The organism is Corallincola holothuriorum, from assembly GCF_003336225.1.
Taxonomy (GTDB): Bacteria; Pseudomonadota; Gammaproteobacteria; order Enterobacterales; family Neiellaceae; genus Corallincola; species Corallincola holothuriorum.
In genome coordinates, this window is sequence record NZ_QPID01000001.1 from 516,389 (window position 1) to 681,548 (window position 165,160).

Sequence of the window (165,160 nt, forward strand, 5' to 3'; positions counted from 1 at the left end):
CGTTTACTTGGCAGGCCAGTATTCTCCCTACTCCTTAAATTCGTCATGCTGTATTACGTGGCAACGAGCAGCGAAGTAAGATTTGTATGCAAAAAGTACTGGTCGCACGTTCTTAGGTTTAGCAGAACAGGCACATCCAGTAAGCCTGGTTGGCGGCAAACCTATAAACACTTACTAAGCTTTGGCGAAGCGATGCTCGATAAGCTAGCCGTTTGGGCTGGTGATATCACCATCGATGATTTAGACATTACTGGTGAAAACGCGCTAAGGAACGCTTTAAAGCATGGTAAAGGCGCGATACTGTTTGTCAGCCATTTTGGTAATATTGAGGTTTGCCGAGCGCTCGGGAGAAAGGTTCCGGAAATCACAAAAATTAATGCTCTGGTGTTCAATACCCATGCGCAAAAATTTAATAAAGTATTGAAGCACATTAACGCTGAAGCTGACTTCAATTTGATCCACCTAGATGAAATAGGTATTGATACATCAATCCAGCTGAAAGATATGGTCGACAACGGCGAGATTATCGTTATTGCAGCAGATCGAACCCCCGTAGGAGCGCGAAATCGTATCACTCAAGCTGAATTTCTTGGTCAAAAAGCCTCTTTTTCACAAGGACCGTTTATTTTAGCCAGTATATTGCAATGCCCTACATTCACCATGTTTTGTGCGCGTAATGGTAAGCGCTTTGAGGTTGGATTTAAGCCGTTTTCAGATCAAATAATGCTACCAAGGAAAACGCGCGATGAGGCACTGGGTCGATATGTCACACAATATAGTGAAGCCCTTGAAAGCTGGGTAGTACGATACCCTGAGCAATGGTTTAATTTTTTTGATTTCTGGCAAGCACCAGAAACTTCTGAGAAGAGAAGCAAATAGAGTGAACGCAGTAAAAAATACAGTCTGTTTTGGCGCAGAATCAGTATCCATTGAGGATGTTGTCGCCATTAGTTGCCAACGTAGCAAAGTATCTTTCACTGATTCCCCCTCCTTCTGGAGACGCGTGGACGCCGGAGTTGAGTTTCTTGAGCGTCTATTAACGGAAGATGGAGCAATCTATGGTGTAACAACGGGCTATGGCGATTCATGTACGGTCGCAGTACCGCCTCACTTAGTCCCTGAGTTACCGCTGCATTTAACACGCTTCCATGGTTGCGGCTTAGGTGACCATTTCTCGAAACAAGAGACCAGAGCTATTTTGGCCAGCAGGCTAGCATCTCTTGCTCAAGGCTACTCAGGCGTTAGTCGTGACCTTCTGGAATTGTTACGCGAGTTCATAAATCGGGATTTATTGCCCTTGATACCACAAGAGGGATCCGTCGGTGCCAGTGGTGATTTAACACCGTTATCTTATGTAGCTGCAGCACTCATTGGTGAAAGAGATGCATACTTTGGAGACGATGTATTGCCAGTTAAAGACGTGATGGCAAGACTAAACCTCGCCCCTATTAAATTGCGTCCCAAAGAGGGACTTGCCGTAATGAATGGCACAGCTGTCATGACAGGTATTGCATGTATTGCCCACCACCGAGCAACATATTTGGCAAAGTTATGTACCAGGATCACATCTATGGCCGTGGTCGGCCTCCAAGGCAATGAGTTTCATTTTGATGAAGTTCTGTTTTCGGTCAAACCACACCCAGGTCAACAACAGATCGCATCTTGGCTGCGCTCAGACCTCACCCATGAAGAGATGCCTCGCAATTCTTCTCGACTGCAGGATCGATACTCTCTACGCTGTGCACCTCACGTTATAGGCGTGCTGCAGGACGCCCTGCCCTTTACGCGCCAACTCATAGAAAATGAGTTAAACAGCGCAAACGATAACCCCATCATTGATGGAGAAGGGGAGCATGTCATGCATGGGGGACACTTCTATGGAGGCCATATCGCATTCGCCATGGATTCAATGAAAAATGCAGTAGCGAATTTGGCTGATCTGATGGACCGTCAAATGGCCTTGATGATGGACACACGGTTTAATCATGGCTTACCCGCAAACTTATCTGGTGCCACAAGCGAAAGAAGCATGATCAACCATGGTTTCAAAGCTGTCCAAATTGGAACATCCGCTTGGACAGCAGAAGCACTAAAACTCACTATGCCAGCGAGTGTTTTTAGTCGGTCAACTGAGTGCCATAATCAAGACAAAGTCAGTATGGGCACGATCGCCGCTCGAGATTGTCTACGGGTATTGCAACTCACCGAACAAGTCGCCGCGGCGGTTCTTCTTGCAGCGAAGCAATCACTAGAGCTTCGAATTCGAAATGGCGAATTGGGCAGCCAGCAACTAACACCTAACGTTCGAGCAATGAAAGATGATTTGGATCGCTTATGCCCTGTGATCGATGAAGATCGGCCTCTCGAAGAAACGCTTCGAACTACTGTAGCCCTGATCCAAGAACAGAAGTGGCCACTCTATGGCTAAATCAAAATCACTTTTAACGTCACATACTATCGAAGTGGAAGTGCCCTTTTTTGACACTGATCCAATGGGGATCACATGGCATGGAAACTACGTAAAATACTTTGAACTTGTTCGTTGTGCGTTATTGGAAAAAATTGGCTACGGCTATCGAGATATGGCCAACTCAGGCTTTTCATGGCCTATCGTCGACATGCGAGTAAAGTACGTTAAGAGCTCGACTTTTTTTCAAAAGATTAACGTGCAAGCAACTATAGTCGAGTATGAAAACAGATTAAAAATTGAGTATCGCATCACAGATAAAGAGACGGCTGTTACGATTACCAAGGGCTTTACAATACAGGTAGCCGTCGATATCGAGTCGGGAGAAATGTGTTTCTGTTCACCCTCAATACTTATTGAGAAGTTGCAACCATGATAAAAGTCCTCTTTTTAATCAGTTTAGTGTATTTGAGTCTCTCAGTTACTCATGCCAATGAACTATTCTCTCCAGAGAATGCTGTTGAAGAGACATCAACGCTGCCAAATTTCGGCAATGCAGACCTTGTCATCAGTGCTGAATATACTCAAGTTAGACATATTGCTAGCATGGATGCAGCTATTCGTAGTCATGGGGACTTCATCCTTGCACCAGAACTAGGCCTGCTTTGGGCCCAAAAAAAGCCTTTCATTTCTCGTTTGTGGATGGATCAAGAGAAAATGATTCAACAAATTGCAGATGCATCACCGATCGAGATAAATGCCACTCAAAATCCTCTGCCGTTTTCGATTGGCCGTATATTTTTTGCCATTTTCCGGGGTGATCACAGTGGGCTAAATGACAGTTTTTCCGCCTACTTGATGCATTCAGATAAAGACTGGCAACTTGGCTTAATACCCCGCGATCCACTTATATCGAAGGCATTAAGGCAGATAATAGTCACAGGCAACAAAGAGATCCGAAGCATTGATATCACGGATATAAAAGGCAATCGGCAAGAACTAATATTTGACAACCTTAACTCATCATTACAATTAACCCCTCAGCAGAAACAAAGATTGATTCATTAATGAAGGCAAAAAGACTCTTTTTTTCTATTTGGCTAACGATACTTTTTACACTGGCCGTCCTATCGTTTGTCATTTTTAAGCAAGGTTTTCAAGTTAATACAAACCTAATGGCACTGTTTCCTGAAGCGGAACAATCCCCGATAGAAAGCCACGCATCAAAGCGATTAGCCTTAACCCAGGGTCGACGAATTGCTTTACTTATTTCGCACGCAGCCCCTGAAAAACTGAAAATACTGGCCCCACTCATTGAGTCAGAGCTACTGGAATCTCAGCTATTTGATATCAAAGAACAACTCAGTGAACAATCACAACTGGCCGACCTCTATCGGAACTACCATCATCAGCTGTTTTCTGACACGACCAGAAGACAATTAGAAGTAGATGCCGACACGCTGCTCACATCTGGTTTGGTGGCTTTCTATAATCCTTTTGTCGGCATATCTCCTCAAGAATACTTGAATGATCCAGCATTAACGCTCCGGAATTTCATGATGTCACGCGCCCAAAGTGACAAACTCATTCTCGAGAATGGACGCTTATGGCATAAAAGCGACGATGCCAACTGGTTGTTTCTTCCACTAATGCTCAAAGCGGATCCATATAATTTTCGTGTACAAGAAAAACTGCTAACTACAATTAACAACGTAAAGCTGCGACACCCAGAGCTCACTATCAATTATACTGGCACAGCCTTTTATGCCGCGTACGGTGCTGACTCCGCCCGCAGTGAAATAAGCACAATCGGCGTCGGTTCTATTCTTGGTATATTACTATTAATGGTATGGGTGTTTAGATCATTAACACCACTAATCCTAGCAGGAGTGGCTATTAGTGTAGGTATCGTTGCGGCTGCACTTTTAACACATATCGTTTTTGGCTCTATACATATTTTCACTTTGGTATTTGGTGCCTGCCTTATTGGAGTATCAATTGATTATGCCTTCCATTATTTCTCACACCAAAGCCAAGCCAACAAAGACAACCGTGGTCTAGATACTGTAAGCAAGATTTTCCCAGGTATCAGCCTCGGCTTAGTATCTAGCGCAACGGCCTATGCAGCTTTATCGCTTGCGCCATTCCCAGGTCTTCGCCAAGTCGCGCTTTTTTCTGCTACCGGTCTTTGCTCGGCCTACCTCACGGTCATTTTGGCGTTTCCAACGTTCATGTCTTCAAGACGTAAGCCTGCCAATAAAGTGCCTTGGGCTAACAAAGCCCTCATCGAGTTTTGGCAGCAGTTAAACATGTCCAAGCGGGGTATCATCGCGGCAGTTGTCATGCTTACTTGCATTCCAGCACTTATTTTGCAAAAAAATGATGACAATATTCGTAATTTACAAAGCTTAGATCCCACCCTGCAATCCATGGAACAGCAATTCAAGCAGCTGTTAGGGGGGGCAAACTCGCCACGTTTTCTATTATCAACAAGTGATGATGCGGAATCGCTTTTGCAGATGGATGAAGAGGTCGTCGAACTTATTCAACAATCTTCAAATGACAGCAAGGTTATTGGGCTGTCTCGATTTGTTCCGAGTGCTCGACAGCAGGAATTAGATTACAACCTGTATCTAAGGCAAGTCGTACCAAAAACCTACACGGCATTGGTCACTGCCGGCTTTCCAGAAGAGACTGCGCACAAGCAAGTCAATCGGCTAAAGGGCGCCTCGTTTAACGCGTTAACATTAACGGAATGGTTAGATAGCCCGGCATCTGCGCCGTGGCGCTTTTTATGGATTGATGATGCGGCAAATAAGAAAAACGCTGCGATCACCTTAATTCAAAGCACACTATCCACTCACAAGCTTCAACAAATCTTACCTCACGACGTTCGCGTGATTGACCCTGCAGAACAGTACTCCAAGCTATTCGGACGCTACAGACAACAGATCAGTTGGCTACTCCTACTAGCATACGTAGTCATTTTTGCTCTGCTAAATTTCCGTTATTCATGGCGTCGTGCTGTTGCTGTTATTTCAGTACCAGCCGGAGGGTGTTTACTAACACTTGGAGCACTGTCCTTGGCTAGCGTCCCACTAAACTTATTTCATGCACTAGCGCTTATCCTCGTCACCGGAATAAGCATCGATTATTCAATCTTCTTCGCCGAAACCCAGAAAAATCCAGAAACCACACTTCTCTCAATTGCGCTGGCATCAACTACAACAATGCTTAGCTTCGGGCTGCTAGGGCTGAGTGCTACGCCAGCGGTCAGCGCGGTTGGGATAACCGTTAGTCTAGGAATTATATTTGCCTACCTTTTGAGTCCCCTTGCCTTCCAGCACGATACGGATCAAAAAGGGGGATATTCTTGATAGTCCTGAGCAGTTGAAACCCGTAAAATTCGCGTTTGTCGAACGGAATAGTCAGCCCGGAGTCCACTTGCGTTTTGTTTTTTGCACTATCGTCAGCCTCACTATCTTCATATTAGCTAGCTGTGCTCACCCACAAAAAGGCGAATTACTTCCTAAGCCCATATCCAACGCACTTTATGATGTTAGACCGGCATTACTCGGCGACACCGAACCTTATCCTGACAGCCTTTCTCAACTCGTTACGTTTCATTATGATACGAGGACAGAAGCGCTACCCTTTGTGATTAGCTTATCATCGGACGAGATATTAATGAGTGCCATCGCTAGTTGGGGCTCACCGTTGTTCGTTTTACGATATGACGGGCACGATATTACGTTTTTGCAAGCTCCGATTGTTGATATTGCACTAAAACCTGAATATATACTTGGTGATTTCTTTTTAACCTACTGGCCAACCAACTCGTTGGCCAACGCCTTAAAACCATTAGGGTTTACGATTGCAGATAACGGTTTAACTCGCCAAGTATGGCAGGATGGATTGTTAGTTATGACGATTCAGTACCAACACAATAGCCGCTGGCGATCTGCCGTTGAACTAGTGCATCATCAACTAAACTATCAGCTTAATATTCAACCGCTATCTGAGAGTGACGAACATGGGCAGTAAATTGTATATCAATGGATTTGGTATCTCTTGTCCCTTAGGTGACCATAGATTCGGTGTCACGCAAAAATTAATTTCAGGCGACACGAATGCACTACAACCATCTGGAGCGCTCAACAGTGGTCGCAGTACCTACATTGCCAGAGTGCAGTATCCTCTTCCAAAATTGCCACTATCGTTAACTGATTACAATTGTCGTAACACCCAATTGTTGATGCACAGCTATCTTCAAGTTCAAGAAACGATAGACGAAATGAAGAGCCTCTTTGGTAAAGCGCGTATAGGGGTAGTTTTAGGCTCAAGTACAGCAGGTATCGCCGAAGGTGAACGCCTAATCGATAGTCTTTCGAATGATCATCCTTTTCCAAAAGAGTATCGCTACCTACAGCAAGAGTTAGGCAGCGTCTCTGATTTTCTATCTAAATTGGCTGATGTTGATGGGCCTGTATATACGGTTTCTACCGCTTGCTCTTCATCGGGTAAAGTATTTGCTTCAGCCTCCCGGCTAATAAGCTCCGGTGTATGTGATGCGGTAATTGTCGGCGGAGCAGATAGCTTGTGCGGATTGACTCTAAACGGATTCGATGCGTTGGAGTCTTTGTCGCCTGACAGATGCCAGCCATTTAGTCTGAACAGACAGGGAATCAACATCGGAGAAGGCTCTGCATTATTCGTTGTCTCAAGTGAGCCAGCTGACATAGCGATTTTAGGCGTCGGAGAATCATCTGATGGCTACCATATTTCAGCACCGGAGCCCTCAGGGAAAGGCGCAGAGCGCGCAATTAGAGCAGCGCTTAATGACGCAGAGTTATCCCCAAATGATATCGGCTATTTGAACCTCCATGGTACGGCAACGCCGAAAAACGACGAAATGGAAAGCGAAGTTGTTCACCGCATATTTGGCAACAAGATCCCTTGTAGCTCAACCAAAGCGATGATTGGTCATACGCTAGGGGCTGCAGGTGCTATCGAACTCGCCTTTTGCTGCCTGCTTCTTAAACTTACCGGTAAACAGGCTGGCTTGCTTCCACCACACATTTGGGATGGCATAAAGGATCCCGATTTAAAAGGTATTCACTTAGCGACACCTGACGACAGCTTGAGAGCCCCTATTTGTATGAGTAATAATTTTGCTTTTGGCGGAAGTAACGTCAGTATTATTGTCGGAAAGGTAAAGTAATATGGACGTAAAAAAATACCCTATTGAAGAGATTGTTCCCCATTCATACCCAATGATTTTAATCGACGAACTCCTCTCTATTACCGAAAAATCAGCTATCGCCAGGGTGGATATTAAACCTGACTGCATTCTCCTGGATCCCAATGGTGAATGCTCTGCTGCGACGGGAATTGAGTGGATGGCACAAACAATTGCCGCGCATGCAGGATATTTTGCACGCCAGCAACAAAAAACGGTTGAAATAGGGTTTTTATTAGGTACTCGTCGTTATCGCAGCACGAGAAGCACTTTTTTTTCTGGTGACCAGTACATAGTGAAAGTAGAGCAACTCTACTTAGAAGATGGCATGGCTTCATTCGCATGTGAAATCATCGACAATGAGGATGTTATCGTCACCGCCACAATTAACACCTACCAGCCTGACCATAGCAAGGTAGCAGACGTAATTGGAGAACCAAGTGAGTAGAAGAGTTCTAGTAACAGGTGCCAGTAAAGGTATCGGGCAAGCCATTGCGAAGAAGCTAGCCAACGATGGCTTCCATATTGTTGTTCATTATGGCAGTGACCGTAATGGTGCGCAGCTGACTCTGGATGATATCCATCAAGCTGGTGGTAGCGGCGAGCTTATTCAGTTCATGCTTACCGATAGAGAGAATATCTCCGACAAACTCGAACAGCAAATCAATGATTACGGCGCATATTATGGCGTCGTATGTAATGCAGGTGTGCTAGACGATGCTGCATTTCCAGCGATGGATGGCGAGATGTGGGACCGTGTTATTCACACCAATTTAGATGGATTTTATAATGTCTTACACCCATGCATAATGCCTATGGTGCGCGCAAAAAGTGGCGGCCGCATTATCACGTTATCATCAGTGTCCGGCGTTGTGGGTAATCGTGGGCAGGTTAATTACAGCGCATCGAAAGCCGGAATAATAGGGGCAACAAAATCACTTGCCTTAGAATTAGCTAGCAGGAAGATAACCGTGAACTGTGTCGCTCCGGGGCTTATTGAGACGGGCATGGTTGACGAAGAGGTTGTAGAGCAAGCGATGGCCATGATACCAGCAAAACGTATGGGGCAACCTGACGAAGTAGCAGCGACTGTCGCCTTTTTAATGTCTGATAGCGCGGCCTATATCACCCGACAAGTAATTTCCGTGAATGGGGGGTTGGCTTAATGAGCCAATTAAAACGCGTGGTTGTCACCGGCATGGCTGGCATCTCGCCAATGGGTACCGACTGGGTTTCCACCTTAGCGAGCCTCAAAGCCAAACAAAACTTTGTCGAATATATTCGCGAATGGGATAAATTTTCCGGTCTCAACACCCGCTTAGGAGCGCCGGTTAAAGGCTTTCAAGTTCCGACTTCTTTCCCTAGAAAGAAAGTGCGAAGCATGGGGCGAGTTTCTAGGTTAGCAACCGTTGCAACGCAAGCTGCACTAGCAGATGCAGATCTAATTGATCACCCGGTTTTAACGAATGGTGCCACTGGAATATCTTATGGCTCGTCGGTGGGAAGTACCGAGCCATTTGCTGCGTTTGGCAAAATGCTTAACGATGGGGATTGCTCCGGTATCAACGCAACGTCCTATATCAAAATGATGGCGCACACCACGGCTGTCAACCTGAGCCTCTTTTTTGAATTAAAAGGAAGAGTTCATACTACGAGCAGTGCCTGCACATCAGGTAGCCAAGGCATAGGGTACGCTTATGAAGCAATTAAGCACGGCTACCAAACCGTTATGGTTGCAGGTGGTGCAGAAGAGTTATGTCCTACTGAGGCGGTAGTATTCGACACTCTTTACGCAACCAGTCTACTGAACGACACACCAACCCGTAGCCCTCGCCCTTTTGACCAAGAAAGAGACGGCTTAGTCATTGGTGAAGGCGCTGGAACCCTCATTTTGGAGGAGTTGGAGCATGCCCAGCAACGAGGCGCTACGATTTACGCTGAGCTGATTGGATTCGGTACTAACTGTGACGCGATGCATGTCACCCAGCCAACGGCCGAGACAATGCAAGTGGCAATGGAACTTGCACTTAATGATGCCGGCGTTAGTCGAGACGACGTAGGTTATGTGTGTGCCCATGGCACTGCAACCGAACGAGGTGACATCGCAGAATCACAAGCTACCGCATCCACATTTGGGAGACCGATAGCGATAAGTTCGTTAAAGAGCTACATAGGTCATACGCTTGGCGCGTGCGGTGCACTGGAAGCATGGATGTCAATAGAGATGATGCGCACAGGCTGGTTCGCTCCCACCATTAACTTAGACAGAGTTGACGAACGTTGTGGTGAACTTGACTATGTGACAGGCAATGGAAGATGTATCGACACGGACCTAATCATGACGAATAATTTTGCTTTTGGCGGAATTAATACGTCTCTTATTTTTCAGCGCTGGCCAGAGTAGACACTAATAAAGTGGCTATCAAAGCCCCCCAGCCAGTTACGGTCAAATGTGCAATAAGCAGATTACTACCTGCCTCTGGCAATCACTACCAGCAATTGAGCTATGCAGAGCAAGCTATGTTAGCGTCTATTTCCAGTGAACTTAGGCGCCAACAATATGCTACAGGGCGACTGCTAGTAAAACACATTCTGTCGCAAGCTCTCAATTGCCAAACTGCTGACATTGATATTTGGGTCGATCACAACGGGAAGCCATACAGTTCTTGCCCCAACGCTCCTGAATTTAGCATTTCCCACACAAAAGACTACGTTGTTGTCGCTGAAGCCTCTGTGCCTGTTGGCGTAGATTATGAACACCGCAAGCATACACGGAACTTCTTAGGGATCTCTGAGCACTATTTTTCCGAAAACGAGTGCAAATGGATTAGAAATCCGTACTCAACCGCACAACAAGAGGAACGGTTTTATCATTTATGGGTGCTTAAGGAGGCACATGCGAAAGCCACAGGGCGCGGGTTAAGCGACTCTTTGGCATTAGACTACTTAGCTACAAAACCTGAAGGAAGCAAGCTGACGTTAGGGCCAAACATACAGCTCTACCATAGTAAGCATGGTCGAGACTTTCACCTAGGGCTCGCAGCGATAACGCAAAGTCCTCTCCAGATAGAAATTACCAACGTCGCCCCAGAGACAATAAAATAGGCACGTCGAGCCCATCATTTGGACTAAATAAATTAGCGTTAGAGAAGTGTTTGTACGACACGCTTACTAGCCAAGATTCATCCGCACCAAAATACACCCCCGCGCCTACCTGCGCTTGAAATGCAAAACGCTTCCCCTGCTCCCTCTCACCAAGCTTTCTGCTAGAGAGATAGGTCGGACCAAGCGCGCGAACAAAAAAGTATGGCTGATTTTCACCCCATTTATCAGTGTATAAATTTAACTGCGGGAAAAACGAGATGGCATATATCTCTTCATTAACATCCTCATCCGTACCCAAATAAGTGATGCCCGTGCCTAAGAATAAAGTCTGACGGCTGCTACGTTCATATTGCCAAAAGATCAAGTCTGCACCGACCGTATAATTTGTTTGACTCCCACCGGGCTGCGGCCCACCACCGGCATTCAATAGAAGCTGTGTTTTTGCTTCGCAAAAGCTGACTGAGAATAAAAACATCGAGATTAAGAGAAGTGGGTAAATAGCGATCTTCACAACTTAAAACACCTTTATAAACAACACGTAGTAATATTATTTTTGACAGACCTACTTAGCCCAACCCCTGTCCGCTGATGACTTAGAGTGGTTACAACGATACCAACGACTATACTTGGATTAAATTAAGTAGTTGATCTATTTCCATACAGCCCGCGTAAGAAGCGTCATGAAGCTAAAGGTTGGAAAAAAAGATGATCAGCAAGTTACTAGTTATGTTCTCAGTATGCTTCTTAACGGCATGCAGTAGCAACTGGGCTTTTTATGCCCCAAAAGCTGAGTCAACGAGAGCAGAGTCACAATACCATTTTCCTTATCAAAATATTCAAGTCACTAGTCAGTCAGGCAACAAACTTGATGCACAACTTCACAAAACATCAGTAAGATCCCCTCTCGGCTTAGTCATGCACTTTCATGGCAACCGAGGCAATATATCAGAGACTTTCGACAAGGTTGAATGGCTGTTAGACGAAGGATATGACGTTTTGGTTTTCGACTACTCCGGCTATGGGCGTAGTGAGGGAGCAGCTGATCCCAAAGTAACTTATTTGGATGCCAGATCGATGCTAAAGATCTTTAGTGAGCTGTCTCGGCCCCATGATGACTACAAGAAGATCGTTTGGGGGACATCCCTAGGAGGCGTAATACTGATCAGCGGTCTATCTGAGCCTGGCTCACGTTTGGATATTGACCTGATGATCGTCGATTCAAGTTTTTATCGCTATTCAGACACAGCGAGCCACATTGCCAGTCGCTACCCGTTAGGTAAACTCGTATCTTGGATCCCTGCCTTAATTTTTGATGATCATTATGCGCCCGAAGGGCGTCTATCTCAGCTACCCAATGTGCCGCTTCTCTTTACTCATTGTGAAACCGACACTCTCATACCCATAGAGTTCACGGAACAGCTTTATGAAGAAGCCGTTGGAGCTAAAGGATTATGGAGGTTACCAAACTGCAAGCACGCACGCAGCTTTGCAAACGAGAACAGGCAAAATCAAAAGATACTGCTTCAAGTGCTAGAGCAACCCGGCTTAGTAGCACCAGAATTCACATACTATGCAGCGCGAACTGCACTTTACAATTCGGTTTTAGCCGGACGCTAACAACTGTGAAGAAGCTTATTTCTGGATAAGCAGCAACTCACTAATCGTTTTCTTTTCCATCGAAAAGTGACCGTGTGCATTACCTTTGTATGTCGGCGAAGTTACTCGACTTAAAGACATAATCAACAAAGAGGGTTCTTCAACTGAAATGGCGTTGCGGGTGCCAACCACAGAGACACCCGCCACATCTACCCGGCTATCACTAACTTGAAATCCAATGGGGGCGGTAATTTGGCCATTCGTTATTTCAAGAACTGACTGAGTAATCGTAGCTCCAGTTCCATTTGACATAATGATCAAATTTTTTGCTTTAACTTTAGACTGCTTCAGAGTTAACGATTGCGCCTTAACGCTCTCTAAACGGATATTGGAACAATTATCAAAAGTAATATGTCGATAAACACCACGATAACTAACACCCGACTTACCCTTGCACAATAAGTCAACATCGCTGTTGGCTAAATCGACTGGCTCAGCGCTTAGTTCAGTTTCAGGTGGATAGGACAGCTCTTTGAGAATCAGTTCATTTATTACTTGAGCATGAGATTTCATCGGTACATGCTGAGCGTCATTCAACACGTATAGTCGGCTGGCAGGTATTAAGTACTCTAGCACTTCCCCCGTTCGCAATGGAGCAACACCATCCTGACGCCCCCATATTATGGTTGCCGGTACGGCTATTTTCCGAACCACATCACTAAAATCATCGTTCACTAATGCCAACGCAGCATTAATATTTGGCGTATCCGACAACAGCAAAGACCAAGCGGTATCTGATGCATTAAGAGGGGCTGTTGGATCTGGCCCTCCGGCAATAGACTCTAGCCAGGCGTCACTCACATTCTGGACATCACTGATCACCCTTCGCAACTCATCAGATAATAAGCTGTTGTTGAGAGGTAATGTGGCCAAACTCTTGATAAAGGCCGTACGCTCAAGGATTCCTGCCGCATTAATAATCACGAGTTGTTTTACATCAACAGGAAAGTCAGAGGCATAACGCAACGCAATAGCTCCTCCCATCGAATGACCAATGACGACGCTCGCGCCATGAGCATAAGTCTCGTTCACCCAATGCAGAGTCTTCGCATAGAGACTGGGTGACATTTTTCCTTTCTGTATTCGAGAGAATCCAAAGCCGGGCAGATCAATCGCAATAACATGATAGTGTTTAGCTAACACAGGTATCTGAGCTAACCAGTCCTGGCTGGCCAATGAACCTAAGCCATGTACTAGAATGATAGTTTGGTCATTAGTCTGACCCGCTTCAATTTTTAGAATATGGCTATTAAAGGCGGGCTCCAACACATATTCTGCATGCCAAGCGGACGCAAAGTCTGGTAGCGAGCTTGGCGCAGGTAAAGGCTCATCTAACGCGAGGTACTCATCAACCTTGCCTTTAACGTCTTCCAAGGCTGCTTTCAATTTGTCGTTGAAACCACCCGCGATGGCAACATTGATGCTAAAAAGTATCACCAATGCTACCCATGATGCCTTCTTGCATACGCCGATATAACTTTGTTCCATTTTACTTAAATTCACTTTAATCCTAACAGCGCTAGCATCACGACTATAAAGAAAATAGGTCTATATACCGAAAGGTATAGAGACGATTAGCTTGGTAGCATTGCTCCCAATGATTTGCCACCTAGCAGGTGCATATGAATGTGATAAACCTCCTGACCACCATGGTGATTGCAGTTAACTATTAATCGATAGCCATCATCGGCGATCCCTTGCGCTTTCGCTAATTTTGCAGCCACAGTGAATAAGCGTCCCAAAGCGAGTTCATCTTGTTCTGTGACATCGTTGATTGTCGGGATAAGTTTATTTGGGATAATCAGAATATGTTGAGGCGCCTTAGGGGATATATCTCTAAAAGCAGTCACCAATTCATCTTGATAAAGCAACTCTGTAGGGATCTCTTGGCGTATTATTTTACTAAAGATAGTTTCTTCGGCCATGACTAACTTCCAATGTAGATAAGTAAGCTCTTTTTTTAGCGCATTCCTCACGGTTTATCGAGTACTAGCGTGCGACAATTTGCAGTGGCTTACTAACCTTAACTTTTCCGGTTCAATTTTCATACAAATGATCGAATACACTCTCTGCCCGTCCGATCCTCACGCCCACCTTTTTGATGTGGCCATAAAATTCACCCCTAACACTGGTGATCCTCATCGCCTTTGGCTGCCGAATTGGATCCCCGGCAGTTACATGATTAGGGATTTTGCCCGCCACGTTGTCGAAATTACGGCTGACCAAAAAGGGTGTGTTTTACCAATTAGCAAGCTCGACAAACATAGCTGGCAAGTTACACCTCTTAATGGTGAACCAATAGAGGTCAGGTACCGAGTATTTGCATTTGATAGCTCAGTACGTGCCGCTTTCCTGGATCAATTACGTGGTTTTTTTAATGGCACGAGCGTATTTCTTGCCGTCGAAGGACGGGAGGATGAGCCAGTTCAGGTAAATTTGGAGCCTCCCACAGATCCACAGTGGGCGCACTGGCGTGTAGCGACCTCTTTGCAGGAAGCTGGCGCAGAACGCTACGGTTTTGGCCTTTATAATGCAGAAAATTATGACGAACTGATCGACCACCCAGTCGAGTTTGGCGACTTTTCACTTGCCACGTTCAGCGTGTTCGGCGTGCAACACGACATTGTTATCGCTGGTCAGCATAATGCTTGTTTAGAAAGGCTTTGCCGAGACCTAAGAGAGATATGTCACCACCATATAAATTTCTTTGGTAAGCCAGCACCAATGGAACGTTACCTGTTTTTGATCAATGCCGTCGGTAAAGGATATGGAGGCCTGGAGCATCGCAACTCAACAGCCCTACTCTGCAGCCGCTATGACCTACCCGAAACAGGTAGCGACAAGAAAGATAAAGCTTATCGCACATTTTTGGCTCTTTGCAGCCATGAGTATTTTCACAGCTGGAATGTCAAAAGGATCAAGCCAGATACCTTTGTGCCTTATCAGCTCACGCGAGAGACACATACAGAGCAACTTTGGCTGTATGAGGGGGTTACCTCCTACTACGACGAGCTAAGCCTGGTTAGGTGCGGATTAATCAGTCATGATGACTATTTGGAGATGCTTGCCGAAACAATCACCAGGGTACAACGAGGGTTAGGCAGGAAACGCCAAACCGTCGCAGAATCAAGCTTCGATGCGTGGACCCGTTTTTACCTGCAAGACGCTAACGCAGCCAATGCGATTGTCAGTTATTACACCAAAGGGAGCTTAATTGCCTTAGCATTAGATCTGTCATTAAGGCGAATTACGCAACACCAATGCTCCCTAGACCTCGTTATGCAGACCTTATGGCAAGAGTTTGGCCGGACGGGGCAACCAACACGTAACCATACCGTAATCGATATTATCGAGCGCCTTACCGGGCTGGACTACGAGCCGTTTTTCGATAAGTACCTATACAACACTGATGAGATCCCTCTCGAAGAATTGTTAACAGAAGTAGGCATAGGGCTCAAGCTAAGGGTAACTGCGTCGATACAAGATAAAGGGGGCAAGCAAACCACAGAGCACTCCCTCTTTTGGCAATTTGGCGCAACCATTAGTAGTGATATTGCAGGCGTAAAAATAGTTTCAGTCCATAATGGAAGTGCAGCAGAAGATGCTGGATTATCTCCAGGCGACTTGCTAGTCGCTTTTGATGGCGTGCGCGTTAGTGCAGAAAATTTTAATGAGCGATTTCAGCGACACACGAAACAGTGTCAACGTGGTGACCAAATAACGATGCATGTATTTAGAGACGATAGGATGTTAGTGATGGCCCTCCCGCTCCGTGCGCCAATGCCGGATACCGCTGTGTTGAGCATCACAAATCATCAACGTGCAATTGACTGGCTAGACGGTTGCGCATTTAACTAATTGAGAGAATATGTTTAAGGCTGAATCAATGAGCAATAATAAACGTCCCAAAGGCAATCTTCTGGCCATGTTTCAAAACATCTCTGTCGTACTGAGGGTAAGCCTTGGCTTCGCCATTTTAGTAGTGCTGATGTTAATAATCAGTGGTGTATCGCTGTTAGGGATGACCGGGTTAAACTCGCAACTGCTCAAAGTGACCAATGAAGCAGTACCTCTGGTTGAAGAAGCAAATAAGGCGAGCATCGCACTGCTTACAGCTAACCGCCACTTTAAAGACTTTATCACTTCAAAAGATTCGGCGGCGATGGACGCTGCCGAACTCGCCTTTTCCACCAGTGAAACTCAGTTCAAAGAACAACTAGCCGGGTTAACCTCGTTAACTAAAAATCAAAACGACATTAATAACCTATTAGAGCAACTTGGTAGTCTTGATGAGTCGTTCTTTGGCGAAGCAAAGGCGGCGATGGCAAGCTATCGTTCGATTCAGGCCAGTAAAAAAGATGTAAGCAGCCAAGTGGCTGATTTTTATATTATGTTGCCGCAGTTAAAAAAGTTTATTGCTGATAAAGTGCATAAATTACAGGATGACTATATTCGCAACTTAGCTGACGAATACTATGTCGCGTTAAATGGCCTAGAAGGCCCAACCGTAAAAGCACTAAGTTCAGATCAACTGAGCGATATCGACAGTACGATCTCCCAGAATGAAAAACGCCGGGGAAATTACGAGTCTAAATTAGTTGATCTTGAAGATGAGATCCCAGATCTACGAAACGATGTAGGTTTTATGCTTGACCGTCTTGATAAAGCACTGACTGCGCCAGATGGTGCCTTGGCTAATCATCGACAACTCATTTTCCTTACCGACGATGTATTTAACAAAGCCAGCGTAGCAGCACAATCGATTGCCGATGCGGTGTCGGTGTTCGATCAGGTAACCTCTGCTGCTACCACCTTTGTAAACACCGCTTCCGATGATGCTAGCTCTGCGCTAAATAAGGGACTAAGCCTTGTTGCCATCCTCGGTCTGTTATCTATCCTTATCGCCGCGGTGATTGGTTGGAGCACAGCAATAGGTATCCGCCGCCCGCTGAAGAATATCCTCGATGTGCTGTCTGCCATTGTAGATGGCGACATGACCCACACAGTGACAGTGAAAGGCGAGAACGAATTTGGCCAATTAGGCAGTTGGGTGAACAAGCTCAATCAACAAATGCGCGATATTCTGGGCCAGCTAACCACCGCTTCCCATCACCTATCTCAGGTCGCAGTTTCAAATCAACAAACCAGCACGCATTCGCGGGATGAGCTGGACCGCCAGCGACATGAAACGGCGAGTGTGGCGACAGCGATGACGGAGATGTCCGCTTCGGTAAAAGAGGTCACCTACTCCGCTAATATTACGCTAGAAAAAGTCCTTGAAGTTGAGTCAGCTGCCAACACCGGACGCGAAGTGATGAGTCATAACATCACCACGACCCATCAACTCTCTGAAAAGCTTAAGCAGTCTAATGAAGTGATTGGCCAGGTTGACGGCTACAGCAATAATATCGGTGGGATCTTGGTGGTTATTCGAGGAATAGCGGACCAGACCAACTTACTCGCGTTGAATGCTGCTATCGAAGCAGCACGGGCTGGAGAGCAAGGCAGAGGCTTTGCGGTCGTCGCCGACGAAGTAAGAAACCTTGCACAAAAAACGGGGGAATCGATCACTGAGATTCAAAGTATGATTGAAAGCCTGCAGTCCAGTGCCAAACAAGCCGTTGAGGTTGTTTCTGAGTGCTTTAATGAGATGGAAGCCAGTGTCATGCAAGCCTCAGATGCCAATAGCTCAATGGAAGAGATACAAGGAATTATCGCGCAGATAAGCGATATGAGTAGTCAAATTGCTGCAGCAGCAGAGGAGCAGCAATGCACTGCAGACGAGATCACCCGCAACATAAATCATATCTCTGATATCTCTGATGAGAACTACGAAGGAATTGAAGCGATCGCCAAAGGTAGCGCTGAACTTGAACGCTTAGCAAAAGAGCAAGATCAACTGGTCGACCGATTCAAACTATAACGTAAAGCAAATCATTAGAAGCCACACTCTCGTGTGGCTTTTTTGCATTTGCAGTCAGCTAAAATCCCACCACAGCTAAATAAATGACAAACAATTAATATGTCTGTTTTTTATACACTTAGCATCACGTTTAATCCAGATCACAACTCTTTATTAGAATGTGCGTATCCTCCCAAGCTAAACAATCGAAAGGGTTTTCCGTTTTACAAGAGTGCAAAGATTACCCAAAATATAGTCACTTGTTAGCGAGAACACAGAGTATGAAAATGACGAAAGGCGTTAAAAGTTTTGTTAAGTCACTGGCGTGTGCAACCCTGCTTTGGTTGTTCTTCAGCTGGCTTACTGGCTCACCTACACTTTCTATCGTTACTGCCGCCCTAGTATTATCTGCCGGCGTACTTGCGTTGATAGAAGAGCTTGTTCACACGAAGAAAAGTGATCATTTGGTGTTATAGACATCAGCTTATAGCCTGCTTCTCTTGCCTTGTGGCAGGCACTCACTTTATTTTTCAAAGTCCCTAATAGAAACTCAATCTAGCTTCCCAAGCTATCAGTTGACGCAACACCTCTCTTGCAGTGTTTCCTTTATCGATAAACATAAAAAAGGCCACCAATTAGGCAGCCTATTGGCAATCTGTTAACGAACAGACGCTTACTTGTCGAGCAAAATACGCAACATGCGACGTAACGGTTCGGCAGCGCCCCATAACAGCTGATCACCGACAGTAAAGGCTGATATGTATTCAGGCCCCATAGAGAGCTTTCTAATACGCCCAATAGGAACACTCAACGTGCCTGTCACCTTGGTCGGTGTCAGCTCTTCAACCGTGATTTCACGATCGTTAGGGATCACCTTAACCCAGTCATTGTGAGAAGCGAGTATTGATTCAATTTCACTGACAGGTAGGTCTTTATTTAGCTTAATAGTCAGCGCCTGACTATGACAACGCATCGCGCCAATACGAACACAAAGGCCATCGATAGGTACGGGCGACTCACTACGGCCTATGATCTTATTAGCTTCAACTTCAGCCTTCCACTCTTCGCGGCTCTGACCGCTAGGCATTGGCGTATCAATCCAAGGGATCAGAGATCCCGCTAGCGGCACACCAAATTGATCGGTAGGGAATTCACCGTTACGCATTCTATCTGCAACTTTACGGTCAATATCCAAAATGGCCGATGCCGGGTCATCCAGCTCAGCTTTCACTTCATCACGCAAATCGCCCATTTGACTGATCAATTCACGCATGTTGCGTGCACCGGCACCCGATGCCGCTTGATATGTCATTGGGCTAACCCAGTCTACTAGGCCTTTTTCAACCAAACCGCCAATCGCCATCAATAGCAAGGATACGGTACAGTTCCCACCGACGAAGGTTTTCACCCCAGCGTCAAGGCCTTGTGAAATAACGTCAGCATTGACCGGATCAAGAACAATAATGGCGTCATCGTCCATACGTAGGCTTGATGCCGCATCAATCCAATAACCTTGCCAGCCAGCTTCACGTAATGGTTCAAACACAGCCTTGGTATAATCACCACCCTGACAGGTAATAATCACATCCATCGCTTTAAGCGCATCAATGTCGTAAGCATCTTTCAACGGTGTCACCGGTTTACCAATATCCGGGCCGGGCTGTCCCGCCTGAGATGTGGTGAAGAAAGTGGTATCGACCAATGAAAAATCGTTCTCTTCTTGCATACGCTGCATCAACACAGAGCCAACCATGCCGCGCCAGCCTACTAAACCTACGTTCATCATGCTGCTTTCGCTATCCTCTGATTACAGGCCAAACCATAAGTCACGGTTTAGCACAAGGGGGTTCAAACCAAACTGAACAGGCTTTATGGCAAGTCAAAGTGCCACTCTGGCAAGCCTACTGAACAGAGCAGCCCACAATACCGATTTTTGAGCTAAAAAGGAATCCTCACAGCGGGGGAAATAACTCCCCCCAACACGCTTATATGCTTGCAAACACTATGACTGTGCCGCGTCTTTAACCGCGCGCTTTACAAATCCCTCTAAACCTTCCAGCTTTACTTCATATACTAAAGCAAGTAATTCGCCTAGCTCTCCTTTCGGAAAGCCCTGCTTTGCCAACCAAACCATGTAAGGCTCGGGTATGTCGATCAATGGCCTACCCGCATACTTACCGAATGGCATCGACATCTCTGTTAGCTTTCTTAGCACACTGGCATCCAACGTTTAGCCCTCGTCCGACGGATCTGACAGTAGTTTGCTGCTAGGCCCACCATATTGTTCAAACCACCACAAGATATGAGCAACTTTACTCATGAGATTTGATGGCCGCGCTGCAATCCCATGACCTGCACCAGGGATCCTAACCATTGCGGTATCGACCCCAGCAAGCTTTAACGCTTGATAGTATTGCTCTGTTTCAGAAATTGGTGTGCGGTAATCAGATTCCCCGGTCAACAGCATGGTGGGTGTTTTAACGTTTCCAACATAGCTGATCGGCGAACGCTTCATATAAGCCTCCATATCGTCCCAAGGTAACGAATCAAACCAGTATTGGGTAAAAAATGGATAGGCGTCTGCCGTTAAACTAAAGCTATACCAGTTGATCACAGGCTTAGCTACTACAGCGGCTTTGAAGCGATCGGTATGACCAACGATCCACGCGGTCAGCGTTCCACCACCACTACCGCCAGTCACATAGAGTTGCTCAGGGTCAACAAAACCTTTGGCAATAACGGCATCAACACCAGAGATCAGATCATCGTAATCCTCAGATGGATAATTGTGATGGATATAATTCGCAAAGACTTCACCGTAACTGTCGCTACCACGCGGGTTAACATACAAAACCACGTAACCAGCCGCGGCAAACAGCTGGATTTCCGCAGCAAAGCGGGCGCCATAATTCGCCACCGGTCCACCATGGATCTCGAGCATCAAAGGATATTTCTTAGTGGCATCGAAGTTTGGTGGGTATGCGATCCAACCTTGTATCTCCAAGCCATCAGCGGACGACGGGTAGCGGATCTCTTCAATCGTCGCTAACTGCTTGCGGGATAATAGTGTCTTGTTTAAATGGGTAATCCTTTTGGCTTTACCCCCACGGTAGTTCACAATAGCAATTTCGGCAGGGGAAAGCCCGTCAGTCGTCGTAAACGCAATTTGGCGACCTTTTACAGTGAACTGGCCACCAGCATAAGGTCGGCCTAAAGAAAGCCCTCCGACATCGCTAACCACCTGCTTAAAGCGGCCGTTGCGATCAGTACGGCCTATGTAGGTGTTGCCTTGGTCATCATATTGAAAATAGATATGCTTGCCATTGTCAGACCACACAGGTGCCGCCACACTTCTATCCAGCTCTGCAGTTAAAACGCGCGAATTCCCTGTCGCTAAATTTAACAAGTAAAGTTGGCGATTCTGGTAGATCACTTTCCTGTCATCGAAGCCGACATAAGCGATGTACTTACCGTCAGGAGACAACGCTGGATGCGCATCTGGACCTACCCGGTCGGTTAAAGGCTTCACCTTGCCATTGTTCAAAGACAGTGCAAACAGTTCACTGTTTAATGGTGCCTTTTCAGCATCTGGAACAGCAGAGAAATAGATGGTTTTAACATCCGGGGAAAATGCTAGTGGACCATCATGATCGTACTGTGCCTGAGTTAATTGGATCGCCGAGCCGCCGTCGGCGGACATCATGAAGATTTGTTGGTTACCAGCCGGTAGGTACCCTGCCCCATCAAATCGGTAAAACGTCGAGGAGACCACTTTGGCTGGTGGCGCCCAATCAGCAGTCCTAGGCTTGCCAGGCAATGCCACTAACGGTTTTTCTTGGCGCGGAACAAACGCAGTGAATAGTAACGAAGCACCGTCCGGCGACCAGGTGAGATTAGTAGGACCCTCAGGTAACTGGCTTAGCACAGCGATCTGTCCGGTGTCTTGCCAGCGCATATAAAGCTGAGTAGAGCCACCGCGGTTAGAGATAAATGCTAGACGTTTGCCGTCTGGTGATAGTCTCGGGGACCGATCATTGAACAACCCTGTCGTTAACGGCCTGAGTTCACCACTAGCGATATTCGCCACCCACAAATTACTGCGTTTCCTGTCTTTTTCAATATCCATAAAGTTGCGAACAAAAATAACTTGTTCACCACTACGACTGAGTTGTGGATCGGAGGCATATTCTAGGGCAAACACATCCTCCAATTGCAACGTTTCAAGAGGCGCAGCGAATAACAAATGACTTTGTGCTAACAGACAAAACGATACCAATGCAGCAAAGCAGCGCATAATGGTCTCCCTGGAATATGGAATTATTTTGATTATGAGCCAAACACACTAACGGACGGAGCTGCGCCGTTCAATAAAGCGATAGGAATTGAAATAGTTAGTAACATTTGTTTCGATGATAGGAGAGTGAGATCACCAACAATAAACGGCTTATAAAGGAGCCCGAGTGATCAATGAAAGCTGCTCGTTCACCTCATACAGATGAGACTCGAACTCTGTCACTCCCAACGCCTCTAATCGCTTCCTGTGAGCTAGCAGGAAATCTTCTGCATCAGCCTCATTTGCGAAAAGGTAGATCCCACCAGCAAGTCGTGTATCGCGATTTTCGGTCCAAATCTTCCATTTCAAACCAGGCGCTTGCGCTATTTCCTCGGCCAAACCGCGACACGCATCTTCAAGCTGCTGATGCCATGGGCCGCGACTATGAAAGTGGATTTCGAGAATAACGTCTGTCATGAGTTAGCCAAACAAAAGATACCTATGCTGAGTTTAGCTAATAGCAAGGTTTCTGGTATGCGCAATATCAAGCCGATATAACTGACCGTCTGATCAGGCGGAACTACTCAATACCTAAATACTTATGGGTCTGTATCGACAAGCGCCAATTTCTAGCGATACATGTTCTCACGGCAAGTTCAGTGGCGCGAGGTTTTTGGCTTATCGGCTGTAGGCAGATTGTTTTTCCTGACAGTTGACCCGACGCTGATATGGGCGCCAACAATGCATCAAGTTCATCAATATGTGATTGCTTCGCCACTGGGTGTTTAATCTCGTTCGCCCTGAGTAGTGCGGATGCTAAAACATCATATCCGCCTTTCATCGCCACTTTAGGCGAAACCGTTACCCAGGTTTTGTCATCTACCAAAACTTCAAATGTCCCTGAAGTCTCTATTTGGCAATGATAGCCGCGCGAAAAAAGTGTGGAAGTTAAGTCACTTAAGTTGTATACACAAGGCTCTCCACCAGTAATAACAACATGCTTAGCGGTATACCCCTGTTCAGCAAACAAATTCAGCAACTGCTTACTGGTCATTTCACTCCAACACTCAGTTTCACCCTGCTCTGCTAACAGATCAACAACATCAATTTTGGCGTCATCATCTAACGGCCAGGTATGCTTAGTGTCACACCATGAGCAGCCGACGGGACAGCCCTGCAAGCGCACAAAGATTGCCGGAACGCCGGTATACACCCCTTCGCCTTGAATGGTTTCAAACACTTCATTGACTGGATAGGCGATTTGCTTCATTGAATACCTGTTGTATGTGAGATAGATCGCGTAAAATGCCGGCGATTTATACGTTAAGCGCGAGCATTAAACAACCATCATGAACGAAAAAGTCGTCGTAATATACTCAGGTGGCATGGACTCTTATACCGTGCTGAATAAAGCGATTAAGCAAGGCTATGATGTCTATGCCTTGAGCTTTGACTACGGCCAACGCCATGTCAAAGAGCTCGAGGTCGCAGCCAGCGTCTGTAAAGAGTTAGCTATTCACCATAAAGTAGTTGATATCAGTGCCATCAATAGCCTGATTGGCGGATCTTCACTGACCGATGACATTGCAGTTGCCGAAGGCCATTACGAAGAAGAAAGCATGAAGTCAACGGTGGTACCCAACCGCAATATGATCCTGCTGTCACTTGCTGTTGGTTATGCCGTTTCATTAAAAGCGGGCAAGGTCTTTTATGGCGCCCACTCCGGCGATCATGCTATTTACCCCGACTGTCGGCCAGAATTCGTGCTGAAAATGAATGAGGTGGCAAAAATTGCCAACTATGAAGTTGTCGAAATATGCAGCCCTTATCTAAACGATAGTAAAATAGATATCCTCACCGATGGCCTGAAAATGGGGCTGGATTATAGTAAAACGTGGACATGTTATAACGGCAGAGAAAGAGCCTGTGGCAAATGCGGTGCATGTGTCGAACGACTCGAAGCATTTGAAAAAAATGCGTTGAAGGATCCGCTCTCTTACGAAGCCTAGTAACAAGGAAAAGCGCCCAACGGCGCTTTTCCCCAGCTAGGAACGCTCACTTATTCAATATCTAATTCAGTGGCGTCGTGTTTCTTAAGCAGCGGCAAAACACTCTCAAATTGCTCTGCGTACTTGTCACACAATTCACCATTGGGGTTTTCTTTCTTCAACACCTCAAACTCTGCAGCTGCTGTCGCTTTAACCTGCTCCCAGTCAACCTGAAGATCACCTGAAAAGCCGTTGGCATAAAGATAAAGCTTGGAGATCTCCTGCACTTTTTCTTTTTCTATTGTGACGCCACAGCTGTCATTCATATACATTAACTTACTAATCCCTTCAGCCAACATATCTTGCGCAAGCTCTTCCGCCGCAAACGTCGGCGCAGCACAGAAAAGCAACACGCCCATAAATGCAGTTCTCTTTAACATCTAATTATACCTCTGGCATCTCTTGTTATTGATGGGATTAAACCTGATGGCATAAACGAAGCCAACCAAGGTCAATATGAATAATTAAAATTATTACCAAACCTGCAAATGCGCCTGCTGCCGCAAACACGGCTACAACTATCTATACAGTTTGAGCTATCTCGCCATGTATCCTAAGTAACTTCAGCACCACCCAAGACACAGACTTATGCACGTTAAGATAGCGCGCCAATGGCTCTTCTACCATAGCTCGTTTTGCTTAATTCAGCTTTCCAGCAGCACTAACATCTATCTGAAACTCTTGATCATTGCGCCATGGATTAACTATATGACTACGAAGTAACAAAATAATTCGCTCATAGAAATAACAACTCAAAAAATATAGTTGTTAAGCAGCCTAGCCTTCAAACTTAGCTTCGTATGTTGCAAGCGTCGACACAGCGTGTATCTGGCGTACTTACGTCTTAAACGTCAACGCGGCAATGCACCGGCGAGCAAGGTCGCCCCCCCATGTTGGATCACGCATTGCAGTCGCTCACTCGACATCGGCGATCATTGTTAGCAGAATAGCCTTTTACTTGGCTTTCGTAATCCAACTACAGGCCACCCTATTCATTAGGAGACATAAGTGGTTACTAAGAAATGATACCAGCGCCAATCAGATCTGTGTGCCATTGGCCCAAAAGGCATTTGCCTATATCGCTAATTATAGGGTTATGTTTTATCAGCCAATTCACATGGCTGATCTTCCCTGAGCTTAAGGAATTACTAGCCTTTAACCATCAAGCAGTTGAGCGAGGAGGTTGGTATCGCCTCATTTCAGGCGCCATGATCCACACCAATGGGTATCACCTATTGATGAATGTTGCGGGGCTGGTCGCGATTACCCTGCTTTTTGGCAAAACCGTTAGCAGTGTTCGTGGGTTCGTGGCTTGGCTATCTATTACCGTGCTCAGTGGGTTAGCCATTTATCTTCTGGTCCCGGAAGTTAAATGGTTTGTTGGCTTATCAGGCAGCTTACATGGCCTGCTAGCGTGGGCTGCACTAACCCAGTTACCCAAGCACCTCTATTCAAATATCGCTTTGTTGATTGGATTAACGATTAAGGTAGTGTTTGAGCAGGTAACCGGTGGTGATACTGGCACCAGTGAACTGATTGGTGCCAGAGTTTTAATCGAGGGGCACCTCATGGGGGCGCTGAGCGGTGTGGTGGTGGCATTAATAACTCAAATACTTATTCGACTGAAAAAGTAATCAGAGCATTATTGGCTGCCGATTAAATTTACTGGCTTTAGCTCGCCTCGATAGCCATTGGCCGAACAATAGAGCAAGACCTACTGTTTAACTAGGCAATGAAGCATTGATTTGTTGCAATGTCAGCAGCGGATCCGCAGATTGGGTGATCGGTCGACCAATGACTAAGTAATCGGAACCAGCAACAATGGCCTGTTCAGGCGTCATAATCCTCTGCTGATCACCAGCATCCGCGCCTGCAGGACGTATCCCCGGCGTCACCAATTGAAACCCCTGACCCAATGCAGCTTTTAAAGAGGTCGCTTCTTGCGCAGAACAAACCACACCATCTAAGCCTGCGTCTTTGGTTAAATGAGCGAGATTCATAACGTGTTCTGCTGGGCTAATCGTAATACCAATGCCGCGGAGATCATCAGCGCTCATGCTGGTCAATACAGTTACAGCGATCAGCTTTGGACGTTCACTGCCGAAGCTGGTTAACGCTTCAGCAGCCTTAACCATCATCTGCCGCCCACCACTGGCATGAACATTAACCATCCACACGCCTAACTCTGCTGAAGCGGCAACAGCACGAGCAACAGTATTTGGTATGTCATGAAACTTAAGATCAAGAAACACATCAAAGCCACGGCTTTGTAACGCCTTTACGTATTCAGGCCCATACAAGGTGAACATCTCTTTGCCTACTTTCAAGCGGCATAGAGATGGATCAATTCGGTCAACAAAAGCAAGTGCGGCGTCTTGAGTTGGATAATCAAGGGCGACGATGACTTTTGGATCTTGCATGGGGGCTCCTATCTACTTGAGTTACTCGCCATCCAAACCGCGGATAGGCTTAATACGGCCCCAGCTTTTACATGATGGGCACTGCCAAAGCAAGCTCCCGCTGGAAAAACCACAATTACAACAGCGATATTTTGGTTTTATACGGATCTGCGTAGATACCAGCTCTTGCAACGACTTCAGGCTTGAACGTGCCTTTGATGATTCGGCTGAGTTGATATGATAGTGCATCAGATGACAAAAGCCTTTCATGGTCGGATGACGCACCAACTCTTGCCTAACTAATGCTTCTGCCGCATCATCACCATCGGTTATAGCAACCCGCTGCGCAAGCTTAATCAGAATGGATACGCCGGCGCCAAGCTGTAACAGGTCACGGAGGAAATGTTCAAACCCTTTAGGGTCTCTATGCCCTTGATATAGGTCTTCCACCGCAGCAACGATTTCACTGCAGAAATCAACGTCCTGATTAGGGATCTCTTGGTAGCATTTCAGAGCCCCTTTACGGTCGCCCTTTTCAATAAGTACTGATGCTTTAAGTAGGTAAGCTCGAATACAGGCATTATCAGCTTTAAGCGCTTGGTTAATAAGCTTGAGTCCATCATTGTCCCCACGCGCTAATAAGGGTTCCGCCAACTCGCAATAGTAATGTGCCAATGATGTGGCAATTTTTGCTTTTTGTTGCAGCTTATATGATTCAACCACTGCAACGGCCTTTTCCCAGTCCTTGGTATATTCATAGATATGCAGAAGTTGTTCAGCAGACTTGAGTTGGTAGCCTTCATGCTCGAGTAGCTCAATAAAAATCGTTTCAGCTCGATCGAAAAGACCCGCAACCAGATAATCATGGCCAAGTTCAAACATCGCAAAATCGCGTTGCTCTATGGGTAAGCTGGGGCGTGCAATAAGGTTTTGATGAAGACGAATAGCGCGGTCGACCTCACCACGCTTTCGAAACAGGCTTGCTAACGCCAGGTGTGTATCAATGGTTTCACTATCCACCTTAATCATGTCAATAAAGAGGTCAACGGCTTTATCTGATTGATCTGAGAATAGGTAATTTAGACCGGCAACATATTTTTCAGACAGCTTTAAGCTAGTGTCCTTTAACTCCTGGTCTCCGCTTCGTCGGCCCATATACCAACCGTAAGCGACTGCGATAGGCAGCAGAAGAAAAAGCAACTCGCTCATTAGATCGATTCGCCTTTGGAGTGAATCGAATTCTCCAGTTTCTTCTTCAATTTATCTCTTTCACTACTAACGAAGCGCAACTTGATCCGAGTGCGGAGATTGAAAAGAAACAGCGTAAATGCGCCGATACAAAACCCAAGCACTAAAAAGACACCTAACAGCGTCGCTAATTGATACTCACCCATCGCGATGAGGTAATTGAACTCAACTAATTGACCGTTCCTGGCGCCGATTAAGACACAGAGGACAAATATAAGTGCCCATAATAGTAGGTAGATGACAAGTTTCACGAATGGGCCTCCAAGCGCAATTCCAAAACCTAACGCACGCCCGGTATTATGACATAAAAAAACGGCATACCTAAGCATACCGTTTTTTTATCATTGACTATCAGCCGCTTACAAATGCGTCATTCACTCGGTCACGAAGTTCTTTACCCGGCTTAAAATGTGGGACAGACTTTCCTGACAGTGTTACCGAATCTCCGGTTTTAGGGTTACGCCCCACCCGCGGAGCACGGTAGTGCAGTGAGAAACTGCCAAAACCACGAATTTCGATCCGCTCACCTTCTTCAAGGGTTGCAGCCATCTGTTCGAGTATCTCTTTAATCGCCGACTCAACCTCTTTGGCAGACAAGTGCGTCTGCGTGGTGGCAAGTCGCTCAATCAGATCTGACTTTGTCATAACAATCATCACCGTTTGACTTAAGGGCCGATAAGCTATTCGGCAGTTAAAAAAAAAGGGCCGCATAAGCGGCCCTTTTTTCAAAAGGATGGCTTATGCATCGCCTTTCGCATTCTTGAAAGCTTCTGCCATGGCACTGCTGAAACCAGCAGTTTCAGTAGGCTGAGCATTCAAGTCTTCAATCGCAGTCTTTTCGTCTGCTTCATCTTTCGCACGGATAGACAAGCTAACTACACGGTTCTTACGATCGATACCCATGAACTTGGCTTCAACATCATCGCCAACGCTCAATACGGTAGAAGCGTCTTCAACGCGGTCACGAGAGATATCTGAAGCGCGGATATAACCTTCTACGCTAGAGGACAACTCAACAGTCGCGCCTTTGGCGTCAACTGCAGTAACCTTACCATTAACGATAGCACCTTTCTTGTTATCATTCAGATAATTATTGAAAGGATCTTCGTTCAACTGCTTCACGCCCAAGCTGATACGCTCACGCTCAGGATCGACCTGCAGAACAACGGCGTTAACTTCGTCGCCCTTCTTGAACTCACGTACTGCGTCTTCGCCTTGACCATTCCAGCTGATGTCTGACAAGTGAACCAGACCATCAATGCCGCCGTCCAAGCCGATAAAGATACCGAAGTCAGTGATTGACTTGATCTTACCGCTAACTTCATCGCCTTTAGCATGGTTGCTAGCGAACTCTTCCCATGGGTTAGCTTTACACTGCTTAAGACCCAGAGAGATACGACGACGATCTTCATCGATATCAAGAACCATAACGTCAACAGCATCACCCAGGTTAACAACCTTGCTTGGGTGGATGTTTTTGTTAGTCCAATCCATTTCAGAAACGTGTACCAGACCTTCAACACCTTCTTCGATCTCTACGAAACAACCGTAGTCAGTCAGGTTGGTCACAACACCGCTTACGCGAGTGCCTTCAGGGTAACGACCAGCGATAGCTACCCATGGATCTTCACCCAGCTGTTTCAGACCAAGTGATACGCGAGTGCGCTCACGGTCGAACTTAAGGATTTTAACTAGGATCTCATCACCAACATTTACGATTTCACTTGGGTGCTTAACGCGCTTCCAAGCCATGTCAGTGATATGCAACAGGCCGTCAACGCCACCTAAGTCTACGAATGCACCGTAGTCAGTCAGGTTCTTAACGATACCTTTAACTTCCAGGCCTTCCTGCAGAGACTCAAGCAGCTGATCACGTTCAACGCTGTTCTCAGTTTCAATAACTGCACGACGAGAAACAACAACGTTGTTACGCTTTTGATCTAGCTTGATTACTTTGAATTCGAGTTCTTTACCTTCCAAGTGCGCAGTGTCGCGTACTGGACGAACGTCAACCAAAGAACCTGGCAAGAACGCACGGATACCATTAAGGTCAACAGTGAAGCCACCCTTCACTTTACCCGTCATGATACCGATTACAGTTTCTGCTTCTTCGAAGGCGCGTTCCAGAACGATCCACGCTTCATGACGCTTAGCTTTCTCGCGAGACAGAATAGTCTCACCGAAGCCGTCTTCAACAGCGTCTAGTGCAACATCAACCTGGTCACCCACTTGAACTTCAACAACGCCTTCAGCGTTTTTGAACTGTTCAGCAGGAATAACTGCTTCTGACTTAAGACCTGCGTCAACCAACACAGCTTCTTTAGTAACAGAGATTACAGTACCTTTAACGATGGCACCCGGGCGGGTTTCGATTGTCTGTAAGCTTTCTTCGAATAATTGAGCAAAAGATTCAGTCATGTTTGATTTTAAACCATACTCATCCACGCAGCTTCCTTCTGTGCGGGGTAGTTAACGTTATTCGTTACCATCCTTAGCAACGAAGAACCGCAACTTTCACCTAGTTAGGCGGAAGCTGTCGGCGATAATTTTCCATATATGTAATCAAATGCGGTTGCTTCAACCTCATCGATTGACATTTTACTGCTGTCGATGACCAATGCGTCTTCCGCTGGAACCAACGGAGCTACGCTCCGATTAGTGTCGCGTTCATCACGAGCTTGGACATCGGCTAAAATTTGCGCGAGGTTAGCATCATGGCCAGCGCTTTGCAACTGCAGATAACGGCGGTTAGCCCGGTCCTCGGCGCTTGCGGTTAAGAATAGCTTCACTGGGGCGTCCTGAAAAACCACCGTTCCCATATCACGGCCATCAGCCACTAGACCGGGTAGCGCCTTAAACCCCCTTTGTCGTCGAAGTAATGCCTCACGCACCCGAGGGAATGCAGCGATCTTTGATGCAACAGCACCGCACTCTTCGGTACGGATGCTTTTACTGACCTCTTCGCCTTCCAGAATTACTTGGATTTTCTTGGTGTTCTCGTCTGACACAAACTGCACATCTAAATGCGCGGCCAAAGGCACCAGTGCATCTTCATTCTCGATATCCACACCATGGTGCAAGGAAGCTAATGCCAACACACGATAAATAGCGCCACTATCAAGCAGATGCCAGCCCAGTTGCTGCGCCAATCGCTGAGCGAGTGTCCCTTTCCCTGAACCGCTGGGACCATCAATAGTGATCACTGGTGCGCCTGAAGGCATAAAAACTCCGGTATTCTAATAAAAATCAGTACATTAGGGTGAGCAGATGACGTGTTTACAGCTCTCCCCCTATAAAGCGCGCCTATTATAGTGAGAAAGTATTAAAGGTAAAATGCAGTTCAACGATAAAAACCGTCGGACGAAAGCGTCACATCACATTGCTAGGAATAAAAAAGGGACCGCAACGGGTCCCTTCTTAATCTTCAGTCCTATTATAGCTCGCTTAACGATGCCAAACGCTCAAAATAGTCAGGAAAAGTTTTCGATGTGCACTTAGGGTCATTAATAGTCACGGGAGTATCACTTAATGCGACTAACGAAAAACACATCGCCATACGGTGATCATTATAAGTATCGATCGCCGCATGAGATAGCTTGGCTGGTGGTTGGATCACAATGTAATCTTCTCCCTCTTCCACTTCAGCCCCCACTTTACGCAGCTCTGTCGCCATCGCGGATAAACGGTCAGTTTCCTTAACGCGCCAGTTATATACGTTACGAATTGCCGTTGTGCCCTCAGCAAACAAAGCCGCTGTAGCAATAGTCATTGCCGCATCTGGAATATGGTTCATATCCATATCCACCGCCTTTAGTTCGCCCACACGAGAAATGATATATTCATCACCCCACTCTATTTGGGCGCCCATAGCTTCAAGCACATCAGCAAAATGGATATCGCCTTGAATGCTGTTACGACCAATGCCAGTCACTTTAATCTCGCCGCCCTTAATGGCAGCTGCAGCCAAGAAATAGGACGCAGACGACGCATCGCCCTCAACCATAAAGCGGCCTGGTGCTTTGTAGGTTTGATTACCCTTGATGATGAACTTCTGATAATCGATATTTTCTACACTGACTCCGAATTGCTCCATGATATGTAGCGTAATATCGATGTAAGGTTTGGATACCAGTTCACCACTAATCACAATTTCAGTGTCGCCACCAGCCATTGGTGCGGCCATCAGGAAAGCGGTCAAAAACTGACTGGACACGCTGCCATCAATAGATACTGTGCCACCAGACAACCCGGTTCCATAAATCTTCAGAGGTGGATAATCAGCATTTTTTAAGTATTCAACATTAGCGCCTGCTTGCACCAAAGCATCGACTAAAGCACCGATTGGGCGCTCTTCCATACGCGGTTCGCCGGTCAGCACGAACTCGCCTGCACCCAAACAGAGAGCCGCGCATAATGGCCGCATCGCAGTACCCGCATTGCCTAAAAACAGCTCTAAAGACTCAGACGCGTTAAACGCACGGCCAAGCCCTTGCACTGTGCATTCGGTCTTATCATCGGAAAGCTGATAGCTGACGCCCAAGGCTTTCAATGCATTAAGCATATGGCGAATATCATCGCTATCGAGCAAATTGGTTAATATCGTCTCGCCTTCAGCTAACGCTGCTAGCAGTAGCGCACGATTTGAAACGCTTTTTGAGCCGGGTAAATTGACGGTGCCATTAACCCGCTGAATAGGTTGAAGTGTCAGTTGTTCCATTGAGTTCATCTATATCAAAGCTTACAAAGAAAGCACTGATGTCAGTGCGTCGATAAAACGGTTATTTTCTTCTGAAGTGCCGATACTTACGCGGAGATGATTTGGTAAGCCATACCCACCAATTGGACGCACTATCACCCCTTGATGCAGCAATGCATCATAGACATCAGAGCCATTTCTACCGGTATCAAAAGTAACAAAATTGCCCCATGATGGGATAAAATTTATCTGCTGCTGACGAAAAAAATCAGTCAGTTGAGTCATCCCTTGGCGGTTAACAGAAACAGACTCGTGTAGAAACTCGTTATCATCTAGCGCTATTTCTGCGGCTTTCAATGCCAGTGAATTAACATTAAACGGCTGACGTAGTCGATTTAACAGGCCAGCCATATCTGCACAACTGACACTGTAACCAACACGCAGACCAGCTAATCCATATGCCTTTGAAAAGGTACGCGTAACCACAAGGTTGGGGTAATCATTTAACCATTCAACACTGTTAGCACGATCACTGGCATCAACATACTCATCGTAGGCTTCGTCCAACACCACAATGACATCTTTTGGTACAGCGGCAATGAATGCTTTCAGGCTCTCTTTCGTGAGGAAAGTACCTGTCGGATTATTAGGGTTAGCGATAAAGATCATTTTGGTCTTGTCGCTAATCGCCGCTGCCATTGCATCTAGATCGTGTCCATATGCTTTAGCCGGCACAACACAGGGTTTAGCCCCTATTGCTTGCGTCACTAGGGGATATACAACAAAAGCGTGTTCTGCAAACATCACTTCATGTTCGGCGGATACAAAGGTACGTGCGATCAGCTCCAGCACATCATTAGAACCATTGCCCAGGGTAATCTGTGCCGATTCTACGCCGAGACGACTCGCCAGCTTCTCTTTCAGATAAAAGCCATTGGCATCAGGGTATCTGCTCAGCTCAGTAAACTCACTAACCAGCGCCTGTTTCACCTTGTCACTGATCCCCAAAGGGTTCTCGTTTGACGCAAGCTTCACTACATTTGAGATACCGAGCTCTCGTTCCAACTCGCTAACTGGCTTACCCGCCTGATAAGGATGTAATCCACGGATCCCAGCATTTGCTAAGGCAATCAAATCACAGCTCACGCCACGCTTCCTTTTTATCAGAGATAGAAACCTATCTATTAACCGAATTTTTTCTCAAAATCCGCCATGAAGTCGACTAATGCCTGAACGCCACTTAACGGCATCGCGTTATAGATACTGGCACGCATACCACCGACAATACGATGACCCTTAAGCGCTTTTAACCCAGCCGCATCAGAGAGTTCGAGAAACTTACTATCCAGATTATCATCGGCTAACTGAAATGGAACATTCATTTTGCTGCGGCAGTTGTCATCGACATTATTTCGGTAAAAATCACTGCCATCGATAAACCGGTACAGGGTATCAGCCTTGGCCCGATTGACCTTGGCCATTTCTGTTAAACCGCCATTGGACTTAAGCCATTTAAACACTAAGCCTGCAAGATACCAGGCGTAGGTAGGTGGTGTGTTATACATAGAATCATGTTTAACGGCCAAGCCATAATCAAGGATCGATGGTGTTTCCTGCCGTGCATTGCCAATAAGATCCTCACGAACAATTACGACGGACAATCCACTAGGCCCGATGTTTTTCTGTGCACCGGCATAAATCACCCCAAAACGACTAACGTCTAGCGGTTGGGAGAGGATGGTTGACGACATATCCGCCACTACCGGCACATGGCCAGCATCAGGAATATAAGAAAACTCCACCCCTTCAATGGTTTCATTGGGACAATAATGGAAATAAGCGGCGTCTGGGTTGATATTCAATGCCGACTGTGGGGGCAGCGCAACCTTGCCATCAATAAGGTTCGGCTCACCGGCGACCTTACAGTGAAGGTACTTTTCCCCTTCCGCCAACGCGCCTCGAGACCACTGCCCCGAAAGCAGGTAGTCCGCTGAATCAGCCGAACGACTTAGGTTAAGTGGTATGCCAGCAAATTGACCTCGCCCACCACCATGCAAGAACAGCACTTTGTAATTTGACGGTATCGCCATCAAATCTCTGAGGTCCTGCTCGGCCTCTGCCGCCATCTGCATATAAGGCTTTGAGCGGTGACTCATTTCCATGACAGAGACACCTTGCCCCTGCCAATCAAGCATCTCTGCTTGGGCCTGCTTCATAACAGAGGCCGGCAACATTGCCGGCCCCGCGCAGAAATTAAACACTGCTTGTGTCATAGGTATTTCTTTACCTGATTACTCGTCGGTGTTGGTTTCTGATGCATCAGATTCAGCTGACACTGCGTCACCGTCACCATCTTCAATCAATTCACCATCAATGAGTTCGTCAGTTTCAACTTCATCAATCCGCTGCAAACCAACAACATGTTCATTTTCCGATGTTCGGATCAGGCGAACACCTTGAGTATTTCGGCCAACACTGCTCACTTCTGATACTCGGGTACGAACAAGGGTACCAGCATCGGTGATCAACATGATCTCTTCGTTTTCATCGACCTGTACAGCGCCAACGACAGAGCCATTACGATCACTGACTTTGATTGAAACAACCCCTTGCGTACCACGTCCTTTGGTCGGGTACTCCAGCTCAGAGGTACGCTTACCAAAGCCATTTTCTGTCACCGTAAGGATCTGCCCTTCCCCACGAGGGATAATCAGCGAGATAACCTTTTGACCAGGCTTCAACGTGATCCCTTTGACCCCGGCGGCTGTTCTGCCCATGGCACGAACATGCTCTTCGTCAAATCGAACCACCTTACCGCCATCAGTAAACAGCATGACTTCATTGCTACCATCTGTAATGTCGACCCCCACCAAGGTGTTGCCTTCATCCAGATTAATGGCTCGAATACCGCTGGCCAATGGACGGGAGAATGCCGTAAGCGGCGTTTTCTTCACTCGGCCCGATGCTGTTGCGAAGAAGATATTGAGCCCCTCTTCGTACTCTTTCACCGGCAGGATTGCAGTAATCCGCTCGTCTTCGTCCAGCGGAAGTAGGTTCACGATCGGACGACCACGCGCCGTACGGCTAGCCAATGGCAGCTGATACACCTTCAACCAGTACACTTTACCGGCGCTGGAGAAACACAAAATGGTATCGTGGGTATTGGCAACCAATAAACGTTCAATGAAGTCTTCTTCCTTCATTTTGGTCGCGGCTTTACCCTTACCGCCACGGCGCTGGGCTTCGTAGTCAGATAGAATTTGATACTTCACGTAACCCTGATGTGACAGTGTCACCACCACATCCTCTTGCGTGATCAAATCTTCAAGGTTGATCTCAGCAGATGCGGCCGTGATCTCAGTCCGACGCTCATCACCGAACTCGTCCTTGATCGCTTCCAATTCCTCACGGATCACTTCCATCAAACGTGCTGGATTAGCAAGGATATATAGAAGTTCAGCGATTAACTCGAGCAGCTCTTTATATTCATCAAGAATTTTTTCGTGCTCAAGACCGGTTAACTTGTGCAAACGCAAGTCAAGGATCGCTTGTGCTTGTTGCTCTGTAAGGAAATATTTACCTTCACGGATGCCAAACTCAGGCTCTAGCCATTCTGGACGAGCAGCATCAACACCTGCGCGTTCCAGCATCTGGGCAACATCACCTAACGCCCAACCCTGTGCGATCAAGCCAGCTTTTGCTTCCGCTGGATTTGCAGAGTTTTTGATCAACTCAATAACGGGATCGACGTTTGACAGCGCGATGGCCAAACCTTCGAGAATGTGTGCTCGTTCACGGGCTTTACGTAGTTCAAAAACGGTACGACGAGTCACTACTTCACGGCGGTGATTAATGAACGCTGACAACATATCAACCAGCGTCATCAAACGTGGCTGGCCATGGTCGAGGGCAACCATGTTGATACCAAACACGTTCTGCAATTGAGTCTGCGCATAAAGGTTGTTAATCACAACCTCACTCACTTCACCCTTACGCAGTTCAATCACGATACGCATGCCGTCTTTATCCGACTCATCACGCAGCGCGGTAATGCCTTCGATCTTTTTATCTTTCACCAGCTCAGCGATCTTCTCGATCAGCCTTGCTTTGTTCACCATATAGGGGATTTCAGTGACGATAATGGACTCTTTGCCATTCTTTTCGTCTGTCTCTATATCGTGTTTTGCTCGCAAATAGATCTTACCGCGGCCCGTGCGATAAGCTTCTTCGATGCCTCTCCGGCCGTTAATCTGAGCTGCGGTAGGGAAATCAGGACCAGGAATATACTCCAGCAGCTCATCAACCGTAATTTCCGGCTTATCGATCATTGCCAAGCAACCGTCGATCACTTCATTCAGGTTATGAGGTGGAATATTGGTAGCCATACCAACAGCGATACCAGAGCTACCATTAACCAATAGGTTTGGCACCCGTGTCGGCATAACCGCAGGGATCTGCTCTGTACCATCATAGTTAGGTACGTAGTCAACGGTTTCCTTTTCAAGATCGGCCAACAAAGAGTGGGCGATCTTTGACATACGGACTTCGGTATAACGCATGGCTGCGGCAGAGTCGCCGTCAATAGAGCCAAAGTTACCCTGGCCATCAACCAATGTGTAACGAAGAGAGAATGGCTGTGCCATTCGAACAATGGTGTCATACACCGCCGAATCGCCGTGGGGGTGATATTTACCGATGACGTCACCAACGACACGGGCTGATTTTTTATACGGCTTGTTAAAATCGTTCTTTAGTTCATTCATCGCGAATAAAACACGACGGTGAACCGGTTTCAAGCCATCCCTGACATCAGGTAGTGCGCGCCCCACGATAACGCTCATCGCATAATCAAGGTACGAGCTTTTCAGCTCCTCCTCGATGTTAATCGGGGTGATCTCTTTTGCGAGTTCGCTCATAAAAGGTCTAGTTCCCTACACGGATACTGAAGTTTCTAGTTATGGTATTTTGCCGCGGCATGCTAGCACGTTTTAATGGCCTCGTCAGCGCTCACGAATGACGCTGGCGCACACTTTTAACCTGCGTATAATCGGCAGTCACGAAATTGCCGAGGATTTGCACAATAAATGACAACCACAATGAATGTCGATCCGAAAGAAATTGCGAAATTTGAAGCTCTTGCACATAAGTGGTGGGACGAGCAAGGCGAGTTCAAACCATTACATCGAATGAATCCTGTACGGCTAAAATTTGTCGCCGACAGTGTCGGTGGCTTATTCGGCAAACGTATTCTCGATGTCGGTTGTGGCGGCGGTATTCTCGCAGAGAGTATGGCTCGCAGTGGCGCCGACGTTACCGGCATCGACATGGGTGAAGCTCCTCTTTCTGTTGCCCGCCTGCATGCATTGGAAACAGGTACAGCCCTGAACTATCAGCAGCAAACCGCCGAACAGCACGCAGAGCAACACCAAAACACCTATGACGTTGTGACCTGCATGGAGATGCTGGAACACGTTCCTGACCCAGCAGCAACGATCGCCGCCTGTGCTAGCATGGTAAAACCTGGCGGTCAGATATTTTTTTCAACACTCAACAAAACAGCAAAAGCCTGGTTGTTAGCCATTGTCGGCGCAGAGTATGTGCTGAAATTGCTACCCAAAGGTACCCACGAATTCGATAAATTCATTCGCCCAGCCGATCTCGTCAGCTATGCCGAGCATGCAGGGTTATCTCCAAAACAGATGACTGGGATCCACTACAACCCACTTCTGCAAACGTTTAAATTAAAGCCAAACGTGGACGTTAATTACATGCTGTATTGTACTCGCGAGGAATGAATCAGATGAATGTCGAAGGCGTATTATTTGATCTTGACGGCACCTTGCTAGATACAGCACCGGATCTTGGCGCAGCGTTAAATCATTTACTGGTTAAAGAGAATCTATCCACGCTGCCACTCGAACTTATCCGCCCTGTCGCCTCTCACGGCGCAAAAGGGCTCATTGACCTCGGTTTTGGAAAAAACATAGACGCCACTTTTTTCGCCGAATTAAGGCAAAGCTTATTGGATTACTACAGCGCAAATATCTGCGAGCACACTAATCTGTTTGATGGCGTTGCAGAGATCTTGGCAGAGCTCGACGCCAAGCATATTCCGTGGGGGGTGGTAACGAATAAGCCTGGTTGGTTAACCGATCCGCTTTTAGCTGATTTTAGCGAATTCTCATCCGCTCGTTGTATTATCAGTGGTGATACATTGCCAGTCAGAAAGCCCGACCCTGCGCCCTTATTTCACGCTGCAGAGTTGCTCGGTGTCGCCGCGAATAGCTGTATCTATGTTGGGGATGCAGAACGAGATATTGAAGCTGGAAGGCGCGCAGGGATGACAACAATGCTCGCCGCTTACGGCTATATTGCTGAACATGACACACCTGAAACTTGGCAAGCAGATATTAGTGTGTCCCACCCTGATGAGCTAAGCCTCTGGCTGCTCGAAAACCTGCAAGGTATTTAAGTAACACGCTCATGGTTAAACAAAGCATTCTCATCGTCGGTGCTGGCATTGCCGGTCTATCGCTCTACCGCGCGCTACGCCAACGCGGCCTAGATGCCACATTAGTTGAGAGATCGGCAAGCTTGTCGGCGAGCGGCGCAGGGATCTGTCTACCTGCAAATGCCATGGCTGGACTTCAATCTATTGGCTTAAAGCACAAAGTGTTAGATGCCGCTCATCAAGTCACTGAGATTGAATATGCCAAAGCCAATGGGCGTACATTAACGAAAGGCAGCCTGACCAGCTCACCTTTTGATGAACAGCCTTTCGTTGCCCTGCGACGGGATGCGCTTGTCGATATTCTTGCAGACGGCATAGAGCCCATCAGATTCAACTGCGCGCCACAACGATTAGAGCATACCCAAGAAGGAACACTCGTCGAATTCAGTGATGGATACAGCCAATTTTTCGACCTTATCATTGGTGCCGACGGGATCCACTCGAAGGTTAGAACGCTTGCCTTCGGCGAGGAGCCAATCGCAGATCTGGGGGTGAGTTGTTGGCGCTTTATTACTGAACTCAAAGACGTTCCACAACACCCTCGATACCTGATAGGCAAAGACGATGCCTTCATGTTCTATCCACTTGGGAACAACAAATTCTATTGCTACGCTCAAAGCCAGGACAAAAAAAAACGACTGTTAACTGCGCCGAAGATCGAGTTGCTGAAAAGATTCAAACGCTACGAGCCCTGTGTCATTGACGCTCTAACCCAAGCAATTGATAGTGACGCCCTTATCAGTGGTCGATTAGAGAGCACTACCGGGACGCAATTTTATCACGGCAACATTGTACTCGTTGGGGACGCCCTACACGGTTGTCCACCGAGTCTGCAACAAGGCGTCGGGTTAACACTTGAAGACACCATTATTTTGGCACGACTATTAAGTCGGTATCCGTATATACAAGCCCTTCCTCGTTACCAGCAACACAGAGAAAAACGAGTACAATGGGTAGTCAACGAATCGAATAGGATCATAAAGCTAGCAAATAAGGGGCGTTTTTTTCCTGGCAGGTTAATACGCAATATGATGCTCAGAAGCAAAGGCCCTGCAAACATGATTGGGTGGCAACGTTTGCTACAAGACGATCCTCTAACCAAAGTGCTCTAGAATTCCTCTTACCTTTACAAATCAGCATCTTAAGCTAGAGTAAAAACGGACAAAGGAGAGTCATCATGCCATCCTCAGCATTTAAATTTAGCAAAATGAGCATTCCCATTCCTAAGTTCAGCTTTCATATTCTGCTGACCAGCTTGATATTATTGATCATCATACCGCCCCACCTCACAGATATCGTTGGGAAGGTATTAACCATGGTGCTCTTTAATCTGGTTATGCTTGCCTCCTTGTACGTCGTTGCACAACAGAAGCGCACTTTTTATATCGGAATATTGTTGGCCATCCCTACCGTTTTAGTCGGCTGGGGTGACTTCTACTCAAGCGCTCATCTTGCTAATTACTTAAGGGCCTTAACCCTTATCGCTTTCTTCGGTTTTGTCAGTTTCCACCTTTTCAAATACCTAATTAAGCAGTTACACCCAAATACAGAGATGATTATTGCTGCCATCTCACTCTACTTTATCATCGCCCTGCTTTGGGCAATGATTTACGTCTCTCTTGAGATCCACTACCCGGGTTCATTCAACTTAAAAGCAGGGATTGACGGCGGTGATTTAACCGGTTTGATTAACGAATTGACCTACTTCAGTTTCGTTACTATTTCGACCCTAGGCTACGGCGATATTAGCCCACAAACCACTTTCACTCAGGGCTGGGTGGTGCTTGAGGCTATCGTCGGTCAGTTCTATATCGCCATCGTACTGGCACGACTCCTCGGGCTTTTCGTGGCAGAAGAAACAGCAAAAGAAGCGGAAAAAAATCACGTTAAAGAGATGCTTAAGAAGGCACAATCAACACATAAGGATGACGGTACGCATCATTAATTTGCGGTGCACTCATCAACCGGGAACCTTGCAACACCATCATCAACAGCCGTTAGCAAGTCATGCAACCCAGACGATAATTGCGGCAACGACTCCAATGCAGGGAATAGCCGCTTATCTTCCCAAATCCCCCCGGATAGTGTTACTTTCGAATCACGAACTAATGAAGATCTTAAGGCACCATGAAGCAGGTCGAAAAATCTCACAAACTCAATGACGTATGCTACGAAATTCGAGGCCCAGTATTGCAAGAGGCAAAACGCCTTGAAGAAGATGGTCATCGCGTATTGAAGCTCAATATAGGTAATCCTGGACCTTGGGGCTTCGAAGCGCCAGAAGAGCTACTGATCGACGTCATTCATAACCTGCCTACCTCACAAGGCTATTGCGATTCCAAAGGTCTTTTTTCTGCGCGAAAAGCTGTCATGCAGCAATATCAACGACGTCAGGTATTTGGTCTCGATATTGAAGATATCTACATCGGCAATGGTGTCAGTGAACTCATATTGATGGCGATGCAGGCTCTCCTTAATAACCACGAGGAGATGCTGATCCCTGCGCCAGATTATCCCTTATGGACAGCAGCCGTCACCCTAGCCGGCGGCCAGCCAGTTCACTACGTCTGCGATGAAGCTGCCGACTGGCAGCCTGACATTGATGATATTCGTAGTAAAATCACCCCAAATACCCGTGGCATTGTCGTTATTAACCCTAATAACCCAACAGGGGCTGTTTACAGCAAAGAGATTTTACTGGAAATAGTGGAGCTAGCCCGTCAACACGACCTAATTATTTACGCTGACGAGATCTACGACAAGATCCTCTACGATGGTGCTGAGCATATTACCCTCGCCTCATTGGCCGATGATGTATTGATGGTGTCATTTAATGGTTTGTCCAAGAGCTATCGAGCTGCAGGATTTCGTGCTGGATGGATGGCCGTTACAGGGCCAAAGATCCGTGCCCAAGGCTATATCGAAGGGCTGACCATGCTGGCATCCATGCGCCTTTGTGCCAACGTACCCTGTCAGCACGCAATACAGGCCGCATTAGGGGGATACCAGAGTATTAATGAACTGATCCTCCCTGGTGGCAGACTATTAGCTCAGAGAGACATCGCTTACGAGATGCTGAATCAAATTCCAGGGGTCAGCTGCACTAAGCCAAAAGGCGCGCTATACGTCTTTCCAAAGCTCGATCCCAAACGTTACCCGATCCACAATGATGAAAGATTTGTCCTAGACCTCCTCCGCCAGGAAAAACTCCTGATTGTCCAAGGCAGCGCATTTAATCTTCCGACAACAGATCATTTTCGCCTAGTCACCTTGCCACGAGAAGATCAGCTAAAAGACGCGATTAACCGTATCGCGCACTTTCTGGAGAGCTACAAACCGTCATGAGTGATAACAGCCACTTCTTCGCGCATATGGCGAGGCTAAAACTGATCCAACGCTGGCCGTTAATGCGCAATACTCAAATAGAAAATGTACAAGAACATAGTCTGCAAGTGGCAATGATCTCCCATGCCCTGGCAGTGATTAGAAATCGATTTTTTGACGGTTCGCTGAACGCTGCTGAAATTGCACTGCAAGCGCTCTATCATGACGCTAGCGAAGTTATTACCGGCGACCTTCCTACCCCCATCAAGTATCACAACCCTGAGATCGCCAAAGAGTACAAAAAGATAGAAACGGCCGCTGAACAACGTTTACTAGAGATGCTCCCCAACGAACTATGCGCCGACTTTGAAGGGTTACTCATTGGGGCTAAGCAGTTACCAGAACACAAATTAATTATCAAAGCCGCTGATACACTTTGCGCTTACTTGAAATGTCTTGAAGAGCAAAACGCAGGCAATAGTGAATTCAATCAAGCGAAACAGCGATTGGAACAGCAGCTGGCGCAGTTTGCACTGCCCGAGGTGGACTACTTTATTCGTCACTTTGTAGCGAGCTTTAACTTAACCCTCGATGAGATCAGTTAGCAGGAGCGAAAACGATGGAAAGTCTTGTTTGGCAGCAGCGCCGGCTCGAAGAAACAAAGACAAGGCGTAATGATCATCGCTCTGCTTACCAACGAGATCGCGCTAGGATCCTGCATTCGGCAGCATTCCGGCGACTCCAAGCCAAAACCCAAGTGCTTGGCGCAGGGATGAATGACTTCTACCGCACTAGGCTAACCCATTCATTAGAAGCGGCACAAATCGGCACAGGCATTCGTGCCCAATTAGCATTAAAGCATCCTCAGCATCATCAACTACTCGATAGCGACGCGTTGATCGAAGCGATCTGCCTCGCCCATGACATTGGTCATCCTCCCTTTGGTCATGGCGGTGAAATAGCCCTGAACTACATGACAGCTGAACATGGCGGGTTTGAAGGGAATGCACAAACATTCCGCATTTTGGCGAGGTTAGAGCCCTATACGAAAAGCCATGGTATGAACCTTTCAAGGCGCACACTTCTCGGCGTACTTAAATACCCGCAAACACTTAATAATCTTTGCCATCAGCGCTATCCAGCTAAGTCCGACAATCACAGAAAAGTAGTGGCTAGCACATGGCACCCACCTAAAGGCATATTTGACTGTGACCAACCACTACTGGATTGGGTACTCGCTCCCTTTTCCAACAGTGACAAAGAGTTGTTTATGCGCTTTGAGTCGAGCGCAGGACATGCAAAAACAGCGTTCAAATCATTAGACTGCTCCTTGATGGAGCTAGCAGACGACATCGCCTACGGCATACATGACATGGAGGATGCCGTTGTCATGGGTATTGTTACGCGCGATGAATGGCAACAACATGTCATAAAACCGCTTCTCGAACTACATGAACCTTGGTTTACAGAAAATATTGACCGTATAACCAACCAACTGTTTAGTCGATACCAATACGATCGAAAAGACGCCATTGGCGCTTTAGTTAACACCCTTATCTCATCGGTAGAGCTATCGCACGACGAACGCTTTGAGTCCCCTTTGCTTGCATCTAACGCAAAACTCAGCCCACTAATGCACCAAGCTCTGGCTGTATTTAAGCGATTTGTATTTAATTTTGTCATTCGTAAGCCGGAACTACAGCTACTTGAATTTAAAGGACAACAAGTTGTGATGGCGCTTTTTGAGGCATTCGAAACCGATCCTACTCGCCTACTGCCTGACGATGTTAATAACCGCTGGCAGCACGCACGAGAACAAGAAGGTATCACCTCTGGTTACCGCGTGATTTCCGATTACATATCGGGCATGACCGACGCATTTGCCAACCGCCTTTATCAAACACTGTTCCTACCAAATACCAGCACACTCAACAGCCGGCATGATTTTTAATAGATATCAGCGCGTTACAAAAAACTCACAGCAACAAAGCTAGATCGGCATGTGAATTTTTAATAAAATTACACCTCACCGAAACACTCGGCGCCACCAGCGCGCCGCACATCACAAAGGCGCGCCAAAATGAGACTTAAAACTTTCATTTATGTAATTAAATTACAATTGATCCATATCAAGCATACCTAGATAGAGGCATCTATACTCTCAGCCACGCAAAAAAATTTATTAAACAGGCTTACCGAACAGCAGCAAAAGCTGGACTATACTCTACATCTCGTTAAGCTACGGCTTTTGTAAGTAAACTGTTGGTCTGTTTAATAAATTTCACATCTCACCAGGAGACACAGTCGATGCCTGTCACCAATATGGAAGAGTTAAACGCTCTTGTTGAACGCGTCAAAACGGCACAACGTACATTTGCAACATACAGTCAGGAGCAGGTTGATCAAATCTTCCGCGCTGCTTCTCTAGCTGCTTCTACTGCTCGTATCGAGCTGGCCAAAATGGCTGCAGAAGAATCAGGCATGGGTATCATGGAAGACAAAGTGATCAAGAACCACTTTGCTTCAGAATTCATCTACAACAAGTATAAAGATGACAAAACCTGTGGCGTAATCGAAAGCAACGAAGAAGGCGGTACTATTACTATCGCTGAGCCAGTAGGTATCGTTTGTGCAATCGTTCCGACCACTAACCCAACCTCTACTGCCATCTTTAAAGCATTAATCTCGCTTAAGACTCGCAACGGTTGTATTTTTTCTCCGCACCCACGAGCTAAGAACGCTACAAACTACGCAGCGAAACTGGTTCTGGATGCCGCAGTAGCTGCAGGCGCACCTAAAGACATCATCGGTTGGATCGATCAACCGTCAGTTGAACTGTCTAACGCCCTAATGACTCACAAAGACATCAACTTGATCCTCGCTACTGGTGGTCCAGGTATGGTGAAAGCAGCTTACTCTTCTGGTAAGCCAGCGATCGGCGTAGGCGCAGGTAACACACCTGTTGTTATTGACGAAACTGCAGATGTTAAGCGTGCTGTTTCTTCCATCCTTATGTCTAAGACATTCGATAACGGTGTTATCTGTGCGTCTGAGCAAGCAGCCATCATCGTTGAGTCTAAGTACGACGAAGTGATCGCTCGTTTCGCTAAATATGGCGCCGCTGTATTGAACAAGTCTGATGCAGACAAAGTACGTAAGGTATTGATGATCGATGGCGCGTTGAACGCCAAGATTGTTGGTCAACCAGCATATAAGATCGCTGAATTAGCAGGCGTGACTGTACCTGTAGCGACCAAAATCCTTATCGGTGAAGGTCTTGAAGCGTCATACGATGACGAGTTTTCTCACGAGAAACTCTCTCCAACGCTGGGTGTTTACAAAGCGAAAGACTTTGAAGACGCTGTTCGTCAAGCTGGTATCATTTTGGATATCGGTGGTGTCGGCCACACTTCTGTGCTCTATACCGACCAAGACGCCAATGCTGATCGTATCGCTTACTTCGGCGACAAGATGAAGACTGCTCGTATTCTTATTAATACGCCTTCTTCACACGGCGGTATCGGTGACCTTTACAACTTCGAACTTGCACCATCACTGACCTTGGGTTGTGGTTCTTGGGGTGGCAACGCAATCTCTGAAAACGTAGGTCCTAAGCACCTAATTAACAAGAAAATTGTTGCTAAGCGAGCTGAGAACATGTTGTGGCACAAACTACCTAAATCAATCTACTTCCGTCGTGGCTCTCTGCCTATTGCAATGGACGACCTGGAAGGTAAGAAACGCGCACTTATCGTTACTGACCGTTTCTTATTTAACAACGGCTACATTGATGACCTTCGCGCTATTCTTAAAGATAAAGGCATGGAAGTTGAAATCTTCCACGAAGTAGAAGCCGATCCTACTCTGACTATCGTGCAGAAAGGTGCAGAGGCATGCCACAGCTACCAACCTGATGTTATCTTGGCTGTTGGCGGTGGTTCACCAATGGATGCAGCGAAGATCATGTGGGTTATGTACGAGCACCCAGAAACAGACTTCGCAGACCTGTCTATGCGCTTTATGGACATCCGTAAGCGTATCTACAAGTTCCCTAAAATGGGTTCTAAAGCTGAACTGGTTTGTATCACTACCACTTCAGGTACTGGCTCTGAAGTAACACCTTTCGCAGTTGTTACAGACGACAAGACTGGCCAAAAATACCCACTGGCTGACTACGAATTGACACCTAACATGGCTGTTGTAGACGCCAACTTAGTTATGGACATGCCGAAGTCTTTATGTGCCTTTGGTGGTTACGATGCTGTGACTCACGCTATGGAAGCTTATGTTTCTGTTCTGGCAAACGAGTACTCAGATGGCCAAGCGCTGCAAGCACTTAAGCTGCTGAAGCAGTTCCTGCCAAGTTCATATCAAAATGGCAAGGCTGATCCAGTTGCTCGTGAAAAAGTTCACAACGCAGCCACAATCGCTGGTGTTGCTTTTGCGAATGCTTTCTTGGGTGTTTGTCACTCAATGGCTCACAAACTGGGCGCAGAGTTCCATGTACCTCACGGTCTGGCGAACGCACTGTTATTGGCTAACACTATCCGTTTCAATGCCACTAACACACCAACTAAGCAGACTGCATTCTCACAGTATGACCGTCCAAAAGCCCGTGCTCGCTACGCCGAAGTAGCTGATCACCTGGGTCTGGGTGGTAAAAACACTGAAGAGAAAATTAACAACCTGTTGACTTGGTTGGAAGAGCTGAAAGTTGAATTAAATATCCCACTGTCAATTAAAGACGCGGGTGTTGACGAAGCAGCATTTATGGCGAAAGTTGACCAATTGGCTGTTGACGCGTTTGATGACCAGTGTACTGGTGCCAACCCTCGCTACCCACTGATCAGTGAACTGAAGCAGGTATTGATCGACTCCTACTACGGTCGTCCATACCAAGAAGGCGATGATAGCGCTGATGCCCTGAACAAGGCCGTTAAAGCTAAGAAGTCACCTGCTAAGAAGAAGTAATTTCTAACTTAGTATGAAAAAGCCCGCTTAATAGCGGGCTTTTTTATGCATGAAACTCACGGAGACAACTGTCACCGCTACGTTTCGTGATTTATAGCGCTGTTTGTGAGCTGCTATGCAGCTTATTCAGTAGTTCAATCATCGGCTCGCTCGAAGAATATTCAGGCTTTGGGCAGACGTCAGCCCGTTTCCAATGAGGCAGAATATCGAGAATATCCGCAGGTAAAGAGTTATCGTCCTCTTTCTTAGCCACTAACGCCGTCGGCGCGAGCGCAGCGAGTAGCCTTACGTCAGTGATCGAACCACCTTCAGCAAATAGTTGACTCTGATTTGTCGCACGCAGCATCGTTTCAGCATCGCTGAATAACGGCGCACTCTCTGGTAACGAAAACTCTTTCCTTAATTGCGTCTCATCTGGCGCGGGTTTGATACGGTCAAAACAAGCAAACTGAAACTGCGGCTGATCAAGCACATCATCCGACAACATACTTAGCAGATAAGCGAACTTAGCAGAATCGCCGCTACTAACCGCTTTGTTTAGCGATTGGCCGAGCTGAAGCTCATTAACGATGATTGACGAATTGACCTGTTCGGACTGCACAATTCTTTTCCAGTATGAAACCTAACTTCATATCGGCTTCATTATTAGATTCTTTAACTGTTTCTCTTCCAGTTGTTGATCAACGCCACTCAACGCATTGACATCGCTATGCTATATTCCAGCGAAGGGACTAATCCGCAGCTGTAAAGGAAGTGAACTTGAGCCTGACCCACTCTCACGTGCTTGTAGTTGATGACCAACGTTCATTTCAGGTAATGCTTAAAGGCATGCTGAATAATATCGGCTTTAACAACATCGAAATGTGTGAAACCGGTGAGCAAGCCTGTAAGTACTGTGATGACCGCCCTTTTCAACTGCTCTTAGTCGACTATAACCTGGGCGTAAACAAAAAAAATGGTCGCCAACTTTTGGAAGAGCTACGCGGTAAAGGGCTGATTACAACAGAGGCTATCTTTATCATTGTGACGGGTGAAAATAGTCGAGCCATGGTTTTGGGGGCGTTAGAAAACCAACCTGACGACTACATAATGAAGCCATTTTCCCAACGTCAGCTAAGTTCACGTATCGAGAGAGCGCATCAAAAACGGCAAGCGATGCAAAGTGTATTGCAGCCGTTGAACGATAAAAACTACCCAGAAGCAATTGCAGCTTGTCATACGTTGATCGCCGCAGGCAGCAAATACAGCAACCATTGCAAAAATTTATTGGCTGAACTCTATTGCAAGGTGGGGCAGTATGAGAAATCAGAACAATTTCTAAAAGCACTGTTAGCCGAGCGAGATATCACGTGGGCAAAAGTAGCATTAGCCAAAGCGCACATGGGTCTGAAACGTTATGATGTCGCCATCCAAACACTGGAAGAGTTGCTAATCCAGCACCCATTACTATTAGATGCTCATGATCTTAAAGCACAATGCCAATATATGCTCGATCAACCAGAACAAGCGCTACAGTCTTTACAAGATGCAGCTGAGATATCTCCCCATTCGATTGAAAGGCAGCAACACATAGCTCGGTTATCCCGAGAAGTTGAACTCTCAGAGCTAACACAAAATACCTATCAAACAATCTATGAACTGAGTAAACGTTCATTACATCACAACGTCGAACACCTACTCAATTATGTACGGAGTACGTTTGAAGCAGCAGAGAGCGCAGAGGAAGCGACCCGGCGTCACAAGTACCAACATGAAGCCATGAATGCGCTATTCCGTGCTAGACACGATAATCTCTACGGGAATTTTGATTTTGCTACTTTTGAAGGGCTCTGCCAAGCCAAGCTTGAAGCTGCGAAAGGTGAATTAATCAAAGCAAAGAAAAGCTATTACAACGCTTTGAAAGGGCTTGTCGAGCAAGGGAAGGACAATCTACCCATAGAGTTTTCCGGTGAAGGGCTGATAACACTATGCCAGATTGGCGAGTTTGAAGAGATGCAACACCTCGCAGAGCGAATGCAAAAAAGTAGCAACTTAGGCACCTATGCTCGCGACGCACTGCAAAGCTATCAAGCGGACGACGCACAACATGAGAGGGTTGCACAATTCCGCCAATGTCACCAAGACGGCAGCAGATATTACGAGCAGGGCAACTACGACGCAGCCGTACGCGCATTTCGCACGGCGCTTAGTCTTGCGCCAACCAATACCGGTGCGGCACTAAATATGATCCAATCACTATTGCAACTTTGTAAAGCCGAGAAAAAGCCACACGAGCTGCTACGCGAATGCAAAGAGTTTTTCCGCTTGCTCGACGGCGTCTCCCTCCCCTCGCGCCACAAAATACGCTATCAAGACCTAAAGCAAAGCTACAACAAGCTTCAACAAAAATAGTAATTTTCTTTTTCAATTATCTATTTGACCGTTTACACTTCATCAAAATAGATAATTGAACTTTCCTATGCATCCAATAGTCAAAACCCTTTCGGCCAGCACTTTCGCTTTATCGACAGTATTCATTTTGAGCGCCTGCACAACTCAAAATGGTTGTGAAAACATTGAAGAAGTTCTTGCGCAAGAGAAAATGTGTAAAGACTTACAAAAACAGATAAGCAGCACATCAAGCCTACAGGTACGTGGCGCCCTAAAAGACCAGTATCAACAAGAGTGTGTCGATTTCCGCTATTATCGAGACAACTTCGAAGGTGGCAACATCTGCACATTAGAGGATAAAGAAGCTGTCGGCAAAGAAAGCGACTAAGCCTCCTAGCAACTCCTCTTCACCAATCTATAATTAGGTCAACGAGTTATCATTCTTTGACCTAATGCCTAGTATAACCAAACATAAATGCGGATTTGTTGGCGCGGGATCCCGCCAGTGTAGCCAAGAAGCGTTAGCTCACGGCTACTGCTTTTGGCACGATCCCAATAGCGACAAATCTGGCATAGATATAAAAACGCCACTCGAAAAATACGTGCGTAATGGTGAAGTATCCCAAGGACTTCAACTCAAACGCGCTAGGCTTGAACAACTTGATTTGGTTAACCGGGGCGCCAGCTCAGGGTTTGACCTGCGAGGAAGCGACCTATATCGCGCGTCACTGCGTGGTGCACATCTTTTTTCCATTGATTTATCCAACTCGTCACTGATGAAAGCTGATCTTAGCGGCGCCAACCTTCATTGTGCCAATCTGAAGCAATGCAATCTATTGGGCACAAAACTTAAAGGTACGCGATTAGACAACGTTAACATCGGCAAGCAGCTATTGCAGGAGAAAAGAGGACATAAGCTGTGGAAGGCTGGCCATAAGCAAGAAGCGTTTGATAATTTTCAGCAAGCCGAGGAGGTATACCGAGATCTACACAAGGCAGCTGATAGCCAAGGCCTATTTGAGATGGCTGGCTATTGCCTACACAAAGAGCTGACCATGCGCCGCTACCAGATGCCGAAGCCCTCCCTTAAGCGGGCGATATCTAAAGGAATAGATCTCTTTTGTGGTTACGGCGAGCGGCCATTTAATGTTGTCTTATTTGCCATGCTTTTTATTCTCGTTTGCGCCGTGGCTTACTTCCTGCTGGGGATCACACATCAAGGACAACTACTGATGTTCACGCCTGAAACGTTAGGTATGGAGGACGTTAACAGTGCGCTTGCCTGTCTCTACTTCAGTGTCGTCACATTCACGACATTAGGTTATGGTGACATAGCCCCTGTTGGACTATCGCGTTTCATTGCCGCTTTTGAAGCATTTACCGGCAGCTTTACTATTGCTCTTTTTGTTGTCGTGTTCGTAAAAAAGATGACTCGTTGAAGCGTGCTGGAAATCGCTGCTATTTGCCCCTAGACTGGTCATACCAGAAGAATACTAGTGGTACTTATGAATAATCTGCTCAATGACTTCCCGGTTGTAATTGAACAAGCAGTTGCTTGGGGTGAAATGGATGCACTGAATCACGTCAATAACAGTGTCTACTTCAAGTATTTCGAAAACGCCCGGATCGCCTACTTCGGCAAAATTAAAGTGATGCAACAAATGCAGACACTCGCGTTAGCCCCTGTACTGGCATCAACGCAATGTCGATTTAAAATGCCACTAACCTACCCGGACTCTATCTCAATAGGCGCACGGATCAGCGAACTCAATAACGACAGGTTCATGATGGAGTACCGAGTGGTCAGTCATAAAAATCAACGCACTGCCGCCGAGGGTACAGCACTTGTCGTTGCTTATAACACTAAAGCACAGCGTAAAGACAACCTCCCCTCATCAGTCGTCGAAGTGATTAGATCAGTCGAAAGAATTAACCTTGTAGACAACACGTCACTCTAATTTACTCAGGTAGTTAGAAAAGACATATAAGAAAGAGAACTCACCATGAACCCTAACAGCTTTCAGCCACCAAGACGCACCTTAATGGGCCCTGGCCCATCGGATATATCAGACCGAGTATTGAGCGCCCTGTCCCGTCCAACCATAGGCCATTTGGACCCTCTATTTATCGGCATGATGGATGAAGTTAAAGCGCTACTTCAATATGCGTTCCAAACAAAGAACGAGATGACCCTGGCCATTTCAGCACCGGGCTCTGCAGGTATGGAAGCTTGTTTTGTGAATCTTTTGCAACCTGGTGACAAAGTTATCGTTTGCCGCAACGGCGTATTCGGCAGCAGGATGGTTGAAAACGTCCAACGCTGCGGCGGCATCGCAGTGACAGTCGATGATCCATGGGGGCGTGCAATCACCCCTGAAAAGCTTGAAGAGGCATTGCTAAAGCACCCTGACAGCAAATTTGTTGCATTCGTTCATGCAGAAACGTCAACTGGGGCTAAATCAGATGCGAAAACGCTATGTGCTATCGCCAAAGCTCATAATTGCTTAACAATTGTTGATGCTGTTACATCGCTCGGCGGTATCGAATTAAAAGTCGACGAATGGGGTATCGACGCTATCTATTCAGGCAGTCAGAAGTGTCTTTCTTGCGTACCAGGCCTCTCCCCTGTCAGCTTCAGCCCTGCCGCGGTCGAACATATAAAGCAGCGCACCCACAAGGTTCAGAGCTGGTTTTTAGATCAGTCTCTGGTTATGGATTACTGGGCAGGTGAAGGAAAACGGTCGTACCATCATACTGCGCCCGTCAATGCGCTTTATGGGCTCCATGAGGCACTTGTACTATTGCATAACGAAGGGTTAGAAAAAGCGTGGGCCAGACACCAGCATATGCACCAACAATTGCACGAGGGGTTAGCGTTGCTCGACATCGATTTTATCGTTCCCAAGGAAGAGCGACTGCCACAACTCAATGCCGTGCATATCCCAAATAATGTCAACGATGCAGAGGTTAGAAATAGACTACTGGCGGAATACAACCTTGAGATTGGTGCTGGGCTCGGAGAATTAGCAGGAAAAGCATGGCGTATCGGATTAATGGGTTATGGTGCGCGGCGAGAAAACATCACATTACTACTTGGCGCGCTTAGAGAAATTCTATGACGCTACAGAAACAAACAAGCGCCTCTATGGCGCTTGTTATTAAACAATTATCGACGACGAGAAGGCCAAGGAAAACGCCAACTGTCCCAAAGGATCCCTTGAGGACCAGATTGGTTCGCGTACTGATAAAGGTACTGTGTTGTTAATACTTGTTCAGGTTCTAAATTCAATTTTTCACGGATCTTACTGCGCACCCGTTGGTAGCTGAGAGATAGCCTTTGACTGCGCGCCCATGCATTAAAATCACTTTCGGATAAGAAAATAGCATAAGCTTGTTCTGCTGCACGCTCGCCAAGTAAACCACAACGATCTAATCCAATATTTACTTCATCAATCGTATAGCTGTTTCTGTCACCATAACAAGCGCGAAGATATGGGGAAACAAGAGTGATAACTTTTATGAGTTGTTTCCGGGTCGAGAACAAACTAAAAAAGGACATAAATCAGTTATCTCCGTGACTGAGGAGGCCGCATCATACCAAAAACGTGACACAGTTCAAATATTTTGCGTTCTTAGTTTTGACCTATTCGCTTTTTAGAGTGCGGTGTTGCCATTTACCTGCAAGGGTTTAGCATGCAAGAAAAGCGCAGATAATAAGATGCGGCCGGAGACTCGATCTTAAATGGTAACAATAAAGCTACTTCCGAGTGACGTTAAGCAGCGAGCTTTGACCGAACGCTTTTTGCTATCAGCATCAGCCTACATACTTTGTGTATCACTCGCGTGGATGTCTTCCGCTTTTGGCTTGGCTGAAATTAACTCCTCCATTCTTATATGGTCTACGGCCATCATCTCCGCTTACATCATCACGCTGTTTGTAGTCTATCGTTCAGGTCTCAACACCTTGATCGAAGATTCCGTCTTAACCCGCTTACAAATGCTTGCAGCAATCGGCTGGAGTAGCTTTTTTATTAGCCAAACCCAAGAGTTACGCGGCGCATTCCTGATGGTGTATCTGTTTATTACCATGTTTAGTTTTTTCACCCTAAACAGAGCACAAACCATCATCATGTCGTTTTTTATCTCCGCCTCATACGGTTGGGTGATCCTATACGATTGGGTAACGCAAACACCAAATTTTAACCCTCATGCCAATTTGTTGCAGTGGACAATATTGACTGCCGTATTGATATGGCTTTGTGCCATCGCCGGGTATATGACTCACGTCAGAGATAAGGTTCGTCGCTCTTCGCTACAAATTAAACAGCAAAACAGTCAGATACAGGAAACCAACGAAGAGTTAGCCTTAGCCCTATCACGCGTAGAAGAGCTAGCGAGCACCGATGAACTAACCGGATTGGGTAATCGTAGGTATTTACGAAAGGAAGCTACCAAGCTGGCTTCGGAACAATACCAGGAGAACAAGGCATTCGCCGTTTGTTTGTTGGATGTCGACCATTTTAAGCGGATTAACGATACCTACGGCCATCAAAAGGGCGACGAGTTGTTACGAGAGATCGCTGAAGTCATGAGAAATCAGCTGTCAGAAGCGGCAACTCTCGCTCGTTTTGGGGGCGAAGAGTTTGTACTTCTGTTGCCGGAAGCAACAATGGAATCTACTAAAGCCGTTTGTGAAAAGCTACTTAAGCAGATAACGTCACACCATTTTGTCGCTATAAATGGCTCGCAAAAGATAAGCTTATCGATCGGAGCAACACTCTTTTGTAGTGGCGACAATATGGATAAAGCACTCCGCCGCGCAGACCAATCTATGTACCAAGCCAAGGCCAACGGTCGCAACCAGTGCGCATACGATTTCTCATTAGACGCAAGTATTGTAAATATATCCAATTAGTAAGTTAGAATTTTAATGCCCGTTGTCATTCATTTAGAAAGTAAGAGATAACATGAAAATCGTCAGTTTTAATATCAATGGCCTTAGAGCACGCCTTCATCAATTGGAAGCGCTAATAGACAAACATCAACCGGATGTCATTGGGCTACAAGAGACCAAAGTGCATGACGAAGTATTTCCATTAGCAGCTGTAGAAGCTCTCGGTTACCACGTAGAGTTTTATGGCCAGAAAGCCCATTACGGCGTCGCCATGTTAAGTAAACAAAAGCCTATTTCCGTCGAAAAAGGATTTCCTAATGACAGTGAAGATGCGCAAAAACGGATGATTAAAGCGACATTTGAACTCGAAGACGGTTCGCTACTGCATGTTATGAACGGCTACTTCCCCCAAGGCGAAAGTCGCGATCACCCAGTAAAGTTCCCATATAAAGAGAAGTTCTATCAAGATCTACAAACCTATTTAGAAGACACCCACACTCCCGATGACAAACTGATTGTCATGGGTGATATCAACATCTCCCCCACCGATTTAGACATAGGCATCGGGGATAACAATGCGAAGCGCTGGTTAAAAACGGGGAAATGCAGTTTCCTACCGGAAGAACGAGAATGGTTAGCAAAACTGCAAGGTTGGGGATTTACCGATACTTTTAGATACCTAAGCCCTGAAACCACAGAGAAATACAGCTGGTTTGACTATCGCTCCCGCGGTTTCGACGACAATAGAGGGCTACGTATCGACGTTATACTAGCGACAGCGCCGTTGGTTGATTGCCTAGTCGAATCTGATATCGATTATCAACTCAGGGGAATTGAAAAGCCGTCCGATCACGCGCCGATTTGGAGTTCATTCAAATTTTAACGGAACGATTAGCGACGATCGATGCAACACTTATAAGTTATCCAGCCCGTAACAAGACTGGATAACTACTCGGGAACATTTTTCATCATCTTGTAAGTAAAGCGATGAAGTTACATTTGCTTCAGTCTAACTATGGCCGAACAGGGAACCTCAGGTTAAGATAGTGGTCTTAATCAGCTGTAAAACAAGATTACAACCAAAGGTTGCGGCGGTGGCCTCAGCCAACAGGGAAATAAGGAAAAGCTATGAGCGTGGTTTCAACAGCGTCACAAGGCGTTATTCAGGAACAGAACAAAGTATTAAAAAATACCTTTTTCATGGTGGGATTACAGTTCGCTACTGCAGCCGCCGTAGGTGTAGCTGCCACCCTACTCGCTTTGCCACCTGTGCATTGGATCATCTTCCTGGCCGGGTTTTATGGCCTTTCATTCATGGTTGAGAAAAACCGTTACAACATGACCGGTTTCTTCTGCGCACTCGCTGCTGCAGGCTTGTTGGGATACGCCAGTGGTCCAATCATCAGTATGTATTTAGCAGTGAAGCCTGACGCCGTATTTATGGCGTTAGCGATGACCGGCCTATCTATGTTTGGTTTATCTCTCTACGCCACCACGACGAAGAAAGACCTTAACCTGCTCGGCGGCGCAATGAGTATCGCATTTTGGGTATTATTGGGCGGTGTCGTCTTAAATATCTTTATGGGTAGCAGCTTAATCAGCCTGATGATTTCCGGCGGTATCGCCATATTCTCTGGTCTAGCCATCATGATGACAATCCAAGCTATCATCCGCGGTGGTGAAACAAGCTATGTATCAGCCTCACTGACAATCTTTGTCGGTATCTACAACATATTCATGTTCTTCTTGCGTTTCTTTGGATCTGACGATTAAGCGAGAGAATGACTTAAATAAAAGCCCGGCCAAATGGCCGGGCTTTTTGCTATTGAAGGCGATGTTCTAATTCAGATTAACGACGGCATCACCATCTAAAGACTCAAGCTTTGCCGCTATAGTGTTCGGTTCGACATCCTGCGGCAATCTGAGCTTCATTTGTGCGGTAAATATATTAGAGCCCAGCTCCACCACACCTACGCGGTGGCTTTCCATATGTTCAACCTTCACTCCCTCTTCGGTCAGTAAATGAGTAATTTCACTCACCAATCCAGGGCGATCACTGGAGTCGTAACTCACATTGACCGTAGCGCCAACTTCAGCGTCCTTAATCGGGCTGAAAAGCACATTAAACCCTTCAAGTGCAGCAAACTCCCCTTTCATCTGCGTTTCATTCTCTGCAGGGATATCTATTTTAATTAATCCCGCAAACTGTCCGCCTAGATGATTAGTTTTGCTATCTAACCAGCGCCCCCCCAAACTATGCGTCTTCTCCGCCATGAGTTTCAACATACCCTGATGCTCAGGACCAACAATGCTAACCATGAACTGCACACTCATGAGATTACCCTCCGTTTAGGGGTTGATGTGTAGCGCACCTAAACCTAATAAAATAGCAGAGCCTACATACGCAACAGGAAAAATACTTACGTCATAAGTGTAACACTTGATCGAACATTTCACTGGTTAGCTACGGCTTAAAATCAAACAGTTAGTTTCTGAATCTGCGTACGATCATGAATAGTTACAGTTTGCGGCACTAAATATAAAAAAAGCCGCTTATCACAGATAAGCGGCTTCGAAACTATTGTATATTAACTAGTTACAGCTATAGCAATGCTGGTATACCAAACTTACCTTCCAGCATACCAACAGCCAACATCGCTGCGGCACAAACAATCAATACCACGGTAGGAATGACAAGACGATCCAACTTGCTCAGTCTCTTCGGACGCTCTTTATCACCAATCAAGCCGTTATTATCAAGCAGCATGGTCAGTGCCCAAGCTAAAACTGGATTAGTAACCATCGCAGCAAAAATACAGATCCCAGCGGACTGAGAGTCTTTCGCATCTTTAATCATCTGCATGCCAGCTTCCAACAGAGGCAAGGCAACACCAACTAACAAAGCGATACGCATCACTGGTGGCCAAACTGCAGCATCCATCGGGTAGCCCACGATAGCAATAACCATAACCAGAGCACCAAGAAGAATCGCACCGCCAGGGATTGGGCGCTTAGCAATTGCAGCAGGGATCATATAAGTACCCCAACTAGACGTGATATTACCGCCACCAACCGCTGTACCGACCATTTGACGAACTGAACACATGGTCATGGTGTCATCTACATCCATCAATACTTTTTCGGTCTTCTTCGGATAGTTCAGTTCTTGGAAAATACGATGCCCAAGGAAGTCTGGTGACCACATAGCAACGGCCAAGATAGCGAACGGCAATGATGCAATAAAGTGCTGCATATTGGGCAAGCCCAACATCCACCCCTCTTCAGTAGAACCCCACCAATACACAGGGTTGAGGTTGGGTAAACCAGGTTGCGTAGTGAAGTTAAGGTCAAAACTGGCGCCTGATAGCATCGCTACGACAAAACCAGTGACAGCACACAACGGAATAGCGAGCCAGCGCTTACCTAATTTAGCGAGAACCGCATAAACAACGACAGTAATAGCCAAAACAATTAAGGCAATATATCCCATATCACCAGCAGCAACGCCTTCAGCTTCATTACTCAAGCCATTCGCCCAAGCAATCAGAGAATCTATTTGGCTGATGGAGCCAGTAAAGCCGAGGAACACCAACAAGCCACCGGCGACACCTTCACTGGTTAAATTAACTAATCGGGAGCCCCCCTTTACCGCACTCAAAATCAAGCCGAATACGCCAATTAAGATAGCCAGTGCTAATGGATGTGCACCGGCCATAGCAATCATAAAGATCATTGGGATCATGGGGCCATGATTACCCGCTAAGTTTGCTCTGGGATTGATGAAACCCGACGCCAGAATACAAAACAAGAAAGCAGGGATAATCATCTCTACACGTGCCACTTCAATGGCAAACTCAACCCCAAGGTCAATATGTTCCCATTTATCAGAGAGACCCGCGGCCCAAGCCATCATCACTGCTGAATACATTGCAATAATGCCGATAGTACCAGCGATCGCAGGTACTAAATCTTCCAGTTCAAATCGGAAGTCACGTCCAGGTAAATTCAGACCATAGCGTCGAGGCTTCATGATCTGAAGTTCATGGTCTAAATAGTCGGCACGAGTATCAAACTCCCGACTAGGGCGATGCAGTTCGCGATAGCTGCGCTCTTCTGTGGTGTCAGCGTTAGCCGGATTCACCGGATCAATATCTTGGTGGTTACCCATAGCGACGTTGGCTTCCTCTAAATGATTAAAAACAAAACAGTGTCAGTGCTCGATGGACGAATCTAAATAAGATAGCCGAATGGCCAGAAATAGCAGTGTCGCCAGCAAGCATACAGATCATGGGAAGGAGTGTAGTTTTTTTTCAACTTTTTTAGTTGATGTTGATCATAATTAGATAACTGTCTGTAACAAATAAATAAGCAGAATCAACCTTCTGAATTAGCGCTGCAATGTGGCTAGAAGCCGGCGCCCTGACAGGCTTAAACCCTATAAACACTGGGGTTTTAGATGATTCCCTACCTGACCAGTAATCAGCAAAACAAGTACAAACAGATAACATATTAATTTAATGTTATATTTTCAATTGGTTAACAAACACCCTGACAATTTCTGTAATAAAATTACAAAAAATAAAAATAACTGATCCAGATCAATTATTACGGTCTACCTACTGGTAAGATGACAGCGTGAATTTTGGTTTATCCACCCATTTCTTTGATACTGAAGTAAGTGGTATGTAATTGCCTTACAACGTATGAAATATGCATTTCATCGGTGACGAAACGACATTGCACCAATGGTTACAATGTGTCGCCTAGAGCGCAAAAAAATCATATAAACTGAGGCAAACAAGCTATCCTTTTAGCAGGTGCGCAAGCCCGAGCAGACATTGGCACCAGCTTCAAATGTAGTCTTAATTTATGTCACGTGTGACAAGGGGAAACGTAATGCCAGAGTCAAAATCAGTTAACGCCTGGGACGGTTTTACAGCAGGTGATTGGCAAACAGAAGTTAACGTTCGCGACTTCATCCAAAAGAACTACACGCCATATGAAGGTGATGAGAGCTTCCTTGCCGGTGCCACCGAAGCCACAACTCAGTTGTGGAATACCGTCATGGAAGGTATCAAGCAAGAAAACACAACCCACGCACCTGTCGATTTCGATACCGACAACCCAGCGACCATTACTTCTCACGACGCCGGGTATATCCATAAAGACTTAGAAACCATCGTTGGTTTGCAGACTGATAAGCCGCTGAAGCGTGCGATCATCTGTAACGGTGGTATTCGCATGGTTGAGACATCTTGCAAAGTCTACGGCCGCGAACTCGACCCTATGGTCAACAAAGTTTTCAGTGAATATCGTAAAACCCACAACCAGGGTGTATTCGATGTTTACACAGCAGATATCCGTAACTGTCGTAAATCAGGTGTTATCACCGGCTTACCTGACGCCTATGGTCGTGGCCGTATTATTGGTGACTACCGTCGCGTTGCCCTCTATGGCATCGACGCGCTGATGAAAGACAAGGTTAAGCAACATATCAGCCTTGAAGAAGATATGTACTCTGCGCCAGACGGCGCAAACCTTGAAAAATCGATTCGTCTGCGCGAAGAGATTAGCGAACAACATCGTGCTTTAGGCCAGATGAAAGAGATGGCCGCTAAGTACGGTTGTGATATCAGCAAGCCTGCACAAACAGCACAGGAAGCGATCCAATGGACATACTTCGGCTACCTCGCCGCAGTTAAGAGCCAAAACGGCGCCGCAATGAGCTTAGGCCGAGTCTCTACGTTCCTCGATATCTACATTGAACGTGACATCGCGGCTGGTAAGCTTACTGAAGAACAAGCTCAGGAAATGATTGACCATTTCGTAATGAAACTGCGTATGGTTCGTTTCCTTCGTACCCCTGAGTACGACGATCTGTTCTCTGGTGATCCTATCTGGGCAACGGAATCAATTGGTGGTATGGGCCTTGACGGTCGTCCCTTGGTTGCTAAAACCAGCTTCCGCTTCTTAAATACGCTATACACCATGGGCCCAAGCCCAGAGCCAAACACCACTGTACTTTGGTCAGAGCAATTACCAGAAAACTTTAAAAAGTACTGTGCAAAAGTATCTATCGACACCTCATCTATTCAGTACGAAAACGATGACTTGATGCGTACAGACTTTGATTATGATGACTATGCGATCGCATGCTGTGTAAGCCCAATGCGTATCGGTAAAGATATGCAGTTCTTTGGTGCCCGAGCCAACTTGGCCAAAACCTTACTGTACGCAATCAACGGTGGTATGGACGAGAAACTGAAGATCCAGATTGGTCCTAAAGAAGCACCAATTACAGATGAGTTCCTCGACTACGACGTTGTGATGGAGCGCCTGGATCACTTCATGGATTGGTTGGCCAAGCAATATGTTGGTGCGTTGAACTGCATCCACTACATGCACGACAAGTACAGTTATGAAGCCGCACTGATGGCACTGCATGATCGTGACGTTCGTCGTACAATGGCATGTGGTATCGCAGGCCTTTCGATCACAGCTGATTCCCTTGCTGCAATCAAGTACGCAAAAGTTAAGCCTGTACGTGACGAAGATGGTATCGCCACAGATTTCGAAACTGTTGGTGATTTCCCTAAATTTGGTAACAACGACACTCGTGTAGACGAAATTGCTTGTGATTTGGTCGAGCGCTTCATGAAGAAAATTCAGAAGTTGTCCACTTATCGCGATGCTGTACCTACTCAGTCAGTTCTCACCATTACTTCTAACGTTGTTTATGGTAAGAAAACGGGTAACACGCCAGATGGCCGCGCTGCCGGTGCTCCTTTTGCTCCGGGTGCTAACCCAATGCATGGTCGCGACGAAAAAGGTGCCGTGGCATCACTGACATCAGTTGCTAAACTGCCATTTGCTTATGCAAAAGATGGTATCAGCTACACTTTCTCTATCGTGCCTAACGCGTTGGGTAAAGATGATGACACCCGTAAGCAGAACTTAGCAGGTTTGATGGATGGTTACTTCCACCATGAATCAGCTATCGAAGGTGGTCAGCACCTGAACGTTAATGTCATGAACCGCGAAATGTTACTTGATGCGATGGAAAACCCTGAGAAGTATCCTCAGTTAACTATCCGTGTCTCTGGTTATGCAGTACGTTTCAACTCTCTGACCAAAGAGCAGCAGCAAGACGTTATTACCCGGACATTCACCGCAACGCTGTAAGTTGCTAGAAATTAGGGTATAAAAGTAAGGCCTTGCGTATTCGGTACTCAAGGCCTTTTTTTATGGAGATATCATGGCAGCAATAAAAGGTAGAGTTCACTCCACTGAATCCTGCGGCACCGTGGACGGCCCTGGCATTCGTTACATCGTATTTATGCAAGGCTGTTTGATGCGCTGTAAGTATTGCCATAACCGCGATACATGGGATCTAGACGGTGGACGAGAAGTCACCGTTGAAGAGTTGATGTCAGAGATGCAGAGTTATCGTCACTTTATGAATGCCAGTGGTGGTGGCGTAACGGCATCGGGAGGCGAGGCAATTTTACAGGCAGCCTTCGTTAAAGAGCTATTCAAAGCCTGCCAAGCCGAGGGGATCCACACCTGTCTCGACACCAATGGCTTCGTTCGTGTCTATAACGACGATATTCATGAGCTAATCGACGTCTCTGATTTGGTTATGTTGGACATTAAGCAGATTGATGATGCCAAGCATATTGACCTAACAAAAGTGAGCAACAAAAGAACACTGCAATTTGCTCAATACTTGGCAGACAAGAACCAACCTGTTTGGCTACGTTATGTGGTCGTCGGTGGTTATACAGACGATATTGAGTCAGCACATGCCCTTGGTAATTTTATCAAGGAGATGAAAAATATTGAAAAAGTAGAACTACTTCCCTATCACGAGTTGGGCAAACACAAGTGGGAAGCCATGGGTGAAAAATATGACCTTGACGGTGTCAAACCACCAAGTAAAGAAACAATGGAAGCAATAAAAGATGTGATCGCTAGCTATGGCCATCACGTGATGTATTAGTTATTACTGATATTACTTAGCCTTGCGAATTAAAAGATCTCGGCGGTAGGAGTTAGTTACTGCCGCCCCCTTTCACAGCAGGCTCGATCTCCTTTTTATCATCATAATGGTCAACTCTATTTAGAGAGCGATTATGGCGCGCTCTCGTCGGTATAACGTCGATATCAGGCCAACACAGTTTTATTCATGTTCATGGCACTATGAATGAAGGAGCAATAAGCTTTATAACCGCCTGTAAGACAGTCAAATAAAACTCGTTGAATGGAACACGATTCTGAACTGAAACGTGTGATGGCCTTGGCTAGAAAATACGCTGCAGCCTTGAAGATTCTAACTGCTTGAACGCCTGGTTTAGCAAAGCGCCCATATCCAAAAACTGCGGTTGTGATTTTACTGGAGATATCTGACATCCTTCAGCATTCATCCGAGCGTGGATATCTCGATACCATCCACTTAATGAGGGCGGTAAAGGTTGAGTAGCGCGATGCCCAAGCCAGAGTAAGCCTTGAAACGGAATCGACATAAGCAGTAGGCTCACAGCAATCATCTGAGCAAAAAACAAACCATCAACCAACAGATATTGCAAAGCAGGTAACATCACCGCAAAGCCGGGCAGCCAACGAGTCGCCCAGCGAGTAAACTGTATTACCCGAATCTCAGGGAAATGACGATACAGTTCAGGTCGGATAGGCCAAATGTTCATGTAGCGTTGCCCTTGCTGCAGTAACTCTGTTAGTTGCGACACCACGTACCCCTGCTTAAAACTTGATTCACATCTATGAGTGTACCTCATGTGACAACATTTTCGCCAAAACTATCCCATAACCCAGGTCCGGCGTTGCCGATTGATCATATAGTGCTAAAAATTGACCTAAGTTAAGGCGAGCACAGGGATTTTTTGTAATTTTATTACATTAGATATATATTTGCTCGCGCCTACACTCCATCATCAGCAGAGCGCACCGAACAATGCTTTTTGTTCTATTCTTATGTGACTTTAACTGATGAACGGGTGTTTCATCCCCCAAACAACTTGACTCAGGCTAAACGACTATTATGAGTGCCAACTTAGTTCTTGTTCTTAATTGCGGTAGTTCGTCTCTCAAGTTCGCCATTATTGATGCAGATAACGGCGACGAAATTCTTTCCGGCTTAGCCGAATGCCTCCACCTTCCCGAATCTCGCATTAAGTGGAAACTCAAAGGTGAGAAGGATGAAGCAAAATTAGGTGCTGGCTCAGCCCACAGAGAAGCGCTTGATTTCATAGTTGCATTAATTAATAAGCAACCTGGTCTAGCTGAATCGCTCGTAGCAATCGGTCATCGCGTGGTTCATGGCGGCGAACGTTTCACCAGTTCAATCGTTATTGATGACACTGTTATAGAGGGAATCGAAGCCTGTGCCACACTTGCTCCTCTGCACAACCCGGCGCACCTAATCGGTATTCGTGCAGCTCAAGCTGCGTTTCCTGCGCTTAAGCAAGTAGCCGTATTCGATACTGCATTCCATCAAACCATGCCTGAGCAGGCTTACCTTTACGCCCTACCCTATAAAATGTACCGTCAACACAGTATTCGACGTTACGGCATGCATGGCACCAGCCATTATTTCGTCAGCCAAGAAGCCGCTAAGATGCTTGGCAAACCGATAGCTGAAACGAATGTTATTGTTGCTCACCTAGGTAATGGTGGTTCTGTTTGTGCGGTAAAAGGTGGCAAAAGTGTAGACACCAGCATGGGTTTGACACCTCTTGAAGGGCTTGTCATGGGTACCCGTTCAGGCGATATTGATCCGGCTATCATTTTCCATTTGGTTGACAACGTTGGCTACACCCTCACAGAAGTAAACAACATGCTGCACAAGCAAAGCGGTTTGTTAGGATTAACCGAAGTCACCAGCGACTGTCGTTATGTTGAAGATGGCCTTGAGAGCGGCAAGCCGGAAGCGATCCGTGCTCATGAGGTATTTATTTATCGATTAGCTAAATACATCGCCAGTTATGCAGCTGCGCTGCCTAGCATTGATGCTGTCGTATTTACTGGTGGTATCGGCGAAAACGCAGCAGCGATCAGAAAAGATACCTTAGAGCTGCTACCTGTGTTTGGCTTTGAAGTTGATGACGACGCAAACATGAATTGCCGCTTTGGCAAAGCAGGTGAAATCACCTCTGCTGAGAGTCGTGTTAAAGCATTGGTTATTCCAACCAACGAAGAGCTTGTCATCGCCAGAGATAGTGTTCGTTTGGCTAAGTAGTACTAAGCGGCCCGAGTCATTTACTCGGGCTTATCTTACTCAAGTACAAAAGGAAGTTCATAGTGTCACGCACTATAATGCTTATTCCCATCGGTGGCGGCGTCGGTCTCACAACCATCAGCTTAGGTATGGTTCGCGCATTAGAACGCCAAGGTGCCCGTGTCGGTTTTTACAAGCCAGTTGCACAGCTCAGGCTTGGTGATAAAGGCCCTGAACGTTCAACCGCGATTATTAATAATGCGACCAGCCTGACACCAGCTGAGCCATTGCGCATGCACTACGCAGAATCATTGATCAGTAGTGACCAACGCGATGTCTTACTCGAAGAGGTCGTCGCCCGCTATCAACAGTTCTGCGGCAATGACGATACCGTGGTGGTCGAAGGTTTAGTGCCCACTCGCCGCTCACCCTGGGCAAATCGCGCAAATATCGATATCGCCAAAGCGCTGGACGCAGAAGTTGTATTCGTTGCGACCCCAGGAGTTGATGATGCAGGGCAGCTGCGAGAGCGCGTAGAAATCGCCCACAACAATATGGGCGGAGACAAGAACACCCAACTATTGGGAGTTATCGTCAACAAGGTCGGCGCACCAGTGGACGATCAAGGACGTACCCGCCCTGACCTTAGTGAAATATTTGAAGGTAGCGAAGCCCATAGTAATGCATCCGTCGATGCTATTATCAAAGCGTTTAAGCATTCCAAAGTTTCACTATTAGGCTGTATTCCATGGACATACGATCTAATTGCACCACGAGTTAAAGACCTCGCTGACCACCTGAACGCCGAAGTCATTAACGAAGGGGAATTAGCCGGTCGCCGCCTGCGTAGCGTGACATTTTGTGCCCGCAGCGTGCCCAATATGATCAGCCACTTTAAACCTGGTAGCTTGCTCGTGACATCAGCGGATCGCCCAGATGTCATCGTCTCAGCTTGCCTAGCTGCAATGAATGGCGTCGAGATTGGTGCATTATTGCTCACTGGCGGCTTCCAGCCTGATGCAAGCTTAATGGAGCTGTGTAAACCCGCGATGGTTGGTGGACTGCCTGTTATCTTGGTGGATACCAACACGTGGCAAACATCACTCAACCTGCAAGCATTTAATCTTGAAGTGCCAACTGACGACCCCCAACGGATCGAACAGGTGCAGGATTACACAGCCAGCCACATTGACGAAGGCTGGATCCACCAGATAGTGGCAGGTACAGATCGTAAGCGGAAACTCTCACCTCCGGCATTCCGTTATAAGCTGACAGAGTTAGCGCGCCAGGCGAATAAACGGATCGTGCTGCCAGAAGGCACAGAGCCACGAACCATTAAAGCAGCAGCTATGTGCGCAGAACGCGGTATCGCACGTTGCGTCCTCTTGGGTAATCCCGATGAAGTCGCTCGTATCGCTAGTCAACAAGGGGTAACCCTTGGTGAAGGCGTAGAGATTATCGACCCGCTCGCAGTACGTGAAAAATACATCGCACCGATGGTTGAAATGCGCAAGCATAAAGGGCTGACCGAAGTCGTTGCCGATGAGCAACTCGAAGATGAAGTCGTGCTAGGCACGATGATGCTAGCGCAAAATGAAGTCGACGGCTTGGTTTCTGGTGCTGTTCACACCACAGCACACACCATCAGGCCACCACTGCAACTTATCAAAACGGCGCCAGGTTGCAGTTTGGTATCATCGATCTTCTTTATGTTGTTACCTGACCAAGTTCTGGTTTACGGCGATTGCGCGATTAACCCAGATCCTACTGCAGAACAATTGGCTGATATCGCTATCCAATCTGCAGACTCAGCAACAGCATTTGGCATTGAACCCAAAGTTGCCATGATCAGCTACAGCACGGGTACTAGCGGCACAGGTACAGATGTAGACAAGGTTCGCTTGGCAACCGAAATTGCCAAACAGAAGCGTCCAGAACTGATTATTGATGGCCCACTGCAGTACGATGCTGCTGTCATGGAAAATGTAGCGAAGAAGAAAGCGCCTAACAGCCCAGTGGCTGGTCAAGCGACTGTCTTCATCTTTCCAGATCTGAATACTGGCAACACAACCTATAAAGCCGTTCAACGTTCAGCAGACTTAATCAGTATTGGCCCCATGCTGCAAGGCATGCGCAAGCCCGTTAATGATTTATCTCGCGGTGCGTTAGTGGAAGATATTGTCTATACAATCGCTTTAACAGCGATCCAATCCAGACAGTTGGATAACGTAAGCTAAAGTCGCCAATTCAGACCATAAAAGTAAAAAAAAAGGAGCTTAGCTCCTTTTTTTTTACTTGACATTTATTCGCGGGGATATTGAGAATTTGATTGTTCACTCTTCGATCAATAATTTTTATTGCATAAAAACAACAAGATAACGCCAACCACTTAATTCATCAACAAAGTTATCCACAAAATCTGTGGATAGTAATACACACCATAAAACGTCTAACTAAGAAATTTGGTTAGTTGCAACTGTTTTCTTAATAGAGATTACATAAAAGTAAGACTATTAGGAGCCATTAAGCGCAAAACCTTTAATAACAATGTTGTTGTAACTGACTACACCTAATACCCGCCCTTCATCGATCACCGGAGCACGATGGATCCCAAAGCTATCGAACAAGCGAGCACAATACCTGACATCCATGCCTGAGCTAACAGACACTACAGGCTTAGCCATGATCTCATACAGATTGACCCTCGCAGGCGATTTGTCTTTCGCAATAACCTGCTTTGCAATATCGGAAAGCAGTACCATGCCAAATTCGTCATGTTCATCTCGTTTATCAATAATTAGTGCTTCAAGCCCCTTATCACCGATTAACTGCAGCGCTGCTTCGACCGTGATCAAGCCATCCACTAATTCAAATTTGTCGACCATTACTTGTTTCACCGGTACTCGCCGAATAGTCATAGTGTTTCCTCCACCTGTTTCTTAAGTGCAGCAACCTGATGGGCAACGCCAACGGCATCTTCTACGTCTAACTGGATTGCGATCCCTGCCCCTTTAGTTGCGTCAAATCGTCCTAGTTCAGAGATCTTTTCTAATACTTTTCTGGAAAGATGCTCTTCAACGAGAAAGAGTAAAACATCGCGCTGGGTTTCAAGATCAAGCCCAAAAAATGTCTTATGCTTGCTTAACCCTTCGCCTCTCGCATTATTTATCACCGTCGCGCCCGTCGCCCCCGCGACCCTTGCAGCTTCCATGATAGATTCAGTTAACCCGTCTTCGACAAAAGCAATGATCAGTTTGAAATGCATGTTAATTTTGCTCCTGTTTTTTTGGCGAACCTTTGCGGTGTTCCTGCCATTCAGAAAGCTGCGCATACGCCATTACAGTAATAATGGGAAATAGGCTGGCAAAAGCGATCAGACCAAAGCCATCGACCAACGGATTACGTCCTGGTACTGTTTCAGCCAATCCCAACCCTAACGCGGCCACTAGCGGTACAGTTACGGTTGAAGTAGTGACGCCACCGGAATCGTAAGCCAATGGAATAATCAACTTAGGCGCCACGAAGGTCTGGATCACTACCACGACGTACCCTGCCAAAATATAGAAGTGCAGAGGGTCGCCCACCACAATGCGGTAACTTCCCAAGCTAATGCCGATAGCCACCCCTAACGCAACGGCAACCCTTAACCCCCAAACACCAATCGCGCCGCCAGAAACCTCGTGGGCTTTAATCGCCACCGCGATTAAGCTAGGCTCGGCAATTGTCGTGCTAAAGCCAATTGCCGCAGCGAAGATATAGATCCAGTAGTAATCCTTCCAATCAACGTGAAGGTCTAACTCGTGGGCGTGAGTGTAGATAAACTCTGGACGCGTTAACTGCTTTGCCATTAACTCGCCAAGCGGAAATAGCGCTTTTTCTAACCCAACCAAAAACAAGCTTAAGCCAATAATCACGTAGACAAAGCCGAGCATCACACGCTTAGTTCGTGGGATGGGCCGTCGTAACAGCACCAATTGAAAAACCAAGATGATGGTAATGATAGGCAACACATCAAGCATCGTATTAGCCGTGCTATAGAGTAGTTCTAGTAACAAGCCACTCATATCAACATCCCGTATATCATGACAAATATCATCGGTGTCAGCGACGCGAACGCAATCAAACCAAAACCATCCAGCATGGGATTACGCCCTTTAATCACACTGGATAGCCCGACACCTAATGCGGTCACCAAAGGGACAGTAATCGTTGATGTGGTGACGCCGCCAGAGTCATAGGCGATCCCAATAATCTCTCTCGGCGCAAAAACCGTCGTGATCAGCACCAAGATATAACCACCGGTGATCATCAAATGGATCGGCCACCCCCTAAGGATCCGCAATACACCTATCACAATCGCGACGCCTACAGACAAAGCAACCGTGAGCCTAAGGCCATCGGCATAAGACTCCATCGCTTCCTCGGTGCGAGCAATCATGTCACCTTCAGCCGCAACCTCCGCCGCTTCATCGGCCACGGCAATCAGGGCGGGTTCAGCAACGGTGGTACCAAAACCTAAACAAAACGCGAATGCTAAGAGCAACCAGACATTACCCTTCTGCGCAAAGGCATGGGCGAGATTTTCCCCCAGGGGGAAAAGACCAATTTCCAAGCCACGAATAAAGAACGCCAGTCCAGCCACAACTAGCAGCAAACCTATAAGAATTTCGGAGAAATTAGGTAACGGTTGTTGCAGCACAACCAATTGGAAAAAAGCGACAACGATGACAATTGGAAGCAGATCGCGAACCCGCCCCATCAAGGAAGAAAGTAGATTACTTAGCAGTTCCTTCAAAAGCCACCTAGAGAATCAGATAAACTTGTTGAATTAATAATGGGTTAGTTATCTGCTTAACGAAATACGATTATTCAGTTATGTGATGCATAGCGTAATCATTGGTATGTTTTGACCTATGAAAATGATTTATGCACTATAGACTGTGAAAAAAATTAAATGTGATGAAAATGAAAGCACGTCGTATTAACGCTCTTATCTCTTTGCTGTGTGCCTTTTTACTGCTAACTGGCTGTGAAGAGAAAGTCAGTACGCCTGAACAGGCGGCTATTGATTTCTTTGCTGCTATCTACATTCGCGCTGACGTAAACGAGGCTACCAAATACTGCATGCCGGAGTTGGCCGAGCTGTTAGTTCATTATCGCTCAGCACATTCCGTCAAACGCCATGTGGTTGGGCTGTCAATGAATGACGTTGAACTAACACTTAGCGACACGGATGCCGATTTTTTCCGTAAAGTAGCTACCCAAGCACAAGTAACCGTGCACTTTAAAGGAAAAATAGACGGTGGTGTTCGAGAGGATGAGCGCACGGTTATTGTTGTTAAGAAAGGTCTTGAATGGTACGTAGAATCAATCAAGCCAGATATATTCATGACCAATGGCTAACGTAATCAACGCTAGCCATTGCTGACTCAGGCACTATTCTGCCAACGCTAACCCTTCCCGCCGCGGGTCCGCCGCTGCGTCAATAAAGGTGTCACCTACCTCAATAGCATGGATACCACTATTAAGATCAATCAGTCTCACTCTATGTCCTCTCACCTCTAATGCTTTTTTTAGTAGAGCAATTTCAGTACCCTTTTCCAGCGCAGTGTAATCGTTTCTGTTAGTGACGCGAGGGAAGTCAATCGCTTGCTGTAAAGCCATGTCCCAATCGATACGCGCCAATAGGCTCCAGGCAACGTAGTCAATAATCCGACTTCCGCCCGGTGAGCCGATAACCAACCAGAGGCGGCCATCCGGTCTAAACACCATCGTCGGTGCCATTGAGCTTCTTGGCCTTTTACCTGGTTCAATACGATTAGCCACCGGCAATGCGCCACGTGTAGGTTGCAGCGAAAAGTCGGTTAACTGGTTATTAAGTAAAAAGCCTGCGACCATCAGTGAAGAGCCAAAACCCATTTCAATACTCGTCGTCATCGATACTGCATTACCACGCTTATCAACGATAGAAAGGTGACTAGTGCTCTCAAATTCGGGACTTGCATCCAAAGCTCTCAGGTAGTCGACCGGCTGCCCGGCTTCAACCACCCCGTCATCGCGGCCTGTAATTAGGCCTTGGCGCAATTCGATATACCTATCATCCAGCATCTCTGAAACCGGTACCGCAACGAAATCGCTATCAGCCATATAAATATTGCGATCTGCAAATGCTAACTTAGATGCTTGGGTAAACAGATGAACAGCATCTGCAGAAGTCGGCTTTAGGGCCTGTAAATCGCTTCCTTCTAACAGTTTAAGTAACTGTAGAACCGCCACGCCACCGGAGCTCGGTGGTGCCATGCCGCAAACTTTATAGCCTCGATACAGACCACAGATAGGTGTTCGTTCCAGCGCGGTATAATGATTTAAATCCTTTTCGCTCAGTAATCCAGGGTTAACCTTGGCATTGTTAACCACATAGGCGATGCGGCGAGCCAGCTCACCTTGGTAAAATGCTTTCGGCCCAAACTCGGCAATCGCCGTCAACGTATCTGCCAGTGGCTGATTAACCAATAAGCTACCCTCAGCTATCGGTTTACCATCAGGGAAAAAATAGGCCTTGTTCGATTCAAACAATCCCATGCCAGGATTAATATTGGCAGCCACCAACTTAGCCAATCTGGGAGAGACAATGAAGCCCTCTTTTGCGAGCTTGATTGCGGGCTCGAACAACACTTTCCATGGCAACACGCCATGCTTGTCATGAGCCATTTTCAACATGGCGACCACACCAGGGACACCAACCGAGCGCCCGCCCACCAAGGCATCTTTCCACGCCATTGGCTTACCATCTGGCAGTAGAAACATATCGGGCGTCGCTGCTTGCGGGGCGCTTTCCCGACCATCGAGGCTGGTCAACGCACCTTCTTTAGCATCGTAGTGCAGCATGAATGCGCCACCACCAATGCCGGATGATTGCGGCTCAACCAGGGTCAATACCATCTGCGCCGCAATAGCTGCATCCACGGCACTGCCGCCCGCTTTTAGCATAGCCATCGCAGCTTCACTGGCGTGCTTATTCGCCGTGGCAACCGCAATGCTACTGCCGCGCGCTGTTGTTTTCGCACTTAATCCTAACGCTTTTTCCGGCTCTAGCTGCTCCTGTGACTCCAGCGGGGTGGCCAATAATCCCAACGGAAAAAGAAGCACGACCAACAGCCACCAGCGATTTATCCCACCCACGTTATCTCTCCCTATGATGCACAGCGCCTGAACAGTTAAGACTAAAAAATACTACAATCACTCAGTTTAACAGACTCACTTCTCAGATCCGTGGCGCTTTCAACATGTTAGAAATAAATAGATACTATTTTGTTAATAAACACTTTAATTTTCACTAACTTGCTGGCATTCAAGGCTTGTATGCTGTTATAAAGATCAATAACAGTTGGATTGGCTAGATGGGCAAAATTAAACCCACGCCCCCTAAGTAAGGAGTTAACAAATGAGTGGCAATATGATGATTGTTGTTTTAGTGGCGATTGTGTTCGCTTACTTGGCCTTAACACAGTTCAGCGCCAGAGGCCGCCGTCATAATGCATTAAAGCAGCGGGTGGATATGCTTGAGACCGAACTGGCAATCTATAAGCAATATGTGAATAAAGAAACACTTGAAGCAATAAACCAGCGCCTACAAGTCGTTGAAAAAATTGTCACTGACGAAAGCTATGATTTAAAGAAAGAGATAAACGATCTTTGATAGCTAACAGGAGAGCCTGTTAGCTATCTGTTATTAGCTACCATACCTGTAATGTAAAACCTTGAGCGCCTTTTCAGGAAAACGATCAGCAAAGGCTGCGGGGTTTGGCAAACGCTGCACAAAACTTAATTCAGGCGCCCCTTCTTCAACCATCGCGGTTAGATATTCACTGTCTTTTTCTGGCGCATTTAAACAAAGTAATATATCTGCTCCCTCTTCTGCCAAAGAACTGAGCCGCCTAATCACTTTCGGATAATGTTTATCCAGGGTGAAACTGCTGCCTTGGAAAGAGGGTGGATCAACGATAATCAAACCATAGGGTCCGAAACGTTTTAGCTTTCCCCAACTATTAAAAAGGTCGTGTCCGAGGAACCTTGCTCCATGTAGATCATTTTTTACATGATTTTGCTTGCCGACACTCAGTGCACCTTTGCTCATATCCAAGTTCACCACACTGTCTGCACCACCCGCTAGTGCAGCAACAGAAAAGCCACAGGTATAACTGAATAGATTGAGAACAGAACGCGCTTTGGCATGTTCCAACACCCACTTCCGCCCTTCCGCCATATCTAAAAATAAGCCATGATTTTGATGGTTAAGCAGATTGACCTTGTATTGCAGGTCATGTTCGGTGACCCATAAAGGCTGTGAAACCTCACCATGTAGGCACTCTACTGGCGCACCTTTTAAATAGCGACGTTGGCAAAGGACAGCTTGGATAGGCATCTGCCATTGCCGAAACTGATCCACTACCGCATCAACAAGCGTATTCACATCATCGTCACTCACTTCACTATAAAAAGTGAACAACAGATGGCTTGCATACCAATCGATAGCAATCGACTCTGCACCACCAGTTAGCTGGCCTCGACCATGTAATAATCGTTCAGCATTTTTCACAGATTTAGGCTTTAAAAGTGAAGATAGGATATTTTTTGTACAATTCATGCTATTCTTGTCACCAATTCGTCATCAAAATGTTGTAAACTTACAGAATTAGATGACATTGCATCGCATTCATGGGTTTTAAGGAGGTCAAGATGTTGACCTTAGTATTGAGCGCTATTTTTATTGCTACTATTCACGGCTATCAAAGGCTAAAAAGCGTAGACCGAACCTTTGCAGACCGTCTAATTAAGTCGATGATCCTATGTGTTATAGCCACCGCACTGGCGATGTTTAGCGACACAATGACCACAGAAACAATGGCTAGCAAAAGCTTACAGGCAGGCGCTCGTATGGCTGCTGTCGGTATTGCCATGGCGGCTGTCAGCCGTGCTTTGCTAGTCATACTGCAATTTGCCAATCATCGTCGCGAAAGTGGCTCTTACGAGATCACCTCTTCATCCAATGATAATTCGGAGGATGACCTACTGCCCTGCCGAGGATAGTGTATAGTTTATCGGGTTTCGTTTGTGACACAATCCGTTATCACTTTGCACAGCATAGGTGACCTCATTGAACATATTGATCACTGGCGGCACAGGCTTCATTGGCAGCGCACTCACCAAACACCTTAAAAACCAGCATAAGGTGACAGTGTTAAGCCGCCACCCCTCATCAGCACAAAAACAGCTTGGCTTCGACGTCAAGATCATCTCCTGCCTTAACGACCTTAATGATCTTGACCCATTTGATGCAGTGATCAACCTTGCCGGCGAACCAATAGCCAACAAGCGCTGGAGTAAACGTCAGAAGTCTAGAATTACTGGCAGTCGTTGGCACATTACCAGTACGCTCGTGCAGCTCATGCACACTAGCAACAACCCACCATCCATTTTCCTGAGCGGCTCCGCGATAGGGATCTATGGGCGTCAAGGCAACGAGACTATTGATGAATCGTTTACAGATCATCATGACGAATTTTCCCACCAGATCTGCCAACGGTGGGAAGAGTTAGCGGAAGGTAAGCCAGACAATGTCCGCCTCTGTATAATGCGAACGGGGATCGTACTTGGCACCAAAGGCGGGGCCCTGAAACGTATGCTACCGCCATTTCGATTTGGGCTCGGCGGGCCGCTTGCCAGCGGCGAACAGTACATGTCATGGATCCACATTAACGACATGGTTAAAGCCATAATATTCTTACTTGATCACCCAACAGCAAACGGCGTTTTTAATCTAACCGCCCCCTCTCCCTGCACTAACCAGGAGTTTACCGATGCGCTAGGTAAACAGCTGGAACGTCCAGCGGAATTCAGATTACCGCGCTTTCTACTGCGCCTACTGTTTGGCGAAATGGCCGATTTATTGATTTACGGCCAACGGGTCGTACCATCACGACTACACGAGCATGGCTTTCATTTCTGTCATAGCCGATTAGATGAGGCATTGGCGAGCCTACTGGCTCGCCCTAAAACAAAGTAGTGTTGTCAGTGCGTTGCCACGCGCGACTTTGACGCCCGTAGCAACCTACTGGTTAGCCAAAACGCCAGTGGTAATGTCGCCAACATGCCGACAACAGGTCCCAGCAACCACAACTGCCCATGCCAGCGGGGAGATTGTTCGAATATCCATAAGGCCTGAGCACCTAACAGCGCTTCTGCGATCACCGACGCAATCACACCAGCCAATATACCAACCAAAACAAACTCCGCCATCAACAGACGTTTTAAGGCACTATCACTGGCACCAAGTATACGATAAATATGCAGTTCACGGTGGCGGCGGACAAAACTCCCCATCACCAACGAAGCCGTCACCAGTAACGCTGTTATTAACACCAACACCACTAGCACGGTCACCACTTGCACGATCTGCACTAGATAGCCGGCAAACTTCGCTAATATTTGCTCAATATCAATCAAGCTCACAGCGGGATATTGCCGCATATTGGTATACAACCAATCCCTACTCTCATACGGCAAGTAGAAGCTGGTAATATAAGTATGTGCATAAGCATCCAAACTACTTTTTGGAAAGATCACAAAAAAGTTCGGACGCATCGATTTCCAGTCTAATGAACGTATGCTAGTGATCGGTAGAGAAATCTCGCCACCGGTAACAACAAAAGTAAGCCGATCACCCAATTCAAGTTCGAGCCGCTTGGCCATACCCTCTTCAACAGATAAACCTTCGCCGTTGACGGTTTTCTGCCAGTCACCCGCTTCAATTACATTATCTTCAGGTAACGTATCAGTCCAAGTCAGGTTCAACTCTCTATTGATCCCTCGACGTCGTCCTTGCTGCTCTTCTATGGCGGCTTTGCCATCACGATCATCGACCACCTTTTCACCATTAATGCTAGTTAAGCGGCCACGAATAATGGGATAAAAACCGCTTAAGCGTCCTTCCTGGTTGGTGATCTGCTGCGCCAGCACAGTGCGCTCATCTGGGTTTACATTGACCAAAAAGAAATTAGCCGTTTGCTCGGGTACCAGGCGTTGCCATTCATCAATAAGATCTGAACGCACAAATACCATCGCCAAAGTCAGTGCAATGGCAAGAGTTAAGCCGACCATTTGGATCGTCACACGAACCCGTTGCCGCACCAATAGCAGCATTGCCAAGTGCAATGTTTTCATCTGCGCCGGTACACGAATTCGTTCGACCAATAGCAGAACACCACTGCTCAACAGCGTTAAAACGATGATTAACCCAAGCATAAGTAGCAGATTTAACCAACCACTCACTAATCCGGTTAACAGCACAAAACCGACCCCGAGTAACACACCGCCTTTCACAGCTGGCGCCTTGGGGGCGCGCTCCGCAGATTCCAGTAATTGACGTGGTCCAACACGGAACAGGTAAGCCAGCAAAGGTGCCAACAAGCAGACGCAAGCCACAACCCCACTGAGCGCAGCCAGCAAGTATGGCCGCACGCCGATTGATTGTTCGGCTAGCAGCGGCGCAAAAGAGGCCATCTGCTGAGCCGCCATATAATCAAGACCACTACCAACCAATAACCCAAACGCAACCCCTGCAAATACAGTGATACCTAAGTGCAGGCCAAACTGCGCCAATAACAAACGTTGAGAGGCACCCAATATCCGCAGTACACCGATCCGCCGAGTTAATGGGCCTGCATAGGACTGTAACGAAGACCACATCGCGATCAGGGTCAGCGCTAATGCTGACACCATGGCCAAAAATAGCACCTGTTGTGCACGTTGATAGGCATCCCCCAAATTAGATTCGCTATCAACTAACGAGGTCAGGGTGTGGCGCTCTTTTTTGTTCTGCTTGAGCCAATGGTACCAGTCATCAACGAGCTGTGAATCGCCACTAAAGAGATAACGGTAATTAACGCGGCTACCCGGCCTTATAACACCGCTTCTTGCAACATCGTCGAGGTGGATTAAGCTCGGAGGCGACGAGCTAAACACCCCAAAAGCAACATCCGGTTGCTCCAGCAAGTAGTGGCTGAAAGTCAATTCAGTATCGCCAACTTCAACACTCTCCCCCACAGCAACTGACAGCTGTAGCGCCAGCGTTTCACTCAACCAAACCGAGCCAGGCTCAGGGCCATGTTTCACCCAATAACCTTCACTGCCAAAAGCATCGCTGATACGCAGTTCACCACGCAGAGGATAACCTTCAGCAACCGCTTTCACTGATGACAACTGCAAGCGGTCTCCAGCAAACATCATGGTAGAAAAACGCAACATCTGGGTACTGTTCAGCCCCCTTAAGTGGGCGTCATCTAACCATGACTGGTCAACCGGTTGCGGTGCAGATAGGACAATATCGGCGGCTAAGAAACCAGAAGTGGAACGTTGTAAAAACACCTCGATACGCTGGCTGAGAGCCAAAAACCAGAACAGGATTGCCACAGCCGCGGCCAGGGATATCCACCAAAGATAGAGCGACGCACCTCTGCGCTCCCCTTTAAGCATGTTTAAGCTGTTTGCCAGCAAACTCATTGCTTCACGACCTCCAATTGGCCATTGGTGAGCCTAAGTACCCGTTGACACTTTGCTGCTAACGCCTCATCGTGGGTCACAAGCAAAAGTGTGGTTCCTTGCGCTTCATTTAGCTCAAACAGCAGCTCACTAATGTGCTCACCGTTAGCACGATCCAGATTACCTGTCGGTTCATCTGCAAGCAGAATGTTAGGTTGATGGACAAATGCGCGAGCGATCGCCAGACGCTGTTGCTCACCGCCCGACATCTGTTGTGGATAGTGGCGCGCCCTTTGCGCAAGGCCAACCTTTTCCAGCATCCCTTCAGCCTGACCTTTGGCGAGTATTTTTCCACACAGCTGCGAGGGCACCGTCAGGTTCTCAACCGCCGTTAACTCGGGGATAAGCAAAAATGATTGGAAAACAAAACCAATATGCTCAGCACGCATTGCTGCTAATGCTGATTCGGAGATATTAGTGATGCTCTGCCCCGCCACCGACACTCCTCCTGCCGAAACGCGCTCGAGCCCGGCGGCTAAAGAGAGTAATGAACTCTTACCCGCGCCAGACGGCCCGATAATGGCGACCGTTTCACCCTGCTTGACTTGTAACGACACACCATCGAGGATGGAGAGGCTGCCTTCAGGGCCGTCAACTGTATAACTGACTTGTTGGAATTCAATCATGTTTAACGCTGTTTCGTCTCGCATTAGCGCTTTTTTCCTCATACTTATTTTTGCGTTGCCTGCCTATACGTATGCCCAAGAGAAATCGACCATTATTGTTCTGGGTGACAGTCTCAGCGCGGCCTATGGCATGTCGATTGAACAGGGTTGGGTGCACTTATTGAGTGACCGGTTAATTGCCGAAGGTAACAAAACTAGCGTGGTCAACGCCAGCATCACCGGCGATACCAGCGACGGTGGATTACGCCGGCTGCCAGATCTCCTTACCAAGCACCAGCCAGATGTTGTCATCATAGAGCTAGGCGGAAACGATGGCTTACGTGGGTTTGATCTGCAACATACAGAACAACAGCTAGCACAATTGATTACCGCATCGAAAGCCGCAGGGGCAACCCCGCTGTTAGTTGAGATCCTACTACCACCAAACTATGGAAAGCGCTACACAGCGGCGTTTCAAGCGATCTACCATCGCTTGGCCGAAACACATCAAATTACACTTGTTCCCAGCTTTTTACCTGCTGTCGCAGAAAACCCCGCGCTGATGCAAGCCGATGGTATTCATCCGGCAGCAGACGCGCAACCAATCATTGCCACCCACATGCTACCGTTTATCAAGCAGGTGATCGCCAAGTAGAAATGACGAATTCAAGGAGGATCTGTTTATGTCTGGTTACAAAAAAACACTCTCCCCGTATCAAAAGCAAAAATACAAAATGGCTTTAATAGGCGCAGTTGTCGCCTTTCTCGCATTTATTATCGCGCTTCAGGGAATTGCCACGCTAGGTGCTGGCTTCGTTTCGCTGTATGGCATATTGATGTGTCTCTACAATCTTTTACTCGGAAAATTCAACTACGACGAGGTCGATTCAGACATCGACAATCGCCACGAAAGTGCCGCAAAGACTGTAACTAATGCATCTAAACAAGATAGACAACGCTAACCCCGCGAGCAGATCGCACTCGTTAACAACCTATATTTCAGGCAAAAAAAAAGGAGCCAATGGCTCCTTTTTTATTGCTGCAACGAAATGCAGAACTAACTAGGTCAGCGGATCCTACTTAATCGCAGCACGTGCCGCTTTTACATGATCGGCGATCATAAACGCCAACTCTAACGCCTGATCAGCATTCAAACGCGGATCGCAGTAGGTGTGATAACGCTCAGCCAAGTCATGGTCGGTTATCTGGAATGCACCGCCGGTACACTCTGTCACGTTACGGCCGGTCATTTCGAAATGAACACCGCCCGCCACCGAGCCTTCAGCACCATGGATCTCGAAGAAGCTTTGCACCTCTTTCAACACATCCTCAACCCGACGCGTCTTATATCCGGTAGACGATTTAATGGTGTTGCCATGCATAGGATCACAGCTCCACACCACGTTCTTCCCTTCCCGTTGCACGGCACGAATTAACTCCGGCAAATGAGCACCAACGTTGTCCGCACCCATGCGTACGATAAGGTTCAAGCGCCCCTCTTCGTTATTCGGGTTAATAATATCGATGTTGCGCAATAGATCTTCGATCTTAGTGCTGGGTCCAGCTTTTAGACCGATCGGGTTATTAATACCGCGACAAAACTCCAAATGAGCCCCATCAGGCTGACGGGTACGATCGCCAACCCAGAGCATATGTGCTGCACAGTCGTACCATTCACCGGTCAAATGATCTTTACGGGTCAATGCCTGCTCATAAGGCAACAACAGCGCCTCATGAGAGGTATATAGAGTGGTCTCATGCAACTGCGGCGTGGTATTGCCATTGATGCCACAGGCAGCCATAAACTCGAGGGATTCGTCAATGCGATCTGCCAGATGCTTGTAGCGGTCTCCCAGCGGGCTCTTTTCGATAAAGTCGAGATTCCAGCGCTGTACCTGATGCAGATCTGCCAAGCCCCCTTGGGCAAAAGCACGTAACAGATTCAAAGTTGAAGTCGATTGCTGGTACGCCTTCAACATACGCTCAGGATCGGGCACCCGTGATGCGCTAGTGAACGCAATATCATTGATGATATCGCCACGATAGGACGGTAATGTCACACCATCAATGGTTTCACTGTCCGCTGAACGCGGCTTAGCAAACTGTCCAGCGATCCGTCCGATCTTAACTACGGGGCTTTTCGCACTGAATGTCAGCACCACAGCCATTTGCAGTAACACTTTAAACGTATCGCGAATATGACTGGTTCTAAACTCAGCAAAACTTTCAGCGCAATCGCCACCCTGCAGTAAAAAGGCCTCACCACGGCCAACACGGGCTAGGTCTGCTTTTAAAGCGCGCGCTTCACCGGCAAACACCAACGGTGGTTGGTCAGCCAATTCCTTCTCAACACGTGCCAACGCTTCAGTATCTGGATACTGAGGCAACTGCTGCACTGGCTTATCGCGCCAGCTGCTAGGGGTCCACTGAGTCATCTCTTTGTCCGCTTACATTATTTGAGGCACGCATTATAGAGACTGTTGCCCCTGCAGAACAGCAGAACCACTAAGGAAAGTCTGGATTTAGGCTGTTTCACCATTAGCTCTCTTAAACTGTTTAGTCCAAATGTAAGGATTGGTTATTTTTTAATCGCTATTGCATAATTTTGTGATCCATGTATCATGCCGCCTCCTTACCAAGAGTGGTTAATTCTGTTCTTTGGTGTGTTTGAGGTCGTAGCGCCTGTTTTCGCCGCGTGAGTTCATGGCGAAACTACAATTCTTCAGGGCTGTCACCTCGTATTAGTGATTCGCATGCGCCGTGCTCGATGATGTTTCGAGATGAACGCCGCGCCGCTTGCCCAATATGAAGAATGTGAAATGTCAGAAGTTGAAACTCTTGACAGCGGCTTCGCTGTACTCAATCTCCCAGAAAACTTGTCTAGTGCGTTAGACAGCCTTGGATTCAAAACACCTACTCCGATCCAGCTAGAAGCTATCCCGCACCTCCTCGAAGGTCGCGATCTGCTGGGCGAAGCACAAACCGGTACCGGTAAAACCGCTGCGTTCGGCTTACCCGCACTTGCTTTAATCGACCCTAGCGTACGTAAAACCCAATTAATGGTCTTAGCACCAACTCGCGAACTGGCTATTCAGGTAGCGGAAGCGATTGAAAGCTTCGCCAAACATATGCGTGGCCTTCGTGTTGCGACTGTTTATGGTGGCCAATCATACGGTCCTCAGTTAGCTGAACTGGAACGTGGCCCACAGGTTATCGTTGCTACCCCTGGTCGTTTGATGGATCACATCCGTCGCGGTCGTATCAAATTTGATGATCTGAAAACACTGGTTCTCGACGAAGCTGATGAGATGCTCAACATGGGCTTCCTGGAAGACGTAGAGTGGATCATGAGCCACGTGCCAGAAACTACGCAGATGGCGTTGTTCTCTGCCACCATGCCCCCAGCGATCCGCAAGATCACTGAACGCTTCCTGAAAAATCCAGCCCACGTCAAAATTGCCGTGAGCGAAACCAAGAAAGCGAACATTCGCCAGCGCGCCTGGGAAGTTCGTGGTATCAACAAACTGACCGCACTAGAGCGTTTAGTTGAAACAGTCGAATACGACGCCATGTTGGTGTTCGTTCGTACTCGTAACGATACCGTAGAGTTGGCTGAGCGTTTGGAATCACAAGGTTTCAAAGCATCTGCACTTAATGGTGATATGAACCAGCAGATGCGTGAGCGTACAGTTAACCAACTGAAAGAAGGCAAGATCAATATCTTGGTAGCAACTGACGTTGTTGCACGCGGCCTTGATGTTCCCCGTATCTCACACGTATTGAACTTCGATCTGCCTGACGATCACGAATCTTATGTTCACCGTATCGGTCGTACTGGCCGTGCTGGTCGCAGTGGCGAAGCCTTATTGTTTGTTCGCCCTCGCGAGCGTTACCTGCTGCGCCACTATATGCGTGCAACCGGTGGTGACATCGAAAGCATGGAGCTGCCAAGCCCTGTAGAACTAGGCGCACATCGCCAAGAGAAGTGTCGCGAAGAGCTGACCAAGCTAGTCGACAATCCAAACCTGGAAGCGATGCGCGAAATGATCAACGCCATGGCCGAGCAATCTGAAACTTCTGTTTTAGATCTTGCCGCAGCGTTGCTCTACAAGTATCAGCAGAAGCGTCCACTGCAACCTAAGCCTGATCCAGAGCGCCCGCAACGTGATACTCGTGGTCGTAATGATCGCTTTGACCGTAACGACCGTGGTGGTCAGCGGAATGGCCGTGGCCGTAACGAACGCGGTGGCCAGCGCTTTGATCGCAATGACCGCGGTGGTGATCGTCCACCTCGCGCTCGTCAAGGCCAAGGTCGTCGTAACGACATCGATTGGAAAACCTATCGCTTAGCCGTTGGTCGTGACCATGGTGTACAGGTGAAAGATATCGTCGGCGCTATTGCCAACGAAGCTTCTATCGACAGTGGTAACATTGGCGCTATCCGTTTGTTTGATGGACACAGCACTGTACAGCTGCCAAGTGGCATGCCAGCGGAAGTGTTCAGTCAATTGTCTAATGCACGGGTACGCAATAAGCCGATGGGGATTAGCGCTGACACAGGTGGCGCACCACGTCCGCGTCCACGCAATCAAGAGTCTCGCGCTGACGCATAACCGCTAGCCCGTTGATCTGATTTAACGCCGCAGCTCGCTTTTCGCGTCTGCGGCGTTTTACTGTCTGGAGTTCCACTTACGCCATGGTTGCTTTTACAGGTGAAATAGCTGCATTAACCGCCGCCCTATTCTGGGCGATCGCAACCTGGATCTACAGCCACTGCAGTCAGCGTTTTGGCGCCATGCCCCTCAACGTTATCAAGGGTGTCATCGCGTCGCTTCTGCTACTCATTGCTCTCCTGCTCAGTGATGCCTCTGTCGGCATACCAAGTGGCAGCGCATGGGGTTGGCTCATCATCAGTGGCGTGATAGGTATTGCGATTGGTGATACAGCCTACTTCGCAGCGCTACGGCGCATGGGCCCCAGGAAAGTTTTGCTCATGGAATCGCTGGCGCCTCCCCTCACCGGCGTATTAGCGCTGTTGGTCCTCAACGAAGCAATCACCGTGACCGCTGCTTTGGGTATGCTAGTCACACTCACGGGGGTCATCTATGTGCTGAGGCAGCAAAGTCACGATGACAATGAACCATCGATATGCAAAAAAGGCCTTTTTTACGGCGCATTGGCGGCTGTTTGTCAGGCGGTGGGGGTGTTACTTTCACACTATGCCTTGGTTGATGCTGATGTCGCGCCACTGTGGGGGGCACTGATAAGACTAGTTGCCGGTACCTTAGTGATCGCTCTATTGCTAGGCTTACGCCAAGAGATCCATAAGCAATTGATAAAACCCCTGTTAGCGATGGATATGCGAAACGGCGCGATACTGACCGTCGCCATCGTCGTTGGCACGTTTTTGGCCATTTGGTTGCAGCAGGTATCGCTGAAGTATGCCAATGCCGCTGTCGCACAAACGCTGATGGCGACCAGTCCATTATTCGCCCTGCCTATCGCCTGGTTAAGAGGAAATCCGCCCACCTTTAAAATTTGGCTAGGTACCTTATCTGCTGTCGCAGGGATCGCCATGATCATGTTTGGCTAAGCACTTGTCGCCATACGGGACGTCATGCTCTTTTCAACGGCGCGCTGTGCTCTCCGCTATTGTTCGCATCTGCCACCAGTTTTGAATAGATAGCAATATATTCCTCTGCCACCCGCTGCCAATCAAATCTTGTGCTCATTGCATTACGTCGTAACAGTTGCAAGAGAAACGGATCATCATGGTAGTGTTTAATGGCCTGTTTAACCGTAGCCAAAAAACTCTTCAGTGTAGGCTCGAAGAACTGATAGCCATTGGCCTTGCTGCGATTGGCTGTTAGCGCATCAAGCCCGGTGACACTGTCCTTTAACCCTCCAACCCCATGCACAATTGGTACAGTCCCGTAACGCATCGCGTAGAGCTGGCTTAAGCCACACGGCTCAAACAAAGAGGGCATCAACATATAGTCGCTAGCAGCCAATGTATTGTGGGTACCTTCGCGGCTGAAATCAGCAAGGTATCGAAAACTATGAGGATAGTGTGCAGCCAGCTTCTCTAGCTCTTTAACAAAGCCCTCCTCACCATGTCCCATCACTACGCAGCGCATCGCATCAGCTTGTAACAACTGCCGCAATAACGGCAGCAGCAAGGAAAAACCTTTTTGCTGTGCAATGCGGCCGATGAAGCAAAACAGCGGCTTGTCTTCAAGACTTTCCAATCCCAGCTGCGTCAACCGTTGCTGTTTGCACTTCTGCTTTCCTGCCGGCTGATCAGCGGAATAATTGAACGGCAGACAACTGTCACTGGCCGGATCCCATTCCACCAGGTCAACACCATTAAGCACCCCGGTAAAGTCGGCTCGGCGGTAATTAAATACGCCAGCCATACCATGACTCGTTGCATTGGCTAACAGCTCATCTCGATAACTCGGTGATACCGTAACAATGCGATCTGCCATCACAACACCTGCTTTTAATGGATTAAGGCACCCCATATCCTCAAACAGTTGCGGCACCATGAACTTAGGATGTATTCCCAATTGTTCATGCCAGTCATAATCGGCACGCCCCTGGTAGGCGCCGTTGTGAATAGTCAGCACGGTGCGTGTTGCAGAAAAGAATGTTGATGCGGCAAAGTGCTCACGTCGATAGAACGGCACCAATGCCCCCTGCCAGTCACTACTATGGATCACATCTGGTTGCCACTTTAATGCCAACGACAAATCAAAAGCGGCGTGAGACAGCAGAGCATAGCGTAAAGGGTTGTCTTGATACGCGGCGTGTCCATCATCATAAATGCCATCACGACCATACAGAGCTTGATACTCGAGCAAATACAGCGTGACCCCTTTCAACGTGACACAGTGGATCACCGCGTGAAAGGTTTGCCAGCAACTCAAAGGAATTGCGATGGGAAAACTGTGGCTAATGGTCACTTCATCCTGTATTCGCCCGTAAAATGGCATCAATACACGAATATCTTGCCCTTGCCGCTTAAGCTGTTCAGCGAATGCGGTGCAAAAGTCCGATAAGCCACCGACTTTAACCAAGCCCTCATATTCAGAGGTAACCAATAATATCTTCACTTTGCCTCCCTTGTTCGCACATGGCTGTACCCACGACAAAGGCGTCGAGTAAATACTCTAACCTTAAGCGTAAGCCAATACGGGGAATTTTCCAGCACAGTTAATAATTTACGGATCTATACTCAGTGAAATACTAATAAGGAATATGCTGTGATCAGAAGATTGCTAACCACAATTTTACTGTTAGGTTCCGTTTTTTTACTGACGGCTATGGGAAGCGTCTTAGCAGATCCACTCATTGACGAGATTGAGTTTACAGAGGAAGAACAGGCGTGGCTGGACAGTAAAACAGCACTGCACCTGCACACCATCCGTGGTGACTACTCGCCAGTAATTTACGTAGAGGGCGGGCAATTCAAAGGCTTCATAGTTGAACTAATTAACATCGTCTCCAATAACATCGGTTTACCGATCCATTACAGCTTTAGCAAAAGCACTGAACAAGCAATATTCCTATTTGATTCTGGCCAAACAGATGCCCTGCTACCCGTTGTTACAACCAACCTCAGAGAACACTATGCCTTGTTCACCGTTCCTATTTTAGAGGAGGAGCTAGTGATCATGGTGCCAGAAGGGATGCCCGCTGGTATCGATGTACTCTCTATACCCAACGTTAGACTCGGTGTTGTCGGCGATACAACCTACCAAGCTGAGGTGGCTAGATTCGCGGCAAACAGTGCTAACCTTTCCAGTTACAATCGTCACGAAGATCTGATAACAGCACTGCAGTTAGGGGCCATAGACGCTGTTATCGCAGCCCAATCTGTCCTGCAGTACCAAATTAAGACTCGAAATATAAAGGGCTATCACCTCGTCCCCTTTACTAACGAGAAACACCGCTATCATTCTGCTATTGCCATTCATAAGCGCAACCCGCTGTTACAATCCATACTAAACAAAGGGATCAGACAAATTCCCAAAGAGGTCATTGATGCCCTCGAAGATAAGTGGTTTCTCAATAGCAGTGACGCATTGGCAGCACCCATATCTGACATTGATCTCCAGTTCTTAGCGCAACTTAAGGAGGTGGATTATTGCATCGACCCACAATGGAAACCGCTAGAGTGGCTAGAAAATGGCAAACACGTGGGGCTAAGTGCAGATCTGCTATCAGAGATCCAAAGCCGCTTACCTATCCAGTTTAAGCTACACAAAACTGAGCATTGGCAGGACTCGCTAGAAGCGTTGAAGCGTGGACAATGCCAAATGCTTATTATGGCGTCGGCGACGCTCACTAGATTAAAAGAGATGAGTTTTAGCCGCAGCTACCTAAACACGCCGATAGTCATTGTCACTAAAGAGAAAGAACCCTATATCGCTGATGCTGCAACCATAGGCAGCAAGAGGTTTGGTTATATACAGGGCTATGCCTACGAAGAGCTGGTTAAGATACGGTACCCTAACTTAGAGCTAAAACCGTACGAGTCGTTCAACGACGCTCATAAAGCCCTGCAGCGTAATGAGATTGATGGCTATATCGAGAACTATATTGTGAGCTCATATCACCTCAGTTCTGGTGACTACCCGGGCTATAGAATTGGTGGCCGTCTATCCCTCGACATGAGCCTCGGCATCGCGGTCACGAAAGAGCTTACCCCGCTGTCCAAGATAATTAACAACATCTTCAATCAGATCCCAGCACAAGAGAGAGAAGCCATTGTTAGCAAATGGACCACGGTCGAAGTAATAAAAACAATTAACAAATCCGCAGCGATCAAAGTGATTTCAATTGCTCTGGTTATTATCGCCATCATTATTTTCTCTAACTACAAGCTGCGCCGCTTCAACCAAAAGCTGCATAAAGCACACCTTGCATTGCAGCAAGCCAATGAAGAGCTGGCACAAATGGCTGTGACAGATCCCCTCACCCGTATCGGCAACCGCGCCTATCTAGACGATATCATCGCCAAAGAAATTGAACGCAACCTGCGTTACAGCCACTCACTTTCGGTTTTGCTGATTGATGTCGACCACTTTAAAAAGATCAACGATAAGTTTGGTCATCAGGTGGGCGATGAGGTACTCAAGGAGGTATCACAACGATTGGCATCAAACATACGCCAGTCTGATAGCTTAGGGCGCTGGGGTGGTGAAGAGTTTCTTATCATCTGTCCAGAAACCGATCTGGATAATGCTGCCATTTTAGCGGAGAAGCTAAGGGAGATAATCAACGAAAAAGAGATGCCCGAAGCGGGCATTCAAAGCATCAGTATTGGTGTCGCTGAGTTAGCCCATGACAGAAAGCCAGAGCCAATGATAGCCAGAGCCGATCAAGCCCTCTACCAGGCTAAGAATAAAGGCAGAAATAGAACCGCAATCTTCCGCCAACAAGCTGATTAACCAAACACCACCAATTGTTGCAGGTCGGCGATTAAACTGCCGACTTCACCCTTAGCGGTACAACGTTGATCAGGCAGATCAATACGCTGCCTCAACGCAATAAGAGAATCCACTAAAGAGATTCGGCTTCTATCAACCGAGCTATCCCAATGATGTTCATCAACTACAAATGCCGCTTCACTCAAGGCATCAAGTGCTGCGCGCCAATCTTCGCTGGTAGACCTCGCCTCATGGCGGTGCTTTTCCAGCACTTTTCTTACCACTAACTGTAACTGTTCGGTCGAGCAAACAATCCGATCCGTCTGGTTATATACATCCATACCTACTCCTAAAACGATTCCGTTTCAGGGTAAGAATAGCTAAATCTTCGCAGAACAGATCGGCAAACAACTGCGCAATGACACTTACGACGGAATGAAAATGAAAATAGATAATCACAGCAATAAGTTGGCAGGAGGAAAAAAAATAAAAATATTTTTCAGCTGAAAATGGCGACCATCCATGGCCAGCGTGACGTCCTTATTGCCCGCAAGGGCGACGCTCTGAGAGAGCGTCAAGTCACATAAAAGAGTCCAGAGTAAGCTATTTTTCTTGCTGTAGCGGGTACTGATACTAGGTTTAAATTCGTAGTCGAAACGAGAGGTCGCTCATGAAATCTGCTCAGTCAATTAAAGCACAAGTAAAATTCCTCGACGTTGCTGACCTAGATCAAATATCGCAACCATACCCAGATATTTTGTCGGAAATTTGACCACTACGATGTTTACTCACGCAAAACCTTTCTTTCTGGTCAGACCAGATCATAATTATGCCAGTGACAACAAATTGGAAGAGGTTGAACTATGAATTACTTCGTGACCGGCGGTACAGGATTTATCGGACGCTATCTAATTGAGAAACTACTCGCTCGTGGCGGGACGGTTTATGCATTGGTTCGTAGCGATAAAGCAGAACAAAAATTACTCGACCTGTTTGCCGATCACCAACACCAGATCAAGCCCGTGCGGGGTGACATCATTCTGCCAGGGCTGGGACTCTCCGACGAAGCCAAGACAAACTTAGTCGGCAAGATTGATCACCTATTTCACTTGGCAGCGATCTACAACCTCGACGCCGATGCCGAGCTACAACAGCTGGCAAATGTCCATGGCACACTGCACACCCTGCAATGCGCAGAAGCCCTCAAGGTCGGTTGCTTTCACCATATAAGCTCTATCGCAGTAGCAGGGTTATATCCAGGTTGGTTCCGTGAAGATATGTTTGGACAAGCTGAACACTTAGATCACCCCTATCTGCAATCCAAACATGATGCAGAAAAATTGGTACGGGACAATCAGGCGGTACCATGGCGTATCTACCGACCCGGTATGGTTATTGGGCATTCAAAGACCGGACAAGCGGATAAAGCCGATGGCCCCTACTACTTTTTTAAAACGTTACAAAAACTGCGCCGCACACTGCCACCCTGGCTACCAACCATAGGTGTTGAAGGAGGTTATCTCAATATCGTACCGGTCGATTTTGTGGTTGCGGCTATGGACCATATTGCCCATCAACCAGAGCAAGATCAGACCTGCTTCCATCTCACCGATCCTAATCCCAACACCGCAGGTGAAATGCTCAACATCTTCGCCGATGCAGGCCACGCGCCACGTATGGCAATGCGAATTGACACCCGGTTGTTTAATTTCATTCCTCGGCAGGTCAAATCGGGCATCCTTAAAATGCCGCCCATTAAACGACTTATGGGTGCAGTCGTAAAAGATCTCGGCATCCCCAGCAGCGCGCTCAACTTCGTCAACTATCCAACACGATTCGACTGCCAAAACACGCTAGATGCCTTAAAGGGAAGTGATATCACTTGCCCACAGTTAGCAGACTACGCCCCCGCTATCTGGGACTACTGGGAGCGAAACCTCGATCCTGAATTGTCATTGGATAAAACCTTAGCAGGGGTACTTAAGGGCAAAACTGTACTGATCACAGGTGCTACCTCAGGCATTGGCGAAGCCACCGCGAAGATGTTGGCAGGTACAGGTGCCAAACTCGTATTGGTTGCGCGAACCCTAGCCGAACTCAAACGGGTACAAGAGGAATTAGAACAACAGGGCGGTGAAATCCATATCCATAGTTGTGACCTGTCAGACCTTGACGCCATCGAGCTAATGTTGGAACGGATCAATGACCAGCACCTGCACATTGATCTGTTAATCAATAATGCAGGGCGTTCAATTCGCCGTTCAGTAGAGCACTCTTTTGATCGGTTTCATGATTATCAACGCACCATGCAACTTAACTATTTTGGCTGCCTAAAACTGACCATGGGGTTACTGCCCGGTATGTTAGCCAATGGCGGCGGACATGTGATTAATCTCTCCTCAATCGGTGTACTAACGAACGCGCCACGGTTTTCAGCCTATGTGGCTTCGAAATCGGCCATGGAATCTTTTACCCGCTGTGCAGCATCGGAGTTTTCCGACCGCAATGTACAGTTCACCACCATCAATATGCCGTTGGTGGCGACACCAATGATCGCCCCGACCGAGATCTACCAACAGATGCCCACCCTAACGCCAGAACAAGCAGCAGAAATGATCGCTAAGGCAATCATAGAAAAACCGAAAAGAGTGGCAACCCGACTCGGTATTTTTGGTGCCTTAATCCATGCTGTCTTTCCCAAATTGGGCGAAATCATTATGAACACAGGCTTCCGTATGTTTCCTGATTCGCCAAGGGCAACCGAAGAAGTTGAACATAAAGAGAAAGAAAAGCCCTCTCAGGAAATGATCGCCTTCGCTGCACTGTTGCGCGGTATACACCTCTAAGGATAAGGAGCAATAGGAATGAAATGCACAGCCAGTCACCAATATAGCCACAGCCTTGATCAGGTTTATCTGTTTTTTCGCGATGCAGAAACAATCAGCGAAAAATATGCAGCACTAAAAGCGATAAATATAAGCATCATCCGCAACGAAGATACCGATGATGGCTTTATCAGTGAAACAGAGCGTGAACTGCCTGCCGATGTGCCCGCGCTGCTGGCAAGCATTCTGGGAGACTACAATAAGCTAATTCAAAAGGAGCATTGGTATAGCAAAGATGATGGCAGTCTCGGCTGCGACATGACCATAGATCTCGTTGGTGTCCCGGTTAAAATTGAAGGCCACATGCACCTGCATGAGAACGAAACTGGCGCAATAAATGATGTCACCATCGAAATCAGTTCCTCTTTACCCTTAATCGGTAGCAGCCTCGCGCGGTATGTAGCAGGCGACTGCAAAAAGAGCATGGAGCAGGAATATCAATATATTCAGGGGCAGCTACAAGCAGCAGAAGTGGCCGAATAGATATTGCATGACAGAAAAAACGGGGCAAGCCCCGTTTATTTATGGATTAAGCGATAGCAGTGTTAAGCCGCCAGCTCGCTCTTCAGGCGCGTAACCACACGGCAATAACGGTCCATGGCAGCATCCTTATCCAGGCCTTTTATATGCTCCCGCGCTTCGTGCTTGGCACAGGCGCGGAAATCAAAAAAAGCGGGCCTGGGTCCGTTAACATCGCCCTCAGTGGCTTGCTTGAACAACGCATAAAGCTCGAGCAAGTCTTCATCTACGGGGCGATGAGGCAAGAGCCGGACATCGTTTTGAGCTTGTTCAAACAGATCAAACAGGTTTGAATCAGCCATTTTTTTCTCCCTTACTTTGATGAGACATTAGGTTAATAGTCATACAAAAGCAGGAGAAAAGATCCGTGGCGAGATCAATAAAGGTGTTTTTTTAACCAGTCACAATGGAGCTAAACAGGGTGAAAAATGCGTAATCGTGAGCGAGTCCTCAATCTTAGCTTAACGCTGTTTAATCAACAGGGCATCGCCCATGTGTCGACCTTACAAATCACTACCGAACTAGATATCAGTCCGGGTAACCTGTATTACCATTTCCGCAATAAAGAGGACATAGCTAAAGCATTGGTTCAAGAGTTTGACCAAGCTATTTGTCGAATGCGAACTGAATTCTCAAATCAAGTGACCACACTCGAAGACTATCCACCATTTCTGCTTAGCCTCATGGCCCTATTGGCACAGTACAGGTTTGTTCTTCGCGATCTCGAAACCCTGGTACTGGGAGAGCCTGACCTTAAACGCAACTTCAGCCACCTATACAACTCACTTAAGACGCTGAATAAACGAATGTTTGATCACCTTGATCACTTAGACGCCTTGAACATTGAAAAAGAAGACCAGAAGTTTCTCGCTGACAATAGCCTGATGATAGCTATTGGATGGGTGAATCAGTTAAGCATGGTTAGCAACGAACAGGAACACGCAATGATACTGCGCCAAGGCGTAAGCCGTTTGGTCGCGCTGGTTCAGCCGCATCTAAATACCACCGCCTAGCTCTTTCTTCTTATAGGTATTTGCTTGAAGACGGGCGCAGAAATAAGCTCAAGAGAGCAAGAAGACACCAATGATAGCTTGGCTTCACGAGCCGATCAGGCGCTCTACTTTGCTAAAGAAAATAGTCGAGATCAGGTACGGGTTTTCTCTGTTAGTGGCGAGCACCAACCAAGTAGTGTTTTCATTAATGGTAATAAATGAACTTTCCCTTTTACAACGATCAATTATCCCACATTCGCCTCTGCCTGCGGCAATGGCTCAGCCAACCGTTCGATCTTATCCACGACAAATTGGCCACACTGCTGTATCGCCTGCTGCGCTTCAGGCAACTGATGAAAAATAGGAAACACGTGAGGCATGCCTTCCCAAATGCTCAAATTAACTTCCCCCCCGGCAGCCTTTACCTTCTCTGCTAAACGAACCGAATCATCGAGCAACACCTCTTCCGATCCCACATGGATCATCATCGGCGGTAAACCGGAAAGATCGCCATACAGCGGCGACACTAAAGGATCACACGGGCAGTGAGTATTGAGATAACTGTTACGCATCAACAACAGCGTAGGCAAAGCAAAGAAAGGATCGACATTACGTTTCGCGAACGAAGACTCACCTGTCATCGCCAGATCCACTGATGGTGAAAACAACACGGCCGCCGCAGGCAGAGGTTGCCTATCCTGCTTCAATTTCATTAAGCAGCTTAATACCAAATTACCGCCAGCAGAATCTCCCGCCATAATGATCGACGCAGCAGGCACACCATGCGCCAGTAACCAGCGATAACCTGCCAGGCAGGCTTCTTGGGCGCAGGGGAACGGATGCTCAGGTGCCAATGGATAGTCCACCATCATACCGCGCAGACCCGTCTGTTCGCTCAAGCGTGCCAGTACAGCATTGTGCACCAATGGACTTTTAAAACAGAAGCCACCACCGTGAAAGAACAGGATCACACCATCTCGGCGACAATCAGGCATCTCAATCCATTCGCACTTCAATGAACCTGCTTTAAACGGAATGGTAAACATATCGGAGGGGTGATTGATAAAAGAACCTAGCCGATCCATACCATCAATCACTTTACGCATATCAAATACATTGTCACAACGTTCCAGGCGGTTTCGCATCACCCGAAACAGGAGTTGATTAAATGCTTTGCTTTGCCAACTGGCCATTATCACCCTATAAACCGATTATTGGTCTGAACTGCGCTATTCCGTCTCTTGTAACAGGAATAACTGATCGGTGACGAGATCCACCGCGGTGTTAAGGACATCTTGCTCTAATCCAGCCAAGGCGTCTGTGAGGTAGTCGGATATCTGCTCAAAATTCGGTAGCGAGGTATTGCAACCCACTAAGCCGAAATGTACCCAACCGTCATAACTATACAGCGTGATATTCAGCGACTGACCCGGCAATAACAGTGACAAAGGGTATACCTCCGTCATCTGCGCGCCCATGTAATAACGCGGTGCATTGGGGCCCGGTACATTGGAGATAATCAGGTTACTTGCCGGAGGAACGACGCCGTTAATATTAAGCTTACCGCCTAATAATGCCGCCGCGTTTACCAAGATGGAATAGTTCACATATGCCTTCGGCGATAGATCCAACGCTTCTTGCTTTACCCCTTGGGAAGAGTGCTGAATAGCAGCTAGACGTGCCAGTGGCGTATCTTCAGGCTGTCCCATCTCCACTAAACCGATCGACATCTTGTTACATGCGGAACTCAGATCCCCTTTGGCACGCAGATTAATCGGCATCAACGCCACCAATGGTTTCTCCGGCTGCATCTGTTGAATGTGCAAATAACGCTGCAATGCGATATCGCAAACTGCCAACGCCACATCATTCATCGACGCACCCGTCAAACGACTCACCTGCCTGAAGCTGGCCATGGGAAAACGACCAACACAGATAGAACGTCCCTGCCCCGGCTTACGATTGAACGCCGTCTTTGGCGCCGTAAAAGGGGTAGTTAATGCAGATGATTTGAGGTTAAGCGCGCTCATCGCCAAGGTACTGCCAATACGGAACAAGCCAGGCAAGGTAAACGCCTGCTTGGAAAGCTTGTAGACAGCATCCAGCCAAGCCTCAACCATACCGGTTTCATCTTCATCACAGTGCCGTTCAGGCACCATGGCGTTTTCCCAAAACGCGGTAAACTCTTCGTCTGGAGTTTCACTACAGGCGTTGATGAAAATACCACTGGCACGCATACCATCAGCCAATGCGTGATGCACTTTCAATGACAGAGCAACCTGACCATCGTCGAGACCATCAATGACCGTGAGTTCCCACAATGGACGACTACGATCCAAGCAACGGGCATGATTGCGTGAAACCAGTGCATTCAATTGCGCCCGATCACCAGGCTCTGCCAGCGTTTCTAATCGCACATGATCAGATAAACAAACATGATCACACACCTGCCACTGCGGCAAGTTGCTGTACTTCATCTGCAATCGCCAGTTAAACGGCGCTGCAATATGCTGTTTGGTCAACAATTTTGAATAGAGGCGGCGGGCAAAACTACTCCTTTCACCCTGTTGATCTGCTGGGGGCTTTAGTAACACCAAGCCGGTCACATGCATCGGTGTATCGCTGGACTCAAACCAAACGAATGCCGTATCCATGAGAGAAAGTCCCGGCATGTAACCTCCTTAGATTAGAAATCAGGGTGTGAACCTAAGCTCACACCCCGGTCAGAGTCAGGCCATTACAGATAACCTTCCGACTATTTCTTGGACAGTGATTCAACTGCGTCAGCCAACTTGTCGAGCTTTTCGTTCATATCTTCAAGCTGCTTACGGTCGATACCGCTTAACTTCAAGAATAGGTCATTCACCCGAGTTTCCAGCTTGTCAGACGCTTTTTCTTTTTTATCTTCCAACTTCTGGCGGGTGGCGTATTCCACTTCCTGCCCACGAGTCACCAACTCTTCGAAAAGCTCGGTTGTCTTGCCGTTCAGGCCTTGTGCTTCCTCCAAACTTTTACTGTAAACCCCTAAGCCAGCCAACCAGATGTTACGGGCAAGCTGCTCACCATTCTCCATCACGCGTTTTGCGGTTTCTTTTACATTATTGGCGCTCATAATGTCGCCCTCCTCTTATCTGGTAGCTGGGCGCGGCCTTCGCTCCCCGCTACGTTAGGAATATCGCTCTAAGCGGTTTCGGTCTCTGTCGGCTTTTTCGCCGCAGGTCTCGCAACTGCCGGTTTCGCTGCAGGTTTAGGCACAGCTTTCAGTGGCGCTTTAACCTCTGCTACTTTTCCTGCTGCTTTCGGCGCTGGCTTTTTAGCCGCTGGGCGTACCGTTTTCTTTGCCGCTGTCGCAGGTGCTTTTGCCGCTGGCTTGGCTGCCGGTTTTGCCGCGGGTTTGGCTGCTGGTTTCTTTGCAACAGCACGTTTCACGGGTGCTTTTTTGGCGACAGGCTTCTTATCTTTTGCCAATAACGCATCAACCTGCTTGGTCAAATCGTCTAGCTTTTTGTCCATCGCTTTCAGCTGCATGACATCTAAGCCGGAGGCTTTCTGCATCAGATGATTAACCCGTTGCTCAATCGCACCAGACGTTTCACTGGCCGCATCTGCCACCTTCTCTTTCGTGCTTTGCTCTACCTCTTTGCCCCGCGCTATTAACTCTTCAAACAGCGACTGGCTCTTGGCCGATAAACCACTTACCTCTTCAGCACTCTTAGCATATGCACCAAGTCCTGCTAACCAGATGTTATGCACCATGGTCTCGCGTATTGAACCAATTTTTTTCACCGCTGCACTGGCTTTTCCAATTAGGTTACTCATATTTCCTCCCTGCCTGTTTTGACTGTGCATGGGCTGATTGGACTGCGACACAGGTTTTTCAGGCGCTTTTTTAACCTACTTTGAAGGTACGCCAGAGAATTAGAGTGCTCTCTCTAAAGTCAGCGTGAGAATTGATCTGGATCAATTGGGGAGATAATAAAAGCTGGTCAGAAACCAGACAGCGCACTTTCAGCCGAAAGGCAGCTTGGCACTCAACGAGGGTGTATTACTTATTTAAGTAATAGCGTTTTGCTTTAACTTGAAAGCAGCTTAAGGCTCAACCAGTGATGTGCTTAAAGAATAAGCCACACCGGCCATGTTAATTAGCTGTGGCTCTTGCACCACAGTGACATCCAGTTCGTTATTAGCAAACTCTGCGGTAATAATTTCACCATCACAAATCAATCGACCATGTTCCACCATATCGCCACGGGACCAGATCACTTCAGGAAAGCGAAACTGCAGTTGCCAACGCTTGGCTACACTGCCCTCTGGTGTGAGTCCACCCTCCAACTCTTCAACGGAAACATAGTCCAGCTCCAATCCCGCTTGGCATATCTCGGCAGCACGCAAAGGCATTGTCAGTAGAACAAAGCTAAGCACACTCGCGAATAACAACTTCACTCCTATCATATACCCTCCACCACAAACATAAGCCTCAGTCAGTGCGAGTCAAACAACCAACAACACTTGCCAGACAAAACAGGCATGATGACCAGAAAGAGGTCACCATGCCGATATCGCAGTGCTGCTTAATCCATCATCGCCTTAAGCTGATTAAAGAATTCAGCATCTGGCGCCTCTTCCTCTATCGCCACCGGCTCAACAAAAGCCCGCGCACCGGCAACGCCGCCGTCACCCTTATAGAAGTAAAACTTAATGCTGCCCCAATCATCGTGATCTCTAACCACAGTGTAGGCGCCGTCCTTGTTCACATCCAAACCATATTCAATATCATTAGGATAGCCGTTACAGTTGTAATCAATTGCGCCCGAGTTAGGATGACCAAAACCTACCGCATCATGCAGCGGTGCATCACCGGTCTCATCCATATCGATACTCAGTCCATGACTATAACTGATACGGAAGTGACGATAATCATCGGTCGGCGCATTGCTTAGATAAGGCACGCAAACGCTGCCATGCAGTCGGCGCATTAAGCGGTCACCCTCGTCCAGGCCGATTGTCGGCAAGCCATCCAATTGGTGCATGTAGTTCATTGTGCTTAGGTAATTTGGTTTGTAATTAACGTTGTCATTACCACCATGAAGCAGCCCCAAGTTATGACCAAATTCATGCATCACAGTGCCAGCCTGATAGTTAATCAACAAGTTGGTGTTACGTGTGGTTTTACGATTAAGTCCCCACTGGCCTAAGGAAACAATCGCTTCTTTTCCATTCACCCAAGCAACACCTGAACTACCCGCTGAACCAGTCAAGTTACGTGAACTGCCAAACACCAAGTAGTACCAAGGGGCGTTAAAGCGACGGGCATAGCTCATATGGTCGATCTTGAGATTATATAAACCCGCAATGTCTGGATTTGAGCTGTATTGCAGTTGAATGGTTTTAGTGAACGGCAACGCGTTACCGCCCCCCAAATCGAAATCGTCAGGGCTAATACCCGCATCAGCATGGTAGAGAGAGCCAGTATCAAAATGGATCGCGATCCCTTCAGCAGCGAAAGACGCTTTCACTTTCTCTAAAGCTTCACGTTGCGGAATAACACCGAGATCTGTCGTTTCCATCCAATCGATCTCAACAAACAGATCAGGCGTACCTACACGAGCACCCAGTTGATAGTAGTACTCTTCAAAGTAAGGAATACCATCCAGCTCGGCACAATCGGGGAGCCCATCTTTGTCTGTGTCACCCAAAAAGTTGATATCGCTTCGGCAAGCGTCCGGTGCCGCATCTGGGCTGCTAACAAGTACCGTGACGTTATCAGTGGCAATTAAACCACCGTCGTCCGTGACCGTTAATGTGACAACATAGTCACCTGCTGTGCCGTAGACCAAGCTAGGCGCAACACCAGACAGACCATTTGACCATTGGTAGCTAACGATCTCGCCGTCAGGGTCTTGAGACAGTGAGCCGTCAAAATAGGCTACTTCACCTACTGAAATAGTAATATCCGCGCCAGCTTCCGCGATGGGAGCTTGGTTGTCGATACCAGTTTTTTCTACACGATAGCTAAAGTTACTGTCGTTAAAAGTGATCAGGTATTCCCCTGGTCCCTGTGTAATAAAGATGTCCTCACCCGCTTGCTCAGCCCAACCGTCGGCTTCGTTGTCACCATAGTTGAGGCTCCAATCACCGAGCTGGTCGAATTTAAAACGCTGTTCACTGCCAGCTGCAAAGGTGGCTGTTGCCTGCCAAGTGTTATCCTCCACCAACGCCATCTCACCGGTCGCCCAACCATTGTGGGTACCGCGCAAATAAAGGTGGGTAAAGTTCTGTTGTACGCTGTCGTCCTTCACTGTCACAACCACTGTGTCAGTAGCCGTTGCACCATCGTCATCGGTGACCGTCAGCGTGACTTGGTAACTGCCGGCATTTGGATAGGTCAGCGTAGGATTGACACCTTGCAGCCCGTTCGACCAAGCGTAAGCAACAATATCGCCATCACTATCACGGGATCCTGCCGCACTGAAATAGGCCGTTTCACCAACCAGTAAAGTAATATCATCCCCGGCATCAGCTACCGGAGGCAGGTTACTCTCACCCGCTTTACTAACAGAATAGGTTAACGTGGCATCATTAAACGTGATGAAATAATCGCCAGCGCCCTGATTAATCAGAATGTCGCCACCTGCGATCTCTGCGATACCATCAGCATTGCTATCACCATAGTTCTCAGACCAATCGCCGAAACGATCAAACTTAAATCTATCGTCAGCGTCGCCAGAAAAAGTAACTGTGGCTTCCCAGCTGTGGTTTGCCACCGCAACCATGGCAGTTGTAGACCAGTCATTATGGGTACCGCGTAAAGACAATGCCTCGAAGTTATGCTCTGCATCAGCTGCAGTGACATTAACCAACACGGAGTCCGTGGCTGAGGCACCGTCGTTGTCAGTCACAGTGAGAACAACGGTATACAGTCCCGCCTGCTCATAAGTCAGTGACGGTGCGACGCCAGATAAACCGTTTGACCATGTATAACTAACAATTTGGCCATCACTATCATAAGACGATCCGGCGTTGAAAAAGGCTGTGTCACCGACATTCAGGCTAATGTCCTCACCGGCATCAGCCACTGGGAGCAGGTTCTCTCCACCCTGTTTTGTCACGCTGTATTGCAGCGTTTCGTCGTTTAAGGTGATCTGGTAGATCCCCTCGCCTTGCGTCACAGCAATGTCACCGCCAGACGCATCAGCGTAACCATCCGCTTGATCATCGCCAAAGTTGGTTGACCAATCGCCATACACATCAAACTTAAAGCGCTCAGTATCAGTGGCAGCAAACTGGGCATTCACTTGCCAAGTATGATCCGCAACCAATGACATCGATGTCACTGACCAGCCATTGGAAGTACCACGTAAATTTAATTGCGGGTACGTCTGCTCAAATGCATTCGCAAATGACGGTAACCCCATAAAGGTAATCAAGATAAATAATGAAACGCCTATCCTCGACATTGAAACCACTCCTTACAACACCACGATTTAAATAGCCACGAAGAACAATGGAGATCACAACACAGATAAATTATGTGAGCGATATCACGCACAGGCTAGCGCTATGTAAATGAGTTGTAAATGGAATGTTTCAATGATTTTTCTTGAGAAAGAGGGATCGCCTCAAAATAGGCATTAAGAAAAATTGATAATAGTAAGGTAATTAGCCGCTTAGCGATCCATTAGCAAATGTTTGGGTTGAGGTCTGAACAGTCAAATCGCCACCGCACGAACTCGCCTTCCGCAGCGCAAACAGGGGCGGTAAAGAGAATGACCCGTAACAAGCTGTCACCCTTTCCGTCACAAAAGGGCGATACAAAAAGTTGATGAGGGGAACTGCACTTAGGAAAACAGCATTTAGAAAATCAGCTCAACAGCCTATCCAATTGCTCGTTAATCGATGTCTCGATGCTGTCTTTAAACAGCGATAGCATAAAGCCCAGTTTGATAGAGATCTCTAACTGATGCTCCGTTGGACGCAAATGGCCATCGGCGCCGCCATCATGGGTAAAAATCAGCAACTCTTCCTGCCATTGCCACTCTATGCCGTATTTTTCGGCCAGTTTGTCAGCAACCTTTTCACTCAATTCTCTGACTTTATCGTGTCCTAAATCATGCGCTCGAACGAGCAAAATAGCAGCCATCAGTATCCCTTTCTCTAAGCTGGATTAAAGTCAGATTTAACCACAGCACTTCTTAAATTTTTTACCACTACCGCAAAGGCACGGATCATTTCGTCCCATGTTTACCACGGCGGCGGGGGCAAAGTCACCCTGGGTATAAACCCAGCGCTGCTCAAGGCGGGTAAATTGCGAATGCTCCTCGTGAACATACACCTTTCCCTGCTGCATAAACCAGGCTTTGAACCTCACCCAGCCATCATTATCCAAAGCCCCACCCTGACTCGCCAACACTTGCAGTCGTAACCATTGGGTTTCTCGTGCCGATGCGACAAAATCAGCGGCAGTGTCAGTGCCTCGAAAATCAGGGTGATGCGTAGCGTAGAGGTAGTTACCATCATGCTTAACAAAGGCACAAAAGCGGGAGCGCATTAACGCTTCACAAGTCGGCGCCAATGCCTGACCACAATGATAAACCCCACAACACTCGCTATAAGCGTTGCTGGAGCCACAAGGGCAGCTCACACTGGTGTTATCCATCAACCATCACCTCCGTTAGCACTCCTCTGCGCCACCGTTAGCGCTTAGAACTCGCAGCGGCGCTTGTTTGCGCTTTCTGCGCCAACTTCTGCGCCTGCTTGCGTTGTTTGCGCTGCGCAATCGCCTCAGCCGCATCGGCGCCTATATGCGCTTCGCCACGGTGCTTTGCCAACTCAACCTGCTTTTGCCGTTCAGCAAAGCGCGCACGCTGTTCATCGGTCACTTTGTCATAACAATGTGGGCAACTGATCCCCAGCGCAAATTTCTCACTCTGCTTATCCTGCTCAGTGATCGGCAAGCGGCAGGCATTACACTGGTCGTAATTACCCTTCTCCATTTGATGATTCACAGTGACCCGCTCATCAAAGACAAAGCACTCGCCTTGCCATAACGTATTTTCCTCAGGCACCTCTTCCAGGTATTTCAGAATGCCGCCCTTCAGATGGTAAACCTCATCGAAACCTTGCTCTTTTAGGTAAGCGGTCGATTTTTCACAACGGATCCCACCCGTACAAAACATGGCGACTTTCTTGTGCTGCTTTTTATCTAAATTCTTCGCAACATAGTCAGGAAACTCGCGGAAGCTTTCAGTTTGCGGGTTCACCGCCCCATGGAATGTGCCGACCTGGATTTCGTAATCATTACGGGTATCCACCAGCACCACGTCAGGATCGCTGATCAACTCGTTCCAATCTTTGGGTTCGACATAGGTGCCCACCACTTGCTGAGGATCTATCCCCTCAACCCCCATGGTGACGATCTCTTTCTTCAACTTGACCTTAGTGCGGTGGAAAGGAGCTTGGTCAGTGAAAGACTCTTTGTGCTCAATATTCGCCAGACGGGGATCCTGGCTGAGCCACTGCAACAAACCATCCACACCTTTGCGGCTGCCCGCGACAGTGCCGTTAATGCCTTCGGCCGCAAGCAGCAAGGTACCGCGGATCTGGTGTTGATTCATCGCATCGAGTAACGGTTGACGGAGTTGTTCAAAATCGGGCAGAGATACAAATTTATACAGTGCACAGACAACAATATCAGACAAAACAGCGTCCCTTATATTCAGTAAAACAGCGAGCTGGAGCGTAATTCCAGAGCAAAAAGCTCAAGTATTATAAAGGAAGGTTTTTCGGATGTCTCTCAGCTTAATGAGCGCCGCCAAAGCGCTCTGTTACAGCGGTGCTAGAACAGGTGTTGCGTGGGTGCCAATATGGAAGCAATGCACTATTCCAAAATAGCCTGCACCCGCCCTACTTCACCGGAATCTAACCTGACCTTGATACCATGGGGATGGCTGGGAGACTTGGTCAGTAACGATTGAATCACCCCTTCGGTTAACTGGCCGCTACGTTGATCTTGCTTCTGCACTATGGCCACGGGTAACCCGGGGTGCAACTCGCTTCTATTAGGTACAGCCATCAATCTACCCTCTTAATTTAACGCGTGCTGACAATTCGCAACGTGCCATCATCACATCGCCTCTGCTTGCCAAGCATATTCCATATAGTCCGCTGTCGCCTTCGCGGCAAGCGGGCCAAACAATCTAGCCACCATGTGCAGGCTCATATCAATTCCGGCAGAAATGCCCGCAGAAGTAATGAGCTGACCGTTATCGACAAAGCGGGACTGATGACAGATCTTGGCGTCAGGTGCTAAGCCTTGTAACAGCTCAAAACAGTGGTGGTGGGTTGTTACTTTGCACTGCGATAACAACCCGGCCTTGGCCAACAACAAAGCGCCACTGCACACTGACATCGTATGCGTTGCCGCCGCAGCACGTTCCGCGATCCACTGGATCGTTTTGGTTTGCTCTATAACGGTTCGAGTACCCGCCCCCCCAGGGACAAGCAGCAGATCTGCTGCACTTATCTCATCAATAGCGGCGTCAACATTGATCGACAAACCATTTTTGGCCACCACAGCCATACCATCGACCGACACCAATTGTATCTCAAGTAAGCTGTTTTGATTCAGTTCGTTGGCGACCCCAAACACTTCAAATGGGCCAGCAAAATCCAGTACTTCCACATCATCAAACATCAATACCACTAATCGCATTTTCGTCATACCTGACAACCTGCCTCTACGACTAAAACTAGATAATCAACAACCAATCTCTATAGGTACAGCGGTGCCATACGCCGCCAGTAATACGCTCGGTGGGCACGCTCATCCCACGTTAACAGCTGGTGGGCGATACCCTTGCCCCATAATATATGGCTCAAATGCTCGTTGTTTGCTTTAAACGGATCATCCCTACCAATCACCAGCACTATCTCCATCGCCCGTAACTGCTGTAAACGCCAATCACAATGTAAATTGGGCAGAAAATGGGTGGGCGTGTGATAGTAGATATCATCATTGTAGTAGCCGCTGAACAAGTCGCTAAAGTACTCAACGTTCAGCGTCAAATCATAACGACCAGAGAAGGCAACGAGCTTTTTAAACAGGTGTGGATGACGAAATGCGATATTAGCAGCGTGAAACGCGCCTAAGCTGCAGCCGTGGGAAATAACACATTCATGCTGATTCTTGTCCTGCATAAATGGCATCACTTCATTGAGAATATACTCCTCGTACGCTTTCTGCCGTTCGATACGCCCATGGGGGTGAGCCCACCAACAGTAGAGACTTTCGGCATCAACGCTATCAACACAGTACAGTTGTAAATGCCCCTGTTCGATCTTATCCCGCAGCGATGCCACTACGCGCATATCTTCATATTCATGAAAACGCCCGCCACGAGTCGGAAATATCAACACTTTGGCACCAGCATGGCCGAACACGAGTAACTCCATGTCCCGCCCTAACCGATCACTCCACCACTTGTGATACTCCCGGTTCATAGTCCCATCCCTGTGTCCTCACTTGTTTGATATTGGCTTACATATCGTTTGGGTTGTAACCCTCACCCTTTAGTACTGACGGTTCCTCTGCAGTAAATATCAGCAGCACGTGTACAAGCGGAACATAGCTAACACCTTAAACCGCCAACGCCATGCTTTGTTCAACCGCGAAAACCATACTTTGAACAACCGCGAAAGCAACATTCTTACTCCTTCTCCCTTGGGGAGAAGGCTGGGATGAGGGGTCTTTGCTTTATGCACTCAAACTACCCCCCTCACCCTAGCCCCCTCCCCTTGGAGAGGGGATCAAGCAACCGCGTTACTTCCAAGACATACGCGAAGAAGCAAATCTCAACGCCACACTTTGTTCAACGGCGAAAACCATACTTTGAACAACCGCGAAAGCAACATTCTTACTCCTTCTCCCCTAAAAAGCGAAAGCAAGAACCAGTCGAGAAGGCTGGGATGAGGGGTCTTTGCTTTATGCACTCAAACTAAACACCCCTCACCCTAGCCCTCTCCCCTAGGAGAGGGGATCAAGCAACCGCGTTACTTCCAAGACATACGCCAAGAAACAAACCTCAAAGAAGCAAGATCCAGCCCTATAGTGGCTTAAAAAACTGGTTCAACTGGTCCATCAACTCATTGTTCTGTTGCGCTTGTCGCGGATACTCATGATGCCCAGCATCGAGCACCAGCAACTCTTTCTTTTGAGGCACCGCGTTGTACACAGCAAACTGCCCTGGTGGTGCAACCGCGGGGTCAAATCGGGCACAGGCAAAATGTGTAGGTACCTGAATTCTCGCAGCCGCAGTAGCGGCATCGTAGTAACCCAGTGTACGCATGGTTGTTTCAGGATGATGACGATAGAAGCGCCTAACCGCCTGACCACTGCCGCGGGTTTTTAACGACACCCGTAGCGGTTGATGGCCAAAGGTCGGCACATTGAAGTGGGCACGCCGGATCCTGGAGTCATAGGCAGTCGCCATTGCGCCAAGCCCGCCGCCAAAACTTATTCCCAAATAGCCAATATGCCCAGCCAAGTTAGGAAACAGCCGCAGTAGCGAGGAGACCCCCAGCCAAATATCATCAACACAGCCACCAATTACATAGCGCTGCGGATCATCAATATCGTGTAATACATGAAACTGAGGATTGGTGGACAATGGTTCACGGTGACTTAGCGACAACCCTCGAAAACAGGGAAACAACAATGCCGAATCGGTAAAAGGCAGATTGAAGTCGGGCGCATCTCGGCCGCCATAGCCATGGCCAATCACAAAGCCCCGTTTAACCACTCCACTTTTCGGTAGCAGTAACCAACCGCGAATAGGGAATTCATCTGTCGACTGATAAGTAACATCAAACACACGCCAACCTAACCAATCGCGATTGAGATCGGCAATCACTGGCAGTGGCTGGCAAGCCAACGCACGTTGATAGCGTTTATGCCAAAAATGGTCAAAGTCCGACGGTTCATCGGGGCGGCCAACGGCCATTAGCTGTTCGAGGGAATAGCCATAAGAGGGGTCAAAGTGATAAGGGTGATCTGTGATGAGATTGCCGTCTACTGCAGCAAAACCTTCTACTTCACCACTTTTAGATTCAAGATCGACTGCCACTTCATCGTCACCACTAATGGCTCACCTCCATAACGCTGGCCTGAATGGTCAACAGCGCTGCCATACTAGCAAGTGGCATATCTCCCTATTGCCACAACCTATTCACCAATCTTCGAAGCGGGTTAAATGCCCGCCCCCAATATCACACTGTTGTCATAGTTAGGCGACAGGGTGACCCGATTACGACCATGTTTCTTAGATAAATATAACGCTTTGTCGGCATCAACGATCAACGCACGACTGTCATAGCCAACAACGGAAGACGCTGACACGCCAAAACTGGCAGTGATTTGAAACTTAGCGCCAGCAGGTGTGCTATCTATCCGTTCGATAGCGAGTCGGCACTGCTCGGCGACGCGGGTGGCATTCGCCATATCGCAATCAGGCAGCAGAATACCAAACTCTTCTCCGCCTAAGCGGCCAACTAAATCAGCACGCCGTCCGCTACTGCTACAAACCTCACCCACGGCTTTCAATACCCAGTCACCCGCCGGATGGCCGTAACTGTCGTTAATTCGTTTAAAATGGTCCAAGTCGAATAAGACAAAACTAACACTTTGCTGCGCTGGTTGAGCACTTACCAACGCCTTTTCAAAACATTCAGAAAAATAGCGACGGGAAAGCACGCCAGTTAACGCATCCACTTCTACCTGTTTTTTTAAGCGCAACTGATGCAATTTGGTCTTATAAACCCAAAGGATCAGCATACAAACTACAATTAACGCCATCGATAAATACAAACGATTATTTTCAGCTTCGACTTTGGCAACTTGAGACTCGAGATCGGCAAGGGAAAGTTTTTTGTTTAGAGACTCAATTTGTCTAGCTGATTCTTCAGCTTTTAGTTGTGCAGAATAATAAGCGACAGCACTTGTAAGCTTGTTCCTCTGCGACGATTTCATTAGCTCGTTATATTCATCCATATACTTATAAGCCAAATCATATTTCTCGGCAATAAAGTAAGCTTTAGAAAGAATGAGGAGAGATAATACTTTTGATTCAATATGGCTTTGATCAACGTCATACCCAAGTGATAGTTCAGCATAACGAATAGCATGCTCGTGACTATTATTATCTAGCCAAACCTCCGCTAACGTTGAGTACCATTGCGCGACAAGGTTGTCATATTTGGTTGATATAACATCCTCAAGTTCTGAGACCATCATTTTCAATGCATTAATGTTTCTATCATTTAGAATTTCATGTTTCGCAAAATATATTTTAGCTATATATCCAAGAATAGCTTCTCCAGATGCTTTACATTCGTCTGCCTTCTTAACTATTTTTTTATAATCCGCATCTAAACCGCCTTGGTAATAATACAACTCAGAAAGCATAGCATTTCTTACACATTCATTTCTTTCTTGAGCGAGTTGCTCAGGGATGTTCTTCACTAATTCACTTGCTTCGCCAGGCAACCCTGATTTTAGCAGTGTATAGGCTACCAGTAGAGCGGCTGTTTCCTTTAAATCACTATCTACAGCTGCATATTTTTCATCATTAAAATTTGTTGCATAAATAAATGCTTGCTCCGTTTCTCCTTTAAGTAAGTTTAAGTTAACCAAAGAAATCAACGAATTGAATGACATGTCTAATTCCACATCATTTTCTATTACTTTATGGTAATACTCTATGGCTTCTTCGGTGCTTCCTGTTCTGGACAAGTAAAATGCCCACAAATAATCCAATTTATTCCGTGACTGCCAATCTAAAGACTCTTCTTTTTCTTTAAGTACCTTAATGATCTTTCTGAACTCTGAAAAATCCCTAGTCCTCAGTTGATATGCTTTTTCAAGCATAAATGATTCACTTTCATTCGCCTTTAAGGGGAAATTTAGGAGCGTTAGCGTCAATAGCAACGCTAACACTCCGATTTGGCTTACTGAAATTAACTTCAAAATCTAAGCAACTTTAGTTGTATCTTCTTTTTCAGGTGTAGGCTCTTCTTCATCTTCCTCACCAGGTTTCTCTGGAAACAAAATGCAATAAACATCTCCATTACCCAAATCAGCAAGACGTTTAGGTTCGCGACTCAAAATAGCAGCCTGCTCTTCCAGACTCAGCTCATAAGACTGCATCGCTTCAACCAGCTCTTGTTCTGTCATTGCTCGTAACTTCGCGCTGGAACCAAACTCAACCGCAAACTTGATTAAATTGCTCATAACACTTCCTTTTATGTGTTGGCCTAGGCCACCTTTAATTTCGAGGGGAGTAAATCATCCCTCACTGTTAAACCTGTATTAAGCTGTTCCAGCGATAGCCTTGATTCGTTCTATCATTTTATGATTACGCTTTAGTTTCTCACTGGGCGGTATCACTAATGTCGTGTGCATCGCCATTTCAGCACTTGCTAACTCACCAAGATGAACTCTATCTGCCCTTGGATCTGCAAATGGCAGGGTCGCCGCTTCGTACAACAGGACTTGATGATCAGCAGGATAGATTTCCATCAGCAGCTCAGCCAATAATGCAATATATCGGGAATCAGGTTCAAAACGTGTCATCGCCAAATCACCGGCCATCGCTGGCTGCCAAATAACCAAGTAAGCCGAGGAATCAACTTGGCGCTGATGATACATAAATTGACTGGCTGCAAAATGTTGGCAACCAACCTCTCCGGGATCGATACCCAAATCAGTATACAAACAATCCTCAGCGGAAATGCCCGGCTCAAATACCACATTAAGGTTGTCGGCTTTAGCTGCTCTTACTAACTCGTGGGGTGCCCAAGCAAACACACCTGGATGACCGTAAAAAGCAGCGCAAACGCGCTTGCCGAGTCGTACAGCTTCAAGCACGGTATTGACCATCAATTGATAAGTCTCTTCCCGTGACCGCCCCTCACCATAATGCTGCTGCAAGCTAACAAAATTACTGTTCAGTGAACTGAGCCAGGTCTCTGTCGCGCTATGAGAAACAGAGGCAAAAACGATGTCAGCTTCCTCAACATAGCTTTTCGCGATGGGTGTGATGTGTGCCCCAAGCATCATGCCTGTGCCTACGACCGAAAGCTGGCCAGGTTTACCTTTGTGCATTGCATTCATCTTTTAATGTTGTAGAGGTAACAGCCCAAAATTCGAAGTCATCTGTCGTCTTTCTATTCTCAGAAATCTTATGAAACCCAAGCCTTGTCACCAGTGTTTTGGCTGGCCAATTCTCAACTGCAATACGCGCGGTAACGCTCGCCAGACCAAAAGATGTAAATGCATAACGAGCAATACGGTTCATCGCGATATCGGATATCCGAGGGGATCGAACGAATGGCTTCAACATGATGCCAATTTCAGCACTATCGGTGTCTTCAAACATCAAACCAATCAAACCGCATGAACCACTGCCATCGACGCTAATAGTCCAATAAGCGCACCGTGGCTGCTTGACGTTTTGCTGTTGCAAGACATAGGAAAACAACGCTTCAGTAGTTTGCTGTTTGAGTGGTGCGGCAATAAAACGCATGGTTGCAGGGGTTTGATAAAGCTTTGAGAATAATGAAAAATCAGACTTTTTTATAGGAATAAGGCGAACACCGTTCTCCGCACTACGAAGATCAGGTTGTTGGTGAAAATCCTTTTTATGACCGTCCAATTGTCTAATGGCGCATCTCTGCATTAAGCCAAATTGATCTCAATCAAAACATATTATGTTGTTCTATCATTGTTTTTTTTATTAAACAATGCATTAACAGGCAAACAGTGAAGGATTCACACAATATGTTTGATCACTTCCGCTTCGCCGTTCTAATCACCCCTAACTCATGCTCACTCCGATCAAACACGCAGAAGTAATTACTCAGCAACGGCAACCCCAGAATCGACTGGTTTGCCCAGCCATCGAGCTGACTAATCACAGTAAACATCGCCTCGCCCTCACCGGGCGCGTTGATCTGCCAATAGTGGGTGGCGGGACAGGTTAAGGTGACGTCGCCATACTCCCCTTCCATAACAAAATGCAGATCAGGCCAATGAGGCAGATGCAATTTGCTCATCGGTAACCCGGTCAACTGCCGCGCGGCTTTTTGCCCCGCTGCGACCAGATCCAACAATCCGGGCTCTAGCTTGCTCAGGCAATCAGTGAAGTATTGGTACATGGGATCGGTCAGCACCATGAAGCTGGAGCCGCAATCGAAGATACTGTTGCTCTGATAGCTCTTCTCGTATTTGGGTTGGATCCGCTCTACGTCCATCGCTGCGAACCCGTCTACCTGAAACTTCTTAATGCGGGTGTTGTAGTAAACATCATGCACCACAGACACAGCTTCCAACTCGCCGTGATACAGGTGGGTGTGTTCCTCACCGCCACCCAAAATAAGAAAACCTGTATTTAGCGGATCGTGTAGTAGTTCACTTTCTGCTTCGTCGGCTTCCGTCATGTGGTAAAACGCCCGCTGGGTATACAGTGCAAACTTGTTGCTGCAACGGCCATCCTCTTCCATCGCGGTAAAATAGGGGGTGATATGCACGGTTGGATATTGCTTAAACAGTTTTTGAAAACTCTTAAGCTCGTTGTGATCGGCAACCGCATTAAACGGCCATGGATAGGTATGGGCGATATCACTGCCCTGCTGTTGCAAGTAGTCAGACATGTCGTGAACCGTGTCTAGCGGCGCGTAGGCCAATCCCCAGATGCCATCCGCTTCGAAAAAATTACGTTGTGGCTCTTCAACAATCAGCGCCAGCGCCACATCATCCAACACCACTTGTTCATCATCGTGGCCGATACCAATCTGTGAATGCACCACGGGTCCCGCCCAACCACCTGCGCCATAGGCGATCGCCTGCGCCAGCGGCGTGGGTTTGAGGTGGGCGTCCTGATCGGGCAACACTTTGTCTGCCCGCACCGCTAAGGCGGAACTGCCCGTGTCGAGCAACACATTCACCAGGCGCTTCTCACTTCCCACATATATTGGCGCGGTGTAGCCGCCTTCGGCGTACGCCATGGTGATGGGAATAACGATCGCTTCATGAAAGCTTGTTTCGGCCTTGGCTTTACGCGGCTCAGCCTGCGAATGCACGAGAGTCTGCTTGTCTTGGCTGTTTTGCGTCATGGTGTACCGCTCCGTCTTTGCATTATCCGTTTATCGCTATGACTTCGATCATGGCTTGCTTTTTACTGTCATCAACGCGATACCCAGCAGCACGAGACTACCGGCCGTTATCAAACCCTGAGTGATCGGCTCTTGCAACCAGAGCGCTGCGCCAATAGCAGCCAATATCGGCACCAGCAATTGGCTAACGGCGGCATAACTGGCCTGTAGATAGCGTAACGCCTGATACCAAAGCGCGTAGCCCACACCAGATGCCAGAGCACCAGAAGCAACGGCAAGATACAAACCCCGGTGGTCGAGATTGATATGTATTGTGATCTCGTCTAACCAGAGCGAGGCAAACAACACAAAAATCAATGCAACTAATACGATCCAAAGTAGAGAGGCTGCAAAATGATCCCGGCTCTCTTTTAACGGATCTAAGCTGCCGCGCCCCGCCAAGGTGTAGAACCCCCAAGCGATCCCCGCTACTACCATGAGGCCAACCCCGATAAAGCTGATGTTGCTAGCATCACTCTGTTTGGTTACTGCTGGTAGCACCAGCCAAACAAACCCTGTCAACGCAAATAGGAAACCTAGCCATTGTCTTTTGCTTAACGACTCGCGTTGCACTAGCGCTGCTGTCATCAATGTAAATTGCACTGTGGCAAACAATATCAGTGCGCCAAGGGCTGCGCCCAGCTCAACATAAGCCAGGGAAAAACCTAAGGCATATAATGCAAGCCACAAAGCGGCACCGCGGCGCAACCAAGACCTGTTAACAGAAAGCGCTTTGCTGTCTTTGCTGGGGCATGCCGAGACCAGCGATACACGACGCTCAATCAGCCATCGCCGCAGTAGAGTGAGTACCGCCAACATCACTGCGCCAGAGAATAATCGCACCAGCGTAAAACTATACGGATCCATCGCTTGCGCTGTTTCAGCTGCGGGAGCCAATGCCTGCCGACACAACAAAGAGTTGGCTGCAAACGCCAGCAAAGCGAGGGATGTCAGCGCAACGGTACGAAGCTCGATGAGTAAGGAGTGTGATTCAACAGGCGTTTTGGCTTCCATCAACAACTCATAAGTTAACCTTGGTTGCTAAAGCTAATGAACAACAGCCTAAAAAGCTAGTTTTGGTCATAGTGATCGCTGTCAAAAAACTTGTCAGTCATCACTCGAAATTTGTAGTAATTAATCAAAAGCTAACTAACTGATTTAAAAGTAACCAAGAAAAAGCGGTAACTAAATGTTAACATTCACCGCTGTTACTTGTAACATTGCAGTAATAAATTGATGTGCATCATAGTTACAAACGCCTATACTGTCTGTTGGACGACTACAGATTCCACATGGAAGAAATTGGTAGAGCAAGGTATACACGCCCTTCCATTTCATCCTTACATTAACAAGTCAGTGACTTTTTAATGGTGTACCAGCGAGGTAAATAGTGCTCGCACAGTACAAGGGATGACAATAGAAAATGATGTTGCCTGGCTGGTAGTCGGTCGATAACTGTAAAAAGAATGTCCTTGTGGCGCGTGAAAGGACACATTGAAGAAAGTGGTACGTTACACCGGTAGTAGTTAGCAGTTGGCGGCGGACGTTTCAAGGAGCTCAAAATGAACCTCAGTTACAGAGATATCTTCTTGGTACTATTTGGTGCCGGGTTTACAGCATTTGTGAACTCAGTTTCCAGTAACCAAGACGCTTCTCAAGCAATTCCGGTGTCTCAAATGGCAGCAGTGGACGCAGTCATTGTGGAAGAAGCAGAACCTAAGTTAGCAACCTCCAAGCTAACCATCGAAATACCTTCCAGCAAAGCTGGCGAAAAAACCTTCTTAGAAGCATTTGATAGCGAGTCGAAACTCACTAACGCTGAGCGTTGGCATATGGTGGCAACCTATTTTTCCGAAGAGGAAGGTGCCAACAAGCCTAATTTCGATCTCAGTCAGCCTGCCCTTGCGGCGACTTACCTTAACCAACTAATCACCGACAGTGGGATCAGTTTCGACAACAAGCTGGCGATCGCTGACGCTTTGCAGAAATTGCAAGACGCGCCAAATCAGCCTGGAGTTGTTGCCTATTTCCACGACCAGTTGGATGAGATTGACGAGCCAGCACAACAAGTGCGTACACTTAAAGTGATGCACGAAGCCACCGAAGAGTACATGCTCGATGAAGTGGTGTTGCTGTTGGATAGCGACGCCAGTGAAGTTCGTTTAGCGGCACTTGAGGTCTTGGTGCATGCTCCGCACAGTGATGCGCTTGAGCAACGGTTGAATCGACTATACGAAAGTGATCAATCTGACGAAGTTAGCAAGCGAGCGTTGACCGCACTAACCAAGTTCAGAGAACAACCATAATCGTTTCTCGCTAACAAACCGGGCCTCTCGCCCGGTTTTTTGTTTTTATGCCAACCCTCTAAAAATTCGACATTTATCTGTCATAGTTTCGATTTCTGACTTACCTTTAACGAATAAGTAATAGACGTTAGAGTGCCCCCGCCATGGAAGAAAATATTGCTGATGTGCAGAAGTACTACGACCTGATCGCTGATTTCTTGGTGGAGTACAGTTTCCAACTGTTAGGTGCCATCGTAGTTCTGCTGATCGGTCTCTGGATCGCTAAGAAAGTAGGCATTTGGATCAATAACCTATGCTTGCGCCACCACGTTGATGTGACCCTGGCAAACTTTCTCGCCAATATGGTGAAGATCGCCATCATCGTGATGGTGGTCATTATGACCCTCAATCAACTTGGCATTGCCATCACACCATTTGTCGCAGCGATAGGTGCCGCATCATTAGGTGCTGGTTTGGCTTTCCAAGGCATGCTCTCTAACTATGCGGCAGGCTTAACCATCATTCTTACCCGGCTGTTTACTATCGGTAATACCATCCGAGTGCAAGGCGTTCACGGCGTGGTTAAGGAGATAAACCTTGCCACCACCTTGTTAGAAAACGAAGACGGCGAACTGATCCTGATCCCTAACAAACACATTGTCGGCGAAATAGTCCATAACTCTGCTGCGGCTCGAGTGATCGAAGCTGAAGTTGGGGTTGCCTACGATACGGATATCGACAAGGCATTAGCCGTGATCCAAGAAGCGATAGCGCAAACAGATGATAGTCAGGACAAAGCCAACAATAACGACAGTGAAGCCACAGAGAGCGACACTTTAACGCCGAATATCGGTATCGACCGCTTTGATGACAGCGCCATTGTTATCGGCTATCGGGTCTGGGTACCCAGTCTCAGCTTTTTTGAGCGCAAATACGCGCTGAATAAAGCAGTCATTGACGCTTTACGTCGCGAAAACATCCAGATCCCATTTCCACAAAGAGTTGTCCATCAGTACAAGGATCCCGCGAGCTAATCCTGCTGTACTGCCGCAGATCAAAAAAGCCGACTTAACGTCGGCTTTTTCAGGCAATAAGTATTGCTTAGTGATTACAGCTTGGACCGTGCACGTGACCATGCTCCAGTTCATCATCTTTCGGCTCACGCACAGCGGCAACACTGCCCGTAAACGTGAGTGTCTTGCCTGCTAATGGGTGGTTGCCATCAACAGTCACTGTGTCATCACTGACGTTTGTGACAACAACGCGCACCGGACCTTGATTGGTTTCAGCGGTGAAAGCCATACCAACGACGATCTCTTCAGTCTGTTGGAATGCTTCTTTAGGTACTTCCTGAACCATTTCGGCATGGATCTCACCATAACCATCTTTTGGTTCAACAACCACTTCAAATTCAGTACCCGCTTCCATGCCTGTCAGCGCATTTTCTAACCCTGGGATAAGATTGCCGTGGCCATGTAAATACTCAAGCGGCGTACCTTCGGCAGAAGCATCTAGTACTTCACCACTGGCGTCTTTAACTTGATAATTAATCGATACGACTTTGTTCTCTGCAACTGTCATTTAAATTCCTGTGCTTATCAGTGCATGGTTCATGAGCTTAAACCCATGGTAAATAGATAGTGAGGCTAGGCCTAACAGCTATCCGCTCTACGGTCTTTCAAATCAGCCCGCTAACACCGTTAAGCATCAGCATTTTGCTTATCCCATTTAGTTATGGGCAGCAGGCAGTAATTTCAAGTGATAAATGGTCTGTTGCGGCAAAAAGGGGGATGGGTTGCCCTCAACCCAATCCTGATGACCAGCCTGATAGAACTCAGAGAACGGATGTCCGCTCTGCCCAGTTGGCATATGAAATATGCCATCAGCTTCCCTACCCGGCGCTACCACCATACGTTGTGACGCGCCAAACGCTCGTCCCTGTATCCGAACTACGTTTTTCCGGTCTCCAGCAATTGCTTGTTGCGGCATATCAAGAAAATAACCAAGCCCCGGTACCGCTCTGCTTAACGGGTGTTGCAGATGCAGCTGATGAGCTAGCCCCCACGTTGCTTCGTCAGCCGGCAATCCATTAAGTGTAAGTTCACTAAATGCGGTGCGAGCGCTGTTTAGCAGCAGCGCTTCCCAACTCACAAACGCCGGATTAAGCAAGTGATCGGGCTGCTCACTGATCAGCAGCCATAAAGGGTTATCAATAAAGTTGTCGATACGTTTTACGCTAAACCCTTGGTAGTCCTTCAATGTCAGAGCTTGATAAACCGGCCCTAGGCTGTTTTCAAGCACCGCTTGGCGATAAGCACTCACCAAACGATAACTGACAGACGACACTTCGGCATGCCCATCCCACTCATCTAAAATGGCTAACAGTTCTGCGGCAAACACGGGCTCAGGTTGAATATCAACCACATCCCGCAAATGGTCTGCCCAGCGCCCCAGCAACCGGTTTTCAGTGTCGAGTTGGATCGCCAACAGATCGGCCTCATTCAATTTGGTTTTAGCCGCTAAGCGCTCAGCAATGGTGCCAGCCCGGATCCCGATGTCGTAACCACCATCACCAATCAAAGGGTAACGTTGATCCATTAACACCTGCGAATTAGCCGTCCACAAATAGCCGTCTAACTCATCGGCGACCACGCGGGGATAATCTTCTGCCGCACGATACCCCTGCCAGTTACCATCCTGTTGTGACCAATCCTGTACCCACTGTTTATCTAACCAAAGGCGATCAGGGATAGCGCCAAAAACACTCCAGGAAAGGTTGCCCTCGGCATCCGCCAGCATCATGTTTTGCGCCGGAACACCGCTGCGGCTGGCAATCGCTAACGCTTCAGCACTGCTCAGCGCTTTAGACAGCTCCATGATCTTAAAGTTAGCCCCTTGTTGATCATGAGCGATCCAGCGATAGGCAAGCAGGTTCCCCTGTTCATCTTCACCAATCACCGGTCCCCAGATAGTTTCACGCACGGTAAATGGATTCGGGTGGTTGTTAACCATGATGATCTCTTCATGGTAATCAAATTCACGCCAGCCAGTGGGGGTCAAGTACTGACTGCGGCGGTCATCCGTCACTAACCTAACCACCTCACTCCAGTCGCCATAGGTATTGGTAAAACCCCAGGCAATTTTTTCATTACTACCCACCACCATAGCCGGTGTACCAGGTAACGTAGCCCCGGTGACTCGGCGCCCGTCCTCCAGATACCAACTGGCACGATACCAGGTATTAGGAACGCGAATGCCCAGATGCATATCATCCGCGACAATGGCAGCCCCATGATGGCTGCGACTGCCAGCAACGCCCCAGTTATTACTGCCAGGGATCCCTTCGTCCGCCCAATGATAAGCGGCCAGCGTATGACCTGGCGCTAAGCCGCTCAGTAGATCAGCGATTGGCATCTCGGGCAAAGCCAGGCGGGTAGTAACGTCGCCCGCCAGCGGTGCTTCCCAATGGAATTTCGAATCGTCACCAATATCTGCTGGCTGCGGCCTGAGAAATTCAAACCAGTCAGCAGGAAGCTGCGCCTGCATAAAGTCGAGGGAGCGTTCATAGCTACCGTCATGATCCTGCAGATCAACATACATAGAATAGAGACACAGCAGACTGTCTTCTGCAGACCAGGGGCGAACAGATTGCATCAACAGTAGATACTCAAAGGGGCGCGCGCCTAAACTGGCCACTCCTTCATTCACACCCGCGGTATATGAATCAATCACGGTGCGCTGTGCCTCTGGTAGCGCCTCGATGGTTTGCCTTGCCCGCGCTCTAAACCTATGGGTACGCATTTCTCGATCCCAGTCCAGCGCTGCGCTACCAAACAATTCCGATAGTTCACCGGCAGCGTTTCTTCGCAGCAGATCCATTTGAAAATAACGATCTTGGCCATGCAGCCAACCAAGGGCATAAGCTCTATCCGCATCATTGGCGGCAGATATCGTCGGCACGCCATGACTATCCCGCTCGATTTTTACCGCCTGCGTAAGCGGGTGACCACCCCACTCACCTTCTAATACAGGTAGACTGGCCGTCACCGCAAAATAGACCCCGCCGAACGCCAGCAGGGTTAGCACAAACGCCATCAGCAGCAATCGCTTAATGATTTTCATCGAATACTCGCAAACAAAGGAGATAACAATTAGGTCGTTAATGAAACTTAGCGCAGTTTTAACTTTAATTTAAATCAATCAGTTAGAAATGTGCCACGGGTTTGATATGACGACAATATTAGGGGTGACAACGGAATAAACAGGAGGAGTTTTACGGTGTTTACAAAGGTCAAACATGGCCCTTGTAGCAAGGGCCATCTACGACTCGGCTATTAAGGCTTTTTAACCCAGCCTGCGCACCAACCTTTTGCGTTCACCAGTTTACCTGGGAACAGATTGCAGGGACGCCATTCATCACCGTCGGTACCGGTGATATGCATACAATTAGCGCAGTCCTGTTCAGCATTTTCACTGGCGTGCACATACTTAAGTGCTTTCGCCGTCGCATCATCTAACGACAAGTGAGGCATGTCGCCAGCATGAGCAAATTGACGCAGTTGTGTTCCTACCGTGACTCCAACAATACCTAACGAAGCATATTTGAGGAAACGGCGACGATCATTTTGGTTAACGGGCATTTTATTATTCTCCGTGGCTATCCACAGTGTTTTTACTGTTGCCAGAGAAGAATAGTTCAATTTGAATAATTGGTATGTGAACTAACTCATTGAAGTTAATTTAGTTGTTAATAAAAAAAGGCTTCCGTCAGGAAGCCTTTTTGCGGTCAAACATGGCCTATTCGTGGCCATGTCCAGAAAACAGTTGCTGGTAAACCTCTTCGGCTTCCATACCCCGACGATAAAGGGGCTCTAGCTGACGATGGGATAACTGACTGGCTTCATCAGCCATGGTTGGGTCACTTTCGGCCGCCAAGCGGGCGATCTTTTCACGCCACACAATGAAGTTACTTGCACTTGCCAAGGGAACCTCCTTGAAAATCAAATAAGAACTCTGGGTTGGCGGACTACTCACTCGCCAGCGAATAATTTTCACATTTACTTTGACAGTAAAAGTTCAAAAAGTGTCCAAAAAAATGGCTACTTTAACGATCAGTAGCCAATTTCATTTGATCGATCACATTGCCGAAACAAAGTCAGTAACGAATGCCGCGTTAGATCACAAACAGCTCACAGAACAGGTTGACAGGTGTTGCTTCGAGCGCATTTTGATCCAAACAGAGGGACTCGATTTTGTCGCACCGCCCTTGTGGGAAGCGGGTTGCGAGGTTTTTTCGGAACTTAGATTCAAGCACCGGGATCCCCTCCTCCCGACGCCGACGATGGCCAATCGGATATTCTACTTCGATCTTTTCTGAGCAACTGCCGTCGTCATAAAACACTTGTACCGCGTTGGCGATCGATCGTTTTTCAGGATCGTGGTAGTCGCTGCTATATGCAGGATCTTCAACAATCTCCATCTTCTCTCGTAACTCATCTATCAATGGATTAGCTCGATGAAAGCTATCTTCATAATGCTCTGCTACCAGATCACCGTACATCAAGGGCACCGCCGTCATATATTGCAAGCAGTGATCTCGGTCTGCTGGATTAGCAAGTTCCCCCTGCTTGGAGATAATGCGAATAGCCGATTCATGGGTGGTGATTACAATTTTTTCGATGGCGTGGAGGCGCTCTTTGACTTGCGGGTGCAATAATACCGCCGCCTCGCATGCTGTTTGCGAGTGGAATTCCGCTGGGAAAGAGATTTTGAACAGCACATTTTCCATCACATAGCAGCCATAGGGGCGCTGCATCTTGAATGATTTGCCCTTAAAAGCAACATCATAAAAACCCCAGCCTGGTGCCGTAAGCACACCGGGAATCCCCATCTCACCGCGCATCACAATATCGACCAGCTTTACCGCCCTGGAGGTGGCATCGCCCGCCGCCCAAGATTTGCGAGAACCGGCATTAGGAGCATGGCGATAGGTACGTAATGATTGCCCATCCACCCACGCATGGGACAATGCGGCCAGGATCTGCTCTCTATCGGCACCATGAAGTTTGGCAACCACAGCGGTCGAAGCCACTTTCACTAACACCACATGATCAAGGCCGACACGATTGAATGAGTTTTCCAACGCCAACCCACCTTGGATCTCGTGGGCCATGATCATCGCTTCTAACACATCACGCATCACTAATGGCGCCATACCTGAAGCTACCCGCTTCTGCGACAGATAATCAGAAACGGCTAGGATCGCACCTAAATTGTCTGACGGGTGTCCCCACTCTGCTGCCAACCAAGTGTCATTAAAATCCAGCCAGCGCACGATACAGCCGATGTCCCAGGCCGCCTTTACAGGGTCAAGTCTTAACTGGGTGCCGGGTACGCGTGCGCCATTGGGAACATGGGTACCTTCGACTATCGGCCCCAGATGCTTGGTGCACTCAGGAAAACGCAACGCTAGCAGGCCACAGCCCAGCGTATCAATGAGACAGTTCCGTGCGGTTTGCCATGCTTCGTCACTGTCTACCTGATAGTTCAGTACGTAATCAGCGATCTCCTGCAAAATGTCGTCGTAAGGAGGACGTTCATTTAACTCTACATTCGCGCTCATCAGAATCTTCCTATTGCTATTCTTATCTATTATTCAGATGCGTAACCACACTATTTGGCTACGCGTTGTTCAATCGCTACGTAAGCGCGCGGCTCAGGCCCCACATAATCGGCACTTGGACGAATAATTCGATTGTCCGCCCGCTGCTCCTTCACATGCGCTGCCCAGCCTGTAACGCGGGACATAACAAAGATCGGGGTAAACAGTTTGGTTGGGATGCCCAGATAGTGATACGCCGAAGCATGAAAGAAATCCGCATTGGGAAATAGCTCTTTTTCCCGCCACATCACCTGCTCACAACGCTCTGACACTTGATAAAGCAACGGCGAATCAGCCTCTTCAGCGAGTCGTTTAGACCACGCCTTGATGATCCCATTGCGCGGATCTGAGGTGCGATATACCGCGTGCCCAAAGCCCATCACTTTGTCTTTGTTAGCAAGCTTTTCCAGCAACAGTTGTTCAGCGTGTTCAGGGCTATCCATCTGCTGGATCAATGCCATCGCTGCTTCATTTGCACCACCATGAAGTGGCCCGCGTAAACTGCCGATGGCGGCGGTAATACAGGAGTGCATATCAGACAAAGTGGAGGCACAAACTCGCGCAGTAAAGGTCGATGCATTAAATTCATGTTCGGCATACAGCACTAACGACGCATGCATCACAGATTGATGCAACGCACTCGGCTTCTCTCCGTGGAGCATGTGTAGGAAGTGGCCGCCGACAGAATCATCATCGGTCGCTGTTTCGATGCGCTTATCGTGATGGGAATATTGATACCAGTAACAGATGATCGCAGGTAGCAGCGCGATCAGACGTTCAATCACTTGGTCTTGTTCAGCAAATGTCTGTTCCGTTTCCAGGTTACCAAGTAGCGAACAACCGGTCCGCATCACATCCATGGGATGCGCAGTCGCGGGGATCCGTTCTAACACCTCTTTCAAGGCCAAAGGAAGCCGCCTATGGTGACGTAAGCGTGCGTTAAACTCTTCCAACTGTGTCAGCGACGGTAATTCACCGTAAACGAGCAGATAAGCGACCTCTTCAAAGCTCGCATGCGCCGCCAAGTCAGCAATGTCATAACCACAATATGTCAGGCCAGAGCCCGATTGGCCAACGGTGCAGAGCGCAGTTTTACCAGCCACCTGACCACGCAGCCCTGCGCCACCCAGTACTTTTTGTACCATGATCCGATCCTCCATAAACTTGTTTGTGATGGTGCGATACGTGCCGCCCATCGATTTTTATCTGTTATGGAAGTCACTGTATGTAGGGTACAGCGACCTATATAGCTTCGATGTTAGAGTTAGTTGTTATCCTCGCTGTACAGCGCATCCAAACGCTGCTCAAAACTGTGATAGTTGAGAAACTGATAGAGTTCCTCCCGTGTTTGCATTTGTGGCACCAGATCACATTGATCGCCATCGCTTTTAAGGGTTTGATACACCTTCAATGCGGCAGCATTCATCGCCCGGAATGCGCTGAGCGGATACAGCACCATGCCCACACCAGACTGTGCTAACTGTGGCAAAGTAAACAATGGTGTTTGGCCAAACTCGGTCATATTCGCCAAAATAGGGACATTCAATGCGTTGGCAAATGCAGCATAGTCGTCCAACGTATGCACTGCCTCCGCAAAAATGCCATCGGCACCCGCCTCAACACAGGCCTGGGCACGCTCAATCGCCGCTTCAAGCCCCTGCTGGGCAAACGCATCGGTACGCGCCATGATAAAGAACTGTGGATCGTGACGAGCGTCTACCGCCGCAGCAATGCGATCAACCATCTCCTGCTGACTCACGATCTGTTTATTAGGTCGATGACCACAGCGCTTCTGTTGCACCTGATCCTCTATATGAACAGCGGCCACCCCGGCACGTTCCATCTCCTTTATCGTGCGGGCAATGTTAAACGCACCACCCCATCCGGTATCAATATCCACCAGTAAGGGCAGATCTGAGGCAGCCGTGATGCGTCTAGCATCGGTCAATACATCATCCAGGCTGGTCATTCCCAGATCGGGTAAACCATAAGAGGCATTGGCCACCCCTGCCCCGGACAAGTACAACGCCTGATGACCAGACTGCTCAGCCATCATGGCGCAATAGGCATTGATGGCACCGACCACTTGCAGCGGTGTTTCGCTATTTAGGGCACTGCGAAATCGTGCTCCGGCTGAACTCATAGTTTGGTTTCCTTTTGATCGGGCGCTTTGGCAGTGCTTGCAGGCGTCAGCTCTGTGTCATCAACATCTGACATATCTTCTGCAAGGGTGCGTTCAATATTACGGCGAGCGGTTTGAATATGGCGCTGCATTAAGAGAGCGGCGAGTTCTCCGTCTCTGGCAAGCAAAGCTTCATAGATACGTTGATGCTCGGCCAACGCTTGTTGCGGCCGTGAATGACGGTGACTGCCAGTGTAACGGTAGCGACGAACTAGCTGATAGAGCTCGTCACAGAGCAAATTAATCAGGCTTTGATTACCGCTGCCTTGGATAATGCAGTAGTGGAAATCGAGATCACCTTGTTGGTTGAAGTAGCGCTTACCCTCTTGTGCGTCGATATACTCAGCGTGTTGAGTAAGCAGCTCACCTAAATCTGTTAGCGCCTGGTCACTCATCTGGCGAGCAGCTAAGCGACACGCTAAAGCTTCCAAACTTTCACGAATAAGGTAAATTTCTGCCAGCTCTTTTAGATCTAAATCGACCACCTGTGCGCCCACATGGGGGATTTTTCGCACTAGCTTACGCCCCTCCAGTCGATTTAACGCTTCTCGTAACGGGCCACGACTGATGCCATAGGTAGCTGATAGTTCAGCCTCCTTCAGCTTACTGCCAGGCGCAATTTCACCCTTGACGATCGCTTCCTGCAAGCGGAAGAAAGCATCATTATTTCGGGTTTGCGAATCTGCAACTATTGTTGACAATATAAAAGTCCACGCAGGATATATATCTATAAAATAGCGATATCAAACAGACATTGTCAACAATGCGTCGTGATTAGCGGTTGTCGTTATCAGGCAGTTTTTGGTAGATAGAACAGATCAGGCAGGAGCTTTGCACAAAGTGGTCAACCGTATTGCGGTAGGCACGAATATGATACGGAGAGGGACCCATCTTCTGCTCAGCAAATTTTAAATACAGCAGGTCGAAGCCGTTTACGTTTAGATCATGCCAATCTGAAGCATCTATGGCAGTGACTAGGTGATTCTGAACATCCTTATAGCTGCTATAACCCCAACTTTGAGCAACGGCTTCCCTTAGTTTACTTAAGTGGTATTTCGGTTGGTCTAAATGAATATATTGTTCACATAATACGTGGGAAAAACGCGATACAACTTCTGAATAGCTAAGGCGAAACTTCGTCATATGATGCTCCGAAAACGAAAATTCTCATTGAGAGCGCTCCCCTGTTCGGGAGCCGGAACTCAACAAATTCAATTACGTTTTGTGCACCTATCACAAGGTAAACAAGAAATACCATTGTGAATACAGCAGGTTACAAACTAAAGGCATCTCTAATTTAAACACCTGGAACTAAGCATAGCTAAGAAATGGACAGCAATACCTTTTAAATTGTAATAAAAATAAAATATTTTCGAATGTTCATGTCGCCGAATAGCGCTCCGACCTCTCTTTATAGGTAGATCTATCGGTGTTTGAGCACATATAAAGCAGTTTCGGCATCAGGACTGACCAGTACAAACAGCAATGTTGCACTGATCATTCGTTGTAAGCGGCATAATCACAACAAATCGCTCGTCAAGCCAACATCAGGACTCTAACCATACCTCTCTAGCCCACTGCCAAATATCCTGCCAGCTGCCTTCAGTCAGCTCACCGTCCACCCAATGAACGACTTCCCCCTCCGGCGTCATACAATAATAGGTACCACTATCAGCACAAATTACTATCAGGTGGCGCTCTACCCCTTCTGACCATGCGGTCGCGGTGACCTCTGGTAAGTGGGTGTGCAGATAGGGATCAGAAGCGGTGACTGGCTCAATGCTGCCATACACGACATCACTGACCTCCTTTAGGAAGGTTTTCAGATCGCGAGGCATAGGTAGCAGGATCTCTTCCTCAATCACCACAAGATCATCGTCATCCGGCAGTTCAACGGGAACCGGCACGGACAGGCTGACTTCGCGCAGGCGTTCTATGGTTTCTTGCATTGCTCTACCTTTTTGTCATTCCCATCACTGACAACATGAGATGGGGTATGAACTGTGATTAACAAAGATTGTTAGTTCTATGGATAAAAACTTATGCCGGCGATTTTGGAGGGCAAGTGCCGAAGAATCAAGTCAGTATGACAAAGAGACACTGACTTGGAGTGGTGACGCGAGTTATCGAAGAGAGCATTTAGCTCTGGGTGAGATCATTAAGCTGACGTTGATAGTATTCAGGCACCGCTTCGGCCTTCTGCAAAAGGTAGATATTATCTACCTTGGTTCTGCAAAAAGCTGCGAACGTCGCGATACTAATACCGTAAAAGCGTAGTAAACGAAAAAATGCACGGCCATTCATAAATCACCTGTTCTAACGAGTGTGGGGCGAACCCACATTGAATGCGCGAAGCATTCAAACAAACGCAGATGACAAAACGATGACCGAATTAATAGTTATCGTTATTTTTGCAAACGTTTTTCCAGCTCGGCAACACCTGCGGGTAGATCGACATTGACCCCTAACTCTTTCACGCTAGAGCCTAGGGCATGTACCGTTCTAAACAGGTGATGAGTACGGCACTGCTCCCCCATCTGGCCAATACGAATAATATTGGGTCCAAACGAGCCCGATATCTCCACCCGATGTTTAGCTGACATTAATGCCAGAATCTCAGGCCCGGTGGTGCCGTTTGGTACGTTGATACCTACCACGGAATTCAGTCGGCTGTCAGGCTCGACATACAGGCTCATACCTAACGCTTCAATCGCCCCCTGCAGTGCCAAAGAACAGCGCTCATGGCGCTCGAAACGCCCCTGCAAAGTTTCGCTGCAGATCAGGCGTAACGCTTCATGCATAGCCAAAATACCCGACACAGGTGCCGTGTAGTGATAGGATTTTTTGTACCAAAACTGATCCGCCAACCGGGCATCTAAACACCAATGCCGTAGCGTATCTTTACGTGATTCGATCAGCGACCAAGCTTGTTCAGAAAACGCCACCAAAGACACACCAGGAATAGAGGACAAACCTTTTTGGCCGCCGGTAATTACTGCATCAACGCCCCACTCATCCATCGCCAGTGGCATGGTGCTCAAGGTACATACTGCATCCGTTATCACCAAACAGTCATGGGCTTTGGCTAACTTACAAATGGCCGGCAAGTGACGGTTGTAGACCGTATTAGAGGTCTCCCCCTGTACTATGGTCAAGACCTTAGGTTTATGTTGTGCGATCAGTTGTGCAACCTGTTCTACATCAGCACAAAAACCATCTTCTACCTCAAAGCGGATCACCTTGGCTTCGGTACGCTCTGCCATTTCAGACAAACGGTGACTAAAAAAGCCGTTGCAAATGCTCAGGACGGTATCGCCAGGAGCAACCAGATTCACCACGGCCATTTCCATCGCTGCAGAGCCTGGGCCTGCCACCCCTAAAATATGCCGGGATTCGGTTTGAAAAACATAACGCGACATCGACTTAACCTGCTCGATGATCTGCGACATGGTGTCACCCAGATGATTGATCACAATGGAATTTGCCGCCGCTACCCGGGCAGGAATAGGCACAGGGCCCGCTCCCATCATCAACAGCGGCTCTTCAGGCAAAATATTATCCAGTGACACAATATCGGTAGGCGCTTTTACAAACACTTGATTTCCTTAATCTGTCCAACCCAAAACTCAGGCCGTATCAGTTTTCTCTGCAGTAAATTTAGCCGCCTATCATATCTGGGTTTTGTAGCAATGAGTAAACAAAAAATTACGTTTTACGCTGAATGAATTTAATCGAAGAAGTTGCGAATGGGATCTTTATTAATGTAGGGCTCTGCGATGGTAAGAGTGGTGAGAGAAACCATCGCTCCCTCACCCTTGGCATGGCTTCGTCAGCAATTAGATAGCGCCATGAACCTCTTTCTTAGCTGATGTAGCATTGGCTAGCATCTCATCCAGTGAGAGTTGTGCAAATCTCGGCGCGTAATCTTTCAACTCGCCGAACACTTTCAATACTTTGTCGGCCGCTTTAAGCCCTTTGAAGTCACTCTTTTCTAACCGCAACTCTTCCGTAAGCTGAGCCCACACCATGGCATCCCACGGTAGTAGATAGCCACTAATGCCATTGATCACCGTCTTCGCTTCACAATGGGCATTGGGCGCCAACAAAAAGATAAACGCGTCATCAGCAAAGTCCTGACCATAGCGCTCAAGCAGCAAGCTGATATCTGCGATATCGTCGAAGCCGCCAACGATCATTTTTAGCTTTTCTCCCTCTGCTAGTAATATTGCATCGCGAAGCAACTTCACTGGTGCTTTGCGACGACCTGAATCATCGGCGATTTCACCATCAATCAGCACCAACTCACCACGATAGGCATGCAGACCAGCCTGACTTGTTTCCGCCTTAAAGTTGGTGGTAAATAACGCCCCTTGCGCTTCATAGCTATCCAACAGCATGATTTAACTCCTAAAATATTAAAGTGATACCACTGCTATATCAGCAAGAAACAAACCATCTACCCGCCGTAGTCAGTTTTAGTAATTAGGCTAAATTTCAACATGTTGCGTGACAACAAGATCAATTACCTATTGTTGGATTTGACACAACACACGCGGAATTTGGCTGATTTACTGCAAATTGTTGGCCGTCCAGCTAAACAACCCAACCCCTAACCCGCTGGCGGGACTATGTAGATTAACGGTGTGGCTCGACGCCGTAGTGGCATCAATATTGATAGAGGAACTGATAGGAACCGATAGGAACTGATAGGAATTGATAGAAGCTGAGAGTAATTCAAAGAGATTAATAGCAGTTTAGAGAGCTTAACAAGAGTTAGAGATGCAGTTGCCGCTAACCTGAAAGCCGCACGAAGAGAAAGATGGGCACTGCAGTTAAAACTATTAAGGTAACAGTTCGGAACGCTAAACCGCCCTCTCCTGACAGTCAGCATAAGCAGCTAGATAATGACAACAGACAGCAACACAGACGCCGCGCAAGCAACAAAAATTGCCGCACAGATACATAGCATGAGTAATATGGCCGAGCTACTGACTCTTTTTGAGATCGGCTTTAATACGACGTTTATAGAGCGTCACGGCAAAGAGGTTTATAAGCGCTTTAATGGCCACGTATTACAACAGCAACCGGCTGATTGGTTTGATTATCGTCGTTGCCTCAAGCGTGCTTATTGCCATATTCAACGCGACTATATGCGCTTAGAAGGGCGTGCCACCTGCCATGGGTGCACCTCGTGCGATCGTCGTTAACAGCCCAGCCACCAGCTAAAAGGTTAGTTAATTCAATTAAGTAACATCACAAAGTAAACAATAAAGTACGATTTGACAGCGCGGCTTTATCCCCCACAAATTGGGCGTTTGGCGTAATCACTCCTAAAGTGATGTCCAAATTATAAGCGTTGGCTGACGCCCTACGTCAGACCGAAGCAATTGAGGGGGACAGCGGTGAAACAGTGTCGCTATGTATCGAAACAGGCAGACTCAGATGGCCTTATCATCTGGAGTGACGAAGAACATCAGGTATGGCATGACCTGATCACTCAGCAGCAAGCGGTGATGCCTGGGAAAGCCTGTGATGAATACCTTAAAGGCATGGAAGCGCTCGCCCTCCCCACAGATCGTATTCCACAACTGGATGAGATTAATCGTGTGCTCATTGCAACCAGCGGCTGGCAGGTTGTGGCGGTCCCCGCACTGATCCCATTTGAGAAGTTCTTCCAGCTGCTGGCAAACAAGCAGTTTCCCGTCGCCACCTTTATCCGCAGCCGAGAAGAGTTCGCCTACTTGCAGGAGCCTGATATCTTTCACGAGATCGTCGGCCACTGTCCGTTACTCACAAATCCCGCCTTCGCCCATTTTACCCATCGCTACGGTCAGATCGGTTTGGCAGCCACCCCAGAGCAACGGGTATATCTAGCAAGGCTATATTGGTTTACCGTCGAGTTTGGCTTGGTCAACACCGACGAAGGCTTGCGTATCTATGGCGGCGGCATTCTGTCATCACCAGGGGAAACAGAGCGTGCATTACTCTCTCCAGACCCCGAGCGCCTGCCGTTAAAAATCCTCGACGCAATGCGCACCCCTTATCGTATTGATATCATGCAACCGGTCTATTATGTGTTGGATGATATCGACGAACTGGTCGAAATTGCTGAAATGAACTTGATCGCTAAAGTCGACCTAGCGCAGAAACAGGGGCTATTCCCGCCGCGATTTGCCCCCGTAGCGCAGTAAATTAAAGCAACGCGCATTCGGCGCTAATGCTATTTGTTATCACCATTGGACACAGGAACAGCTATGTCAGATCTTGCAAAAACTAACTGCGAAGCATGCCGCGCCGACGCACCGAAAGTCACTGACGCAGAGTTAGCAGCCCTAATCAAAGAGATCCCGGATTGGGCAGCCGTTAGCGAAGACAGCATCTTGATGCTCCGTCGGCAGTACAGCTTCAGTAACTTTAAGAAAGCGATGGCTTTTAGTAATCGCGTCGGCGATCTCGCTGAAGAGTATGGCCACCACCCAGCAATTTTAACCGAATGGGGCAAAGTCACGGTGACATGGTGGACACACAAGATCAGTGGACTACATAAGAATGATTTCGTGATGGCTGCAAAGACCGATTTAATTCCAACCGACTAGTAGGCGTGTCGAGTTAACGATCCTCAGCTTCCCCTCCCAAAAATCAGGACGGTACTATTCGTTAGCACTGTCCTGATCAGGCTGATCCAAAAATGGGTTTAGTTGAGCTATTCGCTATCCCTGTCCTCGTGAGATTCAGCCCCCCTCACAACGTCACCAAATTATACATAGCTGCGGTACCTTCAAAGTGCTTCGTTTCTAATTCGTTGAAGTAAAATAACTAAAATTAATGGTCTTATTATTGCGCCGTTGTCGTAATGAAGGCGTTCTGCCTGACTAAGGCTAGAGTGATGAAGTGGGCTACTGGCGCTAAATACTAATAAAGGGATGTTTAACCATGAAAAATTTCGTTTCTGTATTATCAGTACTACTGCTGACAAGCTGGGCGGGCATTGCACACGCAGGTTTGATGGGAGCAACGGTAGGCGCAGATTTTTACTACCCAAACGACACCAGCTTGTATTGTTCCAATGGCACTAAAACGGTAGACGCTACGGTTGAATATCCAACAAGCTGCAGTGGATTTAGTGTAGTAAGCATTGATGTGAGTGATACTCAGGTGATCGTCGGACACTCAGGCAACAGCTTCGCGAGTGGCAGCTTTAACGGCTTTGTACTTTCGGTACTCTCTGATTTATCCATTACATCGTTAATGTATGATGCTGCGGCAAGTACATTAGGGGTCACCTCTTATGGTTTTGACGCCAGCTCTGCCTATTTCAACTTTGCCGGACAACTTAATGGCACCGCTATTTTCGATATTAATTCTAGTACTAACGCGGCCGTTCCTGCACCTGCAAGTATTGCGCTGATCGCGCTGGTTATTGCTGCAATGGGTTGGCATCGTAAGCAAGCATAGATGTTTTCGCTTCAAGCCATATGGAAGCTCCTGTAAGGGAGCTTTTTTATTGGTCTCTTTGTAATTACTTTATGACTAAAGAAGCAACAGGCCGATCACTTACATCAACCATTCCGGCTGTTACAGCACTAAAAAACCACATAAGTTATGCAGGGTGAAAGACCTACTCTCTAGTCGATAGTAGAGGCATGATGTACAGAACCACTTACACAAGGTACGACATTCCAATTGCTGTTTTTGCTTGGCGATAGTGGCCTGTAAATTCCATTAACGGTAACTTGCATCCTCAACAATCAGATGTGGTTATCGGCACGCATCAATTCAGTCAATAAGTAATGAGCATCAGGAATATATAGATGAGAGCTTTCAACCGCATCAGTACACTAGCCATTGCCGCAACCGCTCTCACATTTGGCTCAACATTGTCCGCAGCGCCCACACCTTACCACTCTGCGCCAGCCGCTAAGCAGGCGGTAGAATTTGCGCCGGGGATCATCTCTACTAAAGACAATTTTGAGATCAACACTGTCTTCAACAAAGCGGGCGATCACGTTATCTTTGCTCGCTGCCATGACGACTTCAGCCAGTGCACCATGATGGGATCTCATTATAAGAACGGTCAATGGCAACCGCCCGTAGCACTGCCATTCTCTGGCGGCTATTTAGAAGCCGATGCCTATTACAACGAAGATTACTCAGCGATTTACTTCGTTTCCAAGCGGCCAATAAAGCCCGGCGCAGCAGTTAGCAGTTCAGTGAATCTTTGGCGTGTGGCGCTAGACAACGGTGTCTGGCAAACGCCCGAGTACCTGCCAGATCTCAGTTCTGACTCGGATGACCTGTATCCCTCAATCACCGCCAACGGTGATCTCTACTTTCCCTCTTTTCGCGATAACCAACGTCAAATGTACGTAGCGAAAAAGACGCCTGCTGGATTTGAAGAACCAAAGCCCTTACCCGCACATATCTATGGAAAAGACGCCAAAATCGGTGACTCTGTCGTGCTTAGTGATGGTAACACCATTATTTTTAGCATCTCCGGTCGCAACGACAGCGTCGGCAAAGGCGATCTCTATATCGCCGAAAAAGTGGATGGGATCTGGAGCGAAGCGAGAAGCTTAGGCGAAAAAGTAAATACGCCAAACCATGAGTTCACACCGATCGTGTCACCCAATGGCGAATACCTGTTTTTTACCCGTATCGAAAACGGCCGAGGCAATCTCTATCAGATAAAGCTAAGTGCGATCTTGCAGTAAGCATCAAGCTGTCGGTTGCATCGATGCAACCGATAGATCACTCAAACAATACACAACTTCATCGCAGTTTAAGTACTGAACTAGCAAGGCATCTGCTTTGATTTCAAGGCGCGAAAGCTATTAGTAATAGTTGCCACCGCACTACTGGCAGTGCTCGTTCAGATACATGGCCTGCCTTCTCAGTCACTTTCCAAAACTAATATCCTGGCGCAACCAACGGCAGCGTGCCGGGCACAGCATAGATATTTATTGCTAAGGCGTTAGCACTGCTGACAACCACGGAACTTGCATCCCTCCCCACTTAGGCTCATTTAGACTTGCCACTTTTTCAGCGATAATTGACAACGTTGCGCCGCCAAACCGCGATATATAGGGGTTTGAAGCACGGCTCTGATGACGTAACGATTTGTTTACCATTTAACCAAATCGCCTCACTTTGCTCCCTCCGCTATTTTCGCGACAGATTGCAGTAATTAGCCCTAACTTAGGTTCAAACAATTACAACGCCCATTAAAAAGAGGTGACTGTTCCCATGGCTAATCTCAACCCGATGACAGATCCAATTCTTAACCCACTTGGTACTGACGGCTTCGAATTCGTCGAATATACAGCGGCGGATGCCGCCGGTATTGATGCGTTAAAACAGCTATTTTGCTCACTCGGATTTACCGAAGTGGCAAAGCACCGCTCAAAAGCGGTATGGCTCTATAAGCAGGGTGACCTTAACTTTATCGTTAATGCAGAGCCTGGCTCGCAAGCGGAGCAGTTCTCACGTATTCATGGGCCGAGCGTATGCGGTATGGCATTCCGTGTTGCCGATGCCGGGGCAGCATTAAAGCGCGCTATCGCCCATGGCGCTACTGAGTATGTTGGCAACCTGGGCGCCATGGAGCTTAAGATCCCTGCCGTGTACGGTATTGGCAAAAGTACGCTCTACTTTATTGATCGCTACGGCGACAGCAGTATCTACGAAGTAGACTTCAAGTTTTATCCAGACTGGCAGCACAAGATGGCAAGCCACCAAGTGGGGCTTTACAAGCTGGATCACCTCACTCATAACGTGATGCGTGGCAATATGGATAAATGGTCACACTTCTATGAGCAGTTAGGTAATTTCCGTGAGATCCGGTACTTCGATATCGAAGGTAAACTCACGGGTCTGAAAAGCCGCGCCATGACGGCACCCTGTGGCAAGATCCGCATACCGATAAATGAATCTTCTGACGACAAATCGCAGATCGAAGAGTTTATCCGTGAATACCACGGCGAAGGGATCCAGCATATCGCCATGACCACAGATGATATCTACACCACAGTACAAACCCTCAAAGATCGTGGCGTGGAGTTTATGTTCACACCGGACACCTACTATGAAAAGGTCGATACCCGAGTTCCCGACCATGGTGAAGATGTCGCTCAGTTGCAAGCCTTGAAGATCCTGATCGATGGCGCACCTGAAAAAGATGGGATCTTACTTCAGATCTTCACCAATACGGTGATCGGGCCGGTGTTCTTCGAGATCATTCAACGCAAGGGAAACCAAGGCTTTGGCGAGGGTAATTTCAAGGCATTGTTTGAATCTATCGAAGAAGATCAGATCCGCCGCGGTACATTGAGCGAGGAGCAGTAATATGGCGAGCCAACCGATCAACTTTCCCCGCACAGAGGGGCAGTGCTCTGCACAAGCCCACGCTGACTTTCCCGAAGAGGGATTATATGAACGTGAAGTGGGGCGCGATGGATTTTTTGGCTCTGCCAGCCATATTCATCACCGCCATCCGCCTACGGGTTGGCTGGCCTGGGAAGGCCCGCTCCGCCCCCGAGCATTCGCTTTTGCAAAGATCACAGGTATTGCCCCCGACAGCCCGTGGCGCACGCCCACTTTGCTACACAACGCTCACTGCCGCTACCGGCTATGGGACTGCAACGAAGCGATGGAAAATCTAGTACGTAATGCCGACGGTGACGACCTGCTATTCGTTCATGAAGGCGACGGCGAGATATTCTGCGATTATGGCCATATGACGTTGACCGAAGGTGATTATGTGGTGATCCCTCGAGGCACCATGTGGCGACTCTGCCCTCAACGGCCTATGCGCCTATTGATGATTGAGGCCACCGAACAAAGCTACCAGTTGCCCGATAAAGGGATGGTGGGTCGGCACGCACTATTTGACCCTGCGGTACTGAAAACACCGCAGATCAACCAGGCTTTTCTGGATCAACAAAACGAAGAACGTTGGCAAGTGCATGTTAAGCGCCATCAACAGATATCGGTGATCACCTATCCATTTAACCCGCTTGATGCGGTGGGTTGGCACGGCGATCTTTCGGTGGTGAAACTGAATTGGCGCGACATACGCCCGTTAATGAGTCACAGATATCACCTACCGCCGTCGGCGCACACCACCTTTGTTACCAAACACTTTGTTATCTGCACTTTTGTGCCCCGTCCGATTGAGAGTGACCCCGGCGCACTGAAAGTACCGTTCTATCACAGTAACGATGACTACGATGAAGTGTTGTTCTACCACGCGGGCGACTTTTTCAGTCGCGACAATATCACCCAAGGCATGGTCACCCTGCACCCGGCGGGTTTCCCCCACGGCCCCCATCCTAAGGCGTACAAAGCGGGTCAAGAATACAGCCGCAAGTTCACCGACGAAGTGGCAGTGATGCTTGACACCCGTGATGCGTTAGAAGTGTCACCGAAAGCTTCAGAACTGGAGAACCCTGACTATGTTTACAGCTGGCGCAATCACAATGAACTGGGTTGAAGTTAAAGCAGAAAGGAGCGCTAAATGAAGTTAGCCAGTTTGAAAAACGGCACTCGTGATGGACAACTGATCGTTGTGAGTCGTGATCTTAGCCAAGCTGTGACCGTGACAGAGATCGCTAGCACCCTGCAGCAAGCGTTGGATAACTGGCGAATTGTCCGGCCGGCGCTCGACACTGTCTATCAACAGCTCAACGACAACGTGCTTGCCGATACCTTTGGCTTTGTTGAAAGTGCTTGTGAATCCCCCCTGCCCCGTGCCTTTCATTGGGCTGATGGCAGCGCCTATGTTAATCATGTCGAGCTGGTACGCAAAGCGCGCGGAGCCGAGATGCCAGAGAGCTTCTGGAGCGATCCACTGATCTATCAAGGTGGCTCTGATTGTTTTCTGCCTCCCCATGATCCTATTCCGATGGCATCCACCGATTGGGGCATCGATTTTGAAGCGGAGATCGCGGTGGTGACCGACGATGTGCCGATGGGCGTTGCGACCAAAGATGCGGATAACCACATTCACTTACTGATGCTGGTTAATGATGTATCACTGCGTAATTTAATCCCCGGCGAGTTAGCCAAAGGGTTTGGCTTTTACCAAAGCAAACCATCCAGCAGTTTTTCTCCTGTGGCGATCACCCCTGATGAACTAGGTGATCATTGGCAAAAAAGTAAAGTGCTGCGGCCTCTGACCAGCCACCTCAATAATGCGCTATTTGGCGAGCCGGACGCAGGCACAGATATGACCTTTAACTTTGCCGAATTAGTTGCTCATGCCGCGAAAACACGGCCACTGTGCGCAGGCACCATTATAGGCTCAGGCACAGTAAGCAATTATGACCGTAGCGCAGGCTCAAGCTGTATAGCTGAAAAACGGATGTTGGAAACCGTTGCAGAAGGTAAACCCACAACGCCGTTTATGAACTTTGGTGACACCATTCGCATCGAGATGTTTGATACCGCCGGCCGCTCAATTTTTGGCGCGATCGAACAAACCGTGATCCCGTTTCCACAGGAATAATAGAGGTAGCCATGGAATATACACTGTACTCATATTGGCGATCATCAGCAGCGTATCGCGTGCGCATCGCCTTAGCACTAAAGGGGCTGAGCTATCGTACCGAGCCGGTTCACCTAGTTAAGCATGGTGGCGAACAACATAGTCAGCAATATACGGCGCTCAACGCCAGTGGTCTGGTTCCTACGCTGGGCACTCCCGACGGTGTACTACGACAATCATTGGCGATCATGGAATATCTTGAGGAGCGTCACCCAGCCCCCGCCTTGTTACCCTGCCAGCCGCTCAAGCGTGCACAAAGCCGCGCATTGGCCTTAGATATCTGTTGTGAGACCCACCCGCTGAACAACCTGCGGGTGCAGCAATACCTAACAAAAAACCTAGGGATAAATGACACAGAAAAACACAGATGGATGACCCACTGGATGCACAAGGGTTTTGTGCCTATCGAACAGCAGCTCGCAGAAACTGGCGGCGTGTTTGCAGTGGGAGACACGCCCACGTTTGCCGATATTTGCCTGATCCCGCAAGTCTATAACGCCAAGCGATTTAACATCAGTATGGAACGCTTCCCTCGCATCACCGAGATCTGGTCACGGTGCAACGAACTGGAGGCATTTAAACAAGCCGCACCCGAGGCGCAAAACGATGCCGAGCCGTTACTGCTGAAAGCGCAGTGACATTGATTCAATAGATAACTTAACGTAGGCTTTCTGCCGTCAAAGGAGTTGACCGCAGAAAACAGCGTGTTCATGGAGTGATAGCAGCCCCGATAATAGGGTGAAGCTGCTCCCCCCACTTTTAAAGCATCATCCCACACGCTTAACGTCATCTTCCTGCTGTTTTTTTTCATCACAGGTAGCGTCGGTATGTTCGGATTATTCAAGAAGTTTGATGTCAATCTTTGTCCTGAAGTCAAAGGACAAATAATGCTTGAGGGCAAGCCTGTTGCAGGCATAAAAATCACCCGTAGCCTTGGTTTTATGGATGAAAAGAAGCGAGTTGACTGCGTGTCGACAGATGCAGACGGACGTTTTATCTTAGAAGAGATTAATATCCGCTCACGCAAACCAGGCAGCATGTTTGGCGTAGAATTCACACTCCAAAAAATTACCGCATCTTTCAAGGCTCAAGAATATAAGCTCTGGTTGTCCCCGTATTATGGGATAGAAAAGAGTTCAGATTACTCCCAAAAATTAGCTTCGCTTATCTGTGAGCTAAAATCTAAGCCTGCCCAATTTGAGTTCCCTAATAGTAAGAACCCCAATAAAGACCACTATGCCACGAGCATTTGTCGCTGGGATGATGACTATAATCTCTTTGAAGAGTTCGACAGGGTAAGTTAGTCAAACGACGCTATAGGACAGCATCGCGACAACCTAATAAAAAGCTAATATTTCGTTAATAAATCAGTGACGTTGATTCGATAAATATCTTCGCGTAGACTTCCTGCAGTCAAAGGAGTTGACCGCAGAAAACGGCGTGTTCATGGAGTGAAAGCAGCCCCGATAGTAGGGTGAAGCTGTTCCCCACTTTTAAAGCACCATCCCACACGCTTAACGTCATCTTCCTGCTGTTTTTGTTCATCACAGGTAGCGTCGGTATGTTCGGATTATTCAAGAAGTTTGATGTCAATCTTTGTCCTGAAGTCAAAGGACAGATACTGCTTGAGGGCAAGCCAGTGTCAGGCGTAAAGATCACGCGTAGCCTAACGTATTACTACGAGAATGAACGCCTTGATTACACCACGACTGACGATAACGGGCAATTTTCATTTCCAGAGGTAAACATCCGTTCCCGTAAGCCTGGAAGCATGTTTGATGTCAGCCGCACCTACCAAGAGATCTTTGCCGAGAGGTGTAGCCAGAAATATAAACTTTGGCGCTCAACATTCCATGGCATAGAAAAGCGTCCAGAGTATGAAAAGAAGCTGGGTTCTCTTAACTGCGACTTGACATCCAAACTAGTCAAATTTGAATTCAAAAATAATAAAAATTCTAACATTGATTTTTTCGCAACTAGCTTAGCTCGTTGGTCTGATGACTTTATAATTTTTGAAGAATACAACCGAACATACTAAATGTACTTCGTAAAGGACGACGATAATGTACTCTCTCAGCCCCAAACTTGCGGCGCAAACGGCACAATTTGCGTATGAATCACGTACGGCCAAGAATGGAATCAATGCCGATGACGTTCCACCAATACTCGCTCATGATTTCGATTTCTCTGGCAACCTGATCCAAGGTGTCAGCGGTACTCTGCTTGAACGCCTATTCAATCATAAAACGGGCTTTGGTGTGATCGGTCGAGGCAGACCCAACTCCCCTTACTCAAATCATCACATCGTCGCTATTCGCGGCACAGCGTCAGGGCGTGATGCAGTGACTGATCTGCACTGCGGTGTTACCAATGGGCCAAATAATAAGCGGATCCATGCGGGCTTTAATCACAACTTCCGTTCCATGAAGTCGAACCTGACAAGCTATTTCAGCGCACCAGGGATAAAACTTGGCCCTGTTCACTGTGTTGGTCATAGCCTTGGCGGCGCACTGGCTAACCTCACCGCCAACTGGCTGCGAGCCAACTACCATGTGCCCGTCAGCGTCTATACCTTCGGTGCACCGCGGGTTGGCCGAAAAGATTATGCCAATAGTACGCAAGGTGAAATGGAGAATATCTACCGTTGCGTCCACGGTGCCGATCCTGTGCCAATGGTACCAGTCTGGCCATTTGTTCATGCGGGTGCGGATTACAGATTGGATGGTGCCAGAGGGATCAACCCGGCAGCGCACAAAATGGATGGCTATATCGAAAATGCTGGGCGGTTTAATGACTACACCCAGATGCATATAGATTCAGTAGGAAAACAACTAACCCCTGTGCGCTTAAAATACAGTGATCGGCATCAGGTCAGCTTCTCAGTCTACTGGCAAGAGCGGATCAGCAATGCGCTTATCACATTACTAAAAGATGCAGGCTTTTATACAGCGGTTGTTGCTCAAGCGGCAATCGGTACAACACTAACTATCTACGATGTGATCGCACAAAAATTGGAAGACATCGCCCGTATGTCCCCTGTCTATGCAGAGCAAGAGCTGGGATTACTCGGTTGTATGCTGACATTTGCAGGAAACAAGAAAGCGGTCAAAGCTGCCGACCTTACATACACTTTTATCCGTTGGGTACTGCGACTGACATTAGAGAGGTTGTTCAAATCAGCCAAATCGGCAATACAAATTGCTAGCGCTGTTCCTGCTTAGCAATTTGACTGCAAGGGGCTGTTGGGTCATTTTTCATTGACCATAGCCCCTTGTCTCCCCGTTAGATAAAAAACTCCCCGTTAAATAAAAAACCGTCTTCGTAGAGATGTGCATATTGTCTGCACATTTTCTTGTTTATATATACCCGCTCTCCACTCACCAGGGATCAGGTGCCGAAAAAGTGGAGCAGTCGACCATAAGCCGCCCTCGTTCGATCCCTACAGTCGGGCTTGGGCGGCGCCTTTACTAGCTATTCAATGTGTCTTTTCTGGTAGTTCTGAATGCAGCGTTTCGCCACGGTTGGTACCGTACTGTAACGACAATCCGTTTGATTCTATGCGATACCAAAGATGCTGTCTGACCACAAACAACTGGCCACTTTTTAACAGATGCTTCTGGTTAGTATCAGCGACCCTAACAACAATCGTAGCTTCACCTTCTAACTGGTGGATCAACGCATCCGCATCTGGATGGCAAGTCCAGGGGGAGACACCTTTAAAGCGCCCCATCCATACTCTGCCATCGTCAATAGTATCGAGGATCCAAAATTCAGCATCACCGTTTTCACTCACCCAATCAGCCGTTCTTTTTAGGGCAGCGGATAAATCGTGACTTCTCATGGTGGGCACCTGTCATTTGATTAAGGTCTCACCTTCAATCTTAGGATCGAAATCAGTTCACAGAGACAAATTCTCTCGCTGGTCAGCAGTTAAAAGATGCTTTAGCTTAAACTGCATCAAGAAATATAAGGAAATTCCCCATGCAGTTCAGTGTCGCCACTTCACCCAAGCTAGCTATCTGTGGGCTGAGCCTCTCAGCGTTATTGCTATTAAGTGCTTGTGAACGCCCTTTAACGGAAGCACAAATACAAGACGCGGCGAACTGGCAAGCATGGGTAGAAAAAGAGAACAGTCACAGCAAAGATGGCCAGCACTCTTTTCTCAATATCCGCGATGCCCGCTATATGCGCCCCGGGGACACAGTCAGCTTAGATATCAGCCTAGGTGCCGAACAGGTCCGCTGGCAGGAAGAAGACAAAAGCAATGAGATAGCAAACAGCTCACGGTTAACCCTCTCATTTGATGGTGAAAATGCGCTGATATCGGAAAAGGGCAAGTTTCGTCTAATAACGGCGGATGAAAAATTCTCGCTTCCTAATGATGAGCTATTTATCACCGTTGGCGCCTTGCACGACAGTGGTTTGCGCGCGTTTATCCGTGATCCTAACCATCCCAAAGTAGAAAACTTTAAAGGCCACCACTACTACGATTACAACCCCAAAATGCGTACCACTGCCAGCTTCACTGCAGCGGAGGAACTTAACACCGTCTCTTTTCAAACGGTGCAAGGGCTAACAAACACACTGGTGAGAGTGGGAACTGTGGCTTTCAAATTAGACGGTGAATCCGTCACGATGTCGGCTTATCACGAATCAGGAGAGCCCCCGCTTGATTACCTGCTGTTCCTGTTTAAAGACCAAACCAATGGTGACACCACCTATGGTGGTGGACGCGAACTCGTTGTGAAATTGGCACAAGCCCCAAGCGAAGGCTTCATCATCGATTTTAACTACACGTTTAATCTCAATTGTGCCCACAGTACATTCTGGAACTGCCCAATTATTTGGGACAGCCCCCTTGAACTCGCTATTACAGCAGGCGAAAAGCTACCCTACGACTACGAATAGAACTCGCGATTAAGAAGATTGTATTGTTAAGGCGGAGTTGGCTCACTACTTGTTGTTTTCCTGCAGTTCGCTAAGACGCTGGCGTTCCAACTTTGCTAACAGGTTCGCCAGGCCCTGTGGGTTGCGCATAAACTCTGCAAACGCATCTAACGCCTGTTTCGTTAATTCAGGTGATGCCTCTCGATCAAAAAACTGAAACAACTGATCCGCTTCTTGTAATGCCTGCGCACTACTTTGCAGTACAGGGTTATCAGGCATGCTCGCCATTCGATGAGGCGGCAATGTCATGATCGCCGCATTCACCCGACTCTGTACAACGGGATCGCCCATGTGTCGAAGAAACGCACTCACGGCAGGGTTGACCATCCCGCCTCTCTTAACCAACAAGATATCGGTCGGTGCATTCTCCCCCACTGACAGATCAGGCGTTATGGTAGGAAACGGAAAAAATCCAATGTCTGGCTGGAGCTGATCGGGGATCTGATTAACGAAAAAGCTGCCCATAAGCAGCATGCCGGTTCGTTGACGAAAGAACAGCGGTAGCACTTCATCCCAGCTATAACTAGCGTGCCGTTCTGGAAAATAGCCTTTGTCTAATAGTTGTCGCCAATAAAGAAACGTCTTAGTCACTCGCGGATCGGTAAAACTTACCTTGCCCTGCAATAACTGCTGGTGAAACGCGGGTCCATTCACTCGCATATTCAAGTAATCAAACCAGCCCGCTAGCGTCCAAGGGTGCTTGCTACCTAAAGCAAATGGCGTGACTCCGGCGTCAATGAGCTTTTCGGCCACGGCCAGGAACGCTTGCCAAGTTTGGGGCGGCTGCAAGTCTAGGCGTTTAAATAGCGATTTTTGATAGTAGAAGCCCCAACCGTAATGTGAAAACGGCAAACCATAAATATGGCCATCACTGCTTACGCTGCTTAACACACCTGGGGAAAACTTATGCGGCCATTCGGCTGACGGCCATAACTTATCCAGTGGCGCTAACAACTGCTTGCTTGCTAGAACATCCATTGGCGTACCAGCAAACCAAAAGAAAACATCGGCGTCGCCATGTTGCCCTGCCAACATACTGGGCAACAAACGTTTGTACTCTTCATGGCCATAATGCCTAACGCTAACTTGGTGTTGCGGATTCAGTTCGCGAAACCGCATGATCTCATTTAACAAAGCGCGGTTTTGCTGTTCGCTGACCGGCATCGTTGCCAACGTGAGCGGCTCGGCAGAGGGTGCCGAATATAAAAGAAGCAATCCAAGTGACAGTGTGAGTTGTAGTATTCGCATCCATTCTAATATGGCAGATGCTCAACAATTTGTGACAATACATAGATGGCAAACGGGATCCAGAGAGCATTTTTGTGCTTTGTTGCACTTTCCTCGTTGTTGACTACATTTTAATCAAACTGGTAATTATCAGTCAGTTAGATTGACGCAGTCCACTTAACAACGTTTTCAGTAAACAGATAAAGAAGCAAATAAAGACACAAGGAGGTGAATACCTAACAAGGTGAGGCCTCCCATGTTTTTGAACGCGAAAATTAGTCGATTATTGCTTATTACGCTGCTGTTTTTACCCTCCTTTCAAAGTAACGCTGATCAAGATAGAACCACCGCAAGTGCATTATTAGTGCAAATCGTTTCCTACTTAGCTAAACAGGGGCATAAGTCTTTGCTTAGCTTTGAAAATTACCACTGGCATGAGGTAAACGCGGCAGCGCGTTGGTCGCCCAGAGCCGGACTGCAAGTCGTTAAATTAGGCAGAAAGTTCTTTCTTATGGGGGGAAGAACACCGAACAATTCTACCATTCCAGGCGATAGTGTCATTTGGGGGGATGTATGGGTCAGCCAAGACAAAGGAATAAGCTGGGATCAGGTTGTCGGCAGCAATGACCAGGAGCATTGGCCAGCCCGAGCTTACTTCAAAGCCGTCACCAAAGGCCGCTATATCTATGTATTGGGAGGGCAGAATTTCAATCTAGCCCCCTGCCCCAACGATGTCCCAACATGTCAGGAGCAGATGCCTTCATCCGAGTTTTTTAATGATGTATGGCGGAGTAAAAATGGCAAAGAGTGGCAGTTGATGACGGCCAACGCACCGTGGCAAGGCCGCGCAGGGCTAAGTGCTGTCGTCATGCGCAATCGAATATTTGTAATCGCAGGCTCCAAAAACGACGACACAGCGATTGTCGGCCCCAACGGCCCCGCACGAAAATATTTTAATGATGTATGGAGTAGTCGCGATGGTAAAGAGTGGAAACAGCTCACCGACAATGCACCATGGGAACCTCGAGCAGGCGCTGTAGCGTTAACCAAAGATGGCTATATCTACCTGCTAGGGGGTGAAAATGGCTTTCTTTGTCAGCCCCAGCCTAACTGTAAACCACCCTACTTCAATGATGTATGGCGATCTCGAAATGGCAAAAACTGGGAGTTAGTAACCGCAGATGCAGCTTGGTCAGCGCGTCCAGGTCATCAATGTGCAACTTTGTACCATCATATTGTCTGCTTCGGTGGTTTTGGCCTGCCGCAAAACCCACAAGATATTTGGGTAAGTCGCCACGGGTTACACTGGCGGAAAGTCAGCGACTCTCCGTGGAATAGCCTCAGCCCCAGTGAGATTAAATACGATTTCGCGGTCTTAGTCGATAAACAGGGATATTGGGGACAAACGCAGGCCATTTATACATTCGGCGGGGATCGGGAAACTTTCGATTTCTCCGATCCTGCCAATTATCTCCGGGTTGATAATGATGTTTGGCGCTATGCTTCTGAACATTTTCGCTAAACAGTCATCACCAAAGTGGCTACATTGTGTCACGCCATTTAATTGAACACCCCATGCTGGGGTGTTGTTCTTTCGGCCCCACACCTGTCTCCGCAATCATTCTCATGGCATTTATCAGTTCGGCAACCCGACCCGAATGTTGTCCCATTCCAGCATCGTCTAACCGGCCACGGTACTGCAACTCTCCTTGGCAATTCAGACCAAAGAAATCAGGCGTGCAGATCGCGCCGTATGCCTGTCCAACCAATTGCTCTTCATCAACTAAATAGGGAAAATTGAAGCCATATTTTTTAGCAAAAACTTTCATCTTTTCTGGCGAGTCAGCCGGAACCGATTGGTAGTCATTGGACATCACCGCTAACACATTAATCCCCTCAGCCATCAACAGATCGGTGTCTTGTGCTAAACGCTCAGCGATGCGCTGAACATAAGGGCAATGGTTACATATAAAAGCAATCAATAAGCCTTTATCGCCGAGCTGTTCACGCATACTAAAACGATTGCCATCAATATCTTGTAAGGTGAAGTCTGGCGCTTTCCAGCCAAAGTCACAGATAGGTGTATCAAGTAGCATCGCTGAAATTCTCCATGTTTCGAACAGGCCAACCTATGAGACGATTGTCATCTCATTGAGTGTAAATTCGTCTACAGCGCCCTCTGTTGCGGCCATGTAGTCAGCCAAGTGCTTGTTGCCCATGTGGGTCTGCCACAATTCACGAGTTTCCCAATTTTCATAAAACATAAAGTGTGCTGGGTTTTCATTGTCCTGATGCAGGTCATAGTTGATGCAACCCTGCTCGGCTCGGGTGACATCAATCAACTTTAAAAGCTCAGCTTTCACCAAATCTACTTTTTCTGCTTTAGCGATAATATTAGCAACGATAGTTAGGGCCATCTCTGTTTCCTCTTCGGGTTAACCCTTATGTGGGTTGATTTAATCAGCCATGAGTACGCTTCGTTTAATCACGAAAAACACCTCTGCGCTTACCCAGCATAAACGCTTTATTACTTGAACCAAGGTGGTCATCCGGTCGCCGATGCGCCAACAGATGAAAGCATAGTTTTTAATTGAGACTATTAAAATAGGGAAAATAATGAATCATTATCAAATATATTTTAATAATGATCCGTCACCACTCTGCTACGAATGATGCCGACAGGCGCAATATCTATTAGTGATAGGTCGCCAAGCAGAGGCACAACTAAAAATCCCGCACAATGACGGGATTTTTAGCTAAATAGCGCGTTAATAACTATTCATCACCACTGGCAACAAAACGGTAGATCACAGCACCAATCACCGCACCAACGATGGGAGCAACCCAAAATAGCCACAGCTGGCTAACGGCCCAATCACCGACATAAAGTGCGACACCGGTACTACGTGCCGGATTAACCGAGGTATTAGTCACCGGAATAGAGATCAAATGAATAAGCGTCAGACACAAGCCAATGGCTATGGGAGCCAATCCAGCAGGCGCTCGGGAATCAGTAGAGCCCATAATCACAAACAGGAACATCATGGTCATCACGACTTCACACACCAGCGCCGCGGTTAATGAGTAACCACCGGGGGAATGTGCGCCGAAACCATTAGAAGCAAAACCAGAGGAGACATCAAAACCGACAGCGCCACTGGCGATAACAAACAGCACACCACCCGCAGCTAAGCCACCAATCACCTGAGCGACAATATATGGCAGTAGATCACTTGCCGGAAAACGCCCTCCGGCCCAAAGACCAATAGAAACCGCAGGATTAAGATGACACCCGGAAATATGGCCAATGGCATACGCCATCGTGAGTACCGTCAAACCGAACGCCAGCGATACACCAAGCAAACCAATACCCACATCTGGAAATGCAGCCGCCAATACCGCGCTACCACAACCACCGAGTACCAGCCAGAATGTACCAACCAGTTCCGCAATATATTTTTTCATCCGTTCAACCCTTATATAAAAATCCTTCAACCCTGACGCTATGCGCATTCCACCACACAACAGATTCAAGTGTAGAAGGAAGTTTCAGGAATGGGTTGCTAATTCAGCATGTTATCTCGGTAATTACCGATTTGAATGCTGATCCATGCCGGCATAAAGAGTATTACTCCTATGATCAAGTGGATCTGGGCTGCCACCACTCAATTTTGTTGCGAGAGGAGTTATTGCACCAAGCAAACAGAAAAACTTCGATGATTTAACATCGGCCACCAGCGCCCATCGCCAGCCTGACCTGTTCAAGCAGTGCAATTAGGGGGCTATCAACGGGGTCATATAAGTTTGGGGGGCAAAGTAGTCAGTTGACCAAAGAGAATAGCCCCCGAAGGGGCTAACAATGGAAGGAGGAGCAATATCAGACGCGGTTTGTAATCAGCATACTGACTTAATCAATTTGTCTTCCAACACGCCTTTGCCGCTGAAAAACCAAACTAACGGAAACCGGTACGGCTGTCGCTATATCTGACAAATTGGCTATTTTTCTCAACGCTTCGATGCCCGTCTCTAAGTTAAAATCTTTAGCGGAGATCACTACAGGTTTAAATGAGGTCACCAACAATCTATCTTTGCTAAGGCGGGTCATCGTCAGCTCTGCGGTAAACTGTTTTTCTTTTCCATGCAGTGACAGTCTCAACGGAACCGACAGATTGTAACTGTCTCCCGCCTTCATCGCAGAAAGGCGGCTAATGGGGATCACCCCGCTAGCGTCAGCGGTAGCAAAGGATGCCACCTCAAACAGCAGCTCCTTCATGCGATCATTTCTTATCGGAATATTGGTTTCGACACTACTCAGGTCAATCACTAAATTGACCGCACCACTTTCCGCAACGCTACCAGAGATTTGCTTAAACTGATGAACTTCACCAACTGAATTTTTCTTAATCGAGACAAAACTCACTACCGATTGGTCGTTCATCAGCTGCCATTCAGCCAACACAGGGGCCGAAATAAACAGCGCCAAACACCATATCAAAAATCTACTTTTCATCGTTATTCCCTTACCATCGCACCTTTGACTAGAGGCAGCAGAAGCAAATAGCTTGCGCCAATACCGTCAATATACTCAACATAGTACCCTAACTTTAACGACATCTGACAAAACAATCTCAACTGATGCTGTAAGGATCAAAGGGCAAATGCCCGGTTTTCACCAAGATAATTGTTTCCTCTTCAACAAACGGATAGTGCTGGCTCATGTGCGGGCTTCTTATCCAAGTGCCCTTAGGATAACTACCGTGCTCATCCTTAAATTCGCCCGATAAAACCAATATCTCTTCTCCGCCAAAGTGACGGTGGGGCTGAAAGCGCTCACCCGCAGGCCATCTGACCAAAGCAATATGCTCATGTTCAAATTGATGCAGCGGCATCACCTCTAAGCCACCAATACCCGGTTGCCACGGGCTCGTCGAAGTGTCGATACGTACCGTTTGCCCATCGCGGCTATCAAACTGGTTTAACTTAACGAAAATGGTACATCCCTGCTCACTAAACGGTGCATGGGCACTCCCTGGTGGGTGACGCAAATACGTACCCGCACCATAATCACCGCTCTCATCAGAAAACACACCGTCGAGTACAAAAATCTCTTCTCCTAAAGGGTGTGGGTGCGGACTAAAGCACGATCCAGCTTCATACCTAACGATACTGGTGACATGTCCCGCCTCCTTATCATCACGCGCCAGAGGTTTACGCAGCACACCAGCAGAGGGACTGGCGATCCAATCCAACTCGGCAACGTTGATCACCACTGCTTGTTTAAAGTTCATGTTCAGCATCTGTTACCCCAGCTCTTACTCAAAATGTCACACTCTCCGGATGCGGTTAGTAGTTTCCACCTCATCAAATCGACTGATTAGCCACAGCCCTGCACCTGCACAGTAAAAGCAAAGGCAAAGGCTGCCAATACTACAAATCAATGGCTGCCGATTATTCGTTCTCAGCGTCTCAGCAATGACATAAGCTGACTCATTTAGTACTTTTAATACCGGATCGAAAATTAGCATGACTGCTCACTTAGTTATAATCCTGTGGTTACCAAGAAGGCTCTTTAGTCAGTGCAACAACCATTTAGTTACTCACACAGCGCTAAGATAATCGCGGTATAATCCAGTTAAATAGGATAGCCCGCTCCTTCATCAATCACCTCGGACACCTGACATTGCGCAAAAACCTGTCAAGAAATAAACGTCAATCCCGCACAGATAGCAAAGGACTACACCCGAGGAATAAACACAAAAGAGGGTATGACTTTCCTCTTCTGGTGAAGAGTTATCCGCCACTGGCCCCCCACGTTAAGCCCAACGCACACGGCAACCTTTCCATTCCATTTGCCGATCCAAAGGCAGTCAAAGCTCTCAATGCTGCGCTACTAAAGACCTACTACCATACGACTGATTGGGATATCCCTGACGGCGCTCTGTGTCCACCAATCCCCGGCAGAGTTGATTACATCCATTATGTCGCTGAGTTGCTTGGCATTGATGAGCCATCAAAGGGTCAAACCAAAGACGAGCCGACAATATCCATGCTAGATATTGGCACCGGTGCCAGTGGCATTTATCCGATACTGGCTTGCCAAACTTACCACTGGCACTGCGTAGGCAGCGATATCAATTCCCAATCACTGGATAATGTCGCCACCATCATCAACAACAATCCATCACTAAAAGAGCGCTTCTCTGTGCGCCTACAGACTGATAAGAATCAATTCTTCAAAGGGATCATTAAACCCGGTGATATTTTCGATATCAGCGTGTGTAATCCACCGTTTCACGCTTCACCGGAAGAAGCACGTAAAGGCAGTCAGCAAAAACTAAACAATCTCGCTCGTCATCGGGGCGTCGACGATGCCGCAGGCAAAGTTAACATTGCCTCACCCGCTCTAAATTTCGGTGGGCAGGAGGCAGAGCTATGGTGCAAAGGGGGGGAACGCATGTTTCTCAAAAAACTCATCAAGGAGAGCCGCGACTATTCATCTCAATGCCGCTGGTTCAGTAGCTTGGTATCCAAAATTGACAATGTAAAACCCGCGAAGCAATGGCTGCGCAAGCTTGGTGCTTCTGACATTCGAGAGATAGAGATGGCTCAAGGCAATAAGATCACACGGGTACTAGCTTGGACCTACCGCTAACGTAGCAGCGCTGAAAGCTGTCATCTTCATAATCTTGATGCACGAGGCGGTCTCAGCCGAAATAGAATGAGCCTCCATTGGAGGCTCATTCTATGAGAAGTCTCGCTGTATCACTTCTGCACTAGCACCTCTGGCGCATTTACCATGCCATAGACCGCTAGATTAAAACGTTTTGACTCGCGAGCGTCTGCCAGCGTCGATACGATGATCGACTTGGTTTCACTGTCTAATACTGCGAATGCGCCTGCATTTAGATAGAAATCGAGATAGTCGACCACCGCCTCTGCTTTCACTTCGTCGTCGCCGTCACTGCCTTCCCAAAGCATTTCTAGGTGGCTGATATCTAACTTAACCCTCGCCTGATCTAGAGTATATGAACCACTGTCATCGACTGTACCTCGCACCAAGCCATTGCCAATCAGCTTATCGAATGCATTCAAGGTCGCAAACTGACGGGATTCGGTCATTAGCTCTAACTCTGGCGCGGTCAACGAATTGGCAGCTAGTTCCCCGGCAGGCGAATAATCCGGCAGGAAGAAATTAAAGACTGTCGGAGCGCCTAATGCTCGCTGGCCGATATCAAAGTTGCCTACTCGTAATATGGTGGCACCCGCATCAAAGCGATCCGCAAACTCATAGTTCAAGCCATTTTCAGAGTCGTCTAACGGAATACTTGAATGTGCAGTTAAGAGTCGCATCAACGCAGTCGCTCGCAGTATCGGCTCTTTCACTTTGCCGAATGTAGATGATGCCGTCACACTCGGATTACGGGCTTCCGGATCTAATAGGATCGCTTTGACCATCGCCTTGAGATTACCCGACGTACCGTAAGCATCAGACACTCGCTTGATATAGCCAGCACTAGGGTTGGACGTCACCAAACGCTGTATCAATATTCGGCCAATATAAGGCGCTGCACTGGAATGGCTCGCTAAAGCAGTAATAACGCTACGGAGTTCCTCATCGGCGCCCTCTGTAGACATATCGCTTGAAGCGGGGATGATCAAAGTTTTACCCTGATCGGTGAACAGTATTTTTTCACCAAAATCATGATGCTGAGGAAAGAACTTCATCGGCTCAGTCCAACGATATTGAGTCTCTGGCACCCCGCCGCCGCCCAAACCAAATTGGGTATTGTCGACCATCTCTCCATCAATATTCCGGGCGCTCATGGCCAAGCCGGTAAAGACCCGAGCCATCTGTTGAATGACCTCATTGTCGTATGTGGCAACAGGAAGCCCATCACTACCTAGACGGATAGCGCCATTCTTTTGCCGTTGCACCAAGCCAAAGCTAAATAGCTGCATCACTTCTCGGGCATAGTTTTCATCGGGATAATAACCACTAGCAGGATCGGCTTTCTTATTACGTAGGTGACTTAACCACTGCCCCATGGTCGCATGCCGTGACGCATCTTCAAGTAGATCCCGGTATGAGCCAAATGCATTCTGGCCTAACAAATCCCAATAATCGGCCAGTCCGCGATGTGCATTACGCAGTATATTTACCGAGTCTGAAACAACCAATATTTCACTTAATGCAAAAGCCATCCGCTGCCGCAGTTGATCTTTAGCATAAGTGGCTATAGTCCAAAAACCATCTTGGCGATCTTCAAAGCCTCGGGTTTCAAATGCGGAATTAGAAGCATCGGTCAAAGCTAACAAAGAGGTCTGTGGCGCCATCATTTGCGCTTCAATCCAGGCATCATAAACCTGTAGTCGATTCGTTCCCGCTGAATCAATTTGGCTGCGCAATGCCTCATACTCTGCTGGTGTTGCACCGAACGTGGCCTGAGTCAAAAACCGAATAATATCCCGGTCAACATCTTCCGGCGTTAACTCTATCTCTTCTGGCGGTTCTACGCTTTCATCGTAACGAAAATGGGCACTGATCTCGCCCGCTGGATAATTTGACGTATGGATATTTAAAAACAACTCTCCAGCAAACAAAGCATCTAACATCTCCTGTCGGGTAACAAATATGCCACCTGGGACTAAATCCCACTCAAAGCCAGTTAATGGGCCTAAGGTCTCGATATCCTTAATCATTGTGCCCGATGGTGACAAATGAATATGTTGATCGGTTTGTACTGAACTCAAATTGAAGAAGTTATAGCTGAGTTTTGCTTTGGTATTATCACCTTGCAAAATAAGACTCACGGTGCCGCTTGCTGTCGTTACTGCTTCGCCTTGAGGCCCGAACAAACCAATAAATACTTTGGCGTTTTCCGTTGTATTTTTGGCATCACTAATGACAATTTCAGCGGTCTTGTTAGCGCCCAATTTATACTCTTCACTTGCGACTAGGGTTATCGACAAGGTTTCAGGCACCTCGTGCAAGCCGTCACGGAGAGGGAGAACTTCAATCACCCGCCGGTTCTGACTTTGCAAAAATTCAATTTCAGCACCGACAACACCACCATCACTGTAAACCAACTCGTAGTCAGCAGCAGATGCAGAGCCCTCGGTTTGGTCTGATGATCCGGCCACGAGATAAGGCAGCGCGAATGAACCGTTGGTGCTGTCCCGTTCAACAATAAATTTGGCTATATCATTGCTTTGCTCATACGCCTCAGCAGTTAAAGTTGATATAGAAACCGTTACAGGCACAGGGTCCGGAGTCGGATCGGGGTCCGGCGTTGGGTCAGGGTCCGGTGTCGGATCAGGGTCCGGCGTTGGATCAGGATCCGGTGTCGGATCAGGGTCCGGCGTTGGATCAGGGTCCGGTGTCGGATCAGGGTCCGGTGTCGGATCAGGGTCCGGAGTTGGATCAGGGTCCGGTGTTGGGGTCGGATCAGGATCTGGCGTGGGCACAATAACCGAATCGTCGTCACTACCACCGGAACCACCACAAGCAATCAAACCTGATGCTAACCAAGCAACGACCAGAAGACGCAACAAGACAGAGCCATTCATTACGCGTCTCCCATATTTAAGAAATTCAAATTAGTGCTCTCTGCAAACGGGTCGGGAAAGTTAGTCATCGACGGAAAAACCGAACTCAACTCATCCATAGGGGTGCCCAACCAATGGGCGAGTACAGCCGAACATTGTGACGTTGCGGTTGTTGGGATCCATCGCCCTCGACCTTTGTTCTTGTCGGCATCTAAGCCCTGCCCCATCTGAAAATCAGGATGTGTACCAAAGAAGCGACTTCCATTCACAGCTCCGCCTAAAACAAGCGCATGCCCGCCCCAACCGTGGTCTGTACCAGCACCGGCATCATTGCCATTTGGCGTAAATGTACGGCCAAATTCTGAACCGACATAGCTCAGAACTTTATCGAAGTCATTTTGGCTCACTAAGGCATCGCGAAATGATTTAAGCGCCGCGTTGAGGTCTTCCATCAACGCACTGTGATCAGCCAAAATATTTTGGTGGGTATCAAATCCGCCCATCTTGACGAAAAAAATGGGACGCTGATTGGTGCTGCTCGCTCGTCCGGCGATCATTTTTGCCACCGTTTTCAGCTGTCGGCCAACAGTCGTTGTATCAGCACCTGTCGCACTGAATATCCCGTCGTAATCAGTATTATTTGCTTCAGCGATACTGAACGCATCAGCCACTACCGCACCCGCAGTGATGCCTGATCTAAAGGTCTGCTGATACTTCTCCGACATCAAATGCGAAGAGCCCGCATTCATATATGCCTCAACCATCTCTTCGCGTTCAGCAAAAAAACCTCTGAGACTGACCTGCCCCTTATCACTCAACACATATGTATTTACTTCAGAGTCGCGACTTACTTGAAATGGATTAAGACCCGCAACAGAGATCAACGGAGAAACTTTCGAATCAGGATTCCTATCACTTACTAATTCAGCTACACGTCCACCCCAGCCATAGCTAAAGCGCGACGTTGGTTCGCTTTGATACTGCCTTTGCTGATCAGAGTGTGAAAAAAGTTGTGGCGGCAATGTAACCGTACCACTTAAAAACTCTTCCCGAGATGTTGGCTCATGTAGGTTACCCACATTACAGATAACTCCCATTTCGCCAGCATTAAACATATCGGCCATATCAGTACACTGTGGGTGCATGCCGAAGCCATCGTAACTTTCATCATTATAAATCTGCGGCGGTTCGGATAGATTCAATGCAACAAGATCTTCTTTAGCAAGAGCAGCATTCTGTCGGCTCTCTTCATACCGCGTACGAAGTACACCATCCTCCTTGGGGGCAACCATATTGAAACTGTCGTTACCACCAGCCAGAAAAATGTATACCAGCGCTTTATAATCATCACCTGCATCAGCATTCTGCATCTCGGCCGCTTGCAGCAGCCCCGGCAAGCCAATAGATACAGCGGCCGTAGCCACTGCCGCTGATTGTGCTGACTGTATAATGAAGTCTCGACGAGACATTTTAGTTTTCATGAAATCATCCATATAAGCATGAGTATTTGTTGTTGACGTAAACAACAAAAAGGCTTGTTTCTGTGCAGCAAGAAGCGCTTGAACAATGTTAATCTAATGTTATTAAGATGTTACGTTGGCGAGGTAAGATGAATGATGAGCCGGTTGAAAATCAATCAACCTTTCAGGTATTGAGATGTATATCACACAAATAGGGGCTGTAGACAGGCGAATAAATCCACAATTTTTCAATGGGTTAGGCTGTTAGCGGTATCAATCACCTAATGATAGGCGAGTAAAGAGAGACAATACGAAAATGATAACGCTAGGGCTTGAAGGTTAGCCCTATATCCAGTGACTCAGCGTCAGGTTTCTACAAGCCAGAGTGCCACGATAACTGACACCAAGGATGAGACGGATCAGACAGGATGGCGTTCAAATGCTCAAAAGCCGTTTCCATCGCGCCGTCCAGTTCTGGGCTGGGGAGTAAATCTGCCTTGTTCCAATAAAGACGCCCAATTAAATGACTGGTGGCAAATTGCTCCGCACTTGCAAATAGATTCTGCGCCACCCTACCGGCATCGATCAGATATCGCCAAGCATCCTCTAAGCTAACCATGCCAACGGTGTATGCACTTCGAACCAAGAATACGATCCGAGCGATATCAAACCCTTTAACGCCGCAATCTCTTAAACTCCAACAGTGTGGCTCAATTAAGCGTTTTCTATTGCGCCAAACGGTATCACTTTCAGCATCGATAACAGCCATATAGTCACGTTTATCAGCCAGAAGAAATTGCTGATTGATAGCAAAAAAATCCTTGCTGGCTTGAGTGGAATGAAGCCAGTTAATTCTATCCCGTAGCTCATTTGCCGACGTCACCTCGTAATCTCGCTCCAACATGAGCCTGAGTGACGTACAACGTTTTTCATTCTCTGGCTCAACCAACGCCATCGTTTGATATTGATTCATGCCGTTCTGCTGACACAAATGAGCGCACAAGCTCAATAGCCAAGTTTTCTGCGTCGGAGTCAACCATTCTGACGTCCAGCCTGCGTCCAGTTGTTGCTTATTCATTATGACCTCCTACGACAAGTGGATCTTGTAACGCCTCTAATTGCTGAGTAATCGCCGACTGTAGTTCAGTCAGAGACGACTCTGGTGACTCAATGTTGTCACAACATGCGCGCGCTTTTTCAAGCCACTCTATGTGCTGAGAGGCTTCTTCATGCTGAAAACGAACAGCTTGCAAGTAAGCCTCTGCCGCAGCCTGGAACTCATTTCTTAGCTCCAATGCGTCAGCCTTAGCTTGATACAACACCCGTTCAGGCGCCAATGCCTCTAGGTTGAAGCAGAAGTCGAGAAAGTGACCGTCGTAAAACTCCATCGTAAGCCTGAACTCATTGGCTAGCTTCATGCCCAGCTCAGATGCATTGCGCTTATCTGGGCAGGTATTGTCGAATTGAAGGGAACTAATCAAACTATTAAGGGCGGCATGTCGAACTGAATGACGCTGCTCTTCATTCAACTCAATGGCATCAAGATCGACGGCTCTCAGGTAGGCCAGCGCCTGCGCATAGCTTTGCAACCCGTACAAATCATTCTGCTCCAGGTCGAGCTCCTGTTGCACATTTGGCCAGATATATTCCACGAATGTTTCGTCATCAACTTTATCCAACGCATATACAATGACGTCCGCGATCACTGGCCAAACTTTTTTTCCATCTTCCAATCGCTGCTGCCATTCATCCCAAAAATAGTCCAGATCCATTGCTCGTAAGCACTCGCCTCTAGCCTGTTCTTTTCGATCGCCATAAGCGTGCGGATACAGTTGGATAACCTGCAATATTTCGGCATAGCGTTTACTCGCCAGTTGCCGCTCAAGAATATCTTCGTTATGTGGTTGTGATAATCGATGCTTCAAGTGCTCCAGCTGTTTACGCCAAGCTGACGCCAGCAATGCGCGAGCTTCAATATCCTGAGGAACTTGTTTAATGACCTGTTCCAGCAGCCCGATGGCCGACGGTAACTGTTCTAATTGGATAAGACACTGAGCATGCAGCTTTATCAGCGACGGCTCCCCCCGCGAGTCAACAGCCCACTCAGTGATTAGTTTTGCTGCAGCAGCAAAGTCTTTCAGGCCGTAAAGCACACGAGCCTGCAACTCTCTGATCACAGGTCCATGGCGTTGTGTAAACTCAGTCTGATCCACAGCAATTAACGGTTCAACACTACTCAGGCAGTGCCATGCCATCTGAAACAGACCGCATCTCAAAGCGGTTCTCGCGACATAGGTGAATAGCGAAATATCTTCTGCGAATGCTGGCCGGATCTGACTCAGCAATGACTGAAGTTTATCCTGAGAAGGTCGACCAAAGATGCACAACTCTTCTATCGTATGGCGCAGTTCTAAATGCTGTATAAGCGGTTCAATGGCCTGAGTCTCATCGAATTTAAACTCATAGGGAATGCGCTGTAAACGGGTCGCACAATGCCTGCTAATAGCCTCAGCCAATCCCCGTATGGTCTCATTGAGGCTATTACTTTGCTCCGCAGACAACTTCAAGGCGCTATCTAAGTAACTCAGTACCTCTGGCGGCAACAACAGGTGCTCGCTTAAAAACTCCAGTGTACACAGCATGACCGCACTGCTCTGATCAAGATCCCAATACACTGGAGAATCAAGCAATTGCTTCCACGCTTCAGGGTTACCTCGCTCAGCGACATCCATGTACAGTTGCCGCAGTGAATAACGCAACTGCTCTATTGTTTTCGCTTTACCTCGCGCAGCAGTGATCGGTTCAGAAATTTCAACGGCAACCGGTGCAACAGGATCCGAACGACTCGGGTCCTCAAACTCTTCCTCATCACTTTCTGAGGCAAATGGTTGTAGCTCCTGTGCACTGTTGTCCAATGCTGGAGATACAGGGGGTTGGGGCGCAAAGGTTAAAGCATCTTCTTTGTTATCTGATGCCGACCCTGCGCTCTTCTTCTGACGCTTTGCTTCTTTCTTGGCGCTTTCGTACGCCTTACGCAACTGTTTGAACTGTTCTGGTTTATCTTCTGGATTGCACTGTTTAAGCAGCGTTGTATAGGCCAACTGGATCGTACGTTTATCCGAGGTTGGCGCTATGCCCAAAACTTCCCAACAACTCATACTCAGGTTCTCATTAATGCTTTAGAATGGGTGTACTTAAATGGCAAACAAAGCTGCACTTTCAGTGTTGTTAGCTGTGTAGAGATCAGTCTATATCCGCATAATCTAACTCGACTTTTATCCTGCGCATCATTTGTTCTATTGCACTGTTGTCGTGACCTTTCAGCACTTGGGAAAAATCTGCCAACATCGTGCCTACCGCTTCACGCTCTTTGCCTAGTTTTTCTTGATACAGGCGCTCAAGCTTCGCCATGAAAGTGGTGTTAGCTAGTTTGTCTTTAGGCAGGATTTTTAAAGCATTCAGTCGGGCAAAATTTTGCTCCAGCTGTTCGCGGTTCAAGTCGTCATCTCCTTCGCTGACATAGGTACGATATTTCTTACCACTCGAGACCTCTGTCACCTCGACTTCCAGTACACCGTTCAGATCGTAGGTGTAAGTCAGATAAAGCTCTTGGATCTTTTCTATCGGGCTTAAGCGGATCTTCAGCTCCCCAAGAAAGACATTGTCCTGCGGTCTGAAGCTTTCCCCCTGATAGATATGCAGTAAAACCTCTTTCTGAGCGGGATGAGTTGAATACACCGAGCGGGTTTCACTGACAGGAATGGTGGTGTTCCGCTCTATCACCGGCAAAAATTCAGTTTGGTCATGACGGCCCAACACTTCGACACCCAGGGTATAAGGGCAAACATCGGTCATGATAACTTCGCGCAACGCATCACTGCGCGCTTTCACGCCAGCCTGAATAGCTGCGCCAACCGCGATCGCATGGTCGGGTTGATAGTGAGATTGCGGTATACGGGAAAAAAGGCGGCTTACTTGCTGGCGGAAAACCGGCATTCGCGTGGCACCACCCACCATGATTAAACCGTCAATATCGTCAAGAGATAGTTCAGCATCGGACATCGCTCGATTCAGAGGGAATTTAATCCGCTCCATCAGCTCGCTGCAACGTAATTGAAAACGCTCTTCAGATATCTCATAACGATATTGAGTGCCATCAACTTCGTATTCAAATCCAGCCTGACTTTCAGACGTTAAACGGCGCTTAAGACCATCACATAATGACCACAATCGACGCTTCAGGGTTTCGGGTAGATGAGAGGGAAGTGCTGGCTGATTGGCGATCAAATCTTCAACCAGGACGTTGGTAAAATCGTTGCCGCCGAGATGATTATCACCTGCGGATGCATGTATCTCAAAGGTGTTGTCAAAGACTTCAATCACCGAAACATCAAACGTGCCGCCACCTAAATCTAAGACAAGATAGGTCTGTTCAGTGTCTTTTTGTTCAAGCCCATACGCTAACGCTGCCGCCGTTGGTTCATTGATTAGCCGCTCAACTTGCAGTCCTGCGAGTTCGGCTGCTTGCTGTGTTTCTTGGCGTTGCTTGTTATTGAAGTAAGCCGGCACCGATATAACCGCCTCTTCGACGGGCTCGCCTAAGTATCCCTCGGCTTGCTCTTTCAACGCTTTAAGAACGATGGCGGACAGCTCCACAGGAGTATAGCTCTGGTCACCCAACCAATAGGTTTTATCTGTACCGAGAAAACGTTTGAATTCTGCAACCGTCTGTTGGGGATATATCGCCATGCGATCTTTCGCCGCTTGCCCTACCATCATGTACTGATCATCTGACAAACTGACGACTGAAGGGGTCAGTACATTGCCTGCAGCATCGGGTATCAGCTCAACTTCTGTATCCTGCCAAACACCAATTACACTGTGGGTTGTACCGAGATCGATCCCGACTTTCATTGCTCACATCCTTCTACTACGAATGAACAAACAAGGATTGATAAAACTGGATAGAAAACAATTCTGTTTCGACAGCGAATGTCGATTGTTTCTACGTCCTTGTATGGGGTAAATAGCACGCATTAGCGCTCACTTGTGAGGCTAACATTATCACGACACATTCGACAAATATCATAGTGTGACAACAAGTTACGATCTATGATCTATCCCCTGCTCGCTGCAGCTTGTTATTTTCCTTAGCACAACCATTCCATTCGTTCAGCTGCCAATAGCGCTCCGTAAACAGTGATTGTCCATTGGCTCCTGCTCGGATCCGCTGCGCATATTCAACTGACATTTCAGCATTGTGCGCGAAAGTACCGACAAACGCTCGTTGCTGGGAAGCATAAGCACCGTACGCTCTCTGGGCCAAGCTAAACTCGTCTTGGCCAAAGTCATAGTGTTGAAAATGTGCCTGATAACCTTGTTCAGAAGCCTGATCCAACGAAGCGGAAATCAAATCAAAACAAGCTACGCGCGCTTCTCCTCCGGGCAAATATTGCTGCACATAGCTCATCTGGCTCAGCGCTTGTAAGTAAGGGGCTATATCCGTGGGATAGCGATACCAAGTGTGGTTTTCTGCAACCGGATCAGGGCGCGCCCCAAGCTGATAAAGGCGGGCTTCAACCGCCCCCGAACATAAGGCATAGGGCCTGTCTTCATAGAAGCTCAACTTGGGCAGTTCTGCCTGCAGCGAAGCGCTAAAACAGAGGCGATGATCCACATGGGTGCCCACCGCTAACGGCGCATAAACGCGGTCGATGCTCAAGTCACACACCAATCCACGCAACTGTGTTGCCAGCGTTGCGACCACGGCAGCATCTGCTGCAGCGATATCCTCCAAAATGAGCGAGCGAAAATCACAATAGGCTGAATGGCGAAATGGCGCATCTTCAAAGCCAAGTTCAAGCCCCCTCGCCTGCAATAGATCAAGCGCGCGGATATTCTCGGCCAAGCGCTGGGCATAGCTGTCATCCCCCTTGCTAAAAACGGTCACGACCGTCACATCAATACCCGCCTCAACATCCTGCATGATCTTGCCTGCGCAAGAGAAAACCACGTCATCAAAATGAGGTGAAATATAGAGATGTTTCATCGACACAACATCGCCGCGCCGACGGCATAACCCAAGGTCAATACCAGCACGCTGCGATAGGTTGCCAGCCGTGAGTCATTCGCCGCATTAACGGCGGCAATTTGCGCGTCATTAAACAGATAAACCGTGTCGATACCGCCTGCGGCGAATTGGGCGATAGACTCCAGCAAGGAAAAATCAGCCTGCGCGGGAAAATAGGAACAAGCACCGAGCGCCTGTGCTGCTTGCTTTTGCCCGCTGTTAACTTCGCACGGCAATGCCAAAGCAATAGATGAGGGCGAATCAGCCGGCCTTTGCGCCAATGCCTCGGCCACCCAGTGGCTAAATTTATCTTCATCTTCGTCATGCGTCCGCGTGTGCTGAGGCAACAGCAAAGGCAGTTGTGCCAAATCGCGTTCGAAGGTCTGGTAATGGTGGCCAAAGCCTAACTTAATTTGGGTTTGGCCTACGTCCATCGCCCAGCCATTAAGCCCGATGCTCGCCAAATACTGCAAACCGCCATCAACCCCACTAAATAATGGGTTAGGCGCAGTAAATACCGGCTGCGCCAATCCGGCCAAACATGCCGATACCGCCGGGTCTAGCGCCCCGCCACCGCACAAAAAAACAGCTTCAAATGGCGCCGCCGGCAAGCACCGCCCCGCACTAGACATTGTGGCTAACTCACCTCGATGCAGTTGCTGCAACACGGTCACCAACATCGGCGCAAACCGCTTATCTGTCATTAATTGCCACAAAGGCCCAAGTTCGGTTTGTGCATCCCACAGTTCCAACGGCGTGATTGCTGGGGTTTCGACAGGCTTAATGATCATAATCAGACTCGGCCAATGCCAACACCAATTGGGCCGCACTCTGCGCACCATCGACCTGATAACTTGCTGACACCCTGCGCATATTTGCCTGGATCTCAGGGGCGTTCAACAGTGCAGCTAACGCTTGGCTACATTCGCTCACACTTGCCTGCTGAAGGTCGAGTACTCGGCCGATGTTCTGTTTCGCAACATAAAATGCTTGATGAAATTGATCATTACAGATGGGACTGATTAAAAGCGGAACCCCGCCATGGATCGCCTCCATCACCGAATTGGCCCCGCCGTGAGTGATCATCACCGCAGCACGTTGCAACATCGATAATTGCGGGGTGTAGCGCGACAAGTAAACGTTGTCGGGTAGATCCACCAGCTCATCACTTCCCAGCAGGTCACTCACCGTGGCAACCAATTGCACCGGCATATCCCGAACCGCAGCAAACACCGTATTAAACATCTGCGGTTGGTAATAGATCTGACTACCCAGCGACATATAAATCAGCGGCATATCCGCGTCTAACCATGCCCAATCAAACTCTGTTTCATCACCGCGATCACACAGCGGGATCGATGGACCGACACATTCAACATCATTCGCTACCGGCCCCACTAGCTGCTCGGTGGTAAAGGCGATATTCAAAAATGGTGAAAGCATGTCACTGCTTTTGAACACGACATTCATGCCATGTTTCGAAAACAGCGCCTGCCGCTTGCTTTGCAACGAAGCCAGCGTATCAAGCAGCTCACTGGAGACCCGAGGATCCAATACTGGATTGAGTGAGTTGGATATAGCAACCCAAGGCAACTGAGCAGCATTGGCAGCAATCGCTGCACCATAGAGCATCGGATCGGTAATAATGATATCCGGCTTAAACTGGTTGATCGCAGCAGAAATACCCGCAATCCCCTCTTCTACCACGTCCACTAGCAACATCTCTATCCACTGCCTAAGCCACTGCGCATTGCTCACCTGTTCGGCAAATTCGCAGCCACGATTTGCACTCCTTGCCGTCTGAGCCAAAGGCTGACCCAATTGGCGCGGCAGCGAAGCGGCGTGCAGTTGCGCTGAAATGTCATGGGAGGCATAAAAACCAACCTCAACCCCGGCGCGTTGCAAGTGCTGTGCAACCCCAATATACGGATTGATATGGCCCTTCTCGGGGATCAGGGTGAAAAGAATACGAGTCATTAAATAACAACCTTATAGCGTTGCTGCCAATACGATAATGAGATGACACGAAATAACAGCGCGCGTTCCATCTCAGTTAACGGCTCGCGCTGTGTACTGAGCGAGAGCAAGGGCGCCAACTCTAAAAAGTGACCAATAAATTCAGCTGAGGTCTGCAATGCCGTCCGCGCTAATCGTTGATAAACCAGGCCTATTGATTGTGCTTTAGGTAAGGCGGATTTAGGCCGGGTACGCACCTGCTCCGGTAACAGACCACGACTGCCCTGACGCAACAACCACTTCTCACAACCCTGTCGGTAACCCAGCTCTGGGTGGATCTTGCGGGCAAAGTCTAGCAACTCAATATCAGCAAAAGGCACCCGCGCTTCAAGGGAGTGGCGCATTGCATGAATGTCACCATTGTGCAGCAAGCGCGGCAACCAGCGTTTAACCACCAAATAGGCGGTCGCCAGCGAACGTTCGGTGGCACTGTGCCAACCGTACCCCGCAGATCCAGCCAGTCTTTGATACTTGTCGTTGAACATCTGCGTCAGTTCCTGCGCACTGCCTTGCGCCAATTTGGGCAGGCTAAATCGCGCCAAAATACCAGCCGGCGAATAGGTGGCGGCTTGGTCAAGCAAGAACGGATAACCCCAATGGATTTCATCCGCCGCATCGCCCACCAGTACCGCTTTAAACTGCGCCCCGGCAACACGGGCCAAATGAAACTGGGCAAACTCTTGCTCCCAGGCAGGCAGCGCATCATTCACTGCTGTCAACTCACTGAAACTCTTGGCAATCTGCTGTTCGTCCACATCAACAATCTGCTGCCGCAGCCCAATCTCTTGCGCGGCACTGCGGGCGAAAGGCATATCGTCTGAACTGACAATAAGTGAGTTGGCATAATCAATCTTGCCATGATCCGCGAAACGAATACTGAAACAGGCAAGTGGCTGCGGAGCCGCTTTATTGGCAATGGCGCTGATCAAAGTCGAGTCCAACCCACCACTGAGATAGGTTGCAACAGGCACATCCGCTCGCATTGCTCGATTCACCGCTTTACCGAGTAAATGGCTCAACTCATCTTCGACATTCTGCTCTGGCGTTATTTCAGCCGTTAGTTGGTAATCGCGCCACTGCCGGATCACAAGGCCATTACTATCAATGTGTAAGCAATGACCCGGTTGCAGGTATTCAATGCCAGCGAACATCGAACTCTCTACCCCGCTAAAATAGGGCGCGACCAGATACTCAAGGATCGCATCCGCATCGGCCTTCACTGGCGTTTGCGCCACCGCAACAATGGCCTTGGCTTCAGAGCCGAACAGCAGTTCACCGTGCTGGTACTGATAGGCAAACGGCTTAACCCCAAGTAGATCTCTGGCGGCAAAGCCCTGCTTTAACTGCTCATCCCAAATAAAGAAAGCGAACATGCCATTAAAGCGATGCAGCGCCCGCTCTCCCCAACAGACATAAGCTGCCAGCACCACTTCGGTATCAGACTCGGTGGCAAACGACCATAGCGGCGCTAGCTCACGGCGTAACTCGGCAAAATTATAGATCTCACCGTTGTACACCAGGCAATAACGCTGATCGCGGGAAATGAAGGGCTGATCGCCGCCCGCAAGATCAATTAACGCAAGGCGCGTATGTGCCAGCGCAGCGCTGCCATAGTACTTAAACCCACAACCATCCGGGCCGCGATGACGTTGCGCAGCAAGCATCGTCGGTAAACGAGTTTTAAAATTGGCGTGAGGATGATTAAAGTTAACAATGCCCGCTAGGCCACACATGAGTTAGACCTACTCAACTGTTGGCGCAATAGCGTTAGCGTGATCCAGAGTGTTCGGTTAGCCAACGAACTCAGGTCGGGCTGAATAGCCAAACTTTTCGCCAACCGGTCAACAGCGGCACCATCCCAATATCTATCGAGACAAAAATCCGGTGCTAATCTGGGTTGCTTAACTTGGTTACACAGCCAATCGGGCAACAGGTTTTGCCCCAATTGACGCAGTGCAGTCTTGTTACTATCAGCAACCCGTTGCCCCGCAGCAACCACTTCAGGGGCAAAAAAAGGCGAGTGATAAGGCAACTGTTGGCTACGAACAATTGCGCCGACTAACGGCAAATAATTAGCAGAGGGCACACCACTGAATACCTGATCGGCGGCATCACCGGTGATCAGGCAGTCGATGCCATCCGCGTTCATCGCTTGAGACAGCAGCAATTTAGACACTGGATGCAGGTTATAGATCGGGGTTTCAGTCGCCGCAATAGTCTCGGGCAACGCGGCCACAAACTGCTCAGCATCAGCCTCAACCACGCGCAACGGCACACCAAAATGCTGCGCCGTTCGCTGGGTGATCTCCAACTCACAATAGCCCGGCAATGCGCTAGCCAAGGTATAAACCTCCACATTGTCAGCGCCGATATGCTGCAGTAAAGCCAGTATTAAAGCCGAGTCAAACCCTCCGCTCAGCGCCAAACCACAGCGTGAATAGCGCCGTACGATTTGCTCAAGTGCCGAGGCCAGCGTGTCAAACAAAGGTAACGGACTAGCTAATACAGGATTGGGCTGACAAACAAGATGCCCGTTGTCCAACACAAGTCGGTAGCCCGGCGTCAGTTTATGCACCTGTTCAATACAGGTTCGGATCCCATCCGGGTCACGATGCAAATACTGCAACACTCCTTGCCGGTCGAGCTTCAGTTCGCTCGAATCTCGGCAGAGTGCCGCGATAGTTGTGCCATGTGCTTGGCTGCCAACACGATAGTAATAAGGAAAAACCGCAAACGGATCGCCCTCATAGATCACGCTCATAAGCTGATCTCTCCAAGGGCGATCAGCTCAGCTCGATTCATTTGCCGATGCGGCTTCTCATCGGCAAAACCGCCCAGACAGCGGTAGCAGGTTGCCAGCGGTTGTTCACGCGTAAGGTATTGATGCACCTCAGTCACCAATGTCGGGCGCTCGTCTAACACCACACCGTCGTCTAAATACTTGGTATTACCGCCGTTGAAGCTATCGAAATGCGGTGGGCGGGTACACATATAGAACCGACCTTGATCAACAATATGACAGCGTTCGCGCAGCCAACAACCCGCAAATACGTCGCGGGTTTCATCCTCTGCTGCGGGCGCTTGCCAGCGCGTCATCTGCACGAAATTCGATTGCTCTTTTAGGTTCAACTCAACATCAAACTCAGCGGCTTTACGCTTAATAAACGCCAGTGTGGTTGGTGGTAATTTAGGTTTGGGATAAATTGAAATGGTTAATCCGTCCAATAATTGCCAGAAACGGTCGGGCATCTTTTCAATCAGCAAGGCATTGGTGGTCACTGACAAAATATTCGCCAGCGGCCTTGCCACTTCGATGCATTCCATCAATTGCGGATGTAATAAGGGCTCTCCGCCCACCAACTTTAAATAGGTTGGCGAAACCACTTTTAACGCCGCCTCTAAATCAGCTTTAACCTGCGCGGGCGTAACACAGCGCGCTGGCAGCATCGGCGACAGAGAACAACACTCGGCACATTTTAAGTTACAATGATCAACGATATGCGCCTCAAGGGAGCGCGTCACGATACGGCCATTTTCGATGGGATATTCAAGCAACGGCTTCATACAACGACCTCATTTAGATCACAGCCACGGCTAAACACAGCTTCAATCTCAACCAATAGTTCGGAACGACAGATATCAGCCGCAACGTAGCTGACGTCAACTGCGGTGCCCAACTCATCATCAACCACCGATTGTATGCAGGCTAAATCATCAGGATCACGCAGATAAACGCGGTACTGAGCCTGAACGCCGGGCACCTGATAATCACAACCTAACGCCTGTTTGGTGCACATCAGTATTCGTTTAATGTTCTTCACAGCTAAGCGCGTCTGTCCATTCACATCACCCAAATGCAACGACTGGTGCCCTTCAATACTCGCCGTACCTGACACCCACAACTGCGCCCCAAATGGGCTTTCAATAAGCTGCGCGCGGGTAAACGAAGGCGCGTGACGCCCGTATTGAGGGGGATAATCAAAGGCACTGACCTGCTGACGGTTTTCTACGGCTTGGCAGGGAGTTCGACCAGCAATGAAATAGTGCACAAAACGATCACTGTGATGGCTGCCAACCGCAGTTGCTGCAGGCAAAGTTGTGCCCTGCCAAGCACTGGTCGCAAACGCTTCGGCGCGACCACTGCAAAAATGCTGATACTGCTCGGTTCCCTGCTTTATTCCATTAATATCCGGCAGCTCATTCCACATTCGATAGATAAAGGGAAAATTAAGCTCGGATAACAACCGACGAACTTGTAAATACCGCGCTTCGGCTTGCATAGCCAACGAGCCGACCGCCAGATCAAAACCACCAAATACAACCTGACTGTTATAAGCCAGTATCATCTCACCGCTATGCCAATAGCGCGGCTGTTCACGGGAAATAAACAGCTCCGCATACGCGCCGGACAACGGCACCAGTGAGGAGGTGATTTGAGGCCAGATAGGCGTTAGTTTCGCGGCTAAAAAACTTTGGTCAGCGCCATAGATGACGGCACCCAAGATACCCGCTTCGGACTGCCGACAGATCGCAGCATACTGCTGCAACGAAACGCGCTTAGAAATAACATCATGTGTGGTTTTGTCGCCCAGGTGTTGTTCCTCAACACCCTGCTTTAGGCCTTCCTGCTGCATAAATAATCTCGACTTCCATAACGGTACTGCATCCTTTCAATACCATCATAACCGTATTTGGGTAAGCGCCCAAACAGACCAGACAGTGACGACCGTCACCCATTTGCGGGGGATGATAACGGCGTAGCGCCGATTAGAACATTGATGCGGAGTAATAAATGCAACGCTGAGAAGCCGTTCGCAGAGGCTGGTTTGTTAAGGCGCTTGGACTCACGACAGGGTAAACCTATACATTCCTGACTTTTCGATATCCCATGTGCATCTCAGCGCTTGAGTTGTCCTCACTGAGTACAAATCGAAAAGTTTGCTATGGAAAATGGATACTCGAACCATTAGCAATAAACTAGCAGCGAGATGGTACGAAACCCTGAACGTATTGAATTTGGAACGATCACGCCTTGCAAGTTTAAGCATGTGAGCGAGATATCGGATGTAGAGATTGGCTCAGTGTTTCCCAAGGTGAACAAAAACATTCCATACTCTTCAATTTAATGGAGGAGAATAGTTCGGCTCATTTCCTTGTACTCGAAACTCTGTAATTCCAATCTACTTGCCTTGAGTTCTAACGCTAAGTGAAGGGGCAACAACCAGCACAAAGCGCGTCGTGATTGTTGTCCCGCGGAGCACCCATCGGGTGCGGAGCTATTCTTGCGCGCCTTGTTATAACGTGGAGTTCAAACTTAAGGCTTCATTGCGCTGTTTCGAATCGACTGAGCGATCTGGATTTCCAGTACCAGTAGCCGCAGTAGACCCACGCTCCCGGGGGTAAAAGTAGGTTGAGAAGTAGCGAGTAAAAACCTACTAATGGAAGATTTTCTGCTGTGCTGCGTTTCGCGAACCGCAATGTAAAAAAGAAAACAATGATTGCCAATACAAAAGCAATCTGACCGAAGGTCGTCGCGTTAATATTCATAGTTCTAGGTCCTTTCAGAACGATTTCAAAATAGCGTTATAGACAATATGACTCCCACAAAAGGTGCTGACCTCCGCCTTCGTGGGTTAGCTAAAAGCCAGAGCCATAATGTATGTGTCAACAATACAAGCTGGAGGTCAGCATGAATTACAGTAGCATACTTTT

Annotated in this window: 153 protein-coding genes (1 of these 153 only partly in view); 66 read left to right on the plus strand and 87 right to left on the minus strand. The window is 47.7% G+C overall.

Annotated elements, in window-relative coordinates; translation table 11 throughout:
* The 11 genes from DU002_RS02150 to DU002_RS19615 all read left to right on the plus strand — a co-directional run.
* A protein-coding gene (locus tag DU002_RS02150; RefSeq protein WP_199405140.1) for a glycosyltransferase family 2 protein crosses the window boundary here: on the plus strand, nt 1–879 show its 3' portion. 801 nt of this gene lie to the left of the window's left edge; the window shows 879 of its 1,680 coding nt (coding positions 802–1,680); its start codon lies off the left edge, out of view; the stop codon is at nt 877–879.
* Between the two features lies 1 nt (nt 880).
* Entirely contained in the window at nt 881–2,428 is a 1,548-nt protein-coding gene (locus DU002_RS02155) for an HAL/PAL/TAL family ammonia-lyase (protein ID WP_114336695.1), read from the plus strand.
* Nucleotides 2,421–2,843: an acyl-CoA thioesterase gene (locus tag DU002_RS02160; RefSeq protein ID WP_114336696.1), complete on the plus strand. Its 423-nt coding sequence runs from the start codon at nt 2,421–2,423 to the stop codon at nt 2,841–2,843. Before DU002_RS02155 ends, DU002_RS02160 begins: the two co-directional genes overlap by 8 nt.
* Complete coding sequence (locus DU002_RS02165) at nt 2,840–3,475, plus strand: outer membrane lipoprotein carrier protein LolA (protein ID WP_114336697.1); 636 nt, start codon at nt 2,840–2,842, stop codon at nt 3,473–3,475. Before DU002_RS02160 ends, DU002_RS02165 begins: the two co-directional genes overlap by 4 nt.
* A complete protein-coding gene (locus DU002_RS02170) occupies nt 3,475–5,784 on the plus strand; it encodes an MMPL family transporter (protein ID WP_114336698.1) in 2,310 nt (769 codons plus the stop codon). Before DU002_RS02165 ends, DU002_RS02170 begins: the two co-directional genes overlap by 1 nt.
* A gap of 67 nt (nt 5,785–5,851) precedes the next feature.
* A complete protein-coding gene (locus DU002_RS02175; RefSeq protein ID WP_158537937.1) occupies nt 5,852–6,451 on the plus strand; it encodes a DUF3261 domain-containing protein in 600 nt (199 codons plus the stop codon).
* Nucleotides 6,441–7,628: a beta-ketoacyl-[acyl-carrier-protein] synthase family protein gene (locus tag DU002_RS02180; RefSeq protein ID WP_114336700.1), complete on the plus strand. Its 1,188-nt coding sequence runs from the start codon at nt 6,441–6,443 to the stop codon at nt 7,626–7,628. Before DU002_RS02175 ends, DU002_RS02180 begins: the two co-directional genes overlap by 11 nt.
* A 1-nt stretch (nt 7,629) precedes the next feature.
* Nucleotides 7,630–8,094 (plus strand): ApeP family dehydratase, encoded by a 465-nt coding sequence (locus tag DU002_RS02185; protein WP_114336701.1) that lies wholly within the window; start codon nt 7,630–7,632, stop codon nt 8,092–8,094.
* Nucleotides 8,087–8,812, plus strand: coding sequence for a 3-oxoacyl-ACP reductase FabG (gene fabG, locus DU002_RS02190; protein ID WP_114336702.1), 726 nt, complete (start codon nt 8,087–8,089; stop codon nt 8,810–8,812). The genes DU002_RS02185 and fabG overlap by 8 nt, the downstream gene beginning before the upstream one ends.
* A complete protein-coding gene (locus tag DU002_RS02195) occupies nt 8,812–10,050 on the plus strand; it encodes a beta-ketoacyl-ACP synthase (protein ID WP_114336703.1) in 1,239 nt (412 codons plus the stop codon). The genes fabG and DU002_RS02195 overlap by 1 nt, the downstream gene beginning before the upstream one ends.
* 116 nt (nt 10,051–10,166) lie before the next feature.
* Nucleotides 10,167–10,751, plus strand: coding sequence for a 4'-phosphopantetheinyl transferase family protein (locus tag DU002_RS19615; protein WP_114336704.1), 585 nt, complete (start codon nt 10,167–10,169; stop codon nt 10,749–10,751).
* On the opposite strand, the gene DU002_RS02205 is transcribed toward DU002_RS19615, so the two are convergent.
* Entirely contained in the window at nt 10,720–11,262 is a 543-nt protein-coding gene (locus DU002_RS02205; protein ID WP_114336705.1) for an acyloxyacyl hydrolase, read from the minus strand. The genes DU002_RS19615 and DU002_RS02205 overlap by 32 nt on opposite strands.
* A 194-nt stretch (nt 11,263–11,456) precedes the next feature.
* On the opposite strand from DU002_RS02205, the gene DU002_RS02210 reads away from it, so the two are divergent.
* Nucleotides 11,457–12,368, plus strand: coding sequence for an alpha/beta hydrolase (locus DU002_RS02210; protein ID WP_114336706.1), 912 nt, complete (start codon nt 11,457–11,459; stop codon nt 12,366–12,368).
* 15 nt (nt 12,369–12,383) lie between these two features.
* On the opposite strand, the gene DU002_RS02215 is transcribed toward DU002_RS02210, so the two are convergent.
* Complete coding sequence (locus DU002_RS02215; protein WP_147271759.1) at nt 12,384–13,910, minus strand: alpha/beta fold hydrolase; 1,527 nt, start codon at nt 13,908–13,910, stop codon at nt 12,384–12,386.
* A 71-nt stretch (nt 13,911–13,981) separates the two neighbouring features.
* Nucleotides 13,982–14,332: a purine nucleoside phosphoramidase gene (hinT, locus tag DU002_RS02220; protein WP_114336708.1), complete on the minus strand. Its 351-nt coding sequence runs from the start codon at nt 14,330–14,332 to the stop codon at nt 13,982–13,984.
* 127 nt (nt 14,333–14,459) lie between these two features.
* Here hinT and DU002_RS02225 point away from each other — a divergent pair, with 127 nt between their 5' ends.
* The 3 genes from DU002_RS02225 to DU002_RS02235 all read left to right on the plus strand — a co-directional run bounded on the left by DU002_RS02225 (nt 14,460) and on the right by DU002_RS02235 (nt 18,785).
* A complete protein-coding gene (locus DU002_RS02225; protein ID WP_114336709.1) occupies nt 14,460–16,265 on the plus strand; it encodes a M61 family metallopeptidase in 1,806 nt (601 codons plus the stop codon).
* A 28-nt stretch (nt 16,266–16,293) separates the two neighbouring features.
* Nucleotides 16,294–18,330 (plus strand): HAMP domain-containing methyl-accepting chemotaxis protein, encoded by a 2,037-nt coding sequence (locus DU002_RS02230; RefSeq protein WP_158537938.1) that lies wholly within the window; start codon nt 16,294–16,296, stop codon nt 18,328–18,330.
* Nucleotides 18,331–18,590: 260 nt separating this feature from the next.
* On the plus strand, nt 18,591–18,785 hold the full coding sequence (locus DU002_RS02235) for a hypothetical protein (protein ID WP_130565540.1): 195 nt from the start codon (nt 18,591–18,593) through the stop codon (nt 18,783–18,785).
* A gap of 197 nt (nt 18,786–18,982) precedes the next feature.
* Here DU002_RS02235 and asd read toward each other — a convergent pair whose 3' ends face one another.
* From asd to queE, 5 genes are all read right to left on the minus strand, one after another.
* Nucleotides 18,983–20,095 (minus strand): aspartate-semialdehyde dehydrogenase, encoded by a 1,113-nt coding sequence (gene asd / locus DU002_RS02240; RefSeq protein ID WP_114336712.1) that lies wholly within the window; start codon nt 20,093–20,095, stop codon nt 18,983–18,985.
* Between the two features lie 216 nt (nt 20,096–20,311).
* Nucleotides 20,312–20,524, minus strand: coding sequence for a DUF3820 family protein (locus tag DU002_RS02245; protein WP_267896986.1), 213 nt, complete (start codon nt 20,522–20,524; stop codon nt 20,312–20,314).
* 15 nt (nt 20,525–20,539) lie between these two features.
* On the minus strand, nt 20,540–22,603 hold the full coding sequence (locus tag DU002_RS02250) for a S9 family peptidase (protein WP_114336713.1): 2,064 nt from the start codon (nt 22,601–22,603) through the stop codon (nt 20,540–20,542).
* A gap of 150 nt (nt 22,604–22,753) precedes the next feature.
* Nucleotides 22,754–23,059, minus strand: coding sequence for a monooxygenase (locus DU002_RS02255; protein ID WP_114336714.1), 306 nt, complete (start codon nt 23,057–23,059; stop codon nt 22,754–22,756).
* Nucleotides 23,060–23,162: 103 nt separating this feature from the next.
* Entirely contained in the window at nt 23,163–23,843 is a 681-nt protein-coding gene (queE, locus tag DU002_RS02260) for a 7-carboxy-7-deazaguanine synthase QueE (RefSeq protein ID WP_114336865.1), read from the minus strand.
* A gap of 88 nt (nt 23,844–23,931) precedes the next feature.
* Between queE and queC the strand changes: the two genes are divergently transcribed.
* Nucleotides 23,932–24,591: a 7-cyano-7-deazaguanine synthase QueC gene (gene queC / locus DU002_RS02265; protein ID WP_114336715.1), complete on the plus strand. Its 660-nt coding sequence runs from the start codon at nt 23,932–23,934 to the stop codon at nt 24,589–24,591.
* 50 nt (nt 24,592–24,641) lie between these two features.
* On the opposite strand, the gene DU002_RS02270 is transcribed toward queC, so the two are convergent.
* On the minus strand, nt 24,642–25,010 hold the full coding sequence (locus tag DU002_RS02270) for a hypothetical protein (protein WP_130565535.1): 369 nt from the start codon (nt 25,008–25,010) through the stop codon (nt 24,642–24,644).
* A 642-nt stretch (nt 25,011–25,652) separates the two neighbouring features.
* Between DU002_RS02270 and rrtA the strand changes: the two genes are divergently transcribed.
* Nucleotides 25,653–26,264 (plus strand): rhombosortase, encoded by a 612-nt coding sequence (rrtA, locus tag DU002_RS02275; RefSeq protein WP_114336717.1) that lies wholly within the window; start codon nt 25,653–25,655, stop codon nt 26,262–26,264.
* Between the two features lie 87 nt (nt 26,265–26,351).
* Here the strand turns inward: rrtA and pyrF are convergent, their stop codons facing one another.
* The 10 genes from pyrF to gyrA all read right to left on the minus strand — a co-directional run bounded on the left by pyrF (nt 26,352) and on the right by gyrA (nt 37,889).
* Nucleotides 26,352–27,050, minus strand: coding sequence for an orotidine-5'-phosphate decarboxylase (gene pyrF, locus DU002_RS02280; protein ID WP_114336718.1), 699 nt, complete (start codon nt 27,048–27,050; stop codon nt 26,352–26,354).
* A gap of 21 nt (nt 27,051–27,071) precedes the next feature.
* The gene (lapB, locus tag DU002_RS02285; protein WP_114336719.1) at nt 27,072–28,238 is read right to left on the minus strand and encodes a lipopolysaccharide assembly protein LapB; all 1,167 of its coding nucleotides are present in this window, start codon (nt 28,236–28,238) and stop codon (nt 27,072–27,074) included.
* Complete coding sequence (locus DU002_RS02290) at nt 28,238–28,528, minus strand: lipopolysaccharide assembly protein LapA domain-containing protein (RefSeq protein ID WP_199405141.1); 291 nt, start codon at nt 28,526–28,528, stop codon at nt 28,238–28,240. The genes lapB and DU002_RS02290 overlap by 1 nt, the downstream gene beginning before the upstream one ends.
* 100 nt (nt 28,529–28,628) lie before the next feature.
* Entirely contained in the window at nt 28,629–28,922 is a 294-nt protein-coding gene (gene ihfB / locus DU002_RS02295; protein WP_114336721.1) for an integration host factor subunit beta, read from the minus strand.
* 93 nt (nt 28,923–29,015) lie between these two features.
* On the minus strand, nt 29,016–30,695 hold the full coding sequence (gene rpsA / locus DU002_RS02300; protein WP_114336866.1) for a 30S ribosomal protein S1: 1,680 nt from the start codon (nt 30,693–30,695) through the stop codon (nt 29,016–29,018).
* A gap of 104 nt (nt 30,696–30,799) precedes the next feature.
* Nucleotides 30,800–31,498 carry a (d)CMP kinase gene (gene cmk, locus DU002_RS02305; protein WP_114336722.1) on the minus strand — a complete coding sequence of 233 codons (699 nt, stop codon included), beginning with the start codon at nt 31,496–31,498 and terminating at the stop codon, nt 30,800–30,802.
* A gap of 212 nt (nt 31,499–31,710) precedes the next feature.
* Nucleotides 31,711–32,994 carry a 3-phosphoshikimate 1-carboxyvinyltransferase gene (aroA, locus tag DU002_RS02310; protein WP_114336723.1) on the minus strand — a complete coding sequence of 428 codons (1,284 nt, stop codon included), beginning with the start codon at nt 32,992–32,994 and terminating at the stop codon, nt 31,711–31,713.
* A gap of 21 nt (nt 32,995–33,015) precedes the next feature.
* Nucleotides 33,016–34,119: a histidinol-phosphate transaminase gene (gene hisC, locus DU002_RS02315; RefSeq protein ID WP_114336724.1), complete on the minus strand. Its 1,104-nt coding sequence runs from the start codon at nt 34,117–34,119 to the stop codon at nt 33,016–33,018.
* A 38-nt stretch (nt 34,120–34,157) separates the two neighbouring features.
* Entirely contained in the window at nt 34,158–35,246 is a 1,089-nt protein-coding gene (gene serC / locus DU002_RS02320; protein WP_114336725.1) for a 3-phosphoserine/phosphohydroxythreonine transaminase, read from the minus strand.
* An 18-nt stretch (nt 35,247–35,264) separates the two neighbouring features.
* Nucleotides 35,265–37,889: a DNA topoisomerase (ATP-hydrolyzing) subunit A gene (gene gyrA, locus DU002_RS02325; RefSeq protein WP_114336726.1), complete on the minus strand. Its 2,625-nt coding sequence runs from the start codon at nt 37,887–37,889 to the stop codon at nt 35,265–35,267.
* Nucleotides 37,890–38,057: 168 nt separating this feature from the next.
* Here gyrA and ubiG point away from each other — a divergent pair, with 168 nt between their 5' ends.
* The 8 genes from ubiG (at nt 38,058) to adhE (ending at nt 47,779) form a co-directional block, all read left to right on the plus strand.
* A complete protein-coding gene (gene ubiG / locus DU002_RS02330; RefSeq protein WP_114336727.1) occupies nt 38,058–38,768 on the plus strand; it encodes a bifunctional 2-polyprenyl-6-hydroxyphenol methylase/3-demethylubiquinol 3-O-methyltransferase UbiG in 711 nt (236 codons plus the stop codon).
* Between the two features lie 5 nt (nt 38,769–38,773).
* The gene (locus DU002_RS02335) at nt 38,774–39,445 is read left to right on the plus strand and encodes an HAD-IA family hydrolase (RefSeq protein ID WP_114336728.1); all 672 of its coding nucleotides are present in this window, start codon (nt 38,774–38,776) and stop codon (nt 39,443–39,445) included.
* 11 nt (nt 39,446–39,456) lie between these two features.
* Entirely contained in the window at nt 39,457–40,596 is a 1,140-nt protein-coding gene (locus DU002_RS02340) for an FAD-dependent monooxygenase (RefSeq protein WP_114336729.1), read from the plus strand.
* Between the two features lie 65 nt (nt 40,597–40,661).
* On the plus strand, nt 40,662–41,429 hold the full coding sequence (locus DU002_RS02345) for a potassium channel family protein (RefSeq protein ID WP_114336730.1): 768 nt from the start codon (nt 40,662–40,664) through the stop codon (nt 41,427–41,429).
* Between the two features lie 182 nt (nt 41,430–41,611).
* Nucleotides 41,612–42,829, plus strand: coding sequence for a pyridoxal phosphate-dependent aminotransferase (locus DU002_RS02350; protein ID WP_114336731.1), 1,218 nt, complete (start codon nt 41,612–41,614; stop codon nt 42,827–42,829).
* Nucleotides 42,826–43,413: a 5'-deoxynucleotidase gene (yfbR, locus tag DU002_RS02355; protein ID WP_114336732.1), complete on the plus strand. Its 588-nt coding sequence runs from the start codon at nt 42,826–42,828 to the stop codon at nt 43,411–43,413. Before DU002_RS02350 ends, yfbR begins: the two co-directional genes overlap by 4 nt.
* 14 nt (nt 43,414–43,427) lie before the next feature.
* Nucleotides 43,428–44,759: an anti-phage deoxyguanosine triphosphatase gene (locus DU002_RS02360; protein WP_114336733.1), complete on the plus strand. Its 1,332-nt coding sequence runs from the start codon at nt 43,428–43,430 to the stop codon at nt 44,757–44,759.
* A gap of 323 nt (nt 44,760–45,082) precedes the next feature.
* Nucleotides 45,083–47,779: a bifunctional acetaldehyde-CoA/alcohol dehydrogenase gene (gene adhE, locus DU002_RS02365; protein WP_267896989.1), complete on the plus strand. Its 2,697-nt coding sequence runs from the start codon at nt 45,083–45,085 to the stop codon at nt 47,777–47,779.
* A 91-nt stretch (nt 47,780–47,870) separates the two neighbouring features.
* Here adhE and DU002_RS02370 read toward each other — a convergent pair whose 3' ends face one another.
* Nucleotides 47,871–48,380, minus strand: a complete 510-nt coding sequence (locus tag DU002_RS02370; RefSeq protein ID WP_158537940.1) for a VC2046/SO_2500 family protein — start codon at nt 48,378–48,380, stop codon at nt 47,871–47,873.
* 158 nt (nt 48,381–48,538) lie between these two features.
* Here DU002_RS02370 and DU002_RS02375 point away from each other — a divergent pair, with 158 nt between their 5' ends.
* From DU002_RS02375 to DU002_RS02395, 5 genes are all read left to right on the plus strand, one after another.
* On the plus strand, nt 48,539–50,170 hold the full coding sequence (locus tag DU002_RS02375; protein ID WP_114336736.1) for a response regulator: 1,632 nt from the start codon (nt 48,539–48,541) through the stop codon (nt 50,168–50,170).
* 67 nt (nt 50,171–50,237) lie between these two features.
* Nucleotides 50,238–50,537 (plus strand): hypothetical protein, encoded by a 300-nt coding sequence (locus DU002_RS02380; RefSeq protein WP_114336737.1) that lies wholly within the window; start codon nt 50,238–50,240, stop codon nt 50,535–50,537.
* 64 nt (nt 50,538–50,601) lie between these two features.
* Nucleotides 50,602–51,588 (plus strand): pentapeptide repeat-containing protein, encoded by a 987-nt coding sequence (locus DU002_RS02385; protein ID WP_114336738.1) that lies wholly within the window; start codon nt 50,602–50,604, stop codon nt 51,586–51,588.
* A 66-nt stretch (nt 51,589–51,654) separates the two neighbouring features.
* Complete coding sequence (locus DU002_RS02390) at nt 51,655–52,107, plus strand: acyl-CoA thioesterase (protein ID WP_114336739.1); 453 nt, start codon at nt 51,655–51,657, stop codon at nt 52,105–52,107.
* 45 nt (nt 52,108–52,152) lie between these two features.
* Nucleotides 52,153–53,268, plus strand: a complete 1,116-nt coding sequence (locus DU002_RS02395) for a pyridoxal-phosphate-dependent aminotransferase family protein (protein WP_114336740.1) — start codon at nt 52,153–52,155, stop codon at nt 53,266–53,268.
* Between the two features lie 47 nt (nt 53,269–53,315).
* Here the strand turns inward: DU002_RS02395 and DU002_RS02400 are convergent, their stop codons facing one another.
* Nucleotides 53,316–53,708 (minus strand): DUF6559 family protein, encoded by a 393-nt coding sequence (locus DU002_RS02400; protein ID WP_114336741.1) that lies wholly within the window; start codon nt 53,706–53,708, stop codon nt 53,316–53,318.
* Nucleotides 53,709–53,891: 183 nt separating this feature from the next.
* Between DU002_RS02400 and DU002_RS02405 the strand changes: the two genes are divergently transcribed.
* From DU002_RS02405 to DU002_RS02415, 3 genes are all read left to right on the plus strand, one after another.
* Nucleotides 53,892–55,064 (plus strand): GGDEF domain-containing protein, encoded by a 1,173-nt coding sequence (locus DU002_RS02405; RefSeq protein WP_114336742.1) that lies wholly within the window; start codon nt 53,892–53,894, stop codon nt 55,062–55,064.
* A 52-nt stretch (nt 55,065–55,116) separates the two neighbouring features.
* The gene (gene xthA / locus DU002_RS02410; protein ID WP_114336743.1) at nt 55,117–55,926 is read left to right on the plus strand and encodes an exodeoxyribonuclease III; all 810 of its coding nucleotides are present in this window, start codon (nt 55,117–55,119) and stop codon (nt 55,924–55,926) included.
* 245 nt (nt 55,927–56,171) lie between these two features.
* Nucleotides 56,172–56,816: a Bax inhibitor-1 family protein gene (locus DU002_RS02415; protein WP_114336744.1), complete on the plus strand. Its 645-nt coding sequence runs from the start codon at nt 56,172–56,174 to the stop codon at nt 56,814–56,816.
* A gap of 66 nt (nt 56,817–56,882) precedes the next feature.
* Here the strand turns inward: DU002_RS02415 and DU002_RS02420 are convergent, their stop codons facing one another.
* Complete coding sequence (locus DU002_RS02420) at nt 56,883–57,377, minus strand: glycine cleavage system protein R (RefSeq protein WP_114336745.1); 495 nt, start codon at nt 57,375–57,377, stop codon at nt 56,883–56,885.
* 268 nt (nt 57,378–57,645) lie between these two features.
* Nucleotides 57,646–59,211 carry a DUF3360 family protein gene (locus DU002_RS02425; protein WP_114336746.1) on the minus strand — a complete coding sequence of 522 codons (1,566 nt, stop codon included), beginning with the start codon at nt 59,209–59,211 and terminating at the stop codon, nt 57,646–57,648.
* Nucleotides 59,212–59,939: 728 nt separating this feature from the next.
* Between DU002_RS02425 and pflB the strand changes: the two genes are divergently transcribed.
* Both pflB and pflA read left to right on the plus strand, forming a co-directional pair.
* Complete coding sequence (pflB, locus tag DU002_RS02430) at nt 59,940–62,225, plus strand: formate C-acetyltransferase (protein WP_114336747.1); 2,286 nt, start codon at nt 59,940–59,942, stop codon at nt 62,223–62,225.
* Between the two features lie 73 nt (nt 62,226–62,298).
* Nucleotides 62,299–63,042, plus strand: coding sequence for a pyruvate formate lyase 1-activating protein (gene pflA, locus DU002_RS02435; protein WP_114336748.1), 744 nt, complete (start codon nt 62,299–62,301; stop codon nt 63,040–63,042).
* A 301-nt stretch (nt 63,043–63,343) separates the two neighbouring features.
* Here the strand turns inward: pflA and yfbV are convergent, their stop codons facing one another.
* The gene (gene yfbV / locus DU002_RS02440) at nt 63,344–63,787 is read right to left on the minus strand and encodes a terminus macrodomain insulation protein YfbV (protein ID WP_158537941.1); all 444 of its coding nucleotides are present in this window, start codon (nt 63,785–63,787) and stop codon (nt 63,344–63,346) included.
* 311 nt (nt 63,788–64,098) lie between these two features.
* On the opposite strand from yfbV, the gene DU002_RS02445 reads away from it, so the two are divergent.
* Both DU002_RS02445 and pta read left to right on the plus strand, forming a co-directional pair.
* Nucleotides 64,099–65,295: an acetate kinase gene (locus DU002_RS02445; protein WP_114336750.1), complete on the plus strand. Its 1,197-nt coding sequence runs from the start codon at nt 64,099–64,101 to the stop codon at nt 65,293–65,295.
* A 62-nt stretch (nt 65,296–65,357) separates the two neighbouring features.
* Nucleotides 65,358–67,511 carry a phosphate acetyltransferase gene (pta, locus tag DU002_RS02450; RefSeq protein WP_114336751.1) on the plus strand — a complete coding sequence of 718 codons (2,154 nt, stop codon included), beginning with the start codon at nt 65,358–65,360 and terminating at the stop codon, nt 67,509–67,511.
* Between the two features lie 276 nt (nt 67,512–67,787).
* Here pta and DU002_RS02455 read toward each other — a convergent pair whose 3' ends face one another.
* From DU002_RS02455 to DU002_RS02470, 4 genes are read right to left on the minus strand one after another with little or no spacing between them, the layout of a single operon-like run.
* Complete coding sequence (locus DU002_RS02455) at nt 67,788–68,192, minus strand: CBS domain-containing protein (protein WP_114336752.1); 405 nt, start codon at nt 68,190–68,192, stop codon at nt 67,788–67,790.
* Entirely contained in the window at nt 68,189–68,539 is a 351-nt protein-coding gene (locus DU002_RS02460) for a P-II family nitrogen regulator (RefSeq protein WP_114336753.1), read from the minus strand. The genes DU002_RS02455 and DU002_RS02460 overlap by 4 nt, the downstream gene beginning before the upstream one ends.
* 1 nt (nt 68,540) lies before the next feature.
* Nucleotides 68,541–69,338, minus strand: coding sequence for a DUF1538 domain-containing protein (locus DU002_RS02465; protein ID WP_114336754.1), 798 nt, complete (start codon nt 69,336–69,338; stop codon nt 68,541–68,543).
* Nucleotides 69,335–70,033: a DUF1538 domain-containing protein gene (locus DU002_RS02470; RefSeq protein ID WP_114336755.1), complete on the minus strand. Its 699-nt coding sequence runs from the start codon at nt 70,031–70,033 to the stop codon at nt 69,335–69,337. Before DU002_RS02470 ends, DU002_RS02465 begins: the two co-directional genes overlap by 4 nt.
* A 206-nt stretch (nt 70,034–70,239) precedes the next feature.
* On the opposite strand from DU002_RS02470, the gene DU002_RS02475 reads away from it, so the two are divergent.
* On the plus strand, nt 70,240–70,677 hold the full coding sequence (locus DU002_RS02475; protein ID WP_114336756.1) for a hypothetical protein: 438 nt from the start codon (nt 70,240–70,242) through the stop codon (nt 70,675–70,677).
* 33 nt (nt 70,678–70,710) lie between these two features.
* Here the strand turns inward: DU002_RS02475 and ggt are convergent, their stop codons facing one another.
* Nucleotides 70,711–72,456, minus strand: coding sequence for a gamma-glutamyltransferase (ggt, locus tag DU002_RS02480; protein WP_233496370.1), 1,746 nt, complete (start codon nt 72,454–72,456; stop codon nt 70,711–70,713).
* A gap of 262 nt (nt 72,457–72,718) precedes the next feature.
* Between ggt and DU002_RS02485 the strand changes: the two genes are divergently transcribed.
* A complete protein-coding gene (locus tag DU002_RS02485) occupies nt 72,719–72,973 on the plus strand; it encodes a hypothetical protein (RefSeq protein ID WP_114336757.1) in 255 nt (84 codons plus the stop codon).
* 33 nt (nt 72,974–73,006) lie between these two features.
* On the opposite strand, the gene DU002_RS02490 is transcribed toward DU002_RS02485, so the two are convergent.
* Nucleotides 73,007–73,921 (minus strand): class I SAM-dependent methyltransferase, encoded by a 915-nt coding sequence (locus DU002_RS02490; RefSeq protein WP_114336758.1) that lies wholly within the window; start codon nt 73,919–73,921, stop codon nt 73,007–73,009.
* A 92-nt stretch (nt 73,922–74,013) separates the two neighbouring features.
* Between DU002_RS02490 and DU002_RS02495 the strand changes: the two genes are divergently transcribed.
* Both DU002_RS02495 and DU002_RS02500 read left to right on the plus strand, forming a co-directional pair.
* Complete coding sequence (locus tag DU002_RS02495) at nt 74,014–74,364, plus strand: hypothetical protein (protein ID WP_114336759.1); 351 nt, start codon at nt 74,014–74,016, stop codon at nt 74,362–74,364.
* Nucleotides 74,365–74,422: 58 nt separating this feature from the next.
* The gene (locus DU002_RS02500) at nt 74,423–75,340 is read left to right on the plus strand and encodes a TIGR01777 family oxidoreductase (protein WP_325048484.1); all 918 of its coding nucleotides are present in this window, start codon (nt 74,423–74,425) and stop codon (nt 75,338–75,340) included.
* A gap of 5 nt (nt 75,341–75,345) precedes the next feature.
* Here the strand turns inward: DU002_RS02500 and DU002_RS02505 are convergent, their stop codons facing one another.
* Both DU002_RS02505 and DU002_RS02510 read right to left on the minus strand, forming a co-directional pair.
* A complete protein-coding gene (locus tag DU002_RS02505) occupies nt 75,346–77,835 on the minus strand; it encodes an ABC transporter permease (RefSeq protein ID WP_114336761.1) in 2,490 nt (829 codons plus the stop codon).
* The gene (locus DU002_RS02510; protein ID WP_325048485.1) at nt 77,832–78,500 is read right to left on the minus strand and encodes an ABC transporter ATP-binding protein; all 669 of its coding nucleotides are present in this window, start codon (nt 78,498–78,500) and stop codon (nt 77,832–77,834) included. Before DU002_RS02510 ends, DU002_RS02505 begins: the two co-directional genes overlap by 4 nt.
* Here DU002_RS02510 and DU002_RS02515 point away from each other — a divergent pair.
* Both DU002_RS02515 and DU002_RS02520 read left to right on the plus strand, forming a co-directional pair.
* On the plus strand, nt 78,499–79,134 hold the full coding sequence (locus DU002_RS02515; protein ID WP_114336763.1) for an arylesterase: 636 nt from the start codon (nt 78,499–78,501) through the stop codon (nt 79,132–79,134). The genes DU002_RS02510 and DU002_RS02515 overlap by 2 nt on opposite strands.
* A gap of 28 nt (nt 79,135–79,162) precedes the next feature.
* Nucleotides 79,163–79,441 (plus strand): hypothetical protein, encoded by a 279-nt coding sequence (locus DU002_RS02520; protein WP_114336764.1) that lies wholly within the window; start codon nt 79,163–79,165, stop codon nt 79,439–79,441.
* Between the two features lie 114 nt (nt 79,442–79,555).
* On the opposite strand, the gene DU002_RS02525 is transcribed toward DU002_RS02520, so the two are convergent.
* Nucleotides 79,556–80,914, minus strand: coding sequence for a class II 3-deoxy-7-phosphoheptulonate synthase (locus tag DU002_RS02525; RefSeq protein WP_114336765.1), 1,359 nt, complete (start codon nt 80,912–80,914; stop codon nt 79,556–79,558).
* Between the two features lie 384 nt (nt 80,915–81,298).
* On the opposite strand from DU002_RS02525, the gene DU002_RS02530 reads away from it, so the two are divergent.
* Together DU002_RS02530 and DU002_RS02535 are read left to right on the plus strand one after the other, a co-directional pair.
* Nucleotides 81,299–83,092, plus strand: a complete 1,794-nt coding sequence (locus DU002_RS02530; protein ID WP_114336868.1) for a DEAD/DEAH box helicase — start codon at nt 81,299–81,301, stop codon at nt 83,090–83,092.
* Nucleotides 83,093–83,175: 83 nt separating this feature from the next.
* Nucleotides 83,176–84,072 carry a DMT family transporter gene (locus DU002_RS02535; RefSeq protein ID WP_114336766.1) on the plus strand — a complete coding sequence of 299 codons (897 nt, stop codon included), beginning with the start codon at nt 83,176–83,178 and terminating at the stop codon, nt 84,070–84,072.
* Between the two features lie 22 nt (nt 84,073–84,094).
* On the opposite strand, the gene DU002_RS02540 is transcribed toward DU002_RS02535, so the two are convergent.
* Nucleotides 84,095–85,594 (minus strand): glycogen synthase, encoded by a 1,500-nt coding sequence (locus DU002_RS02540; protein WP_158537942.1) that lies wholly within the window; start codon nt 85,592–85,594, stop codon nt 84,095–84,097.
* 150 nt (nt 85,595–85,744) lie between these two features.
* Here DU002_RS02540 and DU002_RS02545 point away from each other — a divergent pair, with 150 nt between their 5' ends.
* Nucleotides 85,745–87,934 (plus strand): diguanylate cyclase, encoded by a 2,190-nt coding sequence (locus DU002_RS02545; protein WP_114336768.1) that lies wholly within the window; start codon nt 85,745–85,747, stop codon nt 87,932–87,934.
* Here DU002_RS02545 and DU002_RS02550 read toward each other — a convergent pair.
* Complete coding sequence (locus tag DU002_RS02550; protein WP_114336769.1) at nt 87,931–88,254, minus strand: hypothetical protein; 324 nt, start codon at nt 88,252–88,254, stop codon at nt 87,931–87,933. The two genes, DU002_RS02545 and DU002_RS02550, sit on opposite strands and share 4 nt — an antisense overlap.
* Nucleotides 88,255–88,776: 522 nt before the next feature.
* On the opposite strand from DU002_RS02550, the gene DU002_RS02555 reads away from it, so the two are divergent.
* Together DU002_RS02555 and DU002_RS02560 are read left to right on the plus strand one after the other, a co-directional pair.
* On the plus strand, nt 88,777–90,759 hold the full coding sequence (locus DU002_RS02555; protein WP_114336770.1) for an SDR family oxidoreductase: 1,983 nt from the start codon (nt 88,777–88,779) through the stop codon (nt 90,757–90,759).
* A gap of 18 nt (nt 90,760–90,777) precedes the next feature.
* A complete protein-coding gene (locus DU002_RS02560) occupies nt 90,778–91,281 on the plus strand; it encodes a DUF2505 domain-containing protein (protein WP_114336771.1) in 504 nt (167 codons plus the stop codon).
* Between the two features lie 62 nt (nt 91,282–91,343).
* Here the strand turns inward: DU002_RS02560 and DU002_RS02565 are convergent, their stop codons facing one another.
* On the minus strand, nt 91,344–91,619 hold the full coding sequence (locus DU002_RS02565; RefSeq protein ID WP_114336772.1) for an acyl-CoA-binding protein: 276 nt from the start codon (nt 91,617–91,619) through the stop codon (nt 91,344–91,346).
* A gap of 126 nt (nt 91,620–91,745) precedes the next feature.
* Between DU002_RS02565 and DU002_RS02570 the strand changes: the two genes are divergently transcribed.
* Entirely contained in the window at nt 91,746–92,330 is a 585-nt protein-coding gene (locus tag DU002_RS02570; RefSeq protein ID WP_114336773.1) for a TetR/AcrR family transcriptional regulator, read from the plus strand.
* A 224-nt stretch (nt 92,331–92,554) separates the two neighbouring features.
* On the opposite strand, the gene DU002_RS02580 is transcribed toward DU002_RS02570, so the two are convergent.
* The 19 genes from DU002_RS02580 to DU002_RS02670 all read right to left on the minus strand — a co-directional run bounded on the left by DU002_RS02580 (nt 92,555) and on the right by DU002_RS02670 (nt 111,527).
* Nucleotides 92,555–93,502: an alpha/beta hydrolase gene (locus DU002_RS02580; RefSeq protein ID WP_114336775.1), complete on the minus strand. Its 948-nt coding sequence runs from the start codon at nt 93,500–93,502 to the stop codon at nt 92,555–92,557.
* 36 nt (nt 93,503–93,538) lie between these two features.
* A complete protein-coding gene (locus DU002_RS02585; protein WP_114336776.1) occupies nt 93,539–94,981 on the minus strand; it encodes a wax ester/triacylglycerol synthase family O-acyltransferase in 1,443 nt (480 codons plus the stop codon).
* Between the two features lie 83 nt (nt 94,982–95,064).
* A complete protein-coding gene (locus tag DU002_RS02590; RefSeq protein WP_114336777.1) occupies nt 95,065–95,421 on the minus strand; it encodes a phasin family protein in 357 nt (118 codons plus the stop codon).
* A 68-nt stretch (nt 95,422–95,489) separates the two neighbouring features.
* A complete protein-coding gene (locus DU002_RS02595; protein WP_158537943.1) occupies nt 95,490–96,128 on the minus strand; it encodes a phasin-related domain-containing protein in 639 nt (212 codons plus the stop codon).
* Nucleotides 96,129–96,398: 270 nt separating this feature from the next.
* Complete coding sequence (locus tag DU002_RS02600; RefSeq protein ID WP_114336779.1) at nt 96,399–96,761, minus strand: hypothetical protein; 363 nt, start codon at nt 96,759–96,761, stop codon at nt 96,399–96,401.
* 119 nt (nt 96,762–96,880) lie between these two features.
* Nucleotides 96,881–99,766 (minus strand): PKD domain-containing protein, encoded by a 2,886-nt coding sequence (locus tag DU002_RS02605; protein ID WP_114336780.1) that lies wholly within the window; start codon nt 99,764–99,766, stop codon nt 96,881–96,883.
* A 404-nt stretch (nt 99,767–100,170) separates the two neighbouring features.
* Nucleotides 100,171–100,449 carry a polyhydroxyalkanoic acid system family protein gene (locus tag DU002_RS02610; RefSeq protein WP_114336781.1) on the minus strand — a complete coding sequence of 93 codons (279 nt, stop codon included), beginning with the start codon at nt 100,447–100,449 and terminating at the stop codon, nt 100,171–100,173.
* Between the two features lie 36 nt (nt 100,450–100,485).
* On the minus strand, nt 100,486–100,965 hold the full coding sequence (locus tag DU002_RS02615; RefSeq protein ID WP_114336782.1) for a YchJ family protein: 480 nt from the start codon (nt 100,963–100,965) through the stop codon (nt 100,486–100,488).
* Between the two features lie 37 nt (nt 100,966–101,002).
* On the minus strand, nt 101,003–102,007 hold the full coding sequence (gene trhO, locus DU002_RS02620) for an oxygen-dependent tRNA uridine(34) hydroxylase TrhO (protein ID WP_114336783.1): 1,005 nt from the start codon (nt 102,005–102,007) through the stop codon (nt 101,003–101,005).
* Nucleotides 102,008–102,186: 179 nt separating this feature from the next.
* Nucleotides 102,187–102,381: a YwbE family protein gene (locus DU002_RS02625; RefSeq protein ID WP_114336784.1), complete on the minus strand. Its 195-nt coding sequence runs from the start codon at nt 102,379–102,381 to the stop codon at nt 102,187–102,189.
* Between the two features lie 51 nt (nt 102,382–102,432).
* Nucleotides 102,433–103,029: a DJ-1/PfpI family protein gene (locus DU002_RS02630; RefSeq protein WP_114336785.1), complete on the minus strand. Its 597-nt coding sequence runs from the start codon at nt 103,027–103,029 to the stop codon at nt 102,433–102,435.
* A 50-nt stretch (nt 103,030–103,079) separates the two neighbouring features.
* Nucleotides 103,080–103,808, minus strand: coding sequence for an esterase family protein (locus DU002_RS02635; protein WP_114336786.1), 729 nt, complete (start codon nt 103,806–103,808; stop codon nt 103,080–103,082).
* A 602-nt stretch (nt 103,809–104,410) separates the two neighbouring features.
* Nucleotides 104,411–105,430 (minus strand): acetylxylan esterase, encoded by a 1,020-nt coding sequence (locus DU002_RS02640; RefSeq protein ID WP_233496371.1) that lies wholly within the window; start codon nt 105,428–105,430, stop codon nt 104,411–104,413.
* 122 nt (nt 105,431–105,552) lie between these two features.
* On the minus strand, nt 105,553–107,229 hold the full coding sequence (locus DU002_RS02645) for a tetratricopeptide repeat-containing diguanylate cyclase (protein ID WP_114336787.1): 1,677 nt from the start codon (nt 107,227–107,229) through the stop codon (nt 105,553–105,555).
* A 102-nt stretch (nt 107,230–107,331) separates the two neighbouring features.
* A complete protein-coding gene (locus DU002_RS02650) occupies nt 107,332–107,592 on the minus strand; it encodes a hypothetical protein (protein WP_114336788.1) in 261 nt (86 codons plus the stop codon).
* A 78-nt stretch (nt 107,593–107,670) separates the two neighbouring features.
* The gene (locus DU002_RS02655; protein WP_114336789.1) at nt 107,671–108,465 is read right to left on the minus strand and encodes an SAM-dependent methyltransferase; all 795 of its coding nucleotides are present in this window, start codon (nt 108,463–108,465) and stop codon (nt 107,671–107,673) included.
* A complete protein-coding gene (locus DU002_RS02660) occupies nt 108,452–109,039 on the minus strand; it encodes a GNAT family N-acetyltransferase (protein ID WP_114336790.1) in 588 nt (195 codons plus the stop codon). The genes DU002_RS02655 and DU002_RS02660 overlap by 14 nt, the downstream gene beginning before the upstream one ends.
* A 109-nt stretch (nt 109,040–109,148) precedes the next feature.
* The gene (locus tag DU002_RS02665; protein WP_114336791.1) at nt 109,149–110,474 is read right to left on the minus strand and encodes a pepsin-like aspartic protease; all 1,326 of its coding nucleotides are present in this window, start codon (nt 110,472–110,474) and stop codon (nt 109,149–109,151) included.
* Between the two features lie 48 nt (nt 110,475–110,522).
* A complete protein-coding gene (locus DU002_RS02670) occupies nt 110,523–111,527 on the minus strand; it encodes a DMT family transporter (RefSeq protein WP_199405142.1) in 1,005 nt (334 codons plus the stop codon).
* A gap of 548 nt (nt 111,528–112,075) precedes the next feature.
* On the opposite strand from DU002_RS02670, the gene DU002_RS02675 reads away from it, so the two are divergent.
* Both DU002_RS02675 and DU002_RS02680 read left to right on the plus strand, forming a co-directional pair.
* Nucleotides 112,076–112,819, plus strand: a complete 744-nt coding sequence (locus DU002_RS02675) for a hypothetical protein (RefSeq protein WP_114336792.1) — start codon at nt 112,076–112,078, stop codon at nt 112,817–112,819.
* A 143-nt stretch (nt 112,820–112,962) separates the two neighbouring features.
* The gene (locus DU002_RS02680) at nt 112,963–113,832 is read left to right on the plus strand and encodes a mechanosensitive ion channel family protein (RefSeq protein WP_114336793.1); all 870 of its coding nucleotides are present in this window, start codon (nt 112,963–112,965) and stop codon (nt 113,830–113,832) included.
* A gap of 67 nt (nt 113,833–113,899) precedes the next feature.
* Here DU002_RS02680 and DU002_RS02685 read toward each other — a convergent pair whose 3' ends face one another.
* The 13 genes from DU002_RS02685 to DU002_RS02740 all read right to left on the minus strand — a co-directional run bounded on the left by DU002_RS02685 (nt 113,900) and on the right by DU002_RS02740 (nt 126,038).
* A complete protein-coding gene (locus DU002_RS02685; RefSeq protein WP_114336794.1) occupies nt 113,900–114,379 on the minus strand; it encodes an FKBP-type peptidyl-prolyl cis-trans isomerase in 480 nt (159 codons plus the stop codon).
* 147 nt (nt 114,380–114,526) lie between these two features.
* Nucleotides 114,527–116,920, minus strand: a complete 2,394-nt coding sequence (locus DU002_RS02690; RefSeq protein WP_114336795.1) for a penicillin acylase family protein — start codon at nt 116,918–116,920, stop codon at nt 114,527–114,529.
* A 212-nt stretch (nt 116,921–117,132) separates the two neighbouring features.
* Nucleotides 117,133–117,438, minus strand: coding sequence for a high-potential iron-sulfur protein (locus DU002_RS02695; protein WP_114336796.1), 306 nt, complete (start codon nt 117,436–117,438; stop codon nt 117,133–117,135).
* Between the two features lie 157 nt (nt 117,439–117,595).
* Nucleotides 117,596–117,781, minus strand: coding sequence for a hypothetical protein (locus tag DU002_RS02700; RefSeq protein WP_114336797.1), 186 nt, complete (start codon nt 117,779–117,781; stop codon nt 117,596–117,598).
* A gap of 190 nt (nt 117,782–117,971) precedes the next feature.
* Nucleotides 117,972–119,420, minus strand: a complete 1,449-nt coding sequence (locus tag DU002_RS02705) for a bifunctional 2-methylcitrate dehydratase/aconitate hydratase (RefSeq protein WP_114336798.1) — start codon at nt 119,418–119,420, stop codon at nt 117,972–117,974.
* A 50-nt stretch (nt 119,421–119,470) separates the two neighbouring features.
* Nucleotides 119,471–120,604 (minus strand): bifunctional 2-methylcitrate synthase/citrate synthase, encoded by a 1,134-nt coding sequence (gene prpC, locus DU002_RS02710; RefSeq protein WP_199405143.1) that lies wholly within the window; start codon nt 120,602–120,604, stop codon nt 119,471–119,473.
* Between the two features lie 119 nt (nt 120,605–120,723).
* The gene (gene prpB / locus DU002_RS02715; protein ID WP_114336799.1) at nt 120,724–121,602 is read right to left on the minus strand and encodes a methylisocitrate lyase; all 879 of its coding nucleotides are present in this window, start codon (nt 121,600–121,602) and stop codon (nt 120,724–120,726) included.
* A complete protein-coding gene (locus DU002_RS02720; protein ID WP_233496373.1) occupies nt 121,599–122,342 on the minus strand; it encodes a GntR family transcriptional regulator in 744 nt (247 codons plus the stop codon). The genes prpB and DU002_RS02720 overlap by 4 nt, the downstream gene beginning before the upstream one ends.
* Before the next feature lie 73 nt (nt 122,343–122,415).
* Nucleotides 122,416–122,784: a hypothetical protein gene (locus DU002_RS02725; protein WP_114336801.1), complete on the minus strand. Its 369-nt coding sequence runs from the start codon at nt 122,782–122,784 to the stop codon at nt 122,416–122,418.
* A 404-nt stretch (nt 122,785–123,188) separates the two neighbouring features.
* The gene (locus DU002_RS02730; protein ID WP_114336802.1) at nt 123,189–123,590 is read right to left on the minus strand and encodes an SMI1/KNR4 family protein; all 402 of its coding nucleotides are present in this window, start codon (nt 123,588–123,590) and stop codon (nt 123,189–123,191) included.
* A 190-nt stretch (nt 123,591–123,780) separates the two neighbouring features.
* Nucleotides 123,781–123,945, minus strand: coding sequence for a hypothetical protein (locus DU002_RS19330; RefSeq protein WP_158537944.1), 165 nt, complete (start codon nt 123,943–123,945; stop codon nt 123,781–123,783).
* A 101-nt stretch (nt 123,946–124,046) separates the two neighbouring features.
* Entirely contained in the window at nt 124,047–125,237 is a 1,191-nt protein-coding gene (locus tag DU002_RS02735) for a pyridoxal-phosphate-dependent aminotransferase family protein (RefSeq protein WP_114336803.1), read from the minus strand.
* Between the two features lie 240 nt (nt 125,238–125,477).
* The gene (locus DU002_RS02740; RefSeq protein ID WP_114336804.1) at nt 125,478–126,038 is read right to left on the minus strand and encodes a hypothetical protein; all 561 of its coding nucleotides are present in this window, start codon (nt 126,036–126,038) and stop codon (nt 125,478–125,480) included.
* Nucleotides 126,039–126,545: 507 nt separating this feature from the next.
* Between DU002_RS02740 and DU002_RS02745 the strand changes: the two genes are divergently transcribed.
* From DU002_RS02745 to DU002_RS02800, 12 genes are all read left to right on the plus strand, one after another.
* Nucleotides 126,546–126,848: a nitrogen fixation protein NifW gene (locus DU002_RS02745; protein WP_114336805.1), complete on the plus strand. Its 303-nt coding sequence runs from the start codon at nt 126,546–126,548 to the stop codon at nt 126,846–126,848.
* 195 nt (nt 126,849–127,043) lie between these two features.
* The gene (phhA, locus tag DU002_RS02750) at nt 127,044–127,832 is read left to right on the plus strand and encodes a phenylalanine 4-monooxygenase (RefSeq protein WP_114336806.1); all 789 of its coding nucleotides are present in this window, start codon (nt 127,044–127,046) and stop codon (nt 127,830–127,832) included.
* A 63-nt stretch (nt 127,833–127,895) separates the two neighbouring features.
* Complete coding sequence (locus DU002_RS02755) at nt 127,896–128,237, plus strand: 4a-hydroxytetrahydrobiopterin dehydratase (protein WP_114336807.1); 342 nt, start codon at nt 127,896–127,898, stop codon at nt 128,235–128,237.
* Nucleotides 128,238–128,574: 337 nt separating this feature from the next.
* Entirely contained in the window at nt 128,575–129,096 is a 522-nt protein-coding gene (locus tag DU002_RS02760) for a PEP-CTERM sorting domain-containing protein (protein ID WP_114336808.1), read from the plus strand.
* 356 nt (nt 129,097–129,452) lie between these two features.
* On the plus strand, nt 129,453–130,352 hold the full coding sequence (locus tag DU002_RS02765) for a TolB family protein (protein WP_114336809.1): 900 nt from the start codon (nt 129,453–129,455) through the stop codon (nt 130,350–130,352).
* A 550-nt stretch (nt 130,353–130,902) separates the two neighbouring features.
* Nucleotides 130,903–131,982 carry a 4-hydroxyphenylpyruvate dioxygenase gene (gene hppD, locus DU002_RS02770; protein ID WP_114336872.1) on the plus strand — a complete coding sequence of 360 codons (1,080 nt, stop codon included), beginning with the start codon at nt 130,903–130,905 and terminating at the stop codon, nt 131,980–131,982.
* Between the two features lies 1 nt (nt 131,983).
* On the plus strand, nt 131,984–133,129 hold the full coding sequence (locus DU002_RS02775; protein ID WP_114336810.1) for a homogentisate 1,2-dioxygenase: 1,146 nt from the start codon (nt 131,984–131,986) through the stop codon (nt 133,127–133,129).
* Nucleotides 133,130–133,153: 24 nt separating this feature from the next.
* Nucleotides 133,154–134,143, plus strand: a complete 990-nt coding sequence (locus tag DU002_RS02780; protein WP_114336811.1) for a fumarylacetoacetate hydrolase family protein — start codon at nt 133,154–133,156, stop codon at nt 134,141–134,143.
* A gap of 11 nt (nt 134,144–134,154) precedes the next feature.
* The gene (maiA, locus tag DU002_RS02785; RefSeq protein ID WP_114336812.1) at nt 134,155–134,820 is read left to right on the plus strand and encodes a maleylacetoacetate isomerase; all 666 of its coding nucleotides are present in this window, start codon (nt 134,155–134,157) and stop codon (nt 134,818–134,820) included.
* A 189-nt stretch (nt 134,821–135,009) separates the two neighbouring features.
* Nucleotides 135,010–135,486 carry a DUF6795 domain-containing protein gene (locus DU002_RS02790; RefSeq protein ID WP_114336813.1) on the plus strand — a complete coding sequence of 159 codons (477 nt, stop codon included), beginning with the start codon at nt 135,010–135,012 and terminating at the stop codon, nt 135,484–135,486.
* 170 nt (nt 135,487–135,656) lie between these two features.
* On the plus strand, nt 135,657–136,220 hold the full coding sequence (locus DU002_RS02795; protein WP_114336814.1) for a DUF6795 domain-containing protein: 564 nt from the start codon (nt 135,657–135,659) through the stop codon (nt 136,218–136,220).
* A 25-nt stretch (nt 136,221–136,245) separates the two neighbouring features.
* The gene (locus DU002_RS02800) at nt 136,246–137,403 is read left to right on the plus strand and encodes a lipase family protein (RefSeq protein ID WP_114336815.1); all 1,158 of its coding nucleotides are present in this window, start codon (nt 136,246–136,248) and stop codon (nt 137,401–137,403) included.
* 254 nt (nt 137,404–137,657) lie between these two features.
* On the opposite strand, the gene DU002_RS02805 is transcribed toward DU002_RS02800, so the two are convergent.
* On the minus strand, nt 137,658–138,023 hold the full coding sequence (locus DU002_RS02805; protein ID WP_114336816.1) for a cupin domain-containing protein: 366 nt from the start codon (nt 138,021–138,023) through the stop codon (nt 137,658–137,660).
* A gap of 140 nt (nt 138,024–138,163) precedes the next feature.
* Here DU002_RS02805 and DU002_RS02810 point away from each other — a divergent pair, with 140 nt between their 5' ends.
* Nucleotides 138,164–139,090 carry a DUF1684 domain-containing protein gene (locus DU002_RS02810; protein ID WP_114336817.1) on the plus strand — a complete coding sequence of 309 codons (927 nt, stop codon included), beginning with the start codon at nt 138,164–138,166 and terminating at the stop codon, nt 139,088–139,090.
* Between the two features lie 45 nt (nt 139,091–139,135).
* Here DU002_RS02810 and DU002_RS02815 read toward each other — a convergent pair whose 3' ends face one another.
* Nucleotides 139,136–140,377: an ABC transporter substrate-binding protein gene (locus DU002_RS02815; protein ID WP_114336818.1), complete on the minus strand. Its 1,242-nt coding sequence runs from the start codon at nt 140,375–140,377 to the stop codon at nt 139,136–139,138.
* 235 nt (nt 140,378–140,612) lie between these two features.
* Here DU002_RS02815 and DU002_RS02820 point away from each other — a divergent pair, with 235 nt between their 5' ends.
* Nucleotides 140,613–141,878 carry a Kelch repeat-containing protein gene (locus DU002_RS02820; protein WP_114336819.1) on the plus strand — a complete coding sequence of 422 codons (1,266 nt, stop codon included), beginning with the start codon at nt 140,613–140,615 and terminating at the stop codon, nt 141,876–141,878.
* 19 nt (nt 141,879–141,897) lie between these two features.
* Here DU002_RS02820 and DU002_RS02825 read toward each other — a convergent pair whose 3' ends face one another.
* From DU002_RS02825 to DU002_RS02845, 5 genes are all read right to left on the minus strand, one after another.
* The gene (locus tag DU002_RS02825) at nt 141,898–142,452 is read right to left on the minus strand and encodes a thioredoxin family protein (RefSeq protein ID WP_114336820.1); all 555 of its coding nucleotides are present in this window, start codon (nt 142,450–142,452) and stop codon (nt 141,898–141,900) included.
* A gap of 33 nt (nt 142,453–142,485) precedes the next feature.
* Nucleotides 142,486–142,773 (minus strand): putative quinol monooxygenase, encoded by a 288-nt coding sequence (locus DU002_RS02830; RefSeq protein WP_114336821.1) that lies wholly within the window; start codon nt 142,771–142,773, stop codon nt 142,486–142,488.
* Between the two features lie 358 nt (nt 142,774–143,131).
* Nucleotides 143,132–143,821 carry an aquaporin Z gene (gene aqpZ, locus DU002_RS02835; protein ID WP_114336822.1) on the minus strand — a complete coding sequence of 230 codons (690 nt, stop codon included), beginning with the start codon at nt 143,819–143,821 and terminating at the stop codon, nt 143,132–143,134.
* 442 nt (nt 143,822–144,263) lie between these two features.
* Entirely contained in the window at nt 144,264–144,866 is a 603-nt protein-coding gene (locus DU002_RS02840; RefSeq protein WP_114336823.1) for a YceI family protein, read from the minus strand.
* A 118-nt stretch (nt 144,867–144,984) separates the two neighbouring features.
* Nucleotides 144,985–145,653: a cupin domain-containing protein gene (locus DU002_RS02845; protein WP_114336824.1), complete on the minus strand. Its 669-nt coding sequence runs from the start codon at nt 145,651–145,653 to the stop codon at nt 144,985–144,987.
* A 383-nt stretch (nt 145,654–146,036) separates the two neighbouring features.
* On the opposite strand from DU002_RS02845, the gene rlmF reads away from it, so the two are divergent.
* Nucleotides 146,037–147,008 carry a 23S rRNA (adenine(1618)-N(6))-methyltransferase RlmF gene (gene rlmF / locus DU002_RS02850; RefSeq protein ID WP_114336825.1) on the plus strand — a complete coding sequence of 324 codons (972 nt, stop codon included), beginning with the start codon at nt 146,037–146,039 and terminating at the stop codon, nt 147,006–147,008.
* A 110-nt stretch (nt 147,009–147,118) separates the two neighbouring features.
* Here rlmF and DU002_RS02855 read toward each other — a convergent pair whose 3' ends face one another.
* The 12 genes from DU002_RS02855 to DU002_RS02915 form a co-directional block, all read right to left on the minus strand.
* Entirely contained in the window at nt 147,119–149,923 is a 2,805-nt protein-coding gene (locus DU002_RS02855; RefSeq protein ID WP_158537945.1) for a DUF1800 family protein, read from the minus strand.
* Entirely contained in the window at nt 149,923–151,383 is a 1,461-nt protein-coding gene (locus DU002_RS02865) for a DUF1501 domain-containing protein (RefSeq protein WP_114336827.1), read from the minus strand. Before DU002_RS02865 ends, DU002_RS02855 begins: the two co-directional genes overlap by 1 nt.
* 352 nt (nt 151,384–151,735) lie before the next feature.
* Nucleotides 151,736–152,440: a DUF1266 domain-containing protein gene (locus DU002_RS02870; RefSeq protein ID WP_114336828.1), complete on the minus strand. Its 705-nt coding sequence runs from the start codon at nt 152,438–152,440 to the stop codon at nt 151,736–151,738.
* Nucleotides 152,433–154,520, minus strand: a complete 2,088-nt coding sequence (locus DU002_RS02875) for a J domain-containing protein (RefSeq protein WP_114336829.1) — start codon at nt 154,518–154,520, stop codon at nt 152,433–152,435. Before DU002_RS02875 ends, DU002_RS02870 begins: the two co-directional genes overlap by 8 nt.
* A gap of 85 nt (nt 154,521–154,605) precedes the next feature.
* Nucleotides 154,606–156,276 (minus strand): Hsp70 family protein, encoded by a 1,671-nt coding sequence (locus tag DU002_RS02880; protein WP_114336830.1) that lies wholly within the window; start codon nt 156,274–156,276, stop codon nt 154,606–154,608.
* Between the two features lie 196 nt (nt 156,277–156,472).
* Nucleotides 156,473–157,411 carry a PIG-L deacetylase family protein gene (locus DU002_RS02885; RefSeq protein WP_114336831.1) on the minus strand — a complete coding sequence of 313 codons (939 nt, stop codon included), beginning with the start codon at nt 157,409–157,411 and terminating at the stop codon, nt 156,473–156,475.
* On the minus strand, nt 157,408–158,223 hold the full coding sequence (locus DU002_RS02890; RefSeq protein WP_114336832.1) for a hypothetical protein: 816 nt from the start codon (nt 158,221–158,223) through the stop codon (nt 157,408–157,410). Before DU002_RS02890 ends, DU002_RS02885 begins: the two co-directional genes overlap by 4 nt.
* Nucleotides 158,213–159,409: a glycosyltransferase gene (locus DU002_RS02895; protein ID WP_114336833.1), complete on the minus strand. Its 1,197-nt coding sequence runs from the start codon at nt 159,407–159,409 to the stop codon at nt 158,213–158,215. Before DU002_RS02895 ends, DU002_RS02890 begins: the two co-directional genes overlap by 11 nt.
* Nucleotides 159,409–161,181 (minus strand): asparagine synthase (glutamine-hydrolyzing), encoded by a 1,773-nt coding sequence (asnB, locus tag DU002_RS02900; protein WP_114336834.1) that lies wholly within the window; start codon nt 161,179–161,181, stop codon nt 159,409–159,411. Before asnB ends, DU002_RS02895 begins: the two co-directional genes overlap by 1 nt.
* Nucleotides 161,169–162,209, minus strand: coding sequence for an asparagine synthase-related protein (locus tag DU002_RS02905; protein WP_114336835.1), 1,041 nt, complete (start codon nt 162,207–162,209; stop codon nt 161,169–161,171). The genes asnB and DU002_RS02905 overlap by 13 nt, the downstream gene beginning before the upstream one ends.
* On the minus strand, nt 162,206–163,012 hold the full coding sequence (locus DU002_RS02910) for a radical SAM protein (RefSeq protein WP_114336836.1): 807 nt from the start codon (nt 163,010–163,012) through the stop codon (nt 162,206–162,208). The genes DU002_RS02905 and DU002_RS02910 overlap by 4 nt, the downstream gene beginning before the upstream one ends.
* Nucleotides 163,009–164,082, minus strand: a complete 1,074-nt coding sequence (locus DU002_RS02915; RefSeq protein ID WP_114336837.1) for a chorismate transformation enzyme, FkbO/Hyg5 family — start codon at nt 164,080–164,082, stop codon at nt 163,009–163,011. The genes DU002_RS02910 and DU002_RS02915 overlap by 4 nt, the downstream gene beginning before the upstream one ends.
* Nucleotides 164,083–165,160: the final 1,078 nt, after the last annotated feature.

Bases quoted from the DNA above. Each gene is read 5' to 3' on its own strand.
- DU002_RS02160 (WP_114336696.1), top strand. From the start codon at position 2,421: ATGGCTAAATCAAAATCACTTTTAACGTCACATACTATCGAAGTGGAA.
- DU002_RS02165 (WP_114336697.1), top strand. From the start codon at position 2,840: ATGATAAAAGTCCTCTTTTTAATCAGTTTAGTGTATTTGAGTCTCTCA.
- DU002_RS02170 (WP_114336698.1), top strand. From the start codon at position 3,475: ATGAAGGCAAAAAGACTCTTTTTTTCTATTTGGCTAACGATACTTTTT.
- DU002_RS02180 (WP_114336700.1), top strand. From the start codon at position 6,441: ATGGGCAGTAAATTGTATATCAATGGATTTGGTATCTCTTGTCCCTTA.
- DU002_RS02185 (WP_114336701.1), top strand. From the start codon at position 7,630: ATGGACGTAAAAAAATACCCTATTGAAGAGATTGTTCCCCATTCATAC.
- DU002_RS02195 (WP_114336703.1), top strand. From the start codon at position 8,812: ATGAGCCAATTAAAACGCGTGGTTGTCACCGGCATGGCTGGCATCTCG.
- DU002_RS19615 (WP_114336704.1), top strand. From the start codon at position 10,167: ATGTTAGCGTCTATTTCCAGTGAACTTAGGCGCCAACAATATGCTACA.
- DU002_RS02210 (WP_114336706.1), top strand. From the start codon at position 11,457: ATGATCAGCAAGTTACTAGTTATGTTCTCAGTATGCTTCTTAACGGCA.
- hinT (WP_114336708.1), bottom strand. From the start codon at position 14,332: ATGGCCGAAGAAACTATCTTTAGTAAAATAATACGCCAAGAGATCCCT.
- DU002_RS02225 (WP_114336709.1), top strand. From the start codon at position 14,460: ATGATCGAATACACTCTCTGCCCGTCCGATCCTCACGCCCACCTTTTT.
- DU002_RS02230 (WP_158537938.1), top strand. From the start codon at position 16,294: ATGAGCAATAATAAACGTCCCAAAGGCAATCTTCTGGCCATGTTTCAA.
- DU002_RS02235 (WP_130565540.1), top strand. From the start codon at position 18,591: ATGAAAATGACGAAAGGCGTTAAAAGTTTTGTTAAGTCACTGGCGTGT.
- asd (WP_114336712.1), bottom strand. From the start codon at position 20,095: ATGATGAACGTAGGTTTAGTAGGCTGGCGCGGCATGGTTGGCTCTGTG.
- DU002_RS02250 (WP_114336713.1), bottom strand. From the start codon at position 22,603: ATGCGCTGCTTTGCTGCATTGGTATCGTTTTGTCTGTTAGCACAAAGT.
- DU002_RS02255 (WP_114336714.1), bottom strand. From the start codon at position 23,059: ATGACAGACGTTATTCTCGAAATCCACTTTCATAGTCGCGGCCCATGG.
- queC (WP_114336715.1), top strand. From the start codon at position 23,932: ATGAACGAAAAAGTCGTCGTAATATACTCAGGTGGCATGGACTCTTAT.
- DU002_RS02270 (WP_130565535.1), bottom strand. From the start codon at position 25,010: ATGTTAAAGAGAACTGCATTTATGGGCGTGTTGCTTTTCTGTGCTGCG.
- rrtA (WP_114336717.1), top strand. From the start codon at position 25,653: ATGATACCAGCGCCAATCAGATCTGTGTGCCATTGGCCCAAAAGGCAT.
- pyrF (WP_114336718.1), bottom strand. From the start codon at position 27,050: ATGCAAGATCCAAAAGTCATCGTCGCCCTTGATTATCCAACTCAAGAC.
- lapB (WP_114336719.1), bottom strand. From the start codon at position 28,238: ATGAGCGAGTTGCTTTTTCTTCTGCTGCCTATCGCAGTCGCTTACGGT.
- ihfB (WP_114336721.1), bottom strand. From the start codon at position 28,922: ATGACAAAGTCAGATCTGATTGAGCGACTTGCCACCACGCAGACGCAC.
- rpsA (WP_114336866.1), bottom strand. From the start codon at position 30,695: ATGACTGAATCTTTTGCTCAATTATTCGAAGAAAGCTTACAGACAATC.
- cmk (WP_114336722.1), bottom strand. From the start codon at position 31,498: ATGCCTTCAGGCGCACCAGTGATCACTATTGATGGTCCCAGCGGTTCA.
- aroA (WP_114336723.1), bottom strand. From the start codon at position 32,994: ATGGAACAACTGACACTTCAACCTATTCAGCGGGTTAATGGCACCGTC.
- serC (WP_114336725.1), bottom strand. From the start codon at position 35,246: ATGACACAAGCAGTGTTTAATTTCTGCGCGGGGCCGGCAATGTTGCCG.
- gyrA (WP_114336726.1), bottom strand. From the start codon at position 37,889: ATGAGCGAACTCGCAAAAGAGATCACCCCGATTAACATCGAGGAGGAG.
- ubiG (WP_114336727.1), top strand. From the start codon at position 38,058: ATGACAACCACAATGAATGTCGATCCGAAAGAAATTGCGAAATTTGAA.
- DU002_RS02335 (WP_114336728.1), top strand. From the start codon at position 38,774: ATGAATGTCGAAGGCGTATTATTTGATCTTGACGGCACCTTGCTAGAT.
- DU002_RS02340 (WP_114336729.1), top strand. From the start codon at position 39,457: ATGGTTAAACAAAGCATTCTCATCGTCGGTGCTGGCATTGCCGGTCTA.
- DU002_RS02345 (WP_114336730.1), top strand. From the start codon at position 40,662: ATGCCATCCTCAGCATTTAAATTTAGCAAAATGAGCATTCCCATTCCT.
- DU002_RS02350 (WP_114336731.1), top strand. From the start codon at position 41,612: ATGAAGCAGGTCGAAAAATCTCACAAACTCAATGACGTATGCTACGAA.
- yfbR (WP_114336732.1), top strand. From the start codon at position 42,826: ATGAGTGATAACAGCCACTTCTTCGCGCATATGGCGAGGCTAAAACTG.
- DU002_RS02360 (WP_114336733.1), top strand. From the start codon at position 43,428: ATGGAAAGTCTTGTTTGGCAGCAGCGCCGGCTCGAAGAAACAAAGACA.
- DU002_RS02380 (WP_114336737.1), top strand. From the start codon at position 50,238: ATGCATCCAATAGTCAAAACCCTTTCGGCCAGCACTTTCGCTTTATCG.
- DU002_RS02385 (WP_114336738.1), top strand. From the start codon at position 50,602: ATGCCTAGTATAACCAAACATAAATGCGGATTTGTTGGCGCGGGATCC.
- DU002_RS02390 (WP_114336739.1), top strand. From the start codon at position 51,655: ATGAATAATCTGCTCAATGACTTCCCGGTTGTAATTGAACAAGCAGTT.
- DU002_RS02395 (WP_114336740.1), top strand. From the start codon at position 52,153: ATGAACCCTAACAGCTTTCAGCCACCAAGACGCACCTTAATGGGCCCT.
- DU002_RS02400 (WP_114336741.1), bottom strand. From the start codon at position 53,708: ATGTCCTTTTTTAGTTTGTTCTCGACCCGGAAACAACTCATAAAAGTT.
- DU002_RS02405 (WP_114336742.1), top strand. From the start codon at position 53,892: ATGGTAACAATAAAGCTACTTCCGAGTGACGTTAAGCAGCGAGCTTTG.
- xthA (WP_114336743.1), top strand. From the start codon at position 55,117: ATGAAAATCGTCAGTTTTAATATCAATGGCCTTAGAGCACGCCTTCAT.
- DU002_RS02415 (WP_114336744.1), top strand. From the start codon at position 56,172: ATGAGCGTGGTTTCAACAGCGTCACAAGGCGTTATTCAGGAACAGAAC.
- DU002_RS02420 (WP_114336745.1), bottom strand. From the start codon at position 57,377: ATGAGTGTGCAGTTCATGGTTAGCATTGTTGGTCCTGAGCATCAGGGT.
- DU002_RS02425 (WP_114336746.1), bottom strand. From the start codon at position 59,211: ATGGGTAACCACCAAGATATTGATCCGGTGAATCCGGCTAACGCTGAC.
- pflB (WP_114336747.1), top strand. From the start codon at position 59,940: ATGCCAGAGTCAAAATCAGTTAACGCCTGGGACGGTTTTACAGCAGGT.
- pflA (WP_114336748.1), top strand. From the start codon at position 62,299: ATGGCAGCAATAAAAGGTAGAGTTCACTCCACTGAATCCTGCGGCACC.
- DU002_RS02445 (WP_114336750.1), top strand. From the start codon at position 64,099: ATGAGTGCCAACTTAGTTCTTGTTCTTAATTGCGGTAGTTCGTCTCTC.
- DU002_RS02455 (WP_114336752.1), bottom strand. From the start codon at position 68,192: ATGACTATTCGGCGAGTACCGGTGAAACAAGTAATGGTCGACAAATTT.
- DU002_RS02460 (WP_114336753.1), bottom strand. From the start codon at position 68,539: ATGCATTTCAAACTGATCATTGCTTTTGTCGAAGACGGGTTAACTGAA.
- DU002_RS02465 (WP_114336754.1), bottom strand. From the start codon at position 69,338: ATGAGTGGCTTGTTACTAGAACTACTCTATAGCACGGCTAATACGATG.
- DU002_RS02470 (WP_114336755.1), bottom strand. From the start codon at position 70,033: ATGGGGCGGGTTCGCGATCTGCTTCCAATTGTCATCGTTGTCGCTTTT.
- DU002_RS02475 (WP_114336756.1), top strand. From the start codon at position 70,240: ATGAAAGCACGTCGTATTAACGCTCTTATCTCTTTGCTGTGTGCCTTT.
- DU002_RS02485 (WP_114336757.1), top strand. From the start codon at position 72,719: ATGAGTGGCAATATGATGATTGTTGTTTTAGTGGCGATTGTGTTCGCT.
- DU002_RS02490 (WP_114336758.1), bottom strand. From the start codon at position 73,921: ATGAATTGTACAAAAAATATCCTATCTTCACTTTTAAAGCCTAAATCT.
- DU002_RS02495 (WP_114336759.1), top strand. From the start codon at position 74,014: ATGTTGACCTTAGTATTGAGCGCTATTTTTATTGCTACTATTCACGGC.
- DU002_RS02505 (WP_114336761.1), bottom strand. From the start codon at position 77,835: ATGAGTTTGCTGGCAAACAGCTTAAACATGCTTAAAGGGGAGCGCAGA.
- DU002_RS02515 (WP_114336763.1), top strand. From the start codon at position 78,499: ATGTTTAACGCTGTTTCGTCTCGCATTAGCGCTTTTTTCCTCATACTT.
- DU002_RS02510 (WP_325048485.1), bottom strand. From the start codon at position 78,500: ATGATTGAATTCCAACAAGTCAGTTATACAGTTGACGGCCCTGAAGGC.
- DU002_RS02520 (WP_114336764.1), top strand. From the start codon at position 79,163: ATGTCTGGTTACAAAAAAACACTCTCCCCGTATCAAAAGCAAAAATAC.
- DU002_RS02525 (WP_114336765.1), bottom strand. From the start codon at position 80,914: ATGACTCAGTGGACCCCTAGCAGCTGGCGCGATAAGCCAGTGCAGCAG.
- DU002_RS02530 (WP_114336868.1), top strand. From the start codon at position 81,299: ATGTCAGAAGTTGAAACTCTTGACAGCGGCTTCGCTGTACTCAATCTC.
- DU002_RS02535 (WP_114336766.1), top strand. From the start codon at position 83,176: ATGGTTGCTTTTACAGGTGAAATAGCTGCATTAACCGCCGCCCTATTC.
- DU002_RS02550 (WP_114336769.1), bottom strand. From the start codon at position 88,254: ATGGATGTATATAACCAGACGGATCGGATTGTTTGCTCGACCGAACAG.
- DU002_RS02555 (WP_114336770.1), top strand. From the start codon at position 88,777: ATGAATTACTTCGTGACCGGCGGTACAGGATTTATCGGACGCTATCTA.
- DU002_RS02560 (WP_114336771.1), top strand. From the start codon at position 90,778: ATGAAATGCACAGCCAGTCACCAATATAGCCACAGCCTTGATCAGGTT.
- DU002_RS02565 (WP_114336772.1), bottom strand. From the start codon at position 91,619: ATGGCTGATTCAAACCTGTTTGATCTGTTTGAACAAGCTCAAAACGAT.
- DU002_RS02570 (WP_114336773.1), top strand. From the start codon at position 91,746: ATGCGTAATCGTGAGCGAGTCCTCAATCTTAGCTTAACGCTGTTTAAT.
- DU002_RS02580 (WP_114336775.1), bottom strand. From the start codon at position 93,502: ATGGCCAGTTGGCAAAGCAAAGCATTTAATCAACTCCTGTTTCGGGTG.
- DU002_RS02585 (WP_114336776.1), bottom strand. From the start codon at position 94,981: ATGCCGGGACTTTCTCTCATGGATACGGCATTCGTTTGGTTTGAGTCC.
- DU002_RS02590 (WP_114336777.1), bottom strand. From the start codon at position 95,421: ATGAGCGCCAATAATGTAAAAGAAACCGCAAAACGCGTGATGGAGAAT.
- DU002_RS02595 (WP_158537943.1), bottom strand. From the start codon at position 96,128: ATGAGTAACCTAATTGGAAAAGCCAGTGCAGCGGTGAAAAAAATTGGT.
- DU002_RS02600 (WP_114336779.1), bottom strand. From the start codon at position 96,761: ATGATAGGAGTGAAGTTGTTATTCGCGAGTGTGCTTAGCTTTGTTCTA.
- DU002_RS02605 (WP_114336780.1), bottom strand. From the start codon at position 99,766: ATGTCGAGGATAGGCGTTTCATTATTTATCTTGATTACCTTTATGGGG.
- DU002_RS02610 (WP_114336781.1), bottom strand. From the start codon at position 100,449: ATGGCTGCTATTTTGCTCGTTCGAGCGCATGATTTAGGACACGATAAA.
- DU002_RS02615 (WP_114336782.1), bottom strand. From the start codon at position 100,965: ATGGATAACACCAGTGTGAGCTGCCCTTGTGGCTCCAGCAACGCTTAT.
- DU002_RS02625 (WP_114336784.1), bottom strand. From the start codon at position 102,381: ATGGCTGTACCTAATAGAAGCGAGTTGCACCCCGGGTTACCCGTGGCC.
- DU002_RS02630 (WP_114336785.1), bottom strand. From the start codon at position 103,029: ATGACGAAAATGCGATTAGTGGTATTGATGTTTGATGATGTGGAAGTA.
- DU002_RS02635 (WP_114336786.1), bottom strand. From the start codon at position 103,808: ATGAACCGGGAGTATCACAAGTGGTGGAGTGATCGGTTAGGGCGGGAC.
- DU002_RS02645 (WP_114336787.1), bottom strand. From the start codon at position 107,229: ATGCTTGAAAAAGCATATCAACTGAGGACTAGGGATTTTTCAGAGTTC.
- DU002_RS02650 (WP_114336788.1), bottom strand. From the start codon at position 107,592: ATGAGCAATTTAATCAAGTTTGCGGTTGAGTTTGGTTCCAGCGCGAAG.
- DU002_RS02655 (WP_114336789.1), bottom strand. From the start codon at position 108,465: ATGCACAAAGGTAAACCTGGCCAGCTTTCGGTCGTAGGCACAGGCATG.
- DU002_RS02660 (WP_114336790.1), bottom strand. From the start codon at position 109,039: ATGCAGAGATGCGCCATTAGACAATTGGACGGTCATAAAAAGGATTTT.
- DU002_RS02665 (WP_114336791.1), bottom strand. From the start codon at position 110,474: ATGACGCAAAACAGCCAAGACAAGCAGACTCTCGTGCATTCGCAGGCT.
- DU002_RS02670 (WP_199405142.1), bottom strand. From the start codon at position 111,527: ATGGAAGCCAAAACGCCTGTTGAATCACACTCCTTACTCATCGAGCTT.
- DU002_RS02675 (WP_114336792.1), top strand. From the start codon at position 112,076: ATGAACCTCAGTTACAGAGATATCTTCTTGGTACTATTTGGTGCCGGG.
- DU002_RS02680 (WP_114336793.1), top strand. From the start codon at position 112,963: ATGGAAGAAAATATTGCTGATGTGCAGAAGTACTACGACCTGATCGCT.
- DU002_RS02685 (WP_114336794.1), bottom strand. From the start codon at position 114,379: ATGACAGTTGCAGAGAACAAAGTCGTATCGATTAATTATCAAGTTAAA.
- DU002_RS02690 (WP_114336795.1), bottom strand. From the start codon at position 116,920: ATGAAAATCATTAAGCGATTGCTGCTGATGGCGTTTGTGCTAACCCTG.
- DU002_RS02695 (WP_114336796.1), bottom strand. From the start codon at position 117,438: ATGCCCGTTAACCAAAATGATCGTCGCCGTTTCCTCAAATATGCTTCG.
- DU002_RS02705 (WP_114336798.1), bottom strand. From the start codon at position 119,420: ATGAGCGCGAATGTAGAGTTAAATGAACGTCCTCCTTACGACGACATT.
- prpC (WP_199405143.1), bottom strand. From the start codon at position 120,604: ATGGTACAAAAAGTACTGGGTGGCGCAGGGCTGCGTGGTCAGGTGGCT.
- prpB (WP_114336799.1), bottom strand. From the start codon at position 121,602: ATGAGTTCAGCCGGAGCACGATTTCGCAGTGCCCTAAATAGCGAAACA.
- DU002_RS02725 (WP_114336801.1), bottom strand. From the start codon at position 122,784: ATGACGAAGTTTCGCCTTAGCTATTCAGAAGTTGTATCGCGTTTTTCC.
- DU002_RS02730 (WP_114336802.1), bottom strand. From the start codon at position 123,590: ATGCAAGAAACCATAGAACGCCTGCGCGAAGTCAGCCTGTCCGTGCCG.
- DU002_RS19330 (WP_158537944.1), bottom strand. From the start codon at position 123,945: ATGAATGGCCGTGCATTTTTTCGTTTACTACGCTTTTACGGTATTAGT.
- DU002_RS02740 (WP_114336804.1), bottom strand. From the start codon at position 126,038: ATGCTGTTGGATAGCTATGAAGCGCAAGGGGCGTTATTTACCACCAAC.
- DU002_RS02745 (WP_114336805.1), top strand. From the start codon at position 126,546: ATGACAACAGACAGCAACACAGACGCCGCGCAAGCAACAAAAATTGCC.
- DU002_RS02755 (WP_114336807.1), top strand. From the start codon at position 127,896: ATGTCAGATCTTGCAAAAACTAACTGCGAAGCATGCCGCGCCGACGCA.
- DU002_RS02760 (WP_114336808.1), top strand. From the start codon at position 128,575: ATGAAAAATTTCGTTTCTGTATTATCAGTACTACTGCTGACAAGCTGG.
- DU002_RS02765 (WP_114336809.1), top strand. From the start codon at position 129,453: ATGAGAGCTTTCAACCGCATCAGTACACTAGCCATTGCCGCAACCGCT.
- hppD (WP_114336872.1), top strand. From the start codon at position 130,903: ATGACAGATCCAATTCTTAACCCACTTGGTACTGACGGCTTCGAATTC.
- DU002_RS02775 (WP_114336810.1), top strand. From the start codon at position 131,984: ATGGCGAGCCAACCGATCAACTTTCCCCGCACAGAGGGGCAGTGCTCT.
- DU002_RS02780 (WP_114336811.1), top strand. From the start codon at position 133,154: ATGAAGTTAGCCAGTTTGAAAAACGGCACTCGTGATGGACAACTGATC.
- maiA (WP_114336812.1), top strand. From the start codon at position 134,155: ATGGAATATACACTGTACTCATATTGGCGATCATCAGCAGCGTATCGC.
- DU002_RS02790 (WP_114336813.1), top strand. From the start codon at position 135,010: ATGTTCGGATTATTCAAGAAGTTTGATGTCAATCTTTGTCCTGAAGTC.
- DU002_RS02800 (WP_114336815.1), top strand. From the start codon at position 136,246: ATGTACTCTCTCAGCCCCAAACTTGCGGCGCAAACGGCACAATTTGCG.
- DU002_RS02805 (WP_114336816.1), bottom strand. From the start codon at position 138,023: ATGAGAAGTCACGATTTATCCGCTGCCCTAAAAAGAACGGCTGATTGG.
- DU002_RS02810 (WP_114336817.1), top strand. From the start codon at position 138,164: ATGCAGTTCAGTGTCGCCACTTCACCCAAGCTAGCTATCTGTGGGCTG.
- DU002_RS02815 (WP_114336818.1), bottom strand. From the start codon at position 140,377: ATGCGAATACTACAACTCACACTGTCACTTGGATTGCTTCTTTTATAT.
- DU002_RS02820 (WP_114336819.1), top strand. From the start codon at position 140,613: ATGTTTTTGAACGCGAAAATTAGTCGATTATTGCTTATTACGCTGCTG.
- DU002_RS02825 (WP_114336820.1), bottom strand. From the start codon at position 142,452: ATGCTACTTGATACACCTATCTGTGACTTTGGCTGGAAAGCGCCAGAC.
- DU002_RS02830 (WP_114336821.1), bottom strand. From the start codon at position 142,773: ATGGCCCTAACTATCGTTGCTAATATTATCGCTAAAGCAGAAAAAGTA.
- aqpZ (WP_114336822.1), bottom strand. From the start codon at position 143,821: ATGAAAAAATATATTGCGGAACTGGTTGGTACATTCTGGCTGGTACTC.
- DU002_RS02840 (WP_114336823.1), bottom strand. From the start codon at position 144,866: ATGAAAAGTAGATTTTTGATATGGTGTTTGGCGCTGTTTATTTCGGCC.
- DU002_RS02845 (WP_114336824.1), bottom strand. From the start codon at position 145,653: ATGCTGAACATGAACTTTAAACAAGCAGTGGTGATCAACGTTGCCGAG.
- DU002_RS02855 (WP_158537945.1), bottom strand. From the start codon at position 149,923: ATGAATGGCTCTGTCTTGTTGCGTCTTCTGGTCGTTGCTTGGTTAGCA.
- DU002_RS02865 (WP_114336827.1), bottom strand. From the start codon at position 151,383: ATGAAAACTAAAATGTCTCGTCGAGACTTCATTATACAGTCAGCACAA.
- DU002_RS02870 (WP_114336828.1), bottom strand. From the start codon at position 152,440: ATGAATAAGCAACAACTGGACGCAGGCTGGACGTCAGAATGGTTGACT.
- DU002_RS02875 (WP_114336829.1), bottom strand. From the start codon at position 154,520: ATGAGTTGTTGGGAAGTTTTGGGCATAGCGCCAACCTCGGATAAACGT.
- DU002_RS02880 (WP_114336830.1), bottom strand. From the start codon at position 156,276: ATGAAAGTCGGGATCGATCTCGGTACAACCCACAGTGTAATTGGTGTT.
- DU002_RS02885 (WP_114336831.1), bottom strand. From the start codon at position 157,411: ATGAAACATCTCTATATTTCACCTCATTTTGATGACGTGGTTTTCTCT.
- DU002_RS02890 (WP_114336832.1), bottom strand. From the start codon at position 158,223: ATGATCATTAAGCCTGTCGAAACCCCAGCAATCACGCCGTTGGAACTG.
- DU002_RS02895 (WP_114336833.1), bottom strand. From the start codon at position 159,409: ATGACTCGTATTCTTTTCACCCTGATCCCCGAGAAGGGCCATATCAAT.
- asnB (WP_114336834.1), bottom strand. From the start codon at position 161,181: ATGTGTGGCCTAGCGGGCATTGTTAACTTTAATCATCCTCACGCCAAT.
- DU002_RS02905 (WP_114336835.1), bottom strand. From the start codon at position 162,209: ATGAGCGTGATCTATGAGGGCGATCCGTTTGCGGTTTTTCCTTATTAC.
- DU002_RS02910 (WP_114336836.1), bottom strand. From the start codon at position 163,012: ATGAAGCCGTTGCTTGAATATCCCATCGAAAATGGCCGTATCGTGACG.
- DU002_RS02915 (WP_114336837.1), bottom strand. From the start codon at position 164,082: ATGCAGCAGGAAGGCCTAAAGCAGGGTGTTGAGGAACAACACCTGGGC.